The sequence below is a fragment of the Caulobacter sp. GW822-FHT07D08 genome, from assembly GCF_058798735.1.
In genome coordinates this window covers 218,776-444,774 of the sequence record NZ_JBXAKU010000003.1, presented here as the reverse complement: position 1 = coordinate 444,774, position 225,999 = coordinate 218,776, and the positions used below count along the sequence as shown (strand labels likewise).

The window sequence follows — 225,999 nt, the reverse complement described above, 5'->3', positions numbered from 1 at the left end:
AGATCGCAGGGGTGGCGGCGCTGGCCGGGCTGATGATGACGGTGGCGATCGTCGCCGCCGTCCAGCCCGATGAGCCTGCGCCCGCGCCCCCGCTCTTCCTGCCGGCGGACGAAGGCCAGGCCAGGCTCGCCCGCGAGCTGGATCGCTGCGCCTCGCTCACCAAGCCGGATAGTGGCTGCGAGGCGGCCTGGGCCGTCAACCGCCGCCGCTTCTTCCGCCAGGACGAGCCCCCGCCCGAGATCGAGCGCGGCAGCGACACGGCGCCGGATGAAGGCACCCGGCCATGAACGACACCGGCGTTATCGACAATTTCCTCAACATCTTCACCGGCTACATCGACTCAGGCTTCGGCCTGCTCGGCGGCGAGGTCGCGTTCCTCTCGACCACGCTGATCGCCATCGACGTAACGCTCGCCGGCCTGTTCTGGGCCTGGGGCGCGGACGAGGACGTGCTTCAGCGCCTCGTCAAGAAGACGCTCTACATCGGCACCTTCGCTTTCATCATCGGCAATTTCTCGCTGCTCGCGACCATCGTGTTCGAGAGCTTCGCCGGGCTCGGCCTCCAGGCCAGCGGCGGGGCGATGACGATCGACGAGTTCATGAAGCCCGGCACGATCGCGGCGAAGGGGCTCGAAGCCGCCAAGCCGCTGCTCGATGCGGCGGGCCAGTTCTCCAGCCTTTGGGCCGTGTTCTCCAACCTCGCGCTGATCCTCGTGCTGCTGCTCGCCTGGGTGATCGTGGTGCTCGCCTTCTTCATCATCGCCGTGCAGGTCTTCATCACGCTGATCGAGTTCAAGCTGGTGACGCTGGCCGGCTTCGTCCTGCTGCCCTTCGCCTTCTTCAACAAGACCGCCTTCATGGCCGAGAAGGTGCTGGGCCATGTCGTCTCGACCGGCATCAAGGTGCTGGTGCTCGCCGTCATCACCGGCATCGGCACCACCTTGTTCAGCCAGTTCACCGGCGCTGCCCTCGGCCCCGCGCCCGACATCAATCAGGTCATGGCCATCGCGCTTGCCGCGCTGTCGCTGCTGGGCCTGTCGATCTTCGGCCCCAGCATTGCGAACGGCATCGTCTCGGGCGGCCCGCAGCTCGGCGCGGGTACGGCGGCCGGGACCGCGCTGGCGGCAGGCGGCGCGCTGATCGGAGGCGCCGCCGCCGCACGCCTTGGCGTGGGCGCGGCCGGGTCCGCAGTCGGTGCGGCCGGCCGGATGACCGGCGCCGCCGCGCGTGGTGGCGCTCAGATGGCAGGCGGTGCCACCAGCGCCTACAGCCTCGGCTCGTTCGGCAAGAGCGGTGCAGGCGCTGTTGCGGGCGGCATGGCCGCTGTCGGCCAAGCGGCGGCGGGAAGCGCGGCGAACGCCGTCCTTTCGCCCTTGCGCAAGGCGGCCGCCAAGGGCGGCGAGGCGATCAAGTCCAATTTCCGCTCCGGCGCCCGTGCCGGATTCACCGCAACCGGCGGCACGATCACCGGCGGGCCGGCATCCGCCGCCCCGGCGGCTGCAACCGCTGGCGGTTCCGCGTCGGCCGGCGCATCCGCCCAGCCTGAATGGGCCGCCGCGATGAAACGCCGCCAGGCCGTCAGCCACGGCGCGACCGTCCTCGCCCACACCATGAAGGCTGGCGACAGCCACGGCGGCGGCGCCGGTCCCGACATCAAAGAGAAGGACTGACCTCCCATGTTCCGACGCCCCACCATCCGCTACGGCCAGACGCCCGAACCCACGACACCCTATCAGCGCGCAGCCCAGCAATGGGACGACCGCATCGGCTCCGCGCGCGTGCAGGCGAAGAACTGGCGCCTCGCCTTCTTCGGCGCGCTGGCGCTCTCGGGCGGCCTTTCCGCCGGTCTCGTCTGGCAATCGGCGCGTGGGCATATCGTGCCCTGGGTGGTGCAGGTCGATCGGCTCGGCGAGGCCCAGGCCGTCGCCCCCGCCGAGGCGGGCTATCGCCCGACCGATCCGCAAATTGCGTTCCATCTCGCCCGCTTCATCGAGCAGGTCAGGGCGATCCCGGCCGATCCGGTGATCGTCCGCCAGAACTGGCTGCGCGCCTACGACTTCACGACCGATCGGGGCGCGGTGGCGCTCAACGACTACGCCCGCGCCAACGACCCCTTCGCCAATGTCGGCCGGGTGCAGGTCGCGGTGGACGTGTCGAGCGTGATCCGGGCATCGCCCGACAGCTTCCGCGTCGCCTGGACCGAGCGCCGCTATCAGGACGGCAGCCTTGCCGCCACCGAACGCTGGTCGGCGATCCTCACCATCGTCGTGCAGCCGCCGCGCACCCCCGACGCCCTGCGCAAGAATCCGCTCGGCGTCTTCGTCAACGCTTTGAATTGGTCAAGGGAGCTGTCGCAATGACGCACACGCCATTTCGCCGTTCCGCCTCGGCGGTCCTGCTTGTCTCCGCCACCGCGCTCGCCGGCTGCGCCACCACATCGGCGAAGCCGCCCGCGATTCGCTATGATGATCCGCCGCGCGAGATCGCGGCGACGCCGGCCGCGGAACCGCTCCGCGCCGTCGAGGTGGTGACGATCCCCGAACCCCTGCCGCTCCCCGGCCAATTGAAGCCGGTCGCGGCCGGGGCAGCGACTTCCGAGCCCGCCGATCCGCGCCGCCGTGTCGGGGCCGCCAACGCGGCCGCCCGCGTGCAGCCGGTGCGCGACGGTTTCCTCAACGCCATCCAGCAATATCCCTGGACGGACGGCGCGCTCTATCAGGTCTATGCCGCGCCCGGCCAGGTGACGGACATCGCGCTTCAGGAAGGCGAGCAGCTCGTGGGGCCCGGGCCGGTCGCGGCCGGCGACACCGTGCGCTGGATCATCGGCGACACGGTGAGCGGCAGCGGCGCGACGGCGCGCGTGCATATCCTGGCGAAGCCAACACGCCCCGACATTTCCACGAACCTCGTCATCAATACCGACCGGCGCACCTATCACATCGAATTGCGCGCGACCGCATCGACATACATGGCCTCGGTCTCATGGACCTATCCGCAGGACCAGCTCATCGCGCTGCGCGGCGCCAATGCCGCCGCTGCCCCCGTCGCGACCGGCCTCGACCTCGCGGCGCTCAACTTCCGCTACCGGATCGAGGGCGACCGCGTGCCGTGGAAGCCGGTTCGCGCCTTCGATGATGCAGCCCAAGTGTTCATCGAGTTTCCGGCCGGGATCTCGCAGGGCGAGATGCCGCCGCTGTTCGTGACCGGCGCGGCCGGCGATGCCGAGTTAGTTAATTACCGCGTGCAGGGCCGCTACATGGTGGTGGACCGGCTGTTCGCCGCCGCCGAGCTGCGCCTGGGCGACCGGCGCGGCGAGCAGCGCGTCCGCATCGTGCGCGACAATGGGCGCAGGGGGCGGCCGTGACCGATCCCGCCGACAATTCCCCGCCCGAGGCGGCCGCACCGCAAGCGCCGCGCCCCGATCCGCAAGCCTTCCAGCTTCGCGGCAACCCGCCGCGCGTCATGCGCCTGTCGCGCAAGGCGCTGGCCGCCCTCGGCGTCGTCGCCGGCCTCGGGATCGGCGGCTCACTGATCTATGCGCTCAAGCCGGCCGGCGAGAAGGAGGCCAAGGAGCTTTACAACACCGACAGCCGCGCCACGTCCGAGACCATCACGTCGGGACCGCGCGACTATAGCCAAGCGCCGAAACTCGGCCCGCCGCTTCCCGGCGACCTCGGCGGCCCGATCGTCTCGGCCCAGCAGCGCGGGGAGAATGTCCAGGTCCCGCCGGTCGGCGCCCAGCCCGATCCGCGCGCGCAGGCTGAGGAAGCCGCCCGCCAGCGCGCGCAGCAGGAGCGCGACGCCGCCCGCATGAGCGGCGTGTTCTTGGGTGGCAGCAGCGCCGGGGCCGCTGCGATGCCGTCTTTGCCGAACCTCGCGACGGCAGCGCCTGGTGCTCCTGCCTCACCGCAACCTGCCGAGACGGCGCAGGGCGACCAGGCCGCCAAGCGAGCCTTCTTGGCGCAGGCGTCTAATCAGCGGACGGTCAGCGTCGAACGCCTCGTGGCGCCGGCCTCGCCCAACATCGTGCAGGCCGGCAGCATCATCCCTGCCGCGCTCATCACCGGCATCCGTTCGGACCTTCCCGGCCAGATCACCGCCCAGGTAACGGCAAACGTCTATGACAGCCCTACGGGCCGCATCCTGCTCATCCCGCAGGGCACGCGGCTGATCGGCGAATATGACAGCGAGATCGCCGCCGGGCAGGCGCGCGTGCTGCTGGCATGGGATCGGCTGATATTGCCGGACGGCCGCTCGATCGTTCTCGAGCGCCAGCCCGGCGCTGATGCGGCCGGATATGCTGGCCTACAGGATCGCGTAAACCAGCATTGGGGCAATCTGCTGAAAGCCGCCGCCGTTTCGACACTGCTCGGCGTCGGCGCCGAATTGGGCGCGGATAGCGAGGACGAACTTACTCGCGCACTGCGTCGCGGCTCGCAGGACACCATCAACCAGACCGGCCAGCAGATCGTGCGTCGGCAGCTCAATGTGCAGCCGACGCTCACCATCCGGCCGGGGCATCCGTTGCGCGTGGTCATCACGCGCGACCTGGTGCTTGAACCGATCGGAGCGACACGATGACGAAATTGAAGTTGGGGCCGCTGGCCGACGATCGGCCGGTCAAGCTCTCCGTGGAGCTGCCCGCCGCCGTGCATCGCGATCTCGTCGCCTATGCCGCCGCGCTCGCAGCCGAGACCGGGGGAGCGCCGGTCCCGCCCGACAAGCTGGTCGCGCCGATGCTCGCCCGGTTCATGGAAACCGACCGCGCCTTTCGCCGGCACCGCGCGCAGGGGAAGTGAGAGCGCGCCGCCTGCCGTCAGTTGCCCATGAACTTCTTGAAGCGGTCGCGGCCTTCCGCCTCGATCACGGCCTGCTCGGCATTGGCGCACTCGCTGCCCCGCACCGAGCCTTCCGCGCATTGCCCCACGATCTCCCGTGCTTCATCGAGATGCGCCGCGAAATACTGCGTCCCGCGCGGTTCGGCCGGCTCCGGTGCGGCGGGGGCCGGACTCGCGAGGGCCGGCGCACGCTCGACGGGCATGATCACCGGGCGCAGCACGAAGCCCACGCCGAATCCGATGACCAGCGCGACCAGCACGATGAAGAGTGTCTTGCTTCGTGTCATGGCTATTTCTTTTCCGGTTGGTGATGTGATGGCTGCGGCATCAGAATGGGCGGCAGCGAATAGCGACCGGCCACGAGATCAAGGAAGCGCAGCAAGACGGGGTTGTCATTGTCTTCACGCCAATAGCCCGAGAAGCCGATCCGCATATGTCCATGACTGTCGTGGATTTCGCTGAACGTTACGCCTGGCACTTGGATACCCAAGGCGGATTCGGCGACAATCGAGAGACGCCCACCGAGCGCAATGGCGCTCAACATTGTCTCGCGTCCGATATCCTGCATGTCGATCTCTGGCATGCAACCGGGGACCCCAAGTTTGCCCATGAGGATGTTTCGGGTCTCTGGGCCGGGATCTCGTTCGGTCAGCAAAAAGTGTTCGCCGGTCAGGTCGGGCCAATGGATGCGTTCGCATTGGGTGAGTGGATGGCCTGCCGGCATTGCTACAAATATGCGCTCACTCCAGAAAGAACGGCTCATCAGACCCCGATAGGAGGCCTCCCCAATCATGATCGCGATATCGAGCAGGCCATTCTCGATCCCGGCCAACAGCATATCCCGATCGCGTTCAAAGCCGGATACTTTGACCTCGGGGTGGCGTTCGCCGAACTCGCTGAGCGTTGCCCGCAAGTTGCCGGCGGAGAAGGACGTATAGAAGCCTACGGCCAGCTTGCCGACGTGGCCGTTGTTCGTGGCGCGGACCCAGTTGTTCAGTTCCTCGAACTCCTTCACGATGCGCTGTGCCGTTCGCAGATAGGTTCTGCCATTCGGAGTCAGAGTGGCACCGCGGGTCTTGCGGTCGAACAGCGCCATGCCTAGCCGCTTCTCGATTTCGAGGACGTGTCGGCTGAGCGTTGCTTGCTTGATATTTATGCTGCGCGCCGCGCGACTGAAGCTACCGGCCTCGGCCGCCGCAATCAGGTAGCGGAGCTGGCGCAGCTCAATCACCGGGCTAACGGATCATCAGGCGGTGTCGTGAACTCCGTCCAGCCGCCACCCAGCGCCTTGTAGAGATTGATGAGATTACTGAGCCGCACCAGCTTGGAGCGGACCAAGGCTTGCTGTGACCCGTAAAGCGTGCGCTGCGCGTCGAGCAGGGCGAGGTTGTCATCCTCGCCTGAGTTGAGCCGCTGTTCCGCGAGCCTGTAGGCATTGCGGCTGGCATCGACCCGCTGCGTTTCCGATCGGATTTGGGCGTCCAAGGTTCCTTTGCCGGCGAGCCCGTCAGCCACGTCGCGGAAGGCGGATTGGATCGCCTTCTCATAGTTGGCGATTTCGATCCGTTTCTGCACGTCCGCGCGATCGAGGTTGGCTCTCAGCGCGCTGCCGCCGAAGATTGGAAGCGGCAGGGTGATGCGCGGCATGAAGCTCCATGCGCCCGACCCCGATGAGAACAGATCGTCGAGGCTCGCGCTCGCCGTTCCCGCCGAGCCGGTCAGACTGATCGTCGGGAAGAACGCTGAGCGGGCAGCGCCGATATTCGCGTTGGCGGCGCGCAGCGTATGTTCGACCGCGCGGATGTCGGGTCGGCGCGCCAGAAGGTCCGAGGGCACGCGATCGACCCGGCCGCCGACCGGCGCCGTGACCTGCGTAAAGGAAAGGTCGAGCCGTGCGGCGGCTACGGCCGCGCTACCGGCCTGCACCTGTGCGCGTGCGGCGTTCCGCTGCGCCAGCGCGTCGTCATAAGTCTTGCGCGAGATTGCGCCGGTCGCGACGAGTTGTTCCGAGCGGGTGAAATTGCTTTCGGCGAGCGTTGCGGAGGCTTGCGCCTGACGAAGCTGCGCCTGCGCCTGATCGAGCGCGACCTGGAATGGTCGCGGATCAATGCGGAACAGAAGCTGCCCCTTCCTGACGAGCACGCCTTCGGGGACATGGACGGAGACGATTGCGCCGCTGACGCGGGGCCGCAACTCGACGCTCTGGGGCGCCGATAGCGAACCGTTGAACTCGGCCGAGGGGGCAAGCTCGCGCACGACAACTTGCGCTACTGGCACTTGCGGCGCTGCCGCCGCTTGTGCGCCCTGATCGCCGCCCGATTTGCTACAAGCTGACGTAAGGCCGCCAATAGCCAAGGCTATGGAAGCCAGGAGAAGTGCGCTTTTTGTCGGCATGATATTGCCTTTCAACTGTGCCGCGCCTTGTTCATCCGTTCCGCGGCGTCTGATCGATTCCTGTTCGCTTTGCGGCTTCCAGCGTTGGCAAGGTCAAGGATTATTTTCAACAATCATTCATATGAATATAGATAAATATGAAAGGATAGGCGATAGGTCGAAGGGGCACGCCGGCATGGCGCGTCGAGCGTCGCAATGCCATCCTTGGTGCGCATCGCGACGAGATTAGGCGCGGCGCATTGAAGCTCGCGCGTGTCCTCAATGATGACGACGCGGTCGGGACCCTTGGCGACTTCGGCTAGAAGCGCCGCTTGGTCGGCGGCCATGGTGCCCGACTGCACATAGTCATCGAGCAACGTACCGGCGGCGTAGGTCCGACGTGAGCCCGAAGTGATTCATCCCTTGACCTTCCAAACGTTGGAAGAAGCATCGGTCTGCGGCAACAAACGAATCAATGCGGAAAGTCAGGAATTCCCGGATTCCTGAAGCCGTCCCTCAACCGCCGACGCCGTCATCGGCTTCTCCGAGCGCAAAAATGACGCTGCCATTTGCTCGTCATCGCCACGGCCAGCTCATGGTGGTGCTTGACTGCATCGAGTTGACATCAAACAAATGAACACATATTCATGTGCACATCTTATGGCTCCGTTTGAGATCGACATGCCCCATTCCCACAGCCACCACGATCACGATCACGCAAGACGGGAGCATGCCCATTTTCGCGATCTCGCGGGAGGACGTGCGATGCCTAGCAAGTCACCTATGTTTCGGAACCAGCCACGATGATGGCGCTCGTGCGGGTCGCGCTAACGCGACCGCTGACCTTCATCGTGATGGCCGTGCTGATCTTTGGCCTCGGCATCCTGTCCGTTCTGAGGATGCCGGTCGACATCTTCCCGCGCATCGGCGTGCCGGTGATCGCGACCGCCTGGACCTATAATGGGCTGTCGCCCGAGGACATGGCCGGACGGATCATCAATCCGTTCGAACGCGTGCTGACCACGACCGTCAACGACATCGACCGGATCGAGAGCCAGTCGATGAACGGCGTTGGCGTCGTGCGGATTTACTTCCAGCCAGGCGCGGACATTCGCACCGCGACCGCGCAGGTCACGTCGATCTCGCAGGCCATTTTGCGTCAGCTTCCGCCGGGCATCTCTCCGCCGTTCATCGTCAACTATGACGCCTCGACCGTGCCGATCGTCCAGCTCGCCCTCTCCGGCGAAGGGCTGAGCGAACAGCAGCTCTACGATCTCGGCGTCAATCAAATCCGCCCGCAGCTCATCACCGTGCCGGGCGTCGCCATGCCCTTCCCATTCGGCGGCAAGCAGCGTCAGATACAGATCGACATCGACCCTGAGGCGCTGCGCGCTCGCGGCCTGTCCGCCGGCGACGTCGCGGCGGCGATTGCCGCGCAAACCCAAATCATCCCGGCGGGCTTCGCCAAGGTCGGCGGCCTGCAATACACCGTCAGGCTCAACAATGCGCCGGGCTCGGTCGAGCAGTTGAACAATCTGCCAGTTCGCGTGGTCGACGGCGCGACGATCACCATGCGCGACATCGCCCAAGTCCGCGACGGCGCGCCGCCGCAAATGAACATCGTCCAAGTCGAAGGCCAGCGGTCAGTCCTGATGACCGTGCTCAAGAGCGGTGCGGCCTCAACCATCGATATCGTCAATACGGTTCGCGAGCGTATCCCACAGATCACCGAGGGCCTCCCGGAAACGCTGCGCGTCCAGCTTATCGGCGACCAGTCGGTGCTGGTGAAGGCGGCCGTCTCCACCGTGGCCTATGAGGGTGTGTTGGCCGCCGTGCTGACCTCGCTGATGATCCTGCTGTTTCTGGGATCGTGGCGATCGACGATCATCATCGTGACCACGATACCCTTGGCGATCCTCGCCGCGTTGTTGGCGCTGAGCGCGACCGGCCAGACGATCAACATCATGACGCTGAGCGGCTTGGCTCTGGCCATCGGCATATTGGTCGACGACGCGATGGTCACGATCGAGAACATCAACTGGCACCTTGAGAAAGGGAAGCCGGTTCTACGCTCGATCATGGACGGCGCGGCGCAGATCGTGACGCCCGCCTTCGTGATCGTGACGTGCATCTGCATCGTCTTCGTGCCGATGTTCTTCCTGCCGGGCGTCGCAGGCTATCTGTTCGTGCCGCTGGCACTGGCGGTGATCTTCTCGATGATCGCCTCGTTCATCCTGTCGCGCACGCTCATCCCGACGATGGCGATGTATCTGCTACGCCCGCATCGGGAGGGCGAAGAGGCCGAGCGCGCCCGCTCGCGCAATCCACTCGTCCGGTTCCAGCATCGCTTTTCGACCGGGTTCGACAGGCAGAAGGACCGCTTCGGGCGGGTGCTTTCCCGCGTGATGTCCGCACGGCGCATCTTCATCCCGGCGTTCCTCGGCGCGATGGTGGCGTCGCTGCTGCTCATTCCCACACTTGGCCGCGACTTCTTTCCCACTGTGGATGCTGGGCAAATCACCCTGCATGTGCGCGCGCCGGCAGGCACGCGCATCGAGGACAGCACGGCGCTGATCTCGCGGGTGCAGACGCGGGTGCGCGAATTGATCCCCGCCGAGCAGGTTGAATCGGTCGTCGCCAATGTCGGAATGTCCTCCGCGCTGCTCAACGTCATCTACAACAATACGGGGACGGTGGGACTGAACGAGGGCGATATCCTCATCTCGCTCGGGCGGAACCGAACCGCGACGGACACGCATGTCGCCACTTTGCGGCGCGAGCTGCCCGTGAGCTTTCCGGGCGTTGATTTCTCCTTCCTGCCTGCCGACATCACCAGCCAAATCCTGAACTTCGGCTCGCCAGCGCCGATCGATATCCAGGTGCGCGGCCGGAATCTCGCGGCGAACGAAGCTTATGCGCAAGCGATCCTCAAACGCGTTCGGACCGTGCCCGGCCTCGCCGACGCCCGACTCCAGCAATCCTCGCGCGCGCCGCAGCTCAACATCGACATCGATCGCTCGCGGATCGCGCAATACGGGCTCAACCAGCGTGACGTAACCACCAGCGTCGCGACCGCCCTAGCCGGCACGCAGCAGTCTGCGCCGGTTTACTGGCTCAATCCCGAAAACGGGGTGTCCTATCCTGTCGTGGCGCAAGTCCCCGAACTGGAGGTCGACACGATCGCTGCGCTGGAAGCGCTGCCGGTTTCGGCGACGGGCGCCGGGGAGGCCCAGACGCTGGGCGGTCTTGGCGCCGTGACTCGCAATACGACCATCAACGTAGCGAGCCGAGCAGACATCCAGCCGGTCATCAACATCTATGCCACGCCGCAGGCTCGCGACCTGGGCGCCGTGGCCGGCGACATTCATCGCATCATTGCCGAGATGGATGCCGAGCGCCCGGCCGGCGTAACCGTCACGCTGGCGGGACAATATGAGACGATGAACCACGCCTTCTCCGGTCTCGCTTTCGGGCTGATCGGCGCGATTATCCTCATCTACCTCGTGATCGTCGTGACCTTCCAGAGCTGGATCGACCCGCTGGTCATCATCGGCGCGCTGCCGGCCGCCTTCGCCGGCATCGTCTGGATGCTGTTCGTGACCGGCACGACCATCTCCGTGCCCGCGCTCACCGGCGCGATCATGTGCATGGGCGTCGCCACCGCCAACTCCATCCTGGTGGTCAGCTTCGCACGCGAACGCCTAGCCGAGACCGGCGACGCCACCCGCGCCGCGATCGAGGCGGCGGTGGTCCGTTTCCGCCCCGTGCTGATGACCGCGCTCGCGATCATCATCGGCATGACCCCCATCGCGCTCGGTATCGGCGAGGGCGCCGAGCAGAACGCTCCGCTCGGCCGCGCGGTGATCGGCGGCTTGATCTTCGCAACCGTGGCGACACTGCTGCTCGTGCCGGCGCTGTTCAGCATCGCCCATCGCAAGGGCGCGCCTTCCTCACCCGCAAGGGAGCTTGAACTCCAGCATGTCTGATCCAACCCCAAAGAAGCGCGCCGGCCTTTATCTCGGCGCGGCCGGTCTCGTGATTGCCGCACTGGTCGGAGGCGGCCTCGTTTCGCGCGGCATGGCCGAAAGCGAACAGGCAGCCATCGCGGCCGAGAACGCGCTGCCCACCGTCAGCCTGGTTCAGCCCCGCGTGTCCGAGGGAGGCGAGATCGTGCTGCCGGGCAGTCTCGATCCCTATAATCGCGCCGCGATCAACGCGCGGGTGAGCGGCTATGTGCGCGAATGGCGCGCGGACATCGGGGACCGGGTGCGGCGCGGGCAAACGCTCGCCATCCTCGATGCGCCCGAGATCGACCAGCAGCTCGCGCAGGCCCAGGCGGCCTATCAGACCGCGGCCGCTGATCGCGGGCTGGCCGAAACCACGGCGGCGCGCTGGAACAATCTGCTCGAAAAGGACGCCGTGTCCCGGCAGGAAGCCGATGAGCGGCAGGGGCAGTTTGCCGCTGCCGATGCGCGCGCACGGGCCGCTCAGGCGGACGTCGGCCGGCTGAGGGCGCTGACCGGATTTACGCGGCTGACGGCGCCGTTCGATGGCGTCGTCACCAGCCGCTCGGCCCAGCTCGGCGCCTTGGTCCAGACGGGCGCGCCGGGGGTGGAACCCTTGTTCACCGTTGCCGACGTCAGCCGCCTGCGCCTCTATGTGCGCGTACCGCAAGCTTTTTCGGGAAGGCTGGTGCGCGGCACGCAAGCGATGTTCACCGTGCCTGACAGACCGGGCGAGGTGTTCGAGGCCACACTGTCCCGTCTCTCCGAGGCGGTGGACCGCCAATCCGGCGCAATGCTGGTGGAATTTCTGGTCGATAACGGCGCTCGACGCCTGAGACCCGGCAGCTACGCGGAGGTGCGGGTGTCCGTGCCTGGCGGCGCCGAAACGGTCCAGGTGCCGGCGAGCGCCCTGATCCTCGGTTCCGACGGCGCGCGGGTCGCCGTGGTCGATGGCCAGGGTCAGGTCGCGCTTCGGGAGGTTGCGGTGGGTCGCGACCAGGGCGCGACCATCGAGATTATCTCGGGGCTACGTCCAACCGACCGCATCGTTCAGACCCCTCCCGACGCGCTGGCCACCGGCGACAAGGTCCGGGTAGTTCCCGCACGGCAACCGGCGGCTCCGAATGCGCAGCGCTAGGATAGCATTCGTCGCCGCGATCGGCCTCGGCGGCTGCGCCACCCTGCCGCCGATGCAAACGCCGGCAATCGAGACCCCGGCAAGCTTCCGCCATGTGGAAGGATGGACGACGGCCGCGCCCGGCGATCATCTAGACCGTGGCGAGTGGTGGCGCGGATTCGCGGACCCGGTGCTCGACGAGCTGATGGCGCGGCTGGACGAGCGGACCCCGACGCTCGCGGCCGCGCTTGCCCGTTACGACCGGGCGTTGGCGGCGGCACGGCTCGACCGCTCCAACCAGTTGCCGAATGTCGATCTGACCGGCGGGGCTTCGCGCGAGCGGCTTTCAGCCGGACGATCGATCGGAGCTGGCGAGCCCGTAATCGCGAACCAGATCCTCTTCGGTGTTGGTCTCGATTATGAGTTGGACCTTTGGGGCCGGGTCCGCAACAGCGTGCGCGCCGCTACGGCGGATGCCGAAGCGCAGGAGGCCGCCTTGCGCTCGGCGCGGCTCAGCCTTCAGGCTTCGGTCGCCGATCTCTATGTCCAACTTCGCGCCGTCGATGCCGAGCAGGTCCTGCTGACCAGGACCGTGGCCGCCTATGCGCGCGCCGATGATTTGATCCGCACCCGCCACGAAGGCGGCATTGCCTCTGGCGTGGACCGTAGCCGATCGACGGCCCAGCTCGCCGATGCCCGCGCCCGTCTGGAGGCGCTACGGGCGCAGCGCGCGGGGATCGAGAACCGGATCGCGGCGCTGGTTGGCGAGAGCGCCTCTGTTTTCGCCATCGATCCCGCGCAACGAAGCCTTGCGCTGCCTGACCTGCCGCCGTCCCTGCCCTCCGAACTTCTTCAGCGCCGTCCCGACATCGCCGAGGCGCAGCGCCGCCTGGTCGCCGCCAATGCGCGGATCGGCGTCGCGCGGGCCGCCTTCTATCCGCGCATCAGCCTCGGGCTCGGCGCGGGGTATCAGGCGGTCGAGGCGCCGATCGTCAGCGCGGATACTGGTTTCTGGGCGCTCGGGCCGATCACCACGATCTTCAATCTGTTCGACGGTGGCGGACGGCGAGCGCGGCTGGCCATCAGCCGGACGGACTATGAAGAACTCGCCGCGGGCTACCGCCAGACCGTGCTGGATGCGTTCCGGGAGGTGGAGGATGCCCTGTCTCGCATGGATGCCTTGACGGGTCAGGATCGCGAGCAGCGCATAGCCGCCCAAGCGGCGGCGCGGGCTGAGAGCCTGGCGCTTGATCGCTATCGCGACGGCGCGGCCGACTATCTGGAGGTGACGACGGCCCAAACCGCCGCGCTCGCCGCGCAACGCGCCAGCATCACGGTCGAATATGATCGCGCCCGAACGGCAATCGCCTTGATCCGGGCGCTGGGAGGCGCGACCCCGGACGACACATGACGGAGAAGCGCCGCCCTTCACGACGAGACCTACTGCAAATCGGCGGGGTGGTCGCCATAGGTTATGGCGTCAGCGTTTTTCTGAAGGCGACCGCACCACTCGGGATCAACGCGTCCGCTTGTTGTCGGACTTGTTGACCACGGCTTAGCGGGAGCGGCGCCGCATCGTGGAGCGGTGTCGAATATCTGATTCGTTTACGGTCGGTGCCGAAGGCGGCCCGTTGCCGCCGGCACGGATGCTGGCGCGGCGCCGGGTTCCTCCAGATCGGCAAGGATCGGGCAGTCAGGCCGATCATCGCCCGCGCAGCAATCCACCAGCGTTCCGAGCGTCGCGGCCATCTGGTTCAGATTTTCGATCCGCTCCTGAAGCTGGGCGATATGGGCCTGCGCGATCCGCTTCACATCGGCGCTCTGGCGGGCCTTGTCCCGCCAGAGGCTCAGAAGATCGTTGATCTCCGCGACCGAGAAACCGAGATCACGCGCCCGCCGGATGAACCGCAGCATATGAACATCCGATGGCGAGTAATCGCGATAGCCGGAGTCCTTGCGATCGGCTTTCGGAATGAGGCCGGTCTGCTCGTAATAGCGGATCATCTTGGCGGAGACGCCCGACGCCTTGGAGGCTTGTCCGATGTTCATGCCGTTCCTCCTGTCTCGCGTGGCTGAAAACCGCGCAGGCGCAACGAATTACCCAAGACGAAGATGCTCGACATCGCCATAGCACCCGCCGCGAACACCGGCGAGAACAGGATGCCCAGGCTCGGATAGAGCACGCCTGCCGCGACCGGGATCAGCGCCGTGTTGTAGGCGAACGCCCAGAACAGGTTCTGGCGGATATTGCCAATCGTCGCGCGCGACAGGGCGATGGCCGTCGCCACACCGTTCAGATGGCCCGACATCAGCACGACATCGGCCGCCTCGATCGCGATATCCGTGCCGGTGCCGACCGCTAGGCCGATATCGGCAGCCGCCAGCGCGGGCGCATCGTTGATGCCATCCCCGACGAAGGCGACGCGGCCATGCTCGGCCTTGAGCCGGGCTATCGCCTCCACCTTCCCTTCGGGCAGGACTTCGGCGACCACTTCGTCGATACCGAGCTGGCGGGCGATAGCCTCGGCCGTCATGCGGTTGTCGCCGGTCAGCATCGCAACCTTGAGGCCGAGCGCGTGCAGCGCCGCGATGGCTGCCGGCGTGGTCGCCTTGATCGGATCGGCCACCGCGATGATCGCGGCAAGCCGCCCGCCAATGGCGGCATAGAGCGGCGACTTGCCTTCCTGCCCCAACCGCTGTGCTGTCTCCGCAAAGGCGGCCACGTCCAGCCCAAGCTCGCGCATGTAGCGATCGGCACCGATCTGGACCAGCTCGCCACCCGCCACCGCCTTGACACCGAAGCCGGTGATAGAGTCGAAGTCGGTAATCGCGGGCAGCGCAATACCTTCCGCCTTGGCCGCGTCGACGATTGCGCGGGCGATCGGATGCTCCGACTTGTCCTCGACAGCGGCGACCAGACCCAGCACCGCCGCCCGGTCGAAGCCGTCCGTCACTTGCAGGTCGGTGAGCGCGGGACGACCTTCGGTCAGCGTGCCGGTCTTGTCGACCGCGACAACCCTGGCGTCCTTCAGCAGTTGCAGCGCCTCGCCCTTGCGGAACAAGATACCCAGTTCCGCTCCGCGCCCGGTGCCGACCATGATGGCGGTCGGCGTCGCCAGCCCCATAGCGCAGGGGCAGGCGATGATGAGCACGGCGACCGCATTCACCAGTGCAAAGGTCAGTGCGGGCGACGGGCCGAACCACAGCCAGGCTGCGAAAGTCAGCGCCGCCACACCGAACACGGCGGGGACGAACCACATCGTCACCTTGTCGACCAGCGCCTGAATCGGCAGCTTCGATCCCTGCGCCTGCTCGACCATGCGGATGATCTGCGCCAGCATCGTCGCGCCGCCAACGGCGGTGGCGCGGAACGCCAGCGCGCCCTGCTGATTGACGGTGCCGCCGACCAGCGTGGCGCCCTCAGCCTTGGCGACCGGGATGGGTTCGCCGGTGATCATCGACTCGTCGACATAGCTCTCGCCCTCGGTCACTTCGCCATCGACGGGGATGCGCTCGCCGGGACGCACTTCGATAATGTCGCCGGTGATGACCTCGCTAATGGAAACCTCGAACACCGCGCTGTCGCGGCGCACGCGGGCGGTCTTGGCCTGCAATCCCACCAGCCGCTTGATCGCTTCGGAGGTGCGGCCCTTTGCACGGGCTTCGAGGTAACGGCCCAACAGGATCAGCGCAACGATGACCGCCGCCGCTTCATAATAGACGTTGACCGTCCCGGCGGGCAGCAGACCGGGCGCGAAAGTCGCGACCAGCGAATAGCCGTAGGCGGCCAGCGTGCCGACGGCAACCAGCGAGTTCATGTCCGGCGCCAGCCGCGCCAGCGCGGGCAGGCCCGCCTTGTAGAAACGGATGCCGGGGAAGGCGAGCACCAGCGTCGTCAGGACGAACTGGAGATACCAGCTTGCCTGCATGCCGATCGTGCGGTCGATCAAGCCATGGACGCCGGGAATGACGTGGCTGCCCATTTCGAGCAGGAACACCGGCAGCGCCAGTACGGTCGCAAGGGTGAGATCGCGCTTCAGCGCCCGGCGCTCGGCGTCCTTCCGCTCGGCCGCTTCCTCGTCGCCAGAAACGCTGGCCTCAATTGGGCGCGCTGTATAGCCCGCGCCCGCGATCGCTGCGATGAGCGCCTCAACATCGGCCGCGCCGCGCACGCTCGCGCGTTCGGTCGCTAGGTTGACTATCGCCTCGGTGACGCCGGGGACAGCTTTGAGCGCCCGCTCCACGCGACCGACGCAGGATGCGCAGGTCATTCCCTCCACCGCCAGTTCGATGCCGGCGACAGATGGCACGCTGTAGCCGGCGGCCTCGACGGCCCGCACCAGCGCCTTTCGGTCGACGGCGGCGTTTGCTCGAATGTCGGCGCGTTCGGTCGCCAGATTGACGCTGACGGACTGTACGCCCTCGACCTTGCTCAGCGACCGTTCGATGCGGGCCACACAGGACGCGCAGGTCATGCCCTCAATCGGCAAGCTGATCGCCGAATCGATGGATTCGTCCGAATCTCTCAGGGTTTCTGCGGCTATCATGGCTCGATACTCCACACTTCACGATTGGAATTTGTCGCAAGATGCAGGTTCCAATGATGGGAAGGTCAAGGGCAAAATATATCCTGACCTGATGAGAGCAAGCCGCCCTCGCAAGCACATGGCTCAACGGTAGGGCCGTGATCTCCTTTCCGATAGCGACCGCGAAAAACGGCCTTGACCCTCCAACGATGGGAAAGATTAGCTTGTGATCCGTTGTCAGGAACAATGGAGATTTCCCATGCAATTCCACGTCGAAAACATGAGCTGCGGTTCATGCATCAAGCACATCGCGCAAGCGATCACCGCGATCGACGCCAATGCGAAGGTCGAGGTGAGTATCGCGGACAAGAAGGTCACGGTCGATACCGTGGCTAGCGCGCAAGCTATCGAAGTCGCGCTCGCCGAGGACGGCTATCCCGCGCGCGCTATTGAAGTGGCATAGGGAGGCGTAGCCATACCACCAGGTCCGACCGGGCGGATGACGGCTGTCGTCCGTCCGGCATTTCCGGCCCTTGTTCCCGTTTCCGAAAATCGGGCACCTGCAGGACATAGAGACATGACACCATTCATTGAGCGCAGGTCGTTTTTACGAGCGGGAGCCATCGGCATAGCCGGACTCGGCATCACGGGGCTTGTTCCCGCCTGGGCCAGAACCGGCTCGACCGGGCTTGTACCGACCCTGCCCACACTCTCGGGCGAGGATATTCACCTCAGGATTGCCAATACGCCTTTCACCGTAGGCGGGCGGACCGGTCACGCCGTGACTATGAATGGTGTATTGCCCGCGCCGCTGATCCGGCTGCGCGAGGGGCAGAATGTGCGGTTGCACGTCGAGAACACGCTCGACGAGGACAGCTCGATCCACTGGCACGGGCTGCTCGTGCCATTCCAGATGGACGGCGTGCCCGGCCTCAGCTTTCCGGGGATCAAGCCGCGTTCGACCTTCGTCTATGACTTTCCGTTGCTGCAAAGCGGCACCTATTGGTATCACAGCCATAGCGGCCTTCAGGAACAACAGGGCCATTATGGTCCGATCGTGATCGATCCCGCCGAGCCCGATCCGATCGCTTATGATCGCGAGCATGTGATCGTGCTGAGCGACTGGACGTTCCTGCATCCGCACGCTCTCATCACCAAGCTCAAGGCGGAAGGCGGCTACTTCAATCGCCAGAAACAGACATTGTTCGGCATGATGAAGGGCGGCCCCGAGGAGGAAATGTCGGCATCGGACCGCGCCATGTGGGCGCAGATGCGGATGGACCCCACCGACATTTCCGACGTGACGGCCGTCACCTACACCTATCTCATCAACGGTCATGGCCCGCAGGAGAACTGGACCGGCCTGTTCCGTCCCGGCGAGCGGGTGCGGCTGCGCTTCATCAATGCCGCCACCATGACGATCTTCAATATCCGTATCCCCGGCCTGCCGATGACGGTGGTCAGCGCCGATGGCCAGAATGTCCGACCCGTAACGGTCGACGAGTTCCAGATCGGCAATGCCGAAACTTATGACGCCATCATCGAACCCGCCGAGGACAAGGCGTTCACGCTGGTGGCGGAATCGATCGATCGTTCCGGCATGGCGAGCGCCACGCTCGCATCCCGTATGGGGATGACGGCGCCGATTCCGCCGCTGCGCCCGCGTCCCACGCTCACCATGAAGGACATGGGCATGGGCGGCATGGACCACGGATCAATGGCGGGAATGGACCATAGTGCCATGGGCCATGGCGCGATGGCGGCCGGGGCAGACGCGGTGACAGCAGACCATGGCGGGATGGATCACAGCGGCATGGATCATGGCGGTTCCCATTCGATGGGCGGCATGAACATGCGTGACAAGTCTTTGGTTCCCGACAGCGTCAAGGTCGGTGTGGGCGTGGACGCCATCGCCATGGCGCCGGTCGATCGCACCGGCGATCCGGGGCTGGGCCTCGAAGATGTCGGCCATAAGGTGCTGACCTATCGCGATCTGATGTCCTTGACGCCCAATCCCGACACGCGCCCGCCGCAGCGCACGGTCGAGGTCCACCTCACCGGCAACATGGAACGGTTCATGTGGTCGTTCGATGGCGAGAAGTTCAGCGAGGGCGTGGAACCGATCCGCTTCGAGCGCAATGAACGCGCCCGCGTTACCCTCATCAACGACACGATGATGACCCATCCCATCCACCTGCACGGCCATTTCTTCGAACTGGTGAACGGTCATACCGGCAGCTATCCGCGCAAGCACACCGTCAATGTGCTGCCGGGCGGCAAGGTCAGCTTCGACCTGACCGCCGATGCGCCCGGCGACTGGGCGTTTCACTGCCATCTGCTGCTCCACATGCACGCCGGGATGTTTCGCGTCGTCACCGTCCGTCCGCTCGACGGAGACGCGGCATGATGCGGCTCGTGGGCATCGCTCTCCTCGCCGTCGCGACTCCCGCTTGAGCGCAACACGATCACCGGAGTCATGCTGGCGCCTCACAGCAGGACCCGGCCGATTCCCATGCGGGGCATCGTATGGACGGTGCCGAAGGCAATCCCCATGCGGGGCACGACATGCCGCCGGAACCCTCCGCAGCGCCCGATCCTCATGCCGGCCACGCCATGCCTTCAGCCGCGCCGATGGAAGCGCACCAGGCCCATGCAGGCCATGAACCGGGCATTCCCGACCCGCCGGTGCGCGGGCCATCGGCGGCGGCCATGGGCGGCCCCGATCACGCCGCCGATGCCATATTCGGCGCGGCGGCCATGGCTCCGGCGCGCGAAATCGTGCGCCGCGAACATGGCGATATCAAAAGCCACAATATCCTGATCGATCAGCTCGAAGCCGTGATCGGCAAGGGCAAGGACGGCTATGCCTGGGACGTGCAGGGCTGGTATGGCGGCGATATCGACAAGCTCTGGCTCAAGACCGAAGGCGAAAGCCACTTCGACGACAGCCCGGAAAGTGTCGAGGCGCAGGCGCTCTGGAGCCACGCGCTCGATCCGTGGTGGAACCTCCAGGCCGGCATACGCCACGATTTTCGGTCCGGACCGGACCGCACCTACGCTGTCATCGGCGTTCAGGGCCTTGCCCCTTACTGGTTCGAGATCGACAGTGCGCTGTTCCTGTCCGACAAGGGTGACGTCACCGCGCGAATCGAAGCGGAATATGACCAGCGCCTGACCCAGAAGCTGATCCTCCAGCCAACCGCCGAACTGAACTTCTCCGCGCAGGACGTTCCCGAGCTGGGCATCGGTTCCGGGCTGTCCACCGCCGAGTTGGGGTTGCGTCTGCGCTACCAGTTCGTGCCGGAGTTCGCGCCCTATATCGGCGTGAAATATGAACGCGCCTTTGGCGACACGGCGGATTTTCGCCGCGCCCGCGCTGAAAGCAGAGGTGGGTGGAATTTCCTGATCGGAATCCGGTCCTGGTTCTGAGGGATATGGTTATCGGACCGGCGGGCCTGATCGAGGTGCGCCGGTCCTCCTGTCTTTCTGTGAACAAATATTACTGGGCGCGATCATTCGTCGTCGTGATCCTCATCCATATGGCTGGCCATGTCGATGAGCATGGTGCTCACATGGGCATCCGCCACTTCATAGAATATCTGCTTGCCGTGTCGCTCGCTACGGACGAGGCGCGCGCCGCGCAGGAGGCGCAGATGGTGGCTGACCAGCGTTTGCGACAGATCGAGGCTTTCGGCGATGTCGCCCACCGATCGCGGCGTTTGCAGGCAATAGAGCAGAATACGCAGGCGGGAGGGATCGCCCAGCAAGCGGAAAGTTTCGGCCAGGATCGTTACGTCGTGGCTCGACAGTCCCTGAGAATGCTTAGGATTGCCATGATCGTCAGAGTTGGTGGTGTCGGACATCAGGAGCCTCTTATACGTGAATATATGACGATGTGTAGATTTATGATCCTTCTAGGGCCAGCCTTGACCACCCGCTAGCCAACCAATTGCCGGTTTTCCTCGATCATCCCCTTGCACTTGTGGAACCGGCTTGCCGGAGCAGCAGCGGAATGAGGCTCGTCGCGATTACCGGGAAAATCAGCCAATTGATCGCCATCCAACCCGAGCTGTGCAAGATCGTGCCGGCAAGAAAGGAAACAGCCGCTGTGGTCGCGAAGGCCGAGTCCGAACAGGCTGACGGGGAAGGTAACCCAGGCGGGATCGGGCGAGAGTTGCTGACCGACCAGCCCGCCGAGCGACATCACGATCGGCGGGCTGGCGCCGCCCAAGGCTTGCGCGGCAGTGAGAACAGCGATGTTCCTGCGGGCGTTTGGTTCCCGTTCATTGCCAAGAGCCACCTTCAGGCACCGGGAGGCAGTCTGACAGAGCATTTCAGATAGGCTGCACCAACGTCCGCCTATCAGTGGGAGCAAGCGTGTTTCACGCCGCCGTGGCTGTGGCTGGGATGGTCGTGCCCAGGTCCGCGTCCCTCATCCCGCTTGCTGCCGGGAGCGAGGCTGCACGTCTCGCCTTCCTCGTTCCAATCCACCGCTACAGTGGCGTGCTCGATCTCGAAATGGCTCTCCAACTCGCGTTCCACTGCACGCACCACTACGCGGGCCTCGGTGTCGTTCGCCGGTCGGACGTGCATCGTCGCCAGCGTGCGGCCCGACGTGATCGACCAGACATGGATATGGCCGACCGCAGCCACGCCCGGCACATGCTCCAGAATATGGCGCTCGATCTTCTCCGGCGCCGCGCCGTCGGGCGCGCCTTCGAGCAGGATGTGCAGCGACTTGCCCGCCAGTTTCCATGCGCTACGCAGTACCAGCAGGGAGACGACCACCGACAGGATGGGGTCGATCGGCGTCCAGCCCGTCAGGTAGATCACGATCGCCGCGCCCACGGCGCCGACCGAGCCGAGCAGGTCGCCCATGACGTGGAGCGCCGCGCCCTTGATGTTGACATGCTCGCTGTCGCCGCGCGTCAGAATCCAGAAGACGAGGATATTGACCAGCAGCCCCGCGATCGCGACCCCGAACATCGGGCCGGCAAGGATCGGCTGCGGCTCCTGAAAGCGCTGCCAGGCTTCATAGACGATCCAGCCGACGATCGCGAACAGGGTGACGGCGTTGACGAAGCCGGCGATCACCTCGAAACGCAGATAGCCGAAGGTGCGTTTGGAATCAGCCGCGCGCTGGCCGAAACGGAAGGCGGCATAGGCGAGCGCCAGCGCCGCCGCGTCGGTCATCATATGGCCGGCGTCCGCCAGCAGCGCCAGCGACCCTGAAAGCAGACCGCCCACGACCTCGACCGCCATGAAGGTGAAGATCAGGCCGAACGACAGCAGCACCTTGCGCTCATTGTCGCTGGTGATGGTCGGCGTGTGCGAATGATCGTGGTCGTGATCGTGGCCATGACCATGGTCGGCGTGCGAGTGGGCCATTATCGAGCTTTCATGACATATACATTAAACACATCAATATGTGTTCATATAATGTATGTCAATATGCCTATGTGCCGATGGATAATGACCCGGCCGACCTCTTGTTCTTTAGACAGTTTTGGGGATGAAAGCCGCATCGGTCTAGGAGCGGCCTGCATCCCATACCATCGTGTGCAATTGTCAGGCGGCCAGCCGTTGTGACGTTTCAGCTTGTGCTGTTGAGTCTTGATGGGGCGTCAGAAACCGAACCAACGCAGCCTTACGCGAGCCCCGATCAAGCGCATAATGTGTATGTGTCAGCTCAGCACCATTGAGCAGCGCATGGATGTAGCCGGACACCGTATCGGCCGCCATGACGAGGGCTGCATCGAGCGTATGCACATAACGGCTGGTGATAGAGCCGGTGGCATGGCCGAGAAGCGCCGCGATGGTGATCTCGGTGAAACCAAGGTCGTTCGCCAGGCTGGCGAAGCTGTGGCGCAGTACATGAGCGGTGATGTCCGCCAGCTCCGTCCCGGCGAAGATCTTTTCCCAATGCCGAGGGAAGCTGCCGAACGGCTTGGCCAGGTTCCGCTCGCCGGGAAACACATAGGGGCTGTCGCCGCTCATGTCCCGCTCGTCGAAATACTCCAGCACCGGCAAGCCCATCGGCCGCACGGACTGACCTTCCTTCGTATCCTCGAACCGGAAGCAACTCCCCACGGTGTCGAGTTCCGTTTTGCGCAGCTTGATGACCTCACTGCGCCGGCAACCCGACATGGCGATCTGACGGATCATCTCCACGGTGCGCGTGTAGCGTTCATCCTCGGCGGCATTGGCAAGGATGCGCCCGAGGGCGCGATACTCGTCCTCGTTCAGACGGCGCTGGCGCACGGCGTCCTTGGGCTTGCGGATGCCATGCGCCGGATTGACCTCGATGATGCCCAGGTCATCCCGTGCATAGGTGAAGATGCCACCCAGGAGACCGACGGTGCGGCTAGCGACGCCGATGCCGCCCCGTACGATCGACTTACCGCGCAGTTTCTCCGTCTTCTCGATCCCGCGCGTCTTGCCCGCCATGATGTCCTTCATCATGGTCGTCACGTCGGCCTTGGTGACGTGGGTGACGCGCTTCTTGCCCAGGAGTGGGATGATGTGGCGGTTGATCCGGCCGAGGTCGGTGATCTTGGTGCTGGCCTTCTTCGGCCGCCCGCCCTTGCCGAGGATGCGGCCGGCTTCGAGTTCCGCGATATACAGCTCGCAAAGCTCCTTTACCGAGATCGCCTTGCGCGCGCTGTTCCGGTTTTCGAGGGGATCGTTCCCCTTGGAGACTTCGGCCAGGGCTTGAATGGCCAGCGTGCGCGCTTGCTCGGCGGTGATCTGTCCGTGCCGGCCCAGCTTCATCCGCCGCCGCACATTGTTGGCGTTTCGATAATCGACGAAGTAGGTCCGGGTGCCGGAGGGCAGGACGAAGACGCCAAAGCCCTTCAGCTCGCCGCACCAAACGGTGTATTGACGGTCGCGTGGTTCGGACTTGTCCACGACGGTTTTCGTAAGTTTCGACATAAGTACCTCGCTAGTGCGGGCTCAAAAACTCACCAAAATCTCACCACCGTATCGAAAACTGTGGGTGTCGTTGGCGTAGCACAGAGAACCCTTACGATCAATAAAATGCTGTATAAACAGCGTGTTATCGTACTCTAGCGTTGGATTGGTAAGCCTGTCGTAGCGTTGTGGTTCTAGCTCCGAAGGCAAAGGTCACACGTTCGAATCGTGTCGGGTGCGCCACTTCGGTTTAAAACTGCGAACTTCCAGAATCGCAGACTGGTCGCCCCCCGAAGCGGCCAACGTCCGAAGCAGTTCGGTCCTCCCACCCATGATCTTGATCTCGGCCGTGGACAGCACTTCCACGCGCTGCGCGACCGCGCGGACATGCGCGCGTCGATAGGAGCCGTCCGGCGCCCGTAGGCCTTCACGGGTCGCCTGAGCCATCCGTTCGATAGCCTCCGGGGTGATCATCGGCCCGAGCTTGTCGATGGCGGCCTCGGCGCGTTCGGCGTCGGCCGCCGCCTCCTTCTTGATGGCCTCCAGCTCCCTGATGCGGTCGCTCAAGCCTTCGGAGCCTTGGCCGACCAGACCATCCTCAATCGCCGCGTAGAGCCTCACCAGCTTGTTGGCGGCCTCGGCGGATCGCTTGCGGAGTTCGGCAACGTGGGAGCGCCTGCGCTCGACCCACTCCTGGCGACGGTCCAACACGTTGCCCATGAGCATGCACAGCCGGTCGGGCTGAAGTAGCCGCCGTTCCAGATGCTCGACGACGGCGTCGTCGAGCTTGTCCATCGGCACGGTGATGCCCGTGCAGCCGGACTTGCCCATGCGGGCCTTGGTCGAGCAGGTGTAATAGCGATAGCGCCCGTTCTTCCCTGTCCGCAGGGTCATGGCGCCGCCGCAGAGACCGCAGAAGCAGATGCCGCCCAGGAGCACCTGGCTGGTGACGAACCGCGAAGCCATGCAGGTCGGGCTACGGAGTTTCAGATGGTCCTGCACCGCCTGCCATTCGTCCTCGGTGACGATGGCCGGGATCTTGGCCACCGCGTGCTCCTCGTCCGGCTTGCGGGCGCGGTTCTTGTGGTCGGTGAAGTTGAAGCGGTGCTCGCCCTTGTAGGTCGTGCGGGTCAGCACCTTGTGGACCGCGTCGATGCCGAACCGGCCGCCATCCTTGGTGCGGACATTGTTGTCGTTGAGATAGGTGGCGATGGACTTGAGGCCCAAGGGGCCAGAGCCATCCACGCCGAACAGGGCGAGCTTATAGATGCGGCGGACCTTCTCAGCCTGGATCGGGTCGATCTCCAGCTTCTTCTTGAGCTTGGCGCCGCGCTGTTCAGCAATGATGACGCGATAGCCCAACGGCGGGCGTGAGCCATTCCAGAAGCCCTGGCGGGCATTCTCCTTCATGGCGCGCAGGGTGTGCTTGCCGTTCTCCTTGGACTGGTACTCGTCAAAGAGCGTCATGATCTTGCGCATCATGTGGCTCATCGGATCGTCGCCCAGCTCTTGGGTGATCGAGACGACCTTGACCCCGTTCTTGGCCAACTTCCTGACGTAGAACTCGAACTGGAACTGGTCGCGGAAGAACCGCGAGAACGAGTGGACCAGGATCACGTCGAACGGCGCGGGCTTGGTCATCGCCGCTTCGATCATGTCCTGAAAGGCCGGCCGCTTGTCGTCGGTGGCGGTGTTGCCGGGCTCAAGATACTCAGTCGCCACCTTCCAGCCCTTCCCGGCGCAATAGGCCTCAAGCTGGCGGCGCTGGTCGGGCAATGACAGGTCATGCTCGGCTTGGCGGCCGGTCGAGACGCGGAGATAGACCGCCGCCCGCGACGCAGGCGACGGCGTGGGGGCTAGGCGAGCGCGGCCCATGGCAAACTCCATTGGTTAGGGAATGGGGCCGAACAGCTCGTCCAGAACGTCGGCGAAGAAGGCCTCAATGATCCGGGCCTCGTGGTCGGTGACGGGCACGAACTCGGGCCAGTCGTCAGTGACCTTGACCGGCGTGTCGGCGCGGCGTCGGCGGCGCTTGATGGCGCGGGCGCCGCTGTCCTCAGAGCTAGACCGACGATGTTGCCGAGGGGCCATCGCGCCAGGGTGCAGGGCGCGGATAGCGCCGCAAGCGGCTTCGACCACCCGTCGTACTGCGGCGAAGAGAGACAGGAAATCGGCGGGTTTGCTGCCGCCGCGTCAGGCCGTGGGGAGGCTCGGCGGCACATAGGGCTCTCCGCAGCCTGGACACTTGGCCGAGGCCAGAAACGCGATGGCCTTGTTGACCAGGGGTGCTGTCGGGCCTGGGTCGTGGAAGTCCATGCGGGCGGCGATAACGAGCAGGCTGGCGACCTCGTGGATGTTACGGGGCTCCAGCTTGGTAATGGCCTTGAGGCCGCGCTTCCGTTTCTCCCAGAGCGCGTCCAGTTCCACCTCTATCGCGGCCATCTCGGGCGCCATGGGGAGGCTGCCTCGCTGATGGTCACTCATACGGAAGTAGTCGTATCCAGAGGCCGCCAGTGTCTCCAGCGCGCCCCATCGGCGGGCCAAGCCGTCCGACTCGAAGTCGTAGGTCAGCCAGCGCGCGCACTGGCCGATGAGGCTATCAGGCGGCGCCGCCGCTGCGTTCGGGGCGCTGCAAATCAGCGGCGCGGCGGACGTGGCGCCGAGGAGCGTGCGGCGCGAAATGGACGTGGGGTCGGCCTTGTCGTCGGACATGCGGGGGCTCCCGGCGCAGGCGCTCGGTCCGATCAGCACGCTAATCGGTGGAGTTTGAGTGGATTGAGGCTACATTCAAACGAATTACGGTGACTGAGTCAACGCAATTCGTTCACTTGTGGAGCAAAACGTTGACTATTCTCGCCCCGCCGCAAGTTCGAATGGCCCGAGCCGCTCTCGGCATCAGCGTTCGACAGCTCGCAGAACGATCAGGTGTGGCGGAATCAACGATCCTTCGATTTGAAACCGGCCGTGGTGGCATCCTCGCCACCAACCTCGACAAGGTTCAAACCACGCTGGAAGAAGGTGGGGTGATCTTCATCAGCGCAGACGGCGGCGGCGGCCCAGGCGTCCGCCTGGCGAAGTAGGCGCCGGCGAAACCCCCACCGCTCAAGGGAGCCAGGACCTGAAAGGTCGGTGCTCGCCCTGGAGCGCTTGGAGAGCCTCTGCCGGGCGGGCTGGTGCGGGTCAAGGGCGGCTTCGCCGTCGCTCCGCGATGCGCCCGTAGGGCGCACCCTTGACGCGCGCCAGCCCGTCCGGCCCTCGTTCCACCAAGCGCACCAGGGCGGTTTGTCTCCGAGCGAAGGTCTGAAGCTCTCAGCGAGGGCGACGCCAGCTGACTGACCGGCCCACGCCTTAAAGCGTGAAGGTCCGCTCTCTGGCCGGGTGCGTTTTCCCGCTCCCGGACCCAAAGCGTAAACTCAACTCGGGTCAGCTTCCTTGCCAACGAGGTCAATGAAAGCCGCGAAGCTGGACGCGATGACCAAGACGCTTTCGTCCAAATTGCTGTTCGTCATATCCAGGGCGACTACAGGCCAAGGCGACGAACCTCGCACGTCAAGTCCGACGTACTCGCCGCCGCCACTTGATCCGATGATGACGAAGCCTGGAAAGAACTCTTCGTGCCGATGATCTTCCAGGGCGAGGGCAGCTTCGTCGGCCGAGTCGATCTGGAAGTAGTAGGGTTGAAGGCCGAGCGGGCCTTCGCCGCCATTCGAGTAGGCCAGGAACCTCAGGTACTCGCTCGGCAGCTCTATTGGGCTCGCGGCTACGAGGCGCGCAAGTGAAGCTTCGGTCGCTTTTGGGGCCGGATGCCAGTCTCGGTCGGATGGAATCACGGTGACGCCCCTGAGTTCGGCGGGAGTCTATTTGTGAGGCTTGCCTGAGGGAAGGCAGCTATCCACCCATCACCGAAGTTGGGAAGGTCCGCTGGGCGGCAACGCCGCCGAACGTCCGAATGCTGGCGCGATGCTCCTGGCGATGAACGACCCGTTGCGGACTTTCCAACGGTCTGGTTCTTGGAGCGTTCAAGAGAGCGTCGCCATGCCAAACCTGCCTATCGATACGAACTTCTACGTGACATCCGACGCCGAGGGCGGTTTTCGGAACGGTGAGATCTTCCACATCAAACGGACCGTTCAGGGCGGGGCGCTAGCAACGCCAATCGGGCGCTACTTCTCGACAAAGCCCAACATTGGGGCTGAGGGCTTCCATCCACATTCGCGCCTAGACTGCTTCGTGCGTGACCATGAGTTGGCGCCGGCTGAGGACTGGCTCGCGCGGCGGCTAGTGGATGCGCTCTTGAAGGGCGCCATAGTTGCGGAGCCGTTGTGGGTAAGTTGGCATCGCGCAAAAGAACTCGGCGGCGAAGCGCGAGGCGAGGTATTTGATTTCGACTGACCATGACGGCCGCCAACCACCCCGTTGCGGACACTAGGTCCGTCCGCCCTTTGTCATCGGCCCCATGGCTTTGAATGGGCCAAGATCGTCTGGCGCCCAGGTGGCCGAGAATTGAATCGGTTCATGACCGGACGGACGAACGAACAGCAGCGGCGGGTTGGCGCCATCGAGGATCACGCTGACGTCGATGACGACGTAAAATCGATCGGGTGAAAGCCACAGAAGGTCCAGCGCCTGTGCGACGGTAACGGCAGGTCTGGGATTAGGCCGCCCGTGATACTCGACGAGCGCGCTGCTCGGTCGGGCCAAGCAAGCGAGTTCGAATGACCGCGAGATAGCGGTCTCGAAGAGAGCGGCGAAGCTGTGCTTGTCCATGTCAGGAGATTAGCGGACCCGAGACCCGCTTACGATCCTTGTCGGCATTCCGAAGGATACGCTTTCGGCCCACTACGTATCGGTCGCTATGTGCCGCGAGACCGGGGGAGCTTTCCCTTCCGATGGCTCTCTCAGATGGCCGGCGATGGGGGAGGGGGCTGGCAGGGAGGCGGAATTGCCCTCAGAATCTCGATGGCGAGATTAAAGCGCCGGGACCTTCCAGGTCTATGTCGCTGGTGGTGTTGGACAATTTCCGGGACCTCGTTTTCAGTCAAGGTCCCGGAAATATGAACTTTCTCAACTCAGACAGCGACTTATCCGGGACTACCCGCATGGGCCGACGCGATTGGTCCCGGTCAAATCACTGAAGCGTTTGAGGAAGTCTGAAAAACAGGGACCAGACCTTTAGGGCTGGTCCCTAAAAATACTCAGCACCATCAACGACATGGGGCCGTCAGGTCCCTGTCCTTTTATCTCGCCCTAGAAAATTGGGCCCGGTTCGCGTTTTGAAATCCATGGATTCCGAGCTTTTCACCGGACCACGCCCCACACGACAGGCTGGGAAAATCCAGTGTGCAGACAAGCGCATCCCGGCCACCTGGGCCGGATGCTTCAATCTTGCCGTCGTAATCGCGGTCCTAAAATCAACGATCGCAAAGGCTGTCTCGCCTATCAGTCTCTTGACTCAGTCATCGCCGCGTTTCTTCCCGCCCGCCCGCGTCCAGGCCGCGGATTTCAGTCATCAGTGCATGCGGTACTAGATGCACCCGCGCATTGAGGCGATGCTGCTGCAACAATCTGGCGCCGCCGTGTCCCAAGGTGAACGGCGGGAGCGACAACATCTTCAATTGCTCGCTCCGCGCTCGCCGAGTTAGACAGGCCCATGCAAGAGCGGTTGAAAGATGCGGATCTTCGGACGGCAGCCCTTCGTCGCCTGTTGGCCCACGCCCGGCAATGCACCAACACGCTTGTTGTCGAAGAGCTTGGCCTCACTCACGGCGCTTCTCGCGTCGATATCGCCGTAATCAATGGTCACATCCGAGGCGTTGAGATTAAGGCCGAGGCGGATAGTCTTGAGCGCCTTCCCCGTCAGGTGCATGCCTATGGCCTGGTCGTTGATCGCGCGACCTTAATCGCCTCGGAGCGACACCTGCCTGCTGCGTTAGAACTCTTGCCGGAATGGTGGGGAGTTGTCGCCGCGCGTCGTGCCGCGAACGGATCGATTGTCTTTCGCCGACTACGTGATGAGCGTGCCAATCGCGAGACCGACGCTGTGAGCTTGGCTCGGCTGTTGTGGCGCGATGAGGTTCATGCCGTGCTATTCGAAATGGGCTGCGATCCCAAGCTGCTTCGGGAACCGCGCGCTGTCCTATACGCGGAGTTGGCTCGCCGCATGCCTAAAGCCCAACTGGCACGGCTCGTCCGAACGACGCTCAGGACCCGAACAAGCTGGCGAGATCGTCCACGACCTTTGTGATGTGGTGATTGGTCCCAACCCACCGCCAGGTGGTGAGGTTCCCGGTTTTCTCAGTTTTGGCGTGACAACCCCGGACGTAATCGCTGCCAGCTGAATATCCAGGCGGAAGGGCCTTTCCGGACGTTACGACATCCTCGCAGCGGTCGCGAAATTGCTCAAAGCCATTATCGCGGACATTTTTGCCCTTAGTAATCAGCCAAGCGTCGTCGATCGTGTAGCGCACGGAAGCCGCTGGCTTCAGAAGCCGCATGTCCCCTCCTGGGATGTCCGCTGAGGAGATGGTGTAGTCCCCAAATGTCGGAGGGTGGAAATCGGCGGGTAGAGCCGAGACCAGCCGTTTGTAGAGCTTCCATTCCATTCGCGGCACAGTTTGGCTTGGTCCCTTGATGTCGCCCATGGAGACCGGAAATGACGTCCCGACGAGGATCAGAGTGCGGACCTCATCATAGATTGGCTCTGCCTGGAGAAGCGCCGACACCAGATCGACGAGATCGTCGAGCGGTTCGAAGTTCTTCGCCGCGAGATCAATGATCAAATCGACGTCTGATGAGTCCACGCCTAAGTGCCCAACGACCCGCGCAAACGTCGTCGGGAAATCCGGGTCAGCGATTTCATCAAGACTGCAGCGCACTGCAATCCCGAATCCGTCAAGCAAAGCTGCGGCCGCGACGGCGTTGTAGTGCGCTAAATCGCGTTCGAGGCCAGTGACTGGGGTTAGCTGCGCTCCGTCGGCCCGCGCACCGTCCAACAGGTAAGTCAGAGGATGGACCCCGCCCGGCATGCGGTCGGTCGGGTTGAGCAAGTGCGTATCCAAGAACGCGGGCTGGCTACCCCACTTCGCTTTGAGGCGAGGAACAAAGGGCTCAAGCTGTTTCGCCAGCGTCTTCTTGGCTCTACCCTCTTCGAAGTCCCACTCCGGCGCTGTCACCTCGATCAGGGGCACGACGCGCTTTCGATGTATCTCGTCCAGGCGCATCAACGCTTGGTACTCACCCTGGCGCCATTTCAGCACCGGCACATAGTCGAGAACTGTGATCGCCATGGGTTCGCTCAAGTCAATTGCTGACGCACCTGGCCGGAACCGACCAAGCCGGCCAAGAGGGTGTAGTCGTTCGCCTCCCGGCGAATACGACCAGCGACGATGGCTGGGTGGATGCCGAGTTTTGCGGCGTCGGCTCGCACCGCGCGTTCGGTCCGGGTGAAACGTGACACACAGGTTCGCCACTGGGCGGCCGGAATGAGCGCTTCTTGCGCGAATCCATCGGCTTCATCTTCGATCGGCGACGTGCCTGGACTTTCGATCTCGTCGAAAATGGCCCGGTAGCTCCCCTGACCCACGTGAAGAGCCAAGTGGGCGACTTCGTGCAACAAAGTAAACCAAAAGTTGTCCAGTCGGTTATGGCGCAAGGTCATAGCCACGACGAAGTGGTTGGACGCCGTCTGAAGAGCAGCGCCGTCCAAGAGCGTCCCCGGCAGTTGAGGCTCGACTATTAGAACCATACCCGACGCACGGAGATGGTCGGCCGCAGCTTGGGGGCCGTCGTCTCGGGCGCTAAGGCGCACGAGGGAATGCAGCCACTCGTGCGAGATCACCTCCCGGCGGAAGGGAATCAGCGGCGGCCGCCGGTCGGCGAGCATCGAAACCCGCGCCTCCCAAGCTGCCAAGGCCGCTAGCTGCACATTTCCTTGAGCACGGACAGACCTGCGGTGCAGTGCCGTCTGCGTCCAATCGTAGGCCGCGTGGCGGAAAAAATTTGGAATGAGGTGCGCTGCTTCCTTGCGCGCCTGCGCTGCCGACCCATCGAAGTCTTCGAAATAGCCACGCTTGAACATCTCGGTGACAGGGAACGACCAAGCGCTCTCAGGACCGGTTTCTGTTGGCGGCTCCGCGCGAAGTTGCGCGCTTCCAACGACAGTAATGTCGAGCGCGGCAGCGATCTCGGACAGCCTTTCCAAACTGGCCGAGCGGTACCGCTCGGCCTCGTAACGTTGGATCTGTTGCTCTGCGACGCCTACGAAAGTCCCAAGGTCGCGCTGGCTCATGCCCCGCGCTATCCGTGCCCTGATCAGAATATCAGGCAGATCAGCCAAGCCCTCGGCTTCGAACGTCGTCACGGCCCCCGATTGAAGATGCTCGTACTCACGCACCTCTGCGTCCAACTCAGCGGCCTGGCTTTCCAGGCCGGCGATCTGGGCGCGGCGCAATGCCGGGTGAACGCCATCCTGGGCGTTTCCTAGGTCGGCAATCTCAGCGTTAAACCGGTCAATGGCCGCCCGGGCCGACCGGTATTGTTTTTCATTGGTGATCATACGTTCGCTCCACGCGCAGGGCCGGGCGAGATCCGGACAATACCTTTCGGCTCGTCGGAGAATTTCTCCTTTTGGAAGAATGGAAGCAGGCCGGGTTGGTGCGGCAGCTGCATCAGAAACATCTCTCCAAAATACTTCGCTTTCTGCGCTGCGCGCATGTTGTCAAAATCAAGCAGCACTGGATCGAGTGCGTCGGGATCGACACCGTTCAGGTCCCAGAGTCCATCGAAGTCGCCAGGGTGCGGCTTGGCGGTGATGAAACTGCCGTCGAGGAAGATCGTCGAGCAACCCGCTCGCCGAAGCGCCTCCACCACCCGCACAAAACCACCAAACAGCCATTCTCGATGAGGTGTCGTCCCGAAACGCTCCTTCACCTCCTCCAAGGTGGCGTCATGAATGCCGGGCGGCAGGACCGGCCAAGGCGCCAAAGCGCTTACGGTGATGAAGTCAGGTAGCATGGAAACAAGATTATTGTTGTGTTGCGGGTTTTGTCAATCTAGGTTATCTCAATCGGCGAATATCGCGTCGGTCCGATTCCTTGGTGCGGTCCGTCCGGCCACGTTCGGTGCCAAGAGATGCAGGAGGTTGAGCTGGAGGGGCTTCAAGTCGGACAGCGCGCTCCGATCTCCGAAGGGGGGTCGGCTTGGGTGTTCAGCTTCTCAAGCGCGGCTCACCAATGTCGACTGGTGGCGCGGTGATCGCTGGCTCGCGTTCGGAGCCAGGAAAGCTTGTCTGGAGCGGTTGAATGTCCTCAAGCCGCAGGCCTGAGGTCGGATTTCATCGGTATGCCGAATCGAACCATAGTTAGGTGCGTCGCGATGATCGCAAAGCCTTAACAAACTGCCTACCACAACATGTTGTGGATAGTTCGTTAGCAGACACTAGACCAGAGTGCTAAAACGAAGTAGCCATGACGCTATAGGCTCCCGACAGCCCTGAAGAAGGACCCGAGAACGAAACAGGAATAACTGAAATGCTTATCTCGGCTCAGGCTGGCGCGACGCGACCTGGATGAGATGACCGGAGAGGAGAGCGGACCCAAGTTTTCTGAGGACCGGACCGTCTTCTCCCCTCCGCAACGACGCTGACGCGACGCTGTGCGAATCACCTAGCAGGCCCTGCATACCATGCAAGGTCAACGATCCACAGCGCCCTCAGCTTTCTGTGAATGACAGCTAAGGAGGGCAATATGCCCAAGCAACTTCCCCCTGGATCGAACACCGGCCCCAATGGGGGCATCTATCAGGAGCAAGGCCCACGCGGCGGCCTTCGGCCGAACTACGCGACGGTTCCGGATAATACCCGGCTGCCGCCGACGACGACGCCGGGCTCCACCTGGACGCCCACGCATCGCACCCCCAACAGCAAGCGCTAGGAGGGAGCGATGGTGGAGTATCCTCAACGCCCGAACATCCCGGAGTACCCGAACTATCCCGTGACGCCGCCCTATCGGCCGTCGCTGCCGGATCGTCCGTACACTCCGCCGATGCCGCGCCCTCGTTAAGCCGACGGTGGCGCCGGCTAGTCCGGCGCCACCACTCGCCTGCTCCCGAAAAAGAGAAAGACCATGGCCGACGCCCAAGTGACTTGCATCACCAAGCCCAACCGCAACAGCACCCATGAAGCGATCACCCACCTTGGTGGCGCAACTTGGCGCTGGAGCGCTCAAGACGTGATCGCGTCCATCGAAGCTAAGACGAACACCTTCTATACCCTGGTCAACGGCAAGCGCGCCGATGTTGGAGTGGTGAACGGTGCCCACGGAAAGTACCTGCGCACCCATGCTGATAACCAGTGGAACGACAATCTTCTGGCCTTAGCGGAATGTGCATAATTGGTTTGAGGTGCGAACCCAGTTCGCACCTCAAACCGCTCCGGCGGCCATCAGCGCTAGAAGCGAGCGTCGCTCATGGTCTTCGGGATGTCTCAAATCGCTAGCGGCCACTCATAGTTCTCCGCAGCATCCGTATCTGCGCGCCAAAAACCTCCGCGAAAACAAAAGCCTATTTACCCCCAATTCGCTGACCGGCGCGTTGGAAGACGTACGCCGCGCGATGTTCAACAAACCGTATCATCCGGTGGCGCACCGAGCCCGCCGACGGAATCGTATCGCCCGGCGAATGTGATCCATATCCTCGGTGCGCGACCGATCTAGCCGTCCAGGCTAGTTCCCCCGCGACAGGCGAGCGCTCGCCGGTTTCAGGAGCCCGTGCATTCCCATCCAGCGGGCGAAGGCGTCGAACCAGCCGGTGCTGGTGGTTGTCTTCTGATACATGCCAAAGCCGTGGCCGCCCTGTTCGTAAAGGTGGAACTCGACAGGCCGCTTAGCCGTCCGCCAGCTCTCGATCAGGCCAAAGCCGCCGTTCGCGAAGAAAGGGTCATCAGCCGCCAGCGCGACGAACAGCGGCGGCGCGTCAGCCGGAACGGTGACGGGCGCCAGCGAGCCATAGATCGTCCCGATGAACGCGGGCTTGGCGTCCTGCCCCGCGAGCGTGGTGGCCATGGTCAACATGGCGCCCGCCGAGAACCCGACCATCCCGATCCGGTCGGGATCGACATGCCATTCGGCCGCGCGCTTGCGGACCAGCGCGAAGGCGGCGCGGGAGTCGGCGATCTGCGGGGCCAGACCCGCGATGGCCTGTTCGGGATTTGGCCGCGGGTTTCGCGCCGTATTGGCGAACATCTCGGTCATGGACCGCTCGAAGCCGGGCATGTCGGCGGGCGTCTGGTTCAGGCGATACTTGAGCACGAAGGCGGCCACGCCCTTGTCGGCCAGGGCCTGGGCGACCTGCCAGCCTTCATTTTCCATGGACAGGGTGCGAAAACCCCCGCCCGGCGCGACGATGACCGCCGCGCCCGTGGCCTTGGCCGGATCGGGCAGGAACGGGGTCAAGGTCGCGACGGTGACGTTGCGCGCGAACACGCTGCCATACTGACTGTGCCAGGATTCAGCGGCGGTGGCGCCCGGCAGCGCGCCGGTTCCCAGCTCGATCGCCTTCGGCTGCGCCGGTGTCGCGATCGGCGTCATCTTGTCGGCCTGAGCCTGGACGGGCGCGGCGACGGCGCACGTCACGGCCATGGCGCCCGCGGCAAGTCCCACGCGCACCGCCCTCACCCACGCCGACCGGCGATCTTTGTTGATCCGCTCCATGGCGCAACCTCCCATTTTTGACTTTGTGACCGGTATCATTCCGGCTTTTTACTCCTACAAATAAGCTGGGCGTTTGTCACGTCCTGATGGGCGACCAAGTTTGGCTGGCGCCACGCGTTGAGAGATAAAGTTGAGAGATAAAAAAGCCGCCCGAGCCTGGCGATGTGACCGGGCTCGGGCGGGCCGCCCAGGAGGGGGAAAGCGGGCAGTCGAAAGCTCGCGGCCAAAGGACGAAAGCGGCGGAGCCTCGAAACCAAGTCCAAGGCCGCGCCACGCCCCCGATCTGTAAGACAGATTGCGGAATGGTTGCGTTAACGTAATCGTATTTACTTGAACCTGTCCAACCAATAACAGTGGCGATACCGATAATCGTGACGCCACTGGCAGGTCCGCCCGCCCCATAGCGCTGGTTTTGCGTCGAGCCGACAATCGACTAGGTAGGGTTTCAATGACGGTGGCGGGGTAGACGATTGGCCAGAAATACTGAGGGCGCCCGCGGCCCAACAATTGTCGATGTCGCGGCCGCGGCCGGTGTTTCCCCCATGACCGTGTCGCGCGTGATCAATGCCCGCCCGGGCGTGGGCCCCGACACACGCCTTATCGTCACCGAAGCGATCCACCGCCTGGGCTACACGCCGAACGTCGCCGCGCGCAGCCTCGTGACGTCGGCGGAGCTGCGGATCGGCGTCGTCTATTCCAATCCCAGCGCCGCCTTCATGAGCGAGTTCCTGACCGGGGTCTACGAAGAGGCGTCCACGCGCGGAGCCCGCCTGATCCTGCTCAAGGGCGGCGAAGGCGGGCGTCCGCCCCAGGACGCCGAATTGAAGACCCTGATCGCCGCCGGCGTGCGCGGCGTGATCCTGGCCCCTCCCCTGGGAGAATCCCCCACGGTCCTGCAGGTGCTGCGTAAGGCGCGACTGCCCCTGGCGGCGGTCGGCGCCTATGGCGTGACGGGCGCCATCTGCGTACGGATCGACGATCGGCGGGCCGCCTACGAAATGACGCGAGATCTGATCGCCGAGGGGCATCGCCGCCTGGGCTTCATCCTCGGCAATCCCGACCAGGCGGCGAGCGCCGAGCGGTTGGCGGGGTTCTACGCCGCGGTTCGGGAGGCCGACGACGTGCAGACGATGATCGCCCAGGGCGATTTCAGCTTCACCTCGGGCCTCGCGGCGGCCGAGCTCCTGCTCGATGCGTCACCCGCGCCGACGGCGATCTTCGCCAGCAACGACGACATGGCCGCGGCCGTGGTGTCGGTCGCGCACCGCCGCCACCTCGACGTGCCCGGCGAACTCACGGTCGCGGGGTTCGATGACACCGCCGCGGCGGTCACCCTGTGGCCGCCGCTCACCACGGTGCGTCAGCCGGTTCGCGAGCTGGCCGCCGAGGCGCTCGGCCTGCTGGCGGCGCAGATCTCCGGGGCCGAGGCCCATCTGAGCGATCACCGCGACCGGGTGCTCGATCACCAACTCGTTCGCCGGCTATCGACCTCGCCGCCCCGGAGCTAGTCGTCACCCCGACCTTCGTTGCGGAAGAGGGCGAAGTCGGCGGGCGTCGCGACCTCGTCACGGCGGAACAGGTCCGAGGCCATGGTGATCACCGTCACCGACAGGGTCTGATGGGCGAAGCCGCCAACGCATAGCAGCGCCAGGGCGACGCACGGATTGGCCGCCAGGCGAACAGGGCGATCTGCTTCAGATCAAAGCCGCGCACGCGCATCAGGTAGAGCGGCATCCAGAACGACAGCATCCCCCATACTGGATCGGCGAGCATTCTGGGCAGGGCGATGCCCCACAGGTCGCGGGAGCGGCTGGAACATCACGCCCAATTGGAAGGCGCTGGTGATCCACGAATATTGCTCGCTGGAGATCGACTGCTCGCTGAGCACCATCGGCGCGGCGACGCCCAGCACCGATCGCGACAGGTAGTTGAGCACCATCGCCAGGACGAACAGGCCCAGAATGGTCCATCGGATGTAGGCGAAGCGCGGACGTCGAAGCGCTCGACCGTCGTCCTGACCTGCTGACACGCCCCCTCCCCCGGTAACGTTATCATCCCCGATCGGCGAGAACGCCGACCCGCCTTCGTCGAGGTTTGGCGCGGTTTCACTCGCCAATCCACAACCGACTAGCGAACCAGAACGATCGTTTCAACGATAATATGTCGGAGTATTGACACTGGGGCGGCGGCCATACCAAGATAACTGATAACGTTACCATCGCGGTTGGCCATGGCGACGATCAAGCACGCGGAGCCGGTGAGCCTGCGGATAGGGAGGGATGAGAATGAACGCCAATGGCATGACGTCCTCGGAGGGCGGCGGCGCGCATAGCCGCGCCCAGATCGAGGCTCGGAACAGCACCACACGGATTCGGGACCGGATTCTGCGGTCGGCCAGCGCCGGCGCGATGACCGCGGCCCTGTTCGCGGCCGCGCCCGCCCTGGCCCAAACGGCCCCCGCTTCGACGCCAGCCAACGACGCGGCCACGGTCACCGAGGTGGTCGTCACCGGCACGCGCATCCAGACCACCGGCTTCACCGCGCCGACGCCGACCTCGGTGATCGGCGAAGCCCAGATCCAGAACAACGCCCAGCCGAACATCTTCGCCACCATCGTCCAACTGCCGTCGCTACAGGGCTCGAGCGGCTCGGCGACGAACACCTTCAGCACATCCAGCGGGCAGCAGGGCCTGAGCTCGTTCTCGCTGCGCGGCCTGGGCACGATCCGCACCCTCACCCTGCTGGACGGCCAGCGCGTGGTTGGGGCCTATTATACGGGCGTCACCGACGTCAGCCTGTTCCCGCAACTGTTGATCCAGCGCGTCGACGTCGTGAACGGCGGCGCCTCGGCCTCCTACGGTTCGGACGCGGTGGGCGGCGTCGTCAACTTCATCACCGACACCCGCTTCGAGGGCCTTAAAGGCAACGTCCAGGCCGGCATCTCGAAGTACAACGACAACGAACAGGGCCTGGTGCAACTGGCCGGCGGCCGCAGTTTCGCGGGCGACCGCGTGCACGTCGTCGGCAGCGTGGAGTGGGCCAAGGAAAACGGCGTCGGCCCAGGCGATTTCGGCCTCGATCTGGCCGGTGATCGCCACTGGTTCACCCAGACGACGATGATCAACCGCAACGTCACCGACGACGGCTCGCCGCAGTACCTGATGCGCGACAACGCCCAGCCGTACGCCTACACCAAGTACGGCCTGATCACCGCTGGTCCGCTGCAGGGCATCGCCTTCGACCAGAGCGGCAACCCGTTCCAGTTCCAGTACGGATCGAACGGCGTGCCCTCCAAGACCGCCGGGGGCGCCGTCAACGGCTGTCTTCCGGGGTTCTGCGTTGGCGGCGACCTGTCGGGCAACGTCGACAGCGGTCGCACGCTGCAGTCCAAGATCGAGCGCAAGGTGGCCTATGGGCGCATCGGCTACGACTTCGCCGAGAACAACGAAGCCTACGTCTCGTTCAATCTGGGCCAGGTGAAGACCAGCAACCAGCCCGTCAACGGCATGAACAAGACCGGCCTGACGCTGCAGTGCTCGAACCCGTACGTGCCGGCCTCTGTCCAAGCCGCCTGCGCGACGGCGGGCGTCACCAGCTTCCAGTACGGCACCAGCAACGCCGTGCTGCCCAACACCGAGGTTCACACTGATCGTCGTCAGTATCGCGTTGTCGCCGGCCTGAAGGGCAAGTTCGCGGCGGTAGGCTCCGACTGGACCTATGACGCCTACTACCAGCACGGCGTCAACAAGACCGTCGTCGACGTCGACCACATCCTGCTGACGCCGCGCTTCAACCAGGCGATCCAGGCCATCACGCTGAACGGCGCGATCGTCTGCGCCGATCCGATCGCGCGCGCCAATGGCTGTCAGCCGCTGAACATCTTTGGCGGCAGGCCGCCCTCGGCCTCGGCCCTGGAATATGTCCAGCCCGCCGCCGGTCCCTTCCAACGCCTGCGCATGAAACAGGACGTGGCCAGCCTGAACTTCTCGGGCGCGCCGATCGACTTGTGGGCCGGTCCGCTGTCGGTGGCCTTCGGCGCCGAATACCGCCGGGAGTACTACACCGTTCGCGCGGACCCGTACGGCGCCGGCGTCGCCGATCGCAGCCCTAACGATGGCTCCTATCCGGCCGATCCCATCCTGGCGTCCGTCGGCAACAACTGGCACGCGGGCAACTACAAGAACGGCGACGGCGTCTACAACGTCAAGGAAGCCTTCCTGGAAGTCGACCTGCCGCTGTTCGACAACGACACCGTCGGCCGCGCCAACTTCAACGCCGCGGCGCGGGTCACCGACTACAGCACCTCGGGCACGATCTGGACCTGGAAGGCGGGCGGCGCCTGGGACACGCCGATCGAGGGCCTGCGCTTCCGCGGCGTGACCTCGCGCGACGTGCGCGCGCCCAACCTGTCGGAACTGTTCGCGGCGCCCGTCACGACGACGCTGCCGAATTTCTTCGATCCGGTGAACAACCGAAACGTGGTCGCGATCCAGAACGCCGTCGGCAACCCGAACCTGACGCCGGAAATCGCGCGCAACTCCCAGATCGGCGTGGTCCTGGCCAATCCGTCCTGGCTGCCCGGCTTCAGCGCGTCGTTCGACTACTACAAGATCAAGGTCGACGATGTCGTCTCCAGCCTGGGCGCGGCCCAGATCGTCGACTACTGCTATCGCAACATCCTGCCGCAGACCTGCGGGACCTATAACCTCAACAACACCAGCGGCCCGAACTATATCAACGTCCAGTCCTTCAACCTGGCGTCGATCAAGACCAGCGGCTTCGACATCGAGGCCAGCTATCGCTGGCAGCAGCCGCTGGGTCTGTCAGGCAACTTCACCCTGCGGGCCCTGGCCACCCATATCCGCGACTTCTGGACCGACTCGGGCCTGCCCGGCACGACCCCGGTCGACTCCGCGGGCGTGAACCAGGGCAACACCCCCAACTGGAAGTGGCTGGCGATCCAGAGCTACGAGACCGACCGCTTCAGCCTGACGCTGCAGGAGCGTTGGTTCACCGACGGCAACTACGGCAACCAGTACGTCGTCTGCGCGACGGGCAGCTGCCCGGTCTCGACCGTCAACAACCCGACGATCGACAAGAACTTCATGCCGGGCGCGTTCTACATGGACGTCGGCGGCACCTACAACATCCGCAAGGACGTGACCGCCTACTTCAAGGTCGACAACCTGTTCGACCGCGATCCGGCCAAGTCACCGAACTACGCCAACCCGGCCCTCTACGACATCATCGGCCGGATGTACCGCGCGGGTGTTCGCTTCCGCTTCTAACCGAGGTTCCCCCTCGATCACTGAGGCCAGGCGTCCAGCGCCTGGCCTCTTTTTTTGTTTAGGCGTCTCGCCGCGGCGCCTCGATCAGTTCGAGTCCATAGAGGACACTCGTCCCCTTGCGACCGATCAGCCTGACCTTCGAGCGCTTCTGGTCGCTCGGCGGCAGCGGGTAGTCGACGATGACCCAGTCGTTGCGCTTGGGTCCGGACCGACGCTCCACGGCGACTTGCCGTCCGTCGAACTCGATCGCCATCTCGCGGTCGGCGTCGTTGCCCCAATAGGTCGCGCGCAGGAACGCGGCGCCGGGTCGACGCGCCATCGTGAACGACACCTCCGCGCCCTCGGGGATCGACCGGCTGTGGCGGCCATAGAAGGTCCCCGGCTGTCCGGCCGTCGCCGTCAGCCCGTGATCGCGCTCGGGCTGCATCTCGCCGATATGGAAGACGTCGATCCTCCGTCGCGCCAGGTCGGCCCGCTGCGCCTCGGACGCCAGATAGTCCTGGCGCCGAGTCTTCCAGTCCGTTGGCGTGAAGGTCTGGAAGTAGACCGCCGTGCGCCGGTCATAGAGCGCGTTGAACGGCCGCAGCGTTTGACTCTGCCCCAAGACATCGACCGTGGCGTAGCGATGAACCCCGCCGCCCGGGACAAGGGTGTCGGTGGGCGAGGCCTTGGCCAGGAGCGCCGGCGCGGGGCCGTCGAACGGCTTGTCCGAAGGTCCGAGATCGGCCGCCAGGACCAAGGGTCCGCTGAGAAAGGCGTAGGTGGCCGGGGCGCCCTTGAGCCGCTCGGCGCGCAAGGTCATCGGCAAGGTCACGGTGATCGTGTCCCCGGCCCGCCACGCGCGCGTCACGCGCCAGTAGTTGTCCGAAACCGGCGCGGCGATCGACTTACCGTTCAGAGCGATCCGCGCGCCCTGCGCCCAGCCGGGGCGGCGAATGGCCAGGGTCGTGGCTGTCGCCGAAGGACGAGCCACCCGAAGCACGACCTCGCCCTGCTCGGGATAGCGAGTCCGCAGTTCGAGCCGCGCGTCGCCCGGCAGATCCAGCGTCGAGGGCGTGAAGAGATTGACATAGATCGCGTCCGGCCCGCGCCAGAAGATGCTGTCGGCGTGCTTGGCGTGGCTTTCCATACCGGAGCCCACGCAACACCAGAAGCTGTCTTCCGGCGTGGAATAGTCGCGCTTGGCGCCCGCCTGCAGCGGCATGAAGTAGACGAACTGACCGGTGTCGGGACGCTGATGCGCCAGGATATGATTGAGCTGCGCCCGCTCATAGTAGTCGAACAGGGCGCCGTCCGGCTTCCAGGCATAGAGATGCCGCGTCAGCTTCAGCATGTTGTAGGTGTTGCAGGCCTCGCAGGTGCCCGTCGTCAGCGTGCCGGCCAGTTGATCGGCCGGACCGAAGTGCTCGCGCTCGGAATTGCCGCCCAGCACATAGCTGTGGTGATCGACGACCGTCTGGTGAAAGAACGCCGCCGCCTCGCCATGATCGGCCTGGCCGGTTGTTTCGTAGAAGCGCGCCAGGCCGACGGCCTTGGGGATCTGGGTGTTGGCGTGCAGCCCGGCCAGGGCGTCGCGGCGGGCCAGCAGCGGGTCGACGAAAGCGCGGTGGCGCAGCCGCTCGGCGGTCCGCAGCCAGCGCGCGTCGCCGGTGATCGCATGCAGTTCGGCGTAGGATTCCAGGATACCGCCGTGCTCGACGGAAAGGACCTTCTGGACCTGCTCGTCGGACAGGGGCGCCAGGACGCCGGCCAGATAGTCGGCCACGCCCAGGGCGATCGGCAGGGCTCGCGCGTTGTGAGCCAGCAGGTGCGCGTCGATCACCCCCGCCAGCACCTTGTGATAGGCGTAGATCGGCACCCAGCCGCCATTCAGCGTCCAGGTGACCTCGATCTGGCCGCGCCGGACTTCCTCGAAGATGACCTTTCCGGGAACCTCCTTGCCACCCCGGTCGGCGGTCGTGCCGCCGACATAGCCGTCGCCCTCGGCGGCCTGGATTTTCGCCATCTCCGCGAGCGTGCGGTCGAGGACGGCCGCGACGGCGGGATCGCCGGTATTGGCCACCGTCAGGCTGCAGGCCGATAGCCAGTGGCCCAGGGAGTGACCGGCGATGCTCTCGCTTTCCCATCCGCCATAGCGCGGCTTGTTGGCCGGCAGGCCGGCCGACCAATAGAAGTTGTGCAGCAGCCGTTCGGGGTCCAGCGACAGCAGGTAGCGGCGGTTGGCCGCCATGGCGTCGGCGAATGGCGACGGCTCCAGCGTCACATACCGGGCCGGGATCGGCTCGACCTTGCGCAATGACGTGGGCGTCTGGGCGGAAGCCTTGGCGCTGAACGTGACGCTCAGAGCAGCGCCGGCCAGCAGCACCGAGCGCCGGCTGGGGGTGAGGGCCTGGCCGCTCATGCGCGCACCAGGGCGCCGTCGCGGGCCGCGAGGCGGACGCTTTGACCTTGCTTCATCTCGATCTCCAGGGTCGATGACCCATGAACTACAGTATGGCGGCCGTCGACCTCGGCGGTCAGCACCGCCTCGGAAAGCTTGCCCCCCGCCCAGCGCACGTCGATCCCGACCGCGCCCCTCGCCCGCAGGCCGGTGATGTGGCCGGTCGGCCAGGCCGATGGCAGGGCCGGCAGCAGGTAGAGGCGGTCGTCGCGGCTTTGCAGGACCATCTCGGTCATGCCCGAGGTCCCGCCGAAATTGCCGTCGATCTGGAACGGCGGGTGGGCGTCGAACATGTTCGGATAGGTCCGCTCGGGGCCGAGCAACAGCTTCAGCACGCTGTGGGCGTGGTCGCCGTCGCCCAGTCGCGCCCAGAGGTTCAGCCGCCAGGCGATGGCCCAGCCGGTGGTGAGGTCGCCGCGCTTCAGCAGCGAAGTCCTGGCCGCCGCCGCCAGCTTCGGCGTGGTGTCGATCCCGATCTGGTCCGACGGGAACAGGCCGTAGAGGTGCGAGACGTGCCGGTGCTGAGGCTCCTTGGCGTCGGCGTCCCAGTCCTCCTGCCATTCCTGCAGCTGGCCGTCCTTGCCGATCCTGTAGGGCGCCAGCTTGTCGCGCGCCGCCGTCAGTTCGGCGACGAAGGCCGGATCCGCGCCAAGGACGCTTTCGGCCTTCAGGCAGTTGTCGAACAGGTCCCGGATGATCGCCTGGTCCATGGTCGGACCGGCGACCAGCGAGGAGCCATGACCATGATCGTTCTCCGGCGAGACCGACGGACTGGTGACCAGCACGCCGAACTTGGGATCGACGACCAGGGTGTCGAGGAAGAACCGCGCCGAGCCCTTCATCAGCGGATAGACGCGGGCCAGATAGGCCTTGTCGCGGCTGTAGTCGTAGTGGTCGAAGACGTGCTTGCAGAGCCAGGCGCCGCCCGTGGGCCAGACGCCGTAGATCGCGCCGTCGATCGGCGCGGTGGCGCGCCACAGGTCGGTATTGTGGTGGGCGACCCAGCCGCGCGCGCCATACATGACCTTGGCGGTGCGCGCGCCGGTCTTGGCCAGGTCCTCGACTAGCGCGATCAACGGCTCGACACAGGGCGCGAGATGGGTCGGCTCGGCCGGCCAATAGTTCATCTCGGTATTGATGTTGATCGTGTACTTGCTCTCCCAGGGGGGCGAGGTCTTGTCGTTCCAGACCCCCTGCAGGTTGGCCGGCTGGCCGCCGGGGCGCGAGCAGGCGATCAGCAGGTAGCGGCCGTACTGATAATACAGCGCCGCCAGCGAAGGATCGTCCGTGCTCGGCGACCGCCGGATGCGCTCGTCCGTGGGCAGCAGGTCGGCGCGGGTGCGGCCGAAGTCGACGCTGACACGACGGAACAACGCCCGGTGATCGGCCTGATGGTCGGCCAGGATCTTCGCCCAGGGCTTGCCGACGAGCCTGGTCAGCGTCGCGTTGTTCAGCGTCTTGGGGTCTCTGGAGACGTCGTCGTACCTGCGATAGCTGGTGGCCGCCGCGATCAGCAGCACGAGTTCGTCGGCATTCCGGACCGACAACACGCCGCCCTGTCCCGTCACCGCGCCACCCTTGGCGCGGACTTCCACGCGGCACTCGAACGTCAGGGCGGCGGAGATACCCTCCCGGCTCTCATTGGCGCCAGTCAGGACCAGGACGCCGCTCTCGACCGTCGCGACGGGTTTGGACTTCAGCGGGCTGGCGAAGGACAGATCGACGCTGATCGCCCCCTTGCGGCTGGCGCTCAGGCGCACGGCGATGACCCCGTCCGGATAACTGCCGATCACCTCTCGGCGATAGCGCACGCCGCCGGTCCTGAAGGTCGTGGCCGCGACCGCCCCGTCGATGTCGAGGTCGCGCACATAGTCGCTACTCGCCTCGCCCAGCCCCGGGAAGTCGAGCTTCAGGTCGCCGATCGTCTGGTAGGCCATCTGCCGCCTGGGCGCGCCCAGGAACCTGGCGTCGGCCAGCTTGGTGGCCTGGGCGTATTCGCCGGCGTCGATCAGGCGGCGGATCTCCGGCAGCGCCGCCAGCGCCTCGGGATTGGCCGGGTCGTATGGACCGCCGGCCCACAGGGTGTCTTCGTTCAGTTGCAGCCGCTCGGACGCCACGCCGCCGAACACCATGGCGCCCAGCTTGCCCGAGCCGATCGGCAGGGCCTCGACCCACGCCTTGGCCGGCTGGCGATACCAGAGGCGCGTCGGCGAGGCCTTGGTCTGGGCGGCGCGCGCGGGCGCCGCGGTCAGGGCCGAGGCGGCGCCGAGGACGGCGAGCGTGGAGCGGCGAGTCAGCGTCATATGGCTCTCGAACAGCGGTCGAACGGGCATCGAGCACATCAGCCCTTGCAGATGCGAGCCAACGTAACAATACTCCGACAAAAGCACGACCGACCGCCAGCCTACAAGCTGGATAAGAACAACCGGATCATCCTAAAGGTTAGCGCTACCATTGCCTCGTTTCGCGCGATAGGGTGGGCCAGGCCGTGACGCACGGCAACTGGGACGGGCGACTTGCCCGACATAATAAAGACCGCGCGCCGACGCGGCAGGAGACAGGAAACGCCATGTTCGCCCACGCTTCGCCAGGCCGTCGATCGCGGCGACCGTTCCATGGACGGATGTTGAGCCTGGCCTCCGCCCTGGCCTTGCTCGCCGGATCAGGTCATGCGCAGGCGCTCAAGACGGCGTCGAACGCCGCGCCGACGGCGGCGTTCGATTGGTTCGAATATGAAGGCGCGGATCCGTCGGACGCGGCCTTCAAACCGACGCCGAGCCAGTACGCCAATCCGATCCTCAAGGGCACCTATCCCGACCCGGCGGTCATGCGTGTCGGCAAGGACTTCTATTTCGTCAGCTCGACCTTCGCCTGGTTCCCGGGGTTGCCGATCTTCCATTCGACGGATCTCGTGCACTGGAAGCAGATCGGCAACGCCATCGACCGCCCTGGCATGCTCGACTTCGGGCGTCTGGGCCTCTCGCGCGCGGTGTTCGCCCCGACGTTGAGCCACCACGACGGCACGTTCTACCTCCTCAACACCTGTGTCGACTGCAAGGGCAACTTCCTGATCACGGCGAAGGACCCCAAGGGCCCCTGGTCCGACCCGGTGTGGCTGCCGACGGTCGAGGGCATTGATCCGTATCTCTTCTTCGATGACGACGGCAGCGCCCTGATCGTCTTCAATGGCGAGCCGCCCGGCCCGGCCGAGTACAGGGGCCACCGCGCCATCTGGGCGATCGCCTACGACACCAAGACCGGAAAAACCGTCGGCGAACGCAAGCTCCTGCTGGACAAGGGCGTCAATCCCGCCTCCAAGCCCATCTGGCCAGAAGGTCCGCACATCCTGAAGAAGGACGGCTGGTACTACCTCATCGCGGCCGAAGGCGGCACGGCGGAAGGCCACAGCCAGGTCGCGCTGCGCTCCAGGAGCGCCTGGGGACCATATGTTCCGTACCCGAACAATCCGATCCTGACCCAGCGCGGCCTGCCGAAAGACCGCCCGCTGCCGATCACCTCGGCCGGCCATGCCAACCTGGTCGACACCCCGGACGGAAAGTGGTGGGCGACCTTCCTGGCGGTGCGCCCTTACGGCGATGACCTCTACAACACCGGCCGGGAGACCTTCCTTCTGCCCGTGGAATGGAAGGACGGCTGGCCGATCATTCTCGAGAACGGCAAGACCATTCCGTACGTCCACGCCAAGCCGGACCTGCCGGAGATGACGCCCAAGCCGCCGCCGACGGCCGGCGCCTTCAAGGTTCGCGACGAGTTCGACGGCAAGGCCTTGCCGCTCAATTGGGTGACCATGCGGATACCTCGGGAGCGCTGGTGGCGACTGGACAATGGCAAGCTGATCCTGACCGCGCGGCCCGAGACCATCGGCGGCATGACCCAGCCCTCCTTCTGGGGACGGCGGCAGCAGCACCTCAACGCCAGCGCCGCCACGGAAATGCGCTTCCGCCCGACCAAGGTCGGCGACAAGGCCGGCATGGTCGCCGTGCAGAACGACGACCACTTCTTTTTTCTGGGCCTGGAGCGAAACGCCCAGGGACAAGACGAGATCGTGCTCGAACGCCGCGCCAGCCCCAGCGACCCGGAAGGCGGCGTGAAGATCGCCAGCGCGCCCGTAGCGCTGAAGGCCGATGCGCCCGTCTGGCTGAAGGTCACCGCCCGGGGCGGCGCCTACGACTTCTCGTACGCCCTGGCCGCCGGACAATGGAAGACGCTGAAGGCCGACGAGGATGGATCGATCCTCTCGACCAAGAAGGCCGGCGGCTTCGTGGGCGCTCTGCTGGGCGTCTACGCCCACGACGGCGGCGCACAGGGCCAGTGAACATCGACGCGGACTTTTGACCAACGGAAGACGGCGCCGAGGCGACCGTCAGCGACGCGCCTAGAGGCGCCGAGGGGAGACAAGATGACCAGAATGACGTGGCCGATGGCCGCCTGCGCCCTTACGCTCGCCGCGACCGCGCCGGCGCTGGCCCAGACCAAGACCGATGCGCCGATCGCGGTCCGCATCGAGGCCAGCGCGCCCGGCGCCAAGATCGATCGCAACATCTTCGGCCAGTTCGCCGAACACCTGGGCAGCGGCATCTATGGCGGCGTCTGGGTCGGCAAGGACTCGACCATCCCCAATGTCCGCGGCATCCGCACCGACGTCGTCAAGGCGCTGCGCGACATCAAGGTGCCGAACGTGCGCTGGCCCGGCGGCTGCTTCGCCGACGAATATCACTGGCGTCACGGCATCGGCCCGATCGAGGGTCGCCGCAAGACGATCAACTCCAACTGGGGCGGCGCGGTCGAGCCCAACACCTTCGGGACCGACGAGTTCATGGACTTCGTCGGCCAGATCGGCAGCGACGCCTACATCTCGGTCAATGTCGGCTCGGGCACGGTCCAGGAAGCGGCCGAGTGGGTCGAGTACATGACCGCCGATCCGGAGACCACGGCGGGCAAGGAACGCGCCGCCAACGGCCACCGCGAGCCCTACAAGATCAAGTATCTGGGCCTGGGCAACGAGAGCTGGAGCTGCGGCGGCGCCATGCGGCCGGAGTACTATGCCGACCAGATGAAGCGCTACGCCCGCTTCGTGCGCAACTACAATCCCAAGCAGACCGGCGCGGACGCCATGCAGCGCATCGCCGTCGGCCCCGACCAGGGCAAGCCGGCCTATACCGAGGCGGTGATGGCCGCGCAGAAGGGGCACGATTGGGCCTGGAACATCGAAGGCCTGTCGCTGCACTCCTACACGACGGGCGGCTGGCCGCCGTCGTTTTCCAGCACCAAGTTCGACGAGACCGCCTACGCCAAGCTGCTGAAGGAAACGCTCGGCATGGACGGGCTGATCACCAAGCACGCCGCGATCATGGACAAGTATGATCCGGAGAAGAAGGTGCCGCTGGCCGTCGACGAATGGGGCGTGTGGCTGGCGCCGCTGGAAGGCACCAATCCGGGCTTCCTGGTCCAGCAGAACTCGATGCGCGACGCGCTGGTGGCGGCGCTCAACCTGAACATCTTCGCGCGTCACGCCGACCGTGTGCGGATCACCAACATCGCTCAGATGATCAACGTGCTGCAGGCGATGATCCTGACCGACAAGGACAAGATGGTCCTGACGCCGACCTATCACGTCTACAAGATGTACCTGCCCTTCCAGGACGCGACCTTCGTGCCGGTGAAGTTCGACGCCGGGACCTATACGCAGGGCGACATCACGCTGCCGCGCATCGACGCCATCGCCGCGCGCGACACCCAGGGCAAGCTGTGGCTGGCGGTCTCCAACCTCGACCCCGTCAAGTCGGCCAGCATCCGAGCCGACATCGCCGGCGTCAAAGCCGCGTCCGCCACCGGCCAGGTCATGACGGCGCCGCGCGTCGACAGCGTCAACACCTTCGACGCCCCCAACGCGGTCGTCCCCAAGCCCTATTCGGCGAAGGCCGGCGCGGGCGGTCTGACGCTGGAAGCTCCGCCCAAGTCGATCATGGTCGTCCGCCTGGACTGACGACATCTGACCACTTCCCGCATGATGGCGAGGGCTCCCATCGCATCATGCGGGAAGAAGCGCCTTCGCCGTCATGGCCGGCGGCGACGATCATGCCGCGGCGGCAAACTTGCCTGACAACTTGCCAACGCCCGCGTGCTTGCGCTTATAGAAACGAGCGCACCCACGCAGGAGCCCGAGCCCATGTCCACCGACGAACCAGACGACAAGTCGATCCCCCGATCGGCGAGAGGGTCTGGTCGACGGCTGCGGGGCGCGGTGGCGCACTATCTGGGCAGCGCCATCGTCTCGGGCCAGATCGCGCCCGGCGAGAAGCTGACCGGCGAAATCGCCAACGCCGAGGCCCTGGACGTCTCGCGCAGCGCCTATCGCGAAGCCGTCCAGGTTCTGACCGCCAAGGGCCTGGTCGAGAGCCGCCCCAAGGCGGGCACCCGGGTGCTGCCGCGAAGCCGCTGGAACATCCTGGATCCTCAGGTGCTGGCCTGGGCCTTCTCGGCCGAACCCGACGTCAGCTTCGTGCGCGACCTGTTCGAGCTTCGGGCGATCGTCGAGCCCGCCGCGGCGCGCCTCGCCGCCGAGCGACGCGACAAGGACGACCTCAAGACCATGAAGGACGCCCTGGCCAAGATGCGCCGCCACACCCTGGCGACCGAGGCTGGCCGGGCGGCCGACCGCGCCTTCCACGACGCCCTTCTGGGCGCCACGCACAACAGCGCGATGATGGCGCTCAGCGCCAGCATCAGCGCCGCGGTCAGCTGGACCACCGAGTTCAAGCAGCGCTCGCGCGCCCTGCCCCGCGATCCGGTGCCCGACCACGCCAAGGTCTTCGACGCCATCGCGGCGGGCGATCCCGACGCGGCCAGCGCGGCCATGCGCGCCCTCGTCGACCTGGCGCTGGATGACACCCGATCGGCGATGTAGAGCCTCTCCTAGGGCTTGCTCAGCGTGAAGCTGTCGACGTCCAGCCGCCCCTCGCCGCCCTTGGGGTTGTAGCAGAACAGGCCGTATTGCTGACCCTGGAAGGTCCCGGTCCGCCAGTCGAAGGCCAGCGGGAAATCACCCGGCATAGCGGTCCAGGCCTTGCCGTCCAGGCTGTAGCCCAGGGCCGCCTTGTCGGTGGTGAAATCCATCTCGACCGACAGCCACAGGTCCGCGAGCGGGATCGCCAAGGCCTCGCCCCGCGGCGTCGTCTTGGGCCCCTCCTGGGTGCTCTCGACCAGGCGCGCGGACAGCGCACCCCGCCCGTCGGCCGTCCGGGTGACGACCAACTGGCTGGAGAACTTGCCGAACGTGCCGAAGCCGCAGGCGTCGCCGACCGTCAGTCCCCGCACGTCCAGCTTGACCACGCCCCGCCCGCGCGGCGCCTGGCCCTTTTGCAAGAGGGTGTTGCGCGCGGTCCAGAACTGGTCGCTGGTCGTGGCCTTCAGGCGCAGATAGCCCGGCCGCTCGCGCAGCGACCAGCGGCTGTCGTCGGGATTGTGGTTCCACTGCCACTGCCGGCCCAACGCCTTGCCGCCGAAATCGTCGGAGCTGAGCGGCTCGACGAAGGCCCCGCCGGCGATGGGCTTGGCGGCGACGTCGGGCACGCGGCCGGGCGCCTCGGGCGTCCCCCAGACCGGCCAGTCGTCGCGCCAGAACACCGGGCTGATATTGGTGACGCGGCCGATGGCGCCGGCGTCGCGCATCACGAAGCCGTACCAGCCGCCGTCGGGCAGATCGACCAGCGCGCCCTGGTGGCCGCCGGTGGTGTCGTCGATCTGGTCGCGCGTCTCCCACGGCCCGGTCAGGCTGCGAGCGCGCGAGACGGTCAGGGCCAGGCGTCGCGGGATAGCGTTGAACAGATAGTACCAGCCACCCCGCTTGATCAGTTTCGAGCCCTCGGCGCCCTTGATGTAGTGGATCTTCCGCGCGCTGGTGACGGCGGTCAGGTCGGCGTTGAGGCTGAGCAGGGTGATCGTGCCGTCCGCGCTGCTGGCGGTGGCGATATAGCCCTTGCCGTCGTCGTCGAAGAACAGGGCGGGGTCGAAGGCTTCGCGATCGAGCTCGCGCATGCTCCAGGGTCCGCGGATGTCGGCGGCCGAATAGATCCGGGTGTTCCGCCCCACCGGCGTGACGGTGATGTAGAAGCGCCCGCCGTGGCGGCGCAGGCTGGGGGCGTAGACGCCGTGGCGATAGTCGCCGCCGTCGGCCAGGTCGTATTTGGGATTGCCCGTCAGTTTCGGCATCACGTGGCTGACGATGTCCCAGTTCACCAGGTCCCTGGAGTGCAGGAGGGTGAGCCCCGGCGTGTTCACGAAGGTGGTCGAGGCGAAATAGAAATCCTCGCCGCCCCGGATGATGTCTGGATCGGGATAGTCGGCGTTGAGCGGCGGGTTGTGATAGGTCCCCTGCCCGCTATCGGAGCGCCAGACCTGGGCCTGGACGCTCGCGGCGGCGCAGGCCAGGCCCAGGGCTAGGGCCGACACGATCAGCGTGGATGGCTTTGGCATGAGGCCCTCGAATAGTCGCCAGGCGACTAGTGGTTGTCGCGCGGCAGGCCCTTGGTCTGGGCGATGCGCTGGTACTTGACGGCCGGTTCGAGGACCGCCCCGGTTTCCATCTGGCCGACCACCGCGCGCTGCATTTCCTGCCACGGCGTCTGGCTTTCCGGATAGGCGAAGCCGCCCGCCACATCGAGGGCCTTGCGGCGTTCGACGATCTCGGCGGCCGAGACCAGCACGTCGACGCGCGACTTGCGCAGGTCGAAGCGCACGCGGTCACCGGTCTTCAGCAGCGCCAGGCCGCCGCCCACCGCCGCTTCCGGCGAGGCGTTCAGGATCGAGGGCGAGCCCGAGGTGCCCGACTGGCGCCCGTCGCCGACGCACGGCAACTGGTGGACGCCTTGTTTGATCAGGTAGTCGGGCGCGCGCATGTTCACGACCTCGGCCGCGCCGGGATAGCCGACCGGCCCCGCGCCGCGCATGAAGAGGATCGAGTTGGAGGTGATCCCGACCGCAGGATCGTCGATCCGGCGGTGATAGTCCTCGGGCCCGTCGAAGACGACCGCGTCGCCCTCGAAGGCGTCCGGATCATCGGGATTGGACAGATAGCGCTCGCGGAACTCCTGGCTGACCACGCTGGTCTTCATGATCGCCGAGTTGAACAGGTTGCCGCGCATGACCACGAAGCCTGCTCGCTCGACCAGCGGCCGCGAGAAGGGACGGATGACGTCCTCGTCCTCGATCGCGGCGCCGCGATACTGCTCGCCGATGGTCTGGCCGGAGGCGCATCTGGCGTCCTCTCGGATCAGTCCCTGCTCGATCAGCTGGCCGAACACCGCCGGCACGCCGCCGGCGCGGTAGTAGTCCTCGCCGAGATATTCACCGGCCGGCTGCAGGTTGACCAGCAGCGGCACCTCTTCGCCGAACTGTTGCCAGTCGTCGATCGACAGCTCGACGCCGATATGGCGCGCCAGAGCGTTCAGGTGGATCGGGGCGTTGGTCGAGCCGCCGATGGCCGAGTTGACGACCACGGCGTTTAGGAAGGCGTCGCGGGTCAGGATGTCGGACGGCTTGAGGTCCTCGTGGACCATGTCGACGATGCGCAGGCCCGTCCGGTAGGCGTTCTCCTGCCGGTCGCGATAAGGCGCCGGGATCGCCGCCGAGCCGGGCAGCGACATGCCCAGGGCCTCGGTCAGCGAGTTCATGGTCGTGGCCGTGCCCATGGTGTTGCAGTAGCCCGTCGAGGGCGCGGAGCTGGCCACCAGCTTGATGAAGCCGGCGTTGTCGATCTCGCCGGCCGCCAGCATCTCGCGGGCCTGCCAGACGATGGTGCCCGAGCCTGTCCGCTTGCCCTTGTGCCAGCCGTTCAGCATGGGCCCGACCGACAGCGCGATGGCCGGGATGTTCACGGTCGCCGCCGCCATCAGGCAGGCCGGCGTGGTCTTGTCGCAGCCGATGGTCAGCACCACGCCGTCCAGCGGGTAGCCGTAGAGCAGCTCGACGAGGCCGAGGTAGGACAGGTTGCGGTCCAGCCCCGCCGTCGGACGCTTGCCGGTCTCCTGGATCGGGTGGACGGGGAACTCCAGGACGATCCCACCGGCGGAGCGGACGCCTTCGCGCACGCGCTCGGCCAGGACCAGATGATGCCGGTTGCAGGGCGAGAGATCCGAGCCGGTCTGGGCGATGCCGATGATGGGTTTGCCCGACTGCAGTTCTTCCAGCGACAGGCCAAAGTTCATGTAGCGCTCGAGATAAAGCGCGGTCATGTCGGTGTTGTCGGGGTTATCGAACCAGGCGCGCGAACGGAGCTTGGGTGCGTCGCTTGTGGGGGAAACCATGAAGAGCCTTGTCGCTGCTTAGTCCGGCTCGGCGCCGGTAGCTTGCTGAACTCCATCAGAGTGGCAAATCACCGCGCGCCTCGCTCGTATTTGTCTGACTATAATTTCAACGAAACAGGGTCAATCGACTAGGCCGAGCCTTAGCCATGCGCGCAACCGCGTTGGGCGCATGGCGGAGCCGATTCAGGCCGCTTCGCCGACCTTGTCCGCCTCCTGCGCGCCCCCGGTCGGCTTGCAGCCCCAGAGCGCGTAGAACAGCACATAGAGCTCGCATACCGCCGTCAGCAGGAACGACACCTGCAGGCCGTAGGCGTCGGCGATCTGCCCCTGGACCACCACCAGCGCACCGCCGGCGATGGCCATGACCAGGAGCCCCGAACCCTCTTCGGTCAGCGGTCCCAGGTTCTTGATGCCGAGCGTGAAGATGGTGGGGAACATGATCGAGTGGAAAAGGCCCACCGCGATCAGGCTCCACATCGCCAGCGGCCCATGGGCCAGGACCGTGACGATCATCACGACGAACGCCAGCAGGCTGGCCACGGCCAGGATCCTCTCCGCGGCGACCTTGCGCATCAGCTGGCTGCCGACGAAGCGGCCGACCATCATCCCGCCCCAGAGCAGGAACAGGTAGCGCGAGGCCTGGGCATGGGTGACGCCGCCGATCTCGGGCGCGGAGATGAAGTTGATGAAGAGGTTGCTGACGCCGATTTCGGCGATCAGGTAGATGAAGATGGCCGGCACGCCGAGCACCAGATTGCGGTGGCGCCACAGCGAGTGCTTCTTGCGTTCCTCCGCGCCGGCGCGTTGAGCGGCCAGACCCAGCTCAGGAAGCTTGTAGAAGGCGATGACGACCGCCAGGGCCACCAGCACCACCGCGACGATGAAGTACGGCAGCTGCACCGACTGGGCGTCGGCGAGGCGTTGCGCCGGCGTGAGGACCGCCCCGGCCTGGCTGTTGCCCGAGGCCGAGCGTGACAGGATCAGCCAGCCGCCGAACAGCGGCGCCAGCGTCGTGCCCATCGAGTTGAAGGCCTGCACGAGGTTCAGACGCGAGGAGGCCGTCTCGGGCGGTCCGATGACCGCCACATAGGGATTGGCCGCGACCTGCAGCAGAGTGATCCCCGAGGCGATGATGAACAGCGCCGTCAGCACCACGCCGTAGGACGGGATCCGCGCGGCCGGGATCATCAGCAGCGCGCCCAGCGCCATGATCAGGAGGCCGGTCACCAGGGCGCGCTTATAGCCGATCTTCTCGATCAGCTTGGCCGAAGGCAACGAGGCGACGAAATAGGCGATGAACCAGGTCGATTCGATCAGGGTGGTCTGGGTGTAGTTGAGGTCGAACACCGAGCGCAGATGCGGCAGCAGGGTGTTGTTGATCACCGTGATGAAGCCCCACATGAAAAAGAGGCTGGCCAGCAGGGTCAGGGCCGATTTCTGCGTGACCGCGGAACCGCCGTCCGACCGCGCGGCCGACGTCATGGGCGCTGGCGCCATTGGATAGTCTCCCGAATGTGATGCTCGGCGCGACGTCGGTTGCGCACGTTTGTTTTGTCGGAGTATATGGCGGTCACCATGACCGTCAATCGAGAGCGGTCAACAGGATCGGGGAGAAGGTTCGAATGCGCGTCGCAAACCTGTCGGCTGGAGCGGTGGCCCTGCTCACCCTCGCTGGCCCGATCGCCGGTCATGCCGCGACCCTGTCGCGCGCCGCCTTCGGCCAGACGCCCTCGGGCGAAGCGGTCGAGGCCTTCACCCTGACCAACGCTCACGGGGTCAGCGCCACCGTGATCACCTACGGCGCCACCCTTCAGTCGCTGGTCGCGCCGGGCCGCGACGGGACCAAGGCCGACATCGTGCTCGGCTTCGCCGACGCTGGCGCCTATGCGCGCAACGCCAGCTATTTCGGCGCGACGGTCGGACGCGTCGCCAACCGCATCGGCAAGGGCCGCTTCACGCTGGACGGCAAGAGCTACCAATTGGCGCTGAACAACAACGGCGTCGCGGCTCTGCACGGCGGGGTGAAGGGCTTCGACAAGGTCGTCTGGAAGGTTCTGGACGCTAAGTCCGACGCCACCGGGGCGTCCGTGACACTGAGTTATGTCAGCCCGGATGGCGACCAGGGCTATCCGGGGACCCTGACCGCCACGGCGACCTACGCCCTGGACGAGAAGAACCAGCTGACGGTGACCTACGGCGCGACGACCGACAAGCCGACCATCGTCAACATGAGCAATCACGCCCTGTTCAACCTCGCGGGCGAAGGCTCGGCCGCCGGCGCCATGGGCAATGTCCTCACCCTCCTCGCCGACGGCTACACGCCTGTCGACGCCGAACTGATCCCGACCGGCGAGATCAAGCCGGTGGCCGGCACGGCGTTCGACTTCCGCAAGCCGACCGCCGTGGGGACGCGCATCCGCGACGCCCGCGATCCGCAGATGGTCATCGGCCGCGGCTACGACCACAACTACGTCCTGAACGGCAAGTCCGGCGCCCTGCGCCTGGCCGCGCGCCTGTCCGACCCCAAGAGCGGCCGCACGCTGGATGTGCTGTCGGACCAGCCCGGCATCCAGTTCTACGCCGGCAACTTCATCGACGGCACGATGGTGGGCAAGAGCGGCAAGATCTATCGCCAGGGCGACGGCATCGCGCTGGAGCCGCAGCACTTTCCCGACGCGCCGAACAAGCCGGCCTTCGCCTCGATCCGCCTGAACCCGGGCGAGCGCTACAGCAATCGCATGGTCTTCAAGCTCTCCATCGCGAAGTAGCCAGTAAGGACAGTCCAGAATGACGTTTGTACAATTTGTCGACGGCGTGGGCCGGCGCGGCCTGGCGATGCTCGACGACGAGGGAACCGCCCGTCAGGTCAGCGTCGCCGACACCCTGCTGGACCTGGCCCACAAGGCGCTGGCCTCGCGATCGACCCTGGTCGAAACTGCGCGATCGGCGCTGGGCGAGACGGTCGACATCGCCGCCGCCCTGGCCGAAGGGCGCGTGCTGGCGCCGATCGACCATCCCGATCCCGCGCACCTGTTCCTGACCGGCACCGGCCTGACGCACCTCGGTTCGGCCGAGGGACGCGACAAGATGCACAAGGCGGCCCAATCTGGCGAACAGCTCACCGACTCCATGCGGATGTTCCTGATGGGCGTCGAAGGCGGCAAGCCGGCGGCGGGCCAGACCGGCGTGCAACCCGAGTGGTTCTACAAGGGCGACGGCTCCCAGCTGGTCGGCCCCGGCCAGCCGCTGACGTCCCCCAGCTTCGCCCAGGACGGCGGCGAGGAGCCCGAGATCGCCGGCGTCTATCTGATCGGTCCCGACGGGACGCCGCACCGGTTGGGCTTCTGCCTGGCCAACGAGTTCTCCGACCACGTGATCGAGCGCGGAAACTACCTGTGGCTGGCGCACTCCAAGCTGCGCAACGCGGCGCTCGGTCCTGAGCTGCTGCCCGGGGCCCTCCCCGCCGATGTGCGCGGGACCAGCCGCATCGTGCGTGGCGGCGAGACCATCTGGGAAAAGCCCTTCCTGTCGGGCGAGGCGAACATGTCCCACGCCATCGCCAATCTCGAGCATCACCACTTCAAGTACGACCTGTTCCGCCGCCCCGGCGACGTGCACGTCCACTTCTTCGGCACCGCCACCCTTTCCTTCTCCGAGGGCTTCCAGACACAGGAAGGCGATGTGTTCGAGATCGAGGCCGCGCCGTTCCGCTATCCGGTCAGCAACCCGCTGGCCCAGGCGGTCGAGCAACCCGTGACCGTGAAGGCGCTGTGACTCCGATCCGCCTTGCTCTCGTTGGCCTGGGCAAGATCGCCCACGACCAGCACGCGCCGGCCATCGCCGCCGATCGCCGCTTCGAACTGGCCGCTGTCGTCAGCCGTCACGCCGGTCTCGACGGCGTCGCCCACTTCGCCAGGCTGGAGGACCTGCTGGCCGATGGCCTGGCGATCGACGCCGTGGCCCTGTGCACGCCGCCCCAGCCGCGCCACGCCCTGGCGCATCTGGCGCTGGCGGCCGGCAAGCACGTCATGCTGGAAAAGCCGCCGGGCGCGACGCTGAGCGAGGTCGAGGACCTGCGTCAGGTCGCGGCCGCCCGGGGGCTGACCCTGCAGGCGACCTGGCACTCGCGCCATGCCGCGGCCGTTGAGCCCGCGCGCGCCTGGCTGGCCGAACGGTCCGTCAACGCCGTGCGGATCAACTGGAAGGAAGACGTCCGCGTCTGGCATCCGGGCCAGGACTGGATCTGGGAAGCGGGCGGCCTGGGCGTCTTCGACCCCGCCATCAACGCCCTGTCGATCGCCACGCGCGTCCTGCCCCGCCCGTTCTTCCTGTCGCGCGGCCTGCTGCACGTGCCGGCCAACCGGCAGTCGCCGATCCAGGCCGAGCTGGACTTCCGCGACACGGCCGGCGCGCCGATCCGCGTCGAACTGGATTTCCTCCAGACCGGTCCGCAAAGCTGGGACATCGAGGTCGACACCGACGACGGCGCGCTGAAGCTGACGAACGGCGGCGCCAAGCTGTGGATCGACGGCAAGCTGCTGCACGAAGGACCCGACCGCGAATATCCGGGCCTCTACGACGCCTTCGCCCGGCTCATCGCCGACGGGGCCAGCGACGTGGACACCTCGCCGCTGCGCCACGTCGCCGACGCGTTTCTGCTCGGCGAGCGCCGCGTCGCGCCGGCCTTCGACTGGTAAGGCCGCGAGGCCTCACCAGCGCCAGGAACGCTAACGTCTATCGAAGGCCAGGTTGCGGCTGAAGAACGGCAGCACGTGATCCTGGAAGCGGGTCGGAACGTCGCTGGTGTGGTCGCCGGGATAGATCTCGAAGCTGTTGGCCAGGCCATAGCGGTCCATCACCGCGTGAAGCTTGGCCGCGTCGTCCTTCAGCCCGTCACGATCGCCGACATCGATCGCGATCGCCTTGTAGCGTCGCAGAGCGCCGACATACTGGTCGATGAAGGCCAGGGGCGCGTTGGCGGCCCACTTGGCCACCACGTCCGGCCGGGTCACGCCGTTCTCGACCGGCAGGTCCAGATAGAGCGGCGGCTTCTCCGGATTGGGCGACCACGCCGCGGCCGTGGCCAGCTGGGCGCGTAGGCCCCAAGGCAGCTTGGCGGCGTCCTGCAACGTCTTGACCTCAGCCAGAGCGGCGGCCGCGCCAGGAGGGGCCTGCGCCGGATCGCGTGGCGACAGGCAGCAGGGGCTCATCATGTAGAGCGCGCCGAACACGTCGGCATGGCGCATGCCGATCCGGCTGGCGCCGTATCCGCCCATCGAGTGGCCCACCAGGCCACGGCTCTCGCGCCGGGCCAGGGTGCGATAGTGCTGGTCGACATAGGCGACGAGGTCCCGGGAAACGAAAGTCTCGAAGTCGCCCGTGGTCTGGGAGCTGGAATACATCGAGCCGTTGTGCACGGTCTTGCTGTCGGGCAGCACGACGATCACCTCGCCCGCGCCCTTGGCGAAGGCCCCCGCGATCGTCTGGGACGCGTGGATCTCGCCGCTCCATTGCTCGGCGCCGATCGAGTAGCCGTGTAGCGCGTAGACGACCGGATAGCGCCGCTTGGGATGGCTGGCATAGCCTGGCGGCAGGAACACCAGCACGTCACGATCGGCGGTTTCGCCCTCGAGATTGCCCTCGATCGCCGGCGAATGGACCTTGATGCGCTGGAGCGTGACCGGCTTGGCGCCGGCGACGGCCGGGGGCGCGTTGGTGGCCACCTGGGCCTGCGCCAGGGTCGTCCCGGACAGCGCGATCGCCATCGCGCAGGCCAGCTTGGCCCAGCCATGGCCGCGCCCGGCCTTGATCTCGGATCTCTTCATTCAAACCCTCCCTGTTCACTTTGCGATCTTGCGTCGCGCAATTTGTTAGCGTTACCATTTGTCCGTCTAAAAGATTTCGACGTCAACCGTTCCGGCTGGATTGCAGGCGGCCTTCGGAAGACGCCTTTGACCTGCATGCCGAGCACTAGAACGGGGTAACTCGACGAGGACGGACGCCACGAAAATGGCGCTGCGCGTCGCGTCCACAATTCAAAAAAGACTGAGTAATTAGGGAGAAGACGATGCGATACGGATTGATGCTGGGCGCGTGCCTGGCTGGGTCGATGGTGGTCGCCACCATGACCTCCGCGGCGACGCCGGTCACGGTGACCATCGACGGCGCCCAGCGCGCCGCGCCGATCACCAAATACGAATACGGCATGTTCATCGAGCCGATCGGCGGACTGGTGGCCCGCACGCTGTGGGCCGAGATGCTGGACGACCGCAAGTTCTACTATCCGGTCGTCGCGCCGGCCCTCGATCAGCCCCCGCCCCTGAACGCCGAAGGTCGGCCCGGGGTGACCTATCGCAAGTGGCGCCCCGTGGGCGCGGACAATGCGGTGACGATGGACGCCAAGGCGCCCTATGTCGGGAAGCAAAGTCCCGTGATCGGCGTGGACGCCACGACCCGTAAGGGCCTGTCACAGGCCGGCATCGGCCTGGCCAAGGGCAAGCGCTACGACGGCTACCTGCAACTGGCCGGCGATCCGGGAGCCAGGATCGAAGTGACCTTGATCTGGGGCGACGGTCCTGAGGCACGCCAGACCGTGACCCTGCCCGCGCCAGACGCGGCCTGGAAGCGCGCCGACTTCAGCTTCACCCCGACGGCAGACGCGACCGACGCGCGCCTGGAGATCACCGGCCTGGGCTCCGGCTCGTTCCGCGTCGGCGCGGTGTCCCTGATGCCTTCCGACAACATCCGCGGCTGGCGCGCGGACACCACGGCGATCGCGCGATCGCTCAATTCGGGCATGTGGCGCCTGCCGGGCGGCAACTTCCTGTCGGACTGGGACTGGCACAGCGCCATCGGTCCGCGCGACAAGCGCCCGCCGATGTTCGACCACGCCTGGAGCGCCATGCAGCCCGACGACATCGGCATTGACGAGTGGATGGATCTGACCAGGATCATTGGCGTCGAGCCCTATGTCACCGTCAACGCCGGCCTGGGCGACGCCAATTCGGCGGCCGAGGAGGTCGAGTATCTCAACGGCCCGGCCACCAGCCCCTGGGGCTCCCGTCGGGCCGCCAACGGCCACCCCGAGCCCTATGGCGTCAAGTTCTGGAACATCGGCAACGAGCCCTACGGCTGGTGGCAGATCGGCAAGACCTCGCTCGACTATTTCATGATCAAGCACAACGCCTTCGCCGACGCGATGCGGGCGGTGGATCCAAGCATCACCCTGATCGGCTCGGGCGCCATGCCCGACCAGATGCATCCGAAGGACACCAAGGAAAACGCCTCCCTGGAAAGCATCGCCCCCAAGTTCGGGACCGAGTGGGACTGGACCGGCGGCCTCCTGGCCAAGGCCTGGGGCAATTTCGACGGCATCTCCGAGCACTGGTACGATCGCCCCGAGGCGCGGCCGGACGCGCCCAAGGACGCCGAACTGATCGAATACGTCCGCGCGCCCTCGAACCAGGTGCGGATGAAGGCCGAGGAGTGGAAGATCTACCAGAAGCGCTTCCCGGCGATGGAGGCCAAGAAGATCTTCCTGTCGATCGACGAGTACGCCTATTTCGGCGAGGTCAATCTCAAGTCGGCCCTCGCCTACGCCATGGTGCTGCAGGAGATGCTGCGCCACACCGACTTCCTGACCATGGGCGCCTTCACGACCGGCGCCTCGACCATGGACATCACGCCCACGGCGGCGACGCTCAACACAACCGGCCTGATCTTCAAACTCTATGGCGAGCGCTTCGGGACCGGCGTCACGCCGCTGGCCGTTCAAGGCCAGGCCCCGCAACCGGCCCCGCGCTATCCCGTCGGCTTCGCCCATCCCCAGGTGCGCGCCGGCAGCGCGACCTACCCGCTCGACGTGATCGCCGGCCTGACGCCGGACGGCAAGGCCCTGCGGGTCGGCGTCGTCAACGCCACCTTCGAGGCCCAGACCGTGAAGCTCGACCTCAAGGCGCTCGCCGTGGGCGGGCCCGGCCGCAAGTGGGTGCTGAGCGGTCCGGACCTCAAGGCCCAGAACAAAGTGGGGGCGCCGGACGGCGTCACGGTCAAAGAGGGCTCCGCCGCCGCCCTGTCAAAGGGCCTGTCGGTCTCGCCCACCTCGGTGACCATCTTCGAGTTCCCCATCGTGCGGCGCTGACGTCAACGGGCGCCGGCCTCCGGGGTTGGCGCCCTAGCCGCCGCGGAGGGCGCGCATGACCAGGGCCCGGACGCGGCCATGGGCGCTCTTGTCGAGCAGCCCATGGCGCTCGACCGGCAGATGGGCCAGCGGATGACCGTCGGGCCGGAAGACGTAGTGATCGAAGAACGCCCGCCAGGCCGCGCGTTCGGCCGGCGGACGCTCGGCGATGGCGGTCATGGCCAGCATCATCGTCAGGTAGGGCGCGTCGGGACCGACGGCGGCGGCGTCCCACCAGTAGTTGACCAGCATGTTGACCGGCTCCAGCGCCTCGACCTGATGCCACCAGAGTTTGGGCAGGAACAGCGCGTCGCCGGGCTGAAGCTCGACCACCCAGGCGCGGGACGCGGCGGCCGCGAAGCGCGGGTAACGCGGATCATCGGCTGGCGCGCCGGCCGCCATGGCGATCGGCTGGCCTGCCAGGGTGTGGTCGATCGGCCCGACATAGAGATCACCGACCGCATCGGGCGGATAGAGGGTGAAGCGTCTTCGCCCGGCCACGACGCAGGCGATGTTGTCGTAGGTGTCGTAGTGGCAGGCCACGCGGCCGGCATTGCCCAGCCAAACGCGCGGCCGGATCGCCGGCCCCAGCAGGTCGAGCCGGTTGTCCTTGTCAAAGCCTGGAACATAGTCGTCGACCGGCAGCGAACCCATGTAGAGGCTGGCCAGCCCGGCGTCGGCGGCGGCCTTGCCCATGCGATCCAGTCCCTGAGCCAGGGTCATGGATACGCGGTCGAAATTGAACCCTTCGGGCCCGTCGCCATAGTCGTAGCGACCAGCGATGACCGGTGGACCGACGAACACTTCGCCCATGCGATCGGTCGCGAAGTCGAGGAGATAGGCCACCAAGTCCGGCCATCCGATGTTGGCGGCCTGCACGGCCGGCCAGGCTCCGCACAGACCCGGCAGCACGACCGGTTCGCAACCGGCGGCGAGTTCGGCGAAGGCTTCGGTCCCGCCGAGGGCAAGAGCGCCCGGCTCGGCCCGCCGAGGCCCAGGAGAGGGCGGCGGCTTCATGCGGCGAGCTTGTCGTTCCGCAGCTTGGCCAGCGCCGAGACCTGCCTGAGCGAGCCGCTCATCGCGTAGACCAGCTGCAGATCCCCGCGCCGGAAAAGCCGCAGCGCGGCCGCGTCATCCAGCTCGCTCAAGGCGTCGAGGCTGACGGTATAGAGCCCGTTCAGAGAAAGACTCCGGCCGTCATCGAAGGAGAGATCGATGTCGATCGGCTCGATGAGCTTCAGCGCCAGGAGTCCCTGTATGAAGCGCTCGCTCTCGGCCACGCCCGCCTGCAGCTGAGCCAGGACATGTTGCAGCCGGCGGGTGGCGGCGGTGGGTTCGCCTTGCGCGTCGAAAAGCGGCGCGCCCTGGCCGGTGACGAACCGGGGATGATCACGGTCGACGGCGATCACGCCGCCGTCGGTCAGAAAGACCCCCTGGCGCTCGAGGTCCAGGGGCGTGAACGAGGCCTGGGTCGTTTCCCCGACGCCAACAAGACTCTCGCCCGGCTCGAAGCCGAACATGGCGCCCGCATAGAACTGACCCGTGTCGGCGTTCTTGGTCAGGAAGACGGGGCACACGGCCGCTGCCGCGACGAATTCCGACGGCACGATCTGGACGAAGTGCGGGCCGGCCGCCGGAAGCGGGCCAAGCCGCAGGCGGCCGTGATCCTGGGCGTTCAGCAACTGCAGATCCATCGTCCCTCCCCCGCCGCTCGCCGTTTGTTCGGAGCGGCTTTGGTTACCCCTAACGCGTCCAGCGACAGAGGTCTAACGCGACGATAATTACACCGACAAATAGATATTGATACCGGTACCTTTTGGAGCTACCGTTCTCCCATAAGTAATAAGAATGCATGCGGGAGGATGTGATGCGCTACCTACGCCGCGCTTTGGCGAGTCTCCCTCATACCCAGTGAATTCGCGACATTAGAACGCTCGCGGATAAGGCCGGCCGCACGTGCCGGTAACAAGTCATCCCATGACACCTGGAGGGGGAAATGAAGCTATCCAACTTTTCTTATCAGAGTAAATCCGCGCGCGGATTGAGCGGTAGGCTCGCGCTTGTCGGCGCGTCCAGCCTGCTGGTCTTGGCCCTCTGCGGCGCCGCCAACGCCACGGAAACCGCCGACGAGGTGATCTCGACCGCCTCGACCCTGGCCGCTCCGGCCGCGGAACAGGCCGGCGCGTCGCAAGCCTCCGATCAAAGCGTGGTCGAGGAAGTCATCGTCACGGGCCTGCGCGGCTCGCTGCAACGCAACCTCGACATCAAGCGCAGTTCGGCCGGTGTCGTCGACGCCATCTCGGCCGAGGACATCGGCAAGTTCCCCGACTCGAACGTCGCCGCCTCGCTGCAGCGGCTGCCGGGCGTGTCGATCCAGCGTTCCGGGGCCCGCGGCGAGCCGCAGGGCATCACGGTCCGCGGCTTTGGCGGCGACTTCAACGAGACCCTGTACGACGGCCGCCGGATCTCGACGGCGACCGGCGGTCGCTCGGTCGATTTCAGCACCGTCGGCGCGGACTTCGTCGGCGGCCTGAGCGTCCTGAAGACTCCGGACGTGTCGCTGTCGAGCAGCTCGATCGGCGCGACGGTCAACGTCTCCTTCCCCAAGCCCTTCGACCATCCGGGTCGCCGCATGGCCCTCAGCGCGTCGGGTTCGGTGCAGGACGACGCCGGCAAGTTCGTGCCCACGGTCGGCGCGCTGTTCAGCGACACGTTCGCCGACAACAAGTTCGGGGTGCTGGTCGACGCGATGTACACGCGCCACGACACCCAGACCAACCGCGTCTATGTCAGCGGCTGGCCGGGCGGCTACTACGCACCGTGCCAGTTGACGGCGGCGTGCACCCCCGCCCAGCTTTCCGCGGGCAAGACGGTCCTGGGCTGGTTCGAGCAACAGGCCGGCGCGACCCAGATCTACACCAAGGATGAGCGCCTCGACGGCCGCATCGCCCTGCAATGGGCGCCGGTCGAGGGCGTGACGGTCACCCTGGACGACAACTATTCGCGCCAGAACATCCGCGCGGACAATTTCGGCTACGGCATCTGGTTCAACCAGGACGGCCTTCGGAACGTCAAGCTTGACCAGAACGGAACGACGGTCGACTTCACCCAGGCCGGCTCGCAGACCGACTTCACGGCCGGCACCGACCGTTCGGTCCTGCGGACGAACCAGACGGGCCTGAACCTGCAGTGGGAGGTCTCCGAGAACCTGAAGTTCGAGGCCGACGGCAGCTACGCCAAGAGCTGGATGAACCCGGGCGGCGAGATCACCAGCGACAACGCCGACGTCGGCTACGGCTTCGGCATCGGCCCGTCCCTGGGTATCAGCATCGGCGGCAGCAGCGACAACACGCTTCCGGTCCTCCACGGCTACGGCCCCAACGGCGACGGGTCGCGGTGGGCGGACACCTCGGTGATCGGCTCCCACGTGGTGGTGCGCCAGGCCCAGCAGAACACGGACGTCGTCAAGCAGTTGCGCTTCGCCGGGTCGTGGGAGCAGGACGGCTTCAAGATCAAGGCCGGCGGCACCTACCTGGAAGACCACTACAAGTTCCAGCAAAGCAACACGTTCGTGAACAACTTCTGGCAGGCCTATCCCGGCTACGGTCCCGCCTCGGGTCCTAACGGCGGGGTCATGGTCCCGGCCAGCCTGTTCACCGAGAAGGTCAGCACCAAGAACTTCATCCCCGGCTTCGACGGCGCCCTGCCGCCCTACCTGCTGAAGTTCGACGCTCAGGAGTACCAGAAGTTCCTGACCGGCCTGGGCAACCCGCAAGCCAAGAACATCCCCGGCTTCAACTACAGCGGCAGCGGCGTCGGAACCCAGTTCACCGGCGCGTTCGACATGGCGCTCGACAACGGCAGCATCCGCGACATCACTGAGAAGACGTGGTCGCTGTTCGTGAAGGCCAATTTCGACATCGAGGTGGCCGGCATGCCGTTCCACTTCAACGCCGGCGTGCGCGAGGAGAACACCCACGTCACCTCGGCCGGCTTCGGTCAGGTGCCGACGGCGATCACGCGCAGCGCCGGGGATCCCACCCTGCTGACCGTGTCGCTGAGCGCGCCCCAGAGCGTGTCGACCAAGAGCAACTACTCGTACCTGTTGCCCAGCCTCGACATGAAGCTGGAGCTGACGGACAGCATCCACCTGCGTCTGGACGCTTCACGCACCCTGACCCGCCCGGGCCTCAACCTGCTGACCCCCGTGGCCAGCGTGGGCACCGGCCAGCGCGTCGGCGCCCTGACGGCCAGTGGCGGCAGCCCCTCGCTGAAGCCCTATCTGGCCGACAACTTCGACGCCGCTGTCGAGTGGTACTACAAGCCCAACTCGTACGCGGCGGTGAACTTCTTCATCAAGGACGTCAGCAACTTCATCGTCGGCGGCACCCAGCGGCAGACGATCAATGGCGTGATCGATCCAACGACCGGCCAGCCGGCGATCTTCAGCGTCACCCAGCAGGTGAACGGACCGGAAGCCACCGTGCGCGGGGTCGAACTGGCCTGGCAGCACGTGTTCGGCGACAGCGGCTTCGGCTTCAACGCCAACGCCACCTTCGTCGACACCAACAAGCCCTACGATCCCAAGGACATCTCCCAGAGCGGCTTCGCGATCACGGGCCTGGCCAACTCGGCCAACCTCGTGGCCTTCTATGACAAGAACGGTCTGGAGGCCCGCGTGGCGGTCAACTACCGCAAGGAGTATCTGCGCGCTTTCGGCCAGAACCAGAACACCGGCGCGTTCGGCTCCGAGCCGACCTTCGAGAACCCGAACCTGCAGATCGACTTCAGCACCAGCTACGCGATCACCAAGCAGATCACCGGCTTCTTCGAGGCGCTCAACCTGACCAACGAAGTCCAGAGCACGCACGGGCGGTTCGACAACCAACTGCTCGACGTGTTCGCCTACGGCCGCCGCTATACGGCCGGGGTCCGCTTCCGCTTCTAGTATTCCCCTCCCCTAGACTGGGAACGTCGAGCCGTCGTTCCCAGTCGCTTTTTCTTCGATAGGCCATGGTCCGTCCCGTCAAGAATATCGTCATCGTCGGCGGCGGGACCGCGGGCTGGCTCACCGCCGGCGTGATCGCCGCCAAGCATCGCGCGCGGCAGGCCACCGGCTTCACGGTGACCCTGGTGGAGTCGCCGACCACGCCGATCATCGGCGTCGGTGAAGGCACCTGGCCGACCCTGCGTACGACCCTGTCCAAGATCGGGGTTTCCGAAACCGACTTTTTCCGCGAGTGCGACGCCGCTTTCAAACAGGGCGCCAAGTTCGCGCGCTGGACCACGGGCGAGCCCGACGACGCCTATTATCACCCGCTGGTGCTGCCCCAGAGCTTCGGACAGATCAACCTGGCCCCCCACTGGCTGGCCGGCGGCGCGGCGGGCAGCTTCTGCGACGCGGTCTGTCCGCAGGGCCGCCTGTGCGACGAGGGCCTGGGGCCCAAGACCATCACCGCCCCGCCCTATCAAGGCGCGGCCAACTACGCCTACCACCTGGACGCGGGCAAGTTCGCGCCGTTCCTGCAACGCCACTGTTGCGACAAGCTGGGCGTCCGCCATGTCCTGGCCGACGTGCGCGGCGTGGCTCTGGCCGAGGACGGCGACATCCGCGCCGTGGTCACCGAACAGGCCGGCGAGATCGAGGGCGATCTCTTCGTCGACTGCACCGGCTTCCGCTCGCTGCTGCTGGGCGAGACCCTGGGCGTGAAGTTCCGCGACTGCGGCGACGTGCTGTTCTGCGACACCGCCCTGGCCGTCCAGATCCCCTACGAGCGTCCCGACAGCCCAATCTCAACCCACACGATCTCGACCGCCCAATCGGCCGGCTGGATCTGGGATATCGGCTTGCCGACCCGCCGGGGGACCGGCCACGTCTATTCTAGTCGCCACATCTCCGACGACGAGGCCGAGCGCGAGCTGCGGGCCTATCTCGGCCCGACCGGCAAGGACCTGCCGGTGCGCAAGATCACCATCCGCTCGGGCCACCGCGAAACCTTCTGGAAGCGCAACTGCGTCGCCGTGGGCCTGGCGGCGGGCTTCCTGGAACCGCTGGAAGCCTCGGCCATCGTGCTGATCGAACTGTCGGCCAAGCTCATCGCCGAGCAGATGCCCGCCTGCCGCGAGGTGATGGACATCGTGGCCTCACGCTTCAACGCCACGACCCACTACCGCTGGGGCCGGATCATCGACTTCCTCAAGCTGCATTACGTGCTGAGCCAGAGGACCGACACCGCCTTCTGGCGCGACAACCGCGACCCGGCGACCATCCCCAAGCGCCTGTCGGACCTGCTGCTGCTGTGGCGTCACCAGCCGCCCTGGCTGCACGAGGAGTTCGACCGGGCCGACGAGGTGTTTCCCTCGGCCAGCTATCAGTACGTGCTCTACGGCATGGGCTTCCGCACCGAGGTCGAGGTCGCCGCGCTCGCCGACGAGGCGGCGCTGGCTCAACGCGCTCTGCGCGAGAACGCCCTGCAAAGCGATCGCCTGCTGTCCAGCTTGCCGAAGCACCGCGACCTCATCCGCAAGATCGTCGAGCACGGCCTGCAGCCGGTATGACGCGCGATACATCGCTCTTTCATCGCGGTCGCGCGGCCGCCCTGCTGTCCGTCGTCCTGGCGAGCGGAGCGGCCCACGGCGCGCAGCTACCGCCGGCGCCCAACATCCCCGTCATCACGGCCGCCGACCGGCCCAACTCCGAAAAGGCGTTCTCGTCGGTCGAGATCCACGAACGCCCGGCGCCCATACCCGTCATCTTCGAGGTCGCCCCCGGCGGCTCGGATGCCGCCGACGGCGCGCCCGGCCGCCCGTTCGCGACCCTCGCCCGCGCCCAGGCCGCGGTGCGGTCGGTCAACAAGACCCATTCGGTCACGGTGCGGCTCGCGGACGGGGTCTATCGCCCGGCCAAGCCGCTGCGCTTTTCGGTCGAGGACGGCGGCCAGGATGGCTTTGTGGTTCGCTGGGAAGCGGCCAAGGGCGCGCGGCCCGTCCTGTCGGGCGGCCAGCCGGTCGAAGGCTGGCGCCAGGCGGACGCCGCGCGCGACATCTGGGTGGCCGACATCCCGCGCGGCGCCGATCCGCGCCAGATCTGGGTCAATGACCGGCTGGCGCATCGCGCCGCGGTCGAGGCGCCCCGCAAGGCCTTCGCCTTCCACGACGGGGGCATCCAGATCGTCGATCCGGCCTGGCGCTTTCTCGCCGATCTGCCCGACCAGGCGCGGCTGGAGGTGGAGAACACCGGCTTCTTCACCGACCGTCGCGCGAGGGTCGAGAGCATCCAGGGCGACCACATCGTCCTGGCCCAGCCGGGCTGGCGCAACAATCTGATCGGCTACGACACCTTCGCCCGGCCGGTCTCGGGGGACAGGGCGCGCTTCTTCATCGGCAACGCCCTGGCCTTTGTCCGGGCTGGCGGCGACTGGTGGGCCGATCCCGCTCAGGGCAAGCTCTACTACAAGCCGCGCGACGGCGAGGTCATGGCCTCGAGCCGGGTGGTCATGCCGCGCCTGGAAGCCCTGGTCTCGATCGCCGGCCGTCCTGGCCAGCCCGTGCGCGACCTGCAATTCGCCGGCGTCGGCTTCGCCCACACCAGCTGGCTTGGCCCTTCCAGCGCCGAGGGCTACGCTAGCCAACAAAGCGGCGCCTTCCTGTCGGGCCAGGTCCCGAACTATCCCAGCGATCCGATCCGCGACTGCAGCTGGGGATGCTGGGCCTTCGAGGGGATGCGGAACCAATGGCGGCAGCAGCCGGCGGCGGTTCAGGTCGCCGCGGCCGCGCGCATCGTCTTCGAGGACGCCGAATTCGCGCACCTTGGCCAGATCGCCCTGGGCATCGGCAACGACGCCAGCGCCAATCTGAGCGGGGCGGGCCTGGAGACGCGCTCGGTGGAGGTGGTCCGCAGCCGCTTCCACGACCTGGCCGGCGGCGCGATCATGGTCGGCGGCGTCTCGCCCGACGCGCACCACCCGGGGCGACCGGAGCAGGCCGTGCGCGACATCATCATCCGCGACAACACCATCCAAGGCGTCTCGCAGGTCTATCGGGAACAGGCCGCGATCCTGGTCACCTATGCGACCGCCGCCGTGATCCTGCACAACGAGGTCTCGGACGCGCCCTATGACGGCATCGACGTGGGCTGGGGCTGGGGCGTCAACGACCCCGGCGGCAACACCGCCTATATGAGCCTGGGGCGCGGCTACTACGACCAGCCCGGCAATCGCGTCTACGACACGCCGACCACCCTGCGCGACACCGTGATCGTCGGTAATCGCGTGCACGGGGTGAAGCGCTGGTTCCCCGACGGCGGCGCCATCTATCACCTGTCGGCCGACCCCGGCGCCCTGATCGCGGAAAACCACGTCTACGACGTGCCCGGCGGCATCGGCGTCTATCTGGACGAAGGGTCGCGATACGTCACGGTGCGCGACAACGTCTTCGATGGCCTTGGCCTGTGGGTCAATCTGAACGCGCTGGACGGCGCCTATCCGCGCCGCACGGCGGCGGACAACGTCGCGCGCGGCAACTGGCGCAACGGCGGCAAGGCCAACGGATCCTGGTCTGACTACGCCAACAATCGCCTGATCGACAATGTCGCCGTCGAGGGTCAGGCCTGGCCCGCGCCCGCTCGGGAGGTGATCGCGCGCGCCGGTCCCCGCCTCGCCAAGCCCTGAACACAGCCTGGACGCCCATCATGAGGTCTTCTTCCATGTCCAAGTCATCCTGGCTTCAATGCGCCGCCAGCGCGGCGCTGTGCGCGAGCCTGGCCTTGAGCGCGCCCGCTTCCGCCCTCTCGGCGCCCGTCGCCCCGGCCAAGCCCGAAACATCCGCCGTCCGCGCCAAGGCCGACCGACTGGCCGCCGAGCTGGTCGGCAGGATGACCATCGAGGAAAAGCTGGACCAGCTGCTCAACACCGCCCCGGCCATCCCCCGGCTGGGGATCCCGGCCTACAACTGGTGGACGGAGTCGCTGCACGGCGCGCTGGGGACGCTGCCGACCACCAACTTCCCCGAACCGATCGGCCTGGCCGCCAGCTTCGACACCGGCCTCGTCCAGGACGTCGCCGCCGCGATCAGCACCGAGGTCCGCGATCTGCACATCCTGTCGCGTCAGACCGGCCGGATGGGACGCATCGGCACGGGCCTCGACACCTGGTCGCCGAACATCAACATCTTCCGCGATCCGCGCTGGGGCCGCGGCCAGGAGACCTATGGCGAGGACCCGTTCCTGACCGCGCGCATCGGCGTGGCCTTCGTGGAGGGCATTCAGGGGCCCGACGCCGACCTGCCCCGCGTCATCGCCACGCCCAAGCACTTCGCGGTCCATAGCGGGCCGGAGTCGACCCGACACGGCGCCAATGTTTTCGTCTCCCGCCACGATCTGGAAGACACCTATCTGCCCGCCTTCCGCGCCGCGATCACCGAAGGCCAGGCCGGATCGGTGATGTGCGCTTACAATCGCATCGACGGCCAGCCGGCCTGCGCCAGCGACCTGCTGCTGAAGGACCATCTGCGCGGGGCCTGGAAGTTCGACGGCTACGTCGTTTCCGACTGCGACGCGGTCAAGGACATCGCCGACAATCACAAGTACTCGCCCGATGCGGCCACGGCCGTCGCCGCGGCGATGCGGGCGGGCGTCGACAACGAATGCAACGGCGCGACCCTGACCGACACCGCGGGCCTGGCCAAGCCCTACGCCGAGGCATTGCGACGCGGATTGATCACCGAGGCCGACGTCGACCAGGCGCTGGTGCGGCTCTATTCGGCGCGCCTGCGGGTCGGCGACCTGCCCGGGGTGCGGGCAGTCGAAACCCGACCGGCGCCGGTCGCCTCGGTCATGACGCCCCAGCATGAGGCCCTGGCGCTAGCCGCCAGCGAGAAGAGCCTGGTGCTGCTGAAGAACGACGGCCTGCTGCCCCTGAAGCCCGGCCTGCGCATCGCGGTGATCGGCCCGCTGGCCGACGCGACCCGCGTCCTGCGCGGCAACTATTCCTCGGCCCTGTCCGCGCCGCCGATCTCGGTGCTGGACGGTCTTCGCCGCGCCATGCCGTCGGCCAAGATCGTCCACGCGCCGTTCGGCGCTTCCTTCACCGACGGCGATCGCGTGCCGAGCACGGCCTTGGTCACGCCGGATGGCAAGCCCGGCCTGCTGGCCCGCTACTACAACACCGTCGAGCCGCCGCCGACGCGCTTCGAGCCGGGGACCTTCGGCGACGCGGTGGCCAAGATGCGCTACCAGGACAAGCCGATGGTCACCCGCGTCGAGCCGGACATCGCCTCGCGAAGCCTGGACCTGGCCTCGGTCTCCGACCACCACCGCGTGGTCTGGACGGGCTTCCTGGTTCCGCCCGAGAGCGGAACCTATCGCCTGGGCCTGGCGGGCTTCAACGGCGAGCTCAAGTTCGACGGCAAGCCCTTCGCCGACCTGCGCAAGGCCGGCTGGGCCAGCCTGCCGACTCTCAAGACCATCCGCCTGGAAAAGGGCCATCGCTATCCGATCGAGATCGTCTCGGAGTCCCACGCCCTGTCCGGCGTCAATCTGGTCTGGAAGCGCGTGTCCGACGATCCGACCGCCGAGCTGAAGAGGGCGGCCGCCCAGGCCGACGTGCTGGTCGCCGTGGTTGGCCTGACCTCCGACCTGGAGGCCGAGGAGTCCCCGGTCGAGGTCCCCGGCTTCAAGGGCGGCGACAAGACGACCCTGGACCTGCCGGCCGATCAGCAGAAGCTGCTGGAACAGGCCAAGGCCCTGGGCAAGCCGTTGGTCGTGGTGACCCTGAACGGCAGCCCGGTGAACCTGGCCTGGGCCAAGGCCAACGCCTCGGCCATCGTGGAGGCCTGGTATCCGGGCCAGTCCGGCGGCCTGGCCGTCGCCAACGTGCTGGCGGGCAAGACCAATCCGTCGGGCCGCCTGCCGCTGACCTTCTACCGTTCGATCGACGACCTGCCGCCCTTCGGCGACTACGCCATGGCCGGTCGCACCTATCGCTACTTCACGGGCGAGCCGGTCTATCCGTTCGGCTTTGGTCTCAGCTACACGCGCTACGACTACGCGCCGGTCACGGTCGAGCCCCTGCCGGGCGGCGCGGACCAGGGCGTTCGCGTGACGACCACCGTGCGCAATGTCGGCGCGCGGGCGGGCGAGGAAGTCGCTCAGCTCTATCTGAACTTCCCCGACACGCCCGGCGCGCCGCGCGTGGCCCTGCGCGGCTTCCAGCGCGTGGCGCTCAAGCCCGGCGAGTCCCGCAAGGTGACCTTCACCCTGTCGCCGCGCGATCTCAGTTCGGTGACCCCCGAGGGTGATCGCCGCGTGGCGGCCGGCGCCTATCGCGTCAGCGTCGGATCGGGCCAACCGGGCACGGGGGTCCCGAGCCAGTCGGCCCCGTTCTCGGTCGGCGCCGCCGTGGCGCTGGCGAAATAGACCGGCCTCGGCGGATCAGGAGAAGAGCGTGAAAACCATCGCGACCATCACCGGGGCCCTCGCCCTCCTCCTCCCGACGCTGGCGAGCGCCGCGCCCAGGCTCGAGGGCGCGGTCGGCGACCACGCCGTGCTGCAGCGGGACAGGCCCATCATCGTCACAGGCCGTTCCGCGCCCGGCGAGAAGGTCCTGGTCAATCTGGCGGGGCGTTCGGCCACGGGCCAGGCCGATCGCGATGGCCGCTTTCGCGTCGCCTTGCCGCCGCTCGCCGCCGGCGGTCCCTACCAGATGCTGGTCGACGCGCCGAGCGGCCAGACCTTCGTCAACGACCTCCTGATCGGCGACGTCTTCCTCTGCTCGGGCCAGAGCAACATGGAGCTGTCGACCGAGCAGTCTCAGAACAGCTTTCAGATCGCCGGCGCCGCCGATCCGCAGATGCGATTGATGACGGTCGGCAAGCAGCTGGCGGAGACGCCGAAGGACCGATTCGACGTCCCGCCGGCCTGGGCGGCGGCCACGCCCGGGACGATCGCCAAGTTCTCGGCCGTCTGCTTCTACGCGGGCCAGGACCTGCGGCGGACCACCAAGGCGCCGATCGGCCTGATCCATTCCAGCTGGGGCGGCTCGCGGATTTCCGCCTGGATGGCGCCCGAGGGCCTCCGCGCCGGCGGCCTGGACCTGGAAGCCAAGGCGCTGGCGCTCCATGCGCGCGACGCGGCGGCGGCCGAGACCATGGTCGCGCGTCAGTGGGAGACCTGGTGGCGCGACCACTCCGGTCTCGCGGGCGCCGACGAACCCTGGCGCGGCGAGCATCCCGCCTGGTCGCCCGTTCCCGCGATCAGTTATTTCGGGCGCTGGGGCGCGCCTGAGATGACGAAGTATCTGGGCATGGTCTGGTTCGAGAAGACGGTGGACCTGACCCCGGCCCAGGCCGCGCAAGGCGCCGTCCTGTCGCTGGGCCTGATCGACGACGCCGATCGCACCTGGGTCAATGGCAAGGCCGTCGGCGGATCCAGCATCGGCGCCCCACGCCGCTACCGACTGGCCCCGGGCACGCTCGTCGCCGGGCGCAACCGGATCACCGTCAACGACGACAATGTCTATGCCGATGGCGGCCTGGCGGGCCCCGCCGAGCTCATGCGCCTTCAGCTGGACGACGGGACCTCGGTCCCGCTCGACACCGGCTGGCGCTACGCCCTGGCGGGACGGCCCAAGACCAACGCCCCCCGCGCGCCCTGGGACGACATCAACGGCGCGGGCGTCCTCTACAACGCGATGATCTCGCCCCTTGGGCCGGTCGGGCTGGCCGGGGCGCTCTGGTACCAGGGCGAGTCCGACACGGGCCTGCCCGGCTACGAGCGCCGCCTCACGGCGATGATAGCCGACTGGCGCCGCCAGTTCGAAGCCCCGACCCTGCCGTTCGCGATCATCCAGCTGTCGGCCTACGGCGCCGGCGCGAGCAAGCCCGTCGAAAGCGGCTGGGCCGGCGTGCGCGACGCCCAGCGACGCGCCGCCGAAACCGACGGCCACGCGGCGGTCGTCGTCACCCTCGACCTCGGTGATCCCTACGACATCCATCCCGGCGAAAAGCAGGAGGTCGGCCGTCGCGCGGCGGACGCGCTGCGGGTCCTTGCCTATGGGGAAGCCGTCGCCGCCGGTCCCCGGATCGCGACCGCCGAGCGCGCGCCCGACGGCGGCGTCATCCTGACGTTCGCGGGCGCCGCCGGCGGCCTGGTCGCCCGCGGCGCCGACACCGCCATCGGCTTCGAGCTTTGCGGCGCGGACGGCGCCTGCCGATACGCCCCCGGCCATGTCGCTGGCGATAAGGTCACGCTGAGAGGCGACGGCGGGGCCATAGGGCGCGTGCGCTACGCCTGGGCGGACAGTCCGACGGTGAACCTGTTCGACCAGGCCGGCCGGGCTGTCGGCTCGTTCGAGATCAAGGTTCCCTAACCCGGCAAGGCGGGTGACGGCGGCGGACAAGTTGGCTAGATTTATGTGACCGGTAACATTGAACATAGGCCAACGATCCGGGAGCATGGGGTAAGGACGTGACGGATAGCCGGGATCATCCGCTCAGGGTGGCGCTGAGTGAACTGATGCATCTGCGCGCCCTGCCGCTGGAGCAAGCGCCGGTCAGGCTGCGCCAGTGGGTCTTCCTGGTGGGCGCCGACGAACGGGCGTCCGAGGCGGCCTTCGTGGCGTTGTTCGCGCCAGGCCAGGATCCCGCCGTCGGCAGGATCCTGGTGACCAGCCCGGCCGGCGGCTGGCTGTGGGAGCGGCATCAGGAATTCTCGACCTGGAGCCGGTTCACCTACGGCCCGCTGGGCCCGGAGCTTGGCTTCGAGACGAACGTCGGCGAGGACTGCTTCTGGCTGGACGGCGCGCCGGGTCAGGTGTTCAGGGGCGTCGAGATCTCTGTCTCCGCGCCGGACGCCGAGCCGCCGGCCGAGGCGATCCTGAACCGGCATATCGACCTGGCCCATTGCGTTTCGTGCGAGGTCTTCGACGGGGCCGCGCGGATCTGGACGGACTTTCGCCTGCGCGAAGGCGGCACGGGGCGTATCCACGTCCACAACATCGCCCTGGCCAATGATGAGGTCTCGCGCCTGGTCCAGACGCTGTTGGAAATCGGCAACTATCGGAAGCTGGCGCTGATCGGCTTTCCGCCCGCCCGCGAGCTCCTGGCCTGGCTGGATGGCGCCGAAGCCAGGCTTTCGGCGATCGCCAGCGGCCTGGCCAGCGGCGAGGACAGCCAGGCGGTGCTGGACAGCCTCCTGAAACTCTCCGCCGAGGTAGAGCTGCGCGCCGCCCACAGCCGTTTCCGGCGCGGCGCGACGGAATCCTATCACCGCCTGGCCCTGGACAGGCTAGAGGCGCTGCGGGAGCGCCATGTTCCCGGCTATTCGACCATGAGCGAGTTCATCGCGCGGCGGCTGCAGCCGGCCATGCGCACCCGCGAGGCGGCCGACCGGCGGCTGGACGACCTTTCGGTGCGCGTCGCGCGCTGTGGCGATCTTCTGCAGGCCCGTCTGGGCATCGTCCTGGACCGCCAGAACCAGGAGACCCTGCGCGGCATGGGCGCCAGCCTCCAGCTGCAAGCCAAGCTGCAGGGCCTGGTCGAGGGCCTGTCGATCTTCGCGGTCGGCTATTACGTGCTGGGCCTGCTCGGCTATTTCCTGAAGCCCTGGTTGCACGGCTGGCCGGGCGCGAGCGAACAGGTTCTCTCGGCGCTGGTTCCCCTGGTGCTGCTCGCCGTCGCCGCCAGCCTGCACCGGCGCAAGAAGCGCCTGATCGATCGGGGCGACGGATGACCCGTCTGATCAGCGCGCCGCCAGAGCTCTTCTGACGACGCTCGGTCTCCACTTCGTCGGAAAATACTCTAGCGGGCTGGGACCGAAACCCCGGCCTCGGTCTGCACGACCGGCGGCATCGCGCCGTCGGGACTGTAGCGAAGGCGTTCGACGGTCACGGCGCGGCGACCGATCGCCCCGCTCTGGTCGCCGACCGCGAGGGTCGCGTTGTGCAGGAAGACATACCACTCGCCCTTGAACTGGACGATGCCGGGATGGATCGTGAAGCTGTACTTGCCTGAGCCGGTCAGGAGGCCCCGAGGGGTCCAGGGACCCGTGATGGCGGGCGCGGTGGCGTAGGATACATGCTCGTCGCGCTGGGTGCTTCGGTCGAGCGAGGCATAGGTCAGGTAGTAGGTCCCGTCGCGCTTGTGCAGCCAAGGGCCCTCCTCGAAATGCGGCGGCGTGATCTCGGTGATCGGACCGTCGATCTCGATCATGTTGGGCTTGAGCTTGGCGATGTAGCAGGAGCGATTGCCCCAGGCGATCCAGGTGGTTCCATCGTCGTCGGTGAACACCGTCGGATCGATGTCCTCCCAGCTGTGCGACCCCTTCGGGGTCATCTCGTTGGTGATCAGCGCCGACCCGCGCGCATCGACGAACGGGCCGGTGGGCGAGTCCGAGACCGCCACGCCGATCGCCTTGCCCGGGTGCGTGTTGTCATGCTCGACGGCGGCGTAGAAATAGAACTTTCCGTTCTTCTCGATCGCCTGCGAGGCCCAGGCGTCCTTCTTGGCCCACTTGAAGTCCGTGGCCTTCATGATCGGTGGGTAGGCCGTCCACGTCTTCATGTCCGTGGTCGAGTAGACCAGCCACTCGCGCATGTTGAACATCTCGTCACGCTGGGCTTCGTCGTGGCCCACATAGAGAAAGAGGCGATCTCCGACAACCAGCGGCGCGGGATCAGCGGTGAACCTGTCCCGGAAGATGGGGTTCGAGCCTGGCGCGGGCGCTTTTTCATCGCCGGCCGCGCTTGGCGTCGCCATGCCCAGGGCCGCCATCAACGCGAGCGCCGCAATTTTCGAAACCATCCGACCGTCTCCCCAACGCCTAATATTTCTCTGATGAAAACGCCGCCCAGGCGCGGTGCGAACCACCATCGCCCGGGTTTCCCGCCGGGTTGATCAGCGCTCGAGAAGCGCCGCTTCACCCCAGGTCACGGGCAAGCGCTGGTTGTCGCCACGGGGGCTGCGCGCCACCAACTCGATCAGCTTCACGCCGGCGACCGGGGCCGAGATCGGCTGGGCCGCCATGCCCCATTTGACCGGCTTGCTGGTCGCCAGCAGCTTGCCGTCGCCATAGACGGCGAAGGTCACGGCGGCGGCCTTGTCGCTGGCGCTGTCATCGACGCCGACCATCGCGGTGAAGCGCCGCGCCCCGTTATTCCGAACCTCCATCCGCGAGTTGGCGAGGATGCCGATGCCCGCCGCGAACGGCTTCCCCGCGACACGCAGCACTTGGCCGTACGGAGCGCTGTCGGCCCGCGCGCCGCCCCAGCCGGCATAGGACGGCCGGTCGCCCGGGCCGCCGGTGCCGCCCCAGCCCGCCGCGGTGCGGAAGATGGAGGGATCGGGCGTAGGATCGACGACGCCATCGACCGCCGGGTTCACGCTGCCCGGCTGCTCGGAGAGATAATAGCCCCCCTGCAGCGCGCGCGCGCCGTGCGCGCGGAAGATCAGGGTCTCGCGCGGCTTGACGTGGAGCTTGGTCCGCTTGGTGAACGTCGTCTGCTGCTTGCTCCACAGGTCGGTCAACGCGATCGGCGCGTCGTCGCTGAACTTCAGATGGGTCGCGTTCAGGTCGACGTCATAGTCGACCGAGCCCCGGTTGAAGATCGCCACGGCCTTGTCGCCCGACGCCAGGGTCTTCACCAGGATCTGCAGGTCGCTGGAGTCGTGCGCCAGCGTCGCCTGGTTGCCGGCTGGATCCTGGTCCAGCGCGATGATATCGGCGTTGCCGAAGATATCGAGCAGCGCCTTGGGCGTCTTGCGCAGGTCGGTCCCGATCAGCAGCGGCGCGTTGAGCATCGCCCACAATGCGAAGTGCGAGCGGGCTTCGGTCAGGTGGTCCGCGTCGAAATCTCCGGCCCCGATGTGCAGCATGTCCGGGTCGTTCCAGGACCCGGGGTGCGCGTAGAGCGACCGCGTCACGGTCGTATCGTAGTTGACCAGCAACCGCCCCCAGGCCGGCGAGATATCGTCGCTGGTGCGCGAGAGGCCGCCATAGTCCTTGCCCCAGGCGCGGACATTGGCCGCCCCCCAGATGCAGAGCGACAGCAGGTAGTCGCCGTCCGGATTTTCCCGAGCCAGCGCGACATTGATCTGTCGGAACATCGCCTGGATCGCCGGGATGTCGGTTCGCGTCACCGCCCCGGAATCCAGGAATGGTCCCAGCGCCCGGAACTTGCCCGAACGGACGCGTTCGCTTTGCGGTCCGTAGTCGCGCAGGCCGCAGCCATCGACCTTGATGAAGTCGAAGCCCCAGTCCTTGAAATAAAGCGCGATATCCTGGTCGATGCGGCCGTAAATGCCGACCTCGCGCTCCAGGACGGTCCCCTTGGGCAGGTCGTCATCGGTCGGGGAATAGGCTTCGGAGCAGGTGTTGCGGCCCAGGTCGGAATAGATGCCGGCCTTCAGCCCCATGGCGTGGAGCTTCTCGGTAAATGGCCTGAAGCTGGGGGCGTCGCCGCCGGTGCGCGCCGACGGGAACTTGTCGTCGCGGATGATCATCCGCCCGTCCGGCATCCGGCGCTTCAGCGCCCAGCCGTCGTCGATGTTGATATAGCGATAGCCCTTGGCCGCCAGGCCGCTGTCGACGATCTGCTTCGCCGAGCCGAGGATCTTGTCCTCGTCGATGTCGGTGGCGAAGGCGTTCCAGGTGCTCCACCCCATGGGCGGCGTGGCCGCGCGGCCGGCGGTATAGGCCGTCCAGCGTCCGGTCGGCGCCAAAGGATCGCTCTGCGCCGCGGCGACGGACGGTCCAAGAAGCGCGGCGATCACCCCCGCGGTCAGCAGCTTCCTCATCGTTTCCCGCGCCGTCTTTTTATCGGTTGCTGAACGGCTCGGCTGTCGCAGCCCAAACGCTCACTGTGAGCGCGATGTTTACTCTGACAAAATCAGCCGTCAACATACGCTCCGTCGCGCGCACGTCCGGCCAAGCGTTCCCTGGCCTGGCGCTCCACCTCGCACCGAAGACGCCAGGGCTTTCTAGCGATGCGGACGCCGACCCGGGATCGACGACAATAACACCGACAAATATGGATTGTCGTAGCGGCGCGCCTGGGCCTAAATCCCTCCCATGGGCGGGCTTTCCGCTCGGTATGGCCCGCGCGATACGCAACGGCCGGAAGACCATACTCCCAGATCGGCGACGTGAAGATCACCGCTGGGCGATGCATAAAAAATTGTTACCGGTAACAAGGGAGGAACTGGAATGCCAAGGATCGTCGCCGCCTCGCTGTCCATAGCCGCGTGTTCGATATTCGCGATCGCGACCGCCCAGGCCCAAACGCCGCGGCTGAGTCCGGACCAGACGCTCGAGGCCCCAGGCCTCAGCGTGATCGTCGAGCAAAATCACTTCAGCCCGATCTTCTTCGACGAGAAGAACGCCGGCATCCAGATCGTCCTGCATGGCGAGCGGATCGCCACCGACGGCGAGGTCCGCCTCAATCCGACGCCCGAACAATGGGACCCGGTGCCGATCTTCGGCGAACGCACGCTCGGCGAGACGCCGGGTCAACTGGTCGTGAGATCGAGCTATCCGAAGGAAAAACTGAACTACCGCGTGAAGGTGACCCCCGAGGACGGCGGTTTTCGCATCGCGGTGGATCTCGACGCCCCGCTGCCGCCGGAGCTTGTCGGCAAGGCCGGCTTCAATCTTGATTTCCTGCCGACCGCCTATTTCGGCAAGACCTATCTGATGGGCGAGCGGCCGGGCCTGTTCCCGCGCAATCCCAACGGCCCCATGGCGACCGACGGCTCGGGCGATCCCCAGCCGATGGCCTCCGGCGCCCGCAGCGTGACCCTCTCGCCGGAAGACCCCAAGACCCGGGTCACGATCACCGCCAACGCGCCGCTCGCCCTCTATGACGCGCGCAATCGGGCGCAGAACGGCTGGTTCGTCGTGCGGTCCATGATCGCCGCCGGAGCCAAGGAAGACGCCGTCGTCTGGCACGTGCGCCCCAATGTCATCCCGGGCTGGACACGGGCGCCCGTCGTCTCCTTCAACCAGGCCGGCTACACGCCGCAGCGCGGCAAGGTCGCGCTGATCGAGCTGGATCCGAATTTCAAGGCGCCGGCCGAGGCCACGTTGGTCAAGCTGACCGACAGCGGCGAGAAGCCCGTGTTCAGCGCGCCGGTCCAGCCGCGCGGCAAGTTCCTGCGCTACAACTACGCAGCGTTCGACTTCTCCAGCGTGCGCGAGCCCGGCGTCTACGCGATCTCCTACGCCGGGCAGACGACCAACCCCTTTCCGATCGCCGCCGACGCCTATTCGCGGATCTGGCAACCTTCGCTCGACACCTATCTTCCCGTCCAGATGGACCACATGACCGTGCGGGAGCAGTACCGGGTTTGGCAGCGCGCCTCGCACCTCGACGACGCGGTCCAGGCTCCACCCAATCACGTCCATTTCGACGGCTATCGCATGGGGCCGAACCTCGACTCCCCCTTCAAGCCGGGCGAGCACATCCCGGGACTGGCGGTCGGCGGCTTCCAGGACGCCGGCGACTACGACATCCAGACCCCGCAGAACGCGCAGGTGGTGCGTGATCTGGTCTGGACGCGCGAGCTCTTCGGGCTCGACTGGGACGAAACCAGCGTCGACGAGAAGGCGCGCGAGGTGGAGATCCGCAAGCCGGACGGCGCGCCCGACGCGCTCCAGCAGGTCCGCCACGGCGTCGTGCAACTGCTCGCGCAGTACAAGGTCTTCGGCCATTCGATCGTCGGCATCATCGACCCGAAGCTGCGCCAGTACGCGCACCTCGGCGACGCCGCCTCCCAGACCGACGGCAAGCTGTACGACGCCGCGCTGGGGCCGAACGAGGTCCGGGGCGACCACTCGGGCGTCCCTGACGATCGCTGGGCGTTCACCACCGCCTATCCCGCGAATGACCTGATGGTGGCCGGCAGCCTTGCGTCGGCCAGCCGCGCGCTGAAAGACTTCGACCCGGCGATGTCGGCCGAAGCGCTGTCCGCCGCCAAGGCGCTGTGGACCAAGCGCGAGGGCGAGGCCGCCAACGGCAGCGACGGCCGCGACGACAGCGGGAACATGTCCCGCTTCCTCGACCTGGCCAAGGTCGCCGCGACGGTGGAGCTGATCCTCACCACCAACGGCGACGCGGTCTATACGGCGCGGCTGCGCGCCCTGATACCGGCGATCGAGGCGAACTTCGATCGCGTCAGCGGCGTCGCCGTGCGCGCCCTTCCCTATATGGATGCGAGCTACAAGGCGCGGATCAGGACCCTGGTGAGCGCCGCCAAGTCGCGGGCCGACACCGGACTGGCGGGCAACCCCTTCGGCGTCCCGGTCGGCATGGGCTCATGGGCGGGGTCCGGCGAAGTCGCCGGCTTCGGGATCAACATGTACCTGATGCACAAGGCGTTCCCGGACCTGATCGGACCGGAATACACCCTGCACGCCCTGGACTACATGCTCGGCCGCCATCCCGCGAACAACCTGTCCCTGGTCTCGACCGTCGGGACCCGCTCGAAGCTGAACGGCTATGGGCACAACCGCGCGGACTACGGCTTCATCCCTGGCGGGATGGCGCCGGGCGTGCTGGTCATCAAGCCGGACTTCCCCGAAATGATGACCGACTGGCCGTTCCTGTGGTTCGAGAGCGAATACACGGTGAGCTCCACCACCGCCTATATCCTCGCGGCCAAGGCGGCGATCGCGGCCACCGAGGACTCTCGCTAGAAGTCAGACCCAGGTCGCCACGGAGACGGCTCCGTGGCGACCTTCGATGTCGGGCTGCTTCGATTTTGGGACCGCGAGCTTCCTCCGGAAACCGCGTGACGCCCGCCGAGCTCAGACGCCGGAGAAGTCGCCCGCCTCGTTCAAGGCGGCCTCCAGCGCCTGCAGCAGCCTCGAACGGGCCTCTTCGCTGGGGGCCTCCTGGATCTTGGCGTTGAGCCGGGCGAACAGGTCGGCGCGCTGGTTGTGCCAGTCCAGGGCCGCGGCTTTTCCCGGCTGAAGTCGCGGCGGGCCGCCGGGGACCTGATGCGCCTCGGACCTGGTCAGTTCAAAGGTCTCATCGAGAACAGGGATGGCGATGCGCGCGGCCGGAAAGCCGGCCTGCTCCAGGCGTTCGGCCAGACCGGTGAGGGCGCCCGGCTCTCCGTGCGCCAGGAACACCTGCCCGGTGATCGGCTGACGCTCCAAGGCCCAGCGCACCAGGCCCTTGGCGTCGGCATGGGCCGAATAGACGTCCAGCACCCTGATCCGCGCCTTGACTTGAAAGTCATCGCCCTGGATCCGCACCAATTTCTTGCCGTCGACCAGCAGGCGGCCAAGCGTGCCCGCCGCCTGGAAGCCGGTGATCAGCACGGTCACCTCGGATCGCCATAAAAGGCGCTTGAGATGCCGGCGGATGCGACCGGCGTCGCACATACCGCTGCCCGCCAGGATGATATGCCAGTCGCGCACCTTCTCCAGCTGATCGCTTTCCTCGGGCTTCATCAGGTAGTGCAGGTTCGGGGCGTGGCGTAGCGGGGTGAACGGGTTGACCTCCGTATCCCGGTTCCATCCCCGATCGAGGAAGACGTCGGTGGCCTCGATGGCCAGGGGCGAATCCAGGAAGATCTCGCCATGCGGCGCCTCGCCCGATTCCATCACCGCCAGGAGATCCAGCAGCAGTTCCTGAGCGCGGCCGACCGCGAAGGTCGGCATCAACAACGGCCCGCCGGCGGCGTGGGCCTGACGCAGTTCCTCGGCCAGCAGCCGGCGCCGTTCGGCGGTGTCGGCCAGATCACGCTCGCGGTCGCCGTAGGTCGACTCCAGCACCAGGTGATCGACGCCCGTCGGTCCGGTCGGCTCGGGGAGGTAGGCCTGACCTCCGGCGCCCAGGTCGCCGGAGAACAGGATCCGTTCGGCGTCTTCGTCGGGCCCGACGATCACCTCGATCGAGGTGGCGCCCAGCATATGGCCCGCGTTCCAGAAGCGGGCCCTCACGCCGGGGACGATCTCGGTGATCTCGTCGAGCTTGACCTTCTCGAACAACTCCATCGTCCGGGCCGCGTCCTTGGCCGTGTAGACCGGCTCGACCCGTGGGCGACCGCGCTGCTGGTTGCGTCGATTGAGATGGAAGACTTCGCTTTCCTGGATCTCCCCGGCGTCGGCCAGCATCACCTCGCACAGGGCCCGGGTCGGGGCCGTGGCGTAGATGGGCCCCTTGTAGCCCGCGCGCATCAGCTTCGGCAGCATGCCCGAATGGTCGATATGGGCGTGGGTCAGCAGCACCGCGTCGATGGCGTCCACGTCGAAGGGAAAGGGGTCGTAGTTGAGAGCCTTCAGGGTCTTGGAGCCCTGGAACATGCCGCAGTCGATCAGAAGGGTGAAGCCTTCGCCGCTGAGGCGGGCGCAGAAGCCCGTCACGCATTCGGCGGCGCCGTGAAAGGTCAGGCTCAAACTCATGGGACTACTTTCTTCTGGTCTGCTCGAATGAACGAAGCCGCGACAGGCCTGCCGTCCAGCCGCCGCTCAGCATTGCGGTGACCAGCACGACGATCGCGAGGGTCAGGTCGGGCGCCGCCACCTTGAAGACCGCGGCCACCGGCGCGGCGCTCAGGATCACCGCCAGCAGGGCGACGATCGCCGACGCGATGATCCAATAGGCGCGCCGATGGGGCGACAGCAGCTTGCCCGACGCGGCCGCGTCGGCCAGGGCCAGGATCAGGTTGCCCAGCACCAGGGTCGTGAAGGCCGCGCCCCGCGCCTGGTCCTCGGGATAGTTCCGCAGGGCCCAGATATAGACGCCCAGAACCCCGCCCAGAACCGCCAGTCCCTGGAGGAGGGCCAGGCCGATTTGCTTCCAGCCGAACAGCGGCTCGTCACGACGGCGAGGTGGGCGCTTCATCGCCCGCGCCTCGCTGGGCTCGGCCTCGAAGACCAGAGCGCAGATCGGGTCGATGGCCAGCTCCATCAGCACGACATGCATGGGAAACAGCAGGGACGGCAGACCCAGCAGGATGGGGGCCAGCGCCAGGCCAGCGATCGGCACGTGGATGGCGGTGACGTAGGTCAGGGCGCGGCGCAGGTTGGTGAAGATCCGCCGACCCAGGCGCACACCGCCGACGATGGAGGCGAAGCTGTCGTCCAGCAGGACGAGATCGGCCGCCTCGCGCGCGACGTCCGTTCCCTTCTTGCCCATGGCGATGCCGATGTGCGCGGCCTCCAGCGCCGGAGCATCGTTGACGCCGTCGCCGGTCATGGCCACGACTTCTCCGTCCGCCTTCAGGGCCTCGACCAGTCGCAGCTTCTGGGCGGGCGCGATGCGGGCGAAGACCCGGACGCCGCGCAGACGCTCGCAGAGGGCGGCGAAGGATAGTTCCTCGATCTCGGATCCGAGCAGGACGCCTGCCGAGGTGTCCAGACCCGCCGCCTTGGCGATGGCCAGGGCCGTGGCGGGATGGTCGCCGGTGATCATCACGACGGCGACGCCCGCCGCGCGCGCCTCGGCCAGGGCTTGCGGCACGTCCCGGCGCAGCGGGTCGATGAAGCCGATCAGTCCGCCGAACGTGAAGGCGACGGTCCGAGGATCATCATCCGCGAAATCGCCCTCCACACGGGCCGAAGCCACGCCCAGGACCCGCAACCCCTGCCGCGCATAGTCCTCGACCACGGCCTGCAGGCGCGCGATCTCGGTGGCGGACAGCCGGCACAGATTGAAGATCGCCTCGGGCGCCCCCTTGGCCGCGGCGATCCGCGCCTCGCCGGCGCGACGCCAGACCTGGACGACCGCCAGCAGTTCGGGCCGCAGGGGCCAGGCGCGCTCGGGCTCGCCTTGGGTCACCTCCCCGTCGACCAACGCGTCCATCGAGAGGTGACGCACCGCCTTGTCCATCGGGTCGATCGGTCGCACCGCCGAGGCCAGGGCGGCCAGCTCCAGCAGGTCTCCGGCCGCGCCCTCGATGGGGCGCGCCGCCTCGACGGCTATGTCACCGGCCTCCGTCCACAGGCGGGCGACCCGCATCTGGTTTTCGGTGAGGGTCCCGGTCTTGTCGACGCAGAGCACCGTGGCCCCGCCCAGGGTCTCGATGACCGCGCTTCGCCGCGTCAGCACCTGGTGGGTCGCCAGCCGCCACGCGCCCAGCGCCAGGAACACGGCCAACACCATGGGAAACTCTTCGGGGATCAGCGAGATCGCCACCGTCACCCCGGCCAGGACGCCGCCGATCCAATCGTGACGCAACCATCCGTAGGCGACCGCGACGAGCGCGCAGAATCCCAGGGCCAGCGCGCCCAATATGGCGACAAGGCGTCCGGCGGTCTTCTGCAGCGGCGTCGGCTCGTGATCGATCGCCGCAAGCGACGCGCCGATCTGGCCCAGCGCCGAGCGCGGCCCGGTGCGGGTCACCCGCGCGACGCCCTGTCCGCGGACCACGAGCGTGCCGGCGAAGAGATCGGGGGAGCCATCCGCCCCCGGGGCCGGATTGGGCGCGCCGACATCGTCGGGCCCGGCGGGCGGCTTGGTCACCGGCGCCGACTCGCCGGTCAGGGCGGACTCGTCGACGGTGAGCACCTCGCCCCCGACCAGTCGGGCGTCCGCCGGCAGACGTTCGCCCTCGCCGATCAGCAACAGGTCGTCGGGAACGACGTCGCGCGCGGCGACCTGCCGTTCTACGCCGCCGCGAATGACCCGGGCCAGGGGCTGGGCCAGATCGCGCAAGGCGCTCAACGCCCGTTCGCTGCGCGCCTCCTGCAGAACCACCAGTCCCACCGAAGCCAAGGCTCCGACGGTCAGAAAGAGCCCTTCGCCCAGGTCGCCGAGCACCAGGTAAAGGACCGCCGCCCCGACCAGCAGCAGGAACATCGGCTCGCGCAAGGTCTCGCCGAGGATTCCGGCCAGACCGCGCCCCGTCGCGTGCGGCAGTTCATTGGGACCGACGGCGACCAGACGCGCGGCCGCCTCCGCCTCGTCCAGGCCGCGCAACAGTTCGACGGTCATGCAACCATCCTCCTCGAGAGGCTCGGTGAGCGACTCAGTGCGAGAGGAAGAGCGGGACCTTCGGCGCGTGCAACATGTACTCGGTGGCGCCGCCGAGAATGAACTCCTGGAGGCGCGATCGACCATAGGCGCCCATCACCAGGAGGTCGGGAGGGATCTTCGCCAAATAGGCCTCAAGGCTTTCACCAATCGACACGCCCTTCCCATCGACCTCTTCGGCGACGGCGGCGACGCCGTGGGCCTTCAGGTGACGGACGGCCTCGGCGGCGAGGCCGGCGACGGCGGCCGGCTTCTCATTGATCACCGTGAGCACGCGAACCTCGCCGGCGCGCGCGAGGATGGGCAAGGCGTCGGCCAGGGCGCGGGCGGCGCACCGGCTCCCGTCCCAGGCCACCACGACCGAGCCGAGCTTGGCGGCCGGCAAGCCTCCGCGATAGACCAGAACCGGCCGCCCCGAGCCGAAGACGGCGCTGGTCGCCACCTCGGCCTGGCCGTCCAGCGGTCCGCCCAGCGGCACCAGACACAGGTCGCGGGTCCGGGCGCGCGCCGCCACATGGTCGGCCACGGCGTAGTATTCCACGGTCTCGATCAGGGCTTGGCCGAGCACCCCGGCGTCCCGAGCCTGAGCGGTGAAGGCCGCCAGGCTGGCGTGGCCGTTGGCCAGACTCTTGGCCTGCTCGTCGACCGCCATGCTGCTCAGCCCGATCAGGTAGTCGGCGATCCGATTGCTGTGGACAGGAAACCTCACCCCCACCGCCAGGGCCGAAACCCGGCCGCCGATCAGTCGGACAAAGCCGACCGCGCCCTCGATCGCCTCGGGCGGCGTTGCGTCAGGATAGGTGTCGACGTGAAGCAGGATGTCGTTGAGGCTCATCCGTGAAATCCATTTCTTTGGCCGAGCCGATCGTATCGACAAGCCCCATGACCAATACAGCGTCGGGCGGGCGGGCCGTCGTCACCTTGACGCAAGTCAATTCGCGCCGTCGCGACTTCGGCCCCAGGGACGGACGGGCCCTCCATTTCCCGTCATGACGCGGGCGCCAGCAGGGCGCCAAGCCAGGCCGCGCCGGCGACCAGGAACAGACCTGGCGCGACCCGCCAGGCGAAACCACGCTGCCCGCCCGAAAAGGCGAAGACCAGCTTGGTCAGGGTGTTGGTCGAAAGCCCGGCGAGAATAGGTAGCACGGCTTGCTCCGGGGTCATCCGGCCCGACCCGACCAGGGACGCGATCGAGATCGCCGCGGCATGAGTGTCGACCAGGCCCGCCAGGGCCGCCCCGGCGACGGCTCCGGCCGCTCCGAACCGTTCGCGAAGCGCCGCGGAAACGACAAGGATCGCCGCCAGGGTCACGGCGAAGGTCAGGGCCGTCGTAAGGCTGAAGGCCTGGCCCGGATCGGGGTCGTCACGGGCGGGTTGACGCAGCGCCAGGCGCGTGAACGCCGCGCCATAGGCCACCGCCGCCAGGCCCGCGCACAGCAGCGGTCCGGCCATGACCCGCAGGGTCGGCAGGCTGGTGACGGCGATCACGAGCGTCATCTGGACGATGGTGGCGACCGTCGACAGCACCGCGCCCGCCACCGCCGCCGAGAGCGCCGCCGGCGTCGCCGCCGCTCGTCCGGCCATGGCCCCGATCGTCGCCGTGCTCGAAATGAAGCCGGAAGCCAGCCCGGCCAGGGGCAGACCCCACCGGGCGCCGAGCGCGCGCACCGCGACGTGGCCAGCGGCGCCGATGGCCAAGACCAGGACGACGACGACCCAGACCGAGCGGGGGTTGAGGGCCAGGAACGGCCCCATCGCGCGATCGGGCAGCAAGGGCAGGACGATCAGGGTCGCGCCCGCCAGGATCAGGGCGTCGCGAACCTCGTCCGGGGTCAGGACCTGGCTGACGAAATGATGCAGCGGGGTCCGGGCGGCCAACAGGATCGCGACGACGACCCCGACACAGGCGGCGACACCAGGCGAAAGGATCGCCAGCCCGCCCACCAGGACCGACAAGATCAGGGCGATCTCGGTGGTCAACCCGGCGTCCGGCTCGGCGCGGGCCCGCCAATAGCTCAGGGCCGCCAGAACGGCGACCCCGGCCGTGACGACCGCCAGAAGCATCGGCCCGCCGACCGCCAGACTGACCGCTCCGGCCAGGGAGGTGACCGAGAAGGTGCGGATCCCGGCCGCCGAGGACGAGGCTCGCGCCTGCTTGCGACGCTCGCGCTCGGCGCCGATCAGCAGGCCGACTCCAAGAGCGACGGCCAGGTTCAGGATGGGGACATCAGGAATGGGGCTGGCTCCGATGGCGCGTGCTCAAGACTAGGATCGGTTCAGTGCTAGACCTTTCCCGCCGAAACGACAAAGGCCCGGCGGGGGTGTCCCGCCGGGCCTTGTCTCGTGCGGTGCGCCCTGGATCAGAAGAAGCGTTCTCCGATCCGGATCGTGTCGCCCGGCGCCACCTGGGTCGACGGCTCGAGCGCGCCCTTCGCTTCGGTCGTTTCGCCATTGTGCTTGATGTAGACGCTCTTCTTGTCGGCCCGGTAGGTGAAGCCGCCCGCGGTGGCCACCGCGTTCAGAACCGTCAGGCCGGCGGTGTAGGGATAGGTGCCCGGCTTTCCGACCTCGCCCAGGATATAGAACGGGCGGAAGGTCAGGACCTCGGCGCTGACGCGCGGCTCCTTCAGATAGCCGTCGCTCAGCGACTTCTGCACGGCGTCCTGGAACTGGCCGACGGTTAGACCGCCCGCCTTGATCTCGCCGATCAGCGGCAGCGACATCAGCCCGCTGCCGGTGACGAAGAATTCGCCCGACAGGGTGGGCTCGCCGTAGACGGTCACCCGGACTTTGTCGCCGGCGCCGAGCAGGTAGTCCATCGACTGCGCCGCCGGGACGGGCGTGTCGCTGACCAAGGGTTGCTGGGCGCGCGCCACGCCACCCCAGCCGCCGGCGGCGATACAGACGACCAGCGCCAGCATCGAAAAGAGGCGCGAGAGTTTCGAAACAACGATCATCGCGAAGCGTCTCACCTTGAACGTTTAGAACCTGGGGACTTCTCAGGCCTGAAAATCAAAATGCCACATCGCACGTGACCGTGACATGAACAAGATCAAGACTCAGGCCGCGCGCGCTTTACTGAACTGAATGATCTTAGGCTCGCCGCCATCAAGTCTAACGGCGGTCAGGACGCCGGTCGCATAGGCGCCTGTGTCGACATTGATCCGCTGGCGTCCGACGAAAGCCTCCTCGACCGGCGTGTGGCCGTGGACGACGGTAGCCTTCAGCCCGTGCGGGTTGTCGAGGAATTCGTTGCGGATCCACAGCAGGTCGGCGGCGACCTGACGCTCCAGCGGCAGACCCGGGCGCACGCCCGCATGGACGAAGACATAGTCGCCATAGACGACCACCAGTTCCAGTTGGCGCAGGAAGGTCTCGTGGGCCGGTGGGAGGGCGGCGCGGAAGGCCTGACGGGCCTGCTCCCAGACCTCCGGCTCAGCGCGGCCGACCGGGCGCTGCACGCCGTAGGACGTCAAGGTCTCGCCGCCGCCATATTCGATCCAGGAGGGTCCGGCCATCGGATCGTCGAGGAAGTGCAGCAGCGTCTCCTCGTGATTGCCCATCAGGGTGCGGAATTCGAAGCGGCCCTCGGCGGCCTGCGCTTTCAGCAGGATCAGCCGATCGATCACCGCCGAGGACTGAGCGCCGCGGTCGACATAGTCGCCCAGCATGACCAGCACCGGCGGGTCCTCGCGGCCCGTGGCCCGATAGTCTTCGGTCACCGCCCCGATCAGGCCGTCCAGAAGGTCGAGCCGCCCGTGCACGTCCCCCACGGCGTAAACCATTCGACCGCCCGTGGACGACGCGTGGCGCGGCTGGGACTTCGGACGAAAGAGGGACTTGAACATCGGACTCGTCAGGACGGCGACAAACGCCAGGACCAAGAACCCTGATTTTGCCCCAGCCGACGACGTAGTTCAACGGCGCATGCAGCAGTTAATTCGCAATTCATCATGCTCATTTCCTCTCAATTTACTAAGTATATTTCCCGTTCATTGTAGTTAATTTTAGAATTACCACAGTTAAACATTCGGATTATACCATCTAAATTCAGCTCAAATTTGCGCCGCGAATGAATACTGACCTCACGAACACAGCGAGGTCAGCATGTTCAAGGCACGTAACATTGTTCTGGGACTCGTCAGCGCCATCGCCATGATGGCCGGCGCCAGCGCTCAGGCCGGCTCGGCCCCGTTCATGCCGCGCGGCGAAGGCGTCGGCGCTCCGATGGGTTTCGCCGACCTGTGCCGCCGAGACGCCAACGCCTGCGGCGCGCCGGCGAGCCAGCTGGCTTTCTTGGGCGGCGCGGTCGGCCTGATCGCGACCTCTTCGGTGGGCGCGCCCTCGCAACATCATTTCGAGGCCGCCGCGCCGACCGCGTCGACCGACGAGGACGGGGCGAACCTGATCACGGTGGAGATCGTCCGGGCCTGGACGCCCGCCACGGTCGAGGACTTCGTCGCCGCCGGCCAGGCGCGGCCTGCCGCCGCCGCGGTCGTCACGACGCCCGCCGCCGCCGTGAACGCGCCCCAGGGTCTCGCCTGGACCACGCGCACCGACCGCGAACAGATGAAGCTGCTGAATCAAGTCAACCAGCTGGTCAATCGCACGGTCAAGAAAGCTACGGACCAGGATCTCTATGGCGAGCTCGAATACTGGTCTCTGCCGCGACTGGTGAACGGCAAGCTCTACGGCGACTGCGAGGACTATGCGTTGGAGAAGCGCCGTCAGCTGATCGCGGCTGGCGTGCCGGAAACGGCCTTGTCCATGGCCGTCGCCTTCACGGCCCGCGGCGAAAGCCACGCCGTGCTGATGGTCTCGCTAGAAAGCGGCGACTGGGTGCTGGACAATCTGACCCCTTGGGCGACCCCCTGGGGAGACCTGAACTATCGCTGGGTCGAGCGCCAGATCCCCGGCACGGCCCTGTGGACCACGGTCACCTGATCGACCGTCAGGCCTGAATGCGAAAACCCCCGGACCATCAGGTCCGGGGGTTTTCTCGTTGAGCCTCTTCGCACGAACGAAAACGCCCGCTCGACGATGAGCGGGCGTGCGGACCAGCCTTAGGATCGGCCTGGCGTGAATGGAGAGCCTAGAAGATGTGGGAGACGGTCAGCGCCAAGGCGCCCCACAGCCCCGCCGAAATGATCGCGCCCATGCCCAACCCCAGCAGTGGGGGGAGGCGTTTGACGCGAGTCGGCGCGACGGCTTCGACTTGGGCAAACGAGATCTTGGCTTCAATCATCGATCACACTCCTGATGCGATGACTGTAATGCGGCGCAGCTAATCGCCCGTGAATGAACAGAGTCTACGCGCGTTAAGCATATATGTGAGGTCCGTGGATTTTTCCCGGCGACGCTGTACAGCGTTTGCGCTAGCCTGAGGTCGTCGGAACTGGAAACCAGTCGCGACGCGGTGGGGAACTCAGAGGATTGTCTGGTGGACGGGGGAGGCCATATCGAATTTCTCTCGCCAGAATTGCATGGTCCGCTGCCGCGGGTAGCCGTGGATCCCTGCAAGCGCGCGCTGGACGTCGTGGCCTCCGCCTTGTTGTTGCTGCTGTTCGCGCCGCTCCTCCTGCTGGCGGCTCTGTTGGTCAAGCTTGAGTCCCCCGGTCCCGCCCTCTTCCGACAGACCCGTGGCGGCCTCGGCGGCGCGCGCTTCCAGATTCTCAAGCTGCGCACCATGCACTGTCGCGAGGACGGGCCCGAACTGACCCAGGCGCAGCGCGGCGACAACCGGATCACCCGGATCGGCCGCCTCCTGCGCGCCAGCAGCATCGATGAGCTGCCTCAACTGCTGAACGTGCTGCGCGGCGACATGTCCCTGGTCGGTCCCCGCCCCCATGCCGCGGCCCACGACGAATATTACGGCGTGCGCATTCCGGACTACTACGCCCGCTACCAGGCGCGGCCGGGCCTGACCGGCTGGGCTCAGGTCAAGGGCCTGCGCGGCGGCACAGAGACGGTCGAGGCCATGCGTCGCCGGGTCGAGGCCGATATCGAGTACATCCAGACCTGGTCGATCCTGAAGGACGCCCAGATCGTCCTTCTCACCATTCCCAGCCTGCTGATCGCCGAGAACGCCTACTGAGCCTTGGTCTGGGCCCGGGAAAGGCGTTCGGCGACGATCAGGAACGCCAGCGCGAGTCGGCCCGAAGGGCTGCTGATGGTGCTGACCACGCTCCTCAGACGCCACTCGCCGCCAGGCCGGCCAAACTCGATACGCGCCTGATAGACGACCTGATCGCGCACGGCGTCCGACAACTCGGGCCAGTGCTCATAGGCCAGGCGCGTTCGACTCCGGAAGAGGCTGGTCTGCAGCGGAGCGACGGCGAACGAACGGCTGAGCGCGACATTGGCCGCGGCGATGTCGCCCCGCTGGAAATCGACGGCCGCCTTCCGGAGCCACGCGGCGCCGGATCCAGGACGCAGGGCGACTTCGCGACGGCTGAGGCCTTCCAGACGCGCCCGCGCCGTCGACCCCGCCGGGGAGGCAAGACCGGCCTCGATGCTGCTCGCCAGAACCTCCGCCGAAGCCGTCGGCATGGCGGAGAGGTCGCCGCCGAACCGTGACGCCGCCAAGGGAAGGGCGAACAACAGGGCGATCACGAGGGCGACGCCCGCGAAAGCCGTCGTTCCCCAGTCAGCCTTTCGCTCGGCTCGCGCGCGACGCGGCGCCGAGGTCGCGGTCATCGCGCCGAGCCCCACGGCGAAGACCGCCTGCAGAGCCGGCACCTGAACGGCGAAATCAGAGAGGCCATGCAGCAGGACGACCACCGTGGCGGCGATCGTGGCGCGCGCCAGCGCTCCGATCGTGCCCGGCCTGATCGCGTCCTGTCCGACACGCCAGAGCGCGGCGAGCAGCCAGGCCAGCATGACGACGGAGCCGACGATCCCGGCCTCCTCCAGCCATTGGAGGTAGAGGTTGTGCGTGGCGCGCACGTCGAACAGGACGTTCAGGTTCCCGGTGGTGGTGATCAGCTGATTGACGACCGGAAAAGACCCGAGACCGAACCCGAACCAGGGCGAAGACTGAAAGGCTTGCCAGTGAGCGTCGAAGATCGCCTTTCGAACGGCGACGTCGCCGTCGAGATGCTCAAGCCGCGCGGCCGTCAGATCGGCGCTGCGCATGGCCACGCCAATGACGATCAGCAGGGCCGCCGCGCCGCCAACGATCGCGATGGCGCGAACCCGTCGCCCCTGGGCCAGCACTTGCCATGTCAACAGCACCGCCAGACCGACCACGGTGGCGAAGATTCCGCCCCGCGAGGCTGTCAGCGCCAGGGCGACGGCGAAGACCGCCGCGGCGGCCAGGCTCAGGCTGGCGTTCAGGTCCATCCGGTCGAGGCGGAGGGCGGCGCCCGCGCGCTGGATGGCCTGGGAGAAGAACATCACGGCGAAGACAACGCCTACGCCCATCAAGGTGGCGACGGAGTTGGGGCTGAACAGGGTCGCCGTCAGACGTCGCCCGGCGCGCAGGCCGACATGGTCGATGATCGCTATCGCCGCGAAGGCCGCGAGCCCGAGCAGCAGCCACCAGACCAATGTCCTGCGCCGGGTCTCCGACGCGCCGACAATGCGGGCGGCCAGGAACAGGCAGGCCAGGTTCACGAGGCTCACGAGATTGAGCATGAGGGCGGAGCGGTCGACGGTGATCGCACCGCCATTCCGGTCCAGATAGCTCCAGACGGGGTGCGCGCCGCCGGGCCCGAACGGCGTCAGGGACCAGGCCGTGACGACCAGCAAGCCGATGAACAAGAGACCGGGCCAGGGCGCGGTCAGAACGCTGGGGACCTTTCGCGCCCAACCGCAGGTTCGCAGCAGGATCAGGAGAAAGGCGGCCTGGAGCACGCCGAAGACAGCGGCCATCGCCACGTCACTGGCCCCGAATGCGATGATCTCGGCCAGGACCAGAACGACGAGGGCGCCGATCGCGACGCCCTCGGAGGTCTGCAATTTTCGCGTCCTGGCCGCCCCGGGCGAGGACGCTCCCCCGCCCGTGCGTGTCCTAGTCCGCATAGTACTTTCGATAGTTCGCGTAATAATAATAGGAGTCGCCGTAGCCGTAGCGAGACTGGGCCTTGAGATCCATCTGGGTCAGGGCCACGCCGGCGATGAAGGCGCGCGTGCCCTGCAGCAGGGCCAGGGCCGACTGCACGGCCTTTACCGGCGTCTTCTTCCAACGGACCAGCATCACCACCGCGTCGGCGTGCGGCGCCAGGATGCGGGTGTCGGCGATGGCCAGCAACGGCGCGGTGTCCAGCAGCACGATCTCGTAGCGATCGCGCAGGTCCTGCAGCAGCTTGTGCATGGCCGACGAACCGAGCACGTCGCGCGGCGTGTAGGCCGACTTGGCCAGCGGCAGGATGTGCGCGCCGCTCTCATCCGTGATCACGGCTTGATCCAGGGTGGCGACGCCGTTGAGGACCTCCAGCAGACCGATCGAGGCCGGCTCCTTGAGGAACTGGCTGATCGCGCTCTGGCGCAGGTCGCAGTCGACCACCACCACCTTGGCTCCCGAGGTCGCCAGGGTGCGGGCCAGACAGAAGGTCGTCGTGGTCTTGCCTTCGCCCGGCAGGGACGAGGTGACCGCGATGACCTTCACGGGCTCGCCCACCTTCGAAAACAGGATCGAGGCGCGCAGCTTGCGCAGGCTTTCGGCGAAGCTGGAGAGCGGCTTGGCCAGAAGATAGTTGGCCGGCGTCATGCCCTTCAGAATCTTGGCGTCGTCGACCGTGGTGCCCAGGGTCGGGACGGCGCCGAGATAAGGCAGGCCCAGACGGCGCTCGACCTCGTCCTCGGTGAACAGGCCCGCCATCAGGATCTCGGCCAGGACGATCGCGGCCACGCCCGCGCCCAAGGCCAGAACCAGGCCGAGCGCCAGGTTCAGCGATGGTTTCGGATAGCTGGGGCCGGTCGGAATCTTGGCCGGCGACACCACCCGGGCGTCGGCCTGCTCGATGCCATCCGAGGCCGTGGTCTGCTTGAAGCGGGCCAGCAGGCTCTCGTACAGGGTCTTGACCGACTGCGCCTTGCGCTCCAGCTCGGCCAGGCCGATGCTGGCGCGGTTGTTGCCCGCCAGCGTCCCCCTCGAGGCGGACACGCTGGACGCCACCGAACCGGTCCGCTGACGTGCGACCTGGGCCTGGGCTTCCAGATTGGAAATGATCCGGCGGATTTCGGCCTGGATCTGGCCGTCGATGTCGGCCAGCTCGCGCTTGGCCTTCAGCAGGTCCGGGTGACGATCTCCATAGCGTCCGCCGAGATCCGCCACCTGGGCGCTTTTCTCGGCCCGCTGCTTGCGCAGCTGCTGCACGACCGGCGAGTTCAGGGATTCACCGACATCCTCGCCCGTGCTGCCGCGCGCCAGCTGCTGGCGCGCGATGTTCAGACGCGCATCGGTCTCGGCCTGCGCGGCGCGGCTCAGGGCCAGTTGCTGGTTCAGGCCGGAGATTTCCTGCTCGGTGAGAGTCGCGCCTTCGGCGCTGAGCAGGTTGTTGGCGATCTTGTACTGCTGAACCGCCGCGTCCGCCTGCTGGACCTGGTCGCGCAGCTCGCCGACACGGGTGTCCAGCCATTCATTGGCCTTCTGGGTCGCGTCGAACTTCGCCTCGAGCTGTTCGGTCAGATAGAGGTTGGCGAAAGCGTTGGCCAGTTCGGCCGCGCGCTTCGGATCGGTGTGGGTATAGTCGATCGCGATGAGATAGGTCAGGCCCGCGCGGCGAACCTTCAGCCCCCCCAGCACATTGTCGACGATACGTTCGCGTCGGCGCTGCAGCTCGATCGGATCCGTCGGCGTGGCCGTCGTGGGCGACGCCGCCTTCTTCAACGAGGAGAACCAGGCCTTCGCCCCCTTGGCCTGCGCGAGGTAGGGATTGAAGTAGGGGTCTTCCTCGAGCTTCAGATCCTTGACGACGCGCCCCGCCAGGGAGCGCGACTTCAGCACCTCGACCTCGGTGTCGACGACGGACGAATCCGCCGGCAGGCCCGAGAGCACCGCGCTCATATCGGTGACCTGTTCCCTGCGGACATCCAGCATCACCTGCGCGGTCGCGGTGTAGCGCGGCGTCTGTTGCAGGGTGAACAACACCACCGCCGCGAACACCACCACCGCCACCGCCGCGAAGAGTCGGAAGCGTCGCCTGAACGTCGCGATCACGATGTTCAGGTCAAAAGACAACGCTCCGGTGTCATTCACCGGAGCGTTCGAAGTTTCAAAACCGGAGCCGTCCATGGATACTCTCAGTAATCGGCAAACCTTGCCGTTTTGTGGTCGTCGCTAGAACTGCAGCGCCACGGACGCAATCAGCTTGTTGTCCTTGAACGACGAAGCCTTGGCCAAGCCGCTCGAGTCCTGCTTCAGGTAGTTGTACGTCAGGAACAGGCCCACGCGACGGTTCAGCAGGTAGGTGGCCGTCGCCGAGAAGTTGTCGCGCTTGTCGCTGCGATCCACGCCCTTGTAGTTGTCCTTGCCGTGCGTGTAGGCGCCGGACAGCAGCACGTTACGCATCAGCTCGTGGTCGATCGACGCGCCGATGTTGTTGGAAATGAAGCCGCCCGAACCCGTCGCGGTCGATTCCTCGATCGTGCGCGAGCCGTTCAGGCCGACGGTCGTCAGCTGGGTCGGGAACCACTCCAGGCGCCCCGCGGCGCTGAACCCGCTGATGCTCTTGTAGAGGGCGCTGTTGTCGTAGGACTGCTTCATGTAACCGACCTGAACGTCGCCACGCACCAGATCAGACGCTTCGAAGTTGGCGCCGACACCCACGACATAGCCGTCCGACGAACGATCGGTCAGACCGCCAAGGTCATAGTCCTTCTTGTTGCCCGTGGCCGTCGCATAGACCGCCGTGTCCGGACTGACCGCGTATTCGGCCTTCGCGCCGTAGTTCAGTTCGTTGCGGTCACGCGTGTTCTGATTAAACGCCGCGCCCTGGTCCTTGAAGTTGAAATCCTTGTCGTCAAGGCGGCCGGTCAGGCGCAGACGATTGAATTCCTTCACCGCGGTCAGGTTCGTGGTGGTGAGGTTGTACTCGACGGGCTTGGGCGTCGCGCCGGCGGGCGTACCGGCCGTGATCGCCGAGCGCGGCTCGATCAGGCGCTGATACTGAGCCGAGCCGGAGATGTTCGAGCCCCGCACCACATCAATGCGACCGTTGGCCGCGAGCGTATATTCTTCGGCGTTTTCGGTCTTTTCGTCGCCATAGCGTATGACGTTGCCGCCCGCGAAGAAGCCGAGCGCGTTGCGCGACCAGTTCGACCGGACGGCCACTTCCGGCTTCACGCGCCAGATGTTGTCGTCGATCTTGCCCGCCGCCACGGCGTAGATGTTGTCGTTGTGCTCAAGGTCGACGGTCACGCGCGGATAGACGGTGAAACCGCCAGCCCTCTGGCCGGTCGCCTCATAGTCCGGTCGCGGGCGCTGACGAACGGAGACGTTCTTGTCACGCTTGAAGTTTGAACCGAGATCCTGCGCCTGAACAGCTTGTGGCGCGGTCAACGCGATGCAGGCCGCAATGGCCGAGCACGTCAGAAGTCGCATAGCTTAATCCCCACCAAGGGTCGGTCGCCGCGCGTCGTGGCGCGCCAATCCGCCCGAATTTAAATCTTAGCCGCAGTAGGTCGCGATCACGCCCGCGCAGGGGTCGAACGCCGCCGGGGCCACCGCCGTCTGTCCGGCCGCACCGGGAGGATTCGCCGTCGGCGGGTTGACGAGGCTGGGCGCATCACCGCCCTGCGTCGTAGCGGCCGTGATGACGTTATTGACCTGCGTGACAACGGCCGTCGCGACCGCCGCCGGGACGGCGCCCGCGGCAACGGCGCTGTTGAGGGCGGCGCTAACGGCAGCCGCCGACGCCCCCTTGCTGATCGCATCCTGCATCACGGCGGTGGTCGCCGCCTGAAGGATATTGGACTGCTTCGCCTTGGCCGCGTCGACCTTATCCTGAGCAGCCTTTTTCTCGGTGGCGGGCGCGGTGGCCGGAAGCGCGTTTAGCGCGGCCTGAGCGGCTGCGCCTTCATTCTGGGCGGCCACGAATTCCGGGGACTTGGTCGCGTCCGTTATGGCCTGGGTGACCTGCGCGGCAATCTGCGCCTGGGTCGGCGCGGCGGCGTTCGCGACAGACAGGATGGTCGTCGGGCCCATGGAAAGCGGGGCAATCGCCATGATGGCGCCCAGGGTCAAGGCGCGTATGCGGTTAGAAGCCATGATTGCTCCCTCCAATTGAACGGCGTCCCTTTAGGACAACGTGAATAAATGCTCTAGCCCAGATAACGCGGTCTCGTCTTTTCCTAGCGACACCGTTCCCCGAAGAACACACTCAAGGCGCAATCTATGGGGAAAGATAACTTGGTCGACGGGTTACACTTAGAAGTATGACGCGGTACCGCCGCCCAGCAGACGCACAGATAATATGCCGGTCGCATGGCTAGGCTTAGACTAACCATGTGGGACCGAGAATGGCAATGCTGCACTGCGAGAATCTGCGGCCGGCGCCGAGAATCTGATCGCTTTCGCGTCCGGGGCGATTAATTTGTCCGAATATTCCGCAATGGATCTGGTTGAGATTAGGCCGCCGCGACAGTCACGCCCGGAATTTGTCGCCGCTGCACAAGACATCCGTACCAGCCGAGACCGGCATAGGTCTCGTAGCCCGGCGTCAAAGCATAGCCGACCGTGATGTCGCCGTCGGCGTAGCTGCCCATCGCACCGCTGGACACATCCAGCGGAAACACCTCGGTCAGGACGCCCTGGTTGTCGGAAGAGGCCAAGACGCGACCTTTCTGGTCCAGCAGCATGACGCGCGAACGCTCGCGCTCCTCCGGTGTCAGGCGAACGCCATCCACCACGGCCTGGGCCTGAGGCCGCCAGTCGAAATGGACGCCCAGCACGCCCAGGATCTTGCCCTTGGCCTGGCCGCCCTCGCGAATGGCCGTGGCGTAGGTGGCCACGGGCGCGTCGCCGAGGGTGCGAGCCTTCTCGATGTCACAGGCCACGAAGTCGTCGCCGGTCGCGGTGCGCATGCCGTCGCGGAACCACTTGGCGTCGGCGACGGACTGGCCGACCACGCCGGGATACTTGCCCGGCCGGCCATTGGCGACCACCCGCCCCTTGGTGTCGCAGATCCACAGGTCGAGATAGACGGTGTAGGCGTCGAGAATCACGCCGAGGCGCTCACTGGCGTGGCGGCTGGCGGCGGGATCGGCGTCAGCCAGGCAGGCGACCACCGCCGAGTCCGTGGCCCACCAGCGGACGTCGCAAGTCCGCTCATAGAGATTGCGGTCGACGATCTCGATGGCGTTCAAAGCCAGATCGGCCAGGCGCTGGCCGCGCATGTGACCCAGGATCGCCCCGCCGATCGCCGAGAGCTCGTCGAGGTCGGCCCGCACCTGACTTTCCAAGGCGGCGGCCACGGCGTCGATCTCGGTGGAGATCTTCTTGAATTCCTCGGCGACGATGGCGAAGCCCTTGCCGGCCTCGCCGGCGCGCGCCGCCACGATCAAGGCGTTGATCGACAACATCTTGGCCGCGCGGTTGACCCGGGCGATCTCACCGATCTTGGCGCCCGCCACGCTGGACAGACGCTCCGACAAATCCAGTATCCGTTCAGGACGAAGACTGACGTCTTGTTCCATCACAGGTAAGCCCCCACGCAAAACTTCCGTCTAATCGACTCACTTTACGCAAAATGACGCCCTCGTCATCGCCGCGCGATGACACCGTTGGCCACACTCAAACAGAGACGGACTTCGTTAACGAGAAAACGCCGGATCGCCTTCGATTTGGGCGCCCGGCGCTTATAAAGACATCGCTCCTGGGCCGACTCATTCGAGCGGAGAACCAGCGCCGCTGATAATCCTCAGCTTTTCCATCCGCCAGTTCAAATCCGTTGAGACGCCTGGGCTCGGTCAGAATGAGGCTCGACATTCCCGACTGGCTGTTCACCCTGCCCGAGGCGGAATACCTGCGCCGCTGCGCGCCCGATCACATCGCCGCCGGCGTGACCACCACCGACGACGGCCGCCGGATCACAAAGCCGCCCCTGCCGGACCGAAGGACAGCCAGCGTCCCATCAACGGCTGCTGTTCAACGCCCGGCTTGGCATAGTCGCAGACGCCTTCGGGGAAGATCTCGCGCAGCTGCGCCAGCTCCTCGGGCTTTAGCGGCTTGAGGTAGTCGGCCGGATCCAGTGGCTTCAGCTGGCACTTGAGCACGTCGTTGGCCAGGGGCGCGCCAGCGACGATGTAGGGGTTGGCGTGCGGCGGATAGAGCCGGTTGCAGGCGGTGTCCTGTCCCCAGATCTGGCGCTCGGCGATCTTGCCGCCGTCCTTGTCGAAGCAGGCGTCGACCAGCGCGAGCGGCTTGGCGGCGACCACACGCTGGCGCGGCGTCAGTCCTGGCGGCGCGGCGCGCAACGCCCGCAGCCAGGCGTCCATCTGGTCGAGGGCTTCCAGCAGCACCGGATTGTTCAGACTGAACAGGCCCCTCCTGGAACTGTCGGTCAGCAACACCTGATTGTCGGCGTCGCCGTTGACGCGGATCAGGCGCTCGCGGAACGAAAACGAGTGAAAGCGCTGGTGGGGATCACCGTTGTCGAAGTCAGCGTAGGCGCGGTAGTCGATGATCGGGACCGAGGCGAGACCGCCGCCGCCCGACAGGAACCGACCGCTGCGATAGCCCAGGGCGATCGCCGCCAGGTCGCCGCGCGTTCTCTCCGGGGTGAACTTCGCATCGATGTCGACTCCGCCGATGTTGCGGTTCAGGTCCACGAACTGCGCCGCATTGATCGCGCCGGCATTGAAGGCGGTCAGGCCATATTGAACCCCGACATTGTCCAGTGGTCGACGCGCGAAGCCCGTCGCGGGATCGACGCCGAAGCCGGCGCGGCCGTGGTCGTAGATCGAACAGCGCGCACCGCGCGGATTGTCCTTGGGATCGTACAGCAGATCCTTGGATACGGCCTTGGGGCAGACGTCGGTCGGGTCGATGCGATCGCCACGATCGCCCTGCTTTTCCAGCGAGGTATAGTTGGGCAGGCCCGAGGCGGCGACGATCTGATCCTGGGTCCAATCGGTCTTCGCCCCCGCCTTATAGTAGCGATAGACCAGCTTGGCGCCGAACGAGTGGACGCTGACCGCCGCGTGACCGACGTCGGGAAAGCTGCAGCCCACGACGATGCCGTCCAGCAGGCCCGGATAGTTGTCGGCGATCTGCTCGGCCTGGTAGGAGCCGCCCGAGCAGCCCCAGCCGATCGTGCGCTCGGGTAGGCCTAAATGCTCGATGAAGCGCTCCTTGACCATCATCATGGTCTCGGACGCCAGCAAGTCGTTGCAGTTGTTGCCGAAGACGTTGAGCGTCGAGGAGGCCACCGCATAGCCGCGCGCCAGCATCTGGTGCTCCAGCACCCCGCCGGTCGTCTTGCCCTGCACGTACATGCCGCCCGGACAGCCGCCGCCGAAGGTGTAGACCAGGCCTCGGTTCCAGATCCGCGGCGGCCGCGTGGGCGACAGCGCCGGTCCGCGCGGGTCGTGCAGCACCGCGATCTGGTAGATCGAGCGGTTCACGACCCCGGTCTCGACCCGCACGATATAGGGATGACGTCCGCCGGCCGCGTCGATGATCTCGTCGAGGTCGCCGGGCAGGCCGTCGGTCGGCAAGGCTTTGAAGTCGCCATCCTTCTGGCGATAAACATAGTCCACCCGGGTCGGGACATCGCAATCGGCGCTCAGCGCTGGACCCAGCTTCTCGCCCGTTCCCGCGAGGATGAACTCCTCGGTCTGGCAGATGAACGGCGTCTCGTGCGGGCCCGAGATCACCGGTCCCTGGGCCGGCCAGTTGGTCAGGGTCAGTCGCGCCGGGGTCGCGCCGGGGCGGCTGACCTCGAGGATGTTGTCGCCCAGAACCAGGCCCGAGACGACTCCGACCAGCGCCCCGCCCGATCCACGCTGGAAGGCCGCGTCGACCGGGCGGCCGTTCAGCGTCGCGCGGACGCCGGCGGGAGCGCTGACCTCAACCAGGGCGTCGCCGCCCGTGACGAGGTCGTTGTGAGAGGAGAGCACGCGAATACGGGCCGCGTCGCCGGTCTGGACATGCTCACCCGAGACATAGGGCTGAGCGCTGGCGCCCGCTCCCCAGGCCAGAACCAGTCCCAGCATCATGCGCCAGAACATCGACCGCGGAATCCGCATGGTGCGCCCTCCCCCACTCCTCGCCCTAGCGACGCAGCCGCAGGCCGACCTTGAACATCGGTCCGATCACGTCGTACTGCGGCGAGGCGTTCAGGCCATAACCCCAGCCGAAACCCTTGGGCGGCTTGACGTTGAAGACGTTGTCGGCGTTGGCGAACACCTCGGCCTCCCCGCCCAGACCCTGGAACGTGTAGTTGACGTTCAGGTTGGTGTAGAGGCGCGCGGCCACGTGGTTGTCGTCGATCTCGTTGGGCGCCTTGAAGTCGTTGCTGACCACGCCGCTGGACAGGTAGCGATTGACCACCGTCACCCGCAGCGGACCGTTCTTGTAGAAGGCGCTGGATTGCACCGTCCAGTGCGGCTGGCGGTCGCCCAGCGAGCCGGCCAGGTCCAGGGCGGTGACGCCGTCATTGGTCTCGAACTTGCCGACATAGTTGGCCAGCATCCGCAGACCGACCTCGCCGTCCCAGCCGGAGACCAGGTTCGACACCGGCATGCGATAGGACGCCTCGATGTCCAGGCCGCTGGTCTCGAAGCCCGCCAGGTTCAGGTTGGTCGAGCGGATCTCGATGATGTCGCCGCCCAGGCGGGTGATCTGGCCGCACAGCTCCGCGTTGCCGTTGAAGCAGCGATCGACGATCTGTTGCACCGCCAGGGTCGAGATCGAGTCGCGAATCTTGATCTGGTAGTAGTCGACCGAGGCCGAGAAGCCGGAGAAGAAGCGCGGCTGGAAGACGACGCCGCCGGAGACGGTGTCGGCGATCTCCGGCGTCAGGGCGGCGTTGCCGCCGCCGATCTGCTGCAGGTTGACGGTCACCGAACCCGGCTTGAACCGGTCGATGACGTTGGCGCGAGCCTGGGTCGCGCCGGTGTACAGTTCCTGCAGGCTGGGCGCGCGGATGTCGCGCGATCGGGTGAAGCGCAGGCGAATGTCCTCGATCGGCGTCCAGGTGACGCCGGCCTTCCAGGTCTCGACGCGGCCCGAGGTGGAATAGTCGGTCACCCGGCCGGCCAGGTTGGCGTCGGCCTGGCCCAGGCCCTCGCTCTTGAGCAGCGGCACCACGAGTTCGCCGAAGGCTTCCTTGACGTTGTACGAGCCGCCATAAGGCTTGGGATTGCCGATGCCGAACGCGCTTTCCAGCGACAGCGGGTCGGAGACGGCCTTGATCTCCTCGCGGCGATACGAGGCGCCGGTCGCGAACGACACCGGTCCGGCCCAGGTCGAGAACAGGTCGCCTTGCAGCGAGCCTTCGATGACGTGCTGGGTGTAGCGCTGGCGGGTGAACTGTTCGCCCAGCACGTAGTCGATCGCCGCCTGCGAGGCCGCGCCCTGGCCGAAGATGTTCAATGGCGCGCAGCCGTTGTTCGGATTGGTCAGGGTCGAGCGGCAGACTATCGTGCCCGGCGCGATGCCGGCGGCGTTGCCGGGCGGCGCGACCACCGCATCTACCGCCAGGTTGACGTTGCCCTGGGCGGTGACGCCGCCACGCGAGGTGATCAGGTTATCGTCGACCGTGCCGAAATAGGTGTTCTGGCCGAACTGGTAGTAGGCGTTCCACTTCCAGCCGCCGCCCAGCGCGCCGTCCAAGCCGGTGACGAAGCGGTAGGTGGTGTTGGTGTTCTTGATCCGCGAATTGCCGGTCCAGTCGTCGTTCATCCGGCCGATGTTCAGGAGGGCGGGCCCAGCCGGATTGCCGCCGCCGGCCCCCGACATCTGGGCCTTGATGCTGGCCGGCAGGAAGGCGTTGTCGGCGCTGACCGACAACCAGGTCGTGGCGCTGGTGCCGAAGCGGTAGGGCGGCACCGAATAGGACGGACCGACATTGCTCTTGGTGTACATGCCCTCGACGAAGGCGCTGAAATTGTCGGTCAGCTCGTAGTCGGCGTGGCTGAACAGGCTGATCCGGTCCGACGGGTTCACCGCTTTGATATTGTCGTAGATCTGGGTGTAGTCGCCGTAGGGATCGGTCCCCGGGGCCAACATGTTACCGGTCGGATTGACGTAGGTCCCATAGATGAAGCGGTGGGTGGAGCCGCCCGGACCGAAGGCCGTGCCGGCCAGCGAGCAGTTCGGGATATTGGCGCCGGTCGCGGTGCGGCAACCGTTCACGAGGCCGCCCGTCGACATATAGGCGGCCACGATATTGCCCGCGACCTTGACGCGGCGCGGCTGGCCGTTGGTCGCCGTATAGGCGGGATTGTTGATCACGCCGGGCCGCGCCGCCAGCCAGTCGCGGTCCATCAGGTTCTGCGGCCCGCCGACGAAATATTCCGCCGAGGCGATGATATGGCCGCGCGTGTCGGCGAACGAGCGGCCGACGGCGGCCGAGATCGTGCCTTCGCCGTTGTCGCCGTGGCTGGAAACGCCCGTGGAGATCTCGGCCTTGAAGCCGTCGAACTTGGTGTCGAGCACGAAGTTGACCACGCCGGAGACAGCGTCAGACCCCCAGGCGGCCGAGGCGCCGCCGGTCACCACGTCGATGCGCGAGACAAGGGCGCTGGGCAGGATGTTGACGTCGACGACGCCGTTGCCGGTCGAGGGCACGACGCGGCGGCGGTCCAGCATGACCAGGTTGCGATTGGCGCCCAGGCCGCGCATGTCCAGGCTGCCCTGACCGCCATTGGCCGAGCCGTTGCTGCCGCTGCGCGCGCCGCCCTGATTACGGAAGACCGGCAGGTTGCGGGAAACGTCGACCAGGCGCGTGACGGCCTGCTCCTTGAGCTGCTCGCCGCCGACGACAGTCACGGGAGTCGGCGCCTCGAAGCCGTCGCGAACGACGCGCGAGCTGGTGACGACGATGGTCTCGACCGAGGTCTCGCTGTCCGCGGCCTGAGTGACGGCTTGCGCTTGGGCGTTGGCCGCCGTGGCCATGGCCAGGCAGAGCATGGACGCACTGGTCCACAGAGTGTGTTGACGCATGTTTCGGCTCCCTTTTCCCCGGAGCTCTTGGCCGCCGCTTTCGCGGGTCGGTGAGCTCTTCATAGGGTTTGTTCTAGTGTGTGAACCTGACAGCAGCCTTGCGGCCCAAGCTCAGGCGACGAGAGGTCAGGCGATGAACGGAAAGGCTCCCACGAGGCCGCCAGCGATCAGCAGCACCAGCGAGGTGGCCACGGCCCAGCGGACCGTGAATTTCTGGTGCTCGCCGAATTCCACGCCCGCCAGGTTGACCAGCAGGTAGGTGGACGGGACGAGCGGGCTGAGCAGATGCAGCGGCTGGCCCACCAGCGAGGCGCTGGCGATAGCCTGGCGGCTGACCCCATAGTGCGAAGCCGTCTCGGCCAGGATGGGCAGCATCCCGAAATAGAAGGCGTCGTTGGAGATGAAGAAGGTCATCGGCAGGCTGATCAGGCCGGTGATCGGCGCCATGTAGGGTCCGAACGCGGGCGGGATGATCGCCACCAGCCCCTTGGACATGGACTCGACCATGCCCGTGCCGTTGAGGATGCCGGTGAAGATGCCGGCCGCGAAGATCAGCGATACAACCGCCAGGATGTTGGCCGAATGCGCCGCCACCCGCGCCTTCTGGGCGTCCAGATTGGGATAGTTGACCACGGCGGCGATGCAGAAGGCCACCATGAACAGCACCGGCAGCGGCAGCAGACCGATAATCAGCACGACCATCAGGGCCCCGGTCAGAGCGGCGTTGAACCATAGCAGCTTGGGCCGGCGCGCCTCGGGATCGGACGAGACCGTGAACGCCCCGCCCGCGACATCGACAATCTCGGCGACGCCGGCGTCACCCACGACGGTCTGTTCGAACTGCGGCGTGTCCTCGCCCAGCACCAGGCGGCCCAGCCGCCTACGCTCGAAGCGTCCATAGACGAAGGCCAGCCCCAGCAGCCAGACGAACGCGATGACCATGGCCGGCACCAGGGGCAGGAAGACGTCGGCGGCTTCCAGTTGCAGCGCACTGGCGGCGCGGGCGGTCGGCCCGCCCCAGGGCGTCAGGTTCATCACGCCGCTCGACAGCATGATCAGGCAGGCCATGATCAGCGGATTGAGGCCCAGGCGCTTGTAGAGCGGCAACAGCGCGGCGGCGGTGATCATGTAGGTGGTCGAACCGTCGCCATCCAGCGAGACGAAGGTAGCCAGCACCACCGTGCCCATGACGATCCGCACCGGGTCGCCGTGGACCATCCGCAGCAGCGCCCGAACCAGCGGGTCGAACAGGCCCGCATCGATCATCACGCCGAAATAGAGGATCGCGAACATCAGCATCACGCCGGTCGGCGCGATGCTCTTGATGCCCGACAGCATCATCGGCCCCAGGCCGGCGCCGAAGCCCGCCAGCAAGCCGAAGACGATGGGAATGAAGATCAGCGCCACCAGCGGCGTCAAGCGCCGCGTCATGATCAGCACCATGAACGTGGCGACCATCGCGAAGCCGAAGAGAGAAAGCATCAAAGCCGTCGGCGCCAAACCTCGCCCCTACCCTAAGAATCGCCCTGGGCTTCGGCGGCGCCGGCCAGGGCTGTTTGAGGGCACTGTAGGGCGGTTGGCTTGCGGGAACCTGTCGTCATCAAATCGACTGACGACGACGTCGCGCTGGCCCTACTATCGCGTCAGGGGGCGACAGAATCCCCCTGGGGGAGACAGCGCGGCCGTGGCCTTGTCGAACGTCATCGGCCTTCGCCTGTTCAGGCCGGAGGCCCGCCAGTCGGTCTTCGATCGTCTTCGCGTGATGCTGGCCGGCGTGTTTCTGATCGGCGGAGCCCTGGCGCTGGTCGCCGCCTTCCTGTTCTCCCGCACCGCCGCCAACGAGGCCTATGACCGCCTGCTGATCAGCGCGGCCCTGCAGATGGCCGAGACGGTGGCCGTCGGCGAAACCGGCGTCACCGCCAACCCGCCCGATGCGGCCTTCGAGACCCTGGCTCAGGCCAAGAACGACCGGGTGTTCTACGTCGTGCGCGATCCGCGCGGCCGGGTCATCACCGGTACGCCGAACCTGCCTGGGCTGGCGACCTCGTCGGAACTGAATCGCCCGCGGATCGGCGACGACGAGGTTGGCGGCGCGCCGGTGCGGACAGCGACCGTGGGGCGCTACGTGACCACGCCCGCCGGCGGCGGCTGGGCCAGCGTCGTCGTCGCTCAGACCCACCTGGCGCGGAACACCTTGGTCTGGTCGCTGATGCTGAAGATCGCGGCCCTGGTCATCTTCGTCAGCGCCCTGGGTTTCTTCGCCGCCCTGGCCGCCGCGCGGCGCGCGCTGCTCCCCCTGTCACGCATCGAACAGGCCCTAGCGGCGCGGGAAGCCAACGACGTGACGCCGCTGGAGGTGGAAAGTCCGCGCGAGACCCAGGCCCTGGTCGACGCCATCAATCTGGTCATGGCCCGGTTCGACGATCGGATGTCGCGTCTGCAGACCTTCGTCGGCATCGCCGCCCACCAACTGCGAACGCCGATCGCCGCCTTGATGGCCCAGGTCGAGCTGCTGGACAGCGATCGCGCGGCCGCCGCTCGCCACGCCAGGATCGAGCGGCTTCGCGAGCGCCTGATCGAACTGGGACGCCTGACCAACCAGCTCCTGGGCCACGCCATGGTCATCTACCGGGCGGGCACCATCACGCCAGCGGTCGTCGACCTGTCGGACATCGCCCGCAGGGCGTTGAACGACGGCGTTCCCCGCGCCTTGGACCGCAATCTCACCCTGGCCTTCGACGCGCCGGATCCGGTCATGATCCTGGGCGACGAGGTCACCCTGCGCGAAGGCCTGACCAACCTCGTCAACAACGCCGCCCTGCATGGCGCCCGCGCGCGACTGGAAGTCGGCGTCACCCACGAGAACGGCGAGGCCGTGGTCTGGATCTTCGACGACGGTCCCGGCATCGGGCCGGACGACTGGGCCGCGGCGCTCAAGCCCTTCACCAGTCCGCGCGGCGCGCGCGCCGGCGCCGGCCTTGGCTTGGCCATCGCCCAGGAGATCGCCGTCGCGCACGGCGGCCAGCTCGAACCCCGGCGCAGCCCGGACGGCTTCGAGATCCGCATGCGCCTGCCCGCCGTGGAGGCCCCATGAAGCGCGCCCTGCCCTGGCTGTTCGGCCTTGTCGTGCTGGTCATCGGCTGCGTCCTGGTCTGGCGCCGTCCCGAACCGCTGCAGCCGCCCTATCCGCGCCCCAGCGTCGGGGCGCAGACGCTGTTTCCGGCCCGCGATCTCCGCGCACGGTTGCTGACGATCGAGGGCGCGACGGACGTCAGCTTCATGCGCCCGTTCATCGTCGCCTTCCAGGCCACCCACCCGGACGTCTCGATCCAGTATGTCGACATGCTGAGCAGCGAGCTGCTGACCCGGGCCCAGAAGGGTTGCGATCGCGTCCAGGCCCAGCCCGACCTCTATGTCACCATCGCCACCGATCACTTGGTGGCGCTGGCCAATCACGGTTGCGGACGCCCCGCGCCCAAGGCCGTGGCCGCCCTGGCCCCGGCCGCCGCGCAATGGCGGCGCGAAGTGATCGCCTTCAGCCTGGAGCCGGCCGTCTTCGTCTACGACAGCCGCGCCTTCCCCAAGGGCGAGCCGCCGTTGAGCCACTTGGCGCTGGTCGAGTCGCTGCGCGCCGATCCCCGGGCGTGGCGCGGCCGCATCGGCACCTACGATATCGAACAGTCCGGCCCCGGCTACAACTACGCCAGCTTCGACGCCCGCCAGGCGGCGATCTACGGCCGGCTGATCGAGAGCTTCGGCCGCAGCCTGGTGCGGACCTATTGCTGCTCAAACGAGATGGTCGACGCCGTCGGTCGCGGCGAGATCCGCATGGCCTATAATGTCCAGCTCTCCTACGCCTATGCCGGCCAGCGACGCTACGGCCATGTCGGCGTGGTTCTGCCGTCCGACTACCAGGCCATCCAGACCCGCTCGGTGATGATGAGCCGTGACGCCCGCAACCCCGGCGACGCCACGGCCTTCGTCCAGTTGCTGGTCTCGCCGCGCGGTCAGCTCATCGCCCGCGAGCAGGTCCAGCCGCCGCGAGGCGCGATCACCCGTGGCGCGCTGTCCGAAGCCGAGCGCGCCAGCCAGGAAGTGGTCGGCTCTTCGCTGCTGTCGCTGCGCGATCCGGCCAAGCGCGGCGCCTTCATCCGCGAATGGCGCCGCGCGCTCTATCCGCCGCCTGAGGCGCGGACGCCCTAGCTGGCGGAGACGATCTGATAGCCAAGGCCGCGATGGGTGCGGATCTCGGCAAGGGAGCCGGCAAGCTTGGGCCGCAGTCGGGTGATGATGACCTCGACCGCGTTCTCGGACGGCTCGGCGGCGTAGTCGAAGATCTGGTCCAGGATCTGGGCCTTGCTGAGGATCTTGGCCTGGTTGGCCAGCAGCACCTCCAGCACCGACAGCTCCCGGCGTGTCAGGTTGATCGGCGCGCCCTTCACGGCCGCGATGCGGGCGGCGCGGTCCAGGCTGACGTTCTGGCAGGCCAGCACGTTGGTGCGGTCGCCGCTGCGCCGCCGCAACAGGGACCGCGCCCGGGCCTCCAGCTCGCGGAAGTCGAACGGCTTGACCAGATAGTCGTCGGCGCCGTGATCCAGCACGTCGACGCGGTCGTCGACGGTCGAGCGGGCGGTCACCACCAGCACCGGCGTCCCGCAGCGCCGGGCCCGCAGGTTTCGCAGCACCGTCACCCCGTCCATCTGGGGCAGGTTCAGGTCCAACACCACCAGCTCGTAGGTGGCGTCATGCAGCAGGTCGTCGGCGCTGACGCCGTCCTGCGCCCAGTCGACCGCGTGGCCCATCCGCGCGATGCACGCGACGATGCCTTCTCCGAGGTCGGCCGTATCCTCGACGACGAGAACCCGCACGCTTTACTCCCCTTGTCCGGCCCTCGCTTCGTGGGGCCTTTTTACCAAGTCTGCCCAAGTCGCCTGGCGCGCACCAGCCCTGGGATACTCAATGCAAGGCAGACCATACTGCGCCAGGCTGACAGCTGGCTGTCAGGTTGGGGCGGCAGAGTGCTCGCCGCCGGGGGGCAGGGTCACCACAACGAAGGACCTCGCCCCGGCGCGTCGATTGGGAGGCAGATTTGAAATTGACGAAACACCTGTTGGCCGCCGCATGTCTGGCGGCGCTGGCGCCCGCGACGGCCGGCGCCCAGACCGCATCGACATCGCAGGCGACCGTTCCCACACCGCTGGCCCACGCCGCGCCCTATGCCGAGCACGTCAGCACGCCCTCGCGTCGCGCGGCGGTCGAAGCCGGCCGCAAACGGATCGCGGACTACATGGCCCGGCGCGGCGTGCCGGGCCTGGCCATCGCCGTGTCGATCGACAATGTCTTCGTCTGGTCCGAGGGCTTCGGCCTGGCCGATGTCGAACAGGGCGTGCCTGTCACCCCATCGACCCTCTTCCGCACCGGCAGCGTCGCCAAGCCCATGAGCATGGCGATCGCCGCCCGTCTGCACGACCAGGGCAAGCTCGACTTCGACACGCCCGTGCAGAAGCTGGTCCCGACCTTCCCCGTGAAAAGCAAGCCGATCACCTTCCGGATGCTGGCGGGGATGCTGGGCGGCCTGCGCCACTACCGCCTGGGCAGCGACGACTTCTTCAACGCCGTCAAGTACGACAACCTGCTCGGCTACGTCGATACGTTCAAGGACGAGCCGCTTGCCTTCGAGCCGGGCGCGAAATTCAACTATTCCAGCCTCGGCACCAACCTGCAGGGCGCCATGACCCAGGCCGCCGGCGGCAAGCTCTTCCCGGATCTGGCCCAGGAGCTGGTGTTCGAGCCGCTGGGCATGATCCACACCCTGCCGGACCGCAACGAGGAGATCATCCCCTACCGCGTCCGCTACTATGAGCGCACCGGCGGTGAGCACACCTATCGCATCCGCCAGTCCTCGTGGGGTGACGGCGGACGCGGCGTGCTGCTGAACGCCCCCTACAGCGACAACAGCAACAAGTTTGCCTCCGGGGGCTATCTGACCACGCCCGAGGACCTGGTCCGCTTCGGTCAGGCTCACCTCGCGCCCGGCTTCCTGAAGGCGGCCACGCTGAAGGAGCTCTTCACCGAACAGAAGACCACCGACGGCAAGGGCGTCGGCTACGGGATGAACTGGTTCATCGACAAGACCCCCGCCGGCGACCCGATCTACTGGCATTCCGGCTCGTCGGTCGGCGGCAACTCGATGCTGCTGATCTATCCGAAGCAGAACCTGGTTCTGTCCATGCAGACCAACCTGACGGACTCCAACCTCAAGGGTCTGCCGCGCGAGCTGGCCCAGCTGTTCATGAAGTGAAGTCGCCAGCCATCGTTCAACGATTGAATGCACAGATCTCCGTCGCGGACGGTGATCATGGCGGACTGAAGGTGACGATTTGGCTTTGACCCAGACCTCAGTACAGGTGTCCAAATGACCACAGGATATCGCGTTCGCGAAGCAAGGATGTTGCGGATCTATTGCCCGGTCGAACGGCAGACGATCATTGCTCTGGCCGGCGGAGACGCGTCGGCCATGGAGCGAGACCCAACCCTGGCGAAGATGCTGCGGATTCTGCGCGCAGACGGACCTTTAGGCGATTTCGGAATCTACAAATCCGTGGCCGAGATCGTCGCTGGCTGGGAAATCTTCAGACCTGAAACCGGCGCTCAACCTGCATTCGGCGAACCCGGTCAACCAGCAGCTTCTCCGACGGTTATACTGACCACCTACTTCCCCTACGATGCGTCGGCGCATGCTGTGGATCGCTGCCTGGAAGCGATTATGCTTGCTCATCCCTGGGAAACACCCGTTATCGAACTTCGCGATGCGTCGCTGTTGGAACGAAGCTAGTTCAGCGGCTGCGCCGAAGAGCATTTCGGCGCAGCCGCCTTTGGCCCGTAGATCAGGACGAGCCGTACGGTCGAACAGGCCAGGTTCAGGTCGATGACGCCCCGGTTAGAGCAAGATTCCATCAGCAAGAAACCGGTTCACTAAGCTCGACGGATTCCACCCAGCGTGGCTTACGCTCTCATCTGTCGTGGATCATTTCTCACTCTTAGTGAGCCGGTCCAACTCTCTACAGAGGCTTAGACATCGACCTCGGCGTCCAGGGCGTTTTCCTGGATGAACTCGCGGCGCGGCTCGACCAGATCGCCCATCAGACGACTGAACATCTCGTCCGCGTCGTCGGCGTGGTTGACGCGAACCTGCAGCAGGGTGCGGGCCTCGACGTCCAGCGTCGTCTCCCACAGCTGGTCCGGGTTCATCTCGCCCAGGCCCTTGTAGCGCTGGATGCTCAGCCCTTTGCGGCCGGCGTCCATCACGGCGGCGACCAGGTCCATCGGCCCCCGGACGGTGGTCGACTTGTCCTTGCGACGGAACACGGCTCGCCCAGAGAAGATCTCAGCCAGAGCCCCGGCCCGCTCGGCCAGGCGTCGGGCGTCGGCGGCGTGCAACAGGCCATCGTCCAGCACGACGCTCTCGGTGACGCCGCGACGGGTGCGCTTGAAGACATAGGCCGTGTCGCCGCGTTCGCCGGTCCACGGTCCGTCGCCTTCCTCGGCGTAGAGGTCGAGGCGGGTCGCCGCCGCGGCGATGTCGGGGTTGTCGCCCAACAGGCCGGCCAGCGCCGACTGCTCGACGGCGAAGGACGGCGCGCGGGCGGCCAGGCGATCGATATTGCCCTTGGCCTGGCGGCACAACTGCACCAGGGCCAGCAGGTCCTGGCCGGTGCGGCGCTCGCCCGACGGCAGGTCAAGCTCCGCCCCCTCGACGCCCTCGTCGATCAGGAAGGCGTCCATCTCGCTGTCGTCCTTCAGATAGCGCGAGGACTTGCCCTTGGCGGCTTTGTAGAGCGGCGGCTGGGCGATGTAGATGTAGCCGCGCTCGATCAGCTCCGGCATCTGCCGGTAGAAGAAGGTCAGCAGCAGGGTGCGGATGTGGGCGCCGTCGACGTCGGCGTCGGTCATCAGCACGATCTTGTGGTAGCGCACCTTGTCCGGGTTGAAGTCGTCGCGGCCAATGCCTGCGCCCAGGGCCGTGATCAGCGTGCCGATCTGGTCGGACGACAGCATCTTGTCGAACCGCGCGCGCTCGACGTTCAGGATCTTGCCGCGCAGCGGCAGGACGGCCTGGTTGTCGCGGTTTCGGGCCTGCTTGGCCGAGCCGCCGGCCGAGTCACCCTCGACGATGAAGATCTCGGACTTGGCCGGATCGCGTTCCGAGCAGTCGGCCAGCTTGCCGGGCAGGCTGGTGATGTCCAGCGCGCTCTTGCGGCGGGTCAGTTCGCGGGCCTTGCGAGCGGCTTCGCGGGCGGCGGCGGCCTCGGCGATCTTGCTGACGATGGCCCGGGCCTCGTTCGGGTGCTCCTCGAACCAGGTCGCCAGACCTTCCTGCACCAGGCCTTCGACGGCCGGACGCACCTCGGACGAGACCAGCTTGTCCTTGGTCTGCGAGCTGAACTTGGGGTCCGGCACCTTGACCGACAGCACGCAGGTCAGGCCTTCGCGGGCGTCTTCGCCGCCGACGCTGACCTTTTCCTTCTTGGTGATGCCCGAGCTCTCGGCATAGCCGGTGATGATCCGGGTCAGGGCCGCGCGGAAAGCCGACAAGTGCGTGCCGCCATCCCGCTGCGGGATGTTGTTGGTGAAGCACAGCATCTGCTCGTGATAGCTGTCGTTCCACCACAGGGCCAGGTCGACCTCGACCTTGTCCTTGACGCCGCGCACCACGATCGGGGTCTTCAGCAGCGGGGTCTTGACCTTGTCCAGGTGGCGGACGAAAGCCTCGATGCCGCCGTCGTAGTGCAGCTTCTCTTCCCACGGCTCGGCGTCGCGCAGATCACGGAAATAGATCGTCACGCCCGAGTTCAGGAACGCCAGCTCGCGCAGGCGGTGCTCCAGGGTCTTCCGGTCGAACTCGATGAACGCGAAGGTGGTCCGCGACGGGAAGAAGGTCACTTCCGTACCCGACAGCAGCTCGCCCGCCTTGGGGCCGTCCTCGCGCATCGGCGAGTCGCCGGTGACCTTCAGCGAGGTCACCGCGTCGCCGCGCTCGAAGCGCATCTGGTGGGCCTTGCCGCCCCGGTGAATCTTCAGCTCCAGCCAGTCCGACAGGGCGTTGACGACCGAGACGCCGACGCCGTGCAGACCGCCCGAGACCTTGTAGCTGTTCTGGTCGAACTTACCGCCGGCGTGCAGCTGGGTCATGATGACCTCGGCCGCCGAGACGCCTTCGCCCTCGTGCATGTCGACCGGAATGCCGCGGCCGTCGTCGGTGACCGTCACCGAGCCGTCGGCGTTGAGGATCACCTGGACCTTCGTCGCGTGACCGGCCAGGGCCTCGTCGATGGCGTTGTCGACCACCTCATAGACCATGTGGTGCAGGCCCGAGCCGTCGTCGGTGTCGCCGATGTACATGCCGGGGCGCTTGCGGACGGCGTCCAGGCCCTTCAGCACCTTGATCGAGTCCGCGCCGTACTGGGCGGCGGCTTCCTCGGTGGTCATTTCGTGGGCCGGCGCTTCGGGAACTTGGTCTTCGGTGTTCTCGGTCATTCGTCTTCCAGGATGGTCAGGCCGGCGTCGCACACGCGAACACCTAGCGCCCGACCCTTGAGATGGTCGAACAGCGACTCGTCCGTGCCGGTGAGGAAGGCCTGGAGCTTGAGCGCCGTGAGTTCGTCGGCCAAGGCGGCCCGACGGGTAAGGTCGAGATGCGCGGCGACTTCGTCGAGCAATATTACAGGATTCGGCGCGGATTCCGCACGCGAAAGTCGCGCCGCCTGGGCCAAAACCAGGTTCAAAATCAGGGCTTTTTGCTCGCCCGTGGAGCATTCCGCCGCCGGACGGTCCTTGTCGACGTGGAAGATGGCAAGATCGCCGCGATGAGGGCCAGTCAGGGCCCGCCCGGCCGCCCCGTCTCGCGCGCGCGCGGCGGCCAGGGCGGCGGCCAGACGCTCTTCGATCTCCGCGAACGGAACCTCGTCCAGCGCCATCTTCTCCCACTCGCCGGTCAGGGTCAGGCGGGCCTGCGGGAAGGGGCGGTCGCCGCGTCCGTCGATCTCGTTCTGCAGGGCCAGCAGCGTGCGGGCGCGGGCCTGGGACAGCAGGGCGCCGGACTCCGCCAGCCGGGCCTCAAGGGCGTTCAACCAGGTCGCATCCGGCGCGCGCCCGGCCTCGGCCGCGTCGGTCAGCAGGCGCATGCGCTCGCGCTGGGCCTTGTCATAGGCGTTGGCGTTGGCCGCGTGTCCGGGCTCGCCGGCGAAGACCAGGCGGTCGAAGAAGCGGCGGCGCTCGGACGCGGCCTCCAGAAACAGGCGGTCCTGGGCCGGCGTCAGCCAGATCGGCCGGACGTGGTCGGCCAGGCGGCCCGGCGAGACAGTCTCGCCCTCGATGCGAACGGTGCGGCGGGCGGCCCCGCCCTGCTCGACGCCGGTGCCGATGCGGAGGGGAGCGTCCTCACCGGACTCGACCTCGGCGGCGACGGCCCAGGCCCGGCCGACCGCTTCACCGGGCAACCGACGGCCGACCTCGGCCATGCTGGACCCACGCAGACCCTTGCCGGGGGTCAGCAGGCTGATCGCTTCGAGAAGATTGGTCTTGCCCGCCCCGTTGGCCCCGAACAGATAGACGCTGCGCCCCTCGGTCTCGAGGCGCGCGCGCGCGTACGAGCGGAAATCCGTCAGGGTCAGGGAAAGCAGTGCGGCCGACGCCATGAGCGCCTAATAGCATTTCGAGAGCGATGCGCAGCCCCGCACTTCAGACGAAGCGGCCGCGTCGCCCCAGCGCAAGGTGAGTCAGGGCGTGAACCTCGCCCCAGGCCAAGTGTAGGACATGCCGCCCGGAGACGAGCAGCAGGGTCCAGATACCCATGCTCAGCGCGACCGCACCAACGCGCTCCCAGGCGATACGCATGCTCATCTCCGCGTCGAATTGGACGTGGGTTGCGCCCCGATAGAGACCGAAAGCGGTCCTAACCGGGGCGAAACTTGGCCGCGAAACCTAGCCCAGCTTGTAGCCGCAGAGCTTGTTGCCATCCAGATCGCGGAAATAGGCGAAATAGGCCTTCGGCATCCGCGCGCCCGGCTGGCCCTCGTCCTTGCCGCCCAGTTCCAGAGCCTTGGCGTGGAAGGCGTCGACCTCCTCGACCGTGTCGAAGGCGAAGCCGCCCATCATGCCGTTGCCGATGCAGGCCGGATTGCCGTCATACGGGCCCAGCACCCCGAACATGCAGCCGTCGCCGCGATAGAGACGGCCGCCCGACGGATGCTCGAACAGCGGTTTCATGCCGATCGAGCCCAGCAGGCCGTCATAAAAGGCCTTGGCCTTCTCCAGGTCGTTCGAGCCGACCGTCACGTAGTTCAGCTTGGCCATGGGCCACCTCCCGTTTTCTTACGAAACGGACCTTAGCGCGCTTATGAGCGTTCGCAACATGACCCTCGCGTCAGGGTGGGCGTGAAGACCCGCCGCGTAACGCCTCCGCGGCGCCCCAGACAGCAGAACGGGCGCCCGAAGCGCCCGTCCTTTGTTCTTCAAGACCCCGTCGCGAGATCAGACCCGCAGCGGCATCAGCACGTACTTCACGCCCGGATCGACCGGATCGACCACCAGGGTCGGGCTGGCCGGGTCGGCGAAGCGGAACTCGGCCTGCGGGCCGGCGATCTGGCCGCAGACGTCCAGCAGGTAGCGGGCGTTGAAGCCGATCTCGAAGGGCTCGCCGTCGTAGTCGACCTCGACCTCTTCCACGGCCTGGCCGGCTTCCATGTTGCGCACGGTCAGGGTGATGCGGCCCGGCTCGATGGCCAGTTTCACCGAGCGGCTCTTCTCGGCCGAGATGGTGGCCACCCGGTCGACGGCCTTGGCGAACAGATCGTTGTCCAGGGTCAGGATCTTGGCGTTGTCGCGCGGAATGACGCGCAGATAGTCCGGGAAGGCGCCGTCGATGACCTTGGAGGTCAGGGCGGCCTGGCCGAACTCGAAACGGACCTTCTGGGGCGAGACCTGCAGGTCGACCGTCTCGCCGGCCGATTCCATCAGGCGGCGGGCCTCGGCGATGGTCTTGCGCGGCACGATCACGCCCGGCAGGCCGGCCGCGCCCTCGGGAGCCGGCATCTCGGCCAGGGCCAGACGGTGACCGTCGGTGGCCACGGCGCGCAGCTTGGTCTCGCCGCCCTCGTTGACCGTGTGGACGTAGAGGCCGTTCAGGTAATAGCGGGTCTCTTCGGTCGAGATCGCGAAGCGGGTCTTGTCGATCAGGCGGATCAGCTCGTTGGTGTCGACCGCGATCCGGCTGGAGAGGCCGTCGCTGCTCATCACCGGGAAGTCGCCGGCCGGCAGCACCGGCAGGTTGAAGCGCGAGCGGCCGGCCTGGATCACCAGGCGCGGATCATCGCCGCTGAAGCTCAGCGAGACGTCGGCGCCGTCGGGCAGCTTGCGGACGATTTCATAGAGGGTGTGGGCCGGCGCGGTGATCTGGCCGGGCACGTCGATCTGGGCGAAGCCCTCGTCGATGATCTCCATGTCCAGGTCGGTGGCCGAGAAGGACAGGCGATCGCCTTCGGCCGACAGCAGGATATTCGACAGGATCGGGATGGTGTTGCGGCGCTCGACGACGCTCTGCACGTGACCCAGCGCCTTCAGGAGCGCCGCCCGTTCGATTGTAAGCTTCATAGTCCGGTCCAGATCGTGCGGGCGGAATGCAAGGAATCGCCCGCTACCCCCGTTGAGAATGGACCGCCGACATTATCGCAAAGCGCGCAGGGGGAAAGGGGGCGCGCCCGTCATTCGCGCGCCCCGGAGTCCGAAAAACGAAGCTTTCCGCCTCGTCAGGCTTTTTGATCGAACGAACCGCCCGCGTTGTCGCCGTCCGCGCCGGCGCCGGCATACGGATTGGCGGCCGACGACTCGTTGGTGGAAGGTCCGGTCGAGCCCTTGGCCGCCACGGCGACCATGGCCGGACGCACCAGGCGCCCCATCAGCTCGTAGCCGGCCTGCAGGACGGTGATCACGCCGCCGGCGGCGACGTCGGTCGCCGGCTGTTCCATCACCGCCTGGTGCAGGTGCGGGTCGAACTTCTCGCCCTTGGCCGGCGCGATCTGCTTCAGGCCATTGCGTTCGAAGGCGGCTTGCAGCTCCTTCTCGGTCATCTCGACGCCAATGATGAAGTTCTTCACCGCCGCGTCGGTCGAGTCCTTGGGGCTGTGGGCCGTGGCGCGCGACAGGTTGTCGGCGACGCCCAGCAGGTCGCGGCCGAACTTCTGGATCGCGTAGGCGCGGGCGTCGTTCATCTCGCGCTCGGCGCGGCGCTTGGTGTTCTCGGCCTCGGCGGCGTAGCGCAGGGCCTGCTCCTTCAGAGCAGCCACTTCCAGCTTCAGCGCCTCGATCTCCTGCGACGCGTCGTCAGCTTCGAAGGCGACGTCTTCAGCCGGCGTTTGCTCGTCGGTCATATCCTACAGTCCTTATCCATCCATCATCCGCCCGAGCACCCGGGCGGTATAGTCCACCAACGGAATGACACGGGCGTAGTTCAAGCGGGCGGGCCCGATCACGCCGATCGCGCCCAGCACCTTCTGCCGGCCCGTCATATAGGGCGCCGCGATCACCGAGGAACCCGAAAGCGAAAACAGGCGCGTCTCCGCTCCGATATAGATGCGCACGCCCTCGGCGTCACGAACGTCATCCAGCAGGCCGATCAGTTGGCCCTTCTGCTCTAGGTCGTCGAACAGCTGGCGCACGCGGTCGATGTCCTCGCGCGCCCGGGCGTCGACCAGCAGGTTCCCCTGCCCCCGCACGATCAGCGAGCGGGCGTCTCCCTCGCCGCCGCTCCAGGCCGCCAGGCCGTCCTCGACCAGGCGCGCGGCGGTCTCGTCCAGCTGGCGGCGGGCGATGTCCAGTTCGCCGCCCATCTCGCTCCGCGCCTCCGACAGCGTGCGGCCGCGCAGGCGGGCGTTGAGGAAGTTGCTGGCCTCCTGCAGCGCCGAGGGCGTCACGCCGGGAGCCTGGCGCATCAGCCGGTTCTCGACCTGGCCGTCCTCGAACACCATGACCGCCAGCACCTGGCCGCCGCCGAGCGGCACGAACTCCACATGCTTGACCCCGCCCTCGCGGACGGGCGTGACGACGATGCCGGCCCCGCCGGCCAGGCCGGAAAGAATGGACGAGGCCTCGCCCAGGGCTTCCTCGAACGAACGGCCTTTCACGGCCAGCCGCGCCTCGATGGCGCGCTTTTCCTCTTCGCCGATGTCGCCGACTTCCAGGAAGCCGTCGACGAACATGCGCAGGCCCGCGTGGGTCGGCATCCGGCCGGCGCTGGTATGGGGAGCGTCCAGCAGGCCCAGCTGCGCCAGATCCTGCATGGTGTTGCGGATCGAGGCCGGCGACAAAGCCAGGCCGCCCTTGGAAATAGTCCGCGACCCGACCGGCTCGCCGGTCTCCAGATACGACTCCACGACCCGGCGGAAGATGTCGCGGGCGCGGCTGTCCATCTCGCCAAGGCCTGGCGCGGGGACGATCGGACCAGGGAACAGATGAGTCATGCTCTAAAAGGCCATGAGGGGCGTGTCGTTTGGGACCCGGTCGGCGGACAAAAGCGGTCGGCCTCTTTCAACCGCGCCTCTCAATAGGATAAGCGGCCTCACACACACATTCAAAGCCCGGAGTTTTCAGCATGCGTCCGTCCGAACGCGCCCCCGACCAGTTGCGCGCCGTCACGCTGGAAACCGGCGTCAACCGCTACGCCGAGGGCTCCTGCCTGATCAGCTTCGGCCACACCAAGGTGCTGGTCACCGCCACGGTCGAGGAGAGCGTTCCCGGCTGGATGCGCAACAAGGGCGCCGGCTGGGTCACGGCCGAGTACGGCATGCTGCCCCGCGCCACGCACACGCGCGGCCGCCGCGAGGCCGCCGTCGGCAAGCAGACCGGCCGCACCCAGGAAATCCAGCGCCTGATCGGCCGTTCCCTGCGCGCCGTCGTCGACCTCAAGGCCTTGGGCGAGCGCCAGATCAGCCTGGACTGCGACGTCATCCAGGCCGACGGCGGCACCCGCACCGCCGCCATCACCGGCGCCTGGGTCGCCCTGCGCCTGGCGGTCAACTACCTGCTGGAAGAGGGCGTGCTGAAGACCGACCCGATCCAGGGCCAGGTGGCGGCCGTCTCGTGCGGCGTGTTCAAGGACACCCCGGTCCTGGACCTCGACTACGAAGAAGACTCGAGCGCCGAGGCCGACAGCAACTTCGTCCTGACCGACGTGGGCGACATCGTCGAGATCCAGGCCACCGGCGAAAAGCGCGGCTTCACCAAGTCCGAGTTCCAGAGCCTGTTCGACCTGGCCGAGAAGGGCGTCAACGAGCTGTTCGTGATGCAACGCGCGGCGATCGGAGCCTAGGAGCTTCCATCCCCAACTCGCGAGAAGAACGTGGTGGCCGCGCCATCACGTTCGGGTCGCACTTGCCGGAACGGGGTAACGGTCCCAGATTCCTATCTTAAGGATTTCAGGAGTTTCGCGTGACCACCCCGTTCGAAGGCCATGAAGTCGAAGCCCGCCTGCGTCCGTCGGCGGAGGCCTATCGCTTCGACCTGGACCAGGCGCTGTCTTCCATGGTGGCGCTGGAAGCCACCGTGCCGCCCGACGCCTATACGGCCGGGATCCTGGGGACCGAGCGCGTCGGCAACGGCGTTGTCATCGGCCCCGGCGGCCTCGTGCTGACCATGGCCTATCTGATCACCGAGGCCGAGGAGGTTGTGCTCACGCGCAACGACGGCCGCCGCGTGCCGGCCCACGTGCTGGGCCTGGATGTCCGCTCGGGCCTGGGCCTCGTCCAGGCGCTGGAGCCGCTGGACCTGCCGGTCATGACCATCGGCAGCGCCAAGGACCTGGACACCGGCGCGCCGATCATCGCCGCCGGGGCCGGCGGCCGCGCCCACGCCGTGGCCGGCAAGGTGCTGGCCCGCATGCCGTTCGCCGGCTACTGGGAATACCTGCTGGACGACGCCATCATCACCGGCCCGGCCCACCCGCACTGGAGCGGCGCGGCCCTGATCGGCCCCAAGGGCGACCTCGTCGGCCTCGGCTCCCTGACCCTGGAAGGCCGCGACAATGAAGGCCTGGCCCGTCCGATCAACATGTTCGTGCCCGCCGAGCTGCTGCCGCCCATCCTGGACGAACTGGCCCGCGGCCGCAGCCCGCACCCGCCCCGGCCGTGGCTGGGCGTCTTCGCCCAGGAGATGGACCATCACGTCGTCATCGTCGGCATCTCGCCCAAGGGCCCGGCCGCCCGCGCCGAGCTGAAGCCCGGCGACCTGATCCTAGCCGTCGACGGCATGCCGGTCTCGGATCTCGCCGAATTCTACGACAGGCTCTGGAGCCTGGGCGACGCGGGCGTCAGCGTGCCTTTGAAGATCCTGCGCGAGGGCGACGCCTTCGAGGTCGAGATCCGCTCGATGGACCGCGCCAGCCTGCTGAAGAAGCGGCGGCTGAATTGACAAAGGCTTCCCGATGAAAGGCCCCTGGGACCAACCCGACGCGCCGCCGGCGGCGGCCAAGTCAGGGCCGCCGGGGGTCCCGCGTCATCGGCTCTGGCTGTGGCTAGGGCTGCTGGCCGCCATCGGCGCCTTGGCGTTCGCGCTCTGGCGCGCCTTCCCGGAAGCGATGCGGACCGGCGACGACAAGGCCGACCTCGTCTACCAGATCGGCTTGGTGGTGCTGGTCTCGACGGCGCTGCTGCGGGGCCTGCAGGGCTCGATCAGCCAGCACCTGAAATATGTCGCGATCTGGAGCGGTATCATCGCGGTCCTGGCGTTGGGCTACGCCTACCGCGCCGAGCTGGCCGACGTCCCGCAACGGCTCAAGCTGGCCTTCAATGTCGGCACGCCCGTCGCGGTCGGCGAGCGCACCCTGATGGTTCCGCAAGGCGAAGGCGGCCACTACGTCGTCGACGGCCTGGTCAACGGCCAGCGCGTGCGCTTCATGGTCGACACCGGCGCGACCGAGACCGTGCTCAGCCCCGACGACGCCCGCCGCCTCGGGATCGCCGTCGACACATTGAACTACGGCTACGAGACCGAGACCGCCAACGGCAAGGGCTACAGCGCCGCCTACGACGCCACGAGCCTGGAGATCGGCTCGATCAAGCTCGAGGGCTTCCGGGTGATGGTCAACAAGGCTCCGATGAACGGCTCGCTGCTGGGGATGAGCTTCCTCAAGCGTCTGGACGCCTTCGAATTCCGCGACCGCCAGATGATCCTGAAGTGGCGCGAGGACGAGAAAGGACGCGCCTACTAAAACCGACGAAACGGTATCCGCTTCGTCGGAAACTCCAGCGGCTTGCTCTAGTCGTCTTCGTCATCGTCATGCCCGCCGGCCGGGCCGTATTCGAAGGTCAGCAGGTCGCCCGGCTGGCATTGCAGCTCACGGCACAGGGCGTCGAGGGTCGAGAACCGGACGGCGCGGGCCTTGCCGGTCTTGAGGATCGACAGGTTGGCGATCGTCACCCCCACCCGGTCGGAGAGCTCCGTCAGCGACATTCGGCGGTCGAGCAGCACGCGGTCGAGGTTCACGCGGACAGGCATGCTTGGATCGCTCCGGTTCAGATCGTGAGTTCGGCTTCGCGACGAAGGCGGGCGCCCTCGCGGAAGACCTCGGCCAGGACGAAGACGACCAGCACCGAGAACCAGGCGGTCAGGGTGAAGCTGTCGTCGATGACCTTGGCCTTGGGGGCCAACCAGCGGGCCATGCCCGAGAAGACGTAGCGCCCAACCTCGAGGCCCGCCAGGACGAGGCCGATCAGGCGCAGGCGCACCACGTTGTCGGGATGGAAGGGATCGCCGGCGGTCAGGGTGGCGAAGATCTTGCGCAGGCGCTCGACGATGACCATCCAACCGCCCAGCAGCAGCGCCCAGGCGGCCAGGGCGCCGGCGAACAGCGGCCCGTCGCGGCTGATCGCCTCGACGGCGTCACTGATCGGCAACATCGAGGCCAGAAGTTCGGGATTGAAGCTGAACAGCAGGGCGACCAGCGTGAACAGCGACAGAAGGCTCACGAAGATCCACAGCCCGACATAGATCACGTCGAGGATGATCTTCAGAAAACTCGATACGGAGCCTGGGCCCAAGGCGCGCATGGCTGCTTCCCCCCGACAGCGACGCTAAGCAAATTGCCCCGCGTCGCGGCGGGCGTCAAAAAACCAGTCTCGGCTCTGGAAACCCTTACCCGCCTAGAGAGTCTGCACCACGAAGGCCACGGCCGACACCGGCACGGCCACGATGAGCGCGGCGGTGATGACGGTCATGAGAACCTTGTCGGCGATGCGGAACAGGCGGGCGGCGGACATCGTGTTTCCAGTTTGAGAGACGTGGACGGGGTCGAGCCATTCGGCCTCTATCCACAGGTCAACAGATAGAGCGCGTTTCCGGTTCCGCCAATGTTGTTTATCGAGAAACGATATTAAACTCTGGTAATGATGCACGGTCGCGCGGAACAGTTGCCGTAAGGTCACAGTGGTGTCGACGGCGGTCTCCAAGCCAGGGTAAGGAAGCGCGTTGCCGTGCTTAGGGAGATGTCGGATGGCGCTGAAGCTTGAACCGGGCGCGAAGCTTGTGCTGGCCACCCACAATCCCGGCAAGGCGCCCGAGATCGCCGCCCTGCTGGACAGCCGCTTCGAGATCGTCACCGCCGGCCAGTTGGGCCTGCCCGAGCCGGAGGAAACAGAATGTAGTTTTGTCGGCAACGCCCTGCTGAAGGCGCGTCACGCGGCCGACCGCTCGGGCTTGCCGGCCCTGGCCGACGACAGCGGCCTGTCGGTCAAGGCGCTGGACGGCGCGCCGGGGATCTTTTCGGCCCGCTGGGCAGGACCCTCCAAGGATTTCGTCGCGGCCATGAAAAACGTCGAGACGCGGCTGGAGGAGACGGGTTCCGACGACCGCTCGGCCTGGTTCACCTCCGCCCTGGCGGTGGCCTGGCCGAACGGCCCGGCCGTGGTGGTCGAGGGCCGCGTCGACGGGATCCTGGTGTTCCCCGGTCGTGGGGCGCGCGGCTTCGGCTACGACCCGATCTTCATGCCGGAGGGCCAGGCCCTGACGTTCGGCGAGATGGAGCCGGCCGCCAAGGACGCCATGAGCCACCGCGCCCGCGCCTTCGCCAAGCTGAAGGCGGCGCTGATTGACTGACCGTGAAAGCTGTCATCCCGGCCAAGCGCGTAGCGCGCCGAGCCGGGACCGCAACAGGCGCCGAGCTTCCTGCGGTCCCGGGTCTTCGCTTTGCTACGCCCGGGATGACAAGCATGGATAGGACCGCCGTCGGGATCTATGTCCACTGGCCGTACTGCGCGCGCATCTGTCCCTATTGCGACTTCAACGTCGTGCGCGACCGGGGCAAGACCGACGAGCAGGCGGCGCTGGCCGACGCCATCGTGGCCGACCTGGAAGCCCAGCGCGCCCTGACCGGCGAGCGAACCTTGCTTTCGATCTTCTTCGGCGGCGGCACGCCCTCGCTGATGGATCCGGGCCAGGTCGCCCGGGTGATCGACACCGCCAGGCGCCTGTGGTCGCCGGTCGCCGACCTGGAGATCAGCCTGGAGGCCAATCCCACGGACGCCGAGGCCAACCGGTTCAAAGCCCTGGCCGACGCCGGGATCCAGCGCCTGTCGCTCGGCGTCCAGGCGCTGGACGATGAATCCCTGAGGGCCCTGGGTCGCAACCACGACGCCAGCGCGGCGCGGCGGGCGATCACGGCGGCGACCAAGGCTTTCCCGCGCCTGTCGATCGACCTGATCTACGCCCGTCCCGGCCAGACCGACGCGGCCTGGCGCGCCGAGCTTTCCGAGGCCATCGCCCTGGGCCCCGAACACGTCTCGCCCTACCAGCTGACCATCGAGGCGGGCACCGCCTTCGACCGCGCGGTCGGGCGCGGGACCCTGGTCGTGCCCGACGAGGACCTGGCCGCCACCCTGTTCGAGACCACGCAGGAGATCCTGGAGGCCGCCGGCTTCGACGCCTACGAGGTCTCCAACCACGCCCGGGGCGAGGCGGCGCGATCGCGGCACAACCTCGTCTACTGGCGCGGCGTCGACTATGTCGGGGTCGGGCCGGGCGCGCATGGCCGCCTCGCCTTGCCCGAAGGCCGCGCGGCCACCCTCGCCCACCGCGCCATCAAGGACTACATCGCCGCCGTGGCCGAGACCGGCTTCGGCTTCGCGCGCGAAACCCTCACCCCCCAGGAAGCGGCCGAGGAGCGCCTCGTTTTGGGCCTGCGCATCGACGATGGCGTCAGCTTCGACGAGATGGCGCCGCTGGGCCTGACCCCCGACCTTCCCAAGGTCCGCGATCTCGTCGAAACTGGCCTGCTGGTCGACGACCCTCTTCGTTTACGCGCCACCCGCGCCGGTCGCCTCGTGCTCGACCGGCTGACAGGCGCGCTCGCAACCTGATAAGGGTTTGCTCCGCCGACCGAAGGATACTTAGCGTTGAGCCGCCAGCTTCCCCCGCCAGCCCTGTCCGACGCGCCCCTGGCGCCCGGCCTCTATCTGGTGGCGACGCCGATCGGCAACCTGCGCGACATCACCCTGCGGGCGCTGGACGTGCTGGCCGCCTGCGACGTCCTGCTGGCCGAGGACACCCGCGTCACCGGCAAGCTGCTGGCGGCCTACGCCATCAAGACCAAGCTGGAGCGCCACGACGAACACGTGGCCGAGCGCGCCATCCCGCGCATCCTGGAACGGCTGGAGGCCGGCGAGCGCGTGGCCCTGGTCTCGGACGCGGGCACGCCGATGGTCTCCGACCCCGGCCATCGCCTGGCCAAGGCGGCGATCGCCGCCGGCCATCCCGTGATCCCGATCCCCGGAGCCTCGGCGGTCCTGGCGGCCCTGACCCTGGCCGGCCTGCCGACCGACCGCTTCCTGTTCGCCGGCTTTCCGCCGCCCAAGAGCGCCGCGCGCCGGACCTTCTTCGAGGAATTCGCCAACACCCGCGCCACCCTGATCTTCTACGAAGGCGCCTCGCGGGTCGACGACTGCCTGGCCGACATGGCCGCCGTGTTCGGCGGAACGCGACCGGCGGCAGTGTGCCGCGAACTGACCAAGCTCTACGAGACCTGCATTCGCGGGCCGCTCGCCGAACTGGCCGCAGATCCGCGCTTCGCGGCGCCCAAGGGCGAGATCGTCATCCTGGTCGGTCCCGGAGCCGAGGAACTCGCCACCGCCGACGACGCCGAGGCCGCCCTGCGCGAGGCCATGGCCCGCCTGCCCCTGGGCGAGGCCGCTTCGGAAGTCGCCAAGGCCTTGGGCCTCTCCCGCAAGGATCTCTACCGCCAGGCGCTGGCCTTGAAGGAGCAGACCTGATGGTCGCCGGCGGTCGCCATGCGCATGTTCGCCAGGCCAAAGCCCGGCAGGAGAGAGGCGCCGCGGCCCGCAAGCTCGGCCGTCGGGCCGAGGTGGTCGCGGCCCTGTGGCTGATGGCCAAGGGCTACCGCATCCTGGGCTTCCGCCTGGCCACCCCGCTCGGCGAAATCGACCTGCTGGCGCAACGCGGCAAGGTGCTGGCCGTTGTGGAGGTCAAGCAGAGAGCAACGATCGAGGACGCCCTGGACGCCGTGACGCCCACCCAGCGCGACCGCCTGCGCCGCGCCGCCGCCCATGTCAGCGCGCACCGCGTGGCCTTGCGCGATCTCTTCGTGCGCCTGGATCTCATCGCCCTGGCCCCCGGCCGCGCACCGCGCCACCTTCCCAACGCCTGGGGGGCCGCATGACGCGCGACGAGGCCGAGGCGATCCTGACCAAGGCCGGCGAAGGTCCCGACGAGGGCTTCCCGCTGTTCGAGGCGGCCCTGGCCTGCGCCGTCCATGACGATCCCAGCCGCGACACCCAACCGGCCCTGGACCTGGCCCGCGACGCCGTCGAGCGCCTGCGCCGCCGCGCCGAGGCCGAGTCGCCCGAGGAGGCCGTGGCCGAGACCCTGGCCGGGGACCTCCGCCTGACCGGCGACGTGCTGACCTACGACCATCCCGACAACGCCGACGTCATCGCCATCGCCGAGCGCCGCAAGGGCCTGCCGGTGGCGCTGGGCGTCTTCTACCTGCACGCCGCCCGCCAGGTCGGGCTGGAGCTCTACGGCGTCGACTTCCCCGGCCACTTCCTGCTGCGCATCGAGACCGAGGAGGGTCCGCTGGCCCTGGATCCCTTCAGCGAAGGCCGGGTGGTGCTGCCGTCCGAACTGTCGCGCCGGGCGCTGCGAACGGGCCTGATGCCCGACGTCGCTTCGCGGCTGGAGCTCCTGATGGCGCCGATCTCGGACCGCGCCGTGCTGATCCGCCTGCAGAACAACATCTTCGCCCGCGCCCAGCAGGCCAAGGACTGGGTCCGCGCCGAGCGCTCGGCCCTGCGCCGCGCCCTGCTCAACCCCGCCGACCACCGCCCCTGGCTCGACGTCGCCGCCGCGCGCGAAGGCCAGGGCGCCCTGGCCGGCGCCCTGCAGGCCCTCTCGCGCGCCCAGATCCTGGACGGCGGCGCGGCCATCGCCGCCCGCGCGGCCCGCGAACGGATGCGGCTAAGGCTGAACTAGAACGCGTCCGCCGTTGGACCTGGGCGCGAGAACGCCTAACTAAGCCGTCGCGTCCAAACGCCAGGAAGAACCCCAGGAGCCCCCATGTCGCTGCGAGTCGCCGTCCAGATGGATCCCGTCCTGGGGATCAACATCGAAACCGACACGACCTTCCTGATGATGATGGAAGCCCAGGCCCGCGGTCACAAGCTGTGGTTCTACACACCCGACAAGCTGTCGCAGGAAGACGGCCGGGTGTTCGCCCGCGCCCAGTCCCTGGAGCTTTCGGCCGTCCACGGCGCGCACGCCAAGCTGGGCGAGCTCGTGGTCCTCGACATGAAGGACGACATCGACGTCGTCCTGATGCGCCAGGATCCGCCGTTCGACATGGCCTACATCACGGCCACGCACTTCCTGGAGAAGATCCACCCGCACACCCTGGTGGTGAACAACCCCGCCGAGGTGCGCAACGCGCCGGAAAAGCTGTTCGTCACCGACTTCCCGGGCGTGCAGCCGCCGACCCTGATCACCTCCGACCACGAGGCGATCTACGACTTCCGCGCCCGTCACGGCGACATCGTGCTGAAACCCCTCTACGGCGGCGGCGGCTCGGGCGTGGCCCGTCTGTTGGCGGACGATCCAAACCTCGACGCCCTGCTGGAACTGCACGCCATGATCGGTCGCGAGCAGGTCATCGCCCAGAAGTTCGTGCCGGCCGTTAGCAAGGGCGACAAGCGCGTTCTGCTGGTCGACGGCGAGCCGGTTGGGGCCATCAACCGGGTGCCGGCCGACGGCCAGGTGCGCTCGAATCTGCGGGTCGGCGGCCGCGCCGAGGCGGTCGAACTGACCCCGCGCGACCTGGAGCTCTGCCGGATCATCGGCCCCGAGCTTAAGCGCCGTGGACTGATCTTTGTTGGCATCGACGTCATTGGCGAGTACCTCACGGAAATCAACGTAACGTCGCCAACCGGCGCTCAACAGCTGAAGCGTTTTACCGGCATCGACGCCGCATCTGTACTTTGGGACCGCATCGACGACATTCGCCGTAACGGTGGGTAACTCTGCGGAAACGTGGACGTTTCGCGAAACGTTCGTTTTTCGTTCTTGCTCCATTTCACGCGCTATGCTGTGACTTGTGGATAAATCAAATATCCGCAAGGGGTTGGAATGGCCGCCAGGGTGGTCACCGTCGCGTTCGAGGGCGTCGAGGCCCGACGCGTCGATGTCGAGGTGCAACTGACGACGGGCGCTCAGGTGTTCGTCATTGTCGGCCTGGCCGACAAGGCCGTCGCCGAGAGCCGTGAGCGGGTGCGCGGAGCCTTCGCGGGCCTCGGTCTTTCCCTGCCGGGCAAGCGCATCGTCGCCAATCTGGCGCCGGCCGACATGCCCAAGGAAGGCACGCACTTCGACCTGCCGATCGCCCTGGCGGTAATGTCCGCCATCGGCGTCATCCCGATGGATGCGCTCGACGGCTGGGCGGCCATGGGCGAGCTCTCGCTGGACGGCCGCATCGTACCGGCGGCGGGAGCTCTGCCGGCGGCGATGGCGGCCGGGGCCATGGGCCTGGGCCTGATCTGTCCGGAGGCCTCCGGTCCCGAGGCGGCCTGGGCCGGCGAGACCCGGATCCTGGCGCCGCGCTCGCTGGTGGCCCTGATCAACCACTTCCGGGGCAGCCAGATCCTGTCGGCCCCGGCGCCCGGCCCGATCATCGAGGGCGAGCGGCCCAAGGACCTGCGCGACGTCAAGGGCCAGGAGCAGGCCAAGCGGGCCCTGGAGATCGCCGCCGCCGGCGGTCACAATCTGCTGTTCGTCGGCCCGCCCGGCTCGGGCAAGTCGATGCTGGCCCAGCGCCTGCCGGGCCTCCTGCCGCCGCTGAGCTCCAAGGAGCTGCTGGAGACCTCGATGGTCCATTCGGTGGCGGGCTTGATCGCGCGCGGCGCCCTGACCCGCGATCGACCGTTCCGTTCTCCGCATCACAGCGCCAGCATGGCCGCCCTGACCGGCGGCGGACTGAAGGCCAAGCCGGGCGAGGTGTCGCTGGCCCACAACGGCGTTCTCTTCCTCGACGAGTTGCCCGAGTTCGGCGTCCAGGCGCTGGACAGCCTGCGCGCGCCGCTCGAGACCGGCGAGGTGATGGTGGCCCGCGCCAATGCTCACGTCCGCTATCCGGCCCGGGTGCAGCTGGTGGCGGCCATGAACCCCTGTCGCTGCGGCCACGGCGGGGCCGGGCGCGGCGCGTGCGGCAAGGCTCCCCGGTGCCAGCGCGACTACCAGGGCCGAGTCTCGGGTCCGCTGATGGACCGTATCGACCTCACCGTCGACATGCCCGCGGTCACCGCCGCCGATCTGTCCCTGCCGCCGCCCGCCGAAGGCTCGGCCGAGGCCGCCGCGCGGGTGGCCCGGGCGCGGAGGCTGCAGCAGGATCGCGCCGACGCGCTGGAGGGCGCCGACGGCCTGAACGGCCGCGCGGAGGGCGCCTTCCTGGAGAAGATCACCAACCTCGACGCCCCCGGCCGCGCTTTGCTGGCCCAGGCGGCCGAGGCCGGCCGGATCAGCGCCCGAGGCTGGACCCGCACCCTGCGCCTGGCCCGCACCATCGCCGACCTGGAGGGCGTCGACGCCGTCCGCCGCGTCCACGTGGCCGAGGCCCTGGCCTATCGGCGGACCACGACGCCGGGTGAAGAACCGGTTCGCGTTTGACCGCCCGTTAAGTCGCGGCGGGTAAGCTTGATCTCCATGAGCGATCCCAGACCCGACGATAAGCGCCCCGGCGTCACGCCCGAGCAGCTGGCCACCCTGAGCCACGAGTTCCGCACCCCGCTGAACGGCGTGCTGGGCATGGCGCGCCTGCTGGAAAACACCAAGCTGACCGCCGAGCAGCGGTCCTACGTCACCGCCCTGCGCGAGAGCGGCGACCACCTGCTGTCGCTGGTCAATGACGTGCTGCACTTCGCCCGCCTCGGCGCGGCCTCGATCGAACTGTCGCTGGCCCCGGTCGATATCGAAGGCCTGCTGCGCCAGGTCGCGGAGCTGATGAGCCCGCGCGCCCACGAGAAGGGCGTCGAGATCGCCTGGGCCGTCCCGACGCCCTTGCCGACCATCCAGGCCGACGAGGGCCGCCTGCGTCAGATCCTGCTGAACTTCGCCGGCAACGCCGTGAAATTCACCGAGGCCGGCGGCGTGCTGCTGACTGCCACGGCCACCACGGAGGGGCGCATCCGCTTCTCGGTCGCCGACACCGGCCCCGGCGTCGCGCCCGAGGCCCGCCGGCGGATCTTCGACGCCTTCGTTCAAACCGACATCACCCACGCCACCCAGCTGGGCGGCGCGGGCCTGGGCCTGGCCATCGTGGCCACGCTGACCAAGGCCATGAACGGCGAAGTCGGGGTCGGCGGCGAGCTGGGCCAGGGCGCCGAGTTCTGGTTCGAAGCGCCTTTTGAGCTAACCGCGCCCGCCCTCCGGGCGGCCCCCCTGGACGGCCGCGCCGTCGCCATCGCCTCGCCCAACGCCATCGTCCGCGCCGCCACAGCGCGCCAGATCGAGGCCGCTGGCGGCCGGGCCTTCGCCGCCGTCGACATCGCCTCGGCCCTGTCGGGCGCGCCGGCCGACGCCGTGCTGCTGATCGACGCGGCGCTATCGGGACCCCGTGGGGCGTTAAAGCCCCCAACCGGCCGCAAGGCCGTGGTGCTGCTGACACCCGAGCAGCGCGATCGCATCGAGCCGCTCAAGACCGCCGGCTTTTCGGGCTATCTGATCAAGCCGCTGCGCGCCGCCTCGCTGGTCGTCCAGGTGCTGCAGGCCGGCGAGACCGAGGCGACGCCCGCCACCGAGACGGCGCATGACGACCGCATCTCCGGGGCCGTGGCCCAGGGCGTCCGCGTGCTGCTGGCCGAGGACAATCCGATCAACGCCCTGCTGGCCCGCACCCTGCTGGAGCGCGAGGGTTGCAAGGTCGACCGCGTCGCCGACGGCGAGCAGGCCGTGGCCGCCGCCTCGGCCGGGGCCTACGACCTGATCCTGATGGACCTGCGGATGCCCGGCATGTCCGGCGTCGAGGCCGCCAAGGCCCTGCGCGCCAAGGGCGTGGCCTCGCCGATCGCCGCCCTGACCGCCGACGCCTTCGACGAGGACAAGCGCACCTGCCTGGCCGCCGGCATGGACGACTTCCTGGTCAAGCCCCTCACCCAGGAAGCCTTGCGTGACGCCCTCAAGCGTTGGACGACCTCCGGCGTCGCGAATGGGATTGGCGGCGGCTGGACGAAAACCGCGACGCGAGCCAAGGTCGCCGGCTAGATCCGGGCGCGCCCCGGACAGGGGATCGCCGCGATGACTGACGAAACGAAGGCGCAGGCCGCGCCCGAGAAGAAGACTCTTCTCCAGGCCCTCGCCTTCTTCGGCGAGCGGCGCAGCCTGGTGATGCTGGGCCTGGGCTTCGCGTCGGGCCTGCCCTTCATGCTGATCTTCGACACCCTGTCGCTGTGGCTGCGCGACGCGGGCCTGTCACTGGCGGTGATCGGCTTCTTCAGCCTGGCCACTCTGTCGTTCTCGTTCAAGTTCCTGTGGGCCCCGCTGATCGACCGGGCCAAGGTGCCGGTGCTGCACGATCTTCTGGGCCACAGGCGGGCATGGATCCTGGTGTTCCAGACCGCCATGATCCTGGGGCTGTGGACGATCTCGACACTCAATCCGGCCACGCAGCTGCCGCTCCTGGCCGCCGCCGCCGTCGCGGTGGGCTTCGCCACGGCCTCGCACGACATCGTCCTGGACGCCTGGCGAATCGAGGTCGCCGACAAGGAAGAACAGGGGCCGATGGCGGTCGCCTATCAATGGGGCTTTCGGGGCGCGATGATCGCCGCCGGCGCCGGGCCGCTGCTGCTGGCCGAACGGTTCGGTTGGAACTTCTCCTATGCCGTCATGGGCTTCGTGGTCGGGATCGGCGTCCTCGCCACCCTGTGGGCGCCGCGCGAGATGGAGCACACCATCCGGCCGATCCCGACCGGCGACGTCCATCAGCCCCGCTCGCTGGAAGCCCTGGAATGGATGGCGCGCCTCGCCATCCTGCTCGTCGGCGCCCTGGTCCTGGGCTCGGGCCTGTCGGGCGACGCGTCCCTGTTGTCCAAACTGGTCGGCGGCGAGGCCCTGGCCGAGGCTTGGAAGGCCAAGCCCAATGGCGTTTGGCTGCAATTGCTCGGCGTGCTGACCGGCCTAGCCATCGTGGTGGTGGCGGCCTGGCCGATCCCCAAGGTCCGCACCAAGCCTGGCGTCTATATGTCCGCGGCGTTCGGCGAGCCTCTGATCGACTTCGCCAAGCGCTTCAAGGGCGTGGCCGGCCTGATCCTGGCGGCGATCTGCGTCTACCGCGTCTCGGACTTCGTGCTCAACATCATGAACCCGTTCTACCGCGACATGGGTTTCTCGCTGACCGAGATCGCCGAGATCCGGAAGGTGTTCGGCATCATCGCCTCGATGATCGGCGTGTTCATGGGCGGGGTGATCGTGGCGCGGCTGGGCCTGATGAAAGCCCTGGTGATCGGCGCCTTCGCCCAGCCGATCAGTAACCTGTTCTTCGCCTGGCTGGCCATGAGCGGCCACAGCGTGCCGGTGCTGTTCTGGGCGATCTGCATCGACAACCTGGCCGGCGGAATCGCGGGCACGGCCCTGATCGCCTACATGTCCAGCCTGACGACGGCCGGGTTCACGGCCACGCAATACGCGCTGTTCTCATCGCTCTACGCCTTGCCCGGCAAGCTGATCGCCTCGCAATCGGGACGCATCGTCGAAGGCTCGGCGCTGGCGGCCGAGCACGGCGGGTTCACCGCGCCGCTGAAGGCCCTCTTCACCCGCCTGCCGCCAGAGAGCTTCACCGCCGCCGGCGCCAAGCTGGGCGTCAGCGGTCCGGCCATGGCGGCGGGCTATACGGCGTTCTTCATCTACACCGCCCTGATCGGCGTCGTGGCGATCGTGCTGTCGTTCCTGGTGGCGGCGCGGCAGAAGCCGGTCGAGGCCGAGGCGACGACCACCTAGGCATCGCGCGTGATCCCCGTCCTTCGACAAGCTCAGGATGAGGATCAGGGCCGGTTCAGTAGAAACCTCATCCTGAGCCTGTCGAAGGACGAGGTTTCGGTCCCGCCTAGACCTTCAGGCACACCACCTGGGCCACGCGCAGATCGCGGCGCAGGCCGTCGGCGACGCGGCCGTAGTTCTCGGTGGTGATCGGCTCGCTGGGCGCGAACTCCGACGGCGCGGGCCGGCGGCGCGGACCCAGCAGGGTCTTCAGGGTCTCGGGCGCGGTCGTGTAGATCCGGCCGCGACGCGGAGCCTCGGCCACCGTCACCCCGATCACCCTTCCGGCGCTGTCCAGGGCCGGCGAGCCCGAGAGGCCGGCCAGGGTGCCCTTCAGGCTGTCGGTGCGACCGACCTCGGCCCAGACCAGAACGGGCTCGGTGCGGGCGCCGCGACCGTGGACGACCAGATTCTCACGGCCCAGCAGGCGCGAGGCGGCCTCGCCCGGATGGCCCTGCGGGAAGCCTGGATGATAGGCCCGCGCGCCCCGGCGCAGCGGGACGTCCAGGCCCAGCGGCACCGACGGGGCCCCGCCCTCGGTGGTCAGGATGGCGGCGTCGGCCTTGGGATCGACATGCACCTTGGCGGCCACGCCGCGACCATCCGCGACGACGATCGCGGCTTGCTTGCAACCGTCGACCACGTGGCGTGCGGTCAGCCACGTGCCATCGTCGCCGACCGAGAAGGCCGTGCCCGAGCCCGGCTCGGGCCGATCGGGCACCTGGACCACGATGGAGGGATCGAACGGCGAGGACGGTCCCAGCGGCAGCCCCTCCTCGCCCGGCACGGGCGGCGGCGGCGGCGGCGCGTCCGATCGCTCCTGCCGGCCGACGGCGACGATCACCAGGGCGCTGACCGCCGCGGCATAGACCAGCCAGTCGGGAAGCTTGGGGAAATGCACGGTATGCCCCCCGATCCCGCCGGCTCAGCCAGCCACGGCGGCGGCGAGGATCAGGGCGGTGGCCAGCTTGGCGCCGACCAGCAGGGCGGCGGCGGCGACCTCCCCCTCGTGGATCCGCTCGGGCAGGCCCTGCAGCACCATGTCGGTGATGCGGAACACCAGGAGCTGCACGGCGATGGTCGCCGCGCCCCAGATCAGGATCTCGATCACCGAGGTCGAGGCGGTCAGCGAGATGGCCAGCGGAATGGCCAGGCCGACCATCACCCCGCCCAGCGACAGGGCGGCGGCCGAGTTGCCCTCGCGGATCAGGGTGATTTCCTTGTGCGGAGTCAACAGGGCGTAGAGCGCCGTGCCCAGGATCAGCATGACCAGGGTCACGCTGGCATGCAGCAGGGTGACCGGGAAGCCGGTGGCGAAGGCCTGGACCTCGGGCGACTGGAGCTGGGACGGCATGGACGCGAACTACCCCGATGAACTTGCGGCCCCCTGACTAACACGGGTCGACAAGTTTTGCGTAGGGGGCGCCCGCCTCGGGGGAGTCGCCGCCTGTTTCTGGATGCGCCCTAAGCCGCCTCGTCCTCGTCGTCGCCGAGCATCCCGGCCATGGCCGCCATCGACAGCTTGCGCATGGCGCTCGCACGCACCTTCTCGCTCTCGCTCTTCAGCTGGCCGCAGGCGGCGAGGATGTCGCGGCCGCGCGGGGTGCGGATCGGCGAGGAGTAGCCGGCCTTGTTGAGGATCGCGGCGAAGGCCTCGATCGTCGACCAGTCCGAGCACAGATAGTCGCTGCCCGGCCAGGGGTTGAACGGGATCAGGTTGATCTTGGCCGGGATGCCCTTGATCAGCTTGACCAGGGCGCGGGCCTCGTCGGGGCTGTCGTTGACGCCCTTGAGCATCACGTATTCGAAGGTCACGCGGCGGGCGTTCGACAGGCCGGGATAGGCGCGGATTCCCGCCATCAGCTCGGCGATCGGGTATTTCTTGTTCAGCGGCACCAGCACGTCGCGCAGGGGATCGTTGGTGGCATGCAGGCTGATCGCCAGCATGGCCTGGGTCGTATTGCCAAGCTTTTCCAGCATCGGAACCACGCCCGAGGTCGAGACCGTGATCCGGCGCCGCGAGATGCCGATGCCCTCGTTGTCGCTGATGATCTCGATGGCGTCGGCCACCTGGCCCAGATTGTACAGCGGCTCGCCCATGCCCATGAACACGATGTTCGAGAGCACGCGGTCTTCCTTGTCCGACGGCCATTCGGCCAGGTCGTCCTTGGCCACCTGGACCTGGGCGACGATCTCGGCGGCGGTCAGGTTGCGGACCAGCGGCTGAGTGCCGGTGTGGCAGAAGCTGCAGTTCAGGGTGCAGCCGACCTGGCTGGACACGCACAGGGCGCCGGCGCGGCCCACGCCGGGGATGTAGACGCTCTCGACCTCGATGCCGGGGGCCATGCGGATCAGCCACTTGCGGGTGCCGTCCTTGGACACCTGGCGCTCGACGATCTCCGGGCGGTTCAGCGTGAAGGCTTCGGCCAGGCGGGCGCGGGTCTCCTTGGCGACGTCGCTCATCAGCGCGAAATCGGTGACGCCGCGATGGTGCATCCAGCGGAAGATCTGGGTGGCGCGCATCTTGGCCTTGCCGTGCTCGACCACGCCGCTCTCGACCAGGGCCGCGACCAGTTGCGGGCGCGTGAGGCCCGAGAGGTTGACCAGGGGTTTAGCGACGGGTTGGGCGGGCGTCGTCTCTGAAGAGACGCGCGACAGGTCGAGGGTGACGCTCAAGGGGGTGTCCGGATGCTCGGGGGCCGAGGCGGACATATAGCAGGTCCGGAGCGGTTTTCCAAAAGGACCGGTCCGCGACGTGCGGCCTTACCCTTCGACAGGCTCAGGGTGAGGCCTGCCGCAACGCCCCGGCCTCGACCGAAAACCTCATCCCGAGCCTGTCGAAGGACGAGGTTTTCGCGTCGCTTACACTTTCCGGAACCGGCTTCCCTGGCTGGCCATCAACGCCAGGGCCCAGTCGTCCGGCACGATCTTGGCGATGGCGGCGATGGCCTTGTTCGGGGCGCCCGGAACGCAAATGGAGCGGTTGGCCTCGGCGGCCTCGTAGCCAGCGGCGGCGACCTCGTCGGCCCCCAGCCACATCCATTCGGGAACGCCCTGGCTGACCTGGCCGCGCGTGCCGTTGACATCATGGAACTCCGAATAGGTGAAGCCCGGGCACAGCGCCGAGACGTGGACGCCGGTCGCCAGGTTCTCCAGGTGCAGGCTCTGGGAGAACTTCACGAGAAAGCCCTTGGTCGCCGCGTAGAGCGTGTGGCCGGCCGCGCCGGGAACCAGCCCCGCCAGCGAGGCGACATTGACGATGCGGCCGAACTTCCGCTCGATCATGCCCGGCAGCACCTTGTGGGTCATGCCGCAGACGCTGGTCAGCATCAGCTGCAGGAAGGCCGCCTGGTCGGCCCAGGTCGTGCTGTCATAGGTTCCGGGCAGGCCGTAGCCGGCGTTGTTGACCAGGGCGTCGACCACCCGGCCCTGCTCGGCGACGGCGGCCAGAACCGTGTCGACGCCGGTCGGCTCGGCCAGGTCGGCGGGGATGGCGTAGGCCTCGACACCGGAGCGCAGCTTGATCTCGGCGGCCAGGCCCTCGAGGCGGTCGGCCCGGCGCGCGGTCAGGGCCACGTCATAGCCGTGGCTGGCGTAGATGCGGGCGGAAGCGGCCCCGATGCCGGCGGAGGCGCCGGTGATCAGGGCGAGGCGGCGGGCCATGCTGGGGTGATCCGGAAGAAGACGAAACTCCGCCGGAGTCGAGCACGGCCCGCGATCTGGTTCAAGCAGCCCTCGAATTTAGGGGTGGAAGAGGCGCGCCAGCTCGGCTGGGGGGCGCGCCTCTTCCGGGGCCGCGGTCTGGGAGGGAGACCACCGCGGCCTTGGGGACTTAAGCGGCCTTTTCGAGCTCGGCGGCCTGGGCGCCGGCGGTCCAGCGGACAGCGGCCTTGGCGACGCGCTCGCCCAGCAGGCGGGCGGTCTCGCGGTCGCCGGCCGGCGGGGTCACCTCGGTCGAGGCGTTGTCCGACTGGGCGGCCAGGCCGATGAAAGAGCCGACGCGGTTCAGGGTGTCGGGGCCACGCTCGGCGGCGGTCACGTTCGGCGGGGCGATGCCCAGGTTGACCCAGTTCATGCCGTGCTGGGCGGCCAGGATGGTCAGGCTGGCCAGGGCGTGGGCCTTGTCGCCGGCGAAGCTGTGCGAGTTGGTGAAGCCGGCGGCCAGCTTGTCCTTCCAGGCGCCGGTGAAAAAGGCGCTGGCGGTGGCGTCGGCGAACACTTTGAACACGCCCGAGACGTCGCCCATGTAGGTCGGGGCGCCGAACACGACGGCGTCGGCCTTGGTGATCTCCTCGATCAGCGGGGCGAAGTCCTGAGCGGCGCTTTCGATCTTCAGCAGCACCGGGGTCTGGCCGGCGTCGCGGACGCCCTCGGCGACCTTGTCGGCGAGGATGGCGGTGTGGCCGTAACCGGAATGATAGACGATGGCGACGGTGGTCATTGGGTCCCTCGATCTCGAATGGATGTCGTTTCGAAACTGAAACAGTGGCGATTACTTAATGTCGCCCAACAGACCCGCCAGGGGATCAGCAACAACAACGGGTGCAATTTTTCTATGAGTCGAATTTAGCGCTGCTGATAGAGCGCTAGCCGGATAGGCTCAGCAGGGCTCGATAGCCGCGTGGGCGCCGTGCAGCAGGTCGGCGACGGTGATCTGGCTCAGGCGGTCGTGCGCCGCGCGATCGGCGGCGGTGATCGCGGCGCGGACGGCGTCGGGGATCTTCTCGCCGACCGGGCAGCCCTTGACGCCCTTGGGCGCGACGCCGAGGTGGGCGCAGCCGTTGACGGCCTTCAGCACGATGTCCAGCGTGATGGTGTCGGCGGGCTTCAGCAGCCAGGCCCCGCCATTGGCCCCGGCCCGCGCGCCGATCAGCCCGGCCTTGCCCAGCATGGCCGTGACGCGACGGACCACGACCGGATTGGTCGGGACCGAAGCGGCCAGTTCGGCGCTGGCCACGGCGCGGTCAGCCGAAAACGCCTCCTTGTGCGCCAAGTAGGCGAGGGCGTGAGCCGCGACGGGAAATTTCTGGCTGTCAGACATATCTACCCGGGAACGTAAGGTGGCCGCCCGCGCGTTCAACTGAAAACTGGCTCAGCCTCGAAGCAAAATCTCCTTGAGGGAGTCCTCAGGGCGACGTCGGGTGATCATTGTATCGGCCGCGGTTTGGGTGTATCGCGCCGCGCTTGATCGCGATATGGGTCGGCTCCTGGCGTTTTGCGAGGGCGCCCGGAGGGATTGAATGGCTTCCGAAGCCCCCGGCGCTTCCAACTCCGCCAGCGCGTCCAGTTTGGATTGCGCGCCAACATCCACCGACATCCCTCATCAGGACGGCGGACCGCCGAACGGCAATGGTCACGGCCATGACGCGAAGGGCCATGGCTTCCTGGCCATGGCGCTGGGCTCGATCGGCGTCGTCTTCGGCGATATCGGCACCAGCCCGCTTTACGCCCTGCGCGAGGCCCTGGCCCATTCGCGCAGCACCACGGCGACCGAGCACGCGGTGCTGGGCGTCGTGTCGCTGGTCCTGTGGACCATGACGCTGTTCGTGACGATCAAGTACGTCATCTTCTTCATGCGCGCCGACAACAAGGGCGAGGGCGGCACCCTGGCCCTGATGGCCCTGGCCCAGAAGGCGCTCGGCAAGACCGGCGGCAAGCGCTCGATGGTGGTCTTCTTCCTCGGCGTGGTCGGGGCGGCGCTGTTCTATGGCGACGGCATCATCACCCCGGCCATCTCGGTGCTGTCGGCGGTGGAGGGCCTGAAGGACGCGCCCGGCGTCGGCCACGCCCTGACGCCCTACATCCTGCCGATCTCGGCCGGCATCCTCATCCTGCTGTTCGCCGTCCAGGCCAAGGGCACCCACCGGATGGCCTCGCTGTTCGGACCGTTCACGGCCGTTTGGTTCCTGATTCTGGGGGCGCTGGGCGCCTACCACCTGGCCGACGATCTTTCGATCCTGCGCGCCTTCAATCCCTGGTACGGCGTGCGCTTCCTGCTCGAAAACGGCTTCCTGGGCTTCGTGATCCTGGGCAGCGTGTTCCTGGTCGTGACCGGGGCCGAGGCGCTCTATGCCGACATGGGCCACTTCGGGAAGCGCCCGATCCAGGCCGCGTGGCTGTGCCTGGTGTTCCCGTGCCTGGCCCTGAACTATCTGGGCCAGGGCTCTCTGGTCCTCGATCACCCGGCCGCCCGCCACAATCCGTTCTGGGAGATGGTGCCCAGCTTCGCCTACTGGCCCGTGCTGCTGATGGCCACCGTCGCCACCGTCATCGCCAGCCAGGCGGTGATCACCGGCGCCTTCTCCATGACCCAGCAGGCCGTGCAGCTGGGCCTCTTGCCCCGCATCGAGATCAAGCGGACGTCCGAGACCCAGGCCGGCCAGATCTTCGTGCCGGCGGTCAATCAGTTCCTGCTGATCGGCGTGCTGGTGCTGCTGTTCGCCTTCCGCAGCTCGCACAAGCTGGCCTCGGCCTACGGCATCGCCGTCACCGGCGCGATGTTCGTCGACACCCTGCTGGCCTATGTCGTCATCCGCCGCGTGTGGAAGTGGCCGCTGTGGCAGACTGGCCTGCTGCTGATCCCGCTGGTGGCGCTGGACAGCGTGTTCATCGCCTCGAACATGTTGAAGATTCCCGACGGCGCCTGGCTGCCGCTGGTGTTCGGCGCGGCCCTCGTCCTGATCATGGCCACCTGGACGCGAGGGGCCAACATCCTCACCGCCAAGACCCGCCGCGACAGCGTCCCCCTGGTCGACCTGATGGAGATCCTACGCGCCCGCGCGCCGCACCGCGCGCCCGGCACGGCGATCTTCCTGACCTCCGACCCGGACATGACCCCGGTCGCGCTGATGCATAACCTCAAGCACAACAAGGTGCTGCACGAGCGCAACGTCATCCTGACCGTCCGCACCACCGAGACGCCGCGCGTCCGCGAAGAGGACCGGGTGACGATCGAGAAGGTCAACGACGACTTCAAGAAGGTCATCGTCAACTACGGCTTCATGGAAAGCCCCAACATCCCCAAGGCGCTGGCGGTCTGCCGCAAGCAGGGGCTGAAGTTCGACATCATGGCCACCAGCTTCTTCCTGGGACGCCGCTCGATCGTGCCGTCGGCCAACAGCGGCATGCCGCTTTGGCAGGACCGCCTGTTCATCTATCTGATGAAGAACGCCGCCAATCCGACGGACTTCTTCAAGATCCCGCCGGGCCGCGTGGTCGAGCTGGGCGCCCAGGTCACGGTTTAAGAGTTAGTATCCGGCATGGAAACGACCCTGCGCGTGCTGGGCGACGGTCTGTCGATCGCCGCCCTGGCCATCATCGCCGCCACCGCCCAGGGCGCGTGGAAGCGGATCCCCAAGGACGTCCTCGTCCCCATGCTGTGGGGGCGCGACGGCAAGCCCTCCGTCCGCGCGCCCAAGGGCGTGGGCCTGCTGAGCATCCCGCTGCTGTCGATCCTCGTCCTGCTGTCGTTCACCGCGACCCAGGCGACGTTCACCGACGATCCCATGCAAGCGATCATCATCTTCCTGGTCCGCGCCACGCTGGGCGCCAGCCTGGCCCTGAGCCAGCTTTTCCACCTGCGGTTCGTCATTAAGACGTTGCAGGAAGAGGGTCAGCTTTAGGGGTCGGCCGCAGCCACCCCTATTTGCCCTTGACCCGCGTCGCCTTTCGCCGTTGAAGGCGCGCGACTTTGTGTTTCTCTCCGAAAGGACCCCGCCCATGGCCGACAAGTCCGTGAAAAAGGTCGTGCTCGCCTATTCGGGCGGTCTCGACACCTCGATCATCCTGAAGTGGCTGCAGACGGAGTACGGCGCGGAGGTCATCACCTTCACGGCGGACCTCGGCCAGGGCGAGGAGATCGAACCGGCGCGCGCCAAGGCGCTGGCCGCCGGCGTCAAGCCCGAGAACATCTTCATCGAGGACGTGCGCGAGGAGTTCGTGCGCGACTTCGTGTTCCCGATGTTCCGCGCCAACACGGTCTATGAAGGCCAGTACCTGCTGGGCACTTCGATCGCGCGTCCGCTGATCGCCAAGAAGCAGATCGAGATCGCCCGCAAGATGGGCGCCGACGCCGTCAGCCACGGCGCGACCGGCAAGGGCAATGACCAGGTCCGCTTCGAGCTCGGCTACTATGGCCTGGAACCCGACATCACCGTGATCGCCCCCTGGCGCGAATGGGACTTCAAGTCGCGCGAGGCCCTGCTGGACTTCGCCGAGAAGCACCAGATCCAGATCACCAAGGACAAGCGCGGCGAGGCGCCGTTCAGCGTCGACGCCAACCTGCTGCACAGCTCGTCGGAAGGTAAGGTCCTGGAAGACCCAGCGGTCGAGGCCCCCGAGTTCGTCCACATGCGCACGATCTCGCCCGAGGACGCGCCGGATAAGCCGACCGTCATCACCATCGACTTCGAGAAGGGCGATCCGGTCGCCATCGACGGCGTGAAGATGAGCCCGGCGACCCTGCTGACCAAACTGAACGAGCTGGGCCGCGACAACGGCATCGGCCGGCTGGACCTGGTCGAGAACCGCTTCGTCGGCATGAAGTCGCGCGGCGTCTACGAGACCCCCGGCGGCACGATCCTGCTGGCCGCCCACCGCGGCATCGAGAGCATCACGCTGGACCGGGGCGCCATGCACCTCAAGGACGAGCTGATGCCGAAGTACGCCGAGCTGGTCTACAACGGCTTCTGGTTCTCGCCCGAGCGCGAGATGCTGCAGGCCGCCATCGACTACAGCCAGGACAAGGTCGCCGGCCAGGTGCGCGTGAAGCTCTACAAGGGCAATGTCACCGTCATCGGCCGCACCAGCCCCTACTCGCTGTACGACCAGGACCTGGTCACCTTCGAGGAAGGCAAGGTCGCCTACGACCACCGCGACGCCGGCGGCTTCATCAAGCTGAACGCCCTGCGCCTGCGCGTCCTGGCCAAGCGCGACCGGCGCGGGTGAGACGTCGCGCCGCCGGAGCAGAGATCCGGCGGCGCGACCTATCTAGGCGGCCAGTTGCGCGACGTTGTTTTGAAAGGCGTGGAACCGCCGCAAATCCTCGAACTGGTTGGACTTAGAGGCCCGATACAAAATGATCCAATCAGGGACCGTGTAATAGTCCAGCATCCCCAGCACGAACATCGGCCGAAAATCGCTGGAGACCTTCTTTCGCGTCGTATCCATCGCACCGCGAAGATCAAGGGCGACCTGCGTCTTTGGGCTGAACAGAGACACCACGAATGGATCGATTTCTTTCGGGGTCGCGCTGAGATCGTAGGCCTCGAACAACAGGTCGTAGATCGCCTTGGGGCCAACCTGATCGACCCAGCTCGACACGATCAACAGCTCCATTTCAGCGCCTGACGCGCCCTTGTCCTCGGCGCCGACGTGAGCCCAAAGAAGCGCATCGGGCGTGAAGCCAAGCCTTTTTAACGCGGCGGCATATTCCCGCCCCGCCTTGAGCTTCCGCTCTATCTCGATCACAGCTTGCTCAACCAAGCCACCACTCCTTCCGGATCAAAGGCTGCGGCAACCATACCTCGTGCATAAGCCCGGCTCATCTTGCCAGAAGTATACTCGTGAGCCCGGTTCCAGTCCAAGACCGTGCGCAGCGAGCCTCGCAGAGCCTTCGGCGCGGCCTTCAAATCGATACCCGCCGCCTTAAATAGCTCACGCAAACTATGCGTGTAGAGCTCGGGTCGGCTGTCCTTCGAGGGCCATGAATTGAGCCGTTCCCGCCGAATGATCAGTGCCTTGAGCGCGAATTCGATCCCATATCCCGCCGCCATCCATGCTTCGCGGCAGGCTAGCCGATCATTGACCATCGCCCCCGCAACGGCGCGCTTGCCCTCCACCATTCGGAGAAAGGCGTCCGCCGTTAAGGGCTGATCTCGATCCACATCCCTCAATATCAAGCTCTACCATGGAGAGCAATGGTGAGACTGATCGCCTAGACCCGGTTGTACGGATACCGGTCCCGGATGATCCGCTGGAAGAACCGTCCCTTCGACGGGGCCCGCAGGAAGGCCTGGCTGATCCGCTCGGGGACGCCGACATAGACGTACGCGTCGCCATCGCGGAATGTAACGAACAGCTTGCCGTGTTCGGGGGTGTAGTCGATTTCGGCGATCGCCGTGGAGTCCACACGCATGGCTTCAAGCCTCCGCGAATGAGGATCGTCAGCCTTACGAGCGAATGAGCGCCAGGAGGGTTCCAGAGCGCCACGCGCGGCGAAGGCGACGGCCGTGCTCTAGGGGTTGGCGGGACGCGTGCAAACTCAGGACGAATACGGTTAGGGTTTCCCCCGAGGCGGCGTCAGTCCGCGAGAGGAACACAAGATGCACCAATCCCACGCGCTCGTGGCGATCGTCACCCTGGTCTCGCTGCTGGTCTATGTCTGGATGATCCTGCGCATCCCCGGCGCGCGCCGCCGGACCGGGATCGACGCCCCCGCCATGACCGGCCATCCCGAACTGGAGCGCCACCTGCGCATCCAGGCCAACACCGTCGAGTGGCTGGTCATCTACCTGCCCTCGCTGTGGCTGTTCGCCATCTACTGGAACGACCTGTTCGCGGCGGCCATGGGCGTGGTCTGGATCATCGGCCGGATCCTCTACGCCCTTGGCTACGCCGCCGATCCGAAGAAGCGCGAACTCGGCTTCACCATCCAGGCGCTGGCGACCGCCGTGCTGCTGTTCGGCGCCCTGGGCCGGGCGATCTACGTTCTCGCCGTCGTCGGCGCCTAGCTCAGCCATGGCGCGGGGGGCTATACCCGCGCCATGGACCACCTGCCCGTCGATCCCGCCCGCTACGGCGCCTTCCTGGTCGCCATGTTCGTCATGGCCATCACGCCGGGGCCGGCCAACCTGTTCGCCATCGCCACCGGCATGGAGCGCGGCAAGGGCGCGGCGCTGATCAGCGTGGTGGGCATGAACACCGCCACCCTGGTCTGGTTCACCGGCTCGGCCCTGGGCCTGGGCGCGCTGATCCTGGCCTTCCCCAAGGCCTTCCACATCCTGGCCTGGGCCGGGGCGGCCTATCTGGTCTGGCTGGGGCTGAAATCGCTATGGGCGGGGATCAGGAACATCGAAAGCCACGCCACGGCCACGGTGCGGGCGGGGCGCTCGGCCTTCCTCGACGGCTTCATGGTCCAGATCGCCAATCCGAAGATCCTGCTGTTCTTCTCGGGCGTGCTGCCGCCGTTCCTGGACATCAAGCGGCCGCTGGCCCCGCAACTGATCATGTTCGCCTGCGCCACCATCGGCATGGACCTGATCAGCATGTCGTCCTACGGCCTGGGCGGAGCGGCCCTGTCGACCCGCATGAACGAGCCGGGATTTCGCCGCGGATTCGCGATCCTGGTCGGCGTCCTTCTGATCACGGCGGCCGTACTTATCTTGTCGAGAGGCTGAAAGATTTCCGTGGCGCCGCAAACTTCGCCTTGGCGAAACCACAAAGCCTCGCCAGAGTTATCTCAAGTACCAAGGACTCCGCTTGAAGGAGCAGATCATGTCCATGAAAAAGGTCGCCATCGCCGCGGCGCTGGTCATCGCGGCCGGCCTGTCGGCCTGCGCCACGCCGACGCCGTATCAACCCAAGATGTCCGCCAGCTCGTCCGCCGGCGGCTTCTCCGAGCAGAAGCTGGAAGGCGACCGCTACCGCGTGTCGTTCGCCGGCAACAGCCTGACCTCGCGCGAAACGGTCGAGCGCTATCTGCTTTATCGGTCGGCCGAGCTGACCGTGCAGCAGGGCTACGACTGGTTCGAGACCGCCGACCACCGCACCGACCGCACCTCGCGCTCCTATGTCGAGCCCGATCCGTTCATGCGTCCGGGCTTTGGCTACGGCTATCCCTACGGCTACTGGCGCCCGTCCTGGCGTTACTACGGCGGCGCCTATGGCTGGCGCAGCTGGGACCCCTTCTGGGGCGACCCCTTCTTCGCCGACCGCGCCCAGATCCGCACCGTCGAGCGCTTCGAGGCTGGGGCCGAGATCGTGATGCACAAGGGCAAGAAGCCGGAAGGCGACCCGCGCGCCTACGACGCCCGCGAGATCATGGCCAACCTGGCCAGCAGCATCCAGCGGCCGGTTCCGGGCAAGTAGCCATAAACTTCCTCCCCCTCCTGGGGGAGGTGGCGCGGCGCGAATACGCGCCGTGACGGTAGGGGAGCCGGCGCACAGAATCCGTGCACCGCGCCCCCTCCGTCGGCTGCGCCGACACCTCCCCCATAAAGGGGGAGGAGCTTCTTCCTTACCGCGGCGCCATGCGGATGCCGCCGTCGAGACGCACGTCCTCGCCGTTGAAGTAGCCGCAGGTGATCATGGTCACCGCCAGCTGGGCGTACTCCTCGGGATTGCCCAGGCGCTTGGGGAACGGCACCGAGGCCGCCAGGCCCGCCTTCACCGCTTCGGGCGCGCCGTTCATCAGCGGGGTGTTGAAGATCCCAGGCAGGATGGTGTTGACGCGGATGCCCTCGCCCATCAGGTCGCGGGCGATCGGCAGGGTCATGCCGACCACGCCGCCCTTCGACGCCGAATAGGCCGCCTGGCCCATCTGGCCGTCCTCGGCCGCGACGCTGGCGGTGTTGACGATCGCGCCGCGCTCGCCGTCTTCCAGCGGCGTGAGGTCCAGCATGCCCTTGGCCGACTTGGCGATGCAGCGGAACGTGCCGACCAGGTTGATCTGGATGATGCGGTCGAAGGCGTCGAGCGGGAAGTGCTTGGTCTCGCCGGTGGTCTTGTCGCGGCTGGCGGTCTTGGCCGCGTTGCCGGTGCCGGCGCAATTGACCAGGATCCGCTCCTGGCCATGGGCGGCGCGGGCCTTTTCGAAGCCGGCGTCGACATCGGCGTCGCTGGTCACGTTGACCTTGCAGAACACGCCGCCGATGTCCTTGGCGACTTCCTCGCCGCGGGCCTCGTTCATGTCGAAGATGGCGACCTTGACGCCTTGGGCGGCCAGGGCGCGGGCGGTGGCCTCGCCGAGGCCCGAAGCGCCCCCGGTGACGACGGCGGCGACGGTGTTGTCGAGTTTCATGGACGTTTCCTGCGGGTTTGCGTTTAAGCTCGCTGTTGAGCAAAGGTTTAAACCGATGAGCCGCGACGCCAAACCGTCCCCCGACGTAAACGTCAATGAGGTGCTGGATCCGAAGAAGGCTCTGGCGCCCGTCACCGTGCAGTTGAACGAGGAGCGGGTCGAGAAGGGCTTCCTGCCCAAGATCCGCAAGATGGCCACGAAGGTGCCGTTCGCCGCCGACGCGCTGTCGGTCTGGTGGGCCGCCCGCGATCCGGACACCCCGACGGCGGCCAAGGGCATGATGCTGGCGGCCCTGGCCTATTTCGTCCTGCCGACCGACGCCATTCCCGACATCCTGCCGGTGATCGGCTTCACCGATGACGCGGCCGTGATCGCGGCCCTGGTCGCCATCCTCGGCAAGACCGTCAAGCCGCGCCACAAGGAGGCTGCGCAGGCTTTCCTGCAGCGCCTGTCCCGCGACGCCTGAGCCTGGAAGCCGCCATGTCCCTGCCCGCCGCCCTGCTGCTCGCCGCCGCCCTGGCCCAGAGCCCCGCCCCGCCGCCCTCCGCCGACGCCGAGGACAGAGCGGTGCTGGCCGCGGCCCAGGCCTTCTTCGACGGGCTGGAAGCCGGTGACGCGGCCGCCATGCGCGCCACCTTGCTGCCCGAAGCCCGCCTGATGTCGCTGACCAGCAAGCCCGACGGCAGCGTGGCGATGCGCCGCTTCGGCTTCGAGGACAGCTTCGGCAAGCAGACTCCGACCGGGGTCAAGGAATGGATGTGGTCGCCGGTGATCATCCGCCGCGGCGCCCTGGCCACCGTCACCGCCCCCTACGAGGTCAGCAAGGACGGCAAGACCATCCACTGCGGCATCGACATCTTCACGCTTGTCAAACAGACGGACGGCGCCTGGAAGATCGACAGCATCAGCTGGACCGCAGAACCGAACGCCTGCCCCGAGCTGCGCGAGCTCTAACCCACCCGGAACCGCAGCACCGCGCCGTTCCACAGGGCGTCGTCGTGGTCCTCCTCGACCAGGTCGCGGACGCCGGGATAGCTCGCCGCCGCCTGCCGCCAGAAGGCCAGCGCCCCGACGTTGCGCCGGACCACCGCCGCCTCCCAGAGGCCCCAGGCCGTGCCGAACAAGGCGTGGGCGGCCGCCAGGCCCACCCCGCGCCGGCGATGTTTGCGGACGATGAAGAACTCGGCCACCGCGCGGTCGACCGGAGTCGCCGAATGGGCGACATCGTTGACCAGGGCGAAACCGACCGGCAGGCCCCTGATCCGGAACAGCCAGGCCTCGCGCGTCGGGTCGGTCCAATAGGCGTCCAGCCCCGGATAGTCCGAGAAGCGACCGTCCGGCTCCAGTTCGCCCTCGACCTCCCGGTCGAACCACAGCTCCGAGAAGTCGTGGATATAGAGCTGCATGAGATTGGCGATGATCGGCGCCTCTTCGGGGCCGGCCTTGGAGACGACGAGATCCGCGCGGCTCACCGGGACGCCTCCATGGTCTCCAGCGGCCCGCCGCCCCGGACCTGCCCGATCGGCGTCATCACGATCGACATGGCGCTTCCTCCGTGTGCGACAGGTTGTCGCGGCCGAACTTGAGCTTAAGTTGGTGGGATGATCGAAGCCCTGCTCTCCAAAATGATCAAGACCGGCGATTTCACGGCGCACCTGCCGGGAGGTCGCGTCATCAAGGCGGGGGACGGGACGGGGCCGCCCGTGGCCATCCGGATCAACAGCCGGGGTCTGCGCCGGCTGGCCAATCCCAGCCTGGGCCTCGGCGAAGGCTATATGGAAGGCGACATCGTCTTCGAACAGGGCTCGATCTCGGACCTCCTGACCATCGTCGGCGAGAGCGGCGGTCGCAAGCCCAAGCGCGGCTCGGCCTTCACCCGCTTCCGCAAGGCGCTGAAGCGGCGGATCCAGCAGGTCAACGACCGCGTGGCCTCGCGCCGCAACGTCTCGCACCACTACGACCTGTCGAACGACCTCTATCGCCGGTTCCTCGACACCGACATGCAGTACAGCTGCGCCTATTTCGAGCGTCCGGACATGACGCTGGAGGAGGCCCAGGCGGCCAAGAAGGCCCTGATCGGCCGCAAGCTGCTGATCAAGCCGGGCATGAAGACGCTGGACATCGGCTCGGGCTGGGGCGGGCTGTCCATGACGCTCGCCAAGGACTTCGGGGCCCGGATGACGGGCGTGACCCTGTCGACTGAACAGCTGGCCCTGGCCAAGGAACGCGCCGAGAAGGCGGGCCTGGCCGACAAGACCGACTTCCGCCTGACCGATTATCGCGACCTGGATGAAAAGTTCGACCGCATCGTCTCGGTCGGCATGCTGGAACACGTCGGCGCGCCGAATTTCCGGACCTATTTCGAGACCATCGCCAAGCTGCTGGACGACGACGGCGTGGCCCTGGTCCACTCGATCGGCAAGATGCACGGACCGGGCGCGACCAACGCCTTCACCCAGAAGTACATCTTTCCGGGCGGCTATATTCCCGGCCTGTCGGAGATCGTCGCGGCCATCGAGCATGCGGGCCTGTGGATCACCGACGTCGAGATCCTGCGCCTGCACTACGCCGAGACCTGCCGCATCTGGCGCGAGCGGTTCATGGCCGATCCGGACATCCCGACGATGTTCGACGCCCGCTTCCGGCGGATGTGGGAGTTCTACCTGGCCGGCGCCGAACTGGGCTTCCGGCACGGCGGCCACATGGTCTTCCAGATCCAGCTGGCCAAGAAGCGCGACGCCACGCCGCTGACGCGGGACTACCTGCTGAAAGCCTGATCCTCCCCAGCGGGGAGGACTAGCCTCACTCCACCGTCACCGACTTGGCGAGGTTGCGCGGCTGGTCGACATCCGCGCCCTTCACCACCGCCACGTGGTAGGCCAGCAGCTGGATCGGGGCCGACATCACCAGGGTCGAGACCAGCGGGTCCGAGGCCGGGGCCGTCACCACCACCTTCGCCCCCGCCGGCGCGTGCTTCACGCCTTCGGTGTCGGTGATGAAGATCACCTGGCCGCCGCGCGCCATCACCTCGCTCATGTTGGAGGCCGATTTCTCGAAATAGCTGTCGTAAGGCGCCAGGATGACGATCGGGGTCTGGTCGTCGACCAGGGCGATCGGGCCGTGCTTCAGCTCGCCGGCGGCGTAGCCCTCGGCGTGGATGTAGCTGATCTCCTTCAGCTTCAGCGCGCCTTCCAGGGCCAGGGCCGACATCGGGCCACGGCCGAGATAGAGCACGTCCCGCGCCTTGGCGACGTCGGCGGCGATCTCCTTGATGGCGTCCTCCAGGCCGATGGCCTCGGCGATCAGGCGCGGCGCCTCCAGCAGCACCTTGACCAGGCGCTGCTCCTCGGCGTCGCCGATCGTCCCGCGCGCCTTGGCCGCGGCGATGGCCAGGGCGATCATCACGCTGACCTGGGCGGTGAAGGCCTTGGTCGAGGCGACCCCGATCTCGGGACCGCAGTGGATCGGCCAGACCACGTCGACCTCGCGGGCCATGGTCGATTCCTGGGCGTTGACCACCACCGCGCTCTTCATGCCCTTGGCCTTGCAGTAGCGCAGGGCGGCCAGGGTGTCGGCGGTCTCGCCCGACTGCGACATGGCGACGACCAGCGAGCCCGGCCGCAGGGCCGGGGTGCGGTAGCGGAACTCCGAGGCGATCTCGACATCGACCGGCAGGTCGGCCAGCTGCTCGATCAGGTACTTGCCCACGACGCCGGCGATATAGGAGGTGCCGCAGGCGACGATCTGGATGCGCTCGAGCTTGGCGAAGTCGATGTCGCCCGGGACGGCCGCCTTCGAGGTCAGGGTGTCGACATAGGCCGCGATCGTGCGCTGGCAGCCCTCGGGCTGATCATGGATCTCCTTCTCCATGAAATGCCGGTAGTTGCCCTTCTCCAGCATCACCGCCGAGGTCGGCACCACGCGGACGGGCCGCGTCACGGCCGCGCCGCTGGCGTCGAAGATGCGGTGACTGTCATGATCCAGGGCCACGTAGTCGCCCTCGTCCAGATAGATCACCCGGTTGGTGAACGGGCCGACGGCCAGGGCGTCCGAGCCCAGGAACATCTCGCCCTGGCCCTCGCCGACGACCAGCGGGCTGCCGCGGCGGGCGCCCAGGATCAGGTTGTCCTCGCCCTCGATCAGCACGGCCAGGGCGTAGGCGCCGGTCAGGCGGTCCAGGGTCGCCTTGAAGGCTTCGAGCGGCGGCAGGCCGGTCGCCAGCTCGGCGTCGATCAGGTGGGCGATCACCTCGGTGTCGGTGTCGCTGGAAAACGCGCGGCCAGCGGCGGCCAGCTCGGCCTTCAGCTCGGCGAAATTCTCGATGATGCCGTTGTGGACCAGGGTGACGCGACCGGCGGTCTGCGGGTGGGCGTTCTGGACATTGGGCGCGCCGTGGGTGGCCCAGCGGGTGTGGCCGATGCCGACGGTGGCGACCAGCGGGTCCTCGGTCAGCACCGCTTCCAGCGCCTTGATCTTGCCCTTGGCCCGACGGCGCTCGACCCTCGTTTCGCCATTGGAGCCGCCAACGACGCCCGCGACGCCCGCGGAGTCATAGCCCCGATATTCGAGGCGTTTGAGGCTCTCGATCAGACGGTCGGCGACGGGTTGTTTTCCGACGATGCCGATAATGCCGCACATGGGCCATGATCCCTTGTAGAACGCGCCGACAGGATTATCCCTAGCCGCGCGAGGATTACGAAAGCGGCCTTTAGCACCCGCTAAACGCCGTCTCCCGTAAATCTGCATTTCGGATCGTTTCGGGTCCGAAGCACGGCCCTAAAGAGACGATACGAAGACCATGAGCAAGCGCGCCTATTTCGGCACCGACGGCATCCGGGGCCAAGCCAACAAGCATCCGATGACGGCCGAGGTGGCCCTGCGCGTCGGCCTCGCCGCCGGCAAGCTGTTCCGCTCGCAGGACGAGCGCCGGCACCTGGTGGTGATCGGCAAGGACACCCGCCTGTCGGGCTACATGATCGAGCCGGCCCTGGTCGCCGGCCTGACCAGCGTGGGTCTGGACGTGCGCCTCTTTGGTCCCCTGCCGACGCCGGCCGTGGCGATGATGACCCGCTCGATGCGCGCCGATCTCGGGATCATGATCTCGGCCAGCCACAACGACTTCGCCGACAACGGCATCAAGCTGTTCGGCCCCGACGGCTACAAGCTCTCCGACGAGCAGGAGCTGAAGATCGAGGCCCTGATGGACGAGGGCCTGCAAGAAGGCCTGGCCGCCCCCCGCGACCTGGGCCGCGTCAAGCGCATCGACGACGCCCAGGCCCGCTATATCGAGATCGTCAAGGCGACCTTCCCGCGCCACATGAACCTGTCGGGCCTGCGCATCGTCGTCGATTGCGCCCACGGCGCGGCCTACAAGGTGGCGCCCGACGCCCTGTACGAACTGGGCGCCGAGGTGTTCCCGGTCGGGGTGGCCCCGAACGGCACCAACATCAACGCCGAATGCGGCTCGACCCATCCCGAGGCCATGGCCAGGATGGTGCGCGAATATCGCGCCGACATCGGCATCGCCCTGGACGGCGACGCCGATCGCCTGGTGATCTGCGACGAGAAGGGCGTGGTCGTCGACGGCGACCAGATCATGGCGATCATCGCCGCGGCCCTGACCAGCGCCGGAACCCTGAAGGGCGGCGGCGTCGTGGCCACCGTCATGTCCAACTTGGGCCTCGAGCGCCAGCTGAACGCCCTGGGCCTGAGCCTGGAGCGCACCGCCGTGGGCGACCGCTATGTCATGCAGCGCATGCGCGAGGGCGGTTTCAACCTCGGCGGCGAGCAGTCGGGCCACCTGATCCTGTCGGACCTCTCCACCACCGGCGACGGCCTGATCGCCGCCCTGCAGGTGCTGGCCGTGATGGTCCAGACCGGCCAGCCGATGAGCGCGCTCGGCCGCCAGTTCGAGCCGGTGCCGCAGCTCCTGGAAAACGTTCGCTTCGCCGGCGGCAAGCCGCTGGAGGCCAAGGCGGTGAAGCAGGCCATCGCCGACGGCGAGAGCCAGCTGAACGGCGCCGGCCGCATCGTCGTGCGCGCCTCCGGCACCGAACCGCTGATCCGCATCATGGCCGAGGGCGACGACCCGGCCCTGGTCAAGAAGGTCGTGAAGTCGATCGTGAGCGCCGTGAAGGCGGCTTAGACCCCCACCTTCGGGGCCTTCATCCGTCGCTTGTTGACGTGGTGGCTGGGGGCCTCGGCGGCGATTTCCTCGGGGTATTCGCCCTTGAAGTAGAAGCGCTGCCAGGCCTCCTTGGTGGCCTCGGGGTCGCGCTTGAAGATCAGCTTGTTGAACTCGCTGCGCTTCTCGGCCCAGACATCGTACTGGCGGCGCAGCTCGGGATTGGCGTTCATCGACTTGATCACCGGCTGGAAGGCCTCCATCGGCTTGTCCTGGATCAGCATGATGAAGCAGAAGGTCTCGCCCTTCTCGAACCGCACCGTGCCGGGGCGGGTGAACATCCAGTTCATCGTGAACGGGAACGGCAGCCAGTCGGTCTCGATCACGCCGGCCAGCGGCTGGATGCCGTCCTTGATGTGGTTGGGCGGCCCCATGGTCATCAACGACCAGCCCGGCGGCGTGCGGAACAGATAGCCGGTGTGGAAGGTCACGACCCCGCGCGTGAAGTGCGACTTCACGAAGTCGGTGAAGCCCGGATACGGATGGTCGGGCTGGAACTTGATGCACTCCTGGTGCGCCCCGCCATCCCAGGTCATCGAGAAGCCGACCGGGCAGAGGATGTCCCAGCCGGTGGTGTTGGCCATGGTCAGCGGCAGGCAGCGATAGGGATGGCGATCGGCGAACCGGTCCATCCAGGCGCGCTGCGGCCGCCCCGGCACGATCTCCGGCGGACGGTTCTCGGTGGGATAGCACTCCAGTTCCATGCCGGCCTTCGTCCTTGTTTTCCTACCCTGATCGTCTGGTCTAGCGCTCGCGAGGCGAGGCCGTCCAGCGTCGCGAACTGATGACACCTCCAACCGATCTCCCCGGCGAACGCCGGGGCCCAGATCGAACCCAAAACGTCGATCGCCTGAGCACTGGAGATAGGCGCGAACACCCAAACCGATCCGGACGAATCTGGACCCCGGCATTCGCCGGGGAGGGCGGCTTTTTGGAATTGGAGGTGTTCCATTCGGCCGTTAAACAGCCTCTCATGAAGACCCGAACCGACCTCTTCGCCTTCTTCGACGCGCATGGCGTCAAGCACTCGACCCTCGACCATCCGCCGGTGTTCCGCGTCGAGGAGGGGCTGGAGATCAAGCAGGCCCTGCCCGGCGGCCACACCAAGAACCTGTTCCTCAAGGACGCCAAGGGCCAGCTGTGGCTGATCTCGGCCCTGGGCGAGACCACGATCGACCTCAAGCGCCTGCACACGGTGATCGGCTCGGGCCGGCTGTCGTTCGGTCCCGAGGCGATGATGGTCGAGACCCTGGGCGTGACGCCCGGCTCGGTCACCGCCTTCGGCCTGATCAACGACGCCGGGCGGCGGGTGCGCTTCGTGCTCGACAAGGCCCTGGCGGACAGCGATCCGGTCAACTTCCACCCCTTAAGCAATGACGCCACCACGGCGGTGTCCCAGGCCGATTTCCGCAAGTTCCTGGCGGCGCTGGGCGTCGAGCCGATGATCGTGGATTTCGCGGCGATGGAAGTGGTCTGAAGCTTCGCCTGATACGCGAACAGGACATTGCGCGGCGGCCCTTGAAGGACCATCTTGCGGCTTCGAGCGTTCCCACCTTGAGTACACGAGAGACCCGATGTCCCTGATCGGCGAAAAGCCCGCCGCACCGGCGAAAAGTGAACACATCAAGGACGGCACGGACGCCAGCTTCATGGCCGACGTGATCGAGGCCTCGAAGATCCAGCCGGTCATCGTCGACTTCTGGGCCACCTGGTGCGGCCCGTGCCGCCAGTTGACGCCCGCCCTCGAAAAGGTGGTCACGGCCGCCAAGGGCGCGGTGAAGCTGGTCAAGATCGACGTCGACGCCAATCCCGGCTTCGCCGGCCAGCTGCGCGTGCAGTCGATCCCGACCGTCTACGCCTTCGTCGATGGCCGCCCGGTGGACGCCTTCCAGGGCGCCCTGCCCGAGAGCCAGGTCAAGGCCTTCGTCGAGAAGCTGGGCGGCGCGGCCGGCCCCAGCGCCATCGACGACCTGATCGCCCTGGGCAAGGAGTCCCTGGAGATCGGCGACATCGGCGGCGCGGCCCAGGCCTTCGCCCAGGCCCTGCAGACCGATCCCGAGAACATCAAGGCCCTGGGCGGCATGGCCCGCGCCTATCTGCTGGGCGGCGACCTGGAGGGCGCGGCCGAGGTGGTGGCCATGGCTCCGGCCGACGCCAAGGATCCCGACCTGGACGCCGCCCGCGCCGCGCTCGCGCTCGCGGAAGACGCCCCGTCCGAGACGTCCGAGTTCGAACAGCGCCTGGCCGCCGACCCAGACGACCACGAGGCCCGCCTGGAGCTGGCCAAGGCCCTGGCCGGGGCCGGTCGCCTGCAGGACGCCGCCGACCACCTTCTGGCCATCATCGCACGCGACCGTGCCTGGAACGACGACGCGGCCCGCAAGCAACTCCTGACGGTGTTCGAGGCCGCGGGACCGACCTCCGAAGTCGCCAAGCAGGGTCGACGCAAGCTGTCGTCGATCCTGTTCAGCTAGAGAAAAAGGGGAGCGCCGAATGGCGGCGGCCTACCGAAAGCTCAGCGACCTTCCTCTGGTGATCCCGGTGTTTCCGCTGGATGGCGTCCTGCTGTTGCCGGGCGGCCATCTGCCGCTGAACATCTTCGAACCGCGCTACCTGAACATGCTGGATGACGCCATGTCGGGCGAGCGGATCATCGGCATGATCCAGACCCGCCCGCGGGCGCCCGGCCAGGAGGCCGACCCGCGCCAACCGCCCCTGGCCCCCGTCGGCTGCGCCGGCCGGGTGACCAGCTTCGCCGAGACCAGCGACGGCCGCTACCTGATCACCCTGACCGGGGTCTGCCGCTTCCGGACCGGCGACGAGCTGCCGGTGCGCACGCCCTATCGTCAGGTCCGCGCCGACTTCGCGCCCTACGAGCCTGATCTGCGCGAGGACGGCCCCGGCGGCACGCGCACCGCCGCCGATATCGACCGCCTGCTGTCGGCCCTGCGCCGCTATCTCGACCATCGGGGCCTGGCCATCGACTGGACCGACGCCGAGAGCGCGCCGTCCGACGCCCTGATCAACAGCCTGGCCATGGCCCTGCCCTTCGATCCCATGGAAAAGCAGGCCCTGCTGGAGGCCGAGACCATCTTCGAGCGCAAGGCGACCCTGACGGCGCTGCTGGAGATCGACGCCGCCGCCGGGGACGATGACGAACCGCACTCTATTCAATAGGCGAGAGGGCCAGTAGACACAGCCCATGACCCAAGACGCTCCCACCCCGACCATCGATGTCGATCCGCGCCTGCTGGAAGTGCTGGTGTGCCCCGTGACCCGCGGCCCGCTGGAATATGACCGCGCCAAGGGCGAACTGATCAGCCGCTCGGCCAAGCTGGCCTATCCGATCCGCGACGGCGTGCCGATCATGCTGCCGGAAGAGGCGCGCGAACTGAGCGAGTAGGGCAGCGCTGCCCCCTCAATCGGCTTCGCCGACAGCTCCCCCATAAAGGGGAAGCAGGATCCTGGACGTCCTCCCCCTTTATGGGGGAGGTGGCCGCGAAGCGGTCGGAGGGGGCTTCACCGCACTACAGCGCCACGCCCCGCAGCAGCTTCGGCAGATCCCCCACCCCGCCGCCGGCCTCGTGCATGAAGAACCGGCGCGCCGGGGCGATGCGGTTGACCACCGCCAGGCCCGCGCCGCGCGCCACGCGCAGCAGCGGATTGTCGTTCGAGAAGATCCGCACGAAGGCGTCGAAGGCCAGGGCGTTGGTCACGGTGTCGAACCGCCGCCAGCGGGCGTAGCGCTCCAGCACCGCCTCGGCGCCGATGTCCTCGCCGCCGCGCACGGCCTCGACCAGCACCTCGGCGAGCGCCGCCGCGTCCTTCAGGCCCAGGTTCAGCCCCTGCCCGGCGATCGGGTGCACGCCATGAGCCGCGTCGCCGATCAAGGCCAGGCGCGGGGCGGTCATCCGCTCGGCCAGCAGCAGCGACAGCGGATAGACGAAGGTCGGCCCCTCGACGGTCACCGCGCCCAGGAAGTCGCCGAACCGCCGCATCAGGTGGGCGTGGAAAACCTCGGGCGAGGCGTTGCGCAGGGCCTCGCCACGCGCGGTGCTCTCGGTCCAGACCAGGCTGGCGCGGTTGCCCGTCAATGGCAGGATGGCGAACGGGCCGCTGGGCAGGAAATATTCGTGGGCCACGCCCTCGTGCGGCTTTTCCATCCGCACCGTGGCGACGACGCCGCTCTGGCCGTAGCCCCAGGCGATCTCGCCGATGCCGGCCGCCCGGCGCAGGACCGAGCCGCGTCCCTCGGCGCTGACCGCCAGCGGGGCCGACAGCACCCGGCCGTCCGACAGGGTCAGCTTCGCGGCCCCGGCCTCGACCGCCAGGGCTTTGGCCGCCATCGGGGCGATGACCGGAATACCCTTGTCGATCACCGCCCGCGACAGCGCCGCGCGGGTCTGGCGGTTCTCGATCAGATAGCCCAGCGGCTCGCCATCGATGCGGCCGGAGATCTCGCTGCTGTCGAACCGCAGGAAGGCCGGCGAGGCCTTGCGGGCCGCGGCCCCCGGCGTGCGGCCGTCGGTGACCAGGATCTGCTCGATGCGCTGGGCGTGGGGCGCGAGCGCCTCGCCCGCGCCGATCGCGCGCCACTGGCGGAAAGAGGAATAGGCGATGGCCGAGCTGCGCCCGTCGAAGGTCGGGGCCAACTGGGCTTCGAACGGCTGCGGGTCGATCAAGAGTGGCCGGAGGCCACCTGACGCCAAAGCCAGAGCCAGGGTGGAGCCGGCCATGCCGGCGCCGGCGATGATCACGTCGGCATCGTGAGCGGGAGCGCGCATGGCGGGATATGGGCGCGTGCGGCCGAGGCTGTCCAGACCGCGCGGCTACTTAGCGGTCGCGTAGGGCGTCTGGGCGTCCGGACGCACCAGGCCGCGCGTCGCGTCGCCGACGCCGATCAGCACGAACTGCACCGCCAGGGCGCAGAGGATCAGGCCCAGGACCCGCACCACGATGCTCATGCCGATTCGGCCCAGCACCCGGCCGATCAGCGGCGCGGCCCAGAACACCGCCACCAGCACCAGCGACACCGCCGAGATCACCGCCACGCCCAGACCCAGGCCGGCCCAGCCGAACGGCTTGGCCTCGGCGGCGTAGATGATCACCGTCGAGATCGCGCCCGGACCGATCAGCAGCGGCATGGCGAACGGCACGATCAGGCGCTCGAAGCGCTGCTTGGCGTAGACCCGCGCCGACTGGCCCTCGATGCCCTCGGCCGCGTCGGCGAACATGGTGGTGAAGTCGTCGCGCACCATGTCCAGGCCGAGAATGAACAGGATGATGCCGCCAGCGATCCGGAACGCCGGCATCGAGATGCCGAAGAAGGCCAGCAGGCCCACGCCCGTGAAGAAGAAGAAGATCAGGAACGCCGCGACGAACAGGCCGATATAGACGGCCACCATCCGCCGACCCGCGGCGGCCGCGCCCAGGGTGGCGGCGGCGAACAAAGGCACGTTGCCGATCGGATCGATCAGGGCGAACAGCGCGACGAAGAAGTTGACGGCGAGTTTGGCCTCGGTCATTCGACGTCCTTACCTTTATCAAAGCGCCTGAACCTTCGCCTATCTCCTAGGGCGGACGGCTTCGCGCGCCAACCCCTGGGGGCAAAGACATGACCGCCGATCCGCGCCTGATCGTTCCGCTGGACCTGCCCACCGTCGACGACGCCCGCGACATGGTCCAGCGCCTGGGCGACGCGGTGTCGTTCTACAAGATCGGCCTGGAACTGCTGGCCAGCGACGGCATGGCCCTGGCCCATGAGCTGAAGGCCTCGGGCAAGTCGATCTTCCTCGACTGGAAGCTGCACGACATCGGCGCGACCGTGGAACGCTCGGCGCGGGTGCTGGCCCAAAGCGGCTGCGACCTGCTGACCGTCCACGCCGAGCCGCAGGTGATGAACGCGGCCGTCAAGGCGCGCGGCGACTCGAGCCTGAAGATCCTGGCGGTGACGGTGCTGACCAGCCTGACCGACGCCGACCTGATCGAGATGGGCTACGCCTTCGGGGCCCGCGACCTGGTCGAGCGCCGGGTGCGCCAGGCGGTCGAATGCGGCGTCGACGGCATTGTCTCCAGCCCGCACGAGGCCGCCTTGGCCCGCGAGATCGCCAACGAGTCCGGGCGCTCGGACTTCCTGATCGTCACCCCCGGCGTGCGCCCGTTCTGGTCGGCCAAGAACGACCAGGCCCGCGCCGCCACCCCCGAGGCCGCCATCCGCGCCGGCGCCAGCCACCTGGTCTGCGGCCGCCCGATCACCGCCGCCAACGACCCGCGCGAGGCGGCGCTGAAGGTGGTGGCGGAGATCGCCGGGCTGTAGGCTCAGCACAGACCCCCACCTGACCTGCTTGCGCAGGTCTGTCCGCCCCCAAACGGGGCGGAGAAGAAAGCTCCGGCGCGCGGGGCGTATTCTCCTCCCCCTCTTGGGGGAGGGGGACCGGCGAAGCCGGTGGAGGGGGCCAGCGCAGTCCTATTTCACCACCAGCGCCACGCCGCGCGCCCGCGGATCGGCCTCGGGCACGGGCGTCCGACCCACCACCTGGATCGCCTCCATGTCGCCGCTGAAGTCCTCGACCCACCTGTAGCCGCGCGCCTCCAGCGCCGTCTTGAGGTCGGCCGAGGGCGCACCCGACGGCTCGTAGAAGATCACGTTCTCGGGCAGCAGCTGATGGTGGAAGCGCGGGGCCTTCTGCGCCGCCTTCAGGGTCAGTTTATAGTCGTAGACATTGGCCAGCACCTGGAACACCCAGGTGAAGATCCGCGAGCCGCCCGGCGTGCCGATGACCATGGCCGGCCTGCCGTCCTTGACGAGAATGGTCGGGGTCATCGACGACAGGGGCCGCTTGTGGGGCGCGATGGCGTTGGCGCTGCCGCCGACCACGCCGAACATGTTGGGCGCGCCCGGCTTGGCCGAGAAGTCGTCCATCTCGTCGTTGAGCAGGAAGCCCGCCCCCTCGACCACCACGCCCGAGCCGAACCAGCCGTTCAGCGTATAGGTGTTGGAGACGGCGTTCCCCCACTTGTCGACGATCGAATAGTGCGTGGTCTGCGGCTTCTCCAGGCCCGGGACCACCGCCTTGGTCGGCGAGGGCTTGTCCGGATCGACCTCGCGGGCGCGCCGGGCGACATAGGCGGGGTCGATCAGGTTGGACACCGGGACCTTCACGAAGTCGGGATCGCCCAGATATTCCGCGCGGTCGGCGTAGACGCGCTTTTCGATCTCCGCCAGCAGGTGGACGTACTGGGGATCATTGAGGCCGACGCCTTTGAACTTCGGGGCCAGGTCCTGCTTCATCAGCAGCATCTGCATCAGGGCGACGCCGCCCGAGCTGGGCGGCGGGGCGGTGATGACGTCATAGCCGCGCCACCTGGCGGTGACCGGCGCGCGCCAGACGGCCTTGTAGCCGGCGAGGTCGGCCTTGGTGATCAGGCCCTTCACCGATCCGCGCCCCATCTGGGCGACGATCAGGTCGGCGGTCTTGCCCTCGTAGAAGGCCTTGTCGCCGCCCCGGGCGATCCGCTCCAGGGTGGCGGCGAGCTCCGGTTGCCTGAACAGCGTCCCGGCCTTCTGGGGACCGAAATAGGCGCGGAAGTTGGTCTTGGCGAACGGCGGCGGGACCTCGCCGCCCAGCATGCCGGCGAACTGGGCGTTCACCGTGAAGCCGTCGCGGGCATAGCGGATGGCCGGGGCCAGCACCCGCGCCCACGGCAGCTTGCCGAAGCGCTTGTGGGCCATGGCCAGGCCGCGCACCGTGCCCGGCGTCCCGGCCGCGAGGTTGCCGTAGAGCGACAGGCCCGGGGTCGGCTCGCCGTCCTTGCCCAGGTACATGTCGGCCGAAGCCGCCGCCGGGGCCGTCTCGCGATAGTCGAGGAAGTAGGGCTTGCCGCCGACATACAGCGTCATGAACCCGCCGCCCCCCAGGTTGCCGGCCTCCGGATAGGTGACGGCCAGGGCGAAGCCCGTCGCCACCGCCGCGTCGACCGCGTTGCCGCCCGCTTTCAGGATTTCCTCCGCCGCCAGCGCCCCATAGCGGTCCGGCGAGGCCACGGCCCCGGCGGTAAGCACCGGAACGGGCTTGGCCGGCTTGGCGAGAGCGGGGGGCGCGAACAGCAGCAGGGCGGTCGCGAGCAACTTGGCGAACAGGCGCAAGGGAAGTCTCCGGCGGCGAGACGACCACGCTAGCCGATACCGTTCGCGGAACAATGGTTCTTGACGCCCTCCTCGCCCTGGTCTTGCTGATCGGCGGGCTTTCTGGAGGAACGCCGTGAAGAGCACCCGCCCCGAGGACGTCGGCGTTCCCGCCTCCATCCTGATCGACCGCGCCATCGCCGCGATCCCCGACTGGCGCGGCCAGACCCTGGCCCGCCTGCGCGCCCTGATCCTGGACGCCGATCCTGACGTGGTCGAGGAATGGAAGTGGGGCAAGCCGGTCTGGTCGCACGACGGCCTGATCTGCACCGGCGAGGTTTACAAGGCGGTGGTCAAGACGACCTTCGCCCACGGCGCGGCGCTGGAAGACCCGACCAAGCTGTTCAATTCCAGCCTGGAGGGCAATGTCCGCCGCGCCATCGACTTTCCGCAAGGCGTCGAGATCCCGGCCGAGGCCTTCAAGGCCCTGTTCCGCGAGGCGGTGGCCTTCAACGCCGCCAAGGCCAAGCCGAAGAAGAAGGCGTGAGACGCGTCTAGGCCTCCAGATCCTCCACTGGCCGGCGCCGCGCGTTCAGGCGACGGGCCAGCAGGGCGCCGCCGATGAACAGCGCGCCGACGGCCAGGAACGAGGCCGCGCGCGTAACGCCTTCCAGCCGCGCCAGGTCGAACAGCACGACCTTGGCCGCCGTGAACAGCAGGACCGCCAGGCCCGCCCAGCGCAGGACGATGTCCTTGCGCGCCGCGCCCAGTCCCAGCACCGCCAGGCCGAACACCGCCCAGAGCGCCGAGAAGGTCCAGGTCTCCAGGCCCGCGTTCCCCGTCGCCGCGCGCATGTCGCCGCCGTGGAAGGCGTAGCGGATCAGCAGGGTCAGCAGCACGAACAGCGTCCCGACCGCGACCGCCAGGGCGGTTCTGTCGAACGGCCGGTCAGCCCGCCTCAGGCCCAGCATCGCCGCCGCGCCCAGACCGTACAGGCCGAACAGCAGCAGCGCCGCGCCGACCGGCGCCAGCGGCTGGCTCATCGGGCCCCACCAAGGGCTGGCGCGGACGCCGAACACCAGGCCGGCGACGATCAGCGCCAGCCAGCCGAAAGCCGGCCCGACCCGAGCCAGCCAGGCGGCGCCGGCGCGCCCGGCCAGGCTGGGCGCGCTCAGTTGACGAGCGGCGAGCAGGCCGAGGATCGCATAGGCCGCCCCCTCGGCCCGGCCGATCGGCGCAGGACCCATCGCGGCGCCGTGGAAAAGGTGGCGCAGCGCCAGCACGGCCCACAGGAGGCCGAACAGCGGGATGGCCAGGACCCAGGCCTTGGTCCAGCGATCGTCCGCCGGCCTCCGGCGCCAGGCGATCGCCGCCAGCAGGCCCGCCGGCGCCAGGTAGGACAGGATCAGGGTGTTCAGCACCGGCGGTCCGGCGGGCGGCGCGCCCTCGCCCCACCACGGGTTCCAGACCAGGCCTTGCAGCAGGACCCCGTGCGCGACGCCCAGGCTGACCACGATCCGCGTGCGCCACCGCGTGATCGGGCCATCGTCGGGCCGCTGGCGCAACACCAGAAGCAGGCCCGTGCTCAGCAGCGCCAGGGTGCGCAGCGAGGCCTCCAGCAGGCCGTCGCCGCCCTGATCGCGGGGTCCCGCCATCACGACATGCAAGGCCGCGAACAGCGCCAGCAGCACGATCATCAGGCCCGTGGCGCGTTGAGCCTCGACCTCGTTGCGGACGCTCTCGCCGCCGCCCTTCCAGATCAGGGCCGAAGAGACGACCAGCAAGCCGGCGGCCACGGCGCTGACCGCCAGCAGGGTCGCCGGCGGCAGACGCCCGTCCAGGGCCGCGCCGATGAAGTCCGGTTGCAGCATGGCGATGAAGGCGATCAGACCGCCCACCACGCTGGCGGGGGCCAGGCCTCGCCAGGGCAGACGCCAGGCGGAGACGGCCAGGGCGAAAGCCGCCAGGCCGAAGGCGGAGGGCTCGAAACGCGGCGCGACGGCGGCGTGCGTGGCCAGGAAGGCCATTTCGGCGGCCGCCGCCAGCCACAGCGCCAGGCCTCTATCCGTCGAGGCCTGTTCCACCCGGCGCGCGATCAGGGCCGCCGCGCCGAACAGGGCGACCGCCAGGATCGCGGCCGGCGCCCAGCCGAAGTCGATATGCGCGGCGTGCAGGATCGGCCAGGTCAGGCTGGCCAGGATGGCGACGCCGATCCCGCCGATGGCCAGGACGCGGGTGCGCTCCACGGCGGGCAGGCCCAGCGCCAGCCAGAGCGTGCCCGCTGGGATCAGGGCGGTCAGGGCGTGCTGCCACGGCAGCTGGGCGGCAAAGGCTGGCGCGCGCACGGCGATGGCCATGGCCAGGAGTTGGCAAAGGATCGCCATGGCGACGGGCAGGGCGAACAGGCCAGGGCGGATCATGTCCCGGAGAACCATGGCCGCCGCCAGGGCGATCAGAAACCCCGACAGCAGGATGACGATCGGCAGGTGTCCCGACCCGACCGGGGCCGAGAACCAGGGGCCGACCGACGCCAGGCTGGCCAGCACCAGCGCCAGGGCGGGCAGGCCTCGGAAATCGTCGCCGGCCGGATCTCCCGCGTCGTCGCGACGGAAACGGCGTCGCCACAGCGTGGCGGCGAACGACCCAGCGGCGGCCAGGATCTGGATGATCACCGCCGAAAGGGTCTGGTGTTGGTCGATCGGGACTCCGCTGAGCAGCAGCAGGCCGATGATCGTGGCCCCGCCCGCCTTGCCCCAGCGCCGCAGCCCCGAGATCGAGAACCCCGTCGCGCCGATCAGCGCCGCATAGGCCGTCAAGGCCAGCGGCGACCAGTCCGGCAGGCCGGTGAAGGCCGGCGTCAGCACGGCGCCGACAACGGCCACCAGGGCCAGCGGCTCGCCGTGTCGCAACGACAAGCCCAGCAGGCCCAGGGAGACGCCCGCGGCCAGGATCGCGGCCACGCCCAGCGGGATCAGGTGATAGAGCCCGTGGGCCGCGCAGACGGCGCCGTACAGGGTGACCGCCCCGGCCCCGGCCGAGACGGCGGCGGCCAGCAGGTGGCGACCGCCGGCGATCGACGGCGTCTGGCGCAGCATCCATTCGCTGGCCCCCAGCATCGCCGCGCCCAGGATCACGGCCAGGGCGATGCGGAGCTCGGGAATGAACAACCCGCGCTGGGCGGCATAGGCCACCAGCAGCAGGCCGCCCAGCGCCAGGCCGCCACCGCCGATCCAGGCCAGGCCGTTCTCGGACAGCCAGGTCGAGACCGACTCGCGGTTGATTCTGGGCGCCGCCGCCGGCCGAGGCGGAGCGCGGAGGGTCGCTTGCGAGGCCGGCGCGAAAACCGGCTCGGGAACGGGGTCCGGCTCAAGCCCAGGCGGGCGCGCCGCCGTCGGCTCGGCGATCGCCGAGGTTTCCGGGGCCGGCGGAGCGGGCTTGTGAGCCATGCGCCGCGCCGAGTCGGCGGCGTCCAGCCTTCGCTCGAGCGTCCGCAGTTTCTGGCCCTGTCGATAGATCCAGGCGCCCAGGGCCAGGATCACCAGCCATTCCATGTCGTGCGTCCCGTCCGGCGAAGTGAGCAGCCCTGTCTTGGTATGCGAGGACGGCGCTCAATGAAACCTTAAGTCGCAGGCCCCGCCCTCACCCCAGCTCCAGCGCCCGCAGCACCGCGAACTGGTCGTAATAGGGCCGCTCGCAGATGATCTTGTCGCTGCCGGGCGCGAACTCGAAGCTGGCGGCCATGCGGATGCGGAAGGCCTTGCCGGTCGGTTCGACCGTGCGCCCGGGGATCTTCAGCGGCCCCAGATGCGTGCCGGTCAGCCAGAACTCGACCAGCACCGTGTCGCCGGCGTGGGCGATGGCGATCACCTCGTTGCCCTGGTCCGGGAACGGCGTGCGCGAGGCGGCGAAATAGCCGCGCACGGCGGCCTCGCCGTCGAACACCGCGCCGCCGCCGTACATCTCGTAGCGGGGATGCTCGAAGGTGGCGATCACTCCGTCCCAGTCGTGGACGCACTCCAGCGCCATGTGGTCGCGCACCACCTGGATGCGCCGTTCCGCGAGATTGGTCGCGAGGTCTTCCATGGCCCGTTCCTCCTCCTGTTTCGGAGGAGCCTGCCAGCCTCAGAAGTCGACCGCCACGCCCTTCTTCTCCCAATCGCCGAAGCGGGTGGGCTCGGGGCCTTCGCGGCCGCCCTTTTCCGTCGGCAGGGCGGCGGCGTGTTCAGCGGCGCGGCGGGCGGCGGCCTCTTCCAGCGCGCGGCGGGCGGCCGGGCTCAGAGCCTTGCCGGGCGCGGCGCCGGGGACTTCGCCAGCGAGATCGGAAGCGGCGATTTCAGGCGCCGGGGACGTGTTGGAAGGCTCTGACATGGGTGGATTCTAGCATTTTTCGTCCGTCTCGCCGCGCGATTTTTCCGCAAGACGCTTGCGCTCGCCCTCGCCTTTGGGGCACGGCGGGGCGGTGACTCAAGAACTGAACGACGGCCTCCCCGCCCGGGAAGCCGCCCTGACCCTGATCGACGCGGCCCTCTCGCGCCGCGGCGGCATCGACGAAGCCGCCTCCGCCAACGGTTTCCGCTTCCTGGAGCCGCGTGAGCGGGCCTTCGCGCGCGCCCTGGCCATGGCCGTGCTGCGCCACCTTGGCCCCATCGACCGCGCCCTGGCCGCCAAGCTGCAGAAGGCCCCGCCGGACCGGGTGATGCACCTGCTGCGCCTCGGCGCGGCCCAGGCCTTCTATCTGGAGGTCCCGACCTTCGCCGCCGTGGCGACCTCGGTCGAGCTGGCCGGGGCCAACAAGACCAGCCGCCCGTTCAAGGGCCTGGTCAACGCCGTGCTGCGCGGCCTGCTGCGCGACGGCGAGCCGGCCAACGACCCGACCCTGCTGGCCCCGCCCTGGCTCTATTCGCGCTGGGTCGCCGCGTTCGGCGAGGCCACGGCCCGCGAGATCGCCGGCCAGATCGCCATCGAGCCGGCCACCGACCTGTCCCTGAAGCCTTCCGCCGACGCGCCTGCGCTGGCCGAGGCGCTGGAGGCCGAGATCCTGGACGGCGGGACCCTGCGCGTGCGCCGCAAGGGCGATGTCGCCGCCTGGCCGAACTTCGAGGACGGGACCTGGTGGGTGCAGGACGCCGCCGCCGCCGTTCCGGCCCGCCTGTTGGACGTCAAGGCCGGCGAGCAGGTGCTGGACCTCTGCGCCGCGCCCGGCGGCAAGACCCTGCAGCTGGCCGCGACCGGCGCGAGCGTCGTGGCCCTGGACCGCTCGGCCGCGAGGCTCAAGCGCGTGGCCGAGAACCTGGAGCGCATGGGCCTGACCGCCGAGGTCGTCGCCGCCGACGCGGCCGCCTGGGAGGACGCGCGGACCTTCGACGCCATCCTGCTGGACGCCCCGTGCAGCGCCACCGGCACCTTCCGTCGCCATCCGGACGTGCTGTGGGCCGCCCGCCCCGGCGACGTCGCCAGCCTGGCCGGCGTGCAGTCAAAGATCCTCGACAGCGCCGCCGACCGCCTCAAGCCCGGCGGGCGGCTGGTCTACACCGTCTGCTCGCTGGAGCCGGAGGAAGGCGAGGCCCAGGTCGAGGCCTTCCTGGCGCGCCGCAAGGACATGGCCCTGGAGCCGATCGCCGCCGGCGAGGGCGGCTCCCCGGAGGCCAGCCTGACCGCCCGCGGGACCCTGCGCCTGCTGCCGCATCAGCGCGACGGCGGCCAGGACGGCTTCTTCGCGGCCAGGTTCAGGAAAACATCCTGATTGTCATCCCGGCGAAAGCCGGGACCACGGCAAGGGCTGGCGTTTCCTGCGGTCCCGGGTCTTCGCCCGGGATGACAGAAGCGGCGGACGCGGTTATCCCAGGACCATGACCGCGCCGCTCATCGCCCCCTCGATCCTCGCCTCCGACTTCGCCAAGCTGGGCGAGGAAGTCGCCGCCATCGAGGCGGCCGGCGCCGACTGGGTCCATGTCGACGTGATGGACGGCCATTTCGTGCCCAACATCACGCTCGGCCCCGACATCGTCAAAGCCATCCGGCCGCACGCCAGGATCCCGTTCGACGTGCACCTGATGATCAGCCCGGCGGACCCTTATCTGGAAGCCTTCCGCGCCGCGGGCGCGGACCTGATCAGCATCCACCCCGAAGCCGGCCCGCACCTGCACCGCTCCCTGAAGCGCATCCGCGAGCTGGGAGCCAAGGCCGGCGTGGTGTTCAACCCGTCGACCGGCCTGGACCACGTCGAGTGGATCCTGGAGGACGTCGACCTGCTGCTGGTCATGTCGGTCAATCCCGGCTTCGGCGGCCAGAGCTTCATCCCCGGCCAGCTGCGCAAGGTCGAGGCCCTGCGCAAGCTCGTGGACAAGGCCGGCCTTCCCATCATCATCGAGGTCGACGGCGGGGTGACCCCGGCGACCGCCCCGCAATGCGTCGCGGCAGGCGCTACAGCGCTTGTCGCCGGCTCGGCGGTGTTCAAGGGCGGCCCTGGCGCCTATGCCGACAACATCCGCGCGCTGAAGGGCGGCTGACCCCAGACCATGGCCGTCAAGCGTTCCGCCAGCGGCTCGAAGTTCCCCGCCTCTTCACGCGGCGGCGGCGTCCTGTGGAAGGCCGTCGGCGCCGAGCTGGCCAGCCACGTCGCCCGCGAGTGGTATGGCTCGGGCCCGCATCGCCTGCTAATCGCCTTCCCGCGCCCCGAGGGTCTCTCCGCCCGGCCGCACGACCCGCGTCCGGTCGATCCCGGGCGCGGATCGAAGATCCTGGCCGGAACCCTGACCCTGGACGGCGGATCCTTGCGCCTGGCCCCCGACGGCGACCCGTTCGACACCGCCAGCCCCTCGCGCCGCTTCGCCGTCAGCCTGCACCGATTCGACTGGCTGCCGGACCTGGCCGCCGCCGGCTCGGACGGCGCCCGCCGCTCCCTGCGGCTGATCGACGACTGGCGCCGGGTGTTCGGCAAGTGGAACGCCTTCTCGTGGTCCCCCGAGTGCCTGGAGCGCCGGGTCTTCCACCTGGCCTGCGCCGCCAAGACCCTGGCCGCCGAGGGCAGCGACGCCGAGATCGCCGACCTGACCCGGGACCTCGCCCGCCAGGCCCGCCACCTGCTCGAGATCGCCGCCGCGCCCGCCCGCATCCTCGAGCGCGCCGCCGTCGCCACCCTGGCCGGCTGCGTCCTGGCCGGCAAGCCCGGCGAGCGGCTGATCGACAAGGGCCTCAAGGCCCTGCTGCGCCACCTCGACCCGATGGTGCTGGCCGACGGCGGCCACGCCACGCGCTCGCCCGAGGCCGGGGTCGAGCTGCTGTTCGACCTCTTGACCCTGGACGACGCCCTGGGCCAGCGCGGCCGGCCCAGCCCCGAGGCCCTGTCCCGCGCCATCGACCGCCTGTCCAGCGCCACGCGGTTCTTCACCCTGGGCGACGGCCATCTGGCGGCCTTCCACGGCGGCGAGGCGATCGCGCCCCCGCGCATCGCCGCCGCCCTGGCCCATGACGACGCCGGCCCGCGCCCGCTGAACGCCGCGCCGCACAGCGGCTATCACAAGATGATCGGCGGCAGCATCGAGCTGATCGCCGATTGTGGTCCTCCTGCCGCTGGCTCCCTCTCGGTCGCGGCCTGCGCCCAGCCGGCCGCCGTCGAGATCGTCTGCGCCAAGGACCGCCTGATCACCAGCTGCGGCTGGAGCCCCGAGGCCACCGGCGCCAACGCCTTCCGCCTGTCCGACGCGGCCTCCACCGTCTCGGTCGGCGACGGCTCGGCCGGCCGGCCGCTGTCGGGCTTCCGCGCCCGCGCGCTCGGCCCCTGGCTGGTCGACGGCGCCACGCAGGTCGAGGCCAAGCGCCACGACGACGTCGGCGGGGTGTGGCTGGACATCGTCCACGACGGCTGGCGCCATGTGGGCCTGCAGCACGCCCGCCGCCTGTTCCTCGACGCGGTCAATGACGAGCTGCGCGGCGAGGACAGCCTGACCCCCTTCGCCGCCGCCCCCGGCGCGGCGGATGGCCCGCGCCGCTACCTGCCGTTCGCGGTGCGCTTCCACCTGCACCCCGAGGCCCGCGCCTCGATCGCCCGCGACGGCAAGAGCGTGCTGATCCGGGGCCCCAGCAACATCGGCTGGTGGCTGCGCAACGACGCCGTCGACGTCGAGATCGCCCCGACCGCCCACTTCGACCACGGCCTGGCCCGCAAGGCCGGCCAGATCGTGCTGAAGAGCCAGGTGCGCCCGGAGGTCGGGGCCAAGATCCGCTGGAAACTGACCCGGGCGGAGGGCTAGGGCCGATGGGCTTTGAGCGCAGGCTGCCGATCGACCCGGGTCGGGCGCGGCAGACGCCGGAGTATACGGCCGACGAGGTGTCCGAGGTTGTCGCCGCCCTGACGGCGGACGCGCCGGAGATCCTGGCGGTGCTGGAACGCGAGGCGCGTGCGCCGGGGAGCGTGGCGACGGGGGACTATGACGACGCCTACGACCGGATGCTGACGTACCTGTTCGAGCGGGGGTACGTGCAGACGCATATCGAGATGGGGGTGTTGTTCAAGGCCGTGCGGGAGCGGGTTGGGGGTACGGGGGCGATAGCCTTAATCGGCGGGAAAAAACAACCTTGAGATTAAGAATAGCACTTTCACTCGCTCAACAGAACGCTAAGCTAAGCCGTGAAAATGACGTGTCGCTAGTTCACATCAGGGAGAATTCATGGATAGTCTGAGCATCCGCGAGGTACTCGAGATGGTCAGCCGCGGGCAACTCCGTATTCCGGCCTTTCAGCGCGGATTTGTCTGGGATCCAGATCGCGTCGCCTACCTTATGGATAGTATATATAAAGGGTATCCTTTTGGATCTCTTATGTTTTGGCGCACAAAAGAGAAATTGAAGTTCGATCGTGATTTAGGGCCTTTTAAGTTGCCCGAGCCGAAAGAAGACTACCCAGTCGACTACGTACTTGACGGACAGCAGAGAGTTACGTCCATTTTTGGCGTTTTCCAGAATGGAATGGAAAAGACAAACAAGGTAAATTGGCTGGATATATATTTTGATCTCTCAGCAGAGCCTACCGCTCAGGACAGTCAATTTGCGGCATTGAAGCCTGACGAAGTCGACCTCTCTAAGCATTTCCCGCTTAGTACACTCTTTAACACAACCGCTTATCGTAAAGCTTGTGAAGGCTTCGACGAGAAAACAGTTGAACGTATTGACGACATGCAATCCGTTTTTAAAGAAACGAAAATACCAGTTCAAGTCTCGAAGACTGAGGACAAGGCGACGGTCGCCATCATCTTTGAGCGCGTCAATAGACAAGGTATGGAGTTAGATACTTTACAGCTTCTATCTGCGTGGACATGGAGCGAGGATTTTCAGCTTCAAGACCAATTTGCAGAGCTCGCCGCCGAACTCTCACCATTTGGGTTTGCCGATGTAGGCGCAGACCCCAACCTCCTTCTTCGGTGCTGCTCTGGCGTTCTCAGTCACGACGCGTCACCCAACGCGCTCATGAACCTCAACGGCGCGTTAGTTCGAGAACGCTTCGACGAAGTTCTGAACGGCGTGAAGGGGGCGGTAGATTACGTGCGGGCTCACTTCAAAGCCGAGACGCTGAATAACTTACCCTTCACGACCATGATTGTGCCTCTAGCAAGTTTTTTTGCCCTGCCCGGAACAAAAGAGAAGAGCTTCACTGCAGAGCAATCTGCACAGATAAATAAGTGGTTTTGGAGGGTAGCCTACTCAAAAAGGTACAGCTCCGCCGTTCTTAGGAATCTTAAGACAGATATTGAACAAATGGCCAATCTTTCTGCGGGTAAGCCGTCCTCTCTTGGCGACTTCTCCGTTAACATCGGACCAGAATTCTTTCTCGAAAATTCCTTTGGCCTTGGCAACGTGAACACCAAGACATTTGTACTTACCCTAGCAGGTTTAAAACCACTTTCATTCGTCTCTGGGCACCCCGTAGCATTAGCGGAAACACTTAAAACAGCAAATAGAACCGAATATCATCACTTAATGCCCAGAGATTTTCTCAAAAAATCCGGACAATCACCTGTACTAAACGACAATAGCCTAGCGAATCTGTGTTTCTTGTCCAGAGCAGACAATAGAACCTTGGGAGGCGAAAAACCTTCCAGTTACAGAGCAAAAATGCCGGAGGATATTGATCAGATTTTGGCTGCAGCAGCATGTCCAATATCTCTATTTAACGATGATTACGCAAAATTTCTGGGCGAACGCGCTGATCTTCTAACCGACATCGCAAGAAATCTTTGCAGGGCCTAGACAAATATCGCCCCACGGTCGGAGCCCTCCTTAAATCTCTTGGAGGCTGCAGCGTGCAGGGCTGTCCAGGTCAGTCAAGGCTCGCCTCCGGCGACCGCGCGCGGCGACGCGGAGCGTCGTCCTTGAGTGACCTGGACAGCCCTGCGATCGTCTCGCCGTGAGATGTAAGGCGGGCGCTCTTCCGGGGCGGAAGGGCGGTTTCACTGAGCGGGGATCGCGCGCACACTCGAACCCTCTCTCTTTGAGAGAGGGTTTCAAAATGCGCCCTCACGGGGATTGGCGAGGCTCTATCCCCGGCGTTGGCGGCGCCGAATCCCACGAAATCAACCACTTCCCACTTTTACGCGCCCGTGAATGATCCGCGTTCAACCCGCCCCCATACTGACTCCACCTGACAGCACGAAAGGGACGTCCGGCCGGCGATCGTGACGGCTGTCAGGGGTGGTCGAGCGGGTAGCGCTCGTCGGTGCGGGGGAAGCTCCGCAACCGCATCCCTCTGGCGGCGGTCGGCCCTGGAACACAGAAACGACGTGGGATGTCGGGCCGATGACGCGGCAGGCGCGGGCTGAAATCGCCCGGGCGTTCCGGGACCGGGGTTCGTCGCCCCGGCCCGCCCGTCGTGGGCCGACTGTCGGAAGCGGGTTAAAACCCCGCGCCCCGCTGGCTCACCGGATAACGGCTACGCGGAGCGCTCTGGCTTCGTCGAAACGGTATCTACTTACTCATCCTCCGGGCGTGGCCCGGCGCTCCGCGTCCCTTTCCACGAACTTCAGCGGCTGCCCGCGTGAGGGAGCGGACGCATGTCTGGCTCAGCACAGGCCCCCACCTGACCGCGCCGCGCGCGGTCTGTCCGCCCCCAAGCGGGGCGGAGAAGAGAGCCGCGCCCTCTTCTCTCCTCCCCTCTTGGGGGAGGGGGACCGGCGGAGCCGGTGGAGGGGGTCGGCGCCACGCATTGACTCCCCCGCCGTCCCCCGTATTTTCCGCGCGTTCGCGTGACTGGCGTTGAAGGTGGGAAACCACCGGGGAGCGCGGACCTCATAAGCCGCGCGCCTGGGCTCCCCTCTGACAATCACAGACCTGGAGTCCGCCGTGCCCGCAGCGCCCGATTATCCGTCCGCCCCCGATCTCGTCGCCCCCAAGCGGGCCCTGCTGTCGGTCTCCGACAAGACCGGCCTGGTCGAGGCCGCCCACGCGCTGCACGCCGCCGGCGTCGAGCTGGTCTCGACCGGCGGCACCAAGGCCGCGATCGCCGCGGCCGGGATCCCGGTCAAGGACGTCTCGGACCTGACGGGCTTTCCCGAAATGATGGACGGCCGGGTCAAGACCCTGCACCCGGTGGTGCATGGCGGCCTGCTCGGCGTTCGCGACGCCCCGGAGCATGCGCAGGCCATGGCCGACCACGGCATCGGCGGCATCGATATCCTGTATGTGAACCTCTATCCGTTCGAGGCCACGGTCGCGAAGGGCGGCAGCTATGCCGAGTGCGTCGAGAACATCGACATCGGCGGCCCGGCCATGATCCGCTCGGCGGCCAAGAACCATGGCTATGTCGCCGTCTGCACCGACCCGGCCGACCTCGCCGACGTGCTGGAGGCCCTGAGGGCCGGCGGGACGACGCTGGAACTGCGCCAGCGGCTGGCGGCTCGCGCCTATGCCCGCACGGCGGCCTATGACGCGGCGATCTCGGCCTGGTTCGCGGCCGCGCTGGGCCAGGACTTCCCGGCCCGCAAGGCCATCGCCGGCGAGCTTCGCCAGACCATGCGCTACGGCGAGAACCCGCACCAGAAGGCGGCCTTCTACACCTTCCCGAACCCGCGTCCGGGCGTGGCCACGGCCCGCCAGCTGCAGGGCAAGGAACTCAGCTACAACAACATCAACGACACCGACGCGGCCTTCGAGCTGATCGCCGAGTTCGACCCGGCCCAGGGTCCGGCCGTGGCGATCATCAAGCACGCCAATCCGTGCGGCGTGGCCGTGGGCGGCAGCCAGCGCGAGGCCTATGAGCGGGCCCTGGCCTGCGACCCGACCTCGGCCTTCGGCGGCATCGTGGCGGTGAACTCGCGCCTGACCCGCGAGGCGGCCGAGGCCATGGTCGAGATCTTCACCGAAGTGGTCATCGCCCCCGAGGCCGCCGACGACGCCGTCGCCGTGTTCGCGGCCAAGAAGAACCTGCGCCTGCTGGTGACCGGCGGCCTGCCCGACCCGCTGTCGACCGGCGACACCTTCAAGAGCGTGGCCGGCGGCTTCCTGGTGCAGTCGCGGGATGACGCGCGGATCACGGCCTCGGACCTGAAGATCGTGACGAAGCGCCAGCCTACGGACGAAGAGGTCCGCGACATGCTGTTCGCCTTCACGGTGGGCAAGCACGTCAAGTCCAACGCCATCGTCTACGCCCGCGCCGGCCAGACCCTGGGCGTCGGGGCCGGCCAGATGAACCGCAAGGACTCGGCCCGGATCGCGGCGCTGCGGGCCGCCGATTTCGGCCTGGACCTTCGTGGATGCGCCTGCGCCTCGGAAGCCTTCTTCCCGTTCGCCGACGGCCTGATCCAGGCGGCCGAAGCCGGGGCGACGGCGATCATCCAGCCGGGCGGCTCGATGCGCGATGGCGAAGTGATCGAGGCGGCCGACAAGCTTGGCCTCACCATGGCCTTCACGGGCGTGCGAGTGTTCCGGCACTGATTGAGGCACGAAACCCTCGCCCGGAGTTTATCCTCGGGCCGACCAAGGTCGGTCCCGGGGGACGGGCTCAGGGTGAGGATTTCTACTGACGCTCAGTAGCCCTCATCCTGAGCTTGTCGAAGGACGGGGGCGGACCACGAGGAGCTATATGAACAGCGCGGATTGGGGGAACAAGGTCGCCAAGCACTCGCGGGTCTTCAAGCCCGCGGGTCCGGGACCGTTTCCGGTGGCGCTGATCCTGCACGGCTGCGGCGGCAAGACGCCGTTCCTCGAGGACTATGCCCGGGCCGCCGTCGCGGCGGGCTGGGCGGCGGTGGTGGTCGATTCGCTCAAGCCGCGCGGCATGTCCTCGCTGGACGCCAAGCTGTTCGTCTGCACGGGCGTGGCGCTGCGGGGCCTGACCCGGGCGGCCGACGTCTTCGCCATGCTGGCCTGGCTGGAGACGCAAGGCTGGGCCGATCCGGAGCGCGTCTTCCTGGCCGGCTGGAGCCATGGCGGCTGGACGATCATGGACAGCTACGCGATCGGCGAGAACGCGGCGCGCGCCACGAAGCTGGCCGACGCCGATCCGGTCCGGCTGCGCCAGCGGGTGCGCGGCGCGCTGCTGGTCTATCCCTATGCCGGCTATCCCTCCCTGACCTCGCGGCGGGGCTGGGGAGAGGGGGCGCCGCCGGTCTGGTCGGTGCTGGCCGGCAAGGACGCCGTGGTCGGCTGGAAGCTGCCCGGCAAGGCGCTGGACCGCCTGGCGAGCGACGGCCTGCGCGTGGATCGCGTGCTGTTCGACGACGCCACCCACGCCTTCGACGACGACAAGGCCAACGATCCCCGGGCCCGCTATCGGCCCGACCTCTTTCAGGAGATGCAGACCTATTTCGCCAGGGCGCTGACGGCCTGCGGCTGAGCCCGACGCAGGCGGGTCGGACCGCGATAGAGACGGCGCCAGACCCACTCCAGCGGGCCCATCTCGTACCGGTCCATCCACCAGCGCGACCACAGGATCTGGACGGTCCAGGTCAGGATGGTCAGGGCCGCCAGCACCGGCCGGTCGACCTTGCCATGCAGGGCCAGGCCCCGGCCGCCATAGAAGATGGAGGTCATGATCAGCGACTGGGTCAGATAGTTGGTGAACGCCATCTGCCCGACCGGCGCCAGGGCCTTGGGGATCGCGCTCCACGAGCCCTTCGACCGGGCGGCGAACACCATCAGGCCGACATAGGCCAGGGTCGTCAGCGGCGCGGTCATCCACTGCACGGCCTGGAAGATCATCGACAGCGGCCTCGGCAGGCCCAGCAGGATCTGGGCGACCACCAGGCCGCCGACCGCCGCCGAGGCGGTCAGGCCGACGGCGACCAGGGTCACATAGGTCCGCTTGCTCGCCTCGCCGGTCAGCACCCCCAGCTTGAAACAGCCCAGGCCGATCATCATCAGGGCCGAGGTCATGACGAAGATGAACGGCTCGCCCGACAGGTAGCCCAGCCGGTCCTTGGCGTTCTGGATCAGCGACTGCAGGAAGGTTCCGCCGTACTGGAGCTCGGCGGCCCTGGACTTGGCGACGGCCTTGGCGGTCTCCAGCGTGGCCTGGGCCCCATCGTGCTGGAACACGATGGCGGCGGTCATGCCGGCCGTCATCAGCAGCGAGAAGACGACCCAGATGGTGACCCCGGTGCCGATCAGCTTCCGGGGCGCCCAGGACCGGGTCAGCATCACCGCGAAGCCGGCCAGGGCGTAGCTCAGCAGCACGTCGCCGAACCAGATGGCGAAGCCGTGCAGCAGGCCGAAGGCGACCATCCAGGCCAGGCGCTTCCTCAGGATCGCGCCACGCCCGGCGTCCGACCGCTCGCCGCCGACCAGGAAGATCGAGACGCCGAACAGCATGGCGAACAGGGTGACGAACTTGCGCTGGAACAGCCACTGGGTGACGGCCCAGACGCCCAGGGTCGCCGGGCCGGTCCCGTGCGGCCAGTTGGCCACCGACTCCGACAGCGGCGGGGCCACCGCGAAGTCCGGCATGTTGCACAGCAGGATGCCCAGCACGCCGAGACCTCTCAGCGAGTCGAGCAGGACGATGCGATCCTTGGTCATGAGCTCCCCCTCGAAGGGAGCCTGCCGTGTTCCGCGTCAGCCGACAACCGGGACGGGTTTCGGAGCGCGTCTGGGGGCGCTGGCGAGAACAAGGGCGCCCAGCGCCATGAACCCCGCCGACACCACGACGGCGATCCGCTGGTCGCCGGCCAGGCGGGTGCCGACGGCGATGACCAGCGGGGCCAGGAACGCCGTGGCCTTGCCCGACAGCGCATAGAGCCCGAACCACCGCCCGGTCTCGCCGGCCGGGGCCAGCTCGGCCATCCAGGCGCGGAGACTGGACTGCGCCGGCCCGAAGGTCAGGCCAACGAACAGGCTGAAGACCAGGAACATCCGCTCGGGCGTGCTGGAGAACAGAGCCTCGTCGGCCTGGGCCGGCGTGACCGGAACGAGGAAGAAGACCGTATCCCGGCCGACCATCCCCACGCCCGTGGCGCCGAACAGGATCACGCCCGTGGCGATCAGCACGGTGGCCTTGGAACCGATCTTCTGGTCGACCCGCCCGCCGATGAACGTCCCGACGCCGGCCGCGACCGACAGCATGATCGCGTAGAGGCCTAGTTGCGTCGTCGTCCAGCCGAACAGCCCCGCCGCCAGGACGCCTCCGAAGGCGATGAAGCTGGAAATGCCGTCGCCCAGCAGCATGCGGCCGATCAGGAACCTCAGCATGTGCGGCTGGCGGGGCAGGCCCCGGATCGTCGCCCACAGCTCGGCCAGAGGCTTGTCGCCCGCACCTTCCGATGGCTTGGGGGCGATCAGCATCAGCGGCCAGGCGAAGGCCAGGAACCACACGGCCACCAGCGGTCCGACGATCCGGTCCGGCTCGTGCAGCGCCTTTGACAGGCCCAGCAGCGGAACCTTGGGCAGGGAGAAGCAGAAGAGGACGATGAACAGGGTGACCAGCGCCCCGACATAGGCCAGGGCCCAGGCGGTGCCGGACAGCCGTCCGATCTGGCCCGGCTTGGCCACCACCGGCAGCAGGGCGTTCATCACCGTCACGCCCAGTTCGGCCACGACGCTGGCGATGACCAGGCAGGCCAGGATCAGCGGGATGCGGGCCGTCTCGCCGGGCGCGGCCCACCACAGCCCGGCGCTGGCGATGACGAACGGAAAGGCCAGGCCGACCAGCCAGGCGCGCGGATTGCGCCGGGCGTCCAGCGTCGCCCCGAGCAGGGGACTCAGAATGGCGATGGCCAAGCCCGACACCACCCCGGCATAGCCCAGGAGGCTCTGCCCCCGGACGGCGTCGCCAACGAAGCCGGACGCGAAATAGGGCGTGAAGATGAAGGTCGCGATCAGCGCCCAATAGGGTTGCTGGGCCCACTCATAGAGGGTCCAGGCCAAGCGCCGACGATCGCCCTGATCCATTCGGAGTCCCTTCTCCACCCCTCCCTCGTAAGGGAGAGGTGGAGGATGAGCCAGCGCTTAAGCGGCGGTCGAGAGTTCGCGCAGGGCGGCGTTGGCGATGGTCAGCTTGGCGAAGGTCCAGCCGCCGCCGGCCTGTTCGATGTCTTCGATCGTCCGCTTGACCGCGCGGGGACGATCGCCGCGCAGGGCGGCCCAGGACGCGATGGCGGACTTGGCCGCGCTCTCGTCCTCGCCGGCCTGGGCGTTGGCGGCGAACTTCAGCACCGATTGGGTGATCGAGGTCTGCTCGGTCAGCATGTCCTCGATCAGGCGACGGACCGCCAGGCGCTCGAAGGCGTCCCCGCCCACGAAAGCGCCGGCCGCGCCGCGCAGGCGATCGAAACCGAAGGCCGCGCCGACCTGATGGTACAGACGGGCGACGTTCTCGACACTCCAGCTGGAGGCGTTGGCCAGGTCGACGAGATCAGCGGCCGTGGTCAAGGGCTGCAGGGCCGCGACGGACTGGGCCAGGGCTTCGGGCGCGCCGTCGACGATATAGGCCTTCACCCGCTTGGCGACGGTCTTCTGCTCGAACGGCGACAGGATCGCCGGCGCCATGCCGGTCAGCGTCTTCACCGCTGGGCCGTAGGCCTCGACCAGTTGCTGCACGGTCGCCTTGTCGCGGACCGCGCGGCGAGCCAGCCAGAAGCTGAGGCTTCGCAGGGCGTAGGCCAGGGCCTTGTAGAGCGCCGTCTGGCCGCTGGCCGAGGCCTTGTTGTCCAGCGCGTTGACCTGGTCCCACAGGCCGTCGATCCCGAGGATCTCGCGAGCGGCCGTGAAGCCCACGACCACCGCGCCGACATCGGCGACGGCGGCGGCCTTCAGGCGGCTGGCGAAGGTCGGGCCGCACATGTTGACCATCTGGTTGCCGACCACCGTGGCGATGATCTCGCGCTTCAGGCGGTGCTTCTGCATGGCGTCGGCGTACCGGTCCAGCGCCTTGGGGAAGTAGCCGCGCAGGGTCGCCTCGAACCACGGATCGTCCGGCGCCGGGCTGGCGACGATGTCGTCGAACAGGTCCAGCTTGCCATAGGCCAGCAGCACCGCCAGTTCCGGCCGGGTCAGGCCCTTGTTGGCGGCCTTGCGTTCCAGCAGCGCCGTATTGGTCGGCAGGCCCTCGACGCGGCGATCCAGGCGACCGCGCTGCTCGAGATCGACCATGTAGCGGATTTGGGCGTCGACCTCGCTGACCGCGTCGCTTTCCAACAGGGTCAGGGCCAGGGTCTGATCGTAGTTGTGCTCCAGCACGTGATGGCCGACATCGTCGGTCATCGAGGCCAGCAGCGTGTTGCGGCTGTCACGGGTCAGCTCGCCGCCCCGCTCCAGGATCCCGGTCAGGATCTTGATGTTGACCTCGTGGTCGGAGCTGTCGACACCCGCCGAGTTGTCGATGGCGTCGGTGTTGATGTGGCCGCCGCTCTGAGCGAACTCGATGCGGCCCGCTTGCGTCAGACCCAGATTGGCGCCCTCGCCCACGACCCTGACCCGCAGGTCCGAGCCGTTGATGCGGATAGCGTCATTGGCCTTGTCGCCGGCGTCGGCGTTGCTCTCGCCCTTGGCCTTCACATAGGTGCCGATGCCGCCGAGATAGAGCAGTTCGGCCTTCGACTTCAGGATCGCGGTCATCAGCTCGGCCGGCGAGACGGCCTCGGCCTTGATCTCGAACAGCTCGCGAACTTCCTTCGACAGCGGGATGCTCTTCAGGCCGCGGGCGAACACGCCGCCGCCGGCCGAGATCTTCGACTTGTCGTAGTCGTCCCACGACGAACGCGGCAGCTTGAACATCCGGTCCCGCTCTTCCCACGACATGGCCGGGTCCGGGTTCGGGTCGAGGAAGATGTGGCGGTGGTCGAAGGCGGCCAGCAGCTTGGTCTGCTTGGACAGCAGCATACCGTTGCCGAACACGTCGCCCGACATGTCGCCCACGCCGACCACGGTGAAGGACTCCGTCTGGATGTCCTTGCCCAGCTCGCGGAAGTGGCGCTTGACCGCTTCCCAGGCGCCGCGGGCGGTGATGCCCATGACCTTGTGGTCGTAGCCGACCGAGCCGCCGGACGCGAAGGCGTCGCCCAGCCAGAAGCCGTAGCTCTCGGCCACGCCGTTGGCGATGTCGGAGAAGGTGGCCGTACCCTTGTCGGCGGCGACCACCAGGTAAGGGTCGTGGCCGTCATGCACGACCACCGAGGGCGGCGGCACGACCTGGTTGTCGGCGTCGATATTGTCGGTCAGGTCCAGCAAGCCCGACAGGAAGGTCTTGTAGGCGCGGATCGCCTCGGCCTGGATCGCGTCGCGATCGCCGCCGCGCGGCAGGTGCTTCGGATAGAAGCCGCCCTTCGAGCCGACCGGCACGATGACCGCGTTCTTGACCTGCTGAGCCTTCACCAGGCCGAGCACCTCGGTGCGGAAGTCGTCGCGGCGATCCGACCAGCGCAGGCCGCCGCGGGCGACGGGGCCAAAGCGCAGGTGCACGCCCTCGACATGCGGGGCCGAGACGTAGATCTCGCGATAGGGCTTGGGGGCTGGCAGGTCTTCCAGCTCGCGCGAGGCGATCTTGAAGCTGATGTAGGGCTTGGGACCCCCGTCGGCCGCCGGCTGATAGAAGTTGGTGCGCTGGATGGCGCCGACCAGGGCGGCCAGACGGCGCAGCACGCGGTCGGCGTCGAGGCTCTCGACGGCCTGCAGGGCCTCGGTGATCTTGCCCTCGACCGCCTTGGCCTGCTCTTCGCGGGTCTTGAGATCAGCGCGAACGGCCGGATCGAACTTGGTCTGGAAGAGATCCAGGATCAGGCGCGCGACGCCCGGGTGATCCGCCAGGGCCCGCTCCTGCACGCCCTGGCTGGGATCCAGGCCCGACTGCTGGCGATAGCGGGCGAGCGCGCGGATCAGGGCGGCCTCGCGCCAGCCGATGCCGAGTTCCAGCACCAGGCGGTTGAAGCCGTCGCTCTCGGCGCGCCCCGTCCAGATGGCGACGAAGGCGGCCTCGAAGGCCTGCTTGATGTCGCCGAAGACCAGATGCTCGCCAGCCTCGTCCCGCAGGACGAATTCGTGGACCCAGACCGGTTTGCCGTCTGGGGAGACCTTGAAGCCGTCCTCGATCAAGGCCTTGAGGCCCATATGCTCCAGGATCGGCAGCACGTCGGCCAGCGGGGCGGCGGCGCCCGGGCGATAGAGCTTGAAGCGGAACGTCACCGCGCTGTCGCCGTCGCGACGGAAGGCGCGGACCCGGACCGCCTCGTCCTCGGCCAGATCGTCGATCACCTGGATGTCCGCCAGGGCCTCGCCGGCGTCATACTGGTCGCGATAGCCGGGCGGGAAGGCGCCGGCATAGCGGGCCAGCAGGTGGGCGACGCGTCCCGTGGAGCCCTCGCGAACGGCGGCCTCGAAGCGGTCGTCCCAGGTGCGGGCGGTCTCGGCGATGGCGGCCTCCACGGCGGCCATGTCCGGCTCGGCGTGATCGCCTGGCGTCACGCCCAGAATGTAGTGAACACGGGCCAGCGGGGCGTCGGAGAAGCTCGGATAATAGGCCGACACCCGGCCCCGGAACGCCTCGGCCAGGATGTGGCCGGCCCGGGTGCGGACGCCGGAGTCGTAGCGATCGCGCGGCACGAACATCAGGACCGAGATGAAACGGTCGAAGGGATCGCGGCGGGCGAACAGCTTGACGCGGGGACGGTCATAAAGGTGCAGCACGCCCATGGCCGTGGCCAGCAACTGGGCCTCGTCGGTCTGGAACAGCTCGTCGCGCGGCCAGGTCTCGAGGATGTTGCGCAGGCGCTTGCCGTTGTGGCTCTCGGGATCCTTTCCGGCGCGCTCCAGGATGTGGCCGACCTTGCGACGGATCAGCGGCACCTCGTGGGCGGGCGTCTCATAGGCCTCGGCGGTGAACAGGCCCACGAAGCGGACCTCGCCCGAGGCCTTGCCATCGGCGCCGTAGCGGCGGACGCCGACATAGTCGGTGTAGCCGCGGCGGTGGACGCGCGAACGCAGGTTCGACTTGGCCACCACGATCGGGTCGCCGATGTCGATATGGCTGCGGATCTGGGCCGACAGGATGGCCGGCTCGCTGCTCCGGCGCAGGACCGTGCGAGCCTGGTCGCGCAGGACGCCCAGGCTGCCTTCCGGCTGATAGAGGGGCTCCTCGGCCGCGTAGCCGCCATCGGCGGTGCGGGGATATTCGTAGAGGCGCGCGCCGAGGAACACGAAGTGGTCGCGCTCCAGCCAGTCGAGGAAGGCCAGGTCCTCGGCCTTTTCGTCCGCGGAGACCGGCGCCTTGGCGGCTTTCAGCTCGTCGATCGTGCGGCGCATCAGCCCGCGCATGGCTTCGAAATCCTGCACGGCCAACTGGACGTCGGCGAGCGCTTCGCGAACGCTTAGCAGCAGGGCCGCCTCGCGGTCCTCGCCGACCGGGGCTAGCCAGATCTGAATCATCGAGCGGCGGACGCCGCCGCAGTCGGCGACGGGGTGGAACATGGCGCGGACCGAGAAGCCGGCCTCGGTCACTTCGCCCATGATGCTGTCGACCAGGAACGGTCGGTCGGGCTGCACGATCTCGAGCAGATCGGACGGGGGGTCTCCGCCCTCGGTGCGGCGCAGGCGGATGACGGGTTCGGAGACGTCCTTGGCGCTTTCGCCGAAGCGCCAGAAATCGGCCAGGGCGCCAGCCACGTCGGCGACGTCCAGACCGGGCAGTTCCTCAGCCGACCAGTCGTCCTGGGCCTGGGTGGCGAAGCCGCGCGCGGCGGGCGACAGGGACTCGGCCGACACCCCCAGAGCCTGGGCGAAAGCGCTTACTAGCGGACCGATCGGAGCCTCAGCGGAAATGAGGTCTTTTTTTTCACCGATCATTCGATTTCCTCGCGAATTTTTGGCCGGAACCTAGCCCTTTCGAGCGTCACTTCAACCGTTACGTCTGGAAGTGGAAAGAATTCCTGCTGCTTTCGGCCAAATTCGGCTTGAAACGGAAGCGCCGCCGGCTGGGGGGAAGCCGGCGGCGCGGGCCCGCTCCGGGGGGAGAGGCGGGCGTTTTCCGCTTCGATCGCGGCGGCCTTGCCAGCCGGGACCTGCGGGGTGTCCGGGTGGGGGGAGCCGGACAAGGCATAGATAGGAGCCAGCCAGTTCATTTTAAGGGGCGCGTTCATTTCTTTCGCGCCCGCCGCGGCGGAGCGTCGGGCGCCGGCCCGTGACCCCGCCCCGACAGCATTTGCCCGCCCTGCGGGTCGCCGTCCTCGGACAGCAGGATGGCGATCCAGCGCGAGCCCTCGAACTGCGCCAGAATCACCATGGCCGCCACGGTCAATGGCGTGGAGAGGAACATGCCCGGCACGCCCCACAGCGCGCCCCAGACCGCCAGCGAGAGCAGGATCACCGTCGGATCCATGTTCAGGCTGTCGCCCTGCATGCGCGGATAGATGACGTTGCCGACCACGAAGAAGATTCCCTGCAGAGCCGCGAACAGGATGATCGCCGGCCACAGGGTGTCGGGGAACTGGACCAGCGCGAACAAGGGCGGCAAGAAGCAGCCGATCGCCCCGCCCAGGATCGGGATGTAGGCGGCCAGGAAGATCAGGAACGCCCAGAAGAAGGCGTTGTCCAAGCGGACCAGCATCATCACCGCCCAGGCGGCGGCGGCGATCATCAGGCCGGTGACCGTCTGAATCCAAAGATACTGCTCCACCCCGTCGCGAATGCGCTGGAACATGGTCATGTTCGACTCGCGCTCGGCATGGTGCGGGAACAGGGCGACGATCTTTCGGCTGAAGCCCCGGCGCGAGGCGAGGATGAAGCCGAGATAGATCAGCACCAGCACGGCGCTGGTGCCGAAATTCTTGAACGACTGGGCCACATCGCCGATATAGCTCTGCAGGTTCAAAAGCTTGGCCAGGTCGGTGATGGTGGGAACGCCATGCAGCTGCAGGCCGGGAAACAGCCTGCCGGCCAGCGGCGTGAACTTGGCGATGATCGCGTTCAGGCTGGCGACATACTCCGAGGAGTGGTCGAAGAACGTCTTGCTGTTCACCACGACGATCCAGATCGAGACGCCGAACAACGCCAGGGACAGCACCACCGCGGTCGGCAGAGCCAGCTTGCGCGGGAAGCCCGGCGTGCGCAGGGTCAGCACGCGAGCGAAGCTGTCGATCATCACCGCCAGGAACACGGCCAGGGCCAGGGGGGTCAGGATGTCCTGCATCCACTTCAGCGTCGCGCCGCCGGCGATGACGGCCAGGAAGACCACCGCGTTGCGCGTCGTGACCGGCGGCGGAGCCCGGGGCGGGTCAGTGGCCGTCATTTGTAAAATATCTCCAGAGGCGAGCCCGACATTGACCGCGCAGATTGGCGCGGCGCAAGGCCCCGGTTAGGGTCAACGCGTTCGAAGGAGTTTGGTCATGCCGCTGTCGATTGGCGAAAACGAGATCCTAGTCGGTTTGGGCGAAGGCCCGGTGACACAGCGGCTCGATCGCTCAAACCGCCACGGCGTGGTGGCCGGGGCGACCGGCACCGGCAAGACCGTCACCCTGCAGGTTCTGGCGCAGGCCTTCTCCGACGCCGGCGTGCCCGTCTTCGCCGCCGACGTGAAGGGCGACCTCTCCGGCGTGGCCATGCCCGGAACCCCGAACGAGAAGATGCAGGCCCGCGCCGATCAGATGGGCATGGTGCTCTCGCCGGCCGCGCCGCCGGTGATGTTCTGGGACCTGTTCGGCCAGAAGGGCCACCCGATCCGCACGACCATCTCGGAGATGGGGCCGCTGTTGCTGTCGCGCCTCCTGGAATTGAACGACGTGCAGGAGGGCGTGCTGACCATCGTCTTCCACGTCGCCGACCAGGACGGCCTGCTGCTGCTGGACCTGAAGGACCTTCAGGCGGCGCTGAAATATGTCGCCGACCATGCCGACGAGATCGGCACGCAGTACGGCAATGTCTCGGCCGCCACGGTGGGCGCGATCCAGCGCAAGCTGCTGACCTTGCAGACGCAAGGCGCCGAGCACTTCTTCGGCGAGCCGGCTCTCGATCTCTCCGACATCATGCGCACCGACGCGGCCGGCCGCGGCTACGTCAACCTGCTGGCCGCCGACCGCCTGATCCAGTCGCCCAAGCTCTATTCGACCTTCCTGCTGTGGCTGCTGTCGGAGCTGTTCGAGGTGCTGCCCGAGGTCGGCGATCCGGAAAAGCCCAAGCTGGTGTTCTTCTTCGACGAAGCTCACCTCCTCTTCAACGACGCGCCCAAGCCGCTGCTGGAAAAGATCGAGCAGGTCGTGCGCCTGATTCGTTCCAAGGGCGTCGGGATCTACTTCGTCACCCAGAATCCGGCCGACATTCCCGACGCGGTGTTGGGCCAGTTGGGCGCCCGCGTGCAGCACGCCCTGCGCGCCTATACCCCCGCCGATCAGAAGGGCCTGAGGGCGGCCGCCCAGTCGTTCCGAGTCAATCCCAACTTCGACACCGCCGAGACCATCCAGGCCCTGGGCGTCGGCGAGGCCCTGGTCTCGACCCTCGACGAGAAGGGGGCGCCAAACGTCGTGCAGAAGACCCTGATCCGGCCGCCGGCCTCGCGCCTGGGACCGCTGACGCCGCCGGAGCGCGCGGCCCTCCAGGCCCAAAGCCCCGTGGCCGGAGTCTACGACACCGCCGAGGATCGCGATTCCGCCTACGAGATCCTGCAGGGCCGCGCCAAGAAGGCCCAGCAGGACGCCGACAACGCGCGCGAACAGGCCGAGGAGAACAAGCGCGAGGCCGTCGAGGCCAAGGTCCGCGAGCGCGAGGAAGCCCAGCGGGAGCGCGAGAGCCGACCCCGGGCGTCGGGCCGCCAGACCATGACCGAGGCCTTCGCCGTAACCCTGGTCCGCACCGTGGCGTCCACCGCCGGACGTGAGCTGATCCGAGGCCTGCTGGGCGGTCTGGTCGGCGGAACGACTACCCGGCGCCGGCGGCGCTAGAGCTTCGTCGCGGGCGGGGCGCGGTCGCCCAACAGCGCCGCGGCGATTTCGGCCAGTTGGTCGATCTGGAACGGCTTGCGCAGCACTGGCCACGGCAGCTCGGCCGGAGTCGTGTCCATATAGTCGCCGGCGTAGCCGGTGGTCAGCAGCACGGCCATGTCCGGCCGATGGACCGAGACCGATCGCGCCAGGTCCACGCCGCTGACGCCGCCGGGCATGATCACGTCGGACATCAGAAGATCGAACGCCACGCCCTCCGCCAGCGCCTCCAGCGCGGAGGTCCCGTTCTCGGCGGTGGCGACCTCACAACCCAGATCGCGCAGCAGGCCGCCAGCGATCTCGCGCACGGCCGCGTCATCCTCGACCAGCAGCACCCGCACGCCTTTCAGCCGGTCGCGCGCCGGCGGCTGTACCGGGATCCCGGCCGGCGTCACGGCGTCGTCCGTGGCCGGCAGGTAGAGGACGACGGTCGTGCCGTGGCCTTCGACGCTGTCGATGGCCACCCCGCCGCCACACTGCCGCAGGAAACCGTAGACCTGGGCCAGGCCCAGACCCGTACCCTTGCCGACCTCCTTCGTGGTGAAGAACGGCTCGAACACCCGGGCCAGAACCTCGGGCGGCATACCCGCGCCGGTGTCGCTGACCGCCACCTGGACATAGTCGCCGGGCGCGGTGTCGGCGACCTCGTCCACGGCCAGAGTCACGGGCGCGACGGCGATGCTGATCTCGCCGCCGAACGCCGTGGCGTCGGCGGCGTTGACCACCAGGTTCAGCAGAGCCGCCTCGAACTGGGCCGCGTCGACCCGCGCGCGGCAGGCGGCCGGGTCACGGCGCAGCGTCAGGGTCACGCCTTCACCCACCGCCCGGCGCAACAGCGGCTCGGCCTGGTCGAGCAGGGACCCGATCTCGACCACCTCCAGCTTCAGCTCCTGGTTCCGCGAGAAGGCCAGCAACTGGCGGGTCAGGCGTTCGCCGCGCTGACCGGCCGCCAGGGCCGCCTCGGCCAGGCGGGTGACACGCGGCGTGTCGTCGGGCCTGCGCAGGATCATGTCCAGGCCGCCGACGATCACGGTCAGCAGGTTGTTGAAGTCATGCGCCACCCCACCCGTCAGCCGGCCGACGGTCTCCAGCCGCTGAGCCTGGGCCAGCGCCGCCTGGGCGCGCGCGGTCTCGGCCATGCTGGCCTGCAGCGCCGCCGTGCGCTCGGCGACCCGATCCTCCAGGTCCTTGCGCGCCTCAACCGTCTCGGTGAAGTCGAAGCAGCTGCCGATATAGCCGTGATAGGCCCCGGCCTCATCGAAGCGTGGCGCGCCGACGCTGTTGATCCAGCGCCAGGCGCCGTCGGCGCGGCGCAGCCGGAAGACGACATTGAAAGGTTCGCGTCGACCGGCCGCGGCGTTGGCGATCTCGAACCCGGCTTGGCGATCTTCGGGATGCAGGCCCTCCAGCCAGCCGGCGCCCAGTTCATCCTCAAGGGGGCGTCCGCGAAAGTCGAGCCAGGCCTGGTTGAACCAGTCGGCCCGACCGTTCTCCGCCGTGGCCCAGATCAGCACCGGCGCCGTATTGGCGACGCCTCGGAACAGCTCCTCGCTGCCACGCAGCGCCGCCGCCGCGCGGCGCTCCTGGGTCACGTCGCGAAAGGTCACGGCCAGATCCTCGCCCAGCCGCACGCCGCTGGAGCGGATCCAGCGCTCCTCGCCGTCGATGACCCGCCGCACGTCGATGTCGTCGGGGCCGCCGCTCTCCAGCAGGCGCGCCAGGCGATCGACCATGTCGCGGCCAGTCTCGTCGGAAAAGACATCCAAAGCCCGCCTGCCCAGCAGGGTCGAAGTCCCCTTCGGCCTCATGGTCTCGGCCATCGGATTGGCGTAGGTCCAGCGGAAGTCGATCACCCGTCCGGCCTCGCGAACCGGCTCCAGGATCACGAAGGCGTCCAGCGACACCTCCTGCGCCGAACGGAAGCGCGCCTCGGCCGCCAAGCCCGACCGCACGGCCAGACGCAGAGCCTCGACGAGCATCACGATCAGCCCGCCGCACAGCAGGAACATGATCAACTGGGCCGCTTCGCGGGATTGCAGGGCCCACGCGCCGTCGGGGGTCATCCAGAACCGAAAGGCCGTCAGGGCGCAGACGATAAGGGCCAGAAATCCCGGCCCCAGCCCGCCGACCATCGCCGCGACCATGACCGCGACGAAGAAAGTCGGGAAATAGATCGGAACGCCGAACACGGAGACGGCGGCGAAGCGGGCGACGACGGCCACGCCTACAGCCAGCAGCGCGAAGCCATAGCGCAGTTCGCGCCGATCGGCCGCGGTTACGAACTTGATGGCGGTCCGTCCCAGCACGCGCTCGCCCCGATGTCGGCTCTACGGCCCCGCTTGGGACCGTCTAACGGCTCAGGGCCTGGGAGGGTTCCGGGGCGCCGTGCAAAGGGTTCGATGTCCGGCTGATCGGCTCAGGCCGAGCGCTTGGCCTCGCCCGGCGCCTGACCCAGGTCGACGGGACCTTCAAGACGGGCTGGCGCGGCGCCGACCAGGGTCCAGGCCGACAGGGTGTCGATCGGGGCCGGGCGACCGATGGCGTAGCCCTGCAGCTCCGTGCAGTTCTCGCCGCGCAGGAAGATGATCTGCTCTTCGGTCTCGACGCCCTCGGCGACGACCGGGATCTCCAGGCTGCGGCCCAGGCCCAGCACGGCGCGCACGATGACCGTGGCGCGGTCGTGACGGTGGATGTTCTCGACGAAGCTCTTGTCGATCTTGATCTTGTCGAACGGGAACGACTGCAGGGTCGACAGCGACGAGAAGCCGGTGCCGAAGTCGTCCATGGCGATCCGCACGCCCAGGGCCTTCAGGCGGCGCAGATTGTCCAGCGCGCGCTGATAGTCCTTGAAGAGCGCGCTCTCGGTGATCTCCAGTTCCAGGCGCGAAGGCGACAGGCCGGTGGCGATCAGCACTTCGTGCACCAGGCTGGGCAGGGCCGGATTGTGCAGCTGGATTGGCGAGAGGTTGACCGCGATGCGCAGCGGCTTCTCCCATGAGGCGGCGTCGGCGCAGGCGCGGCGCAGGACCCAGTCGCCCAGCGCGCCGATCAGGCCGTTCTCCTCGGCGACCGGAATGAAATCCAGCGGCGGGATCATGCCGCGCGTCGGGTGCTGCCAGCGGACCAGGGCCTCGAAGCCGCAGACCTCGCCGTCGGTGGCGCGGGCCAGGGGTTGGTAGTGGACCACCAGTTCATCTTCGGCGATGCCCTGGCGCAGGTCGCGGGCCAGATTGCGGCGCTCGCGGATCGTGTCGTCCATCTCGCGCTTGAAGAAGCGGTAGACGCCTCGGCCGCTTTCCTTGGCGCGGTACAGGGCCATGTCGGCATTGGCCATCAGAGCCTCGGTCGTGCGGCCGTCGTCGGGATAGAGGCTGACGCCCAGGCTGGCGCCGAGCGCCAGCTCCTGGCCGTCATAGACCACAGGGGCCGACAAGAGTTCGAGCAGGCCGCCCGAAAGTTCGGCGGCCGCGGTCGGCTGATCGCCGCCGGCCACCTGGACGATGATGAACTCGTCGCCGCCCAGACGCGCGGCGAACGAAGGGGCCTGGACCGCCGACTGCAGGCGGCGGGCGGTCTCCACCAGGATGGCGTCGCCGGCCAGGTGGCCGTGCTGGTCGTTGGCTTCCTTGAAGTGGTCCAGGTCGATGCAGATCACCGACAGGGTCTCGCCGGAGGCCTCGACGCGATCGAGGGCCGCGCCCAGGCGGGCTTGCAGCGAATTGCGGTTTGGCAAACCGGTCAGACCGTCGTGCTCGGCGAGATAGCGGATCTTCTCCTCGGCGGCGCGGCGCTCGCGCAAATCGCGGACGGCCAGGACGGTCAGACCCGAGGTCTCCACGCGGGCGCCATCGTCCATCAGGCGCGAAAAAACCTCGACCGGGATCTCGCGACCGCCGGTGATCGGCTGGATCTTGCCTTCGCGGCGCACGCCCTCGCGGGTCGGACCGGCTTCGTCGAAAGTCAGGATCGAACCGACCAGCGGGCGGCCGACCAGTTCGGGGAGTTCGGCGCCGACCAGCTCGCAGAAGGCGGCGTTGGCGTCGTTGATCTTGCCCGACTGAACCACGACCAGACCTTCATAAGCCGCGTTGGCCAAGCGGCGAATGCGCTCGAGGGCCGAGCGCGAGGTCTGGGATTCAATGGCGACGGCGCCGAGCCCGCCCAGGATGATCATGGCCGTGATCGACCCGACGGCCAGGGTCAGGAAGCCGCCCGACAGCAGTTGGTCCGGCACCTGGACCCCGGCGTCGGGAATGATGGTGATCGCGGACATGCCGGTGAAGTGCAGGGCGACGATGCCCAGGCACAGCAGGCCGCCGCCGATGGCTTGCTTCTTGACGGTCCGGGCCTGGCCGGCCAGCACCAAGGCGGTCGTCGCGCCGCAGACCCCGAGGATCGCCGAGAGCCCGACGGTGGCGTGTTCCCAGACCAGGTGGCCCTGGGTCACGAAGGCCGACATGCCGGTATAGTGCATGGCCGCGACACCCAGGCCGATCAGGACGCCGCCGGCGAAGTCGTTGGTGGTCGAGCGCTGGGCGGAGGCCACGGCGAAGCCGCTGGCCATGAACAGGGCCGCGATCATCAGCGACAGCAGGGTGCCCGTCGGGCTGTAGCCGGTCTTCAGGCCCGGTGTGAAGGCGACCATGGCGATGAAATGGGTGGCCCAGACACTGGAGCCGGCGACCAGACCGGTCAGCAGCAACCACGCGGCGCGCACGACACCCCGGGCGCCGCGCATCCGCGAATAGAGGCGGAACGTGGTGAAGCAGCCGGCGATGCAGACGAGGCCGGCGACGAGCACCAGGCGCAGGTCGTGTTGCGTCGTCAGACAGGTCAGGAACTTGAGCACGCACGCCCCCCCGAGGGTCACATCCCTCTAGAGCTACAGCGAGAGTTGCAAATAAAGCGTTTCGCGCGAGTTTCCGGCGACATCTGGTCAGAACGGCCGGGCGTCACGGGTCGAATTTGCCCGCTCGATGACCAGTGTTCAGCTGTTCGCTTGAGCCTGGTGCCACTTCCAGGCGCTGGACAGGATGGCGTCGAGATCCCGCGACGGGCTCCAGCCCAGCTGCGCGCGGGCCTTGGCGCTGTCGCCCACCAGGATCGGGGCGTCGCCTGGGCGTCGCGGCGCCATCTGCACCGTCAGCGGCTTGCCCACGGCGCGCCCGACCCCGTCGACCAGCTCGCGCACCGTCGTGCCCGTGCCGGTGCCGAGGTTGTAGGATTCCGACGAGCCGCCCGCCAACAGACGCTTCAGCGCCGAGACGTGGGCGTCGGCCAGGTCCAGTACGTGGACGTAGTCGCGCACCGCCGTGCCGTCGCGGGTGTCGTAGTCGTCGCCGAAGATCGTGAAGTGCGAGCGTTGGCCGAGGGCGACCTGAATCGCCAGCGGAATGGCGTGGGTTTCCGGCTCGTGCCACTCGCCGATGCGGCCCTTGGGGTCGGCGCCGGCGGCGTTGAAGTAGCGCATCACGGCGCTACGGAAGCCGACATAGCGGTCGTAGTCGGCCAGGGCCTGCTCGACCATCAGCTTGCTGCGGCCATAGGGATTGAGCGGCGCCTGCGGGTGGTCCTCGGCCATCGGCAGGGTCACCGGATCGCCGAAGGTGGCGCAGGTCGAGGAAAACACCAGGGCCTCGACCCCGGCCCGCCGCGCGGCTTCGATCAGGGTGATCGTCCCGCCGACATTGTTGTCGAAGAAGGCGCCAGGGTTCTTGACCGACTCCCCGACCTCGATGCGGGCGGCGAAGTGCAGGACGGCGATCGGCTTGTGCTGGGCGAAGACCGCGTCCAGCCGCGCGCCGTCACGGATGTCACCGACTTCCAGCGGTCCCCACTGGACGTGTTCGCGATGACCGTTCGACAGGTCGTCGAACACCACCGGCCGGAAACCGGCCGCGGCCAGCGCCAGGCAGCAGTGCGAGCCGACATATCCGGCGCCGCCGGCCACGAGTACGGTTTGCATCGGAATCCCCACGCCGTCGCTTCCAGCTAGCGATTTTGCATGACGCAGGGAAGGCGCTACCCGGCAAAGGTCATCAAGATGTCACGGGAGCGAGCGTTTTGGCGGTCGGCGCCGGGGCGGCTTGCCTCGGCGTCGCGATTGCTGGATTAGGCGGGAGCGCCGCGCGAGGCGCTCGTTCGGATCGGGAAGAATCGATGCGCGTAGCGATGATTGGCACGGGTTATGTGGGGCTGGTGTCTGGGGCGTGTTTCGCCGACTTTGGTCACGTGGTGACTTGCATCGACAAGGATCCGAGCAAGATCGAGCGCCTGGAGAAGGGCGAGATCCCGATCTTCGAGCCGGGCCTGGATGACCTGGTGGCCCGCAACGTCCGCGAAGGCCGGCTGTTCTTCACGCTGGACGGCGCGCAGGCGATCAAGGACGCGGACGCGGTGTTCATCGCCGTGGGCACGCCCACCCGCCGCGGCGACGGCCATGCGGATCTCTCCTACGTCTACGCCGCGGCCGAGGAGATCGCCGGCCTGATCGACGGCTTCACCGTGGTGGTCACCAAGTCGACCGTGCCGGTGGGCACCGGCGACGAGGTCGAGGCGATCATCAAGAAGGCCAATCCGACCGCCCAGTTCGCCGTGGTGTCGAACCCGGAGTTCCTGCGCGAGGGCGCGGCGATCGAGGACTTCAAGCGTCCCGACCGCGTGGTCGTCGGCACCGACGACGAGCGGGCCCAGGCGGTGATGCGCGAGCTCTATCGCCCGCTGTCACTGAACGAGACCCCGATCATCTTCACCGGCCGCCGGACCAGCGAGCTGATCAAGTACGCGGCCAATGCGTTCCTGGCGATGAAGATCACCTTCATCAACGAGATGGCCGACCTCTGCGAAGCGGTTGGCGCGGACGTCCAGCAGGTCGCCAAGGGCATCGGCCTGGACAAGCGCATCGGCGGCAAGTTCCTGAACGCCGGCCCCGGTTATGGCGGATCGTGCTTCCCCAAGGACACCATCGCCCTGGTGCGCACGGCCCAGCAGTACGGCGCGCCCGTGCGGCTGATCGAGACCACGGTCGAGGTCAATGACGCGCGCAAGAAGGCCATGGCCGGCAAGGTGGCCAAGGCCATCGGCGCCGAGGACCTGACCGGCAAGACGATCGGTGTGCTGGGCCTGACCTTCAAGCCCAACACCGACGACATGCGCGACGCCCCCAGCCTCGACATCGTCCCGGCCCTGCAGGCCCTGGGCGCCAACGTCCAGGCCTTCGATCCGGAAGGAGCCAAGGAAGCGGCCCACATGCTCAAGGATGTGGACTTCAAGGCCGGGGCCTATGAGGTCGCCGAGGGCGCCGACGCGCTGGTGATCATCACCGAGTGGGACCAGTTCCGGGCCCTGGACCTGGACCGCATCAAGCTCCTGATGAAGACGCCGGTCGTGGTCGACCTTCGCAATGTCTACAAGCCCGCGGAGATGGTCCGGCATGGCTTCACCTACGCTTCCATTGGGCGCGGCTGAGCATGAGCAAGACTCCGATCATCGTCACGGGCGCGGCCGGCTTCGTGGGCTACCATGTCGCCGAGCGCCTGCTGGCGGGCGGCGAGACGGTGATCGGCGTCGACGTGTTCAACACCTATTACGATCCGGCGCTGAAGGCGGCTCGGGCCGCGCGGCTGGAAGGCCGCGACGGTTTCACGATGGTCCGCATGGACATCGCCGAGCACGAGGCCTTCGCCGAGCTGGTGAAAACCTCGGGCGCCAAGCAGGTGATCCACCTGGCCGCCCAGGCCGGGGTCCGCTACTCGATCGAGAACCCGTTCGCCTACGAGCGCAGCAACCTGGCCGGCCACCTGTCGGTGCTGGAAGCCTGCCGCCATGCGGGTGTCGAGCATCTGGTCTACGCGTCCTCGTCTAGCGTCTATGGCGACCGGCCGCTGAACGGCGACGGCTTCCGCGAGACCGATCCGGCCGAGAGCCCGGTATCGCTGTACGCCGCCACCAAGCGCTCGTGCGAGCTCTTGAGCCAGAGCTACGCCAAGCTCTACGGCTTCCCGCAGTCGGGCCTGCGGTTCTTCACCGTCTATGGCCCCTGGGGCCGGCCGGACATGGCCTATTACGGTTTCACCGAGAAGATGCTGAAGGGCGAGACGATCGAGATCTATGGCGAGGGCAAGATGGCCCGCGACTTCACCTATATCGACGACATCGTCGACGGCATCCTGGGCGTGCTCGACCATCCGCCGGCCCAAGGCGGGCATGAAGTCTACAATATCGGCGACAACGATCCGGTCGGACTGTTGGACATGATCTCGACTCTGGAAGCCGCGCTCGGGATCGAGGCTAAGAAGGTCTTCCTGCCGATGCAGCCGGGCGACGTGCCGGCGACCTTCGCCAATATCGACAAGCTCCAGGCGCTCTGCGGCTACCAACCCAAGGTCAAGCTGGCCGAAGGCCTGGTCAGGTTCGTCCAATGGCGGAGAAGCTACGCCGGCTGAAGCATCGCCCGCCTCGACAGCTGGTGCTCGCGCCAGGAGATGAACAGGGTCGACGCGACCACGATCGCCGCGCCGACGATCACCGCCGGCTTGGGGACCTCGTGGAACAGCAGTAGGCCCGCGCCCACGGCGAAAACCAGCCGGGTATAGTCGATCGGGGCCATGACCGCCGCCTCTCCGGCCTCCATGCCCTTGATGTAGGCGCCTTGGGTCAAGGTGCCGATCACGCCCATGGCGGCCAGCAGACCCAGGTCCGGCAGGGTCGGCCACCGCCAGACGAACAGGGCTGGTGGGATGGCGAACACCAGGCCCAGCACGGCGGCGTAGACCAGCAGTACGAACGGGCTGTGATCGCGGGTCATGACCTTCATGCCGGTGATGGTCAGGGCGAACAGGAAGGCCGAGATCAGGGCGCAGGCCTGGGGCCAGCCGATCCAGGCGGCGGCCCCGCCCGAGCCGGGCCTTAGCATGATCAGCACGCCAGCGAAGCCGACCAGGGCCGCGCCGATCCGCAAGGGTCCGATCGGCTCGCGCAGCACGAAGGCGGCCAGCGGGACAAGCCAGAGCGTCCGCGTGAACGACAGCGCGTTGGCGTCGGCCAGCGGCAGCTTCTGATAGGCGTAGAAGCCCATGATCAGCGCCAGCACCCCGGCGCTGGAGCGGAAGATCAGGATGCCCGGCCGGGTCGTCCGGAACGCCGCGCGCCAGTCGCGGGCCATCAGCGGCAGGAGCACAAGCACCCCCGCCAACTGCCGGTAGAAGGTCTGCAGCGCGGCCGGATAGCCGGGTCCCAGGAACTTGATCAGGGTGGTCATCGCCGTAAAGCCGACCGCGGAGGCCAGCATCCACAGCGCGCCGCGCAGGTTCGGCGTGAGGGTCACCCCGCCGCGCCGGAAGCCACCAGTTGGGCGCGCATCGCCTCGGCCTGTTCGGGCGTGATGCCCATGGCCGCCAGGATCGGCGAGGGCGTGTTCTTGTCCCACGCGCTGCGCGGACCAACAGTGATGCCCCCGTCGACGACGATGTGGGTTCCGGTGACGAACTGGGAATCGTCGCTGGCCAGGTAGAGAGCGGCGGCGGCGATGTCTTCGGGCAGGCCCGACTTGGGGATCGGCTGGATCTTGGGACCGATCGAGGCGATCTGGGCGGCCATCTGGTCAGCGACCTCACGCGGCAGACCCATCGAGGCCCCGAAGATCGAGGTGGCGATCAGGCCCGGGCAGATGGCGTTGACCCGGATCTTCAGCGGGGACAACTCGGCCGCCGCGCATCGGCTCATGTGGATCACCGCCGCCTTGGCCGCCGAATAGGCCAGCGGTCCGAAGCCCGCCTGCAGGCCGGCGATCGAGGCGGTGTTGATGATCGAGCCGCCGCCGCGCTTCAGCATCAGCGGCAGGGCGTGCTTCATGCCGATGGCCGGACCGCGCACCAGCAGGGCGAAGGTCTTGTCCCAGCCCTCCACCGTCAGTTCGGGAACGGCGGCGGGCGTGCCGCCGTGGCCGGCGTTGTTGAACAGGATGTCGAGGCCGCCGAAGCTCTCCTCGGCCAGGGCCATGGTCCTGGCCAGGTCGTCTTCCAAGGTGACGTCGCAACGCGAGAAGCGGACGCGGTCGGGGAAACGCTTCTCCAGCATCTCGCCCTTTTCGGCCTGCAGGTCGGCGGCGATCACGCTCGCCCCCTCGGCCACGAACAACTCGACCGCGCCGAGCCCGATGCCCGAGCAGCCCCCGGTGACGACGGCGACCTTGCCGTCCAGACGTCCGACCATGGAAATTTCCTCCGCGTCCCCGACCTCTTCGCGGGTCAGTGATCAACGATCATATTCGCGGAGCAAACGGTCGTTGGCTAGGGGTCTTGGACCCGGACGGGAGATGAAATCAGGCCGGGCGGCGAACCAGCGGCTGCAGGCGGCGCCCCAGGTGGCTGGCGGCCAGCCAGATCATGCACGGGATCAGCAGAACAGCCCAAGCCAGACCCAGCCCGGCCAGGCCCACGCCGGCGACGGCGCGGTGAGCGAAGCCGGAGCGCTCGTTGGCCTCCAGCGTCATGACGCGAATATCCAGACCCATTATCCCCCAAGCCCCTCTTTCGAGATCACCGTAACGGTGATCTCGGCCCCCACAGGCCATATCATTCTAGCGCGCTCCCTCGTTGCGCGCACGCATTTGCTCCCACCGGGCGTTTTCCGCCGCGCGGGTATCGCTCGCCGCGCGCCTGCCCAGCGCCCGGACCACATCGTGGCAGGCCAGGCCGACCAGCGACCAGGGCTCGACGCAGTAGCGCGAGAACAGGCGCTGCGGGTCGACCATCAGCCGGAACAGCCATTCCATGCCCATCGGGCCCATCCACCGCGGCGCGGCCTTCTGGACGCCGGCTTCGTAGTCGAAGGCGCCGCCCACGGTGAAGGTCGCGGCCGGGCCGTAGGCCTTGTGGTTCTCCAGCGTCCAGATTTCCTGGCGCGGCATGCCCATGCCGACCAGTACGATGTCCGGCGCGTAGTCGCGGATGGCCTCTATCACCGCGTCGTTGGCGGCCGAGCCGGGCTTGACGTCGAAATAGCCGTGATGGCTGGCGATCTGGGCGGTCGGATAGTCCTGATGGATGCGCTCGATGGCCTTCTCGGCCACGCCCGGGGCGCCGCCGACGAAGAAAACCTTCCAGTTCTTCCGCGTGGCCAGGGACCAGAAGTCGTCGCGCCAGTCCAGATAGGTGCAGCGGTGGAAGCGCCGGCTGGCCCGGCCCACCAGCCGCGCCCAGAAGATTAGCGGCACGCTGTCGACCTCGATCAGGTCGGCCTGCTTGTAGAACGCGCCGACCTGGTGGTCCTTGCCAATCAGATAGAGGCTGTGAAGGTTGTGGTTGGCGACGATGACGCTCCGGCGTGCTTCCAGCTTGCCGGTGACGAAATGGAACACCTCTTCCGGGCGCACCAGATCCATGACCCCGCCGAGCACGCGCACGCGCTCCTCGGGGCGGCGCGTCAGGCGATAGGGTCGGCGCGGCGCGGCGGGCGCCGCGTCGTTCATTCCGCTCTGTTCCTGGGGGACGAACATCGCCGCAGAGTCTCCTAGTCTTGAGGAGCACTCTGCGGGAATGTCGTGTTTCCTTTGCTAAAAAGGATACTTAGCGAGATTTAACCACGATGGTGTTCACCATTCTAGGCAACCATTCTATTCAACCGTGATCACCACCTTGCCCATGGCCTTGCGGCTGGAGAGGTGGGCGATGGCCTCGCCCGCCCGGGCTAGCGGGAAGCGCTCGGAAACGTAGGGCTTGATCTTGCCCTCGGCATAGAGGCCCATCAGGTCCTTGAGGTTCTGGGCGTGGCCCTTGGGATCGCGCGCCACCGCCGCACCCCAGAACACCCCGACGATGTCGCAAGACTTCAACAGCGTGAGATTCAACGGGATTTTCGGAATCCCCGACGGGAAGCCGATAACCAGGAAGCGGCCGTTCCAGCCGGCGGCTCGGATCGTCGCCTCCGAATAGTCGCCGCCGACGGCGTCATAGGCGACGTCCCAGCCATTGGGTCCGCAGGCGTCCTTGATCAGGTTGGCCAGCGCCTTCTGGCCGTCCTTGTCGAACGGGCCGCGCGGATAGACGACGCCGCTGTCGGCGCCATGCTTGATGGCCAGATCGACCTTCTCCTGGCTGGAGGCTGCGGCAATAACACGCGCCCCCGCCGCCTTGCCCAGCTCGACGGCGGCCAGGCCCACGCCCCCTGCGGCGCCCAGAACCAGAAGGGTCTCGCCGGCCTTCAGCGCGCCGCGGTCCTTCAGGGCGTAGTAGGAAGTGCCATAGGTCAGGACGAAGGCGGCGGCCTCGTCGAACGGCATGTTGTCAGGAATGGGGGTGCAACGCTGCTCTTCCAGGGCCAGCTTCTCGGCGAAGCCGCCCCAGCCGGTCGAGGCCAGGACACGGTCGCCGACCTTGAAGCGGGTGACGCCCTCGCCGACCGCGGCGATCACGCCCGACACTTCGCCGCCCGGCGCGAACGGCCGTGTCGGCTTGAACTGGTACTTGTCCTCGATGATCAGGACATCGGGATAGTTGACCCCGCAGGCCTTGACGTCGATCAGCACCTGACCGGGGCCGGCGACAGGATCGGGCAGCTCCTCCAGCACCAGGGTCTCGGGACCGCCGACTTCCTTGCTGAGCACCGCCTTCATATCGCCTCTCCCAGGTTTCTTGATTAAGAGGGCCGGACGCTAGCGCGGGACGCCGGGCCAAGGAAGCAGAATGTCAAACAACCGTTTTAGTCTCGCCCTGCACGGTGGCGCCGGAGCCAAGCGCGGCCACGACTACACCGTCGAGATCGCCCACATGCGCGGCCTGGTCGAGACGGCCCGCGACCGGCTGGCCGCTGGGGCCAGCGCCCTGGACGTCGCGGTCGAGACCGTCGTCGCCCTGGAGGCCAGCGGTCTCTATATCGCCGGCAAGGGCGCCTCGCCCAACGCCGATGGCGCGTACGAGCTGGACGCCAGCCTGATGGACGGCCCCACCCTGCGGGCCGGTTCGGTGGCCGCCCTGCAGGGCTTCAAGAGCCCGATCCTGGCCGCCCGAGCGGTGATGGAAGAAACCCCCAACGTGATGCTGGCCGGCCAGGGCGCGATCGACTTCGCCCGCGACCAGGGGCTGGAAACGATCGAGGATCCGGAAGCCTGGTTCACCCGCGCCGGGGCCTTCGAGGACAATCATCCGCCGGACGCCTTGCCGACCGGCACCGTCGGCTGCGTGGTTCGCGACGCCGAGGGCCGGTTGGCGGCCGCGACCTCGACGGCCGGGGTGTTCGGCAAGCGGCCGGGCCGGGTCGGGGATTCGCCGATCATCGGGGCCGGCGCATGGGCCGATGGCCATGCGGCGGTCTCCTGCACCGGCCAGGGCGAGTATTTCATCCGCACGGCCGTCGCCGCGCAGGTCGCCCACAGGGTGCGGTTCGGCGGCGAGAGTCTGCAAAGCGCGGCGCGGGCGGCGATCCAGGGCGTGGCGGACTTGGGCGGCCATGGCGGATTGGTCTGCGTGGATCGGAAAGGCGATATCGCCATGCCGTTCGCGTCGAGCGGCCTGAAGCGGGCGGCGCTGCTGCTGGACGGAACGATCGTCAGCGACGCGTTCTGAAGCCGCAGATAGTTGATGAAATCGTCTTGAACCGCCTCTAGGGGTTGGCCGTTGCCGTCCGACGTCGAACCATAACCTGGGGTCTTCATGCACAGCCGCGCCGGCCTTCGCGCTCTTCCCGAGGATCTGATCGACCTGGAGGCGCTGACCAGCGCCTATTTCGAGATCAAGCCCGACGTCGCCAACCCCGCCCAGAAGGTGGTGTTCGGCACCTCGGGTCATCGCGGCTCCAGCCTGGACGGCGGCTTCAACGAGAACCACATCCTGGCCGTCACCCAGGCCGTGGTCGAACACCGCGCCGCCCAAGGGATCACCGGCCCGATCTTCGTCGGCCGCGACACCCACGGCCTGTCGGAGCCGGCCTTCCGCTCGGTGCTGGAAGTGCTGGCCGGCAACGGCGTCACCGCGCTGATCGATAGCCGCGACGGCTTCACCCCGACCCCGGCGGTCTCGCACGCCATCCTGACGCACAACCGTGAGAACGCGGCGCGGGCCGACGGCCTGCTGCTGACGCCGTCGCACAACCCGCCCCGCGACGGCGGCATCAAGTACAATCCGCCGAGCGGCGGCCCGGCCGACAGCGACGCGACCTCGGCCATCGCCGCCCGCGCCAACGCGCTGCTGGCCCAAGGCCTGGCGGATGTGAAGCGCGTCAGCTTCGACGAGGCCCACAAGGTCGCCGGCCGCTACGACTTCCTGGCCCGCTATGTCGATGACCTGCCCAGCGTCATCGACATTCAGGCTATCCAGGCGAGCGGTGTGCGCATCGGCGCCGATCCGCTGGGCGGGGCGGCCGTGGCGTACTGGGGCGAGATCGCCGAACGCCACAGGCTGAACCTGACGGTGGTCAACGCCGCGGTCGATCCGCGCTGGGCGTTCATGCCGCTCGACACCGACGGCAAGATCCGCATGGACTGCTCCTCGCCCTCGGCCATGGCCAATCTGATCGAGATCATGAAGGGCGGCGCGGCCTACGACGTGGCGACCGGCAACGACGCCGACGCCGACCGCCATGGGATCGTCACGCCCGACGGCGGGTTGATGAATCCCAACCACTACCTGGCCGCGGCGATCTCGTACCTGTTCACCCACCGCCCAGGCTGGGGCGCGGACGTCGCTGTCGGCAAGACCCTGGTCTCGTCCTCGATGATCGATCGTGTGGTGGCCGGGCTCGGCCGCCGCCTGCTGGAAGTGCCGGTCGGCTTCAGATATTTCGTGCCCGGCCTGTTGGACGGCTCGGTCGGCTTCGGCGGCGAGGAGTCGGCCGGCGCGGCCTTCCTGCGCCACGACGGAACCGTCTGGACCACCGACAAGGACGGCCTGCAGCTGGCTTTGCTGGCCGCCGAGATCCAGGCCAAGACGGGAAAGAGCGCCAGCCAGCTCTATGGCGACCTGGCCGACCAGTACGGCGCGCCGGCCTACGCCCGCGTCGACGCGCCGGCGAGCCGCGAGGAGAAGGCGCGCCTTTCCAGGCTCAGCCCCAGCGACGTCTCCGCCAAGACCCTGGCCGGCGAGCCGATCACCGACATCCTCACCAACGCCCCCGGCAACGGCGAGGCGATCGGCGGCCTGAAGGTTGTGACGCAAAACGCCTGGTTCGCCGCACGGCCGTCGGGCACCGAGGACGTCTACAAGATCTACGCGGAGTCGTTCCTGGGTCCGGATCATCTGAAGCAGGTCCAGGCCGAGGCGCGTGAGGTGGTGGCCGGGGCGTTGAAGGGCTGACGCAAAGCTGGCCCTTCGCGCCCACACCGCTTATACCGCCCCGCATGTTTGAAGGCCTCTCCCCCCTCGCCCGCGAAGCCCGCTCCTGGCCGTTCGAGCAGGCGCGCGCCACCATCGCCCGCGTCCTGCGCGTGCGCCTTCCCGACCGCGCCGACCAGGACGCCGCCAAGGCCCTGATCGACGCCGGCAAGACCGACGAGGCGGTGAAAGCCTATCCGGCCCTGGCCAAGGCCGTGATCTTCGAGACCGGCTACGGTCCCTCGGGTCTGCCGCACCTGGGCACCTTCGGCGAGGTGGCGCGCACGACCATGGTGCGCCAGGCCTTCCGCGCGCTGGTCGACGACCACATCCCCACGCGACTGATCGCCTTCAGCGACGATATGGACGGCCTGCGCAAGGTTCCCGACAACATCGAGAACAAGCAGCCGCTGATCGAGGACCTGGGCAAGCCGCTGACGGTCGTCCGCGACCCGTTCGGCACCCATGACAGCTTCGGCGCCCACAACAACGCCCGCCTGCGCGCGTTCCTGGACGGCTTCGGCTTCGAGTATGAGTTCGTCTCGTCGACCGAGTGCTACAAGAGCGGCCTGTTCGACGCGACGCTGCTGATCGCCCTGGAACGCTTCGACGCTATCCAGAAGGTCATGCTGCCGACCCTGGGCGAAGAGCGCCGGGCCACCTATTCGCCGTTCCTCCCAGTCAGCCCGACCACCGGCAAGGTGCTGCAAGTCCCGACCCTGGAGCGCAACGTCGAGAAGGGCACGATCGTCTTCGAGGACGAGGACGGCAGCAAGGTCGAGGTCCCGGTCACCGGCGGCCATGTGAAGATGCAGTGGAAGCCCGACTGGGCCATGCGCTGGACCGCTCTTGGCGTCGACTACGAGATGTCGGGCAAGGACCTGATCGACTCGGTCAAGGCCTCGGGCGCGATCTGCAAGGCGCTGGGCGGCATCCCCCCGGAAGGCTTCAACTACGAGCTCTTCCTGGACGAGAACAACCAGAAGATTTCCAAGTCGAAGGGCAACGGCCTGTCGATGGAGGACTGGCTGCGCTACGGGGCTCCGGAGAGCCTGTCGTACTACATGTTCCAGAGCCCCAAGTCGGCCAAGAAGCTCTATTTCGACGTCATCCCCAAGGCGACCGACGAGTACCTGCAGCAGCTGGACGCCTTCCAGCGCCAGGAGCCGGCCAAGCAGCTGGACAACCCGGTCTGGCACATCCATTCGGGCCGCCCGCCGCAGTACGGCTCGCCGGTGTCGTTCAGCCTGATGCTGAACCTGGTTTCGGCCGCCGACGCCTCGACCAAGGAGATCCTCTGGGGCTTCCTGTCGCGCTACATCCCGGGCGCCTCGCCGGAAACCCAGCCGCTGCTGGACCGTTTGGCCGGCTACGCGATCAATTACTACGAGGACTTCGTCAAACCGACGAAGACCTTCCGCGCCCCGACCGACCAGGAGCGCGCCGCGATGCTGGACCTTTTGGCCAAACTGAAGGCCATGCCAGCCGACGCGCCAGACGCGGAGCTGATCCAGAACGAGGTGTTCGAGGTCGGCAAGACCCACGGCTTCGACCCGCTGCGCGGCTGGTTCCAGGCCCTCTACGAAGTGCTGCTGGGCCAGAGCCAGGGGCCCCGCTTCGGCTCGTTCGCGGCGATCTTCGGCATCGACCGGACGATCGCGCTGATCGAAGAGAAGCTGGGCTAACCCCGCTCCCGCGTCGCGCGGCGTCAACGGCGAAGCTTGCGCGCGCCAGATGAATCCGCGCGCCCTGCGACACCATGTCCTTGAAAATGAACGAAGTCTGAAAACGCGGTTAAGGGTCCGCCCATCTTTCGGAGTCTAGGTTCGGACCATCAGAACCAAGATCAGTCATCAAGGTTTAGGACCATGGCTTCGTTCACCCTCCGCCCCGCCGACCGTCAGGAATTCGATTCCCTTCTGGGCGGGATCATCCAGCAGTTCCCCGACGCCCATGTCGAGGCCGCGCACAACGACACCTGGGCGTCGTACCGCCTGGACGTGTCGTGCGAGGATCCCTCGGCCGGTCCGTTGATCGCCTGGCTGCTCGACAGCCACGCCAGCTGCCCGCGCACGTAAGCGCGATAGCCGAAAGTGGTCGCCGGCTTCGGCGGCCATCGCGCGCCAAGCAAAAATGCGACTATAGGGTCGGCCCTACTGGCTGACCCAGACGATCCGCGCGACCCAGGCGACCTCGTCCCGCGAAAGCAGGCGGGGTGCGCCCAAGTGGTCCAGGGCGACAAGTTCGAGGGTTCGGGCCGTCACCCGCCCCAGCTCCCGCACCAGCACCTCGCCAGCGTTCGTCCGCGCCACCACGCGGTCGCCCTTGCGCGGCTCCTGGTTAGGCGAGACCAGCAGGCGGTCGCCGTCGCGATAGACCGGCGCGAGCTCGGCGCCCGTCACTTCCAGCGCGAACAGGCCCTCGCCCAGATCCGGGGCGGCGACCTCGTCCCAGCCAGCCCCGACCGGCATCCCTGCATCGTCGAAGAACCCGTCCTGCCCGGCCTGGGCCAGGCCGATCAGCGGCGCGCCGCGCGCGCGCCCAAGCATCCCGCCAGGCGTCCGCACCGGCGTGCGCTCGGTCAGGGCCGCGAACTCCGAGAAATTGACCCCCGTCGCTTCCAGCAGCTTGGCCAGGCTCTCGGTGGAGGGCCAGCGCGCGCGGCCGTCGGCTTCGGCCGAGCCGCGCTTGGAGCGGTTGAAGCTGGTGGGGTCCAGGCCCGCCATGCGAGCCATGGCCGAGGGCGTCATGTCGAAACGCTCGGCCAGGGCGTCGATGGCGCGCCAGATTTCGCCGTGAGAGAGGGTCGCCACTGACGCCTCCTTGAGCGCTGTCTTACCGAGGAAAATACGCCTCGCGGGCTAGGAAAGTAAACCTATCGCTGATCCTTAGATTGACGTTTACGTAAGCGTTGACGTCTGCCTGGGATCGGGTTTAGGGTGATCAGCGATAACAAAGCGGCCCGGCCGCGGTAGCCAGGCCCTCTTCATTGGGAGGTTTCCATCCATGGCCGACCTGCGACGCCCCGAGCGGACCTTCACGATCCGCCAGCTCTGCAACGAATTCAAAGCCACGCCGCGCGCCCTGCGCTTCTACGAGGACAAGGGCCTGCTGAATCCGGCCCGCGAGGGCCTGAACCGCGTCTATTCCCACAAGGATCGCGTCCGCCTGCAGCTGATCCTGCGCGGCAAGCGCGTGGGCCTGTCGCTGACCGAGATCCGCGAACTGCTCGACCTCTATGACGAGAACGACGAGGGCGCGGCGCAGATGGCCCGCTCGCTGAAGAAGTTCCGTGAACGCGCCAACGCGCTGGAGCAACAGCGCGAAGACATCGACAACGCCCTGATCGAGCTGCGCGAAGCCTGCAACCGCCTGGAACGTCGCCTCGCCGAGATCCGACCCGACCTGCTGCCCCGCGCGGCCGACTACGAACAGGTGCTGCGCGCCCGCCTCGACGGTCACGCCGAAGCCATGCTGGGCAAGTAAGACCTTCCGCGACGCCGCCTCCGTGCAAGACGCGCGAGAGACGGCGACCGCACATCCGTTTTTCCTCCCGATCACTCTTTTCAGTTCCCTGGCAGGACCGCTCCATGACTTACCAGCCGCCCGTTCGCGACCACGCCTTCATCCTGCGTGACGTGCTCAACATCGATCAGCACGGCGATCTGCCCGGCTTCTCCGACGCGCCTTTCGAGACCGTGGAGCAGATCCTCGAGGCCGCCGCCCAGTTCACCGGCGAAGTCCTGGCCCCGCTGAATACGGTCGGCGACAAGACCGGCTGCAAGCTGGATCCGGCCACCAACGTCGTCACCACCCCGCCGGGCTTCAAGGACGCCTACAAGCAGCTGTGCGAAGGCGGCTGGACCGGCCTGGGCTCGGATCCCGCCTATGGCGGCCAGGGCCTGCCCCACGTCGTCAACCTGGCCTTCAGCGAGATGTCCAGCTCGGCCAACATGGCCTTCTCGATGTATCCGGGCCTGGCCCACGGCGCCTATTCGGCCATCCATACGGGCGGCACCGACGAACAGAAGCAGACCTACCTGCCCAAGATGGTGAGCGGCGAATGGACCGGCACCATGAACCTGACCGAGCCCCACTGCGGCACGGACCTGGGTCTCCTGCGCACCAAGGCGGTCCCGCAGGCGAACGGCAGCTACAAGATCACCGGCCAGAAGATCTGGATCTCGGCCGGCGAGCACGACATGTCGGACAACATCGTCCACCTCGTCCTGGCCCGCATCGAGGGCGCCCCGGCCGGCGTGAAGGGCATCAGCCTGTTCATCGTGCCGAAGTTCTTCCCCAAGGCCGATGGCTCGGTCGGCGAGCGTAACCAGGGCGTCAAGTGCGTCGGCCTGGAAGAGAAGATGGGCATCCACGGCAACGCCACCTGCGTCATGCAGTACGACGACGCCGAGGGCTATCTGATCGGCGAGGAGAACTCGGGCCTCAAGATCATGTTCGTCATGATGAACGAGGCGCGCCTGGGCGTCGGCATGCAGGGCGTGGCCCAGGGCGAGGCCGCCTATCAGGCCGCCGTCGCCTTCGCCAAGGACCGCCTGCAGGGCCGCTCGCTGACTGGTCCGAAGAACGCCGACGGCCCGGCCGATCCGATCATCGTCCACCCGGACGTCCGCCGCATGCTGCTGGAGAGCAAGGCCCTGATCGAGGGCGGTCGCGCCTTCCTGTTCTGGACCGCCCTGCACGGCGACCTCTCGCACGTCCACCCGGACGCGGCGATGCGCGAGAAGTCGGCCGACTACATGGGCCTGATGACGCCGGTGCTGAAAGGCTATCTGACCGACAAGGGCTTCGAGGTCTGCTCCAACGCGGTGCAGGTGCACGGCGGCAGCGGCTTCACCGAGCACTTCCCGGTCAGCCAGTTCATGCGTGATTGCCGCATCGCCCTGATCTACGAAGGCACCAATGGCGTCCAGGCCCTGGACCTGGTGGGCCGCAAGCTGGCCTCCAAGGGCGGCCGCGCGGTCATGACCTTCTTCCAGGAAATCGACCAGTTCATCGGCGAGAACGACGCCGACGAGAGCCTGAAGCCCTTTATCGAAGCCCTGGCGGGCGTGAAGGCGCAGCTGCAGGACGGCACCATGTGGCTGATGCAGAACGGCCTGCAGAACCCCGACAACGCCGGCGCGGCCTCGACCGACTACATGCACCTCTTCGGCCTGACCGGCCTAGCGTACATGTGGGCGTTGATGGCCAAGGCGGCCAACGCCAAGATCGCGGCCGGCTCGTCCGACCCGTTCTTCACGACCAAGCTGGTCACGGGCCGCTATTTCATCGAACGCATCTTGCCTGACGCCGGGGCACACCTGGCCAAGCTGAAGACCGGTTCGGCGACCCTGATGGCGCTGCCCGCGGAGGCCTTCTGATCATGAGCGTGCTCAACGTCGAAAAGCCCGCCTTCATGGCCGAAGAGGACATCGCGATCTTCGAGGACGCGGTGGGCAAGTTCTTCGATGAGCACGCCCCTGAGGCGACCGTTGCGGGGTGGCGCAAGAACCATTGCGTCGATCGCGACATGTGGACCAAGGCAGGGGAGGCCGGCTTGCTCGGCCTCTCCACGCCCGATCAGTACGGCGGAGCCGGCGGCGACTATCGCCACGAGGTCGTGCTGATGGACATGCTGGGCCGCAAGGGCGTCGACGGCTTCGGCATCAGCCTGCACAACGCCATCGTCATGCCGTACATCTTTCACTACGGCACGGAAGAGCAGAAGCAGCGCTGGCTACCCCGCCTGGCCACCGGCGAGTTGGTCGGCGCCATCGCCATGACCGAGCCCGGCGCCGGTTCGGACCTGCAAGGCATCAAGACTTCCGCCAAGCAGGTCGGCAACCAGTACGTCATCAACGGCTCCAAGACCTTCATCACCAATGGCCAGACGGCCAATCTGATCATCGTCGTCGCCAAGACCGACCCGGCCGGCGGCGCGCGCGGCACCAGCCTGCTGATCGTCGAGACCGACGGAACCGAAGGCTTCGAGCGCGGCCGCAACCTCGACAAGCTGGGTCACGAGGCCCAGGACACTTCCGAGCTGTTCTTCAACGACGTGAAGGTCCCGACCGAGAATCTGCTGGGAACCGACGAGGGCCAGGGCTTCTTCCAGTTGATGGGCCAGCTGCCGCAGGAACGCCTGAACATCGCCGTGCAGGGCATGGCGACGATCGAGCGCGCGCTGGAGCTGACCATCGCCTACGTCAAGGACCGCAAGGCGTTCGGCAAGGCGATCATCGACTTCCAGAACACCCAGTTCGTCCTGGCCGAGTGCAAGACCGAGGCGACCGTGGCCCGTGTCTTCACCAACCATTGCATCGAGCAGCACCTGGCCGGCAAGCTGGACGCGGCCACCGCCTCGATGGCCAAGTACTGGGTCTCGGACCTGGAAAACAAGATCGTCGACCGCTGCCTGCAGCTGTTCGGCGGCTACGGCTTCATGAACGAGTATCCGATCGCGCGCATGTACAAGGACAGCCGCATCCAGCGCATCTACGGCGGCACCAACGAGATCATGAAACTCCTGATCGCGAGGACGCTGTGATCGTACTGCCTCTCATCGCGCTGCTGGCCGGCCCCGCCGCGCCGGCTCCCGCTCAAGCCGACGCCCGCTCGGCCGTGGTCTGCGTGCGCGCCGCCCCCGGTCCGCGCCCCCTGACCTTCTCCGGCGAGCTGGTCGGCAAGCGACCGCAACCTGGCGCCTTCAAGCTGCCGCTGACGCCGCCCGGCAAGGACGTCTGCAACACGCTGCTGCGCTCGAAGATCGCCGAGTGGAAGCTGGAGGTCACGACCTCTGGCTTCACCGCCTGCTCGCTGCCGCCGCCCGAGTTCGGCTCGCGCCTCTACTATCGGGCCAAGGCCGGCGCCAGCGGCCTGAAGTGCGAGCCCATCGGCAAGTACCCGATCGGCACCTGGAAACAATAGGGCCGGTCTCCAATACCCCTTCAAAGGTGGGAGCATTTTCCTTCGGAAAACACCCCGGCCGCCGCTTTCAACGACACGAACACCACTTCGCAGGAAGGAGCCATTCCATGGCTGACGCTTACATTTTCGACGCCGTGCGCACCCCGCGCGGCAAGGGCAAGAAGGACGGGTCTCTGCACGAGATCACGTCCCTGTCCCTGGCTTCCCAGGTGCTGGAAGCCCTGCGTGACCGCAACAACCTGGACACCAGCAAGGTCGACGACGTCATCCTGGGCTGCGTCGCCCCCGTCGGCGAGCAGGGCAGCGACATCGCCCGCACCGCCGTCCTGACCGCCGACTACGCCGAAAGCGTCGCCGGCGTGCAGATCAACCGCTTCTGCGCCTCGGGCCTGGAAGCCGTGAACATGGCCGCGGCCAAGGTCGCCTCGGGTGAAGCCCAGATGGCCATCGGCGGCGGCGTCGAGAGCATGAGCCGCGTGCCCATGGGCAGCGACGGCGGCGCCTGGCCGACCGACCCGTCCTCGGCCTTCAAGACCTATTTCGCGCCGCAGGGCGTCTCGGCCGACCTGATCGCCTCGCTCTATGGCTTCAGCCGCGACGACGTCGACGCCTACGCCGTCGAGAGCCAGCGCCGCGCCGCCGCCTCGTGGGCCGACGGTCGCTTCAAGAAGTCGGTGATCGGGGTCAAGGACCAGTTGGGCCTGACCATCCTGGACCATGACGAGACCGTGCGCGGCTCGACCACCATGCAGACCCTGGCCTCGTTGAACCCCTCGTTCACGGGCATGGGCGAGATGGCCTTCGACGCCGTGGTCACCCAGCGCTATCCGCAGGTCGAGAAGATCAACCACGTCCACCACGCCGGCAACAGCTCGGGCATCGTCGACGGCGCCGCCGGCGTGCTGATCGGCACCAAGGAAATGGGCGAGGCCCTGGGCCTGAAGGCGCGCGGCCGCATCAAGGGCGGCGCCTCGATCGGTTCGGAGCCCTCGATCATGCTGACGGGCCCGTCGCTGGTCACCGAGAAGCTGCTCAAGCGCCTGGGCATGAGCGTCAAGGACATCGACCTGTACGAGCTGAACGAAGCCTTCGCCGCCGTCGTCCTGCGCATGATGCAGGCGCTGGACATCCCCCACGACAAGATGAACGTCAACGGCGGCGCCATCGCCATGGGTCACCCCCTGGGCGCCACCGGCGCGATGCTGATCAGCACCATGCTCGACGAGCTGGAGCGCTCCGACAAGGAGACCGCTCTGATCACCCTGTGCGTCGGCGCCGGCATGGGCACCGCCACGGTCATCGAACGCGTCTAAGACCTCAAGGAACGAGCATTATGGAAAACTTCAAGATCGAGGTCGATTCCGACGGCGTGGCCCTGGTCACCTTCGACGTGCCCGGCCGCTCGATGAACACCCTGACCGCTTCGGTCATCAAGGAAATCGGCGAGGTGGTCGAGACCATCAAGTCGGACGCGGCCATCAAGGGCGCCGTCATCACCTCGGGCAAGACGACCGGCTTCTGCGCCGGCGCCGACCTCGGTGAGCTCGGTGGTTCGGGCGGCCTGGGCGGCGGCAAGCCGGGCGAAGAGGGCCTGAAAGCCGCCTTCGAGGCCGGCTTCGCGCTGAACAAGGCGTTCCGCGCCCTGGAGACCTGCGGCAAGCCGGTGGCCGCGGCCATCAACGGCCTGGCCATGGGCGGCGGCCTGGAGATCACCCTGGCCTGCCACTATCGCGTGGTCGCCGACAATCCGAAGATCCAGCTGGCCCTGCCGGAAGCCAAGGTCGGCCTGCTACCGGGCGCCGGCGGCACCCAGCGTCTGCCGCGCCTGATGGGCGTGATGGCCGCCGCGCCGTACCTGCTGGAAGGCAAGTCGATGAAGCCGGCCGAGGCCCTGGCCAACAAGGTCGTGCACGAGGTCGTCCCGGCCGATCAGGTGGTGGAAGCCGCCAAGACCTGGGTCAAGACCAAGGGCGATCCCGTCGCCCCGTGGGACAAGAAGGACTTCAAGCTTCCGGGCGGCGGTCCCTACACCCCGACCGGCAGCCAGGTCTTCGTCATGGGCAACGCCATGCTGCGCAAGCAGACCTATGGCAACTATCCGGCCCAGCTGAACATCATGAAGGCGGTCTATGAGGGCACGCAGGTGCCGTTCGACGCCGCCCTGCGGATCGAGACCCGCTACTTCCTCAAGACCATGATGACGCCCCAGGCCAAGGGCATGATCCGCACCCTGTTCCTCTCCCTGCAGGAGCTGGGCAAGGGTTCGGGCCGTCCGGCCAATGTCCCGCACTATGACGTCAAGAAGGTCGCCGTCCTGGGCGCCGGCATGATGGGCGCGGGCATCGCCTATGTCCAAGCCATGGCCGGCATCGAGAGCGTGCTGATCGACCAGACGCAGGAAGCCGCCGACAAGGGCAAGTCCTACGCCGAGGGCCTGGTCAAGAAGGCCGTCTCGCGCGGCAAGATGACCCAGGAAAAGGGCGACGCCATCCTCGCCCTGATCACCCCGACCACCGACTACAGCCTGGTCAAGGGCTCGGACCTGGTCGTGGAAGCCGTGTTCGAGAACCGCGACGTGAAGGCTGAAGTGACCAAGAAGGCCGAGGCCGAACTGGCCGACACGGCCATCTTCGGCTCCAACACCTCGACCCTGCCGATCACCGGTCTGGCCAAGGCCTCGGTGCGTCCGGCCTCGTTCATCGGCATCCACTTCTTCTCGCCGGTCGACAAGATGGGCCTGGTCGAGATCATCATGGGCCAGGAGACCAGCCAGGAAGCCCTGGCCAAGTCGATCGACTACGTCCTGAAGATCAAGAAGACCCCGATCGTCGTCAACGACAGCCGCGGCTTCTACACCAGCCGCTGCTTCGGCACCTTCGTGCAGGAAGGCCTGGAGATGATGGCCGAGGGCATCGCCCCCGCCATCATCGACAATGTCGGCCGCGCCACCGGCATGCCGCGCGGTCCGCTGGAGATGAACGACGACGTCGCCCTCGACCTCTCCTACAAGATCGGCGAGCAGACCAAGAAGGACCTCGGCGATAAGTACGAGGAGCGTCCGTTCGCCCCGGTGCTGGAGAAGATGGTTGTCGAGCTGGGCCGCCTGGGCCGCAAGAACGGCAAGGGCTTCTACGACTATCCGGAGAACGGCCAGAAGACGATCTGGAAGGGTCTCGCCGACCTCGCGCCGGTGACCACCAAGGACGCCGACGCGACGCTGATCCAGGAGATCCGCACGCGTCTGCTCTATCGCCAGGCCGTGGAAGCCGCCCGCTGCTTCGAGGAAGGCGTCATCGTCGACCCGCGCGAGGCCGATGTCGGCGCCATCCTGGGCTGGGGCTTCGCGCCCTGGACCGGCGGCCCGATCAGCCTGATCGACGGCGTCGGCGCCAAGGCCTTCGTCGAGACCTGCGACCGCCTGGCCCAGCAGTACGGCAAGCGCTTCGCGCCGCCGGCCCTGCTGCGCGAAATGGCCGAAAAGGGCGAGACCTTCTACGGCCGCTTCGGCGTCAAGGCGAAGGCGGCGGCGTAAAGCTTCCAGCCTCATCGCTGAAACAAGGAAAGGCCCGGTGGAAACACCGGGCCTTTTTCTTGTCCCGTACGGCCACGCTCGCGCCGTATCGCGCGCATACCCATATCCAGCGCCGCAGCGCCTGGAGAAACCATGAGTACGGCGATCGCCATCGGAACCTGGCGGCGCCCCTCGCGGCGGGAACTGCGGCGCAACCTCGCGGCCCTGGGCGCCGTCCTGGCCGCGCACATCTTGGTGCTGCTAGCCCTGGTCTCCGGGGCGCGCTGGCTGCCCCAACTGATCGAACCACCGGTCATCGAAGCCGAGCTAGTCGACGCGCCGTCTCGTCCGGTCGATAAGCCCGCGTCAGCTGCCGTCGCGCCGGCCCAAGGCCGCCCAAGCGCCGTCTTGTCGTCACCCACGACCATTCCCGCGCCGCCCGCCGCCGCCAAGCCCACAGGCCCGCCGGCCATCGTCGCTCCGCCCGGCTTCACCGCTCGCAAGCTGGTCGAGCAGAGCGACCAGACCCGCGACGGCCTGCGCGAAAGCCTCGGTTGCCGGCACGAGAAGACCGTCGCCCTGAACCGCGACCAGAAGGCCGCCTGCGCCGAGGCCGACGGCCAGCGCTCGCGCACCGCCCCGATGTACGCCGCCATCGACCCGGACAAGAAGGCCGCCTTCGACGGCGACTGCGCCAAGGACGACGACTGGTGCCTCTATCGCGTCGGCAAGGGCCCCTATCCGGGGATCTTCGCCCTGGGCAAGAAGAAGAAGCGCAAGGGCTGGGACGACTGAGCGGCGCTTAGGACTTGCTCACATCCATGCCCAGGGTCGGGCCAATGCCGTCCGGATGGTCGCCAAAATAGTGGCTCCCGCCCCGCTTTTTCGCCAGCGCTTCCAGACGACCCCGCAGGCTGTCGTCCAGCTGCAAGGTCGGCCCGTCCGCCGGATCCTCGCCCTCATCCAATGGAATCGCCGCCGCGATCACCTGCCTCAACCGCTCCCCGAACCGGGCGTCGTCGGCGCTGCCTTCCTCTGGCGGTGAGTCGAGAAAGCTCATGACTTCCTCAAGGGCGGTATCGTCGTCGACGCGGTTGGGCATGCGGAACTCCTTCGAGACACGAACGGAGCCGTCGTGGCGAGAGTTCCGGATTTCAAAAAGGAAAGAAGAAGTGGTGCCGCCTAGGTGACTCGAACACCTGACCTACGCATTACGAATGCGCCGCTCTACCGGCTGAGCTAAGGCGGCCCACGCACCCCGAAGCAGGGCTTCAGGGCGAAGGGAGCGCCTATTTAGCGGCGCGCGAGCCGCTTGCCAAGCGCCGTCTTGCACCAGAATTGCGACGAGGCGCCGACCCTCCCCCAAGAGGCCCTTCCGGCGGGTCCGAAATCGGCGGCGCGTCGAAGACGCCGGGATCGTCAGGGACGGGCATCAGGGGGCCGCCGGTCTCGGCCGCGCGAATGAACGGCGTCGACGCCGCGTAGTCGGCATAGGCCGAAGGCAGCTCGGGCAGGTCGTTCATCGTCCGCTCGCGGCGCTCGTGGCGTGGGTGGATCAACTGGCCGGTCTCGCCATAGCTGCCCACCAGGCGGGCCCAGTCCTCGCGGCGATAGGCGAAGGCGCGGCCCTCGGGGTCGAGGTCGGACCAGTCGGGCTCCTGCGGGGCCTCCACGCCGCGAGCGATCCAGGCGCGAGCCTCGTCGGCCTCGCCGTTGGCGGCGGCGACGCGGGCCATAAGGCCGGCGAAACGGGCGGTCGGGGCCTCGGCGTCCAGCAGCCGGGCGGCGGCGCGGGCGGCGACGGGGTCGCCGCCTATCAAGGCGCTCTCGACGCGCAGGATGCGGCTCTCGCGCGGCTCGGGCTTCATCGCGGCCAGGGCGGTCAGGCGCTGGGCGCGGACCTTGGGAGTCTCGTTGGTCTTCAGGTCGCGATAGGCCAGCCAAAGCGCCGGATGTGGCTCGGCCTTCCAGGCGGTCTCGATCAGCTGGCCCGCCTTGGCGACCTTGCCATCGTCGGCCAGCAGGCGGGCGGCCATCACCACGCCGGGTGCGAAGTCGGGCTTCAGTTTCACCGACTGAGTCGCGAAGTCGAGCGCCTGGACGCGGGCCTTGGGCTCGGGGCTGTCTTCCAGGCTGGCGGCCGAAGCGGCCAGGAGCGCGGCGCGGCTGCGATCGGCGACGACCGGCGAGACGATCTTGCGTTCCAAAGCGCCCTGGACGAGATCCAGGGCCGCGGCCCAGTCACCGACCTCCAGCCGGGCTTCCAGCAGGGCGCGCCAGGCCCAGCGGGCGGTGCGCGCCAGGCCGTAGGCGGTCTCGGCGTGACGGAGGGCCGTCGGCCGGTCGCCCTCGGCCTGGGCCGCCTGCATCAGGCCGCGCAGGCCGGCCAGGCGCATCTCGGGAAAGCCGAGCATGGCGTTGTAGGCGCTCTTGGCCGCGCCCAGGTCGCCGGCCGCCTCGGCCGCCTGGGCGGCCAGCACGCGGACCAGGGCCGGAGCGTCCTCGGCCAGTTCGGCGGACTTCTGGGCCAGGCGGCGGGCCTCGGAACCGTCGCCGGCGGCGACCGCGAGGAAGCCGCGCGACAGGGCCTCGATCGCCGACTTGCGCTTGGCCTCGGCGCGAGCCCGGGCGGCGCGGCGCGGCGCCTCGACGATCCAGATCACGCCCCGCCACAGCAGGGTGAACGCCAACGCCGACAACAGGGTCAGCAGGGCCGCCGCCGCGGCGGTCATCTCGATGCGCCAGCCCATCCAATCCAGCGCGGCGCGACCCGGCTCGCCGGTCAGGGCCAGGACGGTGACCGCGACGGCGGCGACGAGGAAGAGGGCGAAGGCGACGCGGGTCATGGCAGGCCCTCGGAGCCCGTCCGCGTGACACGAGACAGGCCGGTCAGGGCGTCGGCGCGGATGGCGGCGACGTGGCGGTCGATCTCGATGCGGCGGTTGGCGGCGTTGATCCATGGAGCCAGGACGACGCGGGCCGCGTCGGGCAGCGGGTCCAGCGCCTGGACCGCGCCCTCGACATCGCCGTCGTCGAGCAAGGCCTGGGCGCGGGCCAGCATGGCGTCAGGCGTCGAGCCGGTGGTCGAGCCGACATGGCGGATCGAGACGATGCTGGAGAGGGCGTAGCGGATGCGCGAGAACAGGTCGGCGTCCGGACCGGGATTGCGCGAAGCGCTGGCGGCGCGGCCAGCCAGGGCGCTGAACTGCACGGCCAGGCCGGCGCGGGTCGGCGCGCCCTTGTCAGCCAGCTCGCCGAGCGCCCGCAGGTCGGGCGAGGGCGGCAGCACGCGCTGCAGGCCGGCCAGCTCCTGGCCGAACGGGCGCGAGGTCTCGGTGGCCTCCGCGAGGGCGGAAACCGCCAAGGCGGCGGCCGCCGCGGCGGTCACGCCCTTCTGGCTGTATTCGAGGGCGGCGATTCGGCCGTCCAGGCGCTCGAAATCGGCGGCCGGCGGCGCCACGGCGCTGGTCCCGGCGTCGACCGGCAGGGCCGAGCCCGTGGCGACGCGATCGGCGACCGCGTGCGGGCTCGGCTCGGCCGAGACCACGCCGTCAGTTGGGGCGGCCTTGCTCTTGAACAGAGTCGGGCCGTAATGCGCGACGCCCGCGCCCAGGGCGATGCAGAGTACGCAGAGGATCAGCCAGATCCAGACGCCGGGTCCCATGACGCGACGACGGGCGTAAAGCGCCGGATCGCTGGGAGCGACGATTTCAGCGGGATCGGGAGCGGCGTTCATGACGTCCATTCGTGCCCCACGCCGCCGCGCTTCGCAACGGCGCGCTTGAGCGCGACAGCCAAAAGTGGCGTCCGGTTTTGGCGACCGTCGCGCTCCCCCTAGGAAATCAGGTCTGTCTGTTCAGACAGACCTGTGGTGTTGAGCAGATCCAGCAACGCGGATTCCTCCGGACGCGACGCGAAGGTCACAGACCCGGGTTCGGCGGCGTCGCGCAGAGGGGCGGCGACGGCCTTGGAGAGACACAGGAATCGCACGGCCGGCGCGGGCCGCTCACGCAGGATCGCCGCCAAGGCGCGGGCCGCGCGGGGCGAGTGCACAAGCACCGCCGCTGGCGCGTCCAGCCGCGCCAGGGTGTCATCGGAAGGGGCGCGCTCCAGCGTCTCGTAGACGGCCACGCCTCTGGCCATCACCCCGTGGCCGCGCAGCATGCCGACGAGATCGCCGGCCGGTTCCTTGGCCCCGGCCCACAGCACCGGTCCGGAAGCCCCGGCGGCGATCAGCGCGCACAGGTCCTCGACATCTCCGTCGGCGCTGGAGACCGACGCGAAGCCCTCGCCCTGCGCCGCCTTGGCCGTGGCCCGACCGACCACGAACACCGGCAGGCCGCGTTCGTCCGACAGCCGCGCGAAGGCCTCGACCCCGTTGGCGCTGGTGAAGGCGAGCGCCGTAACGTGGGCGAGGTTCAACTCGGCGTCCAGGATTTCGACGGCCAGCAGAGGATCGACGATGGCCTCGAAGCCCAGGTCCCGCACGCGCTCGGCGGTGGCCAGGGCGCCGGGGCGGGCGCGGGTGATCCAGACCGGCGCGCCCGCGTCCACGGCGCTATTCCGGCAGCAGGATGGCGTCGCCGCCCTCGACGCGGACCTGGGCGCCCAGCTCCAGGCCCAGGGCGCGGGCGTCGGCGATATCATCCCCCCCCGAAAGGGTCGTCTCGCCCCGCCGGCGGAAGCGCTGCGCGCCGTCCGGAGTCAGGGCCTCGACGATCAGGGTCAGGCGTGAACCGTCCAGCACCGCGCGGGCGCCGATGGCCGTGCGACACGAGCCTTCCAGAGCGTAGAGCGCCCCGCGCTCGGCGGCGACGGCGAGCGTGGTTTCGCGGCAGCTGACGGCCTGCAGCCAGGGCGCGTGGGCGTCTTCGAGGCGGGTCTCGATGACCAGCGCGCCTTGTCCAGGGGCCGGCGGAGCGGCCTCCGGGTCGAGCCAGCTGCGGGTCAGGTGACCCAGGCCCAGGCGGTTCAGGCCCGACTGGGCCAGCAGGATGGCGTCGGCCTCGCCGCGCTCCAGCTTGGCCAGGCGGGTGTCGACATTGCCGCGCAGCATGATGATCTCAAGGTCGGGCCGCACGTGCAACGCCTGGGCCTGACGACGCAAGGACGCGGTGCCCAGGCGCGCGCCCTTGGGCAAGTCCTCCAGCCGCTCGGCGACATGGCTGATGAAGGCGTCGCGCGGATCCTCGCGCTCGGGCGTGGCGGCCAGGATCAGGCCCGGCGGCAGCTCGGCCGGCATGTCCTTCAGCGAATGGACCGCGCAGTCGATGCGACCGTCCAGCAGGGCCTCCTCGATCTCCTTGGTGAAGAGCCCCTTGCCGCCGATCTCCATCAGGCGGCGGTCCTGGATGCGGTCGCCGCTGGTGACGATCGGGATCAGCGGAGCCGCGGCCTCGATCTCGGCCTGCGAGGCCCCCTTGGGGACACCCAGCGCGTGCGCGATCCGCGCCTGCATCAGCCCCGACTGGGCCAGGGAGAGCTTGGAGCCACGCGCGCCGATACGGATGGGAGGTTGCCGGGACACGGTCGGAACGTTACCTGCGGAGACAAGATTTCATCTTCGCTGCTACAGGAGCGGCGGGAAGCCCGCAACGAATGACTGTCCTTACGGATTCAACCCTCACCATCCTCGGCCTGGAAACCAGCTGCGACGAGACCGCGGCCTCGGTCGTGCGGCGCGCGCCGGACGGGACGGTTGAAGTGCTGTCTTCGGTCATCGGCACCCAGTTCGAGCAGCATGCGCCGTTCGGCGGCGTGGTGCCCGAGATCGCCGCCCGCGCCCACGTGGAGTCGATCGACGCCATCGCCGCCGAGGCCATGCGCGCCTCGGGCCTGACCTTCGACCAGTTGGACGGCGTGGCCGCCACGGCCGGTCCAGGCCTGGTCGGCGGGGTGATGGTCGGCCTGGCGTTCGGCAAGGCCGTGTCGCTGGCGCGGGGCGTGCCGCTGGTCGCCGTCAACCACCTGGAAGGCCACGCGGTCTCGGCCCGCCTCGGCGCCGACATCGCCTATCCGTTCCTGCTGCTGCTGGTCTCGGGCGGTCACTGTCAGCTGCTGGAGGTCTCCGGCGTCGGGGCCTGCAAGCGCCTGGGCACCACGATCGACGACGCGGCCGGCGAAGCCTTCGACAAGATCGCCAAGAGCCTGGGCCTGCCCTATCCGGGCGGTCCGGCCCTGGAGAAACTGGCGGTCGGCGGCGACGCGACCCGCTACAGCCTCCCCCGGGCCCTGCTGGGCCGCAAGGACTGCGACTTCTCGTTCTCGGGCCTGAAGACCGCCGCGGCGCGGATCGCCGAGACCCTGACCACCGACGACGAGCGCCGCGACCTGGCCGCCGCCGTCCAAGGCGCCATCGCCCGCCAGCTGTCCGAACGGGTCGACCGGGCGATGAAGCTCTACAGGGATAGCCACGGCGCGGACGACCTGCGTTTCGTCGTCGCCGGCGGCGTGGCCGCCAATGGCGCGGTGCGCGCGGCCCTGCTGGCCGACTGCGAGAAGAACGGCTTTTCCTTCGCCGCGCCGCCGCTGGCCTATTGCACCGACAACGCCGCCATGATCGCCCTGGCGGGGGCCGAGCGGCTGGCCCTGGGAATCTTCGACGATCTCGACGCGGTCGCCCGACCGCGCTGGCCGCTGGACGAGGCCGCGGCGCTGGCCAACCCCGCCAACGCCTACGGACGCAAGGGAGCCAAGGCATGACCTTTAAGCACGTGGGCGTCATCGGCGCCGGCGCCTGGGGCACCGCCCTGGCCCAGGTCTGCGCTCGCGCCGGTCTGCAGGTCACCCTGCAGGCCCGCGAGTCTGAGGTCGTGACGGCCGTCAATGAGCGCCACGAGAACGCGGTGTTCCTGCCAGGCGTCGGGCTGGAGCCTGGGATCACGGCCGTGACGGAGTTGGCCGCCCTCGCCGGCTGTGACCTGATCCTGGCCGTGGCCCCGGCCCAACACCTGCGCGCCGCGCTGGCGGCCTTCGCCCCGCATCGTCAGGCCGGCGCGCCGATCGTGCTGTGCGCCAAGGGCGTCGAGCAGGGCACGCTGAAGCTGATGACGGAGGTCGCCGCCGAGGCCCTGCCGGGCGCGCCGATCGCGGTGCTGTCGGGGCCCAGCTTCGCCGGCGAGGTGGCCCGCAACCTACCGGCCGCCGTCACCCTGGCCTGCGCGGACGAGGCCCTGGGCCGCGCCATCGCGGAGGCCATCGCCACCCCGACCTTCCGTCCCTATACCGCCAGCGATCTGATCGGCGCCGAGGCGGGCGGGGCGGTCAAGAACGTGTTGGCCATCGCCTGCGGCGTGGTCGAGGGCAAGGGTCTGGGCCGCAACGCCCACGCCTCGGTGATCACCCGGGGCTTCGCCGAACTGACCCGCCTGGCCGTGGCCCTTGGGGCAAAGCCGGAGACGCTGTCGGGCCTCTGCGGCCTGGGCGATCTCGTTTTGACCTGCTCCAGCCCGCAGTCGCGCAATATGAGCGTCGGCCTGGCGCTGGGCCGGGGCCTGACCCTGGAGCAGGCCCTGGCCGGCAAGGTATCCGTGGCCGAAGGCGTCGCCTCGGCCCCCGCCGTCCGCGCCCTGGCCCGCAAGGTCGGGGTCGAGGTTCCGATCTGCGAGGCCGTCGCCGCCATCCTGGACGGCGAGATCGAGGTCGACGCCGCCATCGCGCGCCTGCTGTCTCGCCCCCTGAAGTCTGAAATTTAAGAGCAATCAGAAACCTAAAAAGGACCGCCGCATGGCCCTCTTCGTCATCTACTGCAAGGATAAGCCCGGCGCGATCGAGACGCGCATGGCCACTCGCCCGACCCATCTGGACTATCTGAACGCCGCGGGCCTGGTGAAGGCCGCCGGCCCGCTGCTGGATGACGCCGGCGCCCCGATTGGCTCGATGCTGATCGTCGAGGCGCAGGATCGCGCCGCCGTGCAGACCTTCCTCGACAACGACCCCTACACCCTGGCGGGTATCTTCGAGAGCGCCGAGATCCAGGCCTGGCGCGTCGGCGTCGGCTCGCTCGGCTAGCTTGCGCGCCGACCCGGACAACCCCGCACGCCCGGCCGCCGGCACGGTGCTCTGCGCGCTGGACGAGATCGCCTCGCCCGGCGCGAAGGGCTTCCGCTGGCGCGCGGGCGACGCGATGTTCGCCGGGTTCGTGGTCCGCAAGGACGAACGGGTGGTCGGCTATCTGGACAGCTGCCCGCACGCCGGCTGGCCGCTGGCGGGCTTCGCCGGCCGCTACCTGACCCGCGAGAACGACCTGATCCTGTGCGCGGGTCACGCGGCCCTGTTCAAGATCGAGGACGGGGCCTGCGTGGCGGGCCCCTGCCCCGGCGACAAGCTGTTCCCCTGGCCGGTCGAGGTCCGCGACGGCCAGATCATCGTCGCTTAAGACCTTTCCCGTACGGTCTCGCCAACGATCGCGAGGAACCGGACCATGGCCGCCGCCGACATGCACTTCGACGCCGAGACGGTCACCCACCGCGCCGGTCTCGCCAAGCTGCGCTCGCTGACCAAGATCAATCCGCGCCTGGCCTCGAACCTGGCCAGGACCATGCTGGGCGGGCAGCGCGACCCGACCGTGGTCGACGCGTTCAACGCCCACGCCGAGCAGGCGGGCTTCGAGTTCACCTCGACCTGGGCCAGCAACAACATCCCGTTCGTGGCCCCGCTGCTGCGCGACTTCGCGGCCAAGCGCCCCGAGGGCGAGACGATCCGCTATATGGAGATCGGGGCCTATGAGGGCCGCAACCTGGCCTTCATGGACTGGCTGCTGCCGCAACGCCTGGCCGTCACCGTCATCGACCCCTGGTTCGACGAGGCCCTGAACCCTGAAGAGAAATACCACGCCGTCGAGCCACGCTTCGCCCGCAACATGGCCAAGTGCGGCTTCAAGAGCCTCGACACCCACAAGGGCTTCTCGACCTACGTCTTGCCCCAGATGCTGGAGCGGAATGAACAGTTCGACCTGATCTATGTCGACGGCAGCCACACGGCCCTGGCCGTGCTGATCGATCTCTGCTTCTGCGCCAGTCTGCTCAGCATCGGCGGCATGATGGTGCTGGACGACTACTGGCACGACATCAGTGAGATCGGCGGACCGGGCGTGAAGCAGGCCGTCGATCAGTTTCACGCCGCCTTCGGCCGCTATTTCGAGGTCGCGGCCGTCTATCGTCAGGTCGCCCTGGTCAAGATCGCCGAAATTCCGCGCTAGATATCGCTGGTACGCGACACTATGTCGCCGGCTCGATACGGCCAAGGTTAAGGGCCGTTAGATAACTATCCCCGCATCCTGCCCCGCGAATTTGCGATGCGTCGCGGGGAGATACCGATATGGCGTCCTTGGGTCAGAAGGTCATAGGAGCGGCCGCCGGCGCTGCGCTGCTGTGCGCGGCCACCGCCGGCACGGGCCTTTGGGTGGCGATGAGCCTCGACTCTGCCCTCACCCGCTCCGAGATCTCGGCCAAGATCCTGCGGCTTCACATGCATGCCGACATGATGCACGATGCTCTGCGCGCTGACGTCATGGGCGGGATCATGTCCTCCGACCCTGCCCTGGGCGTCGATATCAAGGCCGTCCAAGCGGATCTCGCCGAGCACATCCAGGCTTTCGAGAGCGACATCGCCGCGAGCGGCCAGTTGGCCCGCGATCCGGCGATCAAGGCCGCCCTCGCGGACGTCGAGGGGCCGTTGGCGACCTACATCGCCTCGGCCGACGCGATCGTCGGCCGAGCCGACACCGATGCGGCCGGCGCGCGCGCCGGGCTGCCCGACTTCTCCAGGCAGTTCTCCGCCCTCGAGACCAAAATGGAAGAGGCCTCGACCAAGATCGAGACCGCCGCCATCCGCGACGCCAAGGCCGCCAAGACGATAGGCCTGCTGGGCCAGGTGGTGATGGGCGCGCTGCTGCTGGTCGCCGCCGCCTTCGCCGCCATCCTGATGATCGCCGCCCAGAAGGGTCTGGTCGCGCCGCTGGTCGAGATTACCCGCGCCCTGCGCCGCCTGGCGGCCGGCGACCTGTCGGTGGTGTTGCCCGAAAAGCGCAGCCAGGACGAGATCGGCCAGATGGCCGAGGCCCTCCAGACCTTTCACGACACCGTCGAGGCCCGCCGCAAGGAGCTGGAAGCCGCCGACGTCCGCGACGCCCTGGAGATCGAGCGCGCCGAAGCCGAAGCGCGCCGCGACGAGGCCGAAGCCACTCAGAAGGCCGTGGTCGAGAGCCTGGCCGGCGCGTTGAGGTCGATGTCGGAGGGCGACCTGACGCAACGCCTGGAGCGTCCGTTTCCGGCCGGCTACGAACGGCTGCGCGTCGATTTCAACATCGCCATCGAGAAACTGTCGGGCGTGATCGCGGCGTCCCTGGAGGCCACCAGCATGATCCACGGCGGCGCGCGCGAGATCACCGACGCGGCCGACGATCTGTCCCGCCGCACCGAGCAACAGGCCGCCAGCCTGGAAGAGACGGCCGCCGCCCTGGACGAGATCACCTCGACCGTACGCCAGACCGCCGAGGGCGCCGACCGCGCCCGCGCCGTGGTCCAGCGCGCCCGGGACGCGGCCGGGGCCAGCGGCGACATCGTCGACCAGGCCGTCGGGGCCATGGGCGCGATCGAGAAGTCCTCCAGCCAGATCGGCCGGATCATCGGGGTGATCGACGAAATCGCCTTCCAGACCAACCTGCTGGCCCTGAACGCCGGGGTCGAGGCGGCCCGCGCGGGCGAGGCTGGCCGCGGCTTCGCGGTCGTGGCGCAAGAGGTGCGGGCCTTGGCCCAACGCTCGGCCGACGCCGCCAAGGAGATCAAAAGCCTGATCGCCGCCAGCGCCGCCGAGGTCGACCAGGGCGTTGACTTCGTCGGCAAGGCCGGCGAGGCCCTGCGCGCCATCGCCGCCGAGGTCGAGCAGATTGACGGCTTGGTTCGCGCCATGGCCGCCTCGGCCCAGGAACAGGCCCGGGGCCTGGCCGAGGTCAATGTGGCCGTGAACCAGATGGATCAGGTGACCCAGCAGAACGCGGCCATGGTGGAAGAGACGACGGCGGCGAGCCATGCGCTGGCGCAGGAGGCCACGCGCCTGGCCCAGCGGATGGGCGAGCTGCGGATCGCGGGTGAGACGGCGCCGCGGCGGGCGGCTTAGGCCGGCGAGTCGGCCGTCCAGTCCCCCGACTTGCCTCCAGTCTTCTCGAGCAGCCGCACGGCCTCGATGACCATGCCCTTCTCGGCCGCCTTCAGCATGTCGTAGATCGTCAGGCAGGCCACCGACGCCGCCGTCAGGGCCTCCATCTCGACGCCCGTCGGTCCCGTGGTCTTGACCCGCGCCGTCACCGACAGCCCGCCCTCGGCCGGCTCGACCTCGACCACCACCTTCGACAGCGCCAGCGGGTGGCACAACGGGATCAGGTCCGAGGTCTTCTTCGCGGCCATCACCCCGGCCAGTTCCGCCACCGCGCGGACGTCGCCCTTGCGGCCCGAACCCGACACCGCCAGAGCCAGGGTCTCCGCGCGCATCCGCACGAAGCCGGTCGCCACCGCCTCGCGCGCCGTCGCCGGCTTGTCGGAAACGTCGACCATGCGAGCCCGGCCTTGCTCGTCGATATGGGTAAGCTTGCTCACGGCCGCGGCGGCCTCACTGTTCCAGCAGTCGAGGCATCAGCTCGACCATGTTGCAAGGCTTGTGGCGGCTATCGAGCTGGGCGCTGATCACCTTGTCCCAGCCGTCGCGCACCGCGCCGTTGCTGCCTGGCAGACAGAAGACGAAAACACCGTCGATCAGCCCGGCGGTGGCTCGCGACTGCAGGGTCGACAGGCCCACCGAGGCGTAGCTGACCAGGTGGAAAATCACCGAGAAGCCGTCGATCTTCTTGTCGAACAGCGGCTCCAAGGCCTGGGGGGTGACGTCCCGGCCGGTCAGGCCGGTGCCGCCGGTGGTGACGATGGCGTCGACGGCCTTGGCGTCTATCCAGTCGCGGACCTGGCGACGGATCTGCTCGACATCGTCGCGGACCACCGCCCGGCCGCCCAAGTCGTGGCCGGCGGCCTTGACGCGGTCGACCAGGATCTGGCCCGAGGTGTCGCTCTCCTCATCGCGGGTGTCGGAGATGGTCAGCACGGCCACGCGGACCGGCTTGAACGGAAGGCCCGGCTTGATCCCGCCGCCCGGCTTCAGCGCTTCGGTCATTCCGTCTCTCCTATCCGTCCCAACGTTCGGCGTCGGTCCTATCGCGGTCCGTCGGCTCGATCCAGCGCGCGCCGTCCGGGCCATGCTCCTTCTTCCAGAAGGGCGCGCGGCTCTTCAGATAATCCATCAGGAAGTCGCAGGCCTCGAAGGCCTCCCGCCGGTGGCCGGCGGCCGTGGCGACGAAGACGATGGCCTCGCCCGGCGCGATGCGTCCCGTGCGGTGGACGATGTGGACGTCCTGCAGCTTGAACCGCTTGATCGCGTCCTTCGCGATCTCGCCGATCGCCGCGTCGGTGAAGCCGGGATAGGCCTCCAGCTCCAGCGCGGCCGCCGCGCCCCGCTCGGCGCGGGCCAGGCCGACGAAGGTGGCCACCGCGCCGGTCTCCTGGCGACCCGCGCAAAAGGCGGTGACGAGCGCGCCGGGTTCGAATGGCTGGTCGGCCAAGGTGATCGTGGGCGTGACGCTCATCCGCCGCTCATGGGGGGCAGGAAGGCCACCTCGGTCGCGGCGGTCAGCACGCTCTCACCGCGCACGATAGTCTTGTCGACGGCGACCTGGACGCCGGGACCGGAGAGAGCCTCGCCCAGTTCGGGGTCAGTGGCCGAAAGCGTCGCGCGCAAGCTAGCCAGATCGCCGGCCGCGACCACGCGCTCGCGCCAGCCGGCCTGGTCGGCCAGGCGTCCGAACAGCAGCACCCGCGCCATCGTCTAACCGCCCGTTTGGGACATGTGGCGCGCCACGGCGGGACGGGCGATCTGGAAGTCGTGGCCCTTGGGCTTGGACCCGATCGCCGCGAAAATCGCCGCGCGCAGTTCCGCGTCCGTCGCGCCGCCCCGAATCACCGCGCGCAGGTCGCTGGCGTCGTCGCGGCCCAGGCAGGTGTGCAGGGTGCCGGTGCAGGTCAGGCGCACCCGGTTGCAGGTGTCGCAGAAGTGGTTGCTGAGCGGCGTGATCAGGCCCAACCGCCCGCCGGTTTCGGCCACCCGGACATAGCGAGCCGGACCGCCGGTGGTGTGATGAATGTCCTCCAGCGTCCAGAAGGAGGACAGATCGCGACGCACATCCTGCAGCGACAGATACTGGCCGGTGCGATCCTGATCGACCTCGCCCATCGGCATGGTCTCGATCAGGGTGATGTCGCAGCCGCGCGCGTGGGCCCACTGGATCAGTTCGGGCAGTTCGGCGGCGTTGTCGGCCTTCAGGGCCACGGCGTTGATCTTCACCGCGATCCCGGCCGCCAGGGCCGCATCGACGCCGGCGATCACCCGGTCGAGGTCCCCGCCCCTGGTCAGGGTGCGGAAGAGGTCGGGCTTCAGCGTATCCATCGAGACGTTGATCCGGCGCACCCCATGACGCGCGAGGTCGGCGGCGTAGCCTTCCAGCTGGGTGCCGTTGGTGGTCAGGGTCAGCTCGTCCAGCGCTCCGCTGCGCAGGTGGCGCGACAGGCCGGCGACCAGGGTCATGAAGCCCTTGCGCACCAGCGGCTCGCCGCCGGTGAGCCGCAGCTTGCGCACCCCCAGGCCGACGAAGGTCGAGGCCAGTCGATCAAGCTCCTCAAGCGTCAGCACTTCAGCCTTCGGCAGGAAGGTCATATGCTCGGACATGCAGTAGAGGCAGCGCAGGTCGCAGCGGTCGGTGACCGAGACGCGCAGATAGGTGACGGCGCGCCCGAACCCGTCGATCAAGACCGGGCTCGGCGAGGGGGCGGGCGCGTGAACCGCTTGCGCGGGACTGTCGTCATAGGGCGTCATGTCTGTCTGTAAGAATAGGCGCTGGAGCCCATGACGCAAAGCGATACGAACGGATTGGAGGCCGTCGTGCTGGCGGCTGGCCGCGGCGTGCGCTTTGGCGGCGGCAAATTGCTGGCCATGCTGGAGGACGCGCCGCTGGTGGCCCACGCCCTGCGCACCGCCTTGCTGTCGCCCGTGCGGCGGGTGTTCGTGGCCGTCGCCGATCCGGCGGTGCGCGCGGCGGCCGAGGCTGCGGCCCAGCGGCTCAAGGCCTTGGAGCGGCTGGTGATGGTT

The 225,999-nt window shown here is 67.5% G+C and carries 193 protein-coding genes, 1 tRNA gene, 3 pseudogenes and 1 riboswitch (2 of these 198 cut by a window edge); of the genes and pseudogenes, 96 read left to right on the top strand and 101 right to left on the bottom strand.

Annotation, left to right across the window (positions count from 1 at the left end; translation table 11 throughout):
- The 6 genes in view from trbK-alt to AC1RJ9_RS08595 are tightly spaced (at most 6 nt apart) and all read left to right on the top strand, a layout consistent with a single transcriptional unit that may run on beyond the window.
- A protein-coding gene (trbK-alt, locus tag AC1RJ9_RS08620; RefSeq protein ID WP_017503599.1) for a putative entry exclusion protein TrbK-alt crosses the window boundary here: on the top strand, nucleotides 1-287 show its 3' portion. Its footprint begins 16 nt before the window's first position; the window shows 287 of its 303 coding nt (coding positions 17-303); its start codon lies off the left edge, out of view; it ends in the stop codon at nucleotides 285-287.
- Nucleotides 284-1,669 (top strand): P-type conjugative transfer protein TrbL, encoded by a 1,386-nt coding sequence (trbL, locus tag AC1RJ9_RS08615; protein WP_048938181.1) that lies wholly within the window; start codon nucleotides 284-286, stop codon nucleotides 1,667-1,669. The genes trbK-alt and trbL overlap by 4 nt, the downstream gene beginning before the upstream one ends.
- 6 nt (nucleotides 1,670-1,675) lie before the next feature.
- The gene (trbF, locus tag AC1RJ9_RS08610; RefSeq protein ID WP_012049883.1) at nucleotides 1,676-2,359 is read left to right on the top strand and encodes a conjugal transfer protein TrbF; all 684 of its coding nucleotides are present in this window, start codon (nucleotides 1,676-1,678) and stop codon (nucleotides 2,357-2,359) included.
- Complete coding sequence (gene trbG / locus AC1RJ9_RS08605; RefSeq protein WP_017502077.1) at nucleotides 2,356-3,363, top strand: P-type conjugative transfer protein TrbG; 1,008 nt, start codon at nucleotides 2,356-2,358, stop codon at nucleotides 3,361-3,363. The genes trbF and trbG overlap by 4 nt, the downstream gene beginning before the upstream one ends.
- A complete protein-coding gene (locus tag AC1RJ9_RS08600; protein WP_017502076.1) occupies nucleotides 3,360-4,580 on the top strand; it encodes a TraB/TrbI/VirB10 family type IV secretion system protein in 1,221 nt (406 codons plus the stop codon). The genes trbG and AC1RJ9_RS08600 overlap by 4 nt, the downstream gene beginning before the upstream one ends.
- Nucleotides 4,577-4,798, top strand: coding sequence for a DUF2274 domain-containing protein (locus tag AC1RJ9_RS08595; RefSeq protein ID WP_017502075.1), 222 nt, complete (start codon nucleotides 4,577-4,579; stop codon nucleotides 4,796-4,798). Before AC1RJ9_RS08600 ends, AC1RJ9_RS08595 begins: the two co-directional genes overlap by 4 nt.
- A 17-nt stretch (nucleotides 4,799-4,815) precedes the next feature.
- On the opposite strand, the gene AC1RJ9_RS08590 is transcribed toward AC1RJ9_RS08595, so the two are convergent.
- The 4 genes from AC1RJ9_RS08590 to AC1RJ9_RS08575 form a co-directional block, all read right to left on the bottom strand.
- Entirely contained in the window at nucleotides 4,816-5,124 is a 309-nt protein-coding gene (locus tag AC1RJ9_RS08590; protein ID WP_017502074.1) for a hypothetical protein, read from the bottom strand.
- A 2-nt stretch (nucleotides 5,125-5,126) separates the two neighbouring features.
- Nucleotides 5,127-6,068: a LysR family transcriptional regulator gene (locus AC1RJ9_RS08585; RefSeq protein ID WP_017502073.1), complete on the bottom strand. Its 942-nt coding sequence runs from the start codon at nucleotides 6,066-6,068 to the stop codon at nucleotides 5,127-5,129.
- Nucleotides 6,065-7,246: an efflux RND transporter periplasmic adaptor subunit gene (locus AC1RJ9_RS08580; RefSeq protein WP_081600934.1), complete on the bottom strand. Its 1,182-nt coding sequence runs from the start codon at nucleotides 7,244-7,246 to the stop codon at nucleotides 6,065-6,067. Before AC1RJ9_RS08580 ends, AC1RJ9_RS08585 begins: the two co-directional genes overlap by 4 nt.
- A 98-nt stretch (nucleotides 7,247-7,344) precedes the next feature.
- Nucleotides 7,345-7,557 (bottom strand): Flp pilus assembly complex ATPase component TadA, encoded by a 213-nt coding sequence (locus tag AC1RJ9_RS08575; RefSeq protein WP_026109364.1) that lies wholly within the window; start codon nucleotides 7,555-7,557, stop codon nucleotides 7,345-7,347.
- A gap of 456 nt (nucleotides 7,558-8,013) precedes the next feature.
- Here AC1RJ9_RS08575 and AC1RJ9_RS08570 point away from each other — a divergent pair, with 456 nt between their 5' ends.
- Genes AC1RJ9_RS08570 through AC1RJ9_RS08560 form a run of 3 tightly spaced genes read left to right on the top strand, consistent with a single transcriptional unit; the run spans nucleotide 8,014 to nucleotide 13,742 of the window.
- Nucleotides 8,014-11,196: an efflux RND transporter permease subunit gene (locus AC1RJ9_RS08570; protein WP_017502070.1), complete on the top strand. Its 3,183-nt coding sequence runs from the start codon at nucleotides 8,014-8,016 to the stop codon at nucleotides 11,194-11,196.
- Nucleotides 11,189-12,352, top strand: coding sequence for an efflux RND transporter periplasmic adaptor subunit (locus AC1RJ9_RS08565; protein WP_017502069.1), 1,164 nt, complete (start codon nucleotides 11,189-11,191; stop codon nucleotides 12,350-12,352). Before AC1RJ9_RS08570 ends, AC1RJ9_RS08565 begins: the two co-directional genes overlap by 8 nt.
- On the top strand, nucleotides 12,339-13,742 hold the full coding sequence (locus AC1RJ9_RS08560) for an efflux transporter outer membrane subunit (protein ID WP_017502068.1): 1,404 nt from the start codon (nucleotides 12,339-12,341) through the stop codon (nucleotides 13,740-13,742). Before AC1RJ9_RS08565 ends, AC1RJ9_RS08560 begins: the two co-directional genes overlap by 14 nt.
- A 194-nt stretch (nucleotides 13,743-13,936) precedes the next feature.
- On the opposite strand, the gene cueR is transcribed toward AC1RJ9_RS08560, so the two are convergent.
- Nucleotides 13,937-14,380 (bottom strand): Cu(I)-responsive transcriptional regulator, encoded by a 444-nt coding sequence (gene cueR / locus AC1RJ9_RS08555; protein WP_017502067.1) that lies wholly within the window; start codon nucleotides 14,378-14,380, stop codon nucleotides 13,937-13,939.
- Nucleotides 14,377-16,878, bottom strand: coding sequence for a heavy metal translocating P-type ATPase (locus AC1RJ9_RS08550; protein ID WP_492837602.1), 2,502 nt, complete (start codon nucleotides 16,876-16,878; stop codon nucleotides 14,377-14,379). The genes cueR and AC1RJ9_RS08550 overlap by 4 nt, the downstream gene beginning before the upstream one ends.
- Nucleotides 16,879-17,116: 238 nt before the next feature.
- Between AC1RJ9_RS08550 and AC1RJ9_RS08545 the strand changes: the two genes are divergently transcribed.
- The 3 genes from AC1RJ9_RS08545 to AC1RJ9_RS08535 all read left to right on the top strand — a co-directional run bounded on the left by AC1RJ9_RS08545 (nucleotide 17,117) and on the right by AC1RJ9_RS08535 (nucleotide 20,286).
- Complete coding sequence (locus AC1RJ9_RS08545) at nucleotides 17,117-17,320, top strand: heavy-metal-associated domain-containing protein (RefSeq protein WP_017502065.1); 204 nt, start codon at nucleotides 17,117-17,119, stop codon at nucleotides 17,318-17,320.
- 114 nt (nucleotides 17,321-17,434) lie between these two features.
- On the top strand, nucleotides 17,435-19,264 hold the full coding sequence (locus AC1RJ9_RS08540; RefSeq protein WP_026109362.1) for a copper resistance system multicopper oxidase: 1,830 nt from the start codon (nucleotides 17,435-17,437) through the stop codon (nucleotides 19,262-19,264).
- Nucleotides 19,265-19,383: 119 nt separating this feature from the next.
- The gene (locus AC1RJ9_RS08535; RefSeq protein ID WP_017502063.1) at nucleotides 19,384-20,286 is read left to right on the top strand and encodes a copper resistance protein B; all 903 of its coding nucleotides are present in this window, start codon (nucleotides 19,384-19,386) and stop codon (nucleotides 20,284-20,286) included.
- Between the two features lie 83 nt (nucleotides 20,287-20,369).
- On the opposite strand, the gene AC1RJ9_RS08530 is transcribed toward AC1RJ9_RS08535, so the two are convergent.
- The 7 genes from AC1RJ9_RS08530 to AC1RJ9_RS08500 all read right to left on the bottom strand — a co-directional run bounded on the left by AC1RJ9_RS08530 (nucleotide 20,370) and on the right by AC1RJ9_RS08500 (nucleotide 26,481).
- A complete protein-coding gene (locus AC1RJ9_RS08530) occupies nucleotides 20,370-20,720 on the bottom strand; it encodes an ArsR/SmtB family transcription factor (protein ID WP_017502062.1) in 351 nt (116 codons plus the stop codon).
- Between the two features lie 74 nt (nucleotides 20,721-20,794).
- On the bottom strand, nucleotides 20,795-21,157 hold the full coding sequence (locus AC1RJ9_RS08525) for a hypothetical protein (RefSeq protein ID WP_228220262.1): 363 nt from the start codon (nucleotides 21,155-21,157) through the stop codon (nucleotides 20,795-20,797).
- Between the two features lie 62 nt (nucleotides 21,158-21,219).
- The gene (locus AC1RJ9_RS08520; RefSeq protein WP_017502060.1) at nucleotides 21,220-22,245 is read right to left on the bottom strand and encodes a cation diffusion facilitator family transporter; all 1,026 of its coding nucleotides are present in this window, start codon (nucleotides 22,243-22,245) and stop codon (nucleotides 21,220-21,222) included.
- Nucleotides 22,246-22,425: 180 nt separating this feature from the next.
- Complete coding sequence (locus AC1RJ9_RS08515; protein ID WP_017502059.1) at nucleotides 22,426-23,790, bottom strand: tyrosine-type recombinase/integrase; 1,365 nt, start codon at nucleotides 23,788-23,790, stop codon at nucleotides 22,426-22,428.
- 192 nt (nucleotides 23,791-23,982) lie between these two features.
- A complete protein-coding gene (locus AC1RJ9_RS08510) occupies nucleotides 23,983-25,644 on the bottom strand; it encodes a recombinase family protein (RefSeq protein ID WP_492837605.1) in 1,662 nt (553 codons plus the stop codon).
- Nucleotides 25,645-25,659: 15 nt separating this feature from the next.
- Complete coding sequence (locus AC1RJ9_RS08505; RefSeq protein WP_492853398.1) at nucleotides 25,660-25,908, bottom strand: hypothetical protein; 249 nt, start codon at nucleotides 25,906-25,908, stop codon at nucleotides 25,660-25,662.
- Nucleotides 25,909-25,962: 54 nt separating this feature from the next.
- Nucleotides 25,963-26,481, bottom strand: coding sequence for a hypothetical protein (locus AC1RJ9_RS08500; protein ID WP_492837608.1), 519 nt, complete (start codon nucleotides 26,479-26,481; stop codon nucleotides 25,963-25,965).
- A 131-nt stretch (nucleotides 26,482-26,612) separates the two neighbouring features.
- Between AC1RJ9_RS08500 and AC1RJ9_RS08495 the strand changes: the two genes are divergently transcribed.
- Nucleotides 26,613-26,849 (top strand): helix-turn-helix domain-containing protein, encoded by a 237-nt coding sequence (locus AC1RJ9_RS08495; protein WP_083779768.1) that lies wholly within the window; start codon nucleotides 26,613-26,615, stop codon nucleotides 26,847-26,849.
- Between the two features lie 333 nt (nucleotides 26,850-27,182).
- On the opposite strand, the gene AC1RJ9_RS08490 is transcribed toward AC1RJ9_RS08495, so the two are convergent.
- Nucleotides 27,183-27,599 carry an SMI1/KNR4 family protein gene (locus tag AC1RJ9_RS08490; RefSeq protein WP_492837610.1) on the bottom strand — a complete coding sequence of 139 codons (417 nt, stop codon included), beginning with the start codon at nucleotides 27,597-27,599 and terminating at the stop codon, nucleotides 27,183-27,185.
- Nucleotides 27,600-27,804: 205 nt separating this feature from the next.
- On the opposite strand from AC1RJ9_RS08490, the gene AC1RJ9_RS08485 reads away from it, so the two are divergent.
- Complete coding sequence (locus tag AC1RJ9_RS08485; RefSeq protein ID WP_492837612.1) at nucleotides 27,805-28,161, top strand: hypothetical protein; 357 nt, start codon at nucleotides 27,805-27,807, stop codon at nucleotides 28,159-28,161.
- A gap of 33 nt (nucleotides 28,162-28,194) precedes the next feature.
- On the opposite strand, the gene AC1RJ9_RS08480 is transcribed toward AC1RJ9_RS08485, so the two are convergent.
- Nucleotides 28,195-28,536 (bottom strand): hypothetical protein, encoded by a 342-nt coding sequence (locus AC1RJ9_RS08480; RefSeq protein ID WP_492837614.1) that lies wholly within the window; start codon nucleotides 28,534-28,536, stop codon nucleotides 28,195-28,197.
- Between the two features lie 883 nt (nucleotides 28,537-29,419).
- Here AC1RJ9_RS08480 and AC1RJ9_RS08475 point away from each other — a divergent pair.
- Nucleotides 29,420-30,013 (top strand): sce7726 family protein, encoded by a 594-nt coding sequence (locus tag AC1RJ9_RS08475; protein WP_492837616.1) that lies wholly within the window; start codon nucleotides 29,420-29,422, stop codon nucleotides 30,011-30,013.
- On the opposite strand, the gene AC1RJ9_RS08470 is transcribed toward AC1RJ9_RS08475, so the two are convergent.
- From AC1RJ9_RS08470 to AC1RJ9_RS08460, 3 genes are read right to left on the bottom strand one after another with little or no spacing between them, the layout of a single operon-like run.
- Entirely contained in the window at nucleotides 29,970-31,055 is a 1,086-nt protein-coding gene (locus AC1RJ9_RS08470; protein WP_492837618.1) for a beta family protein, read from the bottom strand. The genes AC1RJ9_RS08475 and AC1RJ9_RS08470 overlap by 44 nt on opposite strands.
- Nucleotides 31,056-31,063: 8 nt before the next feature.
- Nucleotides 31,064-32,323: an XRE family transcriptional regulator gene (locus AC1RJ9_RS08465; protein WP_492837619.1), complete on the bottom strand. Its 1,260-nt coding sequence runs from the start codon at nucleotides 32,321-32,323 to the stop codon at nucleotides 31,064-31,066.
- Nucleotides 32,320-32,781, bottom strand: a complete 462-nt coding sequence (locus AC1RJ9_RS08460) for a DUF6932 family protein (protein WP_492837620.1) — start codon at nucleotides 32,779-32,781, stop codon at nucleotides 32,320-32,322. The genes AC1RJ9_RS08465 and AC1RJ9_RS08460 overlap by 4 nt, the downstream gene beginning before the upstream one ends.
- Before the next feature lie 731 nt (nucleotides 32,782-33,512).
- Between AC1RJ9_RS08460 and AC1RJ9_RS08455 the strand changes: the two genes are divergently transcribed.
- Both AC1RJ9_RS08455 and AC1RJ9_RS08450 read left to right on the top strand, forming a co-directional pair.
- Complete coding sequence (locus tag AC1RJ9_RS08455; RefSeq protein WP_492837621.1) at nucleotides 33,513-33,698, top strand: hypothetical protein; 186 nt, start codon at nucleotides 33,513-33,515, stop codon at nucleotides 33,696-33,698.
- A 192-nt stretch (nucleotides 33,699-33,890) separates the two neighbouring features.
- The gene (locus tag AC1RJ9_RS08450; RefSeq protein WP_492837622.1) at nucleotides 33,891-34,157 is read left to right on the top strand and encodes a DUF3892 domain-containing protein; all 267 of its coding nucleotides are present in this window, start codon (nucleotides 33,891-33,893) and stop codon (nucleotides 34,155-34,157) included.
- 330 nt (nucleotides 34,158-34,487) lie between these two features.
- Here AC1RJ9_RS08450 and AC1RJ9_RS08445 read toward each other — a convergent pair whose 3' ends face one another.
- Nucleotides 34,488-35,474, bottom strand: coding sequence for an alpha/beta hydrolase (locus tag AC1RJ9_RS08445; RefSeq protein WP_492837623.1), 987 nt, complete (start codon nucleotides 35,472-35,474; stop codon nucleotides 34,488-34,490).
- 506 nt (nucleotides 35,475-35,980) lie between these two features.
- On the opposite strand from AC1RJ9_RS08445, the gene AC1RJ9_RS08440 reads away from it, so the two are divergent.
- Entirely contained in the window at nucleotides 35,981-36,982 is a 1,002-nt protein-coding gene (locus AC1RJ9_RS08440; protein WP_492837807.1) for a LacI family DNA-binding transcriptional regulator, read from the top strand.
- A 29-nt stretch (nucleotides 36,983-37,011) separates the two neighbouring features.
- On the opposite strand, the pseudogene AC1RJ9_RS08435 reads toward AC1RJ9_RS08440, so the two are convergent.
- Together AC1RJ9_RS08435 and AC1RJ9_RS08430 are read right to left on the bottom strand one after the other, a co-directional pair.
- Nucleotides 37,012-37,277, bottom strand: a pseudogene (locus AC1RJ9_RS08435) (MFS transporter); the annotation flags it as partial.
- On the bottom strand, nucleotides 37,174-37,503 hold the full coding sequence (locus tag AC1RJ9_RS08430) for a hypothetical protein (protein WP_492837624.1): 330 nt from the start codon (nucleotides 37,501-37,503) through the stop codon (nucleotides 37,174-37,176). The pseudogene AC1RJ9_RS08435 and the gene AC1RJ9_RS08430, both read right to left, overlap by 104 nt.
- 379 nt (nucleotides 37,504-37,882) lie before the next feature.
- On the opposite strand from AC1RJ9_RS08430, the gene AC1RJ9_RS08425 reads away from it, so the two are divergent.
- Nucleotides 37,883-40,762, top strand: coding sequence for a TonB-dependent receptor domain-containing protein (locus AC1RJ9_RS08425; protein WP_492837808.1), 2,880 nt, complete (start codon nucleotides 37,883-37,885; stop codon nucleotides 40,760-40,762).
- A gap of 58 nt (nucleotides 40,763-40,820) precedes the next feature.
- Here the strand turns inward: AC1RJ9_RS08425 and AC1RJ9_RS08420 are convergent, their stop codons facing one another.
- A complete protein-coding gene (locus AC1RJ9_RS08420) occupies nucleotides 40,821-43,163 on the bottom strand; it encodes a beta-L-arabinofuranosidase domain-containing protein (protein ID WP_492837625.1) in 2,343 nt (780 codons plus the stop codon).
- Entirely contained in the window at nucleotides 43,160-45,505 is a 2,346-nt protein-coding gene (locus tag AC1RJ9_RS08415) for a glycoside hydrolase family 95 protein (RefSeq protein WP_492837626.1), read from the bottom strand. Before AC1RJ9_RS08415 ends, AC1RJ9_RS08420 begins: the two co-directional genes overlap by 4 nt.
- Before the next feature lie 320 nt (nucleotides 45,506-45,825).
- Between AC1RJ9_RS08415 and AC1RJ9_RS08410 the strand changes: the two genes are divergently transcribed.
- From AC1RJ9_RS08410 to AC1RJ9_RS08400, 3 genes are all read left to right on the top strand, one after another.
- Nucleotides 45,826-47,538: a glycoside hydrolase family 43 protein gene (locus tag AC1RJ9_RS08410; RefSeq protein WP_492837809.1), complete on the top strand. Its 1,713-nt coding sequence runs from the start codon at nucleotides 45,826-45,828 to the stop codon at nucleotides 47,536-47,538.
- Nucleotides 47,539-47,631: 93 nt separating this feature from the next.
- Entirely contained in the window at nucleotides 47,632-49,209 is a 1,578-nt protein-coding gene (locus AC1RJ9_RS08405; RefSeq protein WP_492837810.1) for an alpha-N-arabinofuranosidase, read from the top strand.
- Between the two features lie 183 nt (nucleotides 49,210-49,392).
- Nucleotides 49,393-50,130, top strand: coding sequence for a FadR/GntR family transcriptional regulator (locus AC1RJ9_RS08400; RefSeq protein WP_492837628.1), 738 nt, complete (start codon nucleotides 49,393-49,395; stop codon nucleotides 50,128-50,130).
- 8 nt (nucleotides 50,131-50,138) lie between these two features.
- On the opposite strand, the gene AC1RJ9_RS08395 is transcribed toward AC1RJ9_RS08400, so the two are convergent.
- The 3 genes from AC1RJ9_RS08395 to AC1RJ9_RS08385 form a co-directional block, all read right to left on the bottom strand.
- Nucleotides 50,139-51,698, bottom strand: coding sequence for a glycoside hydrolase family 43 protein (locus AC1RJ9_RS08395; protein WP_492837629.1), 1,560 nt, complete (start codon nucleotides 51,696-51,698; stop codon nucleotides 50,139-50,141).
- A 26-nt stretch (nucleotides 51,699-51,724) separates the two neighbouring features.
- A complete protein-coding gene (locus AC1RJ9_RS08390) occupies nucleotides 51,725-53,527 on the bottom strand; it encodes an IlvD/Edd family dehydratase (RefSeq protein ID WP_492837630.1) in 1,803 nt (600 codons plus the stop codon).
- Between the two features lie 183 nt (nucleotides 53,528-53,710).
- On the bottom strand, nucleotides 53,711-55,024 hold the full coding sequence (locus tag AC1RJ9_RS08385; protein ID WP_492837631.1) for a sugar MFS transporter: 1,314 nt from the start codon (nucleotides 55,022-55,024) through the stop codon (nucleotides 53,711-53,713).
- Between the two features lie 125 nt (nucleotides 55,025-55,149).
- Here AC1RJ9_RS08385 and AC1RJ9_RS08380 point away from each other — a divergent pair, with 125 nt between their 5' ends.
- The 3 genes from AC1RJ9_RS08380 to AC1RJ9_RS08370 are packed head-to-tail and all read left to right on the top strand — an operon-like array spanning nucleotide 55,150 to nucleotide 58,224.
- Entirely contained in the window at nucleotides 55,150-56,295 is a 1,146-nt protein-coding gene (locus AC1RJ9_RS08380) for an aldose epimerase family protein (protein ID WP_492837632.1), read from the top strand.
- 19 nt (nucleotides 56,296-56,314) lie between these two features.
- Nucleotides 56,315-57,301 carry an AraD1 family protein gene (araD1, locus tag AC1RJ9_RS08375; protein WP_492837633.1) on the top strand — a complete coding sequence of 329 codons (987 nt, stop codon included), beginning with the start codon at nucleotides 56,315-56,317 and terminating at the stop codon, nucleotides 57,299-57,301.
- The gene (locus AC1RJ9_RS08370) at nucleotides 57,298-58,224 is read left to right on the top strand and encodes a Gfo/Idh/MocA family protein (RefSeq protein WP_492837634.1); all 927 of its coding nucleotides are present in this window, start codon (nucleotides 57,298-57,300) and stop codon (nucleotides 58,222-58,224) included. The genes araD1 and AC1RJ9_RS08370 overlap by 4 nt, the downstream gene beginning before the upstream one ends.
- Nucleotides 58,225-58,254: 30 nt before the next feature.
- On the opposite strand, the gene AC1RJ9_RS08365 is transcribed toward AC1RJ9_RS08370, so the two are convergent.
- Complete coding sequence (locus tag AC1RJ9_RS08365; RefSeq protein WP_492837635.1) at nucleotides 58,255-59,352, bottom strand: alpha/beta hydrolase; 1,098 nt, start codon at nucleotides 59,350-59,352, stop codon at nucleotides 58,255-58,257.
- 242 nt (nucleotides 59,353-59,594) lie between these two features.
- Between AC1RJ9_RS08365 and AC1RJ9_RS08360 the strand changes: the two genes are divergently transcribed.
- Nucleotides 59,595-61,667, top strand: a complete 2,073-nt coding sequence (locus tag AC1RJ9_RS08360; RefSeq protein ID WP_492837636.1) for an alpha-L-arabinofuranosidase family protein — start codon at nucleotides 59,595-59,597, stop codon at nucleotides 61,665-61,667.
- Between the two features lie 33 nt (nucleotides 61,668-61,700).
- Here the strand turns inward: AC1RJ9_RS08360 and AC1RJ9_RS08355 are convergent, their stop codons facing one another.
- The gene (locus AC1RJ9_RS08355) at nucleotides 61,701-62,723 is read right to left on the bottom strand and encodes a cupin-like domain-containing protein (protein WP_492837637.1); all 1,023 of its coding nucleotides are present in this window, start codon (nucleotides 62,721-62,723) and stop codon (nucleotides 61,701-61,703) included.
- Complete coding sequence (locus AC1RJ9_RS08350; RefSeq protein ID WP_492837638.1) at nucleotides 62,720-63,400, bottom strand: SapC family protein; 681 nt, start codon at nucleotides 63,398-63,400, stop codon at nucleotides 62,720-62,722. The genes AC1RJ9_RS08355 and AC1RJ9_RS08350 overlap by 4 nt, the downstream gene beginning before the upstream one ends.
- Nucleotides 63,401-63,747: 347 nt before the next feature.
- Between AC1RJ9_RS08350 and AC1RJ9_RS08345 the strand changes: the two genes are divergently transcribed.
- The 6 genes from AC1RJ9_RS08345 to AC1RJ9_RS08320 all read left to right on the top strand — a co-directional run bounded on the left by AC1RJ9_RS08345 (nucleotide 63,748) and on the right by AC1RJ9_RS08320 (nucleotide 76,431).
- Nucleotides 63,748-66,654: a TonB-dependent receptor gene (locus AC1RJ9_RS08345; protein WP_492837639.1), complete on the top strand. Its 2,907-nt coding sequence runs from the start codon at nucleotides 63,748-63,750 to the stop codon at nucleotides 66,652-66,654.
- Nucleotides 66,655-66,719: 65 nt separating this feature from the next.
- A complete protein-coding gene (locus AC1RJ9_RS08340) occupies nucleotides 66,720-68,264 on the top strand; it encodes a tryptophan halogenase family protein (RefSeq protein ID WP_492837640.1) in 1,545 nt (514 codons plus the stop codon).
- Entirely contained in the window at nucleotides 68,261-70,375 is a 2,115-nt protein-coding gene (locus AC1RJ9_RS08335) for a right-handed parallel beta-helix repeat-containing protein (RefSeq protein WP_492837641.1), read from the top strand. The genes AC1RJ9_RS08340 and AC1RJ9_RS08335 overlap by 4 nt, the downstream gene beginning before the upstream one ends.
- Before the next feature lie 35 nt (nucleotides 70,376-70,410).
- On the top strand, nucleotides 70,411-73,119 hold the full coding sequence (locus tag AC1RJ9_RS08330; protein WP_492837643.1) for a glycoside hydrolase family 3 C-terminal domain-containing protein: 2,709 nt from the start codon (nucleotides 70,411-70,413) through the stop codon (nucleotides 73,117-73,119).
- Between the two features lie 28 nt (nucleotides 73,120-73,147).
- A complete protein-coding gene (locus tag AC1RJ9_RS08325; protein WP_492837644.1) occupies nucleotides 73,148-75,070 on the top strand; it encodes a sialate O-acetylesterase in 1,923 nt (640 codons plus the stop codon).
- A 98-nt stretch (nucleotides 75,071-75,168) separates the two neighbouring features.
- The gene (locus AC1RJ9_RS08320) at nucleotides 75,169-76,431 is read left to right on the top strand and encodes a DUF3422 domain-containing protein (protein ID WP_492837645.1); all 1,263 of its coding nucleotides are present in this window, start codon (nucleotides 75,169-75,171) and stop codon (nucleotides 76,429-76,431) included.
- Nucleotides 76,432-76,499: 68 nt separating this feature from the next.
- On the opposite strand, the gene AC1RJ9_RS08315 is transcribed toward AC1RJ9_RS08320, so the two are convergent.
- Nucleotides 76,500-77,501, bottom strand: a complete 1,002-nt coding sequence (locus AC1RJ9_RS08315) for a glycoside hydrolase family 43 protein (RefSeq protein WP_492837646.1) — start codon at nucleotides 77,499-77,501, stop codon at nucleotides 76,500-76,502.
- Nucleotides 77,502-77,594: 93 nt separating this feature from the next.
- Complete coding sequence (locus AC1RJ9_RS08310) at nucleotides 77,595-79,493, bottom strand: NPCBM/NEW2 domain-containing protein (RefSeq protein WP_492837647.1); 1,899 nt, start codon at nucleotides 79,491-79,493, stop codon at nucleotides 77,595-77,597.
- Nucleotides 79,494-79,902: 409 nt separating this feature from the next.
- Here AC1RJ9_RS08310 and AC1RJ9_RS08305 point away from each other — a divergent pair, with 409 nt between their 5' ends.
- A complete protein-coding gene (locus tag AC1RJ9_RS08305) occupies nucleotides 79,903-82,389 on the top strand; it encodes a glycoside hydrolase family 9 protein (RefSeq protein ID WP_492837649.1) in 2,487 nt (828 codons plus the stop codon).
- Between the two features lie 111 nt (nucleotides 82,390-82,500).
- Here the strand turns inward: AC1RJ9_RS08305 and AC1RJ9_RS08300 are convergent, their stop codons facing one another.
- The 6 genes from AC1RJ9_RS08300 to AC1RJ9_RS08275 form a co-directional block, all read right to left on the bottom strand.
- A complete protein-coding gene (locus tag AC1RJ9_RS08300; RefSeq protein ID WP_492837650.1) occupies nucleotides 82,501-84,105 on the bottom strand; it encodes an MBL fold metallo-hydrolase in 1,605 nt (534 codons plus the stop codon).
- Nucleotides 84,106-84,109: 4 nt separating this feature from the next.
- Nucleotides 84,110-86,638, bottom strand: coding sequence for a cation-translocating P-type ATPase (locus AC1RJ9_RS08295; RefSeq protein ID WP_492837651.1), 2,529 nt, complete (start codon nucleotides 86,636-86,638; stop codon nucleotides 84,110-84,112).
- A gap of 34 nt (nucleotides 86,639-86,672) precedes the next feature.
- Nucleotides 86,673-87,512 (bottom strand): universal stress protein, encoded by an 840-nt coding sequence (locus AC1RJ9_RS08290; protein WP_492837652.1) that lies wholly within the window; start codon nucleotides 87,510-87,512, stop codon nucleotides 86,673-86,675.
- A gap of 152 nt (nucleotides 87,513-87,664) precedes the next feature.
- Entirely contained in the window at nucleotides 87,665-88,888 is a 1,224-nt protein-coding gene (locus tag AC1RJ9_RS08285; RefSeq protein ID WP_492881599.1) for an MgtC/SapB family protein, read from the bottom strand.
- A 149-nt stretch (nucleotides 88,889-89,037) separates the two neighbouring features.
- The gene (locus AC1RJ9_RS08280; protein WP_492837653.1) at nucleotides 89,038-89,634 is read right to left on the bottom strand and encodes a polysaccharide biosynthesis/export family protein; all 597 of its coding nucleotides are present in this window, start codon (nucleotides 89,632-89,634) and stop codon (nucleotides 89,038-89,040) included.
- A gap of 102 nt (nucleotides 89,635-89,736) precedes the next feature.
- Entirely contained in the window at nucleotides 89,737-90,525 is a 789-nt protein-coding gene (locus AC1RJ9_RS08275) for a metallophosphoesterase family protein (protein WP_492837654.1), read from the bottom strand.
- 259 nt (nucleotides 90,526-90,784) lie between these two features.
- Here AC1RJ9_RS08275 and AC1RJ9_RS08270 point away from each other — a divergent pair, with 259 nt between their 5' ends.
- Entirely contained in the window at nucleotides 90,785-91,621 is an 837-nt protein-coding gene (locus tag AC1RJ9_RS08270) for a transglutaminase-like cysteine peptidase (protein ID WP_492837655.1), read from the top strand.
- A gap of 148 nt (nucleotides 91,622-91,769) precedes the next feature.
- Here AC1RJ9_RS08270 and AC1RJ9_RS08265 read toward each other — a convergent pair whose 3' ends face one another.
- Nucleotides 91,770-91,922 (bottom strand): hypothetical protein, encoded by a 153-nt coding sequence (locus tag AC1RJ9_RS08265; protein ID WP_492837656.1) that lies wholly within the window; start codon nucleotides 91,920-91,922, stop codon nucleotides 91,770-91,772.
- Between the two features lie 195 nt (nucleotides 91,923-92,117).
- Here AC1RJ9_RS08265 and AC1RJ9_RS08260 point away from each other — a divergent pair, with 195 nt between their 5' ends.
- On the top strand, nucleotides 92,118-92,771 hold the full coding sequence (locus tag AC1RJ9_RS08260) for a sugar transferase (protein WP_492837657.1): 654 nt from the start codon (nucleotides 92,118-92,120) through the stop codon (nucleotides 92,769-92,771).
- On the opposite strand, the gene AC1RJ9_RS08255 is transcribed toward AC1RJ9_RS08260, so the two are convergent.
- From AC1RJ9_RS08255 to AC1RJ9_RS08220, 8 genes and pseudogenes are all read right to left on the bottom strand, one after another.
- Nucleotides 92,765-94,636 (bottom strand): O-antigen ligase family protein, encoded by a 1,872-nt coding sequence (locus AC1RJ9_RS08255; RefSeq protein ID WP_492837658.1) that lies wholly within the window; start codon nucleotides 94,634-94,636, stop codon nucleotides 92,765-92,767. The genes AC1RJ9_RS08260 and AC1RJ9_RS08255 overlap by 7 nt on opposite strands.
- A gap of 52 nt (nucleotides 94,637-94,688) precedes the next feature.
- Nucleotides 94,689-96,914, bottom strand: coding sequence for a GumC family protein (locus AC1RJ9_RS08250; RefSeq protein WP_492837659.1), 2,226 nt, complete (start codon nucleotides 96,912-96,914; stop codon nucleotides 94,689-94,691).
- Between the two features lie 45 nt (nucleotides 96,915-96,959).
- Nucleotides 96,960-98,222: an outer membrane beta-barrel protein gene (locus tag AC1RJ9_RS08245; RefSeq protein ID WP_492837660.1), complete on the bottom strand. Its 1,263-nt coding sequence runs from the start codon at nucleotides 98,220-98,222 to the stop codon at nucleotides 96,960-96,962.
- Between the two features lie 66 nt (nucleotides 98,223-98,288).
- A complete protein-coding gene (locus tag AC1RJ9_RS08240) occupies nucleotides 98,289-98,888 on the bottom strand; it encodes a hypothetical protein (protein ID WP_492837661.1) in 600 nt (199 codons plus the stop codon).
- Between the two features lie 359 nt (nucleotides 98,889-99,247).
- Nucleotides 99,248-100,370 (bottom strand): annotated as a pseudogene (locus AC1RJ9_RS08235) (methyl-accepting chemotaxis protein).
- Between the two features lie 338 nt (nucleotides 100,371-100,708).
- Nucleotides 100,709-102,868, bottom strand: coding sequence for a DUF6351 family protein (locus tag AC1RJ9_RS08230; RefSeq protein ID WP_492837662.1), 2,160 nt, complete (start codon nucleotides 102,866-102,868; stop codon nucleotides 100,709-100,711).
- 25 nt (nucleotides 102,869-102,893) lie between these two features.
- Nucleotides 102,894-105,788: a TonB-dependent receptor plug domain-containing protein gene (locus AC1RJ9_RS08225; RefSeq protein ID WP_492837664.1), complete on the bottom strand. Its 2,895-nt coding sequence runs from the start codon at nucleotides 105,786-105,788 to the stop codon at nucleotides 102,894-102,896.
- A gap of 126 nt (nucleotides 105,789-105,914) precedes the next feature.
- Nucleotides 105,915-107,270, bottom strand: coding sequence for a CitMHS family transporter (locus AC1RJ9_RS08220; RefSeq protein ID WP_492837665.1), 1,356 nt, complete (start codon nucleotides 107,268-107,270; stop codon nucleotides 105,915-105,917).
- Nucleotides 107,271-107,472: 202 nt separating this feature from the next.
- Between AC1RJ9_RS08220 and AC1RJ9_RS08215 the strand changes: the two genes are divergently transcribed.
- Together AC1RJ9_RS08215 and AC1RJ9_RS08210 are read left to right on the top strand one after the other, a co-directional pair.
- A complete protein-coding gene (locus AC1RJ9_RS08215; protein WP_492837666.1) occupies nucleotides 107,473-108,882 on the top strand; it encodes a sensor histidine kinase in 1,410 nt (469 codons plus the stop codon).
- Nucleotides 108,879-109,991, top strand: coding sequence for an ABC transporter substrate-binding protein (locus AC1RJ9_RS08210; protein ID WP_492837667.1), 1,113 nt, complete (start codon nucleotides 108,879-108,881; stop codon nucleotides 109,989-109,991). Before AC1RJ9_RS08215 ends, AC1RJ9_RS08210 begins: the two co-directional genes overlap by 4 nt.
- On the opposite strand, the gene AC1RJ9_RS08205 is transcribed toward AC1RJ9_RS08210, so the two are convergent.
- Entirely contained in the window at nucleotides 109,988-110,656 is a 669-nt protein-coding gene (locus AC1RJ9_RS08205) for a response regulator transcription factor (RefSeq protein ID WP_492837668.1), read from the bottom strand. The genes AC1RJ9_RS08210 and AC1RJ9_RS08205 overlap by 4 nt on opposite strands.
- A gap of 221 nt (nucleotides 110,657-110,877) precedes the next feature.
- Here AC1RJ9_RS08205 and AC1RJ9_RS08200 point away from each other — a divergent pair, with 221 nt between their 5' ends.
- Together AC1RJ9_RS08200 and AC1RJ9_RS08195 are read left to right on the top strand one after the other, a co-directional pair.
- Nucleotides 110,878-112,089 carry a serine hydrolase domain-containing protein gene (locus tag AC1RJ9_RS08200; RefSeq protein WP_492837669.1) on the top strand — a complete coding sequence of 404 codons (1,212 nt, stop codon included), beginning with the start codon at nucleotides 110,878-110,880 and terminating at the stop codon, nucleotides 112,087-112,089.
- 147 nt (nucleotides 112,090-112,236) lie between these two features.
- Nucleotides 112,237-112,623, top strand: a complete 387-nt coding sequence (locus AC1RJ9_RS08195; RefSeq protein WP_492837670.1) for a hypothetical protein — start codon at nucleotides 112,237-112,239, stop codon at nucleotides 112,621-112,623.
- A 236-nt stretch (nucleotides 112,624-112,859) separates the two neighbouring features.
- Here the strand turns inward: AC1RJ9_RS08195 and gyrB are convergent, their stop codons facing one another.
- The 7 genes from gyrB to hrcA form a co-directional block, all read right to left on the bottom strand.
- Nucleotides 112,860-115,325: a DNA topoisomerase (ATP-hydrolyzing) subunit B gene (gene gyrB, locus AC1RJ9_RS08190; protein ID WP_492837671.1), complete on the bottom strand. Its 2,466-nt coding sequence runs from the start codon at nucleotides 115,323-115,325 to the stop codon at nucleotides 112,860-112,862.
- Nucleotides 115,322-116,485 (bottom strand): DNA replication/repair protein RecF, encoded by a 1,164-nt coding sequence (gene recF, locus AC1RJ9_RS08185; protein ID WP_492837672.1) that lies wholly within the window; start codon nucleotides 116,483-116,485, stop codon nucleotides 115,322-115,324. The genes gyrB and recF overlap by 4 nt, the downstream gene beginning before the upstream one ends.
- A 43-nt stretch (nucleotides 116,486-116,528) precedes the next feature.
- Complete coding sequence (locus AC1RJ9_RS08180; protein ID WP_492837673.1) at nucleotides 116,529-116,690, bottom strand: hypothetical protein; 162 nt, start codon at nucleotides 116,688-116,690, stop codon at nucleotides 116,529-116,531.
- Nucleotides 116,691-116,771: 81 nt separating this feature from the next.
- On the bottom strand, nucleotides 116,772-117,143 hold the full coding sequence (locus AC1RJ9_RS08175) for a VOC family protein (protein ID WP_492837674.1): 372 nt from the start codon (nucleotides 117,141-117,143) through the stop codon (nucleotides 116,772-116,774).
- Nucleotides 117,144-117,320: 177 nt separating this feature from the next.
- Nucleotides 117,321-118,439 (bottom strand): DNA polymerase III subunit beta, encoded by a 1,119-nt coding sequence (gene dnaN / locus AC1RJ9_RS08170; RefSeq protein WP_492837675.1) that lies wholly within the window; start codon nucleotides 118,437-118,439, stop codon nucleotides 117,321-117,323.
- Nucleotides 118,440-118,594: 155 nt separating this feature from the next.
- Nucleotides 118,595-119,215 carry a nucleotide exchange factor GrpE gene (gene grpE, locus AC1RJ9_RS08165; protein ID WP_492837676.1) on the bottom strand — a complete coding sequence of 207 codons (621 nt, stop codon included), beginning with the start codon at nucleotides 119,213-119,215 and terminating at the stop codon, nucleotides 118,595-118,597.
- A gap of 12 nt (nucleotides 119,216-119,227) precedes the next feature.
- Nucleotides 119,228-120,304: a heat-inducible transcriptional repressor HrcA gene (hrcA, locus tag AC1RJ9_RS08160; protein ID WP_492837677.1), complete on the bottom strand. Its 1,077-nt coding sequence runs from the start codon at nucleotides 120,302-120,304 to the stop codon at nucleotides 119,228-119,230.
- A 131-nt stretch (nucleotides 120,305-120,435) separates the two neighbouring features.
- Between hrcA and rph the strand changes: the two genes are divergently transcribed.
- The 3 genes from rph (at nucleotide 120,436) to AC1RJ9_RS08145 (ending at nucleotide 123,048) form a co-directional block, all read left to right on the top strand.
- Nucleotides 120,436-121,152, top strand: a complete 717-nt coding sequence (rph, locus tag AC1RJ9_RS08155) for a ribonuclease PH (RefSeq protein ID WP_492837678.1) — start codon at nucleotides 120,436-120,438, stop codon at nucleotides 121,150-121,152.
- A gap of 119 nt (nucleotides 121,153-121,271) precedes the next feature.
- Entirely contained in the window at nucleotides 121,272-122,249 is a 978-nt protein-coding gene (locus AC1RJ9_RS08150) for a S1C family serine protease (RefSeq protein WP_492837679.1), read from the top strand.
- A 13-nt stretch (nucleotides 122,250-122,262) separates the two neighbouring features.
- Nucleotides 122,263-123,048: a retropepsin-like aspartic protease family protein gene (locus tag AC1RJ9_RS08145; RefSeq protein WP_492837680.1), complete on the top strand. Its 786-nt coding sequence runs from the start codon at nucleotides 122,263-122,265 to the stop codon at nucleotides 123,046-123,048.
- Between the two features lie 47 nt (nucleotides 123,049-123,095).
- Here the strand turns inward: AC1RJ9_RS08145 and AC1RJ9_RS08140 are convergent, their stop codons facing one another.
- The 3 genes from AC1RJ9_RS08140 to AC1RJ9_RS08130 form a co-directional block, all read right to left on the bottom strand.
- Complete coding sequence (locus tag AC1RJ9_RS08140) at nucleotides 123,096-123,335, bottom strand: helix-turn-helix domain-containing protein (RefSeq protein ID WP_492837681.1); 240 nt, start codon at nucleotides 123,333-123,335, stop codon at nucleotides 123,096-123,098.
- A 17-nt stretch (nucleotides 123,336-123,352) separates the two neighbouring features.
- Nucleotides 123,353-123,886 (bottom strand): DUF2975 domain-containing protein, encoded by a 534-nt coding sequence (locus AC1RJ9_RS08135; RefSeq protein ID WP_099581882.1) that lies wholly within the window; start codon nucleotides 123,884-123,886, stop codon nucleotides 123,353-123,355.
- A gap of 93 nt (nucleotides 123,887-123,979) precedes the next feature.
- Nucleotides 123,980-124,096 (bottom strand): hypothetical protein, encoded by a 117-nt coding sequence (locus tag AC1RJ9_RS08130; RefSeq protein WP_492837682.1) that lies wholly within the window; start codon nucleotides 124,094-124,096, stop codon nucleotides 123,980-123,982.
- A gap of 232 nt (nucleotides 124,097-124,328) precedes the next feature.
- Here AC1RJ9_RS08130 and rdgB point away from each other — a divergent pair, with 232 nt between their 5' ends.
- The 10 genes and pseudogenes from rdgB to AC1RJ9_RS08080 form a co-directional block, all read left to right on the top strand.
- The gene (gene rdgB / locus AC1RJ9_RS08125) at nucleotides 124,329-124,931 is read left to right on the top strand and encodes an RdgB/HAM1 family non-canonical purine NTP pyrophosphatase (protein WP_492837683.1); all 603 of its coding nucleotides are present in this window, start codon (nucleotides 124,329-124,331) and stop codon (nucleotides 124,929-124,931) included.
- A 104-nt stretch (nucleotides 124,932-125,035) separates the two neighbouring features.
- Complete coding sequence (hemW, locus tag AC1RJ9_RS08120) at nucleotides 125,036-126,190, top strand: radical SAM family heme chaperone HemW (RefSeq protein ID WP_492837684.1); 1,155 nt, start codon at nucleotides 125,036-125,038, stop codon at nucleotides 126,188-126,190.
- 36 nt (nucleotides 126,191-126,226) lie between these two features.
- Complete coding sequence (rsmI, locus tag AC1RJ9_RS08115; RefSeq protein ID WP_492837685.1) at nucleotides 126,227-127,099, top strand: 16S rRNA (cytidine(1402)-2'-O)-methyltransferase; 873 nt, start codon at nucleotides 126,227-126,229, stop codon at nucleotides 127,097-127,099.
- Nucleotides 127,099-127,506, top strand: coding sequence for a YraN family protein (locus AC1RJ9_RS08110; protein ID WP_492837686.1), 408 nt, complete (start codon nucleotides 127,099-127,101; stop codon nucleotides 127,504-127,506). The genes rsmI and AC1RJ9_RS08110 overlap by 1 nt, the downstream gene beginning before the upstream one ends.
- The gene (locus tag AC1RJ9_RS08105; protein WP_492837687.1) at nucleotides 127,503-128,318 is read left to right on the top strand and encodes a SirB1 family protein; all 816 of its coding nucleotides are present in this window, start codon (nucleotides 127,503-127,505) and stop codon (nucleotides 128,316-128,318) included. The genes AC1RJ9_RS08110 and AC1RJ9_RS08105 overlap by 4 nt, the downstream gene beginning before the upstream one ends.
- Before the next feature lie 84 nt (nucleotides 128,319-128,402).
- Nucleotides 128,403-129,356: a glutathione synthase gene (gene gshB, locus AC1RJ9_RS08100; protein ID WP_492837688.1), complete on the top strand. Its 954-nt coding sequence runs from the start codon at nucleotides 128,403-128,405 to the stop codon at nucleotides 129,354-129,356.
- A 108-nt stretch (nucleotides 129,357-129,464) separates the two neighbouring features.
- Nucleotides 129,465-130,997 carry a YifB family Mg chelatase-like AAA ATPase gene (locus AC1RJ9_RS08095; RefSeq protein WP_492837689.1) on the top strand — a complete coding sequence of 511 codons (1,533 nt, stop codon included), beginning with the start codon at nucleotides 129,465-129,467 and terminating at the stop codon, nucleotides 130,995-130,997.
- 36 nt (nucleotides 130,998-131,033) lie between these two features.
- The gene (locus tag AC1RJ9_RS08090) at nucleotides 131,034-132,590 is read left to right on the top strand and encodes a response regulator (protein WP_492837690.1); all 1,557 of its coding nucleotides are present in this window, start codon (nucleotides 131,034-131,036) and stop codon (nucleotides 132,588-132,590) included.
- A 33-nt stretch (nucleotides 132,591-132,623) separates the two neighbouring features.
- Nucleotides 132,624-134,321, top strand: coding sequence for an AmpG family muropeptide MFS transporter (locus tag AC1RJ9_RS08085; RefSeq protein ID WP_492837692.1), 1,698 nt, complete (start codon nucleotides 132,624-132,626; stop codon nucleotides 134,319-134,321).
- A gap of 9 nt (nucleotides 134,322-134,330) precedes the next feature.
- Nucleotides 134,331-134,416: pseudogene (locus AC1RJ9_RS08080) on the top strand (hypothetical protein); the annotation flags it as partial.
- 11 nt (nucleotides 134,417-134,427) lie between these two features.
- Here the strand turns inward: AC1RJ9_RS08080 and AC1RJ9_RS08075 are convergent.
- The 6 genes from AC1RJ9_RS08075 to AC1RJ9_RS08050 form a co-directional block, all read right to left on the bottom strand.
- Complete coding sequence (locus tag AC1RJ9_RS08075; RefSeq protein WP_492837693.1) at nucleotides 134,428-135,261, bottom strand: S1 family peptidase; 834 nt, start codon at nucleotides 135,259-135,261, stop codon at nucleotides 134,428-134,430.
- A 24-nt stretch (nucleotides 135,262-135,285) separates the two neighbouring features.
- A complete protein-coding gene (locus AC1RJ9_RS08070) occupies nucleotides 135,286-135,714 on the bottom strand; it encodes a DUF350 domain-containing protein (protein WP_492837695.1) in 429 nt (142 codons plus the stop codon).
- A gap of 110 nt (nucleotides 135,715-135,824) precedes the next feature.
- Nucleotides 135,825-137,036: a dual-specificity RNA methyltransferase RlmN gene (gene rlmN, locus AC1RJ9_RS08065; RefSeq protein WP_492837812.1), complete on the bottom strand. Its 1,212-nt coding sequence runs from the start codon at nucleotides 137,034-137,036 to the stop codon at nucleotides 135,825-135,827.
- A 186-nt stretch (nucleotides 137,037-137,222) separates the two neighbouring features.
- Nucleotides 137,223-138,023 (bottom strand): SDR family NAD(P)-dependent oxidoreductase, encoded by an 801-nt coding sequence (locus AC1RJ9_RS08060; RefSeq protein WP_492837696.1) that lies wholly within the window; start codon nucleotides 138,021-138,023, stop codon nucleotides 137,223-137,225.
- Between the two features lie 169 nt (nucleotides 138,024-138,192).
- Nucleotides 138,193-138,801: a flavodoxin family protein gene (locus AC1RJ9_RS08055; RefSeq protein WP_492837697.1), complete on the bottom strand. Its 609-nt coding sequence runs from the start codon at nucleotides 138,799-138,801 to the stop codon at nucleotides 138,193-138,195.
- Between the two features lie 159 nt (nucleotides 138,802-138,960).
- Entirely contained in the window at nucleotides 138,961-139,401 is a 441-nt protein-coding gene (locus AC1RJ9_RS08050) for an Rrf2 family transcriptional regulator (RefSeq protein ID WP_492837698.1), read from the bottom strand.
- Nucleotides 139,402-139,600: 199 nt separating this feature from the next.
- Between AC1RJ9_RS08050 and AC1RJ9_RS08045 the strand changes: the two genes are divergently transcribed.
- The 3 genes from AC1RJ9_RS08045 to AC1RJ9_RS08035 all read left to right on the top strand — a co-directional run bounded on the left by AC1RJ9_RS08045 (nucleotide 139,601) and on the right by AC1RJ9_RS08035 (nucleotide 143,306).
- Nucleotides 139,601-141,604, top strand: a complete 2,004-nt coding sequence (locus AC1RJ9_RS08045) for a potassium transporter Kup (protein ID WP_492837699.1) — start codon at nucleotides 139,601-139,603, stop codon at nucleotides 141,602-141,604.
- 15 nt (nucleotides 141,605-141,619) lie between these two features.
- The gene (locus tag AC1RJ9_RS08040; protein WP_492837700.1) at nucleotides 141,620-141,982 is read left to right on the top strand and encodes a hypothetical protein; all 363 of its coding nucleotides are present in this window, start codon (nucleotides 141,620-141,622) and stop codon (nucleotides 141,980-141,982) included.
- Between the two features lie 97 nt (nucleotides 141,983-142,079).
- Complete coding sequence (locus tag AC1RJ9_RS08035) at nucleotides 142,080-143,306, top strand: argininosuccinate synthase (protein WP_492837701.1); 1,227 nt, start codon at nucleotides 142,080-142,082, stop codon at nucleotides 143,304-143,306.
- 42 nt (nucleotides 143,307-143,348) lie between these two features.
- On the opposite strand, the gene AC1RJ9_RS08030 is transcribed toward AC1RJ9_RS08035, so the two are convergent.
- The 3 genes from AC1RJ9_RS08030 to AC1RJ9_RS08020 all read right to left on the bottom strand — a co-directional run bounded on the left by AC1RJ9_RS08030 (nucleotide 143,349) and on the right by AC1RJ9_RS08020 (nucleotide 144,495).
- Nucleotides 143,349-143,843 carry a hypothetical protein gene (locus tag AC1RJ9_RS08030; RefSeq protein ID WP_492837702.1) on the bottom strand — a complete coding sequence of 165 codons (495 nt, stop codon included), beginning with the start codon at nucleotides 143,841-143,843 and terminating at the stop codon, nucleotides 143,349-143,351.
- Nucleotides 143,825-144,202, bottom strand: a complete 378-nt coding sequence (locus tag AC1RJ9_RS08025; RefSeq protein WP_492837703.1) for a hypothetical protein — start codon at nucleotides 144,200-144,202, stop codon at nucleotides 143,825-143,827. The genes AC1RJ9_RS08030 and AC1RJ9_RS08025 overlap by 19 nt, the downstream gene beginning before the upstream one ends.
- Nucleotides 144,203-144,294: 92 nt before the next feature.
- Nucleotides 144,295-144,495 carry a KTSC domain-containing protein gene (locus AC1RJ9_RS08020; RefSeq protein ID WP_125157233.1) on the bottom strand — a complete coding sequence of 67 codons (201 nt, stop codon included), beginning with the start codon at nucleotides 144,493-144,495 and terminating at the stop codon, nucleotides 144,295-144,297.
- Nucleotides 144,496-144,682: 187 nt separating this feature from the next.
- On the opposite strand from AC1RJ9_RS08020, the gene AC1RJ9_RS08015 reads away from it, so the two are divergent.
- The 3 genes from AC1RJ9_RS08015 to AC1RJ9_RS08005 all read left to right on the top strand — a co-directional run bounded on the left by AC1RJ9_RS08015 (nucleotide 144,683) and on the right by AC1RJ9_RS08005 (nucleotide 146,447).
- Entirely contained in the window at nucleotides 144,683-145,090 is a 408-nt protein-coding gene (locus AC1RJ9_RS08015) for an MAPEG family protein (RefSeq protein ID WP_492837704.1), read from the top strand.
- A 33-nt stretch (nucleotides 145,091-145,123) separates the two neighbouring features.
- The gene (locus tag AC1RJ9_RS08010) at nucleotides 145,124-145,756 is read left to right on the top strand and encodes a LysE family translocator (protein WP_492837705.1); all 633 of its coding nucleotides are present in this window, start codon (nucleotides 145,124-145,126) and stop codon (nucleotides 145,754-145,756) included.
- Nucleotides 145,757-145,853: 97 nt separating this feature from the next.
- Complete coding sequence (locus tag AC1RJ9_RS08005) at nucleotides 145,854-146,447, top strand: CC0125/CC1285 family lipoprotein (RefSeq protein WP_492837706.1); 594 nt, start codon at nucleotides 145,854-145,856, stop codon at nucleotides 146,445-146,447.
- A gap of 148 nt (nucleotides 146,448-146,595) precedes the next feature.
- Here the strand turns inward: AC1RJ9_RS08005 and AC1RJ9_RS08000 are convergent, their stop codons facing one another.
- Nucleotides 146,596-147,378: an SDR family NAD(P)-dependent oxidoreductase gene (locus AC1RJ9_RS08000; protein ID WP_492837707.1), complete on the bottom strand. Its 783-nt coding sequence runs from the start codon at nucleotides 147,376-147,378 to the stop codon at nucleotides 146,596-146,598.
- Nucleotides 147,379-147,433: 55 nt separating this feature from the next.
- Between AC1RJ9_RS08000 and AC1RJ9_RS07995 the strand changes: the two genes are divergently transcribed.
- Both AC1RJ9_RS07995 and AC1RJ9_RS07990 read left to right on the top strand, forming a co-directional pair.
- Nucleotides 147,434-147,844, top strand: coding sequence for a YkvA family protein (locus tag AC1RJ9_RS07995; RefSeq protein ID WP_492837708.1), 411 nt, complete (start codon nucleotides 147,434-147,436; stop codon nucleotides 147,842-147,844).
- A gap of 14 nt (nucleotides 147,845-147,858) precedes the next feature.
- A complete protein-coding gene (locus AC1RJ9_RS07990; protein WP_492837710.1) occupies nucleotides 147,859-148,332 on the top strand; it encodes a nuclear transport factor 2 family protein in 474 nt (157 codons plus the stop codon).
- Here the strand turns inward: AC1RJ9_RS07990 and AC1RJ9_RS07985 are convergent.
- Entirely contained in the window at nucleotides 148,329-148,850 is a 522-nt protein-coding gene (locus tag AC1RJ9_RS07985; RefSeq protein ID WP_492837712.1) for a GNAT family N-acetyltransferase, read from the bottom strand. The genes AC1RJ9_RS07990 and AC1RJ9_RS07985 overlap by 4 nt on opposite strands.
- A gap of 129 nt (nucleotides 148,851-148,979) precedes the next feature.
- On the opposite strand from AC1RJ9_RS07985, the gene AC1RJ9_RS07980 reads away from it, so the two are divergent.
- Nucleotides 148,980-150,155 carry a class I SAM-dependent methyltransferase gene (locus tag AC1RJ9_RS07980; RefSeq protein WP_492837714.1) on the top strand — a complete coding sequence of 392 codons (1,176 nt, stop codon included), beginning with the start codon at nucleotides 148,980-148,982 and terminating at the stop codon, nucleotides 150,153-150,155.
- 25 nt (nucleotides 150,156-150,180) lie between these two features.
- Here the strand turns inward: AC1RJ9_RS07980 and glmS are convergent, their stop codons facing one another.
- On the bottom strand, nucleotides 150,181-152,016 hold the full coding sequence (gene glmS / locus AC1RJ9_RS07975; RefSeq protein WP_492837715.1) for a glutamine--fructose-6-phosphate transaminase (isomerizing): 1,836 nt from the start codon (nucleotides 152,014-152,016) through the stop codon (nucleotides 150,181-150,183).
- A 160-nt stretch (nucleotides 152,017-152,176) separates the two neighbouring features.
- Here glmS and glmM point away from each other — a divergent pair, with 160 nt between their 5' ends.
- Nucleotides 152,177-153,523 (top strand): phosphoglucosamine mutase, encoded by a 1,347-nt coding sequence (gene glmM, locus AC1RJ9_RS07970; protein ID WP_492837717.1) that lies wholly within the window; start codon nucleotides 152,177-152,179, stop codon nucleotides 153,521-153,523.
- Here glmM and AC1RJ9_RS07965 read toward each other — a convergent pair.
- Nucleotides 153,520-154,266: a DUF6065 family protein gene (locus AC1RJ9_RS07965; RefSeq protein ID WP_492837718.1), complete on the bottom strand. Its 747-nt coding sequence runs from the start codon at nucleotides 154,264-154,266 to the stop codon at nucleotides 153,520-153,522. The two genes, glmM and AC1RJ9_RS07965, sit on opposite strands and share 4 nt — an antisense overlap.
- A 269-nt stretch (nucleotides 154,267-154,535) precedes the next feature.
- On the opposite strand from AC1RJ9_RS07965, the gene AC1RJ9_RS07960 reads away from it, so the two are divergent.
- The 4 genes from AC1RJ9_RS07960 (at nucleotide 154,536) to AC1RJ9_RS07945 (ending at nucleotide 156,965) form a co-directional block, all read left to right on the top strand.
- The gene (locus AC1RJ9_RS07960) at nucleotides 154,536-155,039 is read left to right on the top strand and encodes a prolyl-tRNA synthetase associated domain-containing protein (protein WP_492837719.1); all 504 of its coding nucleotides are present in this window, start codon (nucleotides 154,536-154,538) and stop codon (nucleotides 155,037-155,039) included.
- A gap of 97 nt (nucleotides 155,040-155,136) precedes the next feature.
- Nucleotides 155,137-156,036: a tetratricopeptide repeat protein gene (locus AC1RJ9_RS07955; protein ID WP_492837720.1), complete on the top strand. Its 900-nt coding sequence runs from the start codon at nucleotides 155,137-155,139 to the stop codon at nucleotides 156,034-156,036.
- A 19-nt stretch (nucleotides 156,037-156,055) separates the two neighbouring features.
- Nucleotides 156,056-156,739 carry an LON peptidase substrate-binding domain-containing protein gene (locus AC1RJ9_RS07950; RefSeq protein ID WP_492837721.1) on the top strand — a complete coding sequence of 228 codons (684 nt, stop codon included), beginning with the start codon at nucleotides 156,056-156,058 and terminating at the stop codon, nucleotides 156,737-156,739.
- Between the two features lie 25 nt (nucleotides 156,740-156,764).
- The gene (locus AC1RJ9_RS07945; protein WP_125157247.1) at nucleotides 156,765-156,965 is read left to right on the top strand and encodes a Trm112 family protein; all 201 of its coding nucleotides are present in this window, start codon (nucleotides 156,765-156,767) and stop codon (nucleotides 156,963-156,965) included.
- A gap of 124 nt (nucleotides 156,966-157,089) precedes the next feature.
- Here AC1RJ9_RS07945 and AC1RJ9_RS07940 read toward each other — a convergent pair whose 3' ends face one another.
- Together AC1RJ9_RS07940 and AC1RJ9_RS07935 are read right to left on the bottom strand one after the other, a co-directional pair.
- Nucleotides 157,090-158,346, bottom strand: a complete 1,257-nt coding sequence (locus AC1RJ9_RS07940; RefSeq protein ID WP_492837722.1) for a UbiH/UbiF/VisC/COQ6 family ubiquinone biosynthesis hydroxylase — start codon at nucleotides 158,344-158,346, stop codon at nucleotides 157,090-157,092.
- Nucleotides 158,347-158,391: 45 nt separating this feature from the next.
- Nucleotides 158,392-159,087, bottom strand: a complete 696-nt coding sequence (locus AC1RJ9_RS07935; RefSeq protein WP_492837724.1) for a MarC family protein — start codon at nucleotides 159,085-159,087, stop codon at nucleotides 158,392-158,394.
- Nucleotides 159,088-159,176: 89 nt separating this feature from the next.
- On the opposite strand from AC1RJ9_RS07935, the gene pyrF reads away from it, so the two are divergent.
- Complete coding sequence (pyrF, locus tag AC1RJ9_RS07930) at nucleotides 159,177-159,878, top strand: orotidine-5'-phosphate decarboxylase (protein ID WP_492837725.1); 702 nt, start codon at nucleotides 159,177-159,179, stop codon at nucleotides 159,876-159,878.
- Between the two features lie 150 nt (nucleotides 159,879-160,028).
- Here pyrF and ggt read toward each other — a convergent pair whose 3' ends face one another.
- Nucleotides 160,029-161,708, bottom strand: a complete 1,680-nt coding sequence (ggt, locus tag AC1RJ9_RS07925; RefSeq protein ID WP_492837726.1) for a gamma-glutamyltransferase — start codon at nucleotides 161,706-161,708, stop codon at nucleotides 160,029-160,031.
- 115 nt (nucleotides 161,709-161,823) lie between these two features.
- Here ggt and AC1RJ9_RS07920 point away from each other — a divergent pair, with 115 nt between their 5' ends.
- Nucleotides 161,824-162,234, top strand: a complete 411-nt coding sequence (locus AC1RJ9_RS07920) for a DUF1801 domain-containing protein (RefSeq protein ID WP_492837727.1) — start codon at nucleotides 161,824-161,826, stop codon at nucleotides 162,232-162,234.
- A gap of 7 nt (nucleotides 162,235-162,241) precedes the next feature.
- Here the strand turns inward: AC1RJ9_RS07920 and AC1RJ9_RS07915 are convergent, their stop codons facing one another.
- The 3 genes from AC1RJ9_RS07915 to AC1RJ9_RS07905 all read right to left on the bottom strand — a co-directional run bounded on the left by AC1RJ9_RS07915 (nucleotide 162,242) and on the right by AC1RJ9_RS07905 (nucleotide 166,055).
- Nucleotides 162,242-165,238, bottom strand: a complete 2,997-nt coding sequence (locus tag AC1RJ9_RS07915) for a DUF2339 domain-containing protein (RefSeq protein ID WP_492837728.1) — start codon at nucleotides 165,236-165,238, stop codon at nucleotides 162,242-162,244.
- 88 nt (nucleotides 165,239-165,326) lie between these two features.
- A complete protein-coding gene (locus tag AC1RJ9_RS07910) occupies nucleotides 165,327-165,770 on the bottom strand; it encodes an ester cyclase (protein ID WP_492837729.1) in 444 nt (147 codons plus the stop codon).
- A 39-nt stretch (nucleotides 165,771-165,809) separates the two neighbouring features.
- Nucleotides 165,810-166,055 carry a DUF1674 domain-containing protein gene (locus AC1RJ9_RS07905; RefSeq protein WP_492837730.1) on the bottom strand — a complete coding sequence of 82 codons (246 nt, stop codon included), beginning with the start codon at nucleotides 166,053-166,055 and terminating at the stop codon, nucleotides 165,810-165,812.
- 91 nt (nucleotides 166,056-166,146) lie between these two features.
- On the opposite strand from AC1RJ9_RS07905, the gene AC1RJ9_RS07900 reads away from it, so the two are divergent.
- The 7 genes from AC1RJ9_RS07900 to AC1RJ9_RS07870 all read left to right on the top strand — a co-directional run bounded on the left by AC1RJ9_RS07900 (nucleotide 166,147) and on the right by AC1RJ9_RS07870 (nucleotide 175,511).
- On the top strand, nucleotides 166,147-167,430 hold the full coding sequence (locus tag AC1RJ9_RS07900) for an RsmB/NOP family class I SAM-dependent RNA methyltransferase (RefSeq protein ID WP_492837731.1): 1,284 nt from the start codon (nucleotides 166,147-166,149) through the stop codon (nucleotides 167,428-167,430).
- Between the two features lie 106 nt (nucleotides 167,431-167,536).
- Nucleotides 167,537-168,196, top strand: a complete 660-nt coding sequence (gene rpe, locus AC1RJ9_RS07895; RefSeq protein ID WP_492837732.1) for a ribulose-phosphate 3-epimerase — start codon at nucleotides 167,537-167,539, stop codon at nucleotides 168,194-168,196.
- A gap of 9 nt (nucleotides 168,197-168,205) precedes the next feature.
- Nucleotides 168,206-169,939: a heparinase II/III family protein gene (locus AC1RJ9_RS07890; RefSeq protein ID WP_492837733.1), complete on the top strand. Its 1,734-nt coding sequence runs from the start codon at nucleotides 168,206-168,208 to the stop codon at nucleotides 169,937-169,939.
- Between the two features lie 5 nt (nucleotides 169,940-169,944).
- Entirely contained in the window at nucleotides 169,945-170,268 is a 324-nt protein-coding gene (locus tag AC1RJ9_RS07885; RefSeq protein ID WP_492837734.1) for a hypothetical protein, read from the top strand.
- An 88-nt stretch (nucleotides 170,269-170,356) separates the two neighbouring features.
- Nucleotides 170,357-171,931, top strand: a complete 1,575-nt coding sequence (locus tag AC1RJ9_RS07880; protein WP_492837735.1) for a GmrSD restriction endonuclease domain-containing protein — start codon at nucleotides 170,357-170,359, stop codon at nucleotides 171,929-171,931.
- A gap of 982 nt (nucleotides 171,932-172,913) precedes the next feature.
- A riboswitch (ZMP/ZTP riboswitch) is annotated at nucleotides 172,914-172,994 on the top strand.
- 26 nt (nucleotides 172,995-173,020) lie between these two features.
- Nucleotides 173,021-174,610: a bifunctional phosphoribosylaminoimidazolecarboxamide formyltransferase/IMP cyclohydrolase gene (gene purH / locus AC1RJ9_RS07875; protein WP_492837736.1), complete on the top strand. Its 1,590-nt coding sequence runs from the start codon at nucleotides 173,021-173,023 to the stop codon at nucleotides 174,608-174,610.
- Nucleotides 174,611-174,758: 148 nt separating this feature from the next.
- A complete protein-coding gene (locus tag AC1RJ9_RS07870; RefSeq protein ID WP_492837737.1) occupies nucleotides 174,759-175,511 on the top strand; it encodes a dienelactone hydrolase family protein in 753 nt (250 codons plus the stop codon).
- Here AC1RJ9_RS07870 and AC1RJ9_RS07865 read toward each other — a convergent pair.
- From AC1RJ9_RS07865 to AC1RJ9_RS07845, 5 genes are read right to left on the bottom strand one after another with little or no spacing between them, the layout of a single operon-like run.
- On the bottom strand, nucleotides 175,478-176,692 hold the full coding sequence (locus AC1RJ9_RS07865; protein WP_492837738.1) for a DUF418 domain-containing protein: 1,215 nt from the start codon (nucleotides 176,690-176,692) through the stop codon (nucleotides 175,478-175,480). The two genes, AC1RJ9_RS07870 and AC1RJ9_RS07865, sit on opposite strands and share 34 nt — an antisense overlap.
- A gap of 36 nt (nucleotides 176,693-176,728) precedes the next feature.
- Entirely contained in the window at nucleotides 176,729-178,060 is a 1,332-nt protein-coding gene (locus tag AC1RJ9_RS07860; protein ID WP_492837739.1) for an MFS transporter, read from the bottom strand.
- A gap of 57 nt (nucleotides 178,061-178,117) precedes the next feature.
- Entirely contained in the window at nucleotides 178,118-182,944 is a 4,827-nt protein-coding gene (locus AC1RJ9_RS07855; protein WP_492837740.1) for an NAD-glutamate dehydrogenase, read from the bottom strand.
- Nucleotides 182,941-183,237 (bottom strand): hypothetical protein, encoded by a 297-nt coding sequence (locus tag AC1RJ9_RS07850; RefSeq protein WP_492837741.1) that lies wholly within the window; start codon nucleotides 183,235-183,237, stop codon nucleotides 182,941-182,943. Before AC1RJ9_RS07850 ends, AC1RJ9_RS07855 begins: the two co-directional genes overlap by 4 nt.
- A complete protein-coding gene (locus tag AC1RJ9_RS07845; protein WP_492837742.1) occupies nucleotides 183,234-184,385 on the bottom strand; it encodes an AI-2E family transporter in 1,152 nt (383 codons plus the stop codon). Before AC1RJ9_RS07845 ends, AC1RJ9_RS07850 begins: the two co-directional genes overlap by 4 nt.
- A 97-nt stretch (nucleotides 184,386-184,482) precedes the next feature.
- Here AC1RJ9_RS07845 and AC1RJ9_RS07840 point away from each other — a divergent pair, with 97 nt between their 5' ends.
- Complete coding sequence (locus tag AC1RJ9_RS07840) at nucleotides 184,483-186,030, top strand: helicase HerA-like C-terminal domain-containing protein (RefSeq protein ID WP_492837743.1); 1,548 nt, start codon at nucleotides 184,483-184,485, stop codon at nucleotides 186,028-186,030.
- On the opposite strand, the gene AC1RJ9_RS07835 is transcribed toward AC1RJ9_RS07840, so the two are convergent.
- The 3 genes from AC1RJ9_RS07835 to galE form a co-directional block, all read right to left on the bottom strand.
- Entirely contained in the window at nucleotides 186,027-188,375 is a 2,349-nt protein-coding gene (locus tag AC1RJ9_RS07835; RefSeq protein WP_492837744.1) for an ATP-binding protein, read from the bottom strand. The genes AC1RJ9_RS07840 and AC1RJ9_RS07835 overlap by 4 nt on opposite strands.
- A gap of 110 nt (nucleotides 188,376-188,485) precedes the next feature.
- Nucleotides 188,486-190,939 carry a bifunctional diguanylate cyclase/phosphodiesterase gene (locus AC1RJ9_RS07830; protein ID WP_492837745.1) on the bottom strand — a complete coding sequence of 818 codons (2,454 nt, stop codon included), beginning with the start codon at nucleotides 190,937-190,939 and terminating at the stop codon, nucleotides 188,486-188,488.
- Between the two features lie 117 nt (nucleotides 190,940-191,056).
- Nucleotides 191,057-192,034, bottom strand: coding sequence for a UDP-glucose 4-epimerase GalE (gene galE / locus AC1RJ9_RS07825; RefSeq protein ID WP_492837746.1), 978 nt, complete (start codon nucleotides 192,032-192,034; stop codon nucleotides 191,057-191,059).
- A gap of 194 nt (nucleotides 192,035-192,228) precedes the next feature.
- Between galE and AC1RJ9_RS07820 the strand changes: the two genes are divergently transcribed.
- On the top strand, nucleotides 192,229-193,536 hold the full coding sequence (locus AC1RJ9_RS07820; protein WP_492837747.1) for a UDP-glucose dehydrogenase family protein: 1,308 nt from the start codon (nucleotides 192,229-192,231) through the stop codon (nucleotides 193,534-193,536).
- 2 nt (nucleotides 193,537-193,538) lie between these two features.
- Nucleotides 193,539-194,513 (top strand): NAD-dependent epimerase/dehydratase family protein, encoded by a 975-nt coding sequence (locus tag AC1RJ9_RS07815; RefSeq protein ID WP_492837748.1) that lies wholly within the window; start codon nucleotides 193,539-193,541, stop codon nucleotides 194,511-194,513.
- On the opposite strand, the gene AC1RJ9_RS07810 is transcribed toward AC1RJ9_RS07815, so the two are convergent.
- The 5 genes from AC1RJ9_RS07810 to AC1RJ9_RS07790 all read right to left on the bottom strand — a co-directional run bounded on the left by AC1RJ9_RS07810 (nucleotide 194,501) and on the right by AC1RJ9_RS07790 (nucleotide 198,682).
- The gene (locus AC1RJ9_RS07810) at nucleotides 194,501-195,394 is read right to left on the bottom strand and encodes a DMT family transporter (protein WP_492837749.1); all 894 of its coding nucleotides are present in this window, start codon (nucleotides 195,392-195,394) and stop codon (nucleotides 194,501-194,503) included. The two genes, AC1RJ9_RS07815 and AC1RJ9_RS07810, sit on opposite strands and share 13 nt — an antisense overlap.
- Entirely contained in the window at nucleotides 195,391-196,281 is an 891-nt protein-coding gene (locus AC1RJ9_RS07805; protein WP_492837750.1) for an SDR family NAD(P)-dependent oxidoreductase, read from the bottom strand. The genes AC1RJ9_RS07810 and AC1RJ9_RS07805 overlap by 4 nt, the downstream gene beginning before the upstream one ends.
- 109 nt (nucleotides 196,282-196,390) lie before the next feature.
- Nucleotides 196,391-196,582, bottom strand: coding sequence for a hypothetical protein (locus AC1RJ9_RS07800; protein WP_492837752.1), 192 nt, complete (start codon nucleotides 196,580-196,582; stop codon nucleotides 196,391-196,393).
- Between the two features lie 66 nt (nucleotides 196,583-196,648).
- Entirely contained in the window at nucleotides 196,649-197,566 is a 918-nt protein-coding gene (locus AC1RJ9_RS07795; RefSeq protein WP_492837754.1) for a WecB/TagA/CpsF family glycosyltransferase, read from the bottom strand.
- Nucleotides 197,567-197,683: 117 nt separating this feature from the next.
- Entirely contained in the window at nucleotides 197,684-198,682 is a 999-nt protein-coding gene (locus tag AC1RJ9_RS07790) for an NADPH:quinone oxidoreductase family protein (protein ID WP_492837755.1), read from the bottom strand.
- 70 nt (nucleotides 198,683-198,752) lie between these two features.
- Here AC1RJ9_RS07790 and AC1RJ9_RS07785 point away from each other — a divergent pair, with 70 nt between their 5' ends.
- The 4 genes from AC1RJ9_RS07785 to AC1RJ9_RS07770 all read left to right on the top strand — a co-directional run bounded on the left by AC1RJ9_RS07785 (nucleotide 198,753) and on the right by AC1RJ9_RS07770 (nucleotide 203,452).
- Nucleotides 198,753-199,631, top strand: a complete 879-nt coding sequence (locus AC1RJ9_RS07785) for an isoaspartyl peptidase/L-asparaginase family protein (protein ID WP_492837756.1) — start codon at nucleotides 198,753-198,755, stop codon at nucleotides 199,629-199,631.
- 87 nt (nucleotides 199,632-199,718) lie between these two features.
- Nucleotides 199,719-201,356, top strand: coding sequence for a phosphoglucomutase (alpha-D-glucose-1,6-bisphosphate-dependent) (gene pgm, locus AC1RJ9_RS07780; RefSeq protein ID WP_492837757.1), 1,638 nt, complete (start codon nucleotides 199,719-199,721; stop codon nucleotides 201,354-201,356).
- Between the two features lie 44 nt (nucleotides 201,357-201,400).
- On the top strand, nucleotides 201,401-203,059 hold the full coding sequence (locus tag AC1RJ9_RS07775) for a lysine--tRNA ligase (protein WP_492837758.1): 1,659 nt from the start codon (nucleotides 201,401-201,403) through the stop codon (nucleotides 203,057-203,059).
- A gap of 183 nt (nucleotides 203,060-203,242) precedes the next feature.
- Entirely contained in the window at nucleotides 203,243-203,452 is a 210-nt protein-coding gene (locus AC1RJ9_RS07770) for a hypothetical protein (protein WP_492837759.1), read from the top strand.
- Nucleotides 203,453-203,527: 75 nt separating this feature from the next.
- Here the strand turns inward: AC1RJ9_RS07770 and AC1RJ9_RS07765 are convergent, their stop codons facing one another.
- A complete protein-coding gene (locus AC1RJ9_RS07765) occupies nucleotides 203,528-204,187 on the bottom strand; it encodes a S24 family peptidase (RefSeq protein WP_492837760.1) in 660 nt (219 codons plus the stop codon).
- Between the two features lie 193 nt (nucleotides 204,188-204,380).
- On the opposite strand from AC1RJ9_RS07765, the gene AC1RJ9_RS07760 reads away from it, so the two are divergent.
- The 7 genes from AC1RJ9_RS07760 (at nucleotide 204,381) to AC1RJ9_RS07730 (ending at nucleotide 212,610) form a co-directional block, all read left to right on the top strand.
- Nucleotides 204,381-204,860 (top strand): MerR family transcriptional regulator, encoded by a 480-nt coding sequence (locus tag AC1RJ9_RS07760; RefSeq protein WP_125157280.1) that lies wholly within the window; start codon nucleotides 204,381-204,383, stop codon nucleotides 204,858-204,860.
- Between the two features lie 104 nt (nucleotides 204,861-204,964).
- The gene (locus tag AC1RJ9_RS07755; protein WP_492837761.1) at nucleotides 204,965-206,758 is read left to right on the top strand and encodes an acyl-CoA dehydrogenase C-terminal domain-containing protein; all 1,794 of its coding nucleotides are present in this window, start codon (nucleotides 204,965-204,967) and stop codon (nucleotides 206,756-206,758) included.
- 2 nt (nucleotides 206,759-206,760) lie between these two features.
- Nucleotides 206,761-207,924, top strand: a complete 1,164-nt coding sequence (locus AC1RJ9_RS07750) for an acyl-CoA dehydrogenase family protein (protein ID WP_492837762.1) — start codon at nucleotides 206,761-206,763, stop codon at nucleotides 207,922-207,924.
- Complete coding sequence (locus tag AC1RJ9_RS07745; protein WP_492837764.1) at nucleotides 207,921-208,304, top strand: hypothetical protein; 384 nt, start codon at nucleotides 207,921-207,923, stop codon at nucleotides 208,302-208,304. The genes AC1RJ9_RS07750 and AC1RJ9_RS07745 overlap by 4 nt, the downstream gene beginning before the upstream one ends.
- Nucleotides 208,305-208,411: 107 nt before the next feature.
- Nucleotides 208,412-209,617, top strand: a complete 1,206-nt coding sequence (locus AC1RJ9_RS07740; protein ID WP_492837765.1) for an acetyl-CoA C-acetyltransferase — start codon at nucleotides 208,412-208,414, stop codon at nucleotides 209,615-209,617.
- A gap of 20 nt (nucleotides 209,618-209,637) precedes the next feature.
- Nucleotides 209,638-211,836 (top strand): 3-hydroxyacyl-CoA dehydrogenase NAD-binding domain-containing protein, encoded by a 2,199-nt coding sequence (locus tag AC1RJ9_RS07735; RefSeq protein ID WP_492837766.1) that lies wholly within the window; start codon nucleotides 209,638-209,640, stop codon nucleotides 211,834-211,836.
- 132 nt (nucleotides 211,837-211,968) lie between these two features.
- A complete protein-coding gene (locus AC1RJ9_RS07730) occupies nucleotides 211,969-212,610 on the top strand; it encodes a hypothetical protein (RefSeq protein ID WP_492837767.1) in 642 nt (213 codons plus the stop codon).
- Between the two features lie 7 nt (nucleotides 212,611-212,617).
- Here the strand turns inward: AC1RJ9_RS07730 and AC1RJ9_RS07725 are convergent, their stop codons facing one another.
- The 6 genes from AC1RJ9_RS07725 to hemC all read right to left on the bottom strand — a co-directional run bounded on the left by AC1RJ9_RS07725 (nucleotide 212,618) and on the right by hemC (nucleotide 217,342).
- The gene (locus AC1RJ9_RS07725; protein WP_492837768.1) at nucleotides 212,618-212,917 is read right to left on the bottom strand and encodes a hypothetical protein; all 300 of its coding nucleotides are present in this window, start codon (nucleotides 212,915-212,917) and stop codon (nucleotides 212,618-212,620) included.
- Between the two features lie 71 nt (nucleotides 212,918-212,988).
- A tRNA-Thr gene (locus AC1RJ9_RS07720) sits at nucleotides 212,989-213,064 on the bottom strand.
- A gap of 40 nt (nucleotides 213,065-213,104) precedes the next feature.
- Complete coding sequence (locus AC1RJ9_RS07715) at nucleotides 213,105-214,661, bottom strand: heme biosynthesis protein HemY (protein WP_492837769.1); 1,557 nt, start codon at nucleotides 214,659-214,661, stop codon at nucleotides 213,105-213,107.
- Nucleotides 214,658-215,551: a COG4223 family protein gene (locus AC1RJ9_RS07710; protein ID WP_492837770.1), complete on the bottom strand. Its 894-nt coding sequence runs from the start codon at nucleotides 215,549-215,551 to the stop codon at nucleotides 214,658-214,660. Before AC1RJ9_RS07710 ends, AC1RJ9_RS07715 begins: the two co-directional genes overlap by 4 nt.
- 98 nt (nucleotides 215,552-215,649) lie before the next feature.
- The gene (locus tag AC1RJ9_RS07705; protein ID WP_492837772.1) at nucleotides 215,650-216,369 is read right to left on the bottom strand and encodes a uroporphyrinogen-III synthase; all 720 of its coding nucleotides are present in this window, start codon (nucleotides 216,367-216,369) and stop codon (nucleotides 215,650-215,652) included.
- A gap of 4 nt (nucleotides 216,370-216,373) precedes the next feature.
- Nucleotides 216,374-217,342: a hydroxymethylbilane synthase gene (hemC, locus tag AC1RJ9_RS07700; RefSeq protein WP_492837773.1), complete on the bottom strand. Its 969-nt coding sequence runs from the start codon at nucleotides 217,340-217,342 to the stop codon at nucleotides 216,374-216,376.
- A gap of 71 nt (nucleotides 217,343-217,413) precedes the next feature.
- Between hemC and tsaD the strand changes: the two genes are divergently transcribed.
- The 6 genes from tsaD to AC1RJ9_RS07670 all read left to right on the top strand — a co-directional run bounded on the left by tsaD (nucleotide 217,414) and on the right by AC1RJ9_RS07670 (nucleotide 222,933).
- Nucleotides 217,414-218,517 carry a tRNA (adenosine(37)-N6)-threonylcarbamoyltransferase complex transferase subunit TsaD gene (tsaD, locus tag AC1RJ9_RS07695; RefSeq protein ID WP_492837775.1) on the top strand — a complete coding sequence of 368 codons (1,104 nt, stop codon included), beginning with the start codon at nucleotides 217,414-217,416 and terminating at the stop codon, nucleotides 218,515-218,517.
- Nucleotides 218,514-219,509, top strand: a complete 996-nt coding sequence (locus AC1RJ9_RS07690) for an NAD(P)H-dependent glycerol-3-phosphate dehydrogenase (protein ID WP_492837777.1) — start codon at nucleotides 218,514-218,516, stop codon at nucleotides 219,507-219,509. The genes tsaD and AC1RJ9_RS07690 overlap by 4 nt, the downstream gene beginning before the upstream one ends.
- A 31-nt stretch (nucleotides 219,510-219,540) precedes the next feature.
- The gene (locus AC1RJ9_RS07685) at nucleotides 219,541-219,825 is read left to right on the top strand and encodes a YciI family protein (protein ID WP_492837778.1); all 285 of its coding nucleotides are present in this window, start codon (nucleotides 219,541-219,543) and stop codon (nucleotides 219,823-219,825) included.
- A gap of 1 nt (nucleotide 219,826) precedes the next feature.
- Nucleotides 219,827-220,192 carry a Rieske (2Fe-2S) protein gene (locus AC1RJ9_RS07680; RefSeq protein ID WP_492837779.1) on the top strand — a complete coding sequence of 122 codons (366 nt, stop codon included), beginning with the start codon at nucleotides 219,827-219,829 and terminating at the stop codon, nucleotides 220,190-220,192.
- 45 nt (nucleotides 220,193-220,237) lie between these two features.
- Nucleotides 220,238-221,014, top strand: coding sequence for a class I SAM-dependent methyltransferase (locus AC1RJ9_RS07675; protein WP_492837780.1), 777 nt, complete (start codon nucleotides 220,238-220,240; stop codon nucleotides 221,012-221,014).
- A 119-nt stretch (nucleotides 221,015-221,133) separates the two neighbouring features.
- A complete protein-coding gene (locus AC1RJ9_RS07670) occupies nucleotides 221,134-222,933 on the top strand; it encodes a methyl-accepting chemotaxis protein (RefSeq protein WP_492837781.1) in 1,800 nt (599 codons plus the stop codon).
- Here the strand turns inward: AC1RJ9_RS07670 and moaC are convergent.
- Genes moaC through moaA form a run of 5 tightly spaced genes read right to left on the bottom strand, consistent with a single transcriptional unit; the run spans nucleotide 222,930 to nucleotide 225,726 of the window.
- Complete coding sequence (gene moaC, locus AC1RJ9_RS07665) at nucleotides 222,930-223,409, bottom strand: cyclic pyranopterin monophosphate synthase MoaC (RefSeq protein ID WP_492837783.1); 480 nt, start codon at nucleotides 223,407-223,409, stop codon at nucleotides 222,930-222,932. The genes AC1RJ9_RS07670 and moaC overlap by 4 nt on opposite strands.
- A 13-nt stretch (nucleotides 223,410-223,422) precedes the next feature.
- Nucleotides 223,423-223,974: a molybdenum cofactor biosynthesis protein B gene (moaB, locus tag AC1RJ9_RS07660; RefSeq protein WP_492837785.1), complete on the bottom strand. Its 552-nt coding sequence runs from the start codon at nucleotides 223,972-223,974 to the stop codon at nucleotides 223,423-223,425.
- A 10-nt stretch (nucleotides 223,975-223,984) separates the two neighbouring features.
- Nucleotides 223,985-224,443 (bottom strand): molybdenum cofactor biosynthesis protein MoaE, encoded by a 459-nt coding sequence (locus AC1RJ9_RS07655; RefSeq protein ID WP_492837787.1) that lies wholly within the window; start codon nucleotides 224,441-224,443, stop codon nucleotides 223,985-223,987.
- Complete coding sequence (locus tag AC1RJ9_RS07650) at nucleotides 224,440-224,679, bottom strand: MoaD/ThiS family protein (protein WP_492837789.1); 240 nt, start codon at nucleotides 224,677-224,679, stop codon at nucleotides 224,440-224,442. Before AC1RJ9_RS07650 ends, AC1RJ9_RS07655 begins: the two co-directional genes overlap by 4 nt.
- A gap of 3 nt (nucleotides 224,680-224,682) precedes the next feature.
- Entirely contained in the window at nucleotides 224,683-225,726 is a 1,044-nt protein-coding gene (gene moaA, locus AC1RJ9_RS07645; RefSeq protein WP_492837790.1) for a GTP 3',8-cyclase MoaA, read from the bottom strand.
- A 30-nt stretch (nucleotides 225,727-225,756) separates the two neighbouring features.
- On the opposite strand from moaA, the gene AC1RJ9_RS07640 reads away from it, so the two are divergent.
- Nucleotides 225,757-225,999, top strand: the beginning of a protein-coding gene (locus AC1RJ9_RS07640; RefSeq protein WP_492837791.1) for a nucleotidyltransferase family protein. 378 nt of this gene lie beyond the right edge of the window; 243 of the gene's 621 nt are visible here — the first part of the coding sequence; it begins with the start codon at nucleotides 225,757-225,759; its stop codon lies off the right edge, out of view.

What these genes read in the sequence shown, in the direction of transcription:
- AC1RJ9_RS07750 (WP_492837762.1), top strand. Translation starts at nt 206,761, where the DNA reads ATGAGCGTGCTCAACGTCGAAAAGCCCGCCTTCATGGCCGAAGAGGAC.
- AC1RJ9_RS08360 (WP_492837636.1), top strand. Translation starts at nt 59,595, where the DNA reads ATGCGATACGGATTGATGCTGGGCGCGTGCCTGGCTGGGTCGATGGTG.
- AC1RJ9_RS08395 (WP_492837629.1), bottom strand. Translation starts at nt 51,698, where the DNA reads ATGCCAAAGCCATCCACGCTGATCGTGTCGGCCCTAGCCCTGGGCCTG.
- moaA (WP_492837790.1), bottom strand. Translation starts at nt 225,726, where the DNA reads ATGACGCCCTATGACGACAGTCCCGCGCAAGCGGTTCACGCGCCCGCC.
- AC1RJ9_RS08595 (WP_017502075.1), top strand. Translation starts at nt 4,577, where the DNA reads ATGACGAAATTGAAGTTGGGGCCGCTGGCCGACGATCGGCCGGTCAAG.
- AC1RJ9_RS08060 (WP_492837696.1), bottom strand. Translation starts at nt 138,023, where the DNA reads ATGGCCCGCCGCCTCGCCCTGATCACCGGCGCCTCCGCCGGCATCGGG.
- AC1RJ9_RS08280 (WP_492837653.1), bottom strand. Translation starts at nt 89,634, where the DNA reads ATGATCGTTGTTTCGAAACTCTCGCGCCTCTTTTCGATGCTGGCGCTG.
- AC1RJ9_RS08550 (WP_492837602.1), bottom strand. Translation starts at nt 16,878, where the DNA reads ATGATAGCCGCAGAAACCCTGAGAGATTCGGACGAATCCATCGATTCG.
- AC1RJ9_RS08295 (WP_492837651.1), bottom strand. Translation starts at nt 86,638, where the DNA reads ATGACCGTCGAACTGTTGCGCGGCCTGGACGAGGCGGAGGCGGCCGCG.
- AC1RJ9_RS08175 (WP_492837674.1), bottom strand. Translation starts at nt 117,143, where the DNA reads ATGGCCAAGCTGAACTACGTGACGGTCGGCTCGAACGACCTGGAGAAG.
- AC1RJ9_RS08560 (WP_017502068.1), top strand. Translation starts at nt 12,339, where the DNA reads ATGCGCAGCGCTAGGATAGCATTCGTCGCCGCGATCGGCCTCGGCGGC.
- grpE (WP_492837676.1), bottom strand. Translation starts at nt 119,215, where the DNA reads ATGACCGACGAGCAAACGCCGGCTGAAGACGTCGCCTTCGAAGCTGAC.
- AC1RJ9_RS08020 (WP_125157233.1), bottom strand. Translation starts at nt 144,495, where the DNA reads ATGCGTGTGGACTCCACGGCGATCGCCGAAATCGACTACACCCCCGAA.
- AC1RJ9_RS08315 (WP_492837646.1), bottom strand. Translation starts at nt 77,501, where the DNA reads ATGGTTTCGAAAATTGCGGCGCTCGCGTTGATGGCGGCCCTGGGCATG.
- AC1RJ9_RS08085 (WP_492837692.1), top strand. Translation starts at nt 132,624, where the DNA reads ATGACTGACGAAACGAAGGCGCAGGCCGCGCCCGAGAAGAAGACTCTT.
- AC1RJ9_RS07980 (WP_492837714.1), top strand. Translation starts at nt 148,980, where the DNA reads ATGATCGAAGCCCTGCTCTCCAAAATGATCAAGACCGGCGATTTCACG.
- AC1RJ9_RS07870 (WP_492837737.1), top strand. Translation starts at nt 174,759, where the DNA reads ATGAACAGCGCGGATTGGGGGAACAAGGTCGCCAAGCACTCGCGGGTC.
- AC1RJ9_RS07800 (WP_492837752.1), bottom strand. Translation starts at nt 196,582, where the DNA reads ATGGGTCTGGATATTCGCGTCATGACGCTGGAGGCCAACGAGCGCTCC.
- AC1RJ9_RS08005 (WP_492837706.1), top strand. Translation starts at nt 145,854, where the DNA reads ATGTCCATGAAAAAGGTCGCCATCGCCGCGGCGCTGGTCATCGCGGCC.
- AC1RJ9_RS08445 (WP_492837623.1), bottom strand. Translation starts at nt 35,474, where the DNA reads ATGGAGCGGATCAACAAAGATCGCCGGTCGGCGTGGGTGAGGGCGGTG.
- AC1RJ9_RS08140 (WP_492837681.1), bottom strand. Translation starts at nt 123,335, where the DNA reads ATGCCTGTCCGCGTGAACCTCGACCGCGTGCTGCTCGACCGCCGAATG.
- AC1RJ9_RS08055 (WP_492837697.1), bottom strand. Translation starts at nt 138,801, where the DNA reads ATGACCACCGTCGCCATCGTCTATCATTCCGGTTACGGCCACACCGCC.
- AC1RJ9_RS08110 (WP_492837686.1), top strand. Translation starts at nt 127,099, where the DNA reads ATGGTCGCCGGCGGTCGCCATGCGCATGTTCGCCAGGCCAAAGCCCGG.
- gshB (WP_492837688.1), top strand. Translation starts at nt 128,403, where the DNA reads ATGTCGCTGCGAGTCGCCGTCCAGATGGATCCCGTCCTGGGGATCAAC.
- AC1RJ9_RS07730 (WP_492837767.1), top strand. Translation starts at nt 211,969, where the DNA reads ATGAGTACGGCGATCGCCATCGGAACCTGGCGGCGCCCCTCGCGGCGG.
- AC1RJ9_RS07775 (WP_492837758.1), top strand. Translation starts at nt 201,401, where the DNA reads ATGTTTGAAGGCCTCTCCCCCCTCGCCCGCGAAGCCCGCTCCTGGCCG.
- AC1RJ9_RS07995 (WP_492837708.1), top strand. Translation starts at nt 147,434, where the DNA reads ATGAGCCGCGACGCCAAACCGTCCCCCGACGTAAACGTCAATGAGGTG.
- AC1RJ9_RS08330 (WP_492837643.1), top strand. Translation starts at nt 70,411, where the DNA reads ATGTCCAAGTCATCCTGGCTTCAATGCGCCGCCAGCGCGGCGCTGTGC.
- AC1RJ9_RS08420 (WP_492837625.1), bottom strand. Translation starts at nt 43,163, where the DNA reads ATGAGCGGCCAGGCCCTCACCCCCAGCCGGCGCTCGGTGCTGCTGGCC.
- AC1RJ9_RS08040 (WP_492837700.1), top strand. Translation starts at nt 141,620, where the DNA reads ATGGAAACGACCCTGCGCGTGCTGGGCGACGGTCTGTCGATCGCCGCC.
- AC1RJ9_RS08350 (WP_492837638.1), bottom strand. Translation starts at nt 63,400, where the DNA reads ATGGATCTGCAGTTGCTGAACGCCCAGGATCACGGCCGCCTGCGGCTT.
- AC1RJ9_RS08245 (WP_492837660.1), bottom strand. Translation starts at nt 98,222, where the DNA reads ATGCGACTTCTGACGTGCTCGGCCATTGCGGCCTGCATCGCGTTGACC.
- rdgB (WP_492837683.1), top strand. Translation starts at nt 124,329, where the DNA reads ATGGCGCTGAAGCTTGAACCGGGCGCGAAGCTTGTGCTGGCCACCCAC.
- glmS (WP_492837715.1), bottom strand. Translation starts at nt 152,016, where the DNA reads ATGTGCGGCATTATCGGCATCGTCGGAAAACAACCCGTCGCCGACCGT.
- trbF (WP_012049883.1), top strand. Translation starts at nt 1,676, where the DNA reads ATGTTCCGACGCCCCACCATCCGCTACGGCCAGACGCCCGAACCCACG.
- AC1RJ9_RS08000 (WP_492837707.1), bottom strand. Translation starts at nt 147,378, where the DNA reads ATGAAACTCGACAACACCGTCGCCGCCGTCGTCACCGGGGGCGCTTCG.
- AC1RJ9_RS08335 (WP_492837641.1), top strand. Translation starts at nt 68,261, where the DNA reads ATGACGCGCGATACATCGCTCTTTCATCGCGGTCGCGCGGCCGCCCTG.
- AC1RJ9_RS08300 (WP_492837650.1), bottom strand. Translation starts at nt 84,105, where the DNA reads ATGAGTTTGAGCCTGACCTTTCACGGCGCCGCCGAATGCGTGACGGGC.
- AC1RJ9_RS08025 (WP_492837703.1), bottom strand. Translation starts at nt 144,202, where the DNA reads ATGGTGGAGGGCAAGCGCGCCGTTGCGGGGGCGATGGTCAATGATCGG.
- AC1RJ9_RS07735 (WP_492837766.1), top strand. Translation starts at nt 209,638, where the DNA reads ATGGAAAACTTCAAGATCGAGGTCGATTCCGACGGCGTGGCCCTGGTC.
- AC1RJ9_RS08460 (WP_492837620.1), bottom strand. Translation starts at nt 32,781, where the DNA reads ATGCTACCTGACTTCATCACCGTAAGCGCTTTGGCGCCTTGGCCGGTC.
- AC1RJ9_RS07940 (WP_492837722.1), bottom strand. Translation starts at nt 158,346, where the DNA reads ATGCGCGCTCCCGCTCACGATGCCGACGTGATCATCGCCGGCGCCGGC.
- hemW (WP_492837684.1), top strand. Translation starts at nt 125,036, where the DNA reads ATGACAAGCATGGATAGGACCGCCGTCGGGATCTATGTCCACTGGCCG.
- hrcA (WP_492837677.1), bottom strand. Translation starts at nt 120,304, where the DNA reads ATGACTCATCTGTTCCCTGGTCCGATCGTCCCCGCGCCAGGCCTTGGC.
- AC1RJ9_RS07950 (WP_492837721.1), top strand. Translation starts at nt 156,056, where the DNA reads ATGGCGGCGGCCTACCGAAAGCTCAGCGACCTTCCTCTGGTGATCCCG.
- AC1RJ9_RS07850 (WP_492837741.1), bottom strand. Translation starts at nt 183,237, where the DNA reads ATGAACGCGCCCCTTAAAATGAACTGGCTGGCTCCTATCTATGCCTTG.
- gyrB (WP_492837671.1), bottom strand. Translation starts at nt 115,325, where the DNA reads ATGACCGAGAACACCGAAGACCAAGTTCCCGAAGCGCCGGCCCACGAA.
- AC1RJ9_RS08530 (WP_017502062.1), bottom strand. Translation starts at nt 20,720, where the DNA reads ATGTCCGACACCACCAACTCTGACGATCATGGCAATCCTAAGCATTCT.
- dnaN (WP_492837675.1), bottom strand. Translation starts at nt 118,439, where the DNA reads ATGAAGCTTACAATCGAACGGGCGGCGCTCCTGAAGGCGCTGGGTCAC.
- AC1RJ9_RS08405 (WP_492837810.1), top strand. Translation starts at nt 47,632, where the DNA reads ATGACGTGGCCGATGGCCGCCTGCGCCCTTACGCTCGCCGCGACCGCG.
- AC1RJ9_RS07755 (WP_492837761.1), top strand. Translation starts at nt 204,965, where the DNA reads ATGACTTACCAGCCGCCCGTTCGCGACCACGCCTTCATCCTGCGTGAC.
- AC1RJ9_RS08415 (WP_492837626.1), bottom strand. Translation starts at nt 45,505, where the DNA reads ATGACGCTGACTCGCCGCTCCACGCTCGCCGTCCTCGGCGCCGCCTCG.
- AC1RJ9_RS07865 (WP_492837738.1), bottom strand. Translation starts at nt 176,692, where the DNA reads ATGACCAAGGATCGCATCGTCCTGCTCGACTCGCTGAGAGGTCTCGGC.
- AC1RJ9_RS08340 (WP_492837640.1), top strand. Translation starts at nt 66,720, where the DNA reads ATGGTCCGTCCCGTCAAGAATATCGTCATCGTCGGCGGCGGGACCGCG.
- AC1RJ9_RS08225 (WP_492837664.1), bottom strand. Translation starts at nt 105,788, where the DNA reads ATGCGTCAACACACTCTGTGGACCAGTGCGTCCATGCTCTGCCTGGCC.
- AC1RJ9_RS08145 (WP_492837680.1), top strand. Translation starts at nt 122,263, where the DNA reads ATGAAAGGCCCCTGGGACCAACCCGACGCGCCGCCGGCGGCGGCCAAG.
- AC1RJ9_RS08250 (WP_492837659.1), bottom strand. Translation starts at nt 96,914, where the DNA reads ATGGACGGCTCCGGTTTTGAAACTTCGAACGCTCCGGTGAATGACACC.
- AC1RJ9_RS07855 (WP_492837740.1), bottom strand. Translation starts at nt 182,944, where the DNA reads ATGATCGGTGAAAAAAAAGACCTCATTTCCGCTGAGGCTCCGATCGGT.
- AC1RJ9_RS08090 (WP_492837690.1), top strand. Translation starts at nt 131,034, where the DNA reads ATGAGCGATCCCAGACCCGACGATAAGCGCCCCGGCGTCACGCCCGAG.
- AC1RJ9_RS08095 (WP_492837689.1), top strand. Translation starts at nt 129,465, where the DNA reads ATGGCCGCCAGGGTGGTCACCGTCGCGTTCGAGGGCGTCGAGGCCCGA.
- galE (WP_492837746.1), bottom strand. Translation starts at nt 192,034, where the DNA reads ATGCAAACCGTACTCGTGGCCGGCGGCGCCGGATATGTCGGCTCGCAC.
- AC1RJ9_RS07655 (WP_492837787.1), bottom strand. Translation starts at nt 224,443, where the DNA reads ATGAGCGTCACGCCCACGATCACCTTGGCCGACCAGCCATTCGAACCC.
- rph (WP_492837678.1), top strand. Translation starts at nt 120,436, where the DNA reads ATGCGTCCGTCCGAACGCGCCCCCGACCAGTTGCGCGCCGTCACGCTG.
- AC1RJ9_RS08130 (WP_492837682.1), bottom strand. Translation starts at nt 124,096, where the DNA reads ATGTCCGCCGCCCGCCTGTTCCGCATCGCCGACAAGGTTCTCATGACC.
- AC1RJ9_RS07880 (WP_492837735.1), top strand. Translation starts at nt 170,357, where the DNA reads ATGGATAGTCTGAGCATCCGCGAGGTACTCGAGATGGTCAGCCGCGGG.
- AC1RJ9_RS08210 (WP_492837667.1), top strand. Translation starts at nt 108,879, where the DNA reads ATGAAGCGCGCCCTGCCCTGGCTGTTCGGCCTTGTCGTGCTGGTCATC.
- AC1RJ9_RS07945 (WP_125157247.1), top strand. Translation starts at nt 156,765, where the DNA reads ATGACCCAAGACGCTCCCACCCCGACCATCGATGTCGATCCGCGCCTG.
- AC1RJ9_RS08410 (WP_492837809.1), top strand. Translation starts at nt 45,826, where the DNA reads ATGTTGAGCCTGGCCTCCGCCCTGGCCTTGCTCGCCGGATCAGGTCAT.
- AC1RJ9_RS08305 (WP_492837649.1), top strand. Translation starts at nt 79,903, where the DNA reads ATGCCAAGGATCGTCGCCGCCTCGCTGTCCATAGCCGCGTGTTCGATA.
- AC1RJ9_RS07890 (WP_492837733.1), top strand. Translation starts at nt 168,206, where the DNA reads ATGGCCGTCAAGCGTTCCGCCAGCGGCTCGAAGTTCCCCGCCTCTTCA.
- AC1RJ9_RS08105 (WP_492837687.1), top strand. Translation starts at nt 127,503, where the DNA reads ATGACGCGCGACGAGGCCGAGGCGATCCTGACCAAGGCCGGCGAAGGT.
- AC1RJ9_RS08425 (WP_492837808.1), top strand. Translation starts at nt 37,883, where the DNA reads ATGACCGCGGCCCTGTTCGCGGCCGCGCCCGCCCTGGCCCAAACGGCC.
- AC1RJ9_RS08575 (WP_026109364.1), bottom strand. Translation starts at nt 7,557, where the DNA reads ATGGCCGCCGACCAAGCGGCGCTTCTAGCCGAAGTCGCCAAGGGTCCC.
- AC1RJ9_RS08465 (WP_492837619.1), bottom strand. Translation starts at nt 32,323, where the DNA reads ATGATCACCAATGAAAAACAATACCGGTCGGCCCGGGCGGCCATTGAC.
- AC1RJ9_RS07965 (WP_492837718.1), bottom strand. Translation starts at nt 154,266, where the DNA reads ATGGAACTGGAGTGCTATCCCACCGAGAACCGTCCGCCGGAGATCGTG.
- AC1RJ9_RS08135 (WP_099581882.1), bottom strand. Translation starts at nt 123,886, where the DNA reads ATGCGCGCCTTGGGCCCAGGCTCCGTATCGAGTTTTCTGAAGATCATC.
- AC1RJ9_RS08455 (WP_492837621.1), top strand. Translation starts at nt 33,513, where the DNA reads ATGCCCAAGCAACTTCCCCCTGGATCGAACACCGGCCCCAATGGGGGC.
- AC1RJ9_RS08015 (WP_492837704.1), top strand. Translation starts at nt 144,683, where the DNA reads ATGCACCAATCCCACGCGCTCGTGGCGATCGTCACCCTGGTCTCGCTG.
- AC1RJ9_RS08390 (WP_492837630.1), bottom strand. Translation starts at nt 53,527, where the DNA reads ATGGTTTCCCCCACAAGCGACGCACCCAAGCTCCGTTCGCGCGCCTGG.
- AC1RJ9_RS08270 (WP_492837655.1), top strand. Translation starts at nt 90,785, where the DNA reads ATGTTCAAGGCACGTAACATTGTTCTGGGACTCGTCAGCGCCATCGCC.
- AC1RJ9_RS07955 (WP_492837720.1), top strand. Translation starts at nt 155,137, where the DNA reads ATGTCCCTGATCGGCGAAAAGCCCGCCGCACCGGCGAAAAGTGAACAC.
- AC1RJ9_RS08290 (WP_492837652.1), bottom strand. Translation starts at nt 87,512, where the DNA reads ATGAGCCTCAACGACATCCTGCTTCACGTCGACACCTATCCTGACGCA.
- AC1RJ9_RS07910 (WP_492837729.1), bottom strand. Translation starts at nt 165,770, where the DNA reads ATGGAAGACCTCGCGACCAATCTCGCGGAACGGCGCATCCAGGTGGTG.
- AC1RJ9_RS08045 (WP_492837699.1), top strand. Translation starts at nt 139,601, where the DNA reads ATGGCTTCCGAAGCCCCCGGCGCTTCCAACTCCGCCAGCGCGTCCAGT.
- AC1RJ9_RS08540 (WP_026109362.1), top strand. Translation starts at nt 17,435, where the DNA reads ATGACACCATTCATTGAGCGCAGGTCGTTTTTACGAGCGGGAGCCATC.
- glmM (WP_492837717.1), top strand. Translation starts at nt 152,177, where the DNA reads ATGAGCAAGCGCGCCTATTTCGGCACCGACGGCATCCGGGGCCAAGCC.
- pgm (WP_492837757.1), top strand. Translation starts at nt 199,719, where the DNA reads ATGCACAGCCGCGCCGGCCTTCGCGCTCTTCCCGAGGATCTGATCGAC.
- AC1RJ9_RS07650 (WP_492837789.1), bottom strand. Translation starts at nt 224,679, where the DNA reads ATGGCGCGGGTGCTGCTGTTCGGACGCCTGGCCGACCAGGCCGGCTGG.
- AC1RJ9_RS08355 (WP_492837637.1), bottom strand. Translation starts at nt 62,723, where the DNA reads ATGAAGCCGCCGCCCTCTCCTGGGCCTCGGCGGGCCGAGCCGGGCGCT.
- pyrF (WP_492837725.1), top strand. Translation starts at nt 159,177, where the DNA reads ATGACCGCCGATCCGCGCCTGATCGTTCCGCTGGACCTGCCCACCGTC.
- cueR (WP_017502067.1), bottom strand. Translation starts at nt 14,380, where the DNA reads ATGAACATCGGACAAGCCTCCAAGGCGTCGGGCGTCTCCGCCAAGATG.
- AC1RJ9_RS07790 (WP_492837755.1), bottom strand. Translation starts at nt 198,682, where the DNA reads ATGAAGGCGGTGCTCAGCAAGGAAGTCGGCGGTCCCGAGACCCTGGTG.
- AC1RJ9_RS08070 (WP_492837695.1), bottom strand. Translation starts at nt 135,714, where the DNA reads ATGCCGTCCCAGCTCCAGTCGCCCGAGGTCCAGGCCTTCGCCACCGGC.
- AC1RJ9_RS07935 (WP_492837724.1), bottom strand. Translation starts at nt 159,087, where the DNA reads ATGACCGAGGCCAAACTCGCCGTCAACTTCTTCGTCGCGCTGTTCGCC.
- AC1RJ9_RS08365 (WP_492837635.1), bottom strand. Translation starts at nt 59,352, where the DNA reads ATGAAGAGATCCGAGATCAAGGCCGGGCGCGGCCATGGCTGGGCCAAG.
- trbL (WP_048938181.1), top strand. Translation starts at nt 284, where the DNA reads ATGAACGACACCGGCGTTATCGACAATTTCCTCAACATCTTCACCGGC.
- AC1RJ9_RS07785 (WP_492837756.1), top strand. Translation starts at nt 198,753, where the DNA reads ATGTCAAACAACCGTTTTAGTCTCGCCCTGCACGGTGGCGCCGGAGCC.
- AC1RJ9_RS08385 (WP_492837631.1), bottom strand. Translation starts at nt 55,024, where the DNA reads ATGGCGCCAGCGCCCATGACGTCGGCCGCGCGGTCGGACGGCGGTTCC.
- AC1RJ9_RS07770 (WP_492837759.1), top strand. Translation starts at nt 203,243, where the DNA reads ATGGCTTCGTTCACCCTCCGCCCCGCCGACCGTCAGGAATTCGATTCC.
- AC1RJ9_RS08570 (WP_017502070.1), top strand. Translation starts at nt 8,014, where the DNA reads ATGATGGCGCTCGTGCGGGTCGCGCTAACGCGACCGCTGACCTTCATC.
- AC1RJ9_RS07685 (WP_492837778.1), top strand. Translation starts at nt 219,541, where the DNA reads ATGGCCCTCTTCGTCATCTACTGCAAGGATAAGCCCGGCGCGATCGAG.
- AC1RJ9_RS08510 (WP_492837605.1), bottom strand. Translation starts at nt 25,644, where the DNA reads ATGGGCCGCGCTCGCCTAGCCCCCACGCCGTCGCCTGCGTCGCGGGCG.
- trbG (WP_017502077.1), top strand. Translation starts at nt 2,356, where the DNA reads ATGACGCACACGCCATTTCGCCGTTCCGCCTCGGCGGTCCTGCTTGTC.
- AC1RJ9_RS08535 (WP_017502063.1), top strand. Translation starts at nt 19,384, where the DNA reads ATGGACGGTGCCGAAGGCAATCCCCATGCGGGGCACGACATGCCGCCG.
- AC1RJ9_RS08480 (WP_492837614.1), bottom strand. Translation starts at nt 28,536, where the DNA reads ATGGACAAGCACAGCTTCGCCGCTCTCTTCGAGACCGCTATCTCGCGG.
- rpe (WP_492837732.1), top strand. Translation starts at nt 167,537, where the DNA reads ATGACCGCGCCGCTCATCGCCCCCTCGATCCTCGCCTCCGACTTCGCC.
- AC1RJ9_RS07690 (WP_492837777.1), top strand. Translation starts at nt 218,514, where the DNA reads ATGACCTTTAAGCACGTGGGCGTCATCGGCGCCGGCGCCTGGGGCACC.
- AC1RJ9_RS07915 (WP_492837728.1), bottom strand. Translation starts at nt 165,238, where the DNA reads ATGGAATGGCTGGTGATCCTGGCCCTGGGCGCCTGGATCTATCGACAG.
- AC1RJ9_RS08230 (WP_492837662.1), bottom strand. Translation starts at nt 102,868, where the DNA reads ATGCGGATTCCGCGGTCGATGTTCTGGCGCATGATGCTGGGACTGGTT.
- AC1RJ9_RS07740 (WP_492837765.1), top strand. Translation starts at nt 208,412, where the DNA reads ATGGCTGACGCTTACATTTTCGACGCCGTGCGCACCCCGCGCGGCAAG.
- AC1RJ9_RS08050 (WP_492837698.1), bottom strand. Translation starts at nt 139,401, where the DNA reads ATGTCTGACAGCCAGAAATTTCCCGTCGCGGCTCACGCCCTCGCCTAC.
- AC1RJ9_RS07795 (WP_492837754.1), bottom strand. Translation starts at nt 197,566, where the DNA reads ATGTTCGTCCCCCAGGAACAGAGCGGAATGAACGACGCGGCGCCCGCC.
- AC1RJ9_RS07725 (WP_492837768.1), bottom strand. Translation starts at nt 212,917, where the DNA reads ATGCCCAACCGCGTCGACGACGATACCGCCCTTGAGGAAGTCATGAGC.
- AC1RJ9_RS07820 (WP_492837747.1), top strand. Translation starts at nt 192,229, where the DNA reads ATGCGCGTAGCGATGATTGGCACGGGTTATGTGGGGCTGGTGTCTGGG.
- AC1RJ9_RS07885 (WP_492837734.1), top strand. Translation starts at nt 169,945, where the DNA reads ATGGGCTTTGAGCGCAGGCTGCCGATCGACCCGGGTCGGGCGCGGCAG.
- AC1RJ9_RS08010 (WP_492837705.1), top strand. Translation starts at nt 145,124, where the DNA reads ATGGACCACCTGCCCGTCGATCCCGCCCGCTACGGCGCCTTCCTGGTC.
- AC1RJ9_RS08380 (WP_492837632.1), top strand. Translation starts at nt 55,150, where the DNA reads ATGCGCGTCGCAAACCTGTCGGCTGGAGCGGTGGCCCTGCTCACCCTC.
- araD1 (WP_492837633.1), top strand. Translation starts at nt 56,315, where the DNA reads ATGACGTTTGTACAATTTGTCGACGGCGTGGGCCGGCGCGGCCTGGCG.
- moaB (WP_492837785.1), bottom strand. Translation starts at nt 223,974, where the DNA reads ATGACCGAAGCGCTGAAGCCGGGCGGCGGGATCAAGCCGGGCCTTCCG.
- AC1RJ9_RS08310 (WP_492837647.1), bottom strand. Translation starts at nt 79,493, where the DNA reads ATGAGGAAGCTGCTGACCGCGGGGGTGATCGCCGCGCTTCTTGGACCG.
- AC1RJ9_RS08475 (WP_492837616.1), top strand. Translation starts at nt 29,420, where the DNA reads ATGCAAGAGCGGTTGAAAGATGCGGATCTTCGGACGGCAGCCCTTCGT.
- AC1RJ9_RS07815 (WP_492837748.1), top strand. Translation starts at nt 193,539, where the DNA reads ATGAGCAAGACTCCGATCATCGTCACGGGCGCGGCCGGCTTCGTGGGC.
- AC1RJ9_RS08220 (WP_492837665.1), bottom strand. Translation starts at nt 107,270, where the DNA reads ATGCTTTCTCTCTTCGGCTTCGCGATGGTCGCCACGTTCATGGTGCTG.
- AC1RJ9_RS08180 (WP_492837673.1), bottom strand. Translation starts at nt 116,690, where the DNA reads ATGAGCATGCGTATCGCCTGGGAGCGCGTTGGTGCGGTCGCGCTGAGC.
- AC1RJ9_RS07715 (WP_492837769.1), bottom strand. Translation starts at nt 214,661, where the DNA reads ATGACCCGCGTCGCCTTCGCCCTCTTCCTCGTCGCCGCCGTCGCGGTC.
- AC1RJ9_RS08500 (WP_492837608.1), bottom strand. Translation starts at nt 26,481, where the DNA reads ATGTCCGACGACAAGGCCGACCCCACGTCCATTTCGCGCCGCACGCTC.
- AC1RJ9_RS08520 (WP_017502060.1), bottom strand. Translation starts at nt 22,245, where the DNA reads ATGGCCCACTCGCACGCCGACCATGGTCATGGCCACGATCACGACCAC.
- AC1RJ9_RS07805 (WP_492837750.1), bottom strand. Translation starts at nt 196,281, where the DNA reads ATGGTCGGACGTCTGGACGGCAAGGTCGCCGTCGTCACCGGGGGCTGC.
- AC1RJ9_RS08400 (WP_492837628.1), top strand. Translation starts at nt 49,393, where the DNA reads ATGTCCACCGACGAACCAGACGACAAGTCGATCCCCCGATCGGCGAGA.
- AC1RJ9_RS08515 (WP_017502059.1), bottom strand. Translation starts at nt 23,790, where the DNA reads ATGTCGAAACTTACGAAAACCGTCGTGGACAAGTCCGAACCACGCGAC.
- AC1RJ9_RS07710 (WP_492837770.1), bottom strand. Translation starts at nt 215,551, where the DNA reads ATGAACGCCGCTCCCGATCCCGCTGAAATCGTCGCTCCCAGCGATCCG.
- AC1RJ9_RS08275 (WP_492837654.1), bottom strand. Translation starts at nt 90,525, where the DNA reads ATGTTCAAGTCCCTCTTTCGTCCGAAGTCCCAGCCGCGCCACGCGTCG.
- AC1RJ9_RS07860 (WP_492837739.1), bottom strand. Translation starts at nt 178,060, where the DNA reads ATGGATCAGGGCGATCGTCGGCGCTTGGCCTGGACCCTCTATGAGTGG.
- AC1RJ9_RS07675 (WP_492837780.1), top strand. Translation starts at nt 220,238, where the DNA reads ATGGCCGCCGCCGACATGCACTTCGACGCCGAGACGGTCACCCACCGC.
- AC1RJ9_RS07905 (WP_492837730.1), bottom strand. Translation starts at nt 166,055, where the DNA reads ATGTCAGAGCCTTCCAACACGTCCCCGGCGCCTGAAATCGCCGCTTCC.
- AC1RJ9_RS07960 (WP_492837719.1), top strand. Translation starts at nt 154,536, where the DNA reads ATGAAGACCCGAACCGACCTCTTCGCCTTCTTCGACGCGCATGGCGTC.
- AC1RJ9_RS08545 (WP_017502065.1), top strand. Translation starts at nt 17,117, where the DNA reads ATGCAATTCCACGTCGAAAACATGAGCTGCGGTTCATGCATCAAGCAC.
- AC1RJ9_RS08590 (WP_017502074.1), bottom strand. Translation starts at nt 5,124, where the DNA reads ATGACACGAAGCAAGACACTCTTCATCGTGCTGGTCGCGCTGGTCATC.
- AC1RJ9_RS08240 (WP_492837661.1), bottom strand. Translation starts at nt 98,888, where the DNA reads ATGGCTTCTAACCGCATACGCGCCTTGACCCTGGGCGCCATCATGGCG.
- AC1RJ9_RS08565 (WP_017502069.1), top strand. Translation starts at nt 11,189, where the DNA reads ATGTCTGATCCAACCCCAAAGAAGCGCGCCGGCCTTTATCTCGGCGCG.
- AC1RJ9_RS08035 (WP_492837701.1), top strand. Translation starts at nt 142,080, where the DNA reads ATGGCCGACAAGTCCGTGAAAAAGGTCGTGCTCGCCTATTCGGGCGGT.
- recF (WP_492837672.1), bottom strand. Translation starts at nt 116,485, where the DNA reads ATGGCGTCGGCCGCACTGCTTTCCCTGACCCTGACGGATTTCCGCTCG.
- AC1RJ9_RS08450 (WP_492837622.1), top strand. Translation starts at nt 33,891, where the DNA reads ATGGCCGACGCCCAAGTGACTTGCATCACCAAGCCCAACCGCAACAGC.
- AC1RJ9_RS07840 (WP_492837743.1), top strand. Translation starts at nt 184,483, where the DNA reads ATGCCGCTGTCGATTGGCGAAAACGAGATCCTAGTCGGTTTGGGCGAA.
- AC1RJ9_RS07990 (WP_492837710.1), top strand. Translation starts at nt 147,859, where the DNA reads ATGTCCCTGCCCGCCGCCCTGCTGCTCGCCGCCGCCCTGGCCCAGAGC.
- AC1RJ9_RS08265 (WP_492837656.1), bottom strand. Translation starts at nt 91,922, where the DNA reads ATGATTGAAGCCAAGATCTCGTTTGCCCAAGTCGAAGCCGTCGCGCCG.
- AC1RJ9_RS07670 (WP_492837781.1), top strand. Translation starts at nt 221,134, where the DNA reads ATGGCGTCCTTGGGTCAGAAGGTCATAGGAGCGGCCGCCGGCGCTGCG.
- AC1RJ9_RS08485 (WP_492837612.1), top strand. Translation starts at nt 27,805, where the DNA reads ATGCCAAACCTGCCTATCGATACGAACTTCTACGTGACATCCGACGCC.
- AC1RJ9_RS08195 (WP_492837670.1), top strand. Translation starts at nt 112,237, where the DNA reads ATGTTGCGGATCTATTGCCCGGTCGAACGGCAGACGATCATTGCTCTG.
- tsaD (WP_492837775.1), top strand. Translation starts at nt 217,414, where the DNA reads ATGACTGTCCTTACGGATTCAACCCTCACCATCCTCGGCCTGGAAACC.
- AC1RJ9_RS07845 (WP_492837742.1), bottom strand. Translation starts at nt 184,385, where the DNA reads ATGACGGCCACTGACCCGCCCCGGGCTCCGCCGCCGGTCACGACGCGC.
- AC1RJ9_RS07760 (WP_125157280.1), top strand. Translation starts at nt 204,381, where the DNA reads ATGGCCGACCTGCGACGCCCCGAGCGGACCTTCACGATCCGCCAGCTC.
- AC1RJ9_RS08470 (WP_492837618.1), bottom strand. Translation starts at nt 31,055, where the DNA reads ATGGCGATCACAGTTCTCGACTATGTGCCGGTGCTGAAATGGCGCCAG.